The 224,441-nt window shown below is 70.4% G+C and carries 210 protein-coding genes and 1 pseudogene (2 of these 211 cut by a window edge); 115 read left to right on the top strand and 96 right to left on the bottom strand.

Features of this window, described 5'->3' with window-relative positions:
* Positions 1-579: the 3' end of a thiamine pyrophosphate-binding protein gene (locus PKE78_RS09615; protein WP_271200653.1), read on the top strand. Its footprint begins 1,098 nt before the window's first position; 579 of the gene's 1,677 nt are visible here — the last part of the coding sequence; its start codon lies off the left edge, out of view; it ends in the stop codon at positions 577-579.
* Here PKE78_RS09615 and PKE78_RS09620 read toward each other — a convergent pair whose 3' ends face one another.
* The 13 genes from PKE78_RS09620 to PKE78_RS09680 all read right to left on the bottom strand — a co-directional run bounded on the left by PKE78_RS09620 (position 580) and on the right by PKE78_RS09680 (position 12,673).
* Positions 580-1,593, bottom strand: coding sequence for a TraB/GumN family protein (locus PKE78_RS09620; RefSeq protein WP_271200654.1), 1,014 nt, complete (start codon positions 1,591-1,593; stop codon positions 580-582).
* Positions 1,590-2,546, bottom strand: coding sequence for a YncE family protein (locus PKE78_RS09625; RefSeq protein WP_271200655.1), 957 nt, complete (start codon positions 2,544-2,546; stop codon positions 1,590-1,592). Before PKE78_RS09625 ends, PKE78_RS09620 begins: the two co-directional genes overlap by 4 nt.
* Positions 2,543-3,076 (bottom strand): SRPBCC family protein, encoded by a 534-nt coding sequence (locus tag PKE78_RS09630; protein ID WP_271200656.1) that lies wholly within the window; start codon positions 3,074-3,076, stop codon positions 2,543-2,545. The genes PKE78_RS09625 and PKE78_RS09630 overlap by 4 nt, the downstream gene beginning before the upstream one ends.
* A 13-nt stretch (positions 3,077-3,089) precedes the next feature.
* Positions 3,090-4,052, bottom strand: a complete 963-nt coding sequence (locus PKE78_RS09635) for a vWA domain-containing protein (protein ID WP_271200657.1) — start codon at positions 4,050-4,052, stop codon at positions 3,090-3,092.
* Entirely contained in the window at positions 4,049-4,606 is a 558-nt protein-coding gene (locus tag PKE78_RS09640; protein ID WP_271200658.1) for a hypothetical protein, read from the bottom strand. The genes PKE78_RS09635 and PKE78_RS09640 overlap by 4 nt, the downstream gene beginning before the upstream one ends.
* The gene (locus PKE78_RS09645) at positions 4,603-5,646 is read right to left on the bottom strand and encodes a vWA domain-containing protein (RefSeq protein WP_271200659.1); all 1,044 of its coding nucleotides are present in this window, start codon (positions 5,644-5,646) and stop codon (positions 4,603-4,605) included. The genes PKE78_RS09640 and PKE78_RS09645 overlap by 4 nt, the downstream gene beginning before the upstream one ends.
* Positions 5,643-6,551 carry a hypothetical protein gene (locus PKE78_RS09650; RefSeq protein ID WP_271200661.1) on the bottom strand — a complete coding sequence of 303 codons (909 nt, stop codon included), beginning with the start codon at positions 6,549-6,551 and terminating at the stop codon, positions 5,643-5,645. The genes PKE78_RS09645 and PKE78_RS09650 overlap by 4 nt, the downstream gene beginning before the upstream one ends.
* Positions 6,551-7,429, bottom strand: a complete 879-nt coding sequence (locus PKE78_RS09655; RefSeq protein ID WP_271200662.1) for a DUF58 domain-containing protein — start codon at positions 7,427-7,429, stop codon at positions 6,551-6,553. Before PKE78_RS09655 ends, PKE78_RS09650 begins: the two co-directional genes overlap by 1 nt.
* Entirely contained in the window at positions 7,426-8,490 is a 1,065-nt protein-coding gene (locus tag PKE78_RS09660) for an AAA family ATPase (protein WP_271200663.1), read from the bottom strand. The genes PKE78_RS09655 and PKE78_RS09660 overlap by 4 nt, the downstream gene beginning before the upstream one ends.
* 249 nt (positions 8,491-8,739) lie before the next feature.
* On the bottom strand, positions 8,740-9,051 hold the full coding sequence (locus PKE78_RS09665) for a methanol dehydrogenase (RefSeq protein WP_271200664.1): 312 nt from the start codon (positions 9,049-9,051) through the stop codon (positions 8,740-8,742).
* 103 nt (positions 9,052-9,154) lie between these two features.
* Complete coding sequence (moxG, locus tag PKE78_RS09670; RefSeq protein ID WP_271200665.1) at positions 9,155-9,733, bottom strand: cytochrome c(L), periplasmic; 579 nt, start codon at positions 9,731-9,733, stop codon at positions 9,155-9,157.
* A 46-nt stretch (positions 9,734-9,779) separates the two neighbouring features.
* Positions 9,780-10,622, bottom strand: coding sequence for a methanol oxidation system protein MoxJ (gene moxJ, locus PKE78_RS09675; RefSeq protein WP_271200666.1), 843 nt, complete (start codon positions 10,620-10,622; stop codon positions 9,780-9,782).
* Positions 10,623-10,780: 158 nt separating this feature from the next.
* Positions 10,781-12,673, bottom strand: a complete 1,893-nt coding sequence (locus PKE78_RS09680; RefSeq protein ID WP_428981249.1) for a methanol/ethanol family PQQ-dependent dehydrogenase — start codon at positions 12,671-12,673, stop codon at positions 10,781-10,783.
* Between the two features lie 466 nt (positions 12,674-13,139).
* On the opposite strand from PKE78_RS09680, the gene PKE78_RS09685 reads away from it, so the two are divergent.
* The 7 genes from PKE78_RS09685 to PKE78_RS09715 all read left to right on the top strand — a co-directional run bounded on the left by PKE78_RS09685 (position 13,140) and on the right by PKE78_RS09715 (position 21,796).
* Complete coding sequence (locus tag PKE78_RS09685; protein ID WP_271200667.1) at positions 13,140-13,646, top strand: hypothetical protein; 507 nt, start codon at positions 13,140-13,142, stop codon at positions 13,644-13,646.
* A complete protein-coding gene (locus PKE78_RS09690; RefSeq protein WP_271200668.1) occupies positions 13,643-15,076 on the top strand; it encodes a histidine kinase in 1,434 nt (477 codons plus the stop codon). The genes PKE78_RS09685 and PKE78_RS09690 overlap by 4 nt, the downstream gene beginning before the upstream one ends.
* Complete coding sequence (locus tag PKE78_RS09695) at positions 15,073-15,714, top strand: response regulator transcription factor (protein WP_271200669.1); 642 nt, start codon at positions 15,073-15,075, stop codon at positions 15,712-15,714. Before PKE78_RS09690 ends, PKE78_RS09695 begins: the two co-directional genes overlap by 4 nt.
* Before the next feature lie 134 nt (positions 15,715-15,848).
* Positions 15,849-16,895 (top strand): acyltransferase family protein, encoded by a 1,047-nt coding sequence (locus PKE78_RS09700; RefSeq protein WP_271200670.1) that lies wholly within the window; start codon positions 15,849-15,851, stop codon positions 16,893-16,895.
* A gap of 140 nt (positions 16,896-17,035) precedes the next feature.
* Positions 17,036-17,428: a c-type cytochrome gene (locus PKE78_RS09705; protein ID WP_271200671.1), complete on the top strand. Its 393-nt coding sequence runs from the start codon at positions 17,036-17,038 to the stop codon at positions 17,426-17,428.
* A gap of 163 nt (positions 17,429-17,591) precedes the next feature.
* Positions 17,592-20,564 (top strand): DNA polymerase I, encoded by a 2,973-nt coding sequence (gene polA, locus PKE78_RS09710; protein ID WP_271200672.1) that lies wholly within the window; start codon positions 17,592-17,594, stop codon positions 20,562-20,564.
* Positions 20,565-20,686: 122 nt separating this feature from the next.
* On the top strand, positions 20,687-21,796 hold the full coding sequence (locus tag PKE78_RS09715; RefSeq protein WP_271200673.1) for an asparaginase: 1,110 nt from the start codon (positions 20,687-20,689) through the stop codon (positions 21,794-21,796).
* Between the two features lie 22 nt (positions 21,797-21,818).
* Here PKE78_RS09715 and PKE78_RS09720 read toward each other — a convergent pair whose 3' ends face one another.
* Together PKE78_RS09720 and PKE78_RS09725 are read right to left on the bottom strand one after the other, a co-directional pair.
* Positions 21,819-22,025: a hypothetical protein gene (locus tag PKE78_RS09720; protein WP_271200674.1), complete on the bottom strand. Its 207-nt coding sequence runs from the start codon at positions 22,023-22,025 to the stop codon at positions 21,819-21,821.
* Between the two features lie 93 nt (positions 22,026-22,118).
* Positions 22,119-22,247: a hypothetical protein gene (locus PKE78_RS09725; RefSeq protein ID WP_271200675.1), complete on the bottom strand. Its 129-nt coding sequence runs from the start codon at positions 22,245-22,247 to the stop codon at positions 22,119-22,121.
* Positions 22,248-22,518: 271 nt separating this feature from the next.
* On the opposite strand from PKE78_RS09725, the gene PKE78_RS09730 reads away from it, so the two are divergent.
* Positions 22,519-23,760: a hypothetical protein gene (locus tag PKE78_RS09730; RefSeq protein WP_271200676.1), complete on the top strand. Its 1,242-nt coding sequence runs from the start codon at positions 22,519-22,521 to the stop codon at positions 23,758-23,760.
* Between the two features lie 9 nt (positions 23,761-23,769).
* Here the strand turns inward: PKE78_RS09730 and mscL are convergent, their stop codons facing one another.
* Positions 23,770-24,198, bottom strand: coding sequence for a large conductance mechanosensitive channel protein MscL (mscL, locus tag PKE78_RS09735; protein ID WP_271200968.1), 429 nt, complete (start codon positions 24,196-24,198; stop codon positions 23,770-23,772).
* Positions 24,199-24,347: 149 nt separating this feature from the next.
* On the opposite strand from mscL, the gene PKE78_RS09740 reads away from it, so the two are divergent.
* Positions 24,348-27,842: a hybrid sensor histidine kinase/response regulator gene (locus PKE78_RS09740; RefSeq protein WP_271200677.1), complete on the top strand. Its 3,495-nt coding sequence runs from the start codon at positions 24,348-24,350 to the stop codon at positions 27,840-27,842.
* Between the two features lie 194 nt (positions 27,843-28,036).
* Complete coding sequence (locus PKE78_RS09745; RefSeq protein ID WP_271200678.1) at positions 28,037-28,930, top strand: sulfotransferase family protein; 894 nt, start codon at positions 28,037-28,039, stop codon at positions 28,928-28,930.
* Here PKE78_RS09745 and PKE78_RS09750 read toward each other — a convergent pair.
* Entirely contained in the window at positions 28,920-29,585 is a 666-nt protein-coding gene (locus PKE78_RS09750; protein WP_271200679.1) for a response regulator transcription factor, read from the bottom strand. The two genes, PKE78_RS09745 and PKE78_RS09750, sit on opposite strands and share 11 nt — an antisense overlap.
* Before the next feature lie 163 nt (positions 29,586-29,748).
* Positions 29,749-30,231, bottom strand: coding sequence for a secondary thiamine-phosphate synthase enzyme YjbQ (locus tag PKE78_RS09755; RefSeq protein ID WP_428981250.1), 483 nt, complete (start codon positions 30,229-30,231; stop codon positions 29,749-29,751).
* A gap of 88 nt (positions 30,232-30,319) precedes the next feature.
* On the opposite strand from PKE78_RS09755, the gene PKE78_RS09760 reads away from it, so the two are divergent.
* On the top strand, positions 30,320-31,279 hold the full coding sequence (locus PKE78_RS09760) for an alpha/beta hydrolase (RefSeq protein WP_271200680.1): 960 nt from the start codon (positions 30,320-30,322) through the stop codon (positions 31,277-31,279).
* A gap of 7 nt (positions 31,280-31,286) precedes the next feature.
* On the opposite strand, the gene PKE78_RS09765 is transcribed toward PKE78_RS09760, so the two are convergent.
* The 4 genes from PKE78_RS09765 to PKE78_RS09780 form a co-directional block, all read right to left on the bottom strand.
* Entirely contained in the window at positions 31,287-32,339 is a 1,053-nt protein-coding gene (locus PKE78_RS09765) for a sensor histidine kinase (protein ID WP_271200681.1), read from the bottom strand.
* On the bottom strand, positions 32,336-32,767 hold the full coding sequence (locus PKE78_RS09770) for a response regulator (RefSeq protein ID WP_271200682.1): 432 nt from the start codon (positions 32,765-32,767) through the stop codon (positions 32,336-32,338). Before PKE78_RS09770 ends, PKE78_RS09765 begins: the two co-directional genes overlap by 4 nt.
* Positions 32,764-34,263: a sensor histidine kinase gene (locus PKE78_RS09775; RefSeq protein WP_271200683.1), complete on the bottom strand. Its 1,500-nt coding sequence runs from the start codon at positions 34,261-34,263 to the stop codon at positions 32,764-32,766. Before PKE78_RS09775 ends, PKE78_RS09770 begins: the two co-directional genes overlap by 4 nt.
* Before the next feature lie 164 nt (positions 34,264-34,427).
* The gene (locus tag PKE78_RS09780) at positions 34,428-35,174 is read right to left on the bottom strand and encodes a lytic transglycosylase domain-containing protein (RefSeq protein ID WP_271200684.1); all 747 of its coding nucleotides are present in this window, start codon (positions 35,172-35,174) and stop codon (positions 34,428-34,430) included.
* Positions 35,175-35,374: 200 nt separating this feature from the next.
* Between PKE78_RS09780 and PKE78_RS09785 the strand changes: the two genes are divergently transcribed.
* Positions 35,375-36,655, top strand: a complete 1,281-nt coding sequence (locus tag PKE78_RS09785) for a hypothetical protein (RefSeq protein WP_271200685.1) — start codon at positions 35,375-35,377, stop codon at positions 36,653-36,655.
* A 12-nt stretch (positions 36,656-36,667) separates the two neighbouring features.
* On the opposite strand, the gene PKE78_RS09790 is transcribed toward PKE78_RS09785, so the two are convergent.
* The 3 genes from PKE78_RS09790 to PKE78_RS09800 all read right to left on the bottom strand — a co-directional run bounded on the left by PKE78_RS09790 (position 36,668) and on the right by PKE78_RS09800 (position 39,016).
* Positions 36,668-36,997, bottom strand: coding sequence for a DMT family transporter (locus PKE78_RS09790; protein ID WP_271200686.1), 330 nt, complete (start codon positions 36,995-36,997; stop codon positions 36,668-36,670).
* A 74-nt stretch (positions 36,998-37,071) separates the two neighbouring features.
* Positions 37,072-37,521, bottom strand: a complete 450-nt coding sequence (locus PKE78_RS09795) for a GtrA family protein (protein ID WP_271200687.1) — start codon at positions 37,519-37,521, stop codon at positions 37,072-37,074.
* 7 nt (positions 37,522-37,528) lie between these two features.
* Positions 37,529-39,016 (bottom strand): UbiA family prenyltransferase, encoded by a 1,488-nt coding sequence (locus PKE78_RS09800; RefSeq protein ID WP_271200688.1) that lies wholly within the window; start codon positions 39,014-39,016, stop codon positions 37,529-37,531.
* Positions 39,017-39,209: 193 nt separating this feature from the next.
* Here PKE78_RS09800 and mprF point away from each other — a divergent pair, with 193 nt between their 5' ends.
* Positions 39,210-41,963, top strand: a complete 2,754-nt coding sequence (gene mprF, locus PKE78_RS09805) for a bifunctional lysylphosphatidylglycerol flippase/synthetase MprF (RefSeq protein WP_271200689.1) — start codon at positions 39,210-39,212, stop codon at positions 41,961-41,963.
* On the top strand, positions 41,960-43,339 hold the full coding sequence (locus tag PKE78_RS09810) for an AcvB/VirJ family lysyl-phosphatidylglycerol hydrolase (RefSeq protein WP_271200690.1): 1,380 nt from the start codon (positions 41,960-41,962) through the stop codon (positions 43,337-43,339). The genes mprF and PKE78_RS09810 overlap by 4 nt, the downstream gene beginning before the upstream one ends.
* Positions 43,340-43,349: 10 nt before the next feature.
* Here PKE78_RS09810 and PKE78_RS09815 read toward each other — a convergent pair whose 3' ends face one another.
* Positions 43,350-44,549, bottom strand: a complete 1,200-nt coding sequence (locus PKE78_RS09815) for an acyl-CoA dehydrogenase (protein ID WP_271200691.1) — start codon at positions 44,547-44,549, stop codon at positions 43,350-43,352.
* Between the two features lie 145 nt (positions 44,550-44,694).
* Between PKE78_RS09815 and PKE78_RS09820 the strand changes: the two genes are divergently transcribed.
* Both PKE78_RS09820 and PKE78_RS09825 read left to right on the top strand, forming a co-directional pair.
* Positions 44,695-45,957 carry a glycosyltransferase family 4 protein gene (locus tag PKE78_RS09820; RefSeq protein WP_271200692.1) on the top strand — a complete coding sequence of 421 codons (1,263 nt, stop codon included), beginning with the start codon at positions 44,695-44,697 and terminating at the stop codon, positions 45,955-45,957.
* Positions 45,958-46,110: 153 nt separating this feature from the next.
* Entirely contained in the window at positions 46,111-46,581 is a 471-nt protein-coding gene (locus tag PKE78_RS09825; RefSeq protein ID WP_271200693.1) for a PEGA domain-containing protein, read from the top strand.
* A gap of 77 nt (positions 46,582-46,658) precedes the next feature.
* On the opposite strand, the gene PKE78_RS09830 is transcribed toward PKE78_RS09825, so the two are convergent.
* The 6 genes from PKE78_RS09830 to PKE78_RS09855 all read right to left on the bottom strand — a co-directional run bounded on the left by PKE78_RS09830 (position 46,659) and on the right by PKE78_RS09855 (position 51,428).
* Positions 46,659-48,116 carry a KpsE/RkpR family capsule polysaccharide export protein gene (locus PKE78_RS09830; RefSeq protein ID WP_271200694.1) on the bottom strand — a complete coding sequence of 486 codons (1,458 nt, stop codon included), beginning with the start codon at positions 48,114-48,116 and terminating at the stop codon, positions 46,659-46,661.
* On the bottom strand, positions 48,113-48,787 hold the full coding sequence (locus PKE78_RS09835; RefSeq protein WP_271200695.1) for an ATP-binding cassette domain-containing protein: 675 nt from the start codon (positions 48,785-48,787) through the stop codon (positions 48,113-48,115). The genes PKE78_RS09830 and PKE78_RS09835 overlap by 4 nt, the downstream gene beginning before the upstream one ends.
* 10 nt (positions 48,788-48,797) lie before the next feature.
* The gene (locus tag PKE78_RS09840; protein ID WP_271200696.1) at positions 48,798-49,580 is read right to left on the bottom strand and encodes an ABC transporter permease; all 783 of its coding nucleotides are present in this window, start codon (positions 49,578-49,580) and stop codon (positions 48,798-48,800) included.
* 117 nt (positions 49,581-49,697) lie between these two features.
* The gene (locus PKE78_RS09845; protein ID WP_271200697.1) at positions 49,698-50,084 is read right to left on the bottom strand and encodes a response regulator; all 387 of its coding nucleotides are present in this window, start codon (positions 50,082-50,084) and stop codon (positions 49,698-49,700) included.
* Between the two features lie 10 nt (positions 50,085-50,094).
* Positions 50,095-50,637, bottom strand: coding sequence for a hypoxanthine phosphoribosyltransferase (gene hpt / locus PKE78_RS09850; RefSeq protein ID WP_271200698.1), 543 nt, complete (start codon positions 50,635-50,637; stop codon positions 50,095-50,097).
* 17 nt (positions 50,638-50,654) lie between these two features.
* A complete protein-coding gene (locus PKE78_RS09855) occupies positions 50,655-51,428 on the bottom strand; it encodes a zinc-ribbon domain-containing protein (RefSeq protein ID WP_271200699.1) in 774 nt (257 codons plus the stop codon).
* A gap of 178 nt (positions 51,429-51,606) precedes the next feature.
* On the opposite strand from PKE78_RS09855, the gene ftsE reads away from it, so the two are divergent.
* The 5 genes from ftsE (at position 51,607) to PKE78_RS09880 (ending at position 55,415) form a co-directional block, all read left to right on the top strand.
* Entirely contained in the window at positions 51,607-52,266 is a 660-nt protein-coding gene (gene ftsE / locus PKE78_RS09860; RefSeq protein WP_271200970.1) for a cell division ATP-binding protein FtsE, read from the top strand.
* Complete coding sequence (locus PKE78_RS09865; protein WP_271200700.1) at positions 52,263-53,234, top strand: cell division protein FtsX; 972 nt, start codon at positions 52,263-52,265, stop codon at positions 53,232-53,234. Before ftsE ends, PKE78_RS09865 begins: the two co-directional genes overlap by 4 nt.
* Before the next feature lie 76 nt (positions 53,235-53,310).
* The gene (locus PKE78_RS09870) at positions 53,311-54,018 is read left to right on the top strand and encodes a YdcF family protein (protein ID WP_271200701.1); all 708 of its coding nucleotides are present in this window, start codon (positions 53,311-53,313) and stop codon (positions 54,016-54,018) included.
* 17 nt (positions 54,019-54,035) lie between these two features.
* On the top strand, positions 54,036-54,821 hold the full coding sequence (locus PKE78_RS09875) for a lysophospholipid acyltransferase family protein (protein WP_271200702.1): 786 nt from the start codon (positions 54,036-54,038) through the stop codon (positions 54,819-54,821).
* Between the two features lie 99 nt (positions 54,822-54,920).
* Positions 54,921-55,415, top strand: coding sequence for a hypothetical protein (locus PKE78_RS09880; protein WP_271200703.1), 495 nt, complete (start codon positions 54,921-54,923; stop codon positions 55,413-55,415).
* On the opposite strand, the gene PKE78_RS09885 is transcribed toward PKE78_RS09880, so the two are convergent.
* The gene (locus PKE78_RS09885) at positions 55,316-55,858 is read right to left on the bottom strand and encodes a gamma-glutamylcyclotransferase (RefSeq protein WP_271200704.1); all 543 of its coding nucleotides are present in this window, start codon (positions 55,856-55,858) and stop codon (positions 55,316-55,318) included. The genes PKE78_RS09880 and PKE78_RS09885 overlap by 100 nt on opposite strands.
* 172 nt (positions 55,859-56,030) lie before the next feature.
* Here PKE78_RS09885 and PKE78_RS09890 point away from each other — a divergent pair, with 172 nt between their 5' ends.
* Positions 56,031-57,080 (top strand): DUF2125 domain-containing protein, encoded by a 1,050-nt coding sequence (locus PKE78_RS09890; RefSeq protein WP_271200705.1) that lies wholly within the window; start codon positions 56,031-56,033, stop codon positions 57,078-57,080.
* Between the two features lie 4 nt (positions 57,081-57,084).
* Here PKE78_RS09890 and PKE78_RS09895 read toward each other — a convergent pair whose 3' ends face one another.
* The 8 genes from PKE78_RS09895 to PKE78_RS09930 all read right to left on the bottom strand — a co-directional run bounded on the left by PKE78_RS09895 (position 57,085) and on the right by PKE78_RS09930 (position 65,315).
* Positions 57,085-58,029, bottom strand: coding sequence for a prephenate/arogenate dehydrogenase family protein (locus PKE78_RS09895; RefSeq protein WP_271200706.1), 945 nt, complete (start codon positions 58,027-58,029; stop codon positions 57,085-57,087).
* Positions 58,022-59,152 carry a pyridoxal phosphate-dependent aminotransferase gene (locus PKE78_RS09900; RefSeq protein ID WP_271200707.1) on the bottom strand — a complete coding sequence of 377 codons (1,131 nt, stop codon included), beginning with the start codon at positions 59,150-59,152 and terminating at the stop codon, positions 58,022-58,024. Before PKE78_RS09900 ends, PKE78_RS09895 begins: the two co-directional genes overlap by 8 nt.
* Positions 59,153-59,231: 79 nt before the next feature.
* The gene (locus PKE78_RS09905) at positions 59,232-59,993 is read right to left on the bottom strand and encodes a chorismate mutase (protein WP_271200708.1); all 762 of its coding nucleotides are present in this window, start codon (positions 59,991-59,993) and stop codon (positions 59,232-59,234) included.
* A 113-nt stretch (positions 59,994-60,106) separates the two neighbouring features.
* Positions 60,107-61,192: an alpha/beta hydrolase gene (locus tag PKE78_RS09910; protein ID WP_271200709.1), complete on the bottom strand. Its 1,086-nt coding sequence runs from the start codon at positions 61,190-61,192 to the stop codon at positions 60,107-60,109.
* Between the two features lie 222 nt (positions 61,193-61,414).
* Positions 61,415-62,971 carry a L,D-transpeptidase family protein gene (locus PKE78_RS09915; RefSeq protein WP_271200710.1) on the bottom strand — a complete coding sequence of 519 codons (1,557 nt, stop codon included), beginning with the start codon at positions 62,969-62,971 and terminating at the stop codon, positions 61,415-61,417.
* A 113-nt stretch (positions 62,972-63,084) separates the two neighbouring features.
* Positions 63,085-64,038 (bottom strand): acetyl-CoA carboxylase carboxyltransferase subunit alpha, encoded by a 954-nt coding sequence (locus PKE78_RS09920; RefSeq protein ID WP_271200711.1) that lies wholly within the window; start codon positions 64,036-64,038, stop codon positions 63,085-63,087.
* A gap of 135 nt (positions 64,039-64,173) precedes the next feature.
* Positions 64,174-65,058, bottom strand: a complete 885-nt coding sequence (locus tag PKE78_RS09925; RefSeq protein ID WP_428981262.1) for a site-specific tyrosine recombinase XerD — start codon at positions 65,056-65,058, stop codon at positions 64,174-64,176.
* Between the two features lie 38 nt (positions 65,059-65,096).
* Positions 65,097-65,315 (bottom strand): hypothetical protein, encoded by a 219-nt coding sequence (locus tag PKE78_RS09930; RefSeq protein WP_271200713.1) that lies wholly within the window; start codon positions 65,313-65,315, stop codon positions 65,097-65,099.
* A 148-nt stretch (positions 65,316-65,463) separates the two neighbouring features.
* Between PKE78_RS09930 and PKE78_RS09935 the strand changes: the two genes are divergently transcribed.
* Entirely contained in the window at positions 65,464-66,102 is a 639-nt protein-coding gene (locus tag PKE78_RS09935; protein ID WP_428981251.1) for a shikimate kinase, read from the top strand.
* Positions 66,102-67,235, top strand: coding sequence for a 3-dehydroquinate synthase (gene aroB, locus PKE78_RS09940; RefSeq protein WP_271200714.1), 1,134 nt, complete (start codon positions 66,102-66,104; stop codon positions 67,233-67,235). The genes PKE78_RS09935 and aroB overlap by 1 nt, the downstream gene beginning before the upstream one ends.
* Positions 67,236-67,242: 7 nt before the next feature.
* On the opposite strand, the gene PKE78_RS09945 is transcribed toward aroB, so the two are convergent.
* On the bottom strand, positions 67,243-67,482 hold the full coding sequence (locus PKE78_RS09945) for a hypothetical protein (protein ID WP_271200715.1): 240 nt from the start codon (positions 67,480-67,482) through the stop codon (positions 67,243-67,245).
* Positions 67,483-67,597: 115 nt separating this feature from the next.
* Positions 67,598-67,807, bottom strand: a complete 210-nt coding sequence (locus PKE78_RS09950) for a cold-shock protein (RefSeq protein WP_271200716.1) — start codon at positions 67,805-67,807, stop codon at positions 67,598-67,600.
* A gap of 342 nt (positions 67,808-68,149) precedes the next feature.
* On the opposite strand from PKE78_RS09950, the gene cysD reads away from it, so the two are divergent.
* The 7 genes from cysD to PKE78_RS09985 all read left to right on the top strand — a co-directional run bounded on the left by cysD (position 68,150) and on the right by PKE78_RS09985 (position 75,803).
* Positions 68,150-69,055, top strand: coding sequence for a sulfate adenylyltransferase subunit CysD (cysD, locus tag PKE78_RS09955; RefSeq protein ID WP_271200717.1), 906 nt, complete (start codon positions 68,150-68,152; stop codon positions 69,053-69,055).
* Positions 69,055-70,950, top strand: a complete 1,896-nt coding sequence (cysN, locus tag PKE78_RS09960) for a sulfate adenylyltransferase subunit CysN (RefSeq protein ID WP_271200718.1) — start codon at positions 69,055-69,057, stop codon at positions 70,948-70,950. Before cysD ends, cysN begins: the two co-directional genes overlap by 1 nt.
* Before the next feature lie 157 nt (positions 70,951-71,107).
* Complete coding sequence (locus PKE78_RS09965; RefSeq protein WP_271200719.1) at positions 71,108-72,220, top strand: aldo/keto reductase; 1,113 nt, start codon at positions 71,108-71,110, stop codon at positions 72,218-72,220.
* Positions 72,221-72,341: 121 nt separating this feature from the next.
* Entirely contained in the window at positions 72,342-72,851 is a 510-nt protein-coding gene (locus PKE78_RS09970) for a retropepsin-like aspartic protease family protein (protein WP_271200720.1), read from the top strand.
* 72 nt (positions 72,852-72,923) lie between these two features.
* Complete coding sequence (pgm, locus tag PKE78_RS09975; protein ID WP_271200721.1) at positions 72,924-74,576, top strand: phosphoglucomutase (alpha-D-glucose-1,6-bisphosphate-dependent); 1,653 nt, start codon at positions 72,924-72,926, stop codon at positions 74,574-74,576.
* Between the two features lie 130 nt (positions 74,577-74,706).
* Positions 74,707-75,129, top strand: coding sequence for an EVE domain-containing protein (locus PKE78_RS09980; protein WP_271200722.1), 423 nt, complete (start codon positions 74,707-74,709; stop codon positions 75,127-75,129).
* Entirely contained in the window at positions 75,090-75,803 is a 714-nt protein-coding gene (locus PKE78_RS09985; RefSeq protein WP_271200723.1) for a class I SAM-dependent methyltransferase, read from the top strand. The genes PKE78_RS09980 and PKE78_RS09985 overlap by 40 nt, the downstream gene beginning before the upstream one ends.
* A gap of 55 nt (positions 75,804-75,858) precedes the next feature.
* Here the strand turns inward: PKE78_RS09985 and PKE78_RS09990 are convergent.
* Both PKE78_RS09990 and PKE78_RS09995 read right to left on the bottom strand, forming a co-directional pair.
* Positions 75,859-76,173: pseudogene (locus PKE78_RS09990) on the bottom strand (type II toxin-antitoxin system death-on-curing family toxin); the annotation flags it as partial.
* Entirely contained in the window at positions 76,170-76,397 is a 228-nt protein-coding gene (locus PKE78_RS09995) for a hypothetical protein (RefSeq protein WP_271200724.1), read from the bottom strand. The pseudogene PKE78_RS09990 and the gene PKE78_RS09995, both read right to left, overlap by 4 nt.
* Positions 76,398-76,564: 167 nt before the next feature.
* Here PKE78_RS09995 and acs point away from each other — a divergent pair, with 167 nt between their 5' ends.
* Positions 76,565-78,520 (top strand): acetate--CoA ligase, encoded by a 1,956-nt coding sequence (gene acs / locus PKE78_RS10000; protein ID WP_271200725.1) that lies wholly within the window; start codon positions 76,565-76,567, stop codon positions 78,518-78,520.
* A 106-nt stretch (positions 78,521-78,626) separates the two neighbouring features.
* On the opposite strand, the gene PKE78_RS10005 is transcribed toward acs, so the two are convergent.
* On the bottom strand, positions 78,627-79,532 hold the full coding sequence (locus PKE78_RS10005; protein WP_271200726.1) for a glycosyltransferase family A protein: 906 nt from the start codon (positions 79,530-79,532) through the stop codon (positions 78,627-78,629).
* Positions 79,533-79,637: 105 nt separating this feature from the next.
* On the bottom strand, positions 79,638-81,833 hold the full coding sequence (locus PKE78_RS10010; RefSeq protein ID WP_271200727.1) for a TonB-dependent receptor: 2,196 nt from the start codon (positions 81,831-81,833) through the stop codon (positions 79,638-79,640).
* A gap of 230 nt (positions 81,834-82,063) precedes the next feature.
* Here PKE78_RS10010 and PKE78_RS10015 point away from each other — a divergent pair, with 230 nt between their 5' ends.
* A complete protein-coding gene (locus PKE78_RS10015) occupies positions 82,064-83,416 on the top strand; it encodes a PQQ-dependent sugar dehydrogenase (RefSeq protein ID WP_271200728.1) in 1,353 nt (450 codons plus the stop codon).
* Positions 83,417-83,435: 19 nt separating this feature from the next.
* Here PKE78_RS10015 and PKE78_RS10020 read toward each other — a convergent pair whose 3' ends face one another.
* Positions 83,436-84,017 carry a cation efflux transmembrane domain-containing protein gene (locus PKE78_RS10020; RefSeq protein ID WP_271200972.1) on the bottom strand — a complete coding sequence of 194 codons (582 nt, stop codon included), beginning with the start codon at positions 84,015-84,017 and terminating at the stop codon, positions 83,436-83,438.
* Positions 84,018-84,219: 202 nt separating this feature from the next.
* Here PKE78_RS10020 and PKE78_RS10025 point away from each other — a divergent pair, with 202 nt between their 5' ends.
* Entirely contained in the window at positions 84,220-84,660 is a 441-nt protein-coding gene (locus PKE78_RS10025) for a MerR family transcriptional regulator (protein WP_271200729.1), read from the top strand.
* Between the two features lie 32 nt (positions 84,661-84,692).
* On the opposite strand, the gene PKE78_RS10030 is transcribed toward PKE78_RS10025, so the two are convergent.
* Positions 84,693-85,556, bottom strand: coding sequence for a DUF2189 domain-containing protein (locus tag PKE78_RS10030; protein WP_271200730.1), 864 nt, complete (start codon positions 85,554-85,556; stop codon positions 84,693-84,695).
* A 219-nt stretch (positions 85,557-85,775) separates the two neighbouring features.
* Between PKE78_RS10030 and PKE78_RS10035 the strand changes: the two genes are divergently transcribed.
* Complete coding sequence (locus PKE78_RS10035; protein WP_271200973.1) at positions 85,776-86,549, top strand: SDR family NAD(P)-dependent oxidoreductase; 774 nt, start codon at positions 85,776-85,778, stop codon at positions 86,547-86,549.
* A gap of 146 nt (positions 86,550-86,695) precedes the next feature.
* Positions 86,696-88,516, top strand: coding sequence for a diguanylate cyclase domain-containing protein (locus PKE78_RS10040; RefSeq protein ID WP_271200731.1), 1,821 nt, complete (start codon positions 86,696-86,698; stop codon positions 88,514-88,516).
* A gap of 7 nt (positions 88,517-88,523) precedes the next feature.
* On the opposite strand, the gene PKE78_RS10045 is transcribed toward PKE78_RS10040, so the two are convergent.
* Positions 88,524-89,579 carry an ATP-binding cassette domain-containing protein gene (locus PKE78_RS10045; RefSeq protein WP_271200732.1) on the bottom strand — a complete coding sequence of 352 codons (1,056 nt, stop codon included), beginning with the start codon at positions 89,577-89,579 and terminating at the stop codon, positions 88,524-88,526.
* A 425-nt stretch (positions 89,580-90,004) separates the two neighbouring features.
* On the opposite strand from PKE78_RS10045, the gene PKE78_RS10050 reads away from it, so the two are divergent.
* The 3 genes from PKE78_RS10050 to PKE78_RS10060 all read left to right on the top strand — a co-directional run bounded on the left by PKE78_RS10050 (position 90,005) and on the right by PKE78_RS10060 (position 95,160).
* Positions 90,005-91,165, top strand: a complete 1,161-nt coding sequence (locus tag PKE78_RS10050) for an aminotransferase (RefSeq protein ID WP_271200733.1) — start codon at positions 90,005-90,007, stop codon at positions 91,163-91,165.
* A 158-nt stretch (positions 91,166-91,323) separates the two neighbouring features.
* Positions 91,324-92,688, top strand: coding sequence for an NAD(P)-binding domain-containing protein (locus PKE78_RS10055; protein WP_271200734.1), 1,365 nt, complete (start codon positions 91,324-91,326; stop codon positions 92,686-92,688).
* Between the two features lie 135 nt (positions 92,689-92,823).
* Positions 92,824-95,160, top strand: a complete 2,337-nt coding sequence (locus PKE78_RS10060) for a trimethylamine N-oxide demethylase (protein ID WP_271200735.1) — start codon at positions 92,824-92,826, stop codon at positions 95,158-95,160.
* 7 nt (positions 95,161-95,167) lie between these two features.
* Here the strand turns inward: PKE78_RS10060 and PKE78_RS10065 are convergent, their stop codons facing one another.
* From PKE78_RS10065 to PKE78_RS10120, 12 genes are all read right to left on the bottom strand, one after another.
* A complete protein-coding gene (locus PKE78_RS10065) occupies positions 95,168-96,136 on the bottom strand; it encodes an energy transducer TonB (RefSeq protein WP_271200736.1) in 969 nt (322 codons plus the stop codon).
* On the bottom strand, positions 96,123-96,560 hold the full coding sequence (gene exbD, locus PKE78_RS10070) for a TonB system transport protein ExbD (RefSeq protein WP_271200737.1): 438 nt from the start codon (positions 96,558-96,560) through the stop codon (positions 96,123-96,125). The genes PKE78_RS10065 and exbD overlap by 14 nt, the downstream gene beginning before the upstream one ends.
* 6 nt (positions 96,561-96,566) lie before the next feature.
* Entirely contained in the window at positions 96,567-97,535 is a 969-nt protein-coding gene (gene exbB, locus PKE78_RS10075; protein WP_271200738.1) for a tonB-system energizer ExbB, read from the bottom strand.
* Entirely contained in the window at positions 97,532-97,975 is a 444-nt protein-coding gene (locus tag PKE78_RS10080; protein ID WP_271200739.1) for a hypothetical protein, read from the bottom strand. The genes exbB and PKE78_RS10080 overlap by 4 nt, the downstream gene beginning before the upstream one ends.
* A 245-nt stretch (positions 97,976-98,220) precedes the next feature.
* Positions 98,221-99,195, bottom strand: coding sequence for an HpcH/HpaI aldolase/citrate lyase family protein (locus PKE78_RS10085; protein ID WP_271200740.1), 975 nt, complete (start codon positions 99,193-99,195; stop codon positions 98,221-98,223).
* A gap of 121 nt (positions 99,196-99,316) precedes the next feature.
* The gene (locus PKE78_RS10090) at positions 99,317-102,088 is read right to left on the bottom strand and encodes a phosphoenolpyruvate carboxylase (protein ID WP_271200741.1); all 2,772 of its coding nucleotides are present in this window, start codon (positions 102,086-102,088) and stop codon (positions 99,317-99,319) included.
* Positions 102,089-102,188: 100 nt separating this feature from the next.
* On the bottom strand, positions 102,189-103,088 hold the full coding sequence (gene sucD / locus PKE78_RS10095; protein WP_271200742.1) for a succinate--CoA ligase subunit alpha: 900 nt from the start codon (positions 103,086-103,088) through the stop codon (positions 102,189-102,191).
* 22 nt (positions 103,089-103,110) lie between these two features.
* Positions 103,111-104,292, bottom strand: a complete 1,182-nt coding sequence (locus PKE78_RS10100) for a malate--CoA ligase subunit beta (RefSeq protein ID WP_271200743.1) — start codon at positions 104,290-104,292, stop codon at positions 103,111-103,113.
* Positions 104,293-104,340: 48 nt separating this feature from the next.
* Positions 104,341-104,970: a methenyltetrahydrofolate cyclohydrolase gene (gene fchA / locus PKE78_RS10105; RefSeq protein WP_271200744.1), complete on the bottom strand. Its 630-nt coding sequence runs from the start codon at positions 104,968-104,970 to the stop codon at positions 104,341-104,343.
* Positions 104,970-105,836: an NADP-dependent methylenetetrahydromethanopterin/methylenetetrahydrofolate dehydrogenase gene (locus PKE78_RS10110; RefSeq protein WP_271200745.1), complete on the bottom strand. Its 867-nt coding sequence runs from the start codon at positions 105,834-105,836 to the stop codon at positions 104,970-104,972. The genes fchA and PKE78_RS10110 overlap by 1 nt, the downstream gene beginning before the upstream one ends.
* Positions 105,837-105,921: 85 nt before the next feature.
* Complete coding sequence (locus PKE78_RS10115) at positions 105,922-106,863, bottom strand: D-2-hydroxyacid dehydrogenase (RefSeq protein WP_271200746.1); 942 nt, start codon at positions 106,861-106,863, stop codon at positions 105,922-105,924.
* Positions 106,864-106,987: 124 nt separating this feature from the next.
* Positions 106,988-108,196: an aminotransferase class V-fold PLP-dependent enzyme gene (locus PKE78_RS10120; protein WP_271200747.1), complete on the bottom strand. Its 1,209-nt coding sequence runs from the start codon at positions 108,194-108,196 to the stop codon at positions 106,988-106,990.
* A 577-nt stretch (positions 108,197-108,773) separates the two neighbouring features.
* Here PKE78_RS10120 and PKE78_RS10125 point away from each other — a divergent pair.
* Complete coding sequence (locus PKE78_RS10125; protein WP_271200748.1) at positions 108,774-109,787, top strand: magnesium and cobalt transport protein CorA; 1,014 nt, start codon at positions 108,774-108,776, stop codon at positions 109,785-109,787.
* A gap of 132 nt (positions 109,788-109,919) precedes the next feature.
* Complete coding sequence (locus PKE78_RS10130; RefSeq protein WP_271200749.1) at positions 109,920-111,353, top strand: homospermidine synthase; 1,434 nt, start codon at positions 109,920-109,922, stop codon at positions 111,351-111,353.
* Positions 111,354-111,390: 37 nt separating this feature from the next.
* On the opposite strand, the gene PKE78_RS10135 is transcribed toward PKE78_RS10130, so the two are convergent.
* Positions 111,391-111,564 (bottom strand): hypothetical protein, encoded by a 174-nt coding sequence (locus PKE78_RS10135; protein ID WP_271200750.1) that lies wholly within the window; start codon positions 111,562-111,564, stop codon positions 111,391-111,393.
* A 198-nt stretch (positions 111,565-111,762) separates the two neighbouring features.
* Between PKE78_RS10135 and PKE78_RS10140 the strand changes: the two genes are divergently transcribed.
* Positions 111,763-112,275, top strand: a complete 513-nt coding sequence (locus PKE78_RS10140) for a DUF1523 family protein (RefSeq protein WP_271200751.1) — start codon at positions 111,763-111,765, stop codon at positions 112,273-112,275.
* Positions 112,276-112,476: 201 nt separating this feature from the next.
* The gene (locus tag PKE78_RS10145; RefSeq protein ID WP_271200752.1) at positions 112,477-113,772 is read left to right on the top strand and encodes an alpha-hydroxy acid oxidase; all 1,296 of its coding nucleotides are present in this window, start codon (positions 112,477-112,479) and stop codon (positions 113,770-113,772) included.
* Between the two features lie 3 nt (positions 113,773-113,775).
* Here the strand turns inward: PKE78_RS10145 and PKE78_RS10150 are convergent, their stop codons facing one another.
* From PKE78_RS10150 to rpsU, 5 genes are all read right to left on the bottom strand, one after another.
* Positions 113,776-114,960: a mechanosensitive ion channel family protein gene (locus PKE78_RS10150; protein ID WP_271200753.1), complete on the bottom strand. Its 1,185-nt coding sequence runs from the start codon at positions 114,958-114,960 to the stop codon at positions 113,776-113,778.
* Positions 114,961-115,057: 97 nt separating this feature from the next.
* On the bottom strand, positions 115,058-116,011 hold the full coding sequence (locus PKE78_RS10155; RefSeq protein ID WP_271200754.1) for an NAD(P)/FAD-dependent oxidoreductase: 954 nt from the start codon (positions 116,009-116,011) through the stop codon (positions 115,058-115,060).
* 2 nt (positions 116,012-116,013) lie between these two features.
* Positions 116,014-117,024 carry a WD40 repeat domain-containing protein gene (locus PKE78_RS10160; protein ID WP_271200755.1) on the bottom strand — a complete coding sequence of 337 codons (1,011 nt, stop codon included), beginning with the start codon at positions 117,022-117,024 and terminating at the stop codon, positions 116,014-116,016.
* 155 nt (positions 117,025-117,179) lie between these two features.
* Positions 117,180-118,295, bottom strand: a complete 1,116-nt coding sequence (locus PKE78_RS10165; protein ID WP_271200756.1) for a CobW family GTP-binding protein — start codon at positions 118,293-118,295, stop codon at positions 117,180-117,182.
* Between the two features lie 169 nt (positions 118,296-118,464).
* Complete coding sequence (rpsU, locus tag PKE78_RS10170) at positions 118,465-118,767, bottom strand: 30S ribosomal protein S21 (protein WP_271200757.1); 303 nt, start codon at positions 118,765-118,767, stop codon at positions 118,465-118,467.
* Positions 118,768-119,080: 313 nt separating this feature from the next.
* Between rpsU and PKE78_RS10175 the strand changes: the two genes are divergently transcribed.
* Positions 119,081-119,293: a hypothetical protein gene (locus PKE78_RS10175; protein ID WP_271200758.1), complete on the top strand. Its 213-nt coding sequence runs from the start codon at positions 119,081-119,083 to the stop codon at positions 119,291-119,293.
* Positions 119,294-119,400: 107 nt separating this feature from the next.
* Positions 119,401-119,823, top strand: a complete 423-nt coding sequence (locus PKE78_RS10180) for an FKBP-type peptidyl-prolyl cis-trans isomerase (RefSeq protein WP_378797611.1) — start codon at positions 119,401-119,403, stop codon at positions 119,821-119,823.
* A 70-nt stretch (positions 119,824-119,893) separates the two neighbouring features.
* Here the strand turns inward: PKE78_RS10180 and PKE78_RS10185 are convergent, their stop codons facing one another.
* Complete coding sequence (locus PKE78_RS10185) at positions 119,894-120,580, bottom strand: GntR family transcriptional regulator (protein ID WP_271200759.1); 687 nt, start codon at positions 120,578-120,580, stop codon at positions 119,894-119,896.
* Between the two features lie 215 nt (positions 120,581-120,795).
* Between PKE78_RS10185 and PKE78_RS10190 the strand changes: the two genes are divergently transcribed.
* The 3 genes from PKE78_RS10190 (at position 120,796) to PKE78_RS10200 (ending at position 124,001) form a co-directional block, all read left to right on the top strand.
* A complete protein-coding gene (locus PKE78_RS10190; protein WP_271200760.1) occupies positions 120,796-122,310 on the top strand; it encodes a tripartite tricarboxylate transporter permease in 1,515 nt (504 codons plus the stop codon).
* Between the two features lie 70 nt (positions 122,311-122,380).
* The gene (locus PKE78_RS10195; RefSeq protein WP_271200761.1) at positions 122,381-123,391 is read left to right on the top strand and encodes a Bug family tripartite tricarboxylate transporter substrate binding protein; all 1,011 of its coding nucleotides are present in this window, start codon (positions 122,381-122,383) and stop codon (positions 123,389-123,391) included.
* A 76-nt stretch (positions 123,392-123,467) separates the two neighbouring features.
* The gene (locus tag PKE78_RS10200; RefSeq protein WP_271200762.1) at positions 123,468-124,001 is read left to right on the top strand and encodes a tripartite tricarboxylate transporter TctB family protein; all 534 of its coding nucleotides are present in this window, start codon (positions 123,468-123,470) and stop codon (positions 123,999-124,001) included.
* A gap of 76 nt (positions 124,002-124,077) precedes the next feature.
* On the opposite strand, the gene PKE78_RS10205 is transcribed toward PKE78_RS10200, so the two are convergent.
* Positions 124,078-124,836 (bottom strand): SDR family oxidoreductase, encoded by a 759-nt coding sequence (locus PKE78_RS10205; RefSeq protein WP_271200763.1) that lies wholly within the window; start codon positions 124,834-124,836, stop codon positions 124,078-124,080.
* A gap of 104 nt (positions 124,837-124,940) precedes the next feature.
* Between PKE78_RS10205 and PKE78_RS10210 the strand changes: the two genes are divergently transcribed.
* Positions 124,941-125,564, top strand: coding sequence for a TetR/AcrR family transcriptional regulator (locus PKE78_RS10210; RefSeq protein WP_271200764.1), 624 nt, complete (start codon positions 124,941-124,943; stop codon positions 125,562-125,564).
* A 10-nt stretch (positions 125,565-125,574) separates the two neighbouring features.
* Here the strand turns inward: PKE78_RS10210 and argE are convergent, their stop codons facing one another.
* A complete protein-coding gene (gene argE, locus PKE78_RS10215; RefSeq protein ID WP_271200975.1) occupies positions 125,575-126,732 on the bottom strand; it encodes an acetylornithine deacetylase in 1,158 nt (385 codons plus the stop codon).
* Between the two features lie 126 nt (positions 126,733-126,858).
* On the opposite strand from argE, the gene PKE78_RS10220 reads away from it, so the two are divergent.
* The 4 genes from PKE78_RS10220 to PKE78_RS10235 all read left to right on the top strand — a co-directional run bounded on the left by PKE78_RS10220 (position 126,859) and on the right by PKE78_RS10235 (position 131,261).
* Positions 126,859-127,077 (top strand): hypervirulence associated TUDOR domain-containing protein, encoded by a 219-nt coding sequence (locus tag PKE78_RS10220; RefSeq protein WP_271200765.1) that lies wholly within the window; start codon positions 126,859-126,861, stop codon positions 127,075-127,077.
* 141 nt (positions 127,078-127,218) lie between these two features.
* Complete coding sequence (locus PKE78_RS10225; protein WP_271200766.1) at positions 127,219-129,291, top strand: hybrid sensor histidine kinase/response regulator; 2,073 nt, start codon at positions 127,219-127,221, stop codon at positions 129,289-129,291.
* 90 nt (positions 129,292-129,381) lie between these two features.
* Positions 129,382-130,518, top strand: a complete 1,137-nt coding sequence (gene ribB, locus PKE78_RS10230; RefSeq protein WP_271200767.1) for a 3,4-dihydroxy-2-butanone-4-phosphate synthase — start codon at positions 129,382-129,384, stop codon at positions 130,516-130,518.
* Positions 130,515-131,261, top strand: a complete 747-nt coding sequence (locus tag PKE78_RS10235; RefSeq protein WP_271200768.1) for a phosphocholine cytidylyltransferase family protein — start codon at positions 130,515-130,517, stop codon at positions 131,259-131,261. The genes ribB and PKE78_RS10235 overlap by 4 nt, the downstream gene beginning before the upstream one ends.
* A gap of 139 nt (positions 131,262-131,400) precedes the next feature.
* On the opposite strand, the gene PKE78_RS10240 is transcribed toward PKE78_RS10235, so the two are convergent.
* The gene (locus PKE78_RS10240) at positions 131,401-132,429 is read right to left on the bottom strand and encodes a glycosyltransferase (protein ID WP_271200769.1); all 1,029 of its coding nucleotides are present in this window, start codon (positions 132,427-132,429) and stop codon (positions 131,401-131,403) included.
* A gap of 232 nt (positions 132,430-132,661) precedes the next feature.
* On the opposite strand from PKE78_RS10240, the gene PKE78_RS10245 reads away from it, so the two are divergent.
* A complete protein-coding gene (locus PKE78_RS10245) occupies positions 132,662-133,765 on the top strand; it encodes a polysaccharide pyruvyl transferase family protein (protein WP_271200770.1) in 1,104 nt (367 codons plus the stop codon).
* Between the two features lie 7 nt (positions 133,766-133,772).
* Here the strand turns inward: PKE78_RS10245 and PKE78_RS10250 are convergent, their stop codons facing one another.
* Positions 133,773-134,735, bottom strand: a complete 963-nt coding sequence (locus PKE78_RS10250; RefSeq protein WP_271200771.1) for an ELM1/GtrOC1 family putative glycosyltransferase — start codon at positions 134,733-134,735, stop codon at positions 133,773-133,775.
* Between the two features lie 210 nt (positions 134,736-134,945).
* On the opposite strand from PKE78_RS10250, the gene PKE78_RS10255 reads away from it, so the two are divergent.
* From PKE78_RS10255 to spt, 6 genes are all read left to right on the top strand, one after another.
* The gene (locus PKE78_RS10255) at positions 134,946-136,247 is read left to right on the top strand and encodes a hypothetical protein (protein ID WP_271200772.1); all 1,302 of its coding nucleotides are present in this window, start codon (positions 134,946-134,948) and stop codon (positions 136,245-136,247) included.
* Between the two features lie 14 nt (positions 136,248-136,261).
* Positions 136,262-137,317, top strand: a complete 1,056-nt coding sequence (locus tag PKE78_RS10260) for an ELM1/GtrOC1 family putative glycosyltransferase (RefSeq protein WP_271200773.1) — start codon at positions 136,262-136,264, stop codon at positions 137,315-137,317.
* An 84-nt stretch (positions 137,318-137,401) separates the two neighbouring features.
* Positions 137,402-139,165 carry an ABC transporter ATP-binding protein gene (locus PKE78_RS10265; RefSeq protein ID WP_271200774.1) on the top strand — a complete coding sequence of 588 codons (1,764 nt, stop codon included), beginning with the start codon at positions 137,402-137,404 and terminating at the stop codon, positions 139,163-139,165.
* 111 nt (positions 139,166-139,276) lie between these two features.
* Complete coding sequence (locus PKE78_RS10270) at positions 139,277-140,989, top strand: fatty acyl-AMP ligase (RefSeq protein WP_271200775.1); 1,713 nt, start codon at positions 139,277-139,279, stop codon at positions 140,987-140,989.
* A gap of 493 nt (positions 140,990-141,482) precedes the next feature.
* A complete protein-coding gene (locus tag PKE78_RS10275) occupies positions 141,483-141,734 on the top strand; it encodes an acyl carrier protein (protein WP_271200976.1) in 252 nt (83 codons plus the stop codon).
* A 1-nt stretch (position 141,735) separates the two neighbouring features.
* The gene (spt, locus tag PKE78_RS10280) at positions 141,736-143,046 is read left to right on the top strand and encodes a serine palmitoyltransferase (RefSeq protein ID WP_271200776.1); all 1,311 of its coding nucleotides are present in this window, start codon (positions 141,736-141,738) and stop codon (positions 143,044-143,046) included.
* On the opposite strand, the gene PKE78_RS10285 is transcribed toward spt, so the two are convergent.
* Genes PKE78_RS10285 through PKE78_RS10295 form a run of 3 tightly spaced genes read right to left on the bottom strand, consistent with a single transcriptional unit; the run spans position 142,964 to position 146,016 of the window.
* Positions 142,964-143,917: a hypothetical protein gene (locus PKE78_RS10285; protein ID WP_271200777.1), complete on the bottom strand. Its 954-nt coding sequence runs from the start codon at positions 143,915-143,917 to the stop codon at positions 142,964-142,966. The two genes, spt and PKE78_RS10285, sit on opposite strands and share 83 nt — an antisense overlap.
* 12 nt (positions 143,918-143,929) lie before the next feature.
* On the bottom strand, positions 143,930-144,862 hold the full coding sequence (locus PKE78_RS10290; protein ID WP_271200778.1) for a diacylglycerol kinase family protein: 933 nt from the start codon (positions 144,860-144,862) through the stop codon (positions 143,930-143,932).
* 11 nt (positions 144,863-144,873) lie between these two features.
* Positions 144,874-146,016 carry a CDP-alcohol phosphatidyltransferase family protein gene (locus tag PKE78_RS10295; protein WP_271200779.1) on the bottom strand — a complete coding sequence of 381 codons (1,143 nt, stop codon included), beginning with the start codon at positions 146,014-146,016 and terminating at the stop codon, positions 144,874-144,876.
* A gap of 108 nt (positions 146,017-146,124) precedes the next feature.
* Between PKE78_RS10295 and PKE78_RS10300 the strand changes: the two genes are divergently transcribed.
* From PKE78_RS10300 to PKE78_RS10385, 18 genes are all read left to right on the top strand, one after another.
* On the top strand, positions 146,125-146,562 hold the full coding sequence (locus PKE78_RS10300; protein WP_271200780.1) for an HIT family protein: 438 nt from the start codon (positions 146,125-146,127) through the stop codon (positions 146,560-146,562).
* Positions 146,547-147,809, top strand: coding sequence for an LptF/LptG family permease (locus PKE78_RS10305; protein WP_271200781.1), 1,263 nt, complete (start codon positions 146,547-146,549; stop codon positions 147,807-147,809). Before PKE78_RS10300 ends, PKE78_RS10305 begins: the two co-directional genes overlap by 16 nt.
* 11 nt (positions 147,810-147,820) lie before the next feature.
* Positions 147,821-148,942 carry an LptF/LptG family permease gene (locus tag PKE78_RS10310; protein WP_271200782.1) on the top strand — a complete coding sequence of 374 codons (1,122 nt, stop codon included), beginning with the start codon at positions 147,821-147,823 and terminating at the stop codon, positions 148,940-148,942.
* The gene (locus tag PKE78_RS10315) at positions 148,939-150,063 is read left to right on the top strand and encodes a dATP pyrophosphohydrolase (RefSeq protein ID WP_271200783.1); all 1,125 of its coding nucleotides are present in this window, start codon (positions 148,939-148,941) and stop codon (positions 150,061-150,063) included. Before PKE78_RS10310 ends, PKE78_RS10315 begins: the two co-directional genes overlap by 4 nt.
* Positions 150,060-150,815 (top strand): nucleotidyltransferase family protein, encoded by a 756-nt coding sequence (locus PKE78_RS10320; RefSeq protein ID WP_271200784.1) that lies wholly within the window; start codon positions 150,060-150,062, stop codon positions 150,813-150,815. Before PKE78_RS10315 ends, PKE78_RS10320 begins: the two co-directional genes overlap by 4 nt.
* A 175-nt stretch (positions 150,816-150,990) precedes the next feature.
* On the top strand, positions 150,991-152,778 hold the full coding sequence (locus tag PKE78_RS10325) for an IucA/IucC family protein (protein ID WP_271200785.1): 1,788 nt from the start codon (positions 150,991-150,993) through the stop codon (positions 152,776-152,778).
* Entirely contained in the window at positions 152,762-154,474 is a 1,713-nt protein-coding gene (locus PKE78_RS10330; protein WP_271200786.1) for an IucA/IucC family protein, read from the top strand. Before PKE78_RS10325 ends, PKE78_RS10330 begins: the two co-directional genes overlap by 17 nt.
* Positions 154,471-155,739: an AMP-binding protein gene (locus PKE78_RS10335; RefSeq protein WP_271200787.1), complete on the top strand. Its 1,269-nt coding sequence runs from the start codon at positions 154,471-154,473 to the stop codon at positions 155,737-155,739. The genes PKE78_RS10330 and PKE78_RS10335 overlap by 4 nt, the downstream gene beginning before the upstream one ends.
* The gene (locus PKE78_RS10340; RefSeq protein ID WP_271200788.1) at positions 155,736-157,034 is read left to right on the top strand and encodes a DUF6005 family protein; all 1,299 of its coding nucleotides are present in this window, start codon (positions 155,736-155,738) and stop codon (positions 157,032-157,034) included. Before PKE78_RS10335 ends, PKE78_RS10340 begins: the two co-directional genes overlap by 4 nt.
* Positions 157,031-157,867, top strand: a complete 837-nt coding sequence (locus tag PKE78_RS10345; protein WP_271200789.1) for a sugar phosphate isomerase/epimerase family protein — start codon at positions 157,031-157,033, stop codon at positions 157,865-157,867. The genes PKE78_RS10340 and PKE78_RS10345 overlap by 4 nt, the downstream gene beginning before the upstream one ends.
* Before the next feature lie 83 nt (positions 157,868-157,950).
* Complete coding sequence (locus PKE78_RS10350) at positions 157,951-158,856, top strand: siderophore ABC transporter substrate-binding protein (RefSeq protein ID WP_271200790.1); 906 nt, start codon at positions 157,951-157,953, stop codon at positions 158,854-158,856.
* Entirely contained in the window at positions 158,853-159,821 is a 969-nt protein-coding gene (locus PKE78_RS10355) for an ABC transporter permease (protein ID WP_271200791.1), read from the top strand. Before PKE78_RS10350 ends, PKE78_RS10355 begins: the two co-directional genes overlap by 4 nt.
* Positions 159,818-160,771: an iron chelate uptake ABC transporter family permease subunit gene (locus tag PKE78_RS10360; RefSeq protein ID WP_271200792.1), complete on the top strand. Its 954-nt coding sequence runs from the start codon at positions 159,818-159,820 to the stop codon at positions 160,769-160,771. The genes PKE78_RS10355 and PKE78_RS10360 overlap by 4 nt, the downstream gene beginning before the upstream one ends.
* Positions 160,768-161,526, top strand: a complete 759-nt coding sequence (locus PKE78_RS10365) for an iron ABC transporter ATP-binding protein (protein WP_271200793.1) — start codon at positions 160,768-160,770, stop codon at positions 161,524-161,526. The genes PKE78_RS10360 and PKE78_RS10365 overlap by 4 nt, the downstream gene beginning before the upstream one ends.
* 205 nt (positions 161,527-161,731) lie before the next feature.
* On the top strand, positions 161,732-162,286 hold the full coding sequence (locus PKE78_RS10370) for an RNA polymerase sigma factor (protein WP_271200794.1): 555 nt from the start codon (positions 161,732-161,734) through the stop codon (positions 162,284-162,286).
* 73 nt (positions 162,287-162,359) lie between these two features.
* Complete coding sequence (locus tag PKE78_RS10375) at positions 162,360-163,328, top strand: FecR family protein (protein WP_271200795.1); 969 nt, start codon at positions 162,360-162,362, stop codon at positions 163,326-163,328.
* A gap of 101 nt (positions 163,329-163,429) precedes the next feature.
* Positions 163,430-165,772 (top strand): TonB-dependent receptor, encoded by a 2,343-nt coding sequence (locus tag PKE78_RS10380; RefSeq protein ID WP_271200796.1) that lies wholly within the window; start codon positions 163,430-163,432, stop codon positions 165,770-165,772.
* A gap of 100 nt (positions 165,773-165,872) precedes the next feature.
* Positions 165,873-166,172: a DUF2218 domain-containing protein gene (locus tag PKE78_RS10385; RefSeq protein WP_271200797.1), complete on the top strand. Its 300-nt coding sequence runs from the start codon at positions 165,873-165,875 to the stop codon at positions 166,170-166,172.
* Positions 166,173-166,182: 10 nt separating this feature from the next.
* On the opposite strand, the gene PKE78_RS10390 is transcribed toward PKE78_RS10385, so the two are convergent.
* Positions 166,183-166,395: a hypothetical protein gene (locus PKE78_RS10390; protein WP_271200798.1), complete on the bottom strand. Its 213-nt coding sequence runs from the start codon at positions 166,393-166,395 to the stop codon at positions 166,183-166,185.
* A gap of 144 nt (positions 166,396-166,539) precedes the next feature.
* Here PKE78_RS10390 and moaB point away from each other — a divergent pair, with 144 nt between their 5' ends.
* Positions 166,540-167,097 (top strand): molybdenum cofactor biosynthesis protein B, encoded by a 558-nt coding sequence (moaB, locus tag PKE78_RS10395; protein WP_271200799.1) that lies wholly within the window; start codon positions 166,540-166,542, stop codon positions 167,095-167,097.
* A gap of 22 nt (positions 167,098-167,119) precedes the next feature.
* Here moaB and PKE78_RS10400 read toward each other — a convergent pair whose 3' ends face one another.
* Positions 167,120-167,815, bottom strand: coding sequence for a glycosyltransferase (locus tag PKE78_RS10400; protein ID WP_271200800.1), 696 nt, complete (start codon positions 167,813-167,815; stop codon positions 167,120-167,122).
* Positions 167,816-167,915: 100 nt separating this feature from the next.
* On the opposite strand from PKE78_RS10400, the gene PKE78_RS10405 reads away from it, so the two are divergent.
* The 4 genes from PKE78_RS10405 (at position 167,916) to PKE78_RS10420 (ending at position 171,499) form a co-directional block, all read left to right on the top strand.
* Positions 167,916-169,070 carry a PA0069 family radical SAM protein gene (locus tag PKE78_RS10405; protein ID WP_271200801.1) on the top strand — a complete coding sequence of 385 codons (1,155 nt, stop codon included), beginning with the start codon at positions 167,916-167,918 and terminating at the stop codon, positions 169,068-169,070.
* A 52-nt stretch (positions 169,071-169,122) separates the two neighbouring features.
* The gene (locus PKE78_RS10410; RefSeq protein ID WP_271200802.1) at positions 169,123-169,554 is read left to right on the top strand and encodes a VOC family protein; all 432 of its coding nucleotides are present in this window, start codon (positions 169,123-169,125) and stop codon (positions 169,552-169,554) included.
* Between the two features lie 25 nt (positions 169,555-169,579).
* A complete protein-coding gene (gene rnhB, locus PKE78_RS10415; RefSeq protein WP_271200803.1) occupies positions 169,580-170,263 on the top strand; it encodes a ribonuclease HII in 684 nt (227 codons plus the stop codon).
* A gap of 105 nt (positions 170,264-170,368) precedes the next feature.
* A complete protein-coding gene (locus PKE78_RS10420) occupies positions 170,369-171,499 on the top strand; it encodes a site-specific DNA-methyltransferase (protein WP_271200804.1) in 1,131 nt (376 codons plus the stop codon).
* On the opposite strand, the gene PKE78_RS10425 is transcribed toward PKE78_RS10420, so the two are convergent.
* Positions 171,496-172,659 carry an MFS transporter gene (locus PKE78_RS10425; RefSeq protein WP_271200805.1) on the bottom strand — a complete coding sequence of 388 codons (1,164 nt, stop codon included), beginning with the start codon at positions 172,657-172,659 and terminating at the stop codon, positions 171,496-171,498. The genes PKE78_RS10420 and PKE78_RS10425 overlap by 4 nt on opposite strands.
* The gene (mutY, locus tag PKE78_RS10430; protein WP_271200806.1) at positions 172,656-173,774 is read right to left on the bottom strand and encodes an A/G-specific adenine glycosylase; all 1,119 of its coding nucleotides are present in this window, start codon (positions 173,772-173,774) and stop codon (positions 172,656-172,658) included. The genes PKE78_RS10425 and mutY overlap by 4 nt, the downstream gene beginning before the upstream one ends.
* 61 nt (positions 173,775-173,835) lie before the next feature.
* Here mutY and PKE78_RS10435 point away from each other — a divergent pair, with 61 nt between their 5' ends.
* The 9 genes from PKE78_RS10435 to PKE78_RS10475 all read left to right on the top strand — a co-directional run bounded on the left by PKE78_RS10435 (position 173,836) and on the right by PKE78_RS10475 (position 182,765).
* Positions 173,836-174,354 carry a DUF721 domain-containing protein gene (locus tag PKE78_RS10435; protein ID WP_271200807.1) on the top strand — a complete coding sequence of 173 codons (519 nt, stop codon included), beginning with the start codon at positions 173,836-173,838 and terminating at the stop codon, positions 174,352-174,354.
* Between the two features lie 137 nt (positions 174,355-174,491).
* Positions 174,492-175,160, top strand: coding sequence for a DsbA family protein (locus tag PKE78_RS10440; RefSeq protein ID WP_271200808.1), 669 nt, complete (start codon positions 174,492-174,494; stop codon positions 175,158-175,160).
* 42 nt (positions 175,161-175,202) lie between these two features.
* Positions 175,203-178,655: a chromosome segregation protein SMC gene (gene smc / locus PKE78_RS10445; protein WP_271200809.1), complete on the top strand. Its 3,453-nt coding sequence runs from the start codon at positions 175,203-175,205 to the stop codon at positions 178,653-178,655.
* Positions 178,656-178,840: 185 nt separating this feature from the next.
* Complete coding sequence (locus PKE78_RS10450; protein ID WP_271200810.1) at positions 178,841-179,203, top strand: AtpZ/AtpI family protein; 363 nt, start codon at positions 178,841-178,843, stop codon at positions 179,201-179,203.
* A gap of 123 nt (positions 179,204-179,326) precedes the next feature.
* Positions 179,327-180,061 carry a F0F1 ATP synthase subunit A gene (locus tag PKE78_RS10455; RefSeq protein ID WP_271200811.1) on the top strand — a complete coding sequence of 245 codons (735 nt, stop codon included), beginning with the start codon at positions 179,327-179,329 and terminating at the stop codon, positions 180,059-180,061.
* 55 nt (positions 180,062-180,116) lie between these two features.
* A complete protein-coding gene (locus tag PKE78_RS10460) occupies positions 180,117-180,344 on the top strand; it encodes a F0F1 ATP synthase subunit C (RefSeq protein WP_131003327.1) in 228 nt (75 codons plus the stop codon).
* 206 nt (positions 180,345-180,550) lie between these two features.
* The gene (locus PKE78_RS10465) at positions 180,551-181,069 is read left to right on the top strand and encodes a F0F1 ATP synthase subunit B family protein (protein WP_271200812.1); all 519 of its coding nucleotides are present in this window, start codon (positions 180,551-180,553) and stop codon (positions 181,067-181,069) included.
* Positions 181,070-181,081: 12 nt separating this feature from the next.
* Entirely contained in the window at positions 181,082-181,564 is a 483-nt protein-coding gene (locus tag PKE78_RS10470; RefSeq protein WP_271200813.1) for a F0F1 ATP synthase subunit B family protein, read from the top strand.
* A 151-nt stretch (positions 181,565-181,715) separates the two neighbouring features.
* Complete coding sequence (locus PKE78_RS10475; RefSeq protein WP_271200814.1) at positions 181,716-182,765, top strand: hypothetical protein; 1,050 nt, start codon at positions 181,716-181,718, stop codon at positions 182,763-182,765.
* 20 nt (positions 182,766-182,785) lie between these two features.
* Here PKE78_RS10475 and PKE78_RS10480 read toward each other — a convergent pair whose 3' ends face one another.
* Both PKE78_RS10480 and PKE78_RS10485 read right to left on the bottom strand, forming a co-directional pair.
* Positions 182,786-183,364 (bottom strand): hypothetical protein, encoded by a 579-nt coding sequence (locus PKE78_RS10480; protein WP_271200815.1) that lies wholly within the window; start codon positions 183,362-183,364, stop codon positions 182,786-182,788.
* Between the two features lie 137 nt (positions 183,365-183,501).
* Complete coding sequence (locus PKE78_RS10485; protein ID WP_271200816.1) at positions 183,502-185,280, bottom strand: M3 family oligoendopeptidase; 1,779 nt, start codon at positions 185,278-185,280, stop codon at positions 183,502-183,504.
* 204 nt (positions 185,281-185,484) lie between these two features.
* Here PKE78_RS10485 and PKE78_RS10490 point away from each other — a divergent pair, with 204 nt between their 5' ends.
* The 3 genes from PKE78_RS10490 (at position 185,485) to PKE78_RS10500 (ending at position 191,143) form a co-directional block, all read left to right on the top strand.
* On the top strand, positions 185,485-186,975 hold the full coding sequence (locus PKE78_RS10490) for a sigma-54-dependent transcriptional regulator (RefSeq protein WP_271200817.1): 1,491 nt from the start codon (positions 185,485-185,487) through the stop codon (positions 186,973-186,975).
* Positions 186,976-187,053: 78 nt separating this feature from the next.
* On the top strand, positions 187,054-189,012 hold the full coding sequence (locus PKE78_RS10495) for a L,D-transpeptidase family protein (RefSeq protein WP_271200818.1): 1,959 nt from the start codon (positions 187,054-187,056) through the stop codon (positions 189,010-189,012).
* A 232-nt stretch (positions 189,013-189,244) separates the two neighbouring features.
* Positions 189,245-191,143 carry a peptidoglycan L,D-endopeptidase MepK gene (locus PKE78_RS10500; protein ID WP_428981252.1) on the top strand — a complete coding sequence of 633 codons (1,899 nt, stop codon included), beginning with the start codon at positions 189,245-189,247 and terminating at the stop codon, positions 191,141-191,143.
* Between the two features lie 73 nt (positions 191,144-191,216).
* Here PKE78_RS10500 and PKE78_RS10505 read toward each other — a convergent pair whose 3' ends face one another.
* From PKE78_RS10505 to PKE78_RS10515, 3 genes are all read right to left on the bottom strand, one after another.
* On the bottom strand, positions 191,217-191,474 hold the full coding sequence (locus PKE78_RS10505) for a DUF2312 domain-containing protein (RefSeq protein ID WP_271200819.1): 258 nt from the start codon (positions 191,472-191,474) through the stop codon (positions 191,217-191,219).
* Between the two features lie 72 nt (positions 191,475-191,546).
* Positions 191,547-191,897, bottom strand: a complete 351-nt coding sequence (locus PKE78_RS10510; RefSeq protein WP_271200820.1) for a DUF1244 domain-containing protein — start codon at positions 191,895-191,897, stop codon at positions 191,547-191,549.
* Positions 191,894-192,721 (bottom strand): N-formylglutamate amidohydrolase, encoded by an 828-nt coding sequence (locus PKE78_RS10515; RefSeq protein ID WP_271200821.1) that lies wholly within the window; start codon positions 192,719-192,721, stop codon positions 191,894-191,896. The genes PKE78_RS10510 and PKE78_RS10515 overlap by 4 nt, the downstream gene beginning before the upstream one ends.
* A gap of 119 nt (positions 192,722-192,840) precedes the next feature.
* Here PKE78_RS10515 and PKE78_RS10520 point away from each other — a divergent pair, with 119 nt between their 5' ends.
* Genes PKE78_RS10520 through pyk form a run of 3 tightly spaced genes read left to right on the top strand, consistent with a single transcriptional unit; the run spans position 192,841 to position 196,157 of the window.
* Positions 192,841-194,139, top strand: a complete 1,299-nt coding sequence (locus PKE78_RS10520) for a glycerate kinase type-2 family protein (RefSeq protein WP_271200822.1) — start codon at positions 192,841-192,843, stop codon at positions 194,137-194,139.
* Between the two features lie 60 nt (positions 194,140-194,199).
* Positions 194,200-194,721, top strand: a complete 522-nt coding sequence (locus tag PKE78_RS10525; RefSeq protein WP_271200823.1) for a DUF1036 domain-containing protein — start codon at positions 194,200-194,202, stop codon at positions 194,719-194,721.
* On the top strand, positions 194,718-196,157 hold the full coding sequence (pyk, locus tag PKE78_RS10530) for a pyruvate kinase (protein ID WP_271200824.1): 1,440 nt from the start codon (positions 194,718-194,720) through the stop codon (positions 196,155-196,157). The genes PKE78_RS10525 and pyk overlap by 4 nt, the downstream gene beginning before the upstream one ends.
* An 84-nt stretch (positions 196,158-196,241) precedes the next feature.
* On the opposite strand, the gene PKE78_RS10535 is transcribed toward pyk, so the two are convergent.
* Entirely contained in the window at positions 196,242-197,417 is a 1,176-nt protein-coding gene (locus PKE78_RS10535; RefSeq protein WP_271200825.1) for a mandelate racemase/muconate lactonizing enzyme family protein, read from the bottom strand.
* 155 nt (positions 197,418-197,572) lie between these two features.
* Here PKE78_RS10535 and PKE78_RS10540 point away from each other — a divergent pair, with 155 nt between their 5' ends.
* Complete coding sequence (locus PKE78_RS10540; protein WP_271200826.1) at positions 197,573-198,451, top strand: LysR family transcriptional regulator; 879 nt, start codon at positions 197,573-197,575, stop codon at positions 198,449-198,451.
* Between the two features lie 16 nt (positions 198,452-198,467).
* On the opposite strand, the gene PKE78_RS10545 is transcribed toward PKE78_RS10540, so the two are convergent.
* Positions 198,468-198,851: a nuclear transport factor 2 family protein gene (locus tag PKE78_RS10545; protein ID WP_271200827.1), complete on the bottom strand. Its 384-nt coding sequence runs from the start codon at positions 198,849-198,851 to the stop codon at positions 198,468-198,470.
* A gap of 206 nt (positions 198,852-199,057) precedes the next feature.
* Between PKE78_RS10545 and PKE78_RS10550 the strand changes: the two genes are divergently transcribed.
* From PKE78_RS10550 to PKE78_RS10565, 4 genes are all read left to right on the top strand, one after another.
* Positions 199,058-200,131 (top strand): tartrate dehydrogenase, encoded by a 1,074-nt coding sequence (locus PKE78_RS10550; protein ID WP_271200828.1) that lies wholly within the window; start codon positions 199,058-199,060, stop codon positions 200,129-200,131.
* A 201-nt stretch (positions 200,132-200,332) separates the two neighbouring features.
* Entirely contained in the window at positions 200,333-201,301 is a 969-nt protein-coding gene (locus tag PKE78_RS10555) for a tripartite tricarboxylate transporter substrate-binding protein (protein ID WP_271200829.1), read from the top strand.
* Positions 201,302-201,490: 189 nt separating this feature from the next.
* On the top strand, positions 201,491-202,570 hold the full coding sequence (locus tag PKE78_RS10560; protein WP_271200830.1) for a tartrate dehydrogenase: 1,080 nt from the start codon (positions 201,491-201,493) through the stop codon (positions 202,568-202,570).
* Between the two features lie 729 nt (positions 202,571-203,299).
* Positions 203,300-204,373 carry a dipeptidase gene (locus PKE78_RS10565; RefSeq protein ID WP_271200831.1) on the top strand — a complete coding sequence of 358 codons (1,074 nt, stop codon included), beginning with the start codon at positions 203,300-203,302 and terminating at the stop codon, positions 204,371-204,373.
* Positions 204,374-204,377: 4 nt separating this feature from the next.
* Here the strand turns inward: PKE78_RS10565 and PKE78_RS10570 are convergent, their stop codons facing one another.
* From PKE78_RS10570 to cysG, 5 genes are all read right to left on the bottom strand, one after another.
* Complete coding sequence (locus PKE78_RS10570; protein WP_271200832.1) at positions 204,378-204,911, bottom strand: DUF934 domain-containing protein; 534 nt, start codon at positions 204,909-204,911, stop codon at positions 204,378-204,380.
* A gap of 131 nt (positions 204,912-205,042) precedes the next feature.
* Positions 205,043-205,816 carry a phosphoadenylyl-sulfate reductase gene (locus tag PKE78_RS10575; protein WP_271200833.1) on the bottom strand — a complete coding sequence of 258 codons (774 nt, stop codon included), beginning with the start codon at positions 205,814-205,816 and terminating at the stop codon, positions 205,043-205,045.
* Complete coding sequence (locus PKE78_RS10580; protein WP_271200834.1) at positions 205,803-207,464, bottom strand: nitrite/sulfite reductase; 1,662 nt, start codon at positions 207,462-207,464, stop codon at positions 205,803-205,805. The genes PKE78_RS10575 and PKE78_RS10580 overlap by 14 nt, the downstream gene beginning before the upstream one ends.
* A gap of 11 nt (positions 207,465-207,475) precedes the next feature.
* Positions 207,476-207,811, bottom strand: coding sequence for a DUF2849 domain-containing protein (locus PKE78_RS10585; RefSeq protein WP_271200835.1), 336 nt, complete (start codon positions 207,809-207,811; stop codon positions 207,476-207,478).
* 15 nt (positions 207,812-207,826) lie between these two features.
* Positions 207,827-209,245: a siroheme synthase CysG gene (gene cysG / locus PKE78_RS10590; RefSeq protein ID WP_271200836.1), complete on the bottom strand. Its 1,419-nt coding sequence runs from the start codon at positions 209,243-209,245 to the stop codon at positions 207,827-207,829.
* 348 nt (positions 209,246-209,593) lie between these two features.
* Between cysG and PKE78_RS10595 the strand changes: the two genes are divergently transcribed.
* The 3 genes from PKE78_RS10595 (at position 209,594) to PKE78_RS10605 (ending at position 215,191) form a co-directional block, all read left to right on the top strand.
* Entirely contained in the window at positions 209,594-210,592 is a 999-nt protein-coding gene (locus tag PKE78_RS10595; RefSeq protein WP_271200837.1) for a LacI family DNA-binding transcriptional regulator, read from the top strand.
* Between the two features lie 161 nt (positions 210,593-210,753).
* Complete coding sequence (locus tag PKE78_RS10600) at positions 210,754-211,956, top strand: efflux RND transporter periplasmic adaptor subunit (protein WP_271200838.1); 1,203 nt, start codon at positions 210,754-210,756, stop codon at positions 211,954-211,956.
* Between the two features lie 10 nt (positions 211,957-211,966).
* Entirely contained in the window at positions 211,967-215,191 is a 3,225-nt protein-coding gene (locus PKE78_RS10605; RefSeq protein WP_271200839.1) for an efflux RND transporter permease subunit, read from the top strand.
* A gap of 62 nt (positions 215,192-215,253) precedes the next feature.
* Here PKE78_RS10605 and PKE78_RS10610 read toward each other — a convergent pair whose 3' ends face one another.
* On the bottom strand, positions 215,254-216,249 hold the full coding sequence (locus PKE78_RS10610) for a Bug family tripartite tricarboxylate transporter substrate binding protein (protein ID WP_271200840.1): 996 nt from the start codon (positions 216,247-216,249) through the stop codon (positions 215,254-215,256).
* A 203-nt stretch (positions 216,250-216,452) separates the two neighbouring features.
* On the opposite strand from PKE78_RS10610, the gene PKE78_RS10615 reads away from it, so the two are divergent.
* Complete coding sequence (locus PKE78_RS10615) at positions 216,453-217,460, top strand: LLM class flavin-dependent oxidoreductase (protein ID WP_271200841.1); 1,008 nt, start codon at positions 216,453-216,455, stop codon at positions 217,458-217,460.
* A 1-nt stretch (position 217,461) separates the two neighbouring features.
* Here the strand turns inward: PKE78_RS10615 and PKE78_RS10620 are convergent, their stop codons facing one another.
* Complete coding sequence (locus tag PKE78_RS10620; protein ID WP_271200842.1) at positions 217,462-219,012, bottom strand: sensor histidine kinase; 1,551 nt, start codon at positions 219,010-219,012, stop codon at positions 217,462-217,464.
* 74 nt (positions 219,013-219,086) lie between these two features.
* Between PKE78_RS10620 and PKE78_RS10625 the strand changes: the two genes are divergently transcribed.
* From PKE78_RS10625 to PKE78_RS10645, 5 genes are read left to right on the top strand one after another with little or no spacing between them, the layout of a single operon-like run.
* Positions 219,087-219,791, top strand: a complete 705-nt coding sequence (locus PKE78_RS10625) for a uracil-DNA glycosylase family protein (RefSeq protein WP_271200843.1) — start codon at positions 219,087-219,089, stop codon at positions 219,789-219,791.
* Positions 219,792-219,844: 53 nt separating this feature from the next.
* Positions 219,845-220,435: an EF-hand domain-containing protein gene (locus PKE78_RS10630; RefSeq protein ID WP_271200844.1), complete on the top strand. Its 591-nt coding sequence runs from the start codon at positions 219,845-219,847 to the stop codon at positions 220,433-220,435.
* Positions 220,436-220,466: 31 nt separating this feature from the next.
* On the top strand, positions 220,467-221,105 hold the full coding sequence (locus PKE78_RS10635; RefSeq protein ID WP_271200845.1) for a sigma-70 family RNA polymerase sigma factor: 639 nt from the start codon (positions 220,467-220,469) through the stop codon (positions 221,103-221,105).
* On the top strand, positions 221,102-221,527 hold the full coding sequence (locus PKE78_RS10640) for a hypothetical protein (protein ID WP_271200846.1): 426 nt from the start codon (positions 221,102-221,104) through the stop codon (positions 221,525-221,527). The genes PKE78_RS10635 and PKE78_RS10640 overlap by 4 nt, the downstream gene beginning before the upstream one ends.
* A gap of 1 nt (position 221,528) precedes the next feature.
* Positions 221,529-221,954, top strand: coding sequence for a periplasmic heavy metal sensor (locus PKE78_RS10645; RefSeq protein ID WP_271200847.1), 426 nt, complete (start codon positions 221,529-221,531; stop codon positions 221,952-221,954).
* A 34-nt stretch (positions 221,955-221,988) separates the two neighbouring features.
* On the opposite strand, the gene fae is transcribed toward PKE78_RS10645, so the two are convergent.
* Together fae and PKE78_RS10655 are read right to left on the bottom strand one after the other, a co-directional pair.
* Entirely contained in the window at positions 221,989-222,528 is a 540-nt protein-coding gene (gene fae / locus PKE78_RS10650; protein ID WP_271200848.1) for a formaldehyde-activating enzyme, read from the bottom strand.
* Between the two features lie 38 nt (positions 222,529-222,566).
* Positions 222,567-223,223 (bottom strand): carbonic anhydrase, encoded by a 657-nt coding sequence (locus PKE78_RS10655; RefSeq protein WP_271200849.1) that lies wholly within the window; start codon positions 223,221-223,223, stop codon positions 222,567-222,569.
* Positions 223,224-223,407: 184 nt separating this feature from the next.
* On the opposite strand from PKE78_RS10655, the gene PKE78_RS10660 reads away from it, so the two are divergent.
* Together PKE78_RS10660 and PKE78_RS10665 are read left to right on the top strand one after the other, a co-directional pair.
* Positions 223,408-224,268 (top strand): RibD family protein, encoded by an 861-nt coding sequence (locus PKE78_RS10660; RefSeq protein WP_271200850.1) that lies wholly within the window; start codon positions 223,408-223,410, stop codon positions 224,266-224,268.
* Positions 224,222-224,441: the 5' end (the start) of a cytochrome b gene (locus PKE78_RS10665; protein ID WP_271200851.1), read on the top strand. The gene runs 344 nt beyond the window's last position; 220 of the gene's 564 nt are visible here — the first part of the coding sequence; its start codon is at positions 224,222-224,224; its stop codon lies off the right edge, out of view. Before PKE78_RS10660 ends, PKE78_RS10665 begins: the two co-directional genes overlap by 47 nt.

Below are 224,441 nucleotides of genomic sequence, written 5' to 3' on the forward strand. Positions count from 1 at the left end.
GTCCAGATGGGCGAGGTGATGGCGGCGCTCCGCACGCTGCCGCCGGACGCGGTCGTCGCCAACGGCGCCGGCAACTACTGCGGCTGGCTGCACCGTTTCCACCGCTTCACCCGCTACGGGACGCAGGCCGCGCCGACCTCGGGCTCCATGGGCTACGGCCTGCCCGCCGCGATCGCGGCGAAGCGACTGCATCCCGAGCGTGAGGCGGTCGCGCTCGCCGGCGACGGCTGCTTCCTGATGACCGGGCAGGAACTGGCGACGGCGGTCCAGCACGACCTGCCGGTCGTCGTGATCCTCATCGACAACGGCCAGTACGGCACCATCCGCATGCATCAGGAGCGGGAATTTCCCGGCGCGCCGTTCGGGACGGCGCTCAGGAACCCCGATTTCGCGGCGCTCGCCCGCGCCTACGGCGCCGAGGGCTTCACGGTCGCCGAACGCGGCGCGTTCGCGCCGGCCTTCGCCGCCGCCCGCGCCTGCGGCCGGCCGGCTCTGATCCATGTGACGATCGACGCGGACGCCATCTCGCCGGCGACGACGCTCACCGCGATCCGCAAGCAGGCGCTCGCCCGGCGCTGATCACCAGACGCGCGTGACGCGGTAGCCGTCGCGGCGGACCCGCTCGACGAGGCCGTCCTCGCCCGACAGATGCAGGGCCCCGACCGCGACCACCACGCCGCCTTCCGCGAGCGCCGCCTGGGAGCGCTCGTGCATCCGGGCGTTGCGGCCGGGCAGCAGGCTTTCGAGATAGTCGATCTGCGTGACCATGCGCTCGCCGCCGAGCTTGGCGTCGCGCAGCGCGGCGGCGAGGAAGCTCATGCGGCGGTCGCGGTAGAGGTTGAGCGTGGTCTCGACGTAATCGGCGAAGAGAGGGCCGAGGCGCGCGGTGTCGATCAGCACGCGCAGCGCGAGCTCCGGATCGACCGAGGCGAGCGTCGCGAACTGCTCCTCGGCATCCTCCAGCCCCTCCACGCGCACCCCGGCGGCGCGCGCCGCCTCGACGACGAGCTGGTCCACGTTGAGCTCGCCGCGGTCGATGCGCGCGATCTCACAGCTCGGCGCGGTCGCGAGCATGGCGAGGAACCAGGGCTCGAGCTTCTGCGCGGTCAGCTCCGGCACGCCGCGCGCAGCGAGCAGGTTGATGACCGCACGCCGGTCCCGCTCAGGAACCAGGAACAGCGCGCCGCCCTGCGGCCGCAGCGCGCGCCGGCCGGCGGCGCGCTGCGCGGCGACGCCCGCCTGCGGGTCCGAGATCTCGCGCGGCTCCACCAGCACGAGCCGCGCCGCAGCGATCGCGTCCAGCGCCGGCTGCGGCAGCGGCTTCAGCCGGTCGTCCGAGGAATGGATGGTGCCGAACAGGAAGGAGGGCGGAGCGCCGCCCTTCTCGACCCGCCAGAGCAGCCCTTCGGCGTCGGGCGTGCGGCGGCCGGCGGCCTCGAAGGCGGCGAAGGCCTCCGGATCCTCGTCGCGCAGCGCGCCCACGAGGTCGGAGCCCTGGCAGGCCGGCGCGGCGTGAGCCGCTCCGCCCGACAGGGCAAGCGCCAGAAGCGCGGCCGCGATCCGCTTCGCAGGATGCGAAGCGGCGCGGATCACGGAGCGACCACCAGCAGATTGCGCGGACCTTCCGCGGTCTCCCGGGTGTCCGTCACCTCGCCGCTGGCGAGATCGATCAGCGACAGGGTGTCGTCGAACCAGTTCGCGACCACGGCCTGCCTGCCGTCGGGCGTCAGCGCGACCCCTTCGGGATAGTCGCCGACCTTGACCTTCGCGGTCTCCGTGAGCGAGCCCCCGTCCACGATCGAGACCGTGCCGTCGTGCTGGTTGGTGACGACGATCTTCGCGCCGTCGGGCGTAACGGCTACGCCGTAAGGCATCTTGCCCACGGGCACGCGCTTCAGCTCCTGCCCGCTTTCGAGATCGACCACCGACAGGTCGTTGCTCTGGACGTTGGCGACGTAGAGCCGGCGCTCGTCCGGCGACAGCGCGAGCGCGAAGGGCGCGCGGCCGACCTTGATCTGGCCGGTCTCCGTCATGGTCCTGAGATCGACGATCGAAATCGCGTCGGCCTCGCGGGCGGCGACGAAGGCGCGGCGGCCGGCCTTGTCGAGGATCACCGCGGCCGGCGAACGCCCGACCGAGGCCTGGCCGACCGACGCGCCGGTCGCGACCTCCAGCCGGTGCAGCACGTTGCCGGTCCAGTCGGTGACGTAGAGGCTCTCGTCGGTGGCGGCCGCCCCGAACGGCGAGCCCTTGATCGGGAACGAGGCCGCCACCCGCCGCGTCACCGCGTCGAGCACGGTGACGCGGCCGCGGTCGGGATGGGTGACGTAGAGCGTGCGCCCGTCCGGCCCCACGGCGACGCCCGCCGGCGACTCGCCGATCGCGACGCGCTCCGGCTCGCCCTCACTGAGCGGCAGGAAGCCGAGCGTCGCGCCCTTCTGCGACACCACGACGATGGTCGGCTCCGCCGCCAAAGCGCGGCCGGCGACGCCGGCCGCGAGAGCGAGCGCGACGACGCCGGCGATACGGAGCCGGCTTATGCTCATCCGCCCGCCTCGACCTTCTGCTTCAGGCCCTCGAGGCCGGTCTTGAAGAACTCGGTCATGCCGGCGACGGCGGAGGCGTCGTCCTTGCCCTCCGGCGGTTCGTTCGAGGTGTCGGCGCGGTAGAAGCGGCCCTGCCACGTCACTTCGGAGCCGCCGTCCTTCGGCTTCACGGCGATGGCGGCCGAATACGAGCTGACCGGCAGCACCTCTCCGGCCTCGCCGGACAGGCGATAGCCGTACATCATCTTGCCCTCGTCATACTCGTCGAGGCCCTCGACGATCTCGCCGGGCTTGCCCTTCACCGAGAAGGTGCGCTCGGCGCTCTGGCCGCTTTCCGGGCCGGAGCTCTTCTCGACGCCCGGGTGCCAGGCCTGGAGCGCGCCGTAGTTCTTCAGCACGGCCCAGACCTTCGCGGGCTCGGCCTTGATCTCGACCTTCTCCTCGACCTTCTGCGGCGTGGGGCCGTGGGCGAAGGCCGGCGCGCCAAGGACGGCGGCGAGGGCTGCGGCGGCTGCGGCGCGTTTGATCATAAGGGAAGACTCCTCAGGCGTAGGTCTGGCGCGAACGCCGCAGCCGGGCTACGAGCGGCGCTCCGAAAAGGGCGACGAGCGCGAGAAGCGCCGCCGCGGCGGGGGCTGGGGACAGGTCGATCGCGACCGGCAGCGGCCGAGGCCGCGCGTTGGCGGCGATGGCGGCGGCGAGATCGTCCGGGGCGCCGAGCCGGGCGTAGCCGAGCCCGGTCATCTCGCCGAGCTCGCGCAGATAGGGCTCCTTGACCGAGGTCAGGTGCTCCTCGCCAGCCGGCATTTCGCCGAAGGGGGCGTTGCGGGCGTTGTAGCCCGGCAGGCTCTCGGCCGCTTCCGGCGGCGGCCCGAGGCGGGACGCCTGGGGCACGTCGTCCATGGAGAAGAACCCGACCTCGCGGCCGAAGTCGTTGTATTTCGGGATCGGCACGAGGTCGGTTCCGCCCACGCCGACGATCAGGCCGCGCACATCGCCCTTCTCGCCGTCGTAGGACTGGGTCATGTCGGTCCTGAGCGGGGGCGCCTCCTGGCCATCTGTCAGGAACATCACGTCGGCGCCCGCCGGCCGCGCCGCGTCGATGGCGCGGAACAGCCCGGCCGAGACGCGGCTGTCGCCCTCCCACGCCATGCGCCAGTCGAGCCCTGCGATTGCGCCCGAGATGGCGTTGAAGTTGCGGCAGGTCTCCATCGGCTCGAACAGCAGGAACACCCGCCGTTCGGTGAACACGCCGAGGCCGAAGCGCGAGCCGCAGGGCAGCCGGCCGACCGCCGTGGCGAGCCGGCTCTTGACCGCGTCGAGCCGGCTCTGCGGCTTGCCGTCCGCGGCGGCGTAGTCGCGCGCGTTCATGCTGCCGGTGATGTCGACGAAGGCGATCACGTCGTAGGTCGGCTGCTCCGCCTCCGCCTCCGGCTGCAGCGCCGCCGCAACGCTGAGCGCGAGCGCGGCGCCAAGCGCCAGCGTCCTCGAGTCGGGCCGCTTCACGGCAGCCCCCGCGGCAGGCCCGGCAGGTCGGTCCAGAGCTTCTTCGGCTGCGCCTTGGTCTCCTCCTCGCCGCGCTCGACCTCGGGGAAGTCGCGGACCAGACGCATGACCACGTCGAGGTTGAAGCGCGCGTCCCACAGCTCGGGATCGGCCCGCAGCGCCTCGCGATAGGATTCTTTGGCGAGACGCACCTCCGGCACCGCGACGTCGATCTTGGTGGCCTCGATCGCGGCGATCGCGCGGCGCGTGCGGGCATTGCCGACGTCGTAGTGGAACCGCGCCACGACCGCGGGCGAACCGCGCTCGGTGATCCGGCCGACCAGCCCCTGCGCCTCGTCGATGCGGTCGCGCGCCAGCAGGTAATGCGCGCGGGCGAACAGCGCCGCGGCGGTGGCGTCATCCGCCGGCTGCACGTCGCGGTTCGCGGCGAGCGCCTGGATGTAGGCCCGCTCCTGCCGCTGCTCGTAAAGCCGCCAGCCCGCGTAGCCGAGCGCGACGAGGGCCGCAAGCGCCAACGCCGGCGGCAGCAGGCTCCTGAGCGCGCCGAGCCTCATGTCGCCCTCCCCGCAGGCCGCGCGCCGTAGTTCCAGTCCGCCGCGATCGGACCGTCGTCCAGCCGGCGCTCGGCGAACTTGGCGCCGAGCAGCAGCAGCAGCGCGCCGGCGGCGAGCCAGTAGCAGAGCCAGTCGAGGTCCTGACGCGGGATCACCTCGCGGTACGTCGTCGGCCGCTGTTCGAGCTGGTCGATCTCGCGGATCGCGTCCGACACCTCCTTCGGGCCGTTGGCCTCGAACGCCCGGTACGGCAGTCCGAGGCTCTTCAGGAACAGGTTGAGATGGCGCTCGGGATAGACCTGCGGGCTGTCCGGCTCGCCCGGCGCCGGCGCGTCGTAGATGCCCTTGGCGCCCTGCGTCCGCAGGAACAGCCAGTAGAGCCGCACCGGATCGCGCGCGGCGGCGTCGCGCAGCGCGTCCTGGACGCGGCGGTCGATGACGGCGGCGCCGTCCGAGACCAGCACGATCGCGCGCGAGGTTTCGCTGGATTCGTCGTCGAACAGCGAGAAGGCCAGCGACAAGCCTCGGCCGACGTCGGTGTGCGCGAGGCCCGGCCGGTCGATCGCGGCGATCGCGGCGCGGATCGCGTCGTGCTTGTCGGTCATCGGCGTGACCAGCATCGGCGCGGTGGAGAAGGCCGCGACCGCGACCCGGTCCGCCGGCCGGCGCGCCGCGAAATCGGTGAGCAGCCGGCGGGCGGCGGCGGACTTCGACTCCTCTCCGCCGTCGGGCGCACGGTTGGCGAAGGTCGAGTCCATGCTCGACGAGCGATCGATCAGCAGCACGATGTTGGCGCCGGCGCCCCGGCGTTCGACCGTCTGGTCGCGGCGGTGCGCTCCGGACAGCCCGAACACGATCAGCGCGATCGCGAGCGCCCCGAGGCCGGCGATGGTCGCGCCGGCGATCGCCGACAGCGGATCGGGCGGCGCCACCTCGTCCGACGGCACGCTCGACAGCCTGAGCGGCGAGACGAACAACGGCAGCAGCGCGAGCGGCAGCAGCAGGAGCGCCCAGGGGTGGTCGAAGCCGATCCAGCTCACGCGGCGCGCTCCGCCGACGCCAGATCGCGCGCGAGCTTCGTCAGCGCATCCGCCGACAGGCCGCTCGCGGCCGGCGAGGCTCCCCCGAAGAAGGCCCGCCGGGAGGCGTCGAAGAACGCCCGGATCGCCGCCTCGTGGCGCTTGAACGACGGCCGCGCGCCGAGGAACGCCGCGACGTCGTCGCCGAGCAGGCGCTTGCCTGCCGACACGTCGAAGGCGCGGTGCAGAGCGAGCAGGCTGTCGCGCCAGCCGGCCTCGCCGGCGCCCGCCCGCCGCGCGACGGAGCGCGCCGCGGCTGCGAACGGCCGCGACGGGCGGCGATGGAACGGCGGCCAGGCCCGGCTCCACGCCAGCAGCGCGAGCGCCGCGAGGGTCGCGGCCCCGGCCGACGCGAAGCCGATCTCGGCCTCGCGCAGGCTCGGGACGCGCGGCGTGGCGTCCGGCCGGAGCGCGTACTGGGTCTCGCCGGAGGTGGTCGCGATCGGCCTGAGCGGCGAGGTGAGGTAGGCCCAGCCGCCGGCCTTTGCTTCCCGCCGGCCGCCCTCGCCGTCGACGAAGGCGAGGTTGAGCGGCGGCACCGTCTCCTCGCGCGTCTCGAGCGCGGAATAGAACGTCTGGTACTGCGCGGTGATGTCGTAGCGCGTGGCGCCGTTCGGGCCTGCGCTTTCGGCGACGTCGATGCGGCGGAGGTCGAGCGCGTAGGTCAGCGCCCCGGTCTTCGGCAGCGAAGCCGGGTCGAGCTTGAACGGGGCGTCGGCCGTCAGCACGGTGCGCAGGGTGAACACGTCGCCGATCAGCACGCCGAACGGCCGCGGACCGTAGGTCTCGCCGCCCCGAACCTGGGCCTGGGCCGGAAGCCCCGACGCCGCCAGCAGCAGGACGACGGCCGCGATCCGTCTCCGCATCAGACGCCCCCCGAAAGCAGGTGGTCGGCGAAGGCTTCCGGGTCGAACCGGTCCACCAGGTCGAAGGCCGGCCGGCCATGGCGGCGGAACACCGCGTCGAGCGCGGCGCGGCGGGCCTTGGCGGCCGCTATCCAGCGCTCGCGCAGGCTTTTCCGCATCACCATCAGTCGCCGGCGGCCGGTCTCGAGATCGCGCGTCTCGACGAGGCCGAAGCGCGGCAGCCGCGTCTCGACCGCGCTCGAGCGCACCACGACGGGGGCGACGTCGTGCTGCCAGAGCCGGCCCATCAGCTCCTCCAACTGGCCTTCCGGCATCAGGAAGTCGGACACGACGAACACCAGCGCGCGCCGCTGCGGCAGTTCGTCGGCGGCCTCGATCAGGCTCGCGACGCCGCGTCCGGCGCCGCGTTCGCGTTGAAGCAGGTCCCACACCTCGTCGGCGGCACCGCGCCGGCGGGTCGGCCGGATCGCGATGTCGGCGCGCGGATCGGGACCGGCCGCGATCAGCCCGAAGCGGTCCTGGCCGCGCGCGGCGGCGTAGGCGACGGCCGACACGAGCTCCGCGACCGGATCGTCGGCGCGCCCGCCCCGGCCGAACGCCATGGAGCCCGACAGATCGAGCAGCGCGAACACGTCGATGCGGGCGCGGTTCTCGAACCGGCGCACCTTGATGCCGCCGAGCGGATCGAGCAGCGAGGCCCGCATGTCGATGCGCCGCGCGTCGGGAATCTCGAGGATGGAGGCGTGCCGCAGAAACGAGCCGTTGGCGCCCACGCCGACCGCGCGGTGCGAACCCGGCGCGACGCCGCGAGCCCGGCCGAACAGGCGATACGGCAGATCCGCGCGCGGCGGGCCTTCGCGTCCGGCCGGAGCGCTCACGGCGCAGGCACCCGTTCGAACACCTGCCGGCAGAGGTCCGGCACGATGCGGTCGCGCCGCATCTCGTAGATCGGGTCGAGGAAGATGCGGTGCGCCATCACCGGCCCGAACACCGCGCGCACGTCCTCCGGCAGCACCATGTCGCGGCCTTCGAGCCAGGCGCGGACGCGCGCCGAGCGCACCAGCGCGCCGACGCCGCGCGGGCTCGCGCCGCCCTGCAGCAGGCGGTTCATGTCGACGCCCGCGATCTCGATCCCGGCAGAGACCGGCTGGCGGATCGCGTCCCACAGCCCGAGCACGTAGGTTTCGAGCGTCTGGCTGGCCTTCACCGTGTTCTGGATCGCGCGGCCGGCGTCGCCGAGACCGCGATGATCGAGCACGCCCTCCTTCAGCGAGCCGATCAGCCGGTCGACGTCGTGGAAGCGCGGGTCGAAGATCAGCTCGCGCCGCACCTTCGGATCGGTCGGCGTGTCGACCGCGATCTCCATCAGGAAGCGGTCGCGGGCGGCGGCCGGCAGTTCGAAGGTCTCCTCCTTCTCGACCCGGTTCCGGTCCGCGAAGACCTGCAGGTGCGGGAAGGACCATTCCTTTCCGAACGCGGTGACGCTGCGCTCGGCCATCAGCCGCAGCAGCAGCGAATGCACCTGCGGCCGCGCCCGGTTGATCTCGTTGAAGAAGAACACGGCGAGGTTCTCGCCGTGGTGCAGCACCGGCCCCGGCTCGACGCGCGGCTTGCCGTCGTCGTCGACGAAGGCGGTGTAAAGCATGTCGGTCGGCATGAGGTCGACCGTGCCCTCGATGCGTTCGAACGGTCCGCCGAGCGCGCGGGCCACGGCCCGCAGGATGGTGGTCTTGCCGACGCCGACGTCGCCTTCGAGCAGCACATGGCCGCGGGCGAACAGGGCGATGGCGAGCAGGCGCACCACGTGCGGCTGGCCGACCACCGCGCGCGACACCTCGGCTTCGAACGCCAGCGCCTGGTCGCGCCAGGCGTCGAGCCCCTGGCCATTGATCTCCGTCGCGCCGGCGCGGCGCTCGGAGGCGATCGTTGCAGCCGCCATGGATGAACCTCGAACTTCCGCGTCCCCGACGGACCGCCTTCCGAAAAAGGCGGTCGCCGCGACGGGCTCCGGCATGCCGACGCCGGCCGCAGCGACCGCGAGGTGCGTGTCGCCATCCCGTGGAGCGTTCGGAAGACATCCGCCCCGACGACGAGAGGGAGCGATCCGACAGCGATCGAACCGCGCGGGATTGCTGATCGGCGGACCGGGCGCGCGACGAAGGCCGCGACGCCCGGCCGCCGTCGAAGATTACTTGGCGCCGATCTTCGACACGTCGTATTCGAACTTGCCGGTCTTGGCGAAGTTGTCGGCGCGCTTCTTGTTGCGCTCCTCCATCGCCTGGATCGAGGCCGACTGCTTGTTGATTTCCTTCGGGTCGTGCTTCGGGTCGTACTTCGAACCCTTGATCTCGTTCTTCGCGGGGTAGTTCGGCTTCGGCTCCCAGCACACGCCGGGCTCCTTGCAGTTGGTGCCGTCATAGGCGAGCGCCGGAGCGGCGAGCGCGACCACGGCGAAACCGGCGGCGGCGAAGAGGCGACCGTAAGCGGCGATCTTGGACATGGGCATTCCTCCTTGAGGCGTTGTCATTCGGGCTTTCCAACCGCGGACCGCGCGTCTTGGGCGCGCGCGTCCGTCCCGCGCCGGTGGTCGGCGGAGATTCGCGTCATTCCGAAACCTTGCAGGCCTCGGGGGTCTTGGCCGGGTCGGGCTTCGGGGCGTGGCTGTGGCCGTCGTAGGGCTTGAAGCTCGCCTTCTGGGCGTCGTCGAGCCACTTCGCGTCGTCCACGCCGTCCTTGTAGAGGTGCCGGACCCACGCCATGATCTGGAGCATCTGGTCGGGGTTCACGGCGCCGTACATCGGACCCATCTGGCCGCTTGCGCCGCCGAAGATGGTTTCGAACAGGCCCTTGTCCGTGTTGTTGTCCGGATAGGTCCAGTAATTGTCGTTGAGGCCGGGCCCGATCTTGCCCTCGGCGACGTGCCCATGGCAGCCCGAGCACATGCCGAGATAGAGCTGCTCGCCGTTGGCCAGGCAGTTCGGCTCGTTGTTGTAGGGGTTCTTGCCCGTCTCGATGAAGGTCTTGAACGCCTCGGTGTCGCGGCCTTCCGGGCCGGCGTCGTCGAGGTTGAGCGGCTCGCCGGTCACGGTGTTGTGCAGCTCGATGGCGGCCTGGGTGGTCGCCGGGCCGCCGAGAAGGGCGAACGCGGCGACGCCGGCGGCCAGAACGATGCGATTGATCATCAAGAAACTCGCTTGAACGGTTGAGGACGGACCCCGATCGCCACGCTCAGCCGTTGGGCTCGAGCGTCGGGATGCCTTCCGCGGAAAGCGTCTCGTCGATCTGGGGCTTCGCCTTGTCGATCGCGGCGTTCAGCTCGTCGCGGAGCTTCGCATCGTCCTTGCGGACGCCGATCGCCTGGTCGAAGTGGAGGGGAATCTTCATGCCGTCGGACCGTTCGAAGTCGTCGCGGATCATGGTCATCCGCAGCGGCTTCGACGCCGACTTCACGTAGCGCGCGACGTCGGAGGCGAAGGCGATCGCCATGTCCGCCTCGCCGTTGACGACCGCGTTGATGAGCTTGTCGGCCGGAACCTGCGTGTACTTGTTCCGCTTGTCCTCGAAGTTCACCATCGAGAGGTTGTAGGAGAGGTTCTCCTCGTACTTGCCGGCGTACTTCAGGATTTGCTCGGCCGGAGTGCTGAACCTCACCGCAAACCGGTTGTAGTCGGGCTTGCCGGCGTCCTCCCAGCTCGACCCGATCTCGGGGCCGTCAGCGGGGGTGACGAACACGTAGCCGGTGCGGAAATAGGGCTTGGTCGCGAGCACCCGCTCATCGTCAGAATCGACGCCGAAGACGACGTCGCAGGCGTTCTTGTCGAGATAGTCGCGGACGAGATAGATAGCCGGCTTGTCGCTCCAGACGAATTCGGCCTCACGTCCCATCGTCTTGGCGACGGCGATCGCGATTTGGTTCTCGAAACCCTGGGCCTTGGCCTGGGAATAGGGCGCTTCGACGCTCGAGGCGCAGACGCGGAGGGGTTCGGCGGCCTCGGCCGCGGCGTAAGGAGCGAGCGAAAAGGCGGCGGCTCCAAGCAGCGCGGCGCGCGCGCGCGTCGTAAACTCAGTCATCAACGTCGTCTCCCTGCGGCCCGGGTCGCTTCTCCACCGCCGGGGGCGTGCGGGGGACGATCCCTTGGGACCTACGTCGTCATCGTCCGGGAAGAGACCCCGCCGACGGCGTCGCCGCCGGCGGGATCGTCATCGTCTCGGGATCGGGGATCCGGCGATCAGTTCGCCTTGCCGACCCACTCGCCGACGTTCGGATCGTCGTAGGGGTTCTTGCCGTTGAGCGAGAACACCTGAACGCCGCCGCCCATCTGGGTGTAGTGCTGCAGGTTCTTGAACGCGCCCACCGCGCCGAGACCGGCCGTCGGATCGGTCAGGTCGAAGACGAGGCCGACGCCCGCCCAGCCGCCGACGCCGTAGTAGATGGCGACGTACTGGGTGCCGTCATGCGTGTAGGTCATCGGGTGACCGATCACGCCCGAAGGCAGGCGGTACTTCCAGAGCAGGTCGCCGGTCTTCGAGTTGCGGGCCTTCAGGAAGCCGTCCAGCGTTCCGTAGAACACCAGGTCGCCGGCGGTCGCGAGCGTGCCGCCCCAAACCGCGAAGCGCTCCATCTTCTCCCAGGCGTACTTGCCGGAGATCGCGTTGTAAGCCTTGATCTGGCCAAGGCCCTCGTAGTTCTGGCGATCGCCCTTCGGGCCGGGGTACATCCACAGGGTCGCGCCGACGAAGAACTGACCGGCGCGGTACGGGAGCATGAAGGGCTCCCAGTCCATGCAGATGTGGTTGATGCCCATGTAGAACAGCTGCTTCTCGGGGTCGTAGCTGTCGTGGCCCTGGTTGTGGTAGCCCATGGCCGACGGGCAGATCTCGGTCGCCTTGTGATCCATGCGGGTGGCGAACTCGGGATCGCGGACCGGGATGCCGGTCTTCAGATCCACCTGCTTCACCCAGTTGACCGTGTCGTCGAGCTTGTCGGCCGAGATGAGCGTGCCGTCTTCGCGGTCGAGCGTGTAGACGATGCCGTTGCGGTCCGGGTGGGTCAGCAGCTTGCGCAGCTTGCCTTCCTTGTCCTTCTGCTCCGAGAGCATCATCACGTTGACGCCGGCGTAGTCCCACTCGTCGTGCGGGGTCTTCTGGTAGCCGAACTTGGCCTCGCCGGTGTCGATGTCACGACCCCAGATGGTCATCGTCCACTTGTTGTCGCCCGGACGCATGGTCTCGTTCCACGGCGCCGGATTGCCCGAGCCGTAGTAGAACAGGTTGGTGTCCGGATCGTAGGCGTACCAGCCCCAGTTGGTGCCGCCGCCGATCTTCCAGGCGTCGCCTTCCCAGGTCTTGTTCGTGCCGAGGTTGAACTGACCGTAGTGCTTGTTCGCCGAATTGAAGTCCTTCGCGAGCAGCAGCTCCTCGTCCGGGCCGGTGGCGTAGGCGCGCCACTTCTGGGCGCCGGTCTTGACGTCATAGGCGGTCACGTAGCCGCGCACGCCGAGCTCCGCGCCGGACGAGCCGACCAGCACCGAGTCCTTGATCACGTAGGGAGCGATCGTCAGGGTGGAGCCGACCTTGATGTCGGAGTTCTCCATCTTCCAGGCGAGCTCGCCCGTCTCAGCGTTCAGCGCCACGATGTGGCCGTCGAGCTGGGTCTTCAGGATGAGCGCCGGGGTCTTGCCGTCGCCCGGCCAGTAGGCCAGACCGCGGTTCACCACGTCGCAGCACGCCACCGCGCGGGCGGTCGGAGCCTGCTTCGGCTTGTCCATCCACTCGATCTTGCCCGGCTCCTTGAGGTCGAGCGCGAACGTGATGTTCGGGAACGGGGTGTGGACATACATGCGGTCGCCGATCACGAGCGGGGTGCCCTCGTGGCCATGCAGCACGCCGGTCGAGAACGCCCAGGCCGGCTTCAGATCCTTGACGTTGTCGACGTTGATCTGCTTCGACGTCGAATAGTTCTGCGCGCTGTAGTTCTTGCCCGTCATCGGCCAGTTGGCTTCGCTCTTCGACAGCTCGACGAGCTTGTCGTTCGCGAATGCCGGGAGGCCCGTCGCGGCCACGCCCATCGCCGCGGTGGCGGCAAGCGTGAACGCCGAAACGGACGTTCGAAGGTTGATCATCTGGAACCCCTTGCGTTTCCCGTTCTTGTGGTGCGGCGCCGACCTCTTTGAGGGCCGGCGCCCGCGGCGCGCTGCGACGCTGGACGGAATGACCGTGGCGAATGATCCGTCATTTTTAGTTGGCGCCTGACGCGCTTCTTGCGTTCTGCAGCGGCGCAACTCTTTCCGAAGACGTGACGACTGTCTCGGGCCAAAATAGAAAAATGGACCGGGAAGATTTTCCAGGCCGTCTTCCGCGTCGTGGCGCCGCGGCGCACAAGCTGAAAAACCCCAGAAAATTCAATTTGCTCAGTTCTCTAAGGGAACCGAGCTGAAGCGGCGCCGCGACGGCGGCGCCGGCTTTCGTCGGGGATGCGCGCCCTCTCGCTATCCATTAGACCAACGTTTATGAGTGTTTTCGGACCCTTCTCGACAGTCAAAAATCCCAATGTCTCAATATTCGCTTATTAAGAGAATTGCTTCGGCGATGATATCTTCGGCGCTCTTCTGTCTCGCGGCTTGCGACGATCCTGCGCCGCCGGAGCCGCCGCACGACGTCGTCGCGACGCTCACCAAAGAGACGCCGCTGACGGAGCGGCGCTGGCTCGAGCTCAAGGACAAGGTCTCGCCCGCGCTCTGGCTCGCGAGCCGCGAGGCCGGCCGCGACCTGGACGAGCGCGCGCCGGAGGTCGCGCGCATCCGCGCCTCGATCGCGACGGCGGACGCGCGCTTCACCGAAGGCCCGCGCATGATCGCGAACCGCGCCGTGCAGGTGCAGGAGATGCTGGCCGAGAACGGCGTTAGGGAAGCGCCGAGCGTGGTGATCGAGTCGCTCGCCTCGCTCGCGACCGAGGCGGATGGCGAGCGCGCCGGCTTCGGCGAGACCTGCCAGCACTACGTCACCTCGCGCATCTCCGGATTGTCGCGCGAGGACACCCTCGCCGCGCTCCGCCGCACGCCGCTTCCCGCCGCCAAGCCCGGCGGCGAGCGGTGACCGACCTCACCTTGGCCGCGGCGTCGACGCCCGCCGAGGACGCGCCGGCGGCTCCTCCCCGGCCGGCCCGGTCGCTGCGGCTGCGGATTCTCGCCGTCGTCGCGGCGATCGACGTCGCCTGCTGCCTCGCCGCGGTCGCGGTGACGGTGTTCAACGCGCGCGAGGCGACGCGCGTCGAGATCGCCGCCTCGCTGGAGCTCGCCGAGCCGTTCGTGCGCGAGACGCTGCTGCGGCTGCAGCGCGACGTCGGGCGGGTCCGCTCGATCGAGGACGTGCAGCTCAGCCTGCCCGGCATGCGCCATGTCCGGATCTCCGTGCTCGACGCTTCCGGCGCCGTCGTCGCCGCGCCCGAGCCAGAGCCGGGCCGCACGCCGGGCGAGAACGCGGCGCCCGAATGGTTCGCGGGGCTGATCGCCTCCGCGCCGGAACGCCGCGAGATCCCGGTGGTCATCAACGGGCAGGCCGCGGGCCGCGTCGTGATCCATGGCGAGGCGTCGGACGAGGTCGCCGAGGTCTGGGAGGACCTCGTTTCGCTCGCGGTCCTGTTCGCAATCCTCAACGCGCTCGCGCTCGTGATCTTCGCGGCCGCGCTCGGCCGCGTGCTCGCGCCGCTGGGCGCGCTGGCGGAAGGACTGTCCGAGCTGGAGCGCCGCAAGCTCGACCGCCGCCTGCCCGCACCGCCGAGCCTCGAACTCGCGGCGCTGGCGGAGCGCTTCAACGCGCTCGCCGACGCCCTCGCCTCCGAGCGGGCCACCAACGCCCGGCTCTCACGCCGGATGGTTACGCTGCAGGACGACGAGCGCCGCCAGATCGCCAACGAGCTTCACGACGAACTCGGCCCCTGCCTGTTCGGCCTGCGCGCGAACCTCGCCTCGCTCGAACGCGACGTCACGGCGCCGGCGGCGCGCGACCGGGTGCGCTCCATGATCGAAATCTCCGAACGGCTGTCCGACGCCAACCGCCGCCTGCTGCGCCGGCTGCGCCCGATGGCGCTCGGCGAGGCGCCGCTGGCCGACGTTCTCGCCGGGCTCATCGCCGACTTCGAGCGGCATCACCCCGAGCGGACGTTCACTCTCACGGCGGACGGCCTCGCCGACGGCTATGGCGAGGCGATCGACCTGACCGTGTACCGCTGCGTGCAGGAGGGCGTCACCAACGCGCTCCGGCACGGAGACGGATCCCTCATCGACGTCAGCGTCGCGATCGGCGACGACGACCAAGGAGACCCTGCGATCGTGCTGCGCGTGAAGGACGACGGCGACGGCGTGCCGGAGAAGACCCCGCCGGGATTTGGGCTCATGGGACTCGGCGAGCGGCTGCAGGCCCTCGGCGGGAGCTTCCGCCTCGAAGGCGCGCCCGGCGGCGGCGCGACCCTCGCCGTCAGGGCGCCGCTCGACGGCGCGACGCCGCGCGGAGGACGCAGGCCATGAGCTCGGCGCTGATCATCGACGACCATCCGATCGTGCTCGAGGGCTGTCGCCGCGTTCTGTTCGACGCCGGCTTCGACAACGTGCTGGAGGCGGGCACGGTGCTCGCGGGCTTCCAGCTCTACCGCCGCGCCAAGCCCGACCTCATCATCGTCGACCTCGCCATCCGCGGCTCCGGGCTCGCGGGGCTTTCGCTGATCAAGCGGCTCCGGGTGCGCGACGACCAGACGCCGATCCTCGTGTTCTCGATGCACGGCGACCCGGTGATCGCGAGCCGCGCGCTCAAGGCGGGCGCGACCGGCTTCCTCGCCAAGGACACCGGACCGAAGACCTTCCTGGAGGCGATCGAGAAGGTGCGGCGAAGCCAGCCCTACATCGCCCACGACATGGCGGTTCAGGTCGCCCTGCTCGGCTCGCGCGCGAACCGTGACCGGAGCGACCTCACCGCCCGGGAATTGCAGACGCTGGCGCTGCTCGGCGAGGGCAAGTCCTACGCGCAGATCGCCGACGGTCTCGGCGTCAGCTACAAGACGGTCGCCAACACCTGCTCCAGCCTCAAGGAGAAACTGCGCGTCACCACGCTGCAGGATTTGGTGCGCAAGGCGGTGCTGAGCGGCGCGGGGCTGACCGACAGCGCCTGACCGCGCGGGTCATGGTGAACGAATCCTGACTGCGGCGTGTCGGATTCGATCCGTCGCCGTTCACGGTTCCTCACGGCTTTTGCGGCATAGTGGCCCGATCAATCAACGATCGGGCCGATCGCCGGGAGAGCCCCATGCCCGCAGCCGCAGCATCCGCGAAGCCCCGCCTCGACTGGGTCGACGTCGCCAAGGGCATCTGCATCGTCATGGTGGTGATGATGCACTCGACGCTCGGCGTCGAGAAGGCCGTCGGCGAGACCGGCTGGATGCACCACGCCGTCGCCTTCGCAAAGCCGTTCCGCATGCCGGACTTCTTCCTGATCTCCGGCCTGTTCCTCGCGCTGGTGATCGACCGCGACTGGCGCACCTATCTCGACCGCAAGGTCGTGCACTTCGCCTATTTCTACGTGCTGTGGCTGCTGATCCAGGGCGCGTTCAAATGGCCCGGCCTCGCGCTCGAGGAAGGGTTCGGCGCGGTCGTCCACGCCTTCCTCATCGCGCTGATCGACCCGTTCGGCACGCTCTGGTTCATCTACCTGCTGCCGATCTTCTTCGTGTTCGCAAAACTGGTGCGGAAGCTGCCGCCGGCCGCCGTGCTGGGCTTCGCCGCCGTTTTGGAGATCGCGCCGGTCCAGACCGGCTGGATGGTGCCGGACGAGTTCTGCGCGCGGCTGTTCTATGTGATGCTCGGCTGGTACGGCGCGCCCTACATCTTCGCGCTGGCGGAAAAGGCGCGCTCGCGCCGCGGTCTCGCCGTGGCCGGCCTTGTCCTCTGGGCGCTCATGAACGGCGCGGCGGTCTATGGCGGCGTGTCGGAGCTGCCCGGCGTCGGCCTGCTTCTGGGCGTGGCGGGCGCCGTCGCGGTGGTCGCTGTCGCGGCGCTGATCGCGGGAACGACCGTCGCGGAGCCGCTGCGCTACGCCGGCGAACGCTCGATCGTCGTCTATCTCGCCTTCTTCCTGCCGATGGCGGTCACCCGCACGGTGCTGCTGAAGCTCGGGATCATTCCGGACGTCGGCACGGTCTCGCTGCTCGTGACCCTCGCAGGCATCGTGGCCCCCCTTATCCTCGAATGGCTTGTGATGCGCACGGGCTGGGGGGTGTTCCTGTTCCGGCGACCACGCGCATTCCGCATCGACCGGCCGAACAGGAACCAAGGCCGACTCGCGCCAGCGGAGTAGGTTTTCAAACCTCATCCGTCCGCGGCGAGAGGACGCACCGCTCCTTTTTAACTAGAAAAAGTTCACCGCCGGACGGCTTCCGATTGGTAATAACGCCCTACCGTAAGGGTGAACTGCGTATCTAAGAAAAGGAGATACCCATGAGGGCTTTCGGACTTCTCGCAGGCCTGATTGTCGGCGCCGCGGGCTTCGCCACTTCGGCTTCGGCCGCCGAGCCGGCGTTCACCCAGGCGCAGCTCGACAAGGGCACGTCCGAGTACAACACCCACTGCCGCACCTGCCATGCGGCTAAGGGCAAGGGCGCGCTCGGTCCGGCGCTGTTCGGCGATGTCTGGAAGGCCCGTTTCGGCGGCGGCTCCGCGACCGACGCCCGCACCTGGATCTACGAGAACATGCCGCAGACCGCGCCGAAGTCGCTCAAGGACGAGCAGCTCGACCCGATCATGGCCTACATCCTGTCGCTGAACGGCTACACGGCCGGCGACAAGGAGTTCACCGCCGAGAGCGGCAAGGCGATCACCCTCGCGAAGTGACGGTTCCGCGCCTCGCGCGGACCGTCGGAAACAGGCCGGACCGCCCCCGTGGTCCGGCCTGTTTCGTATTGGGCCGACCTTCGGGGAACGTCCGTCGGGTTCCCTTCGGGCCGGCGGCGCTTATAGTCCCGGCCGCACCCTCCTCCGGGATCAGGCCGAACGCATGCCAAGCCGCCCCGTCGCCAAAGGCGACCATGTCGTCCTCGTGGACGGCTCGTCTTACATCTTCCGGGCGTTCCACGCGCTGCCGCCGCTGACCCGTCCGTCCGACGGCCTGCCGGTCGGCGCGGTCTCCGGCTTCTGCAACATGCTGTGGAAGCTGCTGCGCGACGCCGGCTGGGTCGACCCCACCCACCTCGCGGTGATCTTCGACAAGTCGGAGGCGACGTTCCGTAAGGATGTCTACGCCGACTACAAGGCGAACCGCTCCGAGCCGCCTGAGGATCTGATCCCGCAGTTTCCGCTGATCCGGAACGCCACGCGCGCCTTCTCCATTCCCGCGCTGGAGCAGGCCGGCTACGAGGCGGACGATCTGATCGCGACCTATGCGCGGCTCGCCTCTGAGGCCGGCGCGGAGACCACGATCGTCGGTTCGGACAAGGACCTGTTCCAGCTCGTCGGCGGCGGCGTGACCATGCTCGATCCGGTCAAGGACAAGCGCATCGGGCCGGACGAGGTGTTCGAGAAATTCGGCGTCGGCCCGGAGAAGATGATCGACCTGCAGGCGCTCGCCGGCGACTCGGTCGACAACGTGCCCGGCGTGCCGGGCATCGGCGCGAAGACCGCCGCGCAGCTGCTCGAGGAGTACGGCGATCTCGAGACGCTGCTGGAGCGGGCGCATGAGATCAAGCAACCCAAGCGCCGCGAGAACCTGATCGCGAACGCCGAGCTCGCGCGCATTTCGAAGCGCCTCGTGACGCTCGACCGGCACATGACGCTCGACGTGCCGCTGGAGGCGCTCGGCGTCGACGAGCCCAATCCGACCCGGCTGGTCGCCTTCCTGAAGGCGATGGAGTTCAACACGCTGACCCGCCGCGTGGCGGAGGCGACCGGCGTCGACATCGCGGCCGTCACGCCGGACGCGGAGATGATGTCGACCCGGCGGCCGGCGCCCTCCCCCTCCGCGGAGGCCGACGGGGCGGCGCTCGACGCCGAACCGGATTCGCCCGCAAGCCGGGCCGGCGAGATCGACCGTATCGAGCGGGCCGCCGCGACGGCCGACGGCGCGACGCCGCAGGCGCTCGCCGAGAGGCTTCGGGCGGAGGCGGCGGCCATAGCCGTCGACCGCGGCGGCTACGACGTGGTGCGCGACGCGGAGCGTCTCGCCGAATGGATCGCGGCCATCCGCGAGCAGGGGCATGTCGCAATCGGCCTCGAAGCCTCGTCGATCGACCCGATGCGCGCGGAGCTCGTCGGCGTGTCGCTCGCGGTCGCGCCGGGGCTCGCGGCCTATGTTCCGCTCGGCCATGTCGCGGCCGGAGGCGACCTGCTGAGCGAGGGCGGAGCCGGGCCGGTTGAGGGCCAGATCCCGGAGGCGGACGCCCTGACGCTGCTGAGCGACGTGCTCGAGGACGATTCGATCCTCAAGATCGGCCACGGCGTGAAGTTCGGCCTGACGCTGCTTGCGGAACGCGGCCGGGGCGTCGCTCCTTACGACGACGTGCTGCTGATGTCGTATGTTCTGGACAGCGGCCTCGGCGGCCAGGGCCTGGACGAACTCGCCCGCCGCCATCTCGGCCACGCGATGATCACGCCCGACGAGGTGACGGGAACCGGCCGCGCCCGGCTGCCGCTGGAGCAGGCGCCGGTCGACAGGGTCGCGCCTTTCGCCGCCGAGCGCGCGGACGTGGCGCTGCGGCTGTGGCGGCTGTTCAAGCAGCGGCTGATCGCCGAGCGCATGACGACCGTCTACGAGACGCTGGAGCGGCCGATGCCGGCCACGCTCTCGGTGATGGAGCGGCGGGGGATCGCAATCGACCGGGCGATGCTGTCGCGGCTGTCGGGCGAGCTCGCACAGCGCATGGGCGCGCTCGAGGCGGAGATTCACGCCCGCGCCGGCGAGCCGTTCAACCTTGGGAGCCCGAAGCAGCTCGGCGACATTCTGTTCGGCAAGATGGGCCTGCCCGGCGCGAAGAAGACCAAGACCGGCGCCTGGGGCACGGCGGCCAACGTGCTGGAGGAGCTCGCGGCCGCCGGCCACGACCTGCCGCGGCTGATCCTCGACTGGCGCCAGCTCTCGAAGCTGAAGTCCACCTACGCCGACGCGCTGCCGACCTACCTGCACCCGGACACTCGGCGGGTGCACACCAACTTCCAGCTCGCCGCGACCACGACCGGCCGGCTGTCCTCGACCGAGCCCAACATCCAGAACATCCCGATCCGAACCGAAGAGGGGCGCAAGATCCGCCGCGCCTTCGTGGCGGAGGAGGGGCGGAAGCTGATCTCCGCCGACTACAGCCAGATCGAGCTGCGCGTGCTGGCCCACATGGCCGACATCCCGCAGCTGCGGCAGGCCTTCGCCGACGGGCTCGACATCCACGCGATGACGGCCTCCGAGATGTTCGGCGTGCCGGTCGAGGGCATGCCCTCGGACGTGCGGCGGCGGGCGAAGGCGATCAACTTCGGCATCATCTACGGCATCTCCGCCTTCGGTCTCGCCAACCAGCTTTCGATCGGCCGCGAGGAGGCCGGCCTCTACATCAAGACCTATTTCGAGCGCTTCCCCGGCATCCGCGACTATATGGAAGCGACCAAGGCGGCGGCGCGCGAGGACGGCTACGTCACCACCATTTTCGGCCGGAAGTGCCATTACCCCCTGATCAACGCCAAGAACCCGGCCGAGCGCGCGAACTACGAGCGCGCGGCGATCAACGCGCCGATCCAGGGCTCGGCCGCCGACATCATCCGCCGCGCCATGGCGCGCATGGAGGCCGCGCTGTCGGACGCCGGCCTGAGCGCCAAGATGCTGCTGCAGGTGCATGACGAACTGGTGTTCGAGGCCCCGGACGAGGAGATCGAGGCGACGCTGCCGGTGGTCGCCCGCGTGATGGAGCAGGCGCCGCTGCCGGCGCTCCAACTCAGCGTGCCGCTCAAGGTCGACGCCCGCGCCGCGACGAACTGGGACGAGGCGCATTGACGCTTCGCCCGTTTCGCAGCCATGGCGCGGGATCGGGCGCCGCGCCTCTCGCCTTGAGCCGCTCGCGGCCTAAACCCAAGGACTGAAGGCCGCGCCGCGGCCGCAGCAGGGGGCCGAGGTTCATGTCCGCGACAATCGTCCGTTTCGCCGCCCCGCGGCTCGCCGCCGCGCTTCTGGGCGTCGCCCTCGCCGCTCCCGCCGTCGCGCAGGACGCCGGCGCGCCGGCTCCGCAGGCGCAGGCGGCGGCGAAGCCGCGCATCGTGGTGATCGGCACCGGTGGCACGATCGCCGGCGCGGGCGCGTCGAGCGTCAACACCGGCGACTACGACAGCGCCAAGGTCGCGGTCGACAAGATCATCGCCGCCGTGCCGGAAATGAGCCAGGTCGCGGACGTCCGCGGCGAGCAGATTTTCCAGATCGGCTCCGAAAGCTTCAACGACGAACGGCTGCTGAAGCTCGCCAAGCGGGTCTCGGAGCTCGTCAAGCAGCCGGACGTGGACGCCGTGATGATCACGCACGGCACCGACACGATCGAGGAGACGTCCTACTTCCTCAATCTGACGCTGAAGACCGAAAAGCCCGTGGTGATCGTCGGCGCGATGCGGCCGGGAACCGCGCTGTCGGCCGACGGTCCGCTCAACCTCTACAACGCGACCGTGGTGGCCGCGAGCCCCGAGGCGAAGGGCAAGGGCGTGCTGGTGGCGCTGAACGACGAAATCCACTCCGCGCGCGACGTCACCAAGGGCCATGCGCTCAAGGTGGAGGCGTTCCGCTCGCTCTACGGCCCGCTTGGCGTGGTGGTGGAGAGCAAGCCGTACTTCTATCGCCTGCCGGCCCGCCCGCACACCACGGCGACCGAGTTCGACATCGACCGGATCGACAGCCTGCCGAAGGTCGACGTGTTCTACGCCCACGTGACCATGGACCCGAAGGCCCTGACGGCGATCGCCGATCTCGGCGGCAAGGCGCTGATCTACGCCGGCACCGGCAACGGCAGCGTGGCGGATTACATGGAGGCCCCGCTCGCCGAGGTCCGCAAGAAGGCGCTTGTGGTCCGCGCCACCCGCACCGGCGGCGGCATGGTGATCCGCAACGGCGAGGAGAAGGACGACGAGCAGGACTGGGTCGCCGCTGGCGACCAGAGCCCGCAGAAGGCGCGGATCCTGACGGCGCTCGCGCTCACCACGACGGATGACCCGAAGGCCCTGCAGGAGATTTTCTGGAAGTACTGAGGCGCTGGGAGCGCGGTCAGCCTCACGCCTTCCGGGTTCGCGCCCGCCGCTTCGCCGGAGCCGGCTTCGCGCCAAAGGCCGCGCCGGTCCAGAACGCGACGCTCTGGCGCGTCGCCTCCTCGAACATGGCCGACTGCGTGCGCCGCATCTCGGCGGCGGTCAGGCCGCGGGCGGCGCTCGCGAACGCGTTGGCGCCGCTCAGCCACATGCTCATCCAAGGATTTTTCATGCCGCCTGCTCTCCGGGTTCGGATGTCAGGAAGCAAACGTTTCGGGCGCGGCTTCGTTGCAGCGCTCGCGGGCGTCCTGCGCCCTTGCGCCGCTCAACGGCGGCGCTGGCCCTTCGCCTTGACGCGCACGGGCTGGGGACGAGGAGCGATCGCGGCTGACCATGCGAAAGCCATCGCGACCAGCACCACTCCAACGAAGGCGGACACTTCAAAACCCGTCACGGCGATGGCTCCTGAACTCGGTTCTACGCCAGTCCCGATCCAATGTAGGACTGAACCGCGAAAACGCAAACCGGCCCGCGCTCACCCTTGTGCGCGCGGCGCCGGGGGCCGGCATCGCCATCCGTCCCGCAATCGGGCCAACCGCGCGAAAATCGCGTCACCGCGTTCACGGGGCGCTCACCGTGCCGCGAGAATCCCGGCGGCCGGAAGCGCCGCGTTAAGGGGCGGGGCGCTTGGGTGAGGCCTTCGCATCAGCCGAGGCCAGCGACGGATGGCGCCGTCAACCGAGTTCACCCAGAAGCGCGGCGCGTTCCGCACGAGCTTCCGCTTCCGTCCCGACGCCCTCGAGCACACGCTCGAGCAGAAGCGGGAGCACGCCCGTCGCGTGAAGGTCCCGTGGCCGGAGATCGGCGCGCCGTCCAGCCACGAGCGGTTGATCCTCCCCGACGGCGCCCTGCGCTGGGTGATCCTGGTCCCGGCCGCGCTCGCCATCTTCGCCGCCTGGCGGGACGGGCCGCAGCCGATCACGCTCGCCGTCCACGCGGCCGGGGCGCTCGTGCTGCTCGCGGGGGCGCTGCTCACCCGGCGGTGGCGCGGCGGCGAGGTGACCCGCATCTTCGCCGGCGAGCGTGTGATCACGGTGCTCGACGATCCGCAGCGCGCGACGCTGCTGGCGGAGATCGAAAGCCGGCGCGCAGGGTCCCTCCTCGCCGCCGAGGAGGACGACGCGCCCCAGACGGTCCGGGAGCGCCTGCGCAGGCTGGAACGCCTGACGCGGGCCGAAGCCATCCCCGCGGCCGAAGCGGAGGCGGAGCGCGCGCGGCTGATCGGCGCCGAGCCTGCGCCTGCGCCGGACCAGAGCTTCCGCCAGCGTCGCGCCTTCGAGAGCGTGACGGTGACGCTCGGCCCGGACCGGCTCAGGTGGCGGGGAAACCACCTGTTCGAAGGCGGCCGCGAGATCGCGCTCGCCTACGCCGACCTGCCCGAGCCCGCCGCCGAGGACGACTACGACACGGGCCTCGATTTCGTGCTGGCCGCCGGCGTGATGCTGTGGACATTCGCGATCGTCTCCACCCTCGCCACGATCGTCACCGCCGGCGTTCCGGCCGACCATTATGTCGGCGGCCCGGGCCTGCCGCGCGCGATCGCGGATTTCGGGCCGCTCGGCCTGATCCTGCTCGGCGGCGTCGCGCTTGCGAGCGTCGTGGCGCGCACCCGATACGCCGCGCCCTATCCGTGGCTACGGCTGATCGCCGACCGGCAGGCGCCGGCGATCGTGGCGGCGGTCGATGCCCGCCGAGTCGCCGCGCTGCGGGCCTTCGCCCGGCCGAACCCCGCAAGGACCCTCGAGGAACAGACCGACGTGCTCGACTGGCTTCGGCGCGACGGCGTCATCACGCCGTCGGAGCGCGCCAAGCATCTCGAGGAGGCCCGCGGCGTCTGCGAGGACCCCGATCTCGACCGGCTGGCCGAAGAGCCGCCCGCCGCGCCGGCGCGACGGGCGCTGCACTGAAGCCCAGCCTCAGAGGCGGGCCTGGGAGCCGGCCAGAAGGTCGCGGATCTCGCCGAGCAGCTTCACGTCCTGCGGCACTTCCGCCGCTTGGGCCGGCTTCGCTTCTTCCTTCCTCTTCAGCCGGTTCACGGCCTTGATCACGAGGAACAGGATGAAGGCGATGATCAGGAAGTTGATGGCGATGGTCAGGAAGTTGCCGTAGGCCAGCACCGCGCCCTGCTTCTTGGCCTCGGCGAGCGATGGGGCGTTCACGGCCGACGACAGGCCGACGAAATAGTTCGAGAAGTCGAGCCCGCCGACGACCGCGCCGATGATCGGCATGAACACGTCGCCCACCAGGCTTTCCACGATCTTGCCGAACGCCGCTCCGATGATGACGCCGACCGCGAGGTCGACGACGTTGCCCTTCATCGCGAATTCTTTGAATTCCTGAATCATCGACATGTGACGCCCCGTAATGCATGGCCGGCCGAACCAACGGACAAATTGTCAGCCGAGCCGCCCGACGTTAACGAAGGATTGAAGCGCAAGGCAAGCAGCCCCCTCCCCGGTCGGCGGCGCGACGCCCGCGCGTGAGGAGCCGTTACGTGCAGTCCTGGGTCGTCGGCGCCGCCGCGCTTTATTTCGCCGTCCTGTTTGCGGTGGCCTTCTATGGCGACGCGCGCAAGCCCGCCTGGCTCTCCGGCCGGCTCAGGCGCTGCTCCTACGCGCTCGGCCTCGGGGTCTACTGCACGGCCTGGGCGTTCTTCGGCGCGGTCGGCTACGCCGCCTCCACCGGCTACGCCTATCTCGCGCTCGCGATCGGGCCCGCGCTTGCGATCGGCCTGTTCCATCCACTGGTCGCGCGGGTGATCCGCGTCGCGAAGGCGCAGAACATCACTTCGGTCGCCGACTTCATCGGCGCGCGCTACGGCAAGAGCCAGCCGGTGGCCGGGCTGGTCGCGCTGGCGGCCATCCTCGGCGCGCTGCCCTACATCGCGCTGCAGCTCAAGGCGATCACCGCGGCGCTCGGCGTCGCGCTCGGCCCGCAGGCCTTCCAGTCGTTCGATCCCGCGCTCGCGGCGGCCCTCGGGCTCGCCTTGTTCGCCGCCCTGTTCGGCACGCGCCAGGTGGACGCGACCGAACGCCATGACGGGCTGATGCTCGCCGTCGCCACCGAATCCGTCGTCAAGCTCGCGGCCTTCGTCATCGTCGGCGGCTTCGTGCTGTGGGGCGCGTTCGACGGGCCGGCCGACCTGTTCGCCAAGGCGCGGGCCGCCGGCGTCTCGGCGCCGTTCGAGCAGGCGCCCGCCGCGGCCCCCTTCGTCGCCATGCTGGTGGTGTCGTTCTGCGCCGCGCTGCTGCTGCCGCGGCAGTTCCACGTCACGGTCGTGGAGGCGCGCGATCCGTCCGAGGCGCGCAAGGCCGCCTGGCTGTTCCCCGTCTACCTGCTGGCGATGGCGCTGTTCGTCGCGCCGGTGGCGCTTGGCGGCCTCGTCGTCTTCGCGCAGGCGCCCGGATCGCCGCCGCCGGACCTCTACGTCCTGGCGCTGCCGCTTGCCGTCGACGCGCCCGCGATCGCGGCGATCGCCTTCGTCGGCGGGCTTTCGGCCGCCACCGCCATGGTGGTGGTCGAGACGGTCGCGCTCGCGATCATGGCGTCGAACGACCTCGCCGTCCCCGCCCTGCTACGCGGCGGCGGCTCCGCGCGGCGCGGCGACATGGTCCGCCGGCTGCTCATCATTCGTCGGGTCGCGATCGTCGCCATCCTGCTGCTGGCCTATGCGGCCCACCGGCTCGCCGGCGGGGCGGAGCTTGCCAAGCTCGGGCTGATCGCGCTCGCCGCCGCGGCCCAGCTCGCGCCGGCGTTCTTCGGCGGCCTGATGTGGCGGCGCGCGACCGCCCGCGGTGCGGTCGCCGGCCTGCTCGCCGGACTTGCGGTGTGGGCTTGGACCCTGGTGGTCCCGAACCTCGCCTTCGCGGCGCGGCTGACCGCCGAAGGCCCGTTCGGCGTCGCCTGGCTGGCGCCTCAGACCCTGTTCGGCTTCGGGTTCGACGATCCGTTCGCGAACGGCGTGTTCTGGAGCCTCGCTCTCAACGCGACCGCCTTCGTGCTCGCTTCGCTGAGCCGCGGGCCGAGCGCGATCGAGCGCCAGCAGGCCGAGAGCTTCGCCAATGACGGCGCGCCGCAGGAGGCCGGCGTGTCGGCCGCGCCGTTCCGCCCCTGGCGCGCCCGCGTCACCACCGCGGACGTGAAGCACGCCGTCGCGCGCTACATCGGCGCCGAGCGGGCGGAGCGCGCCTTCCTCGGCTACGAGGCCGGCCGTGGCGGCGCCGTGGCCGAGGACGGCGAGGTCGACGTGCAGACGCTGCGCTTCGCCGAGCACCTGCTCGCGTCCGCGATCGGCGCCGCCTCGTCCCGGATGGTGCTGTCGATGCTGCTGAGCCGCCGGAACGTCACTACCCGCGACGCGCTCCAGCTGCTCGACGACGCCTCCGCCGCGCTTCAGTCGAACCGCGACGTGCTGCAGACGGCGCTCGACCACGCGCGCCAGGGCATCACCGCGATCGACAGGGACATGAAGCTCGTCGCCTGGAACCGCGAGTTCCGCGAGCTGTTCGACCTGCCGGAGGAGATGATCTACCTCGGCGTCGGGCTCGACGACATCTTCCGCTTCAACGCCGCGCGCGGGCTGTACGGGCCGGTGCACGCCGAGGAGTTCGTCGCCGACCGCATCCAGCGCTTCGTCGTGCGGCTCGAGACCATGCGCACCCGCCTGCAGCCCTCGGGCCGGGTGATCGAAATCCGCTCCGCCCGCATGCCGGACAGCGGCGTGGTGACGACCTACACCGACATCACCGAGACGGTCGCCGCGCAGCAGGCGCTGGAGGTCGCGAACGAGAACCTCGAGCGGCGCGTGCGCGAGCGGACCCGCGAGCTGACGCGCCTGAACCAGGAGCTCGCCCGCGCCAAGACCGTGGCGGACGAGGCCAACATCTCGAAGACGCGCTTCCTGGCCGCCGCGAGCCACGACATTCTGCAGCCGCTGAACGCCGCGCGGCTGTTCTCGACCAGCCTCATGGAGCGGATCGGACCCGATCGGGAGGAAGGACGGCTCGCGCGCAACGTCGAGGCTTCGCTCGACGCGGTCGAGGAGATCCTGTCGGCGCTGCTCGACATCTCCCGGCTCGACACCGGCGCGATGCGGCCGGAGCTCTCGGCGTTCCGGCTCGACGACATCACCGCGCAGCTCGGCCGCGAGTTCGCGCCGGTCGCCGCCGAGAAGGGGCTGAAACTCAGCGTCATCGGGACCAGCCTCACCGTCCGTTCGGACCGCAAGCTGCTGCGCCGGCTGCTGCAGAACCTGATCTCGAACGCCATCAAGTACACGCCGCGCGGCCGCGTCATCGTCGGCGTCCGCAGGTTGAAGGGGCGCATCCGCGTCGAGGTGTGGGACACCGGCCTCGGCATCGCCTCGGGCCAGCAGCAGCTCGTGTTTCGTGAGTTCAAGCGGCTCGAGCAGGGGGCGAAGGTGGCGCCGGGTCTCGGCCTCGGCCTTTCGATCGTGGAGCGCATCGCGCGCGTGCTCGACCACCCGCTGACGCTGCGGTCCCAGCCGGGCATGGGCTCGGTGTTCTCCGTCGAGATCCCGACGACCGTGGCGGCGCCGCCCGCGCGGGCCGTCGAGGGTCCCGCCGCGGCGAACAGTTCGCCGCTGTCGGGCCTCGTCGTGCTGGCGATCGACAACGAGCCCTCCATTCTGGAGGGGATGTCGACGCTGCTGACGGGCTGGGGCTGCACCGCGCTCACCGCCGCCAGCCAGCGTGAGGGAGAACGCGTAGTCCACAAGCATAAATTGACCCCCGACGTCCTGCTTGCGGACTATCACCTCGACGAGGCCGACGGCCTCGAGGCGATCGTGAACCTGCGATGGAAGCTGGGGACGCCGATACCGGCCGTGCTCATCACGGCGGATCGCTCGCCGGGGTTGCGGAATCTGGCGGCCGAGAAGGACATTCAGGTCTTGCCGAAGCCGCTCCGCCCGGCGGCGCTCCGGGCGCTGCTGGCGCAGCTTCTGGCGCGGCGCGCGGCGGCGGAGTAGCCCGCGGCCGGGCGCCTCCGCCGCGCCGGATCGCGATCCACCCGCTGGCCGCGGCCGACCTGAGGATCGTCCGCTGGACGCTTCAGAACGACGACCGCTTCCGGCTGTCGCATCTCGGCCCCCTGCTCTTCGCCGCCCTCACGGAGCGGCTGCGGCGGCCCTGGATCGAAAAAGCGCAGGCGGCGGCCGCCGCCGTGCCCAACGATTGGAGCCTCGCGCTGCCGCCGGTCCTGATCGTCGGCTTCTGGCGCAGCGGCACCACCCTGTTGCATGAGATGCTCGCGGCCGACCGGCGCTTCGCCGCCCCGACGCTCATCGACGTGCTGTGCCCGACGGACGCGCCGTATCTCCGCAAGGCCAAGCAGCGCCTCACCGGCGCGATCGCCCCGCTGATGCCCGCGACGCGCGTGGTCGACAACGTCGCCGTGACCCCGCGCAGCCCGCAGGAGGAGGAGGCCGCGCTCTGCCATCTCGGTGCGCCTTCGAGCTTCGCCGCGGCCTACTTCCCGAAGAGGCGCGACGCGATCCTTGCGGAGGCGCTGTTCTTCGACGGCGCACCCGACGCCCGCGAGCGCTGGCGCGCGGCGCACGAGCACTTCATGCGCCTGATGGTGGTGAAATATCCGGGCCGCTGCATCCTGCTGAAGAACCCGTCGAACTCGACGCGCATTCCCGACCTGCTCGCGCTCTACCCCAGCGCGCTGTTCGTGCGCATCGATCGGGACCCGGCCGAGGTCGTGCCGTCGTTCCAGCGTATGACGGACGTCGCGAACGAGGCGTTCTCGCTTCAGGGCCGGGCGCCGCCGCTCGACCGCGAGGCCGCCACCCGATTTCATGCGCGCGTCACGGCGAAGCTCGACGCGGACTGGCCGCTGGTCGCGCCCGAACGACGCGTGGAGGTGCTGTACGAGACGTTCGCGCCCGCGCCGTTGCGCAGTGTCGACGCGATCTACCGGGGTCTCGGCCTCGAACGTTCCGTGGAGGCCCGTCGCCGGCAGAAGCGGTTCTGGCTGCGGCGCGGGCGAACCTGGAGCCCGCAGTCGATCGCCGCCGCTCAGATCAGGCCTAGTCTGCCGCTCAGCCCGTGACGCGCTCCGGCCACTGGCCCGCCTCGATCTTCGAGGCCGCGATCACCGCCTGCGTGCGGCTCTCGACCCCGAGCTTGGCGAGAATCGCGGAGACATGCGCCTTGACGGTCGCCTCCGACACGCCGAGCTCGTAGGCGATCTGCTTGTTGAGCAGGCCCTGGCTCAGCATCATCAGCACGCGCACCTGCTGCGGCGTCAGCGAGCCGAGGCGGGACACGAGCTTCGCGGAGGCGTCGTCGCCGGCGCTGGAGAGATCAAGCTCCGGCGGCGTCCAGGTGTCGCCGGCGAGCACAGCGCGCACGGCGTCGCGCATCTTCTCGACGTCGAGCGTCTTGGGGATGAAGCCTGAAGCGCCGAAGTCCATGCAGCGGCGGATCGTGGTCGGGTCCTCGTTGGCCGAGACCACGACCACCGGCGTCGCCGGGTACTGCGCGCGCAGGTACATCAGCCCGGAAAAGCCGCTGACGCCGGGCATGGTGAGATCGAGAAGCACGAGGTCGAACGAATCGCCCTCAAGCGTCTTCGACGCGTCGTCGAACGAACCGGCTTCGACGATCTCCGCCGCCTCGCCCTTCACCGCCTCTTTGAGAGCGGTGCGGAACAGCGGGTGATCGTCTGCGATGAGGAGGCGGAACGAGGATTCGGCTGTCGTCATGTAAACGTCTTAGCGCCCCGTCGATACCAAAGTCGATGCGTTAGAACGCCTCTCCGCGCAATGTTCAACACTTTACGCAGCCAGAACCTAAATTTTTCACCCAATCGCAATTATCCGGGCTCCGCACCTTTGTCGCGTTGCACCGAAAGGCTTAGCCAAAGCCCTATCGGAGGCCATCGTCGCGGGTTCCGATGAAGTGAATCACGATCTCCCGGTCGTGCGGGCGGTCGCGATGCTCGATCAGATAGAGCGCCTGCCACTGACCGAGCGCGGGCCGGCCGCCGAGAACGGGGACCGACAGAGACGCGCCCGTCAGGACCGCCTTCACATGGGCCGGCATGTCGTCCGGCCCTTCGAGATCGTGCCGCCAGCCCCCTTCGCGCGGCGCGAGGCGGTCGAGGGCGTCGACGAGGTCGAGCCGCACCTCCGGGCTCGCGTTCTCCTGGATGGTCAGCGAGGCCGATGTGTGCCGCACGAACAGCGTCAGGAGCCCGTCGCCGGCCGCGCCGTCGCGCAGCGCCTCGGCGACCTCGCGGGTGACGTCCGTGAGGCCCGGCCCGCGCGTGGCGACGACGAGGCGGCGCATGACCTGATGCGGCGCCGGACCGGCCGCTACGGGATCGGACTGGGACGATCGCTTCGACATGCGGCCAACATGGCGCGGTTCGGGCTTGCGGCGAAGCCCCCGCTCCGCGCTTGCTGCGGGGAAGCGACGAATCTCCGCCAAGGCCGCCATGTCACGTCCGTTGATCATCGATCCCGCCCGCTTCGCGCCGAACGCCGCGCCTGCGGAGACCGACGCGCTGAACGCGCGGCTGATCGCGGAGGCGGCGCGCTCGGCGGACGCGTGGTCGATCGGCCCGGCGGCAGTGCGCGACCGGCGCCGGCAGGGGCTGACGCCCTTCATCGGCGAGCCTAAGAGCCAGCGAGCCGAGGTCGTCGAGATCGAGGGTCCCGGCGGCCCGCTCGCCCTGCGCATGATCGCGCCGGAGCGTCCCCGCGGAGCCTATCTCCACATCCATGGCGGCGGCTGGACCTTCGGCTCGGCGGACCAGGACGATCCGAGGCTCGAGCGCCTGGCCTCGAACCTCGGCCTCGCCTGCGTCTCGGTCGAGTACCGCCTCGCCCCGGAACATCCCTATCCCGCCGCGCCCGACGACTGCGAAGCCGCGGCGCTGTGGCTCGCGCGGGAAGCCGCCGGACGGTTCGGGGCCATTCCGTTGCTGATCGGCGGCGAATCGGCCGGCGCCCATCTCGCCGTCGTCACCATGGCGCGGCTGCGGGACCGCCACGGGCTGACGCCCTTCGCGGCGGCGAACCTCACCGCGGGCTGCTTCGACCTCGGCCTGACGCCCAGCGCGCGCCGCGGCGCCGAGCGCCTGGTGCTTGGCGTCCGCGATCTGCGGATGTTCACGGCGATGTATCTTCAGGGCGGCGAGGACCCCGGCGCGCCGGACGTGTCGCCGCTCTACGCCGACCTCGCCGGGCTGCCGCCGGCGGTGTTCACGGTCGGCGGGCGCGACCCCCTGGTCGACGACACGCTGTTCATGGCCGCGCGCTGGACGGCGGCGGGCGCCGGCGCCGAACTGCATGTCTGGCCGGGATCGGCGCATGTGCACGTGGCGCTGCCGGACCCGAACGCCGCGCCCGCGCTCGACGCCATCGAGGCCTTCCTGGCCGCGGCGCTGGCCTGAGCGGCGCTCAGTCCGGGAAGGCGAACACGACCCGCGTGCCCTTGTGCTGCGGATCGCGCTCCATCTGGGACTGGATGCTGGCCGCCATGGTCCGGATGATCTTCTTGCCGAGCCCGGTGCCGCGCGGCGCCACATCGTCGGCGGAGCCGACGCCGTCGTCCTCGACCACCAGCGACAGCAGCGCCCCGTTCCGGCCGAGCCGGACGCGCACCGCGCCCTCGACGCCGATCGGATAGGCGTACTTGAACGCGTTGGTGACGAGCTCCGTCACGATGACGCCGATCGAGACCGCCCGGTCGGTCGCGACTTTCACGCGCTCCACGCTGACCTCGATGCGGTGCGGGCGGTCGGCGGTCTTCAGCGAGCTTTCGAGCTCTTCCGCGAGACCGCGCAGATACTCTTCCATGTCCACGGAGCGGACGTCATCCGAGGTGTAGAGCCGCCGATGGATCTGCGCGATGGCGAGGATCCGCGCCTCGGTCTCGCGCATCATGTCGCGCGCCGGCCCGTCGGGCACCGCGCCGGACTGCAGATGCACGAAGGCGGACACCAGCTGCAGGCTGTTCCCGACGCGGTGGTTCACTTCGCGCAGCAGCGCTTCGGCGCGGTCGCGGGCCTCGATCACGGCGCGCTCCGCGGCCTCCTTGAGCCGGCGCGTCTCCACATGCTGGATCGCCTGGGCGACGGCGGCGCGCAGCAGCGCCATGAACTCGCCGGCCACGTCCTTGACCACGTAGTCGATCGCGCCCGCCTTCAGGGCCGCGATCGCGATGCGCCCCTCGTCCGATCCGGTGACGTAGATCACCGGAGGCGCCTCCGGCAGCGCGCTGATCGCGGGCAGAAGGTCGAGCCCCGTCTCGCCCGCGAGGTAATGATCCAGCGCGACCGTGTCGAAGGAGCGTTCGCCGAGCAGCGCGAGCGCCTGGGCGCATGAAGCGACCGCCGTCACCTCGTAGCCCGCCCGCGTCAAGTCCTTGGCGACGAGGCGGCGCAGGGCCTCGTCGTCGTCGACATAGAGGACGCTGCGCGGGGCTCCCGGGGGCGCGGCCGCCGAGCTCATGCGTCGGGCACCTGCATGACCGACAGGAACAGGCCGAGCTGGCGGATCGCGGTGGCGAAGGTGTCGTAGTCCACCGGCTTGGTGATGTAGACGTTGCAGCCGAGATCGTAGCAGCGCTGGATCTCGACCTTGTCGTCGGTCGTCGTCAGCACGACCACGGGCGCGCGCTTCAGGCGCTCATGCGTCTTGATCACGCCGAGGATGTCGATCCCGGTCATGTCGGGCAGGTTGAGGTCGAGCAGGATCAGGATCGGCCCGTGCGCCGCCGTGTCCTCCGACTGCAGGAAGCGAAGCGCGGAGGTGCCGTCGGCGAAGTGGCGGATCTCGTTGTTCACGCCGGCGCGGCGGACGTTCTTCTCGATAAGGCGGGCATGCCCCTCGTCGTCCTCGATCATGACGATCACGACGGGGCGCTGGTTGGCGGTCATGCGGCGTACGTCTCCGTTTGCGGCGCCTTGTAGACGGCCGGGAAGCTCAGATGGAACGTCGAGCCTTTTCCGGGCTCCGAGGTCAGCGTGATGACGCCGCCGAGCCTGCGCACGGCCGCGCGCACGAAGGCGAGGCCGAGACCCTCACCCGGCTGGTCCTGGGCGCCGGCGCGGCGGAACAGCTCGAACACCCGCTCATGATCGCGCGGATCGATACCGCGCCCGTTGTCCTCGATGTCGAACTCCGCGCGATGGCCGGCGTAACGGCCTCGCACGACAATGCGGCCCGGGCGCGACCTGTCGAGATACTTTACCGCGTTCTCGATCAGATTCTGCATGATCTGCTCGAACGAAAGCCGGTCCGTGACCAGCGTCGGCAGATCCCCCGCCACGACGATCTCGGCGTCGGCGGCTTCCGTCTGCTGGCGCAAGGTCTGCGCGATCGCCTCAACCATCTGGTCGACGCGGATGGTCTCGGGCGTGATGACGCGCCGGCCTTCGCGCGACAGCTTCAGGATGGCGTTGATCAGACGATCCATCTTGGCCGTCGAGGCGCGGATGAAGCCGATCGCCTCGGGCAGGTCCTCGTCGACCGCGAGCCGGGCGTCTTCCGAGATCTGGTCGGGCGCGTGGCGCGCCAGCACGTCCATCTGCTCCTTCAGCGTCTTGCGCGCGGCGTCGAGTTCGGAGGTGAAGCCCATCACGTTGACGAGCGGCGCGCGCAGATCGTGGCTCACGATGTAGGCGAAGCGCTGGATCTCGGCGTTCGCCGCGACGAGGTCGGAAGTGCGTTCCTGGACCGCGGCTTCGAGGCCGGCGTTCGCCTGCGCGAGTTCGCCGTGCGCCGCTTCGATCGCGCGGGCCTGGCGGCGGACGACGAGCTGGGCCGCGAAGGCGAGCCCGGCCGCGAGCAGCAGCCCGAGCGTCACCACGGCGAGCTGGAGATTGGCCGTCCGTTCGGCCTGCGCGAGGCTGTTCTGGAAACGCTCGGTCTCGACCGCTACCATGCGGTCGGCCTGGTCGCGCAGGCGGACCATCCTCTCGCGGCCTTCGCCGGTCCGCACCAGTTCGACCGCCTCGTCCCACCGGCCCGAGCGCGCGTATTCGAGCGTCCGCGCGAGTTCGGTCAGCTTCTCGTCCAGCAGCCGCACGAGCTGGCGGGCCTCGTCCTGCCCGCCTTCCGCCGTCGCGTGGGCCAGCAGATCCGCGACGCGCGCGGCGCGCTGCGCGATCGCCTCATTGTAGGGGGCGAGATAGGCGTCCAAACGCGCGAGCAGGAACCCGCGCTGGCCGGACTCCGCGTCCTGGGCCACGTCGAACACGCGGCGGATGTCGGATCGGTACTCGAGCGTCGTCGCGACCTGGCGGTTGAACGCCGCGTTGCGATTGGCGAGCCAGACCGAGGAGGCCCCGACCACCGCGAGCGCCCCGAAGCCGAGCGCCAGGAGCAGGACCTCTTTTCGAGCCTTACGTTCGCCGGATGGCGCAGCGTCCATGACGTTCCCGCGCGATCGGCGCCTCGCGGCGTCTCGCGACGCCCGCGGCGACGTCGCGTTCTGTTTCTCGCGAGCCCCACGCTCCACATGAGGCCTGACGCTTCCGGCGTCCAGCGCGAAGATGCCTTCGCGGGATTTTTTCCCGGCGGTTTCGCCAGGCCTGCTTAACGCATGATCGTGAGCGAACCGGCCCCGGCACGGTCGAGCGCCTTGCGTCGGGCGTCCACGCCGCGCCAGTTGAACCGCATCCGCACCCGCCCGTTGGCCAGCCGACGGACGCCCGGCGCCGTCGAGACGCCGGCCGGCGCCCCGAAGGTCGCGACCGGCACGGCGCCGGCGACCTTGTAGCCACGCGCCGCGAGGATCGCCCGCACCCGCACGCAGTAGGCGACCGAACGGTGGGAGAAGCGGGTCTCGCCGTGGCCGGCGCGGTACTTCATGACCGTGCCGCAGATGTCCTCGCCGGTCATGCGCCAAGCCTCGCCGAGGTAGCGCACGCCGTAGCGGACGTTGGTCGCGGGATCGAACAGCTCGTCCAGGGGCGCGCGGAAGCCGAGCATGCGCGCGGTCGACGGCAGCACCTGCATCAGCCCGATCTCGCCGACGCCGCCCACGGCCCGCGGGTTGAAGCCGCTCTCGACCTCCGCGACCGCCTCGGCGATCTCAGCCGGCACGCCGTTCTCGGCGGCGGCGACGCGGATCAGGCCGCGGATCGTGGCCTCGTCGCCCTTGGCCTCGTCGCCCTGGGCCTCGGGAGGCTTGGGAGCCGCGACCGTCTCCTGCGGAGCCGGGGACGCGACGGCGGGCGTCGCGGGACCGGCGGCCGGGGCCGGCTCCGGAGCCTGGGGCGTCTCGGCCCGGACCTCCGGGAACGCGAGCCCCGCGAGGAGAACAAGGATGGCGGTCCGCATCATCGGTCGCGTGGAACCTCGTCGCGCGCATGAGCCCCCGGTATCGCATGACCTCCCCAGGCGGCGAAAGCGCGGCGGCGACGTCTCCCGGGCTTGTCATCTTCCGGCCTTCCGGCCTGCGGGCGGCGTTAGCGTTTCGCCAAAGCCTTGCTGTCATCATGCGGGCCGACCGCCGCAAGGCCTGACCGGAGCGCCGACCGATGACCGCGACCCACGCCGCAGGCGACACGCGCCGCTCGTTCCGGTTCGACCGCTGGACCGTCGTGACCGCGATCGCCTTCGCGCTGGCGGGCGCCCTGCTCGCCGCCCTCGCCTACCGCGCGCTTCGAGAGAACGGCGGCGGCAACAGCTACGCGCTGCTGGCCGACGCCTGGCTCCACGGCCGGTTCTGGAGCACGGCCTGCTTCGACAGCGACTGCGCGGTGTTCATGGAGAAGATCTATGTGATCTTCCCGCCGGTCCCGGCCTTCTTCGCGCTGCCGGTCGTGGCGCTGTTCGGCCCGAACGCCTCCGGCTTCCTGATCATCTCCGGCGTCCTGCTCGCGGTCACCGGCTGGACGTGGTGGACGATCGCCGCCCGCCTCGGCGCAGACCGCGAAGCGCGGCTTTGGACCACGCTCGCCTTCGTGTTCGGAACGCCCGCGATCTATGTGGCGCTGCGCGGCGACGCGGTGTGGTTCTTCGCCCAGGCGGTGGCGCTGCCGCTGGTGAGCCTCGCGCTGCTCGCGGCGCTCGACCGCCGGCTCTGGCTCGCAGGCCTGCTGATCGGCCTCGCCTTCCTGTCGCGCCAGATGGCGCTGTTCGTGGCGCCCTTCATCTTCGCGCTGTCGCGTCCCAAGGGCGAGCCGCTGATCGCCTTCGACCGCGAGACCATCGCCGACGCGCTCAAGATCGGCGCGCCCATCCTCGCCGCCATCGCCGCCTACTGCCTCTACAACTGGCTGCGCTTCGGCGCGCCGATGGAGACGGGCTACAAGTACATCGCCGCCTACCCCGCCGAGAGCGACCGCAACTTCATCACTTGGCGGATCATCGACATCGGGCTGTTCGCGAAGGACTACTTCGTCTTCAACGTCGCCCACATGTTCCTGCAGGGCTTCCACATCGAGTTCGGCGGCAAGTACATGACCGAGATCGTGCGGATGGACCAGATGGGGACGTCGATCCTGGCCGCGAGCCCATTCGTGCTCTACGCCTTCTACGCACGCCCCGACGCGAAGCTGCTGGTCGGCCTCGCCGTCGCCGCGGTGATCGGCGGCATCACGCTGTTCTACCACTCGAACGGCTTCTCGCAGCACAACGTGCAGCGCTACGCGCTCGACTGGCTGCCGGTGATCTACCTGCTGCTGATCGCCGGCGCCTTCACCGGCGCGGCCGACAAGGTCGCCGAGCGGCTGAAGCCGTTCAAGCTGCTGACGACCTACGCCATCGGCCTCAACGTCGCCGCCTTCGCGGTGGTGGCGGTCACCAAGGGCGGGTGAGGTCCGGGCGCGTCAATGCGCGCCCGCCTTCGAGAACAGGTTCAGCACCACGACGCCGGCCACGATCAGCCCGACGCCCGCGATCGCCGGCGCGTCGAGCTTCTGGCCGAAGGCGAGCCAGCCGACGAGCGAGATCAGCACGATGCCGGCGCCCGACCATACGGCGTAGGCCACGCCGATCGGGATCGTCCGGAGCGTCAGCGATAGGAAGTAAAAGGCGACAGCGTAGCCGAGGATGGTGATGATCGAAGGGCCGAGCCGGGTGAAGCCCTCGGTCGTCTTCATCGCCGAGGTGGCGAACACCTCGCACAAGATCGCCGCCGCCAGATAAAGCCAGTTCATCGTCCCGCTCCCGTCGTTGTCCGCGACGGGCTTAGCACGGGATCTCGGACGCGCCAGACGGGGCGCGCCCGCCCTCACATCCCCCGGAACGTCAGCAGGCGGTGGCCGACATAGCTCGTCGCCGCGCCGATGCCGATCGCGGCGGCGTGGGCGATGGGCTCGACCCACAGCGTCCAGCCCACGGCTGGCGCGAGCCAATGCACGAAGGCGAGCGCGAGCAGCCAGACCTCGAGGGCGCCGACGAGATTGACGACCACGAACTTCCAGAGCTGCGCGCGGGCGTCGCCTTCGCGCGCCTCGAACACGAACAAGCGGTAGAGGAAGAAGCCCACCACCATGCCGATGCCGTAGGCGACCAGCACCGCGGCCGAGAACGGCATAATCTCGTTGAGCGGGAACCGCGCCGCCCAGTTCACGAAGGCCGCGAAGCCGCCTGCGAGCAGGAACCGGCCGATGCGGCGAAGCTCAGCCGGGCTCATGCGGGCGCGCAGGGAGGGCGGCAGGACGGCGACGAGGTTCTGCATCGTCCCCTCACCACAGCCGGCCGACGGGGGCGATCGCAGCGACGAAAGCGAGCGCCATCACCACGCCAAGCGCGATGCTCGGCCGGTCCCGGACCGCGAAGGCGACAGGGTCGTCGTGGAGTTCGTCGCGGCCCGACAGCACCCAGACGCGGCCGAGCCAGAGGAACAGCACGCAGGGGAACGCCCAGAGCGCGCCCGGCGTCTGGTACATGCCGGCCGGGAACGCCTCGTTGAAGATATAGAGCACCATGACGAGCACCGCCGACATGCCGGTGGCCGTGCCCATGCAGATCAGGAACGGCGCGTCGGCGGCGATGTACCCGCGGCCGGCGGCCTTGTCCTTACCCGCCAGCGCCACCCGCACCATCTCGGTGTGGCGCTTGGCGAAGGACAGCGAGGCGAAGATGAACATGGAGAACACCAGCAGCCACGGCGACGCGACCACGCCCGCGAGCGCCACGCCGACGACGAGCCGCATCGTGAACAAGCCGGCGAGCGTGAACACGTCGAGCACCGCGACCTGCTTCAGGCGGAACGAATAGGCGAGCGTCACGACGAGATAGCCGAGCAGCGCGAAGAACGCGCCCCACCCGATCAGCGCGGCGCCGCCGAGCGCGATCAAGATGCCGATCGGCGCCGCGGCGAGGCCGGCCGCGATCGGCAGCCGCCCGCTCGCGAAGGCGCGGTCGCGCTTCGACCAGTGCCGGCGGTCGTCGTTGATGTCCCAGAGGTCGTTCAGCAGATAGGTCGACGACGCCAGGATCCCGAGCAGGACGAAACCCGCGAGCGTCACCGCCCAGGTTTCGAGGTCGAGCGCCTTTCCGCCGAGGACCATCGGCACGAACACGAGCGCGTTCTTGGCCCATTGGTGCACGCGGGCGGCCTTGGCGACGGTCCTCGCGCCGATCCTCGGGCGTGGGATGACGGCGAGCGGCGGACGGATAGCCTCAGCGGCCTTCAGCGTCGAGGCGCGCGCCCCGACCACCACGGTCTCCCTGGCCGCGCGCCACACCGGCAGGTCGGCGGCGGCGTCGCCGGCATAGGCGAAGCCGCCGGGAAAGCGCTTCGTCAGCGCGGCGGCCTTGGCCTCGCCCTTCAGGTTCGAGACGCCGTCGCTCGCGATCACGCCGTCGACGAATCCGAAGCGGGCGGCGAGCTTGGCCGCGACCAGCGCGTCGGACGCGGTGGCGAGATGGATCTCGCGGCCCTTCGCGCGCTCCGCCTCGATGAAGGCCACGAGCTCCTCGTTGACCGGCAGCGCCTCCACGTCGATCTCGACGCTTTCGGACAGCCGCCGCTTCAGCGCGGCGCGGCCTTTCAGCATCCAGAACAGCAGCGTGAAGATGCGCAGCGGATTGCGCAGGAAGACGAGCGCCTGCTCGGCGAGCAGGTCGCCGCGGATCAGGGTGCCGTCCACGTCGACCGCCAGCGGCGCGAGGCCGGACGGCGCGGGGCGGCGGACCTCCTCGACCAGGGTCATGCTTGCGGGCCTCATGCCGGCCTCCGTTCGCTGGCCTCCGGAACGCGCCTGCGCGACCGGACGCCTGTCGTAAGACGCATGACGTTCTGCTATCGCGTTCGGGTTAAAATCCGCCCTATGTCCGCCGTGATTGTCGAGGCCTTCTCTGCGCGCCTTACGTCGCGCGGCTTGCTTCGCGGCCCGCTTCACGCCATGTGCCACGGCTGACATGTCCCGACCGACCGAGACGGCCCCCGCCCCCGACGCGACGACGCCTGGCGACGCACCGCCCGACGGCGCCTCCGCCGTTCAGGGGCAGGCGGCGGAGGACGGCGCCCCGTCCGGCGAGGCTCCGCCGCCTCTGGCCTTCCCGCGCCTTCGCGCCTGGGCCGCCACCGTGCCGTGGCGCACCGTCGGCGCCCTCGCCTCGTTGCTGCTGTTCGCCGTGGTGCTCTACGTGCTCCACGGCCTCGTCGAGGAGGTCAAGCTCGACGACGTCAAGACGGCGATCGCGGCCACGCCGTGGAGCACGCTCGGCATAGCGCTCGCCGCGACCGCCGCGAGCTACGTCGCGCTCACGGGCTACGACTGGTTCGGCATCCTGCACATCAAGCGCCGCGACGTCGGCTATCCCATCGCCGCGCTCGCCTCGTTCACGGGCTACGCGCTGTCCTACACGATCGGGTTCCAGCTCGTGGTCGCGGGCGCGGTGCGCTACCGGATCTACGCCGGCGCCGGCCTCGGCGCGGCGGAGGTCGCCGCGATCACCGCGATCTCGGCGCTCACGCTGTGGCTCGGCATCTTCTTCACGCTCGCGATCGGCCTCGTCACCGAGGCGCCGGACGTCTCCCGCCTCGACGGCCTGCCGGTCTCGGTCAACATGGCGATCGGGATCGCGATCCTGGCGGCGCTGGCGTTCTATCTGCTCTGGATCTCGCGGCGTGAGCGGGCCGTCACGATCGAAGGCTACCGGCTCGCGCTGCCGGGCGTGAAGTCCACCGGCGCGCAGATCATCATCGGCCTCGTCGACCTGCTCGGCGCCGCCTTCGCGCTGTGGGTGCTGCTGCCCGCGGACGCCGTGATCGCCTTCCCGACCTTCGCCGCGCTGTTCGTGGTCGCGATGACGCTTGGCATGCTGAGCCACGCGCCGGGCGGCGCCGGCGTGATCGAGGCGACCGTGCTGATCGCGCTGCCGAACCTGCCGGCCGACGCGGTGCTGGCGAGCCTGCTGCTGTGGCGGGTGGTCTACTACCTCATTCCCTTCACCCTCGCGCTCGGGCTGCTCGGGGGCTCGGAGTTCGCCCGCCGCAAGGGCTATCTCCACCGCGCCGGCGTGATGCTCGCCGCCGTCATGCGGCCGGTGGCCCCCATCGTGCTGGGCGCCGCCGTTTTCCTCGGCGGCATCGTGCTGCTGATCTCCGGCGCGCTGCCTGCCGAGACCGACCGCCTTCACGTGCTGCGCGGCTTCGTGCCGTTGCCCTTCGTCGAGGCCTCGCATCTGCTCGCGAGCGTCGTCGGCGTGGTGCTGCTGGTGGTCGCGCGCGGCCTGCTCAGGCGACTCGACGGAGCCTACCGCATCGCCCAATTGCTGCTCGCCGCCGGCCTCGTGTTTTCGCTCGTGAAGGGCGTCGACATCGAGGAGGCGATCGTGCTCGGCGTCGTCCTCGCGCTGCTGACCGTCAACCGCCGCGCCTTCTACCGCCGCGCCTCGCTGTGGGACCAGGACCTCGCGCCGGCCTGGCTCGCGGCGGTCGCGATCGTGCTGTGCGGCTCGGTCTGGCTCGGCTTCTTCGCCTACCGCAACGTCGAATATTCGAACGACCTGTGGTGGGACTTCGCCTATCGCGGCGACGCGCCGCGCTTCCTGCGCGCGAGCCTCGCGGCAGGCGTCGCCGCGCTCGCGATCGGCCTGTACGCGCTGCTGCACCGTCACAGCGCGCCGAAGGCCTCCGCCGAGGCCGCGTCGGGCCGCGTCGCCGAAATCGTCGCCCGGTCGCCGCGGGCGGACGCCAACCTCGCCTTTCTCGGCGACAAGCGCTTCCTGTTCTCCGAGGCCGGCGACGCCTTCATCATGTACCAGGTGCAGGGCCGGAGCTGGGTCGCGATGGGCGACCCGGTCGGCCCCGCGGACAAGGTGTCGGAGCTGCTCTGGGCGTTCCGCGAGCTCGCCGACCAGCACAGCGGCTGGCCGGTGTTCTACCAGGCGAGCGTGGCGCGGCTGCCGACCTATCTCGACCTCGGCCTGTCGCTGCTGAAGCTCGGCGAGGAGGCGCGGGTCGAGCTTTCGAAGTTCACGCTCGAGGGCAAGGCCGGCTACGAGTGGCGCTACGTCGATCGCAAGGCGTCGAAGGACGGGCTCGAGGTGGCGATCGTGCCTCGCGAGCAGGCCGCCGCCCTGCTGCCGGAGCTGCGCCGCGTCTCCGACGCCTGGATGGCCTCCAAGAAGGTCGGGGAGAAGGGCTTCTCGCTCGGCTTCTGGTCCGAAGGCTATCTTCGCCACTTCGACATGGCGATCGTCCGGCACGAGGGCCGCATCGTCGCCTTCGCCAACATGTGGTACGGCGCGGACAAGGAGGAGGCGACGGTCGACCTGATGCGCTACCTCCCCGACGCGCCCAAGGGCGTGATGGACGCGCTGTTCGTGCGGCTGATGCTGCGCGCCAAGGCCGACGGCTACCGCTGGTTCAACCTCGGCATGGCGCCGCTGTCGGGGCTCGTCGATCACCCGCTCGGGCCGACCTGGAACCGCGTCGGCGCCTTCCTGTTCCGCTACGGCGACAACTTCTACAATTTCGAGGGTCTCAGGACCTACAAGTCCAAGTTCTCGCCGGTGTGGGAGCCCCGCTACCTCGCCTGCCCCGGCGGGTGGGTGCTGCCTCAGATCCTGCTCGACGTCACCGCGCTGATCGGCGGCGCGCCGAAGCGGGCGGACGAGGCGATGCGCGCCGCGCTGCTGGCCGAGCCGAAGGAAAGCGCGGCGTGAGCCTCCGGAGGCTGCTTCTGGCGCTCGCCTGCGCCGCCGCGCTCGCAGGCCCCGCCTCCGCCGACGACCTCCGCCGCGCGACCGCCGGCAACGAGACGGTCGCGAACGTGCCGATCGTCGCCCCCGCCGGCGAGCCTGACGCGATCGTCGCGCTGATCTCAGGTCTGGACGGCTGGACGCCGGCCCGCGCCGCGGAAGCCGACGCGCTCGCGCGCCAAGGCGCGCTGGTGATCGGGATCGACCTGCCGCGCTGGCTCGAAGGGCTCGGGCGCGAGAAGGAGGACTGCGTCTTCCTGCCCGGCGACGTCGAGGAATGGGGCCGGCTCGCCGGCAAGGAGCTCGGCCTCAAGCGCTACCGCTTCCCCGTGCTGCTCGGCGTCGGCCGCGGCGCGGACGTCGCCTATGCGGCGCTGTCGCAGGCGCCCGCCAACATGTTCACGGGCGCGGTCTCGGTGGGTTTCACAGCCAAGGTCCCGCTGGCGAAGCCGCTTTGCGACGGCCCGAAGACCGAGACGCGCGACGGCGCCGAGCTCGTCCTCGGCTCTGACACGCCGGCGCCGCTGCAGGGCGAATGGCGCGTGCTGACCGACGGGCCGGCGCCGCAGGCGGTCAAGGAGTTCGTTGCGCCGCTGCCGACCGGCGACGTCGTCGAGCAGCCGGCGGGCGCGGACATGGCCGCCGCCGCCCGCGACGCGGCGCTCGACATCGGCGGGAGCGACGCCGACGCGGTGAACGACCTGCCGCTGGTGCTCTATCCGCCGAAGCGGCCCGACCCGAAAGGCCTCGTCGTGATCTACGCCGGCGACGGCGGCTGGCGCGACCTCGACAAGACGCTCGCCGAAGAGTTCCAGACGCGCGGCTACGGCGTCGTGGGCGTCGACACGCTGCGCTACTTCTGGAACGAGAAGACCCCGCGCGAGATGGGCGAGGACCTGGAGGCGATCCTCGGCCGCTACGGGCCGGAGTGGAAGGCGCCGAAGACGCTGCTCGCCGGATACTCCTTCGGGGCCGACGTCATCCCCTTCGCCTGGGGCCGCGTCTCGAAGCAGACACGGGATTCCGTCCGCCTGATCGCCCTGCTCGGCCTGTCCAAGACCGCCGATTTCGAGCTCAGCGTCTCGGGCTGGCTCGGCGTCAAGTCGGGCGAGCACGACGTGCTGAAGCCCGCCGCGGCGCTGCCGATGGACCGGGTGCTGTGCATCTACGGCAAGGACGAGCTCAAGGACGCGGACAACGACGTGGCCTGCGCCACCGACACGTTCCCGCCCTCCGCGCGGCTGGAGGAGCCCGGCGGGCACCATTTCGACGAGAACTACGAGGCGCTGGCCGCCAAGCTCGACGACGCCTTCGCGACCCGCGCCGCGGCGGGACGCTGACGCTCGTTCTCTACGAGAACGCCTGCAGCCCGGTCTGGGCGCGGCCGAGGATCAGCGCATGCACGTCGTGCGCGCCCTCGTAGGTGTTCACCGCCTCGAGGTTCTGGGCGACCCGCATCACGTGGTACTCGTCCGAAATGCCGTTGCCGCCGTGCATGTCGCGCGCGACGCGGGCGATGTCGAGCGCCTTGCCGCAGGCGTTGCGCTTGATCAGCGAGATCGCCTCCGGCGCGAGCCGGCCTTCGTCGAACAGCCGCCCGGCCCGTAGCGCCGCCTGCAGCCCGAGCGCGATCTCGGTCTGCATGTCGGCGAGCTTCTTCTGCACGAGCTGGGTCTGGGCGAGCGGCCGGCCGAACTGAACGCGCGCGAGCGTGTAGTCCCGCGCCGCCTTCCAGCAGAACTCGGCCGCCCCCATGGCGCCCCAGGCGATGCCGTAGCGCGCGCGGTTGAGGCAGCCGAACGGCCCCTTCAGGCCCGAGACGTTCGGCAGCAGCGCGCTCTCCGGCACCTCGACGCCGTCCATCACGATCTCGCCGGTGACCGAGGCCCGCAGCGCGAGCTTGCCCTCGATCTTCGGCGCCGAGAGGCCTTTCGCGCCCTTCTCCAGCAGGAAGCCCCGGATGCGGCCCTCATGGGCGGCGCTCTTTGCCCAGACGACGAAGACGTCCGCGATCGGCGCGTTGGTGATCCACGTCTTGGCGCCGTTCAGGCGGTAGCCGCCGTCGATCCGGTCGGCGCGGGTCCGCATCCCGGCCGGATCGGAGCCCGCGTCCGGCTCGGTCAGGCCGAAGCAGCCGACCGCCTCGCCGCGGGCGAGCTTCGGCAGGAAGCGGCGGCGCTGCGCCTCGTCGCCATAGGCCCAGATCGGATACATCACGAGCGAGGACTGCACGCTCATCGCGGAGCGGTAGCCGGAATCGGCGCGCTCGATCTCGCGGGCCGCGAGGCCATAGGCGACATAGCCAAGCCCCGCGCCGCCATAGGCTTCCGGCAGCGTGGCGCCGAGCAGGCCGAGTTCGCCCATCTCGGCGAGGATCTCGCGGTCGAAGCGTTCGTGCCGGTAGGCGTCGCGCACCCGCGGCATGAGCCTGTCCTGGGCGTAGGATTCCGCCGTGTCCTGCGCCAGCCGCTCGTCCTCGGTGAGCTGAGAGCGCAGATCGAACGGGTCCTCCCAGTCGAAAGCGGGGGCTGTGGTCTCCGGCGGCGTCATGGGCGGGTCCTTGCGCGTCGTCTTCGGGCGGAAGATCGGCCGGAAGCGCGCCGCCGCCAAGGCCCGCCGCGCTTCCGGCCGACGGCGGCGCATGTTACGCCGCGACAGCCCACGCCGTCCGGCCTCAGAGCATCCCCGGCCCGCCATGCCCCGCACCGTCCTCGACGTCACACGCCTTCTGACGCGCGCGCACCATCCGGTCGCGACCGGCGTCGACCGGGTCGAGCTCGCCTACGCCCGCCGCATGCTGGAGCTGCCGCCCCAACGCACGGGCTTCGCCGCGATCACGGGGCGCGTCGCGGGGCGGCTGCCGCGCGGCCGCGTGGCGGCGCTGGTGGAGGCGCTCGACCGGCGCTGGAGCGAAGGCCGCGGCGACGCCGCATCCGCCCGCAGGCTCGCCGGGCGACTTGGGGCGGCGACGCCCGCCGCATGGGACGCCGCCTCCGCGCATGACGAAGGCGAGGACGCGACCAGGCTCGCGATCAGCCTGCGGGCGATCGCGCTCGCCGGCTTCGCCTTCCCGCCCGTCGCGCCCGGCGACACCTACGTCCACGTCTCCCACATCCGCCTCGACCGCACGGCGCCGTTCGAGGCCATCCGCGCGGCCGGCGCGGACCTGACCGTTCTGGTCCACGACCTGATCCCGATCCGCTTTCCCGAATACGGCCGGGCCGGCGAGGACGCGCGGCACCGCCGGCGCATGACGACGGCGCTCGAATTCGCGACCACGCTGATCGCGAATTCGGAGGACACGGCCCGCGATCTCGCCGCCTTCGCGATGGAGACGAAGCGGTTTGCGCCCCCGATCGTGCCGGCGAGACTTGGCGTCGAGAGCGGCTTTCGGCGCGACGTCGAGCCGCTCGCGGCGACGAAGCCCTATTTCGTCGCGCTCGGCACCATCGAGCCGCGCAAGAACCACCTGACGCTGCTCCACGTGTGGCGGCGGCTCGCAGAAGAGCTGGGCGAGGCCGCGCCGACGCTGGTGCTGGTCGGCCGCCGCGGCTGGGAGAACGAGATGGTCGTCGACCTCCTCGAACGGTGCCCGGCTATGCGCGCCCACGTGATCGAGACCAACGACCTGCCGGACACGGCCCTCGTCGCGCTGCTGCGCGGGGCGCGCGCGCTGTTGTTCCCGAGCTTTTCCGAGGGCTTCGGCCTGCCGCTTGCGGAGGCGCTCGGCCTCGGCGCGCCGGCGGTCGCTTCCGACCTCCCCGCGTTCCGCGAGGTCGCCGGCGACGCCGCGGACTATCTCGATCCGCTGGACGGGCCGGGCTGGGAGCGCGCTGTGCTCGCGTTCATGCGCGACCCGTCTCCGCGCCGGGACCAGGCGCTCGCCCGCGCTGCGGCCTACGCTCCGCCGAGCTGGGCCTCGCATTTCGCCAGGGTCGACGCCGCGCTCGGGCTCTGACCCGCGGACGCGGCGGCGGGATGAGACACAGAAGGCACGCCCCGGCACGATCGACGCCCTGTACGCGTTTGCCCCAATGTCGCCGGATTCTCGCTACCCATACGAGCACTTCTCCAGCCGTCGCAAGGAACGGCTACTGGAGATGATTCGCGGATGCGCCTTCTTCTCGCAGCGGTTTTGACGCTGCCTCTCGCCGCTTGCGCCTCGATCACCCGAGGGACGACCGACCAGATCACGATCACGACCACGCCGCCGGGCGCCGCCGTGAAGACCTCCATGAGCCATTCCTGCCAGAGTCCCTGCACGCTGACGGTCGGCCGGAAGGACGAGTTCATCGTCACCGCGTCGATGCCCGGATACAAGGACGCCGCCACGCCGGTGAAGACGCGGCTCGCCGGCTCAGGCGCGGCGGGCTTCGCCGGCAACGTGCTGGTCGGCGGCGTGATCGGCATGGGCGTGGACGCGGCGACCGGCGCAACGCTCGAGCACTATCCGAGCCCCGTCGCGCTGGTCCTTGAGCCGCATTCCGTGGCGCCGGCCGCCGCGCCCGCCAAGCCCACGCGGCGGAAGGCCACGACGCCGAAGCCGCTCGCCTTCAAGCCCGAAGCCGCGCCGGAAGGCTGACCGCGGCGCCAAACGAAAACGCCGCGCCGGGCTTCGGAAGCCGGGCGCGGCGTGGATTGCCGTCCGAGCGGACGCGGTCAGGCGCTGTGGTCGCGGATGCCGTAGAAGACAAGCACGCCGATCGCCCAGGCGATGGCCGCGCACAGGGCCACCAGAAGGATGCTCTGCATCCGCAGAGGATACATCGAGTCTTCCGGCAGGCGCGGCTCCACGAAGGTCGCGAGGTAGCGCGACTGGCGCTCGGCGCGCATGCGGGCGCTTTCGACGGACGCCAGCGCCGCCTCATAGGATTTCTGCGCGAAATCCCGCTCGGTCTGAAGTTCCTCGAACTCCGAGAACGATGTCGACAGCAGGGGGCGAACCGTCTCTTTCTTGGCCTGCGCCTCGAGCGAGCCGATCTTGGCGCGCTCGATCTCGATCCGCCGCTTCAGCGCGTCGATCTTGTTGCGCATGACGCGGACGGTCGGCGCGTCCTTGCTCAGGAAGGCGGTGGCGGAGGCCATATCGGCCTCCTGCTTCGCGAGGTCCGCCTCAAGCGTCGACACGATGGTGAGCTGGGATTCCGCGCTCTTCGCCGGGTCCACCGCGCCTTCGCGGTCGCGGAAGTCCTGGATCGCCTTCCGGGCGAACTTGAGCCGGAGTTCGGCGCGCGACAGTTCCTGCTTGCTGTCGAAGATCGCGTCCTCGCGGGCGCGGGCCGACAGCTTGTTCACGAGCTCTTCGCTCTCGCGCACCGTCTCGCGGGCGATCTTGAGCGCGTCGTCCCGCGTGAAGGCGCGGACATTGAAGGAGATGATGCCCGAGATCGGCTCGTAATACACATGCGAGACCGAGTTCCAGTACCCCGCAAGATGCTCGGACGTGTCGTCCGTTCCATAGGGCCGATAGCGCGCCAGGAAGTCGGCGCCCTCGCGCGTGTAGGCGGAGCGCAGGTCGACGGACTTCTGCAGGCTGTCGACGAGCTGCCGGCTCTCGACGAACTGCGCGACGATGAAGCTGTCCGACGCGGTGGAGGCTGCGGTCGAGAGCCCCGCGAGCTGGCTCAGGCCGCCGGCCATGGCGCCCGCACTGCTCTCTTCGGCGCCGCGCACCGCGAACTTCGCCTCGGCGATGTACTGCGGCGAGGCGATGAAGCCGTAATAGACGGTCGCGAGCGCCGTCGGCAGTCCGATCGCGAGCATCGCCGAGATCTTAAGCAGGCTCTTCTTAGCCTTAGCCGCCACCGGCCGCGCGGCAGGACGCGGAAGCTGCGCCTGGCCCGGCTTCGGCGCGCCGTTGCGCTGGCGGCGCGGGAGCGCGACGATCTTGCCTGGCGCGTGCTCCGCGGGCGCAGGCGCGGTGGCGGCCGGCGTCACGGCGCCCTGGGAGGCTGTGGCCGCCCCGACATCGCCTGCAGGTGCGACGCTTGGCGTCGCCGGCGCGACCGCGGCGGTCTGCGCAGGCGCGTTCTCCGCGAGCGATTTCAGTATGGTGCGGGCGCGAGCCCCGAGCTGTGTGGCCGGCCCACCGGACCGCATAACGTTGGTATCGGTCATTTACGCTTCGAGCCCTCGTTCTGAGCCGCGGCGACGTATGCTTCCGACGCTTCCGCTAACGTATCATAAAAAGTCAATTTTCCGCGATGCAGAACAAGCCCTGCGTCACAATACCCTTCAAGGAACGAAGAGTCACTTGTGGCCCAGATGACGGACGCGCGTTCGAAGCGGTCCGCGATCACGCTGTCGATCATGGGTCCCTGATCCGGCGGAGGGGGCGGAAGGTTGTCGTCGACGAAGTACCAGTCGAATTGGACCGCGAGCGAGAAGCCGAGCATGAGCCCTCGTTTCTCAAGCGTCGTGTACTTGCGAAACGGCTTAGCCGGCCCGACCCTGACGCCGCTCAGTTCGGCGGCGATCGCGGCCACCTCTTTGCCGTCGACCTTGAAAAGGTGCTCGAAGAGAAGGCCGTTCTGCAGAATGGTCGCGTTCTTCTCCATGAAGCTGCCGTAGTTGAACGGCCAGCACCTCAGCCCGGTCGCCCTGACGACGCCCTGATCCGGCTCTTCGAGCCCGGCGAGTATCCGCAGCAGGGTCGATTTGCCCATTCCGGGCGCGCCGAGCAGCGCGATCTTGCGTCCGCGCGGCAGGACGAGGCTGGCGCCTCCGACCACCACATGGCGCTTGCGGCCGGAGCCGAACGCCTTCCAGACGTTGCGCAGCTCGATCATGCGCCCCCGGTCAGGCTGCGGGCGCCAGCGCGCGGCGACGGAAGGCTCGTTCGCCCACGAGGCCGATCAGAAGGCAAATGACCGTGAAGGTGAAGACATATTCGAGGTCGAGGTTTGCGCATTGGTAGCCAGGGTAGAACCCCTCGCGGAACCACTCGATGAAATGCACCAGGGGATTCCACGAGATCACCTCGCGCCAGGCCGGCGGTATCCGGTCGAGCACGGTCGCAAATCCCGAGGTGAAGAACATGACCATGAAGACGATGGCGCGGAAATGCGCCATGAACGGCGCGACGAATACGATCACCGCGAAGAAGGCGGCGAACGAGAACGTGAACACCGTCAGCGCGAAATAGGTGATGATGCAGCTCAGCAGGTCGTTCGGCATGGAATCCATGCCGAAGATGCCGAGCAGCGTCAGGATCACGATCAGCACCACGCCGCCGGTGATCGATTCCATCGCCCAGATGGCGTAAGTCTGGTCCAGACGGCTGAAGACCGGGAAGGTCTTTCGCGGCGGCTTCATCAGCGGGCCCATCACGGTGGCGGAAGCAGAGCGCCACATGCGCGCCAGCGTTACGCCGGTCGCGAAGAACACCTCGTAGCTCGTTCCGATCGGCGGCAGGTTGCTGTGGCTCGCGAAGGCGAACTTCAGCACGAACACCCAGGCGAGCGGCTCGATGATCGCCCAGGCGTAGCCCGCGCGCGACCCGGCGTAGCGCGTCCGGAAGCGCTTCAGCATCAGGGTCTTGATCGAGCGGAACTGAAGCGCCGCCGAATCTGCGATGCTCATGGGATGTGACGGCCTGCTCGACAGGTTGGACGGACGCGCGCGAGACGAGGCGCAACCACAACGCCGTGATCGCGGCGAGATGATGACCCGTCGCTGCGGCGCGTCAACCCCGAACGCTCACGCGATGAGCCGCTCGGCGCGCGAGCCGAGGGCGTCCGCCACCGCGGTCCGGATCTGGGCGAGCGAAAACGGCTTCGTCACCACGTCGTGGATCAGCGCGTCGAGTCCGGCCGCCCGTTCGCGCTGGTCGGCGTAGCCGGTCATGAGCAGGATCACCGTTTCCGGGTGGTCGCGCGCGGCGGCGAGCGCGAGCGCGATGCCGTCCATCATCGGCATGCGGATATCGGTCAGCAGCAGGTCGTAGGGCGCCGGAGCGGCGGCGAGCTTGTCGAGCGCGTCGGCGCCGTCGAACGCCTGCGTCACCTGATGGCCGTCCATCTCGAGCGCGCGCTGCACGAAGCCGCGCACGGCCTCCTCGTCGTCAGTCAGCAGAATGCGGGCCATGAAGCCTCCTTCACGTCTGTCCGTCGTCGACCTCGACCACGCCGACGAACGGCAGCTGACGGTACGCGTGGGCGACGTCCATGCCGTAGCCGACCACGAAGTAGTCCGGGCACTGGAAGCCGACATAGTCGGCGCCGATCGTTACCGCCCGCTTGCCGGGCTTCTCCAGCAGCACGCAGGTCTCGACGCGGCGCGCGCCCCGCGCCGCCAGGAGGTCCTTGGCGTAGGCCAGCGTCCGTCCGGATTCGAGGATGTCGTCGATCAGCAGAACGTCGCGTCCCCCGACCTCGCTCTCGATGTCGTGGACGATGCGCACCGTCCCCGAAGACACCGTGCCGTCGAGATAGCTCGACAACGACAGGAATTCGATTTCAGGCGCGAGCCCCGCCTCGTGCAGCGCGCGGATCAGGTCCGCCGCGAACACGAAGCTGCCCTTGAGCACCACGATCGCGAGGAGACGCTCAGGCTGGGACGCGGCGATCTCTTCCGCCAGCTCGGCGTTTCGCGCGGCGATCGTCTTGGCGTCGTACAGCACGTTCACGCGGCGGCTCATCGTCGGGGTCCCCGGGATCACTTGGTCTGCAGCAGGTCGCGGCGGGCGAGGAAGCGCACCTGGATGCGCCGGCCTTCCGCCGGAGGCGACGCCAGCCGCGAACGGAACGGAGCCGCCTCGCCGCCCTTGAGGGACGGCCGGCCGAGCACCGTCGTCCATGCGTAGATTTCCCGGTCGTCGCCGGCAAGCACCGCGAGCCGCAGCCGCGGCGGCTCGATGGCCTCAGCGGTGACGTTCGACACCAAGCCGGTCACCATCAGCACCGGCACGCCGTCCTCGATCTCCTCGACCGAAGTGAGGGCTGAGATCTCCAATCCGCGGACGTTTACGGGAAAGCCCGCGAACGCGAACAGCGAGCCCGTCGCCGGCGCGTGCCGGACCACGTCGGCCCGCGCTGCAAACCCTGCGACGAGGACGGCCGACCCAAGCGCCGCGACCACGGCCGCCGGCCGCAGCTTTCGTAAGCGCGAGACGCTCCGCGCCCGGAGCTGAGGCGTCGTCGCCTCGCGCCTCCGACCCTCCTGTCCCAAAGCGGCCGCGACCGCCGCCGGCTCGGCCTCCTCGGGCGCAGCGTCCAGCGCGTCGATGACGTCATCGTCATCCAGCGCCTGGATCGGCGATCGGGCGTCGTCGAAAACCGGCTCCTCGGCCGGGGACCACACGGCGTCCTCGACGTCCGACGCTACGAACCACTCGGTCCGGCAGCGCGCGCAACGGACCATGCGCCCGGCGCCGAGAGCTTCGGGGGCGATGCGGTAGGACGAGGCGCAGGCGGGGCAGACGATCAGCATCGCAGTCTGTATGACGGACGAAGGACGGGACGCGCAGCGGCGATCGCGCGGCGGGCGGCTCCGGGCGCGCGCCCTCCACGACCACGCCATCTTATCGTTAATGGATCGTTAAAATAATGGGCGCGACAACGGGGCGATCGCCCAGGCAAGCACGCAACGATCGGAGATGACCGCCGCCATGCTGCGTTTCGAGAATGTCGGCCTGCGCTACGGGCTCGGGCCCGAGGTGCTGCGGGACCTGACGTTCCAGATCGAACCGAACTCGTTCCAGTTTCTGACCGGGCCGTCCGGCGCGGGCAAGACGACCCTTCTGCGCCTGCTGTTCCTCGGGCTCAAGCCGACCCGCGGGCTGATCTCGGTGTTCGGGCGCGACATCGTCACGCTGCCGAAGCGCGAGCTGCCTTCCCTCAGACGGCGGATCGGCGTCGTGTTCCAGGACTTCCGGCTGCTCGATCACCTGACGACCTATGAGAACGTCGCGCTGCCGCTGCGGGTCGCCGGCCGCGACGAGAGCGCGTACCGCGCGGAGGTGGTGGAGCTGCTCGGCTGGGTCGGGCTCGGCGACAAGCTCGACGCGCTGCCGCCGGTCCTGTCCGGCGGCGAGAAGCAGCGCGCCGCGATCGCGCGCGCCCTGGTCGCGCGGCCTGAGATGCTGCTCGCGGACGAACCGACGGGCAACGTCGATCCGCAGCTCGCCCGCCGCATCCTGCGGCTGTTCGTGGAGCTGCACAAATCCGGCACCTCGGTGGTGATCGCCACCCATGACATCGCGCTGATGGACCTTTACGACGCCCGGCGCCTCGTGCTGCATGACGGCCGCCTCCACGTGTACGAATGACCGCCAAGCCTTCTCCCAAGCCGCACGGCGCCGCCAAAGACCGCCGCGACGAGGCGCACAAGCCCCGCGCGCGCCGACAGGGCCCGATCGTCCCGTCCTCCTCGGTCTCCGGCCATACGCTCGTGATCGTCATCGCGATCATGACCTATCTCGCCGCGCTGACCGTCGGCGCCGTCGACCTCGTGCGCGCGACCGCGGCGGGCTGGGAGGCCGACGTGATGCGCGAGACCACCATCCAGATCCGCCCGGCGGAGGGCCGCGACCTCGACGCTTTGGCGGCGCGCGCCATCGTTCTCGCGCGGGCCGCGCGGGGCGTCGTCGACGTGCGCCCCTACAGCGACGATGAGACCGCGCGGCTGCTCGAGCCCTGGCTCGGGTCCGGCCTGTCGTTCGACGACCTTCCGATCCCCCGCCTCGTCGTGCTGCGGCTCTCCGACACCGAGCCTTTCGACCCCTCCGCGCTCCGCTCGGCGCTGGAGAAGGAGGTGCCGGGCGCCACGCTCGACGATCACAGGCGCTTCCTCGATCGGCTGGTGGCGATGGCCAACACGCTGGTCGGCCTCGGGCTCGGGGTTCTCGCGCTGGTGCTGACCGCGACGGTGCTGTCGGTGGTGTTCGCCACCCGCGGCGCCATGGCCGGCAACCGCGACATCGTCCAGGTGCTGCATTTCGTGGGCGCCCGCGACGGCTACATCGCCGGCCAGTTCCAGCGGCGCTTTCTGCGTCTCGGCCTCAAGGGCGGGCTCGCGGGCGGCGTCGCCGCCGTCGCGACCTTCCTGATCGCGGAGTTCTCAGCGGATCAGAGCGTCGGCACCGCCGCCGCCGACCAGATCGACGCGCTGTTCGGCAATTTCCAGATCGGCCCGACCGCCTATGCCGGGGTCGCGGCGATCGTCGCGGTGATCGCAATCCTGACCGCCCTGACCTCCCGCGCGACGGTCTATCGAACCTTGCGCACCTTCGACTGATCGCCGACGGGCGCACGACCCTTGCGGGACGCCGCGTCCGGACGCATTTTCGTACGGAGACGAATGCGTTGTGACCATGAGCACTGAAGCCGACCTCGGCGTGCGGAACGACGGCGGCGACCGCCAAGCGGCGAACGGCGCATGGCGCGCCGTGCGCACGCTTGTGGTCGTGTGCCTGGCCGCCGGGGCGCTTGCGGTCGCCGGCTTCGCCGGCTTCCTGGCGCTAGTGCCCGCCGGCGAGCGGCAGACGCAGGCGGTTCGAGGCGAAGGCATCGTCGTGCTCACCGGCGGAGCGGAGCGGCTGCCGGACGCGTTGCGGCTGCTCGCCTCCGGCAGCGGCAAGCGGCTGCTCATCTCCGGCGTGCACCCGGCCACCACCGAGGGCGAGCTGGCCCGCGCGCTGCCGGATTTCGCGGCCTATGCGCGCTGCTGCGTCGATCTCGGCCGCCGCGCGCTCAACACCGCCGGGAACGCGATCGAGACCCGCCGCTGGGCCGAGCGCCATCATTTCCGTTCGCTCGTGGTGGTGACTTCGGGCTATCACATGCCGCGCACGCTCATGGAGCTCGCGCGCGAAATGCCGAACGTCGATCTCGTCCCCTACGCCGTCGTGACCGAACGCCTGCGTGGCGAGCCGTGGTGGCGCGACTGGTCGACCGCCAAGCTTCTCGCCGGCGAGTATGTGAAATACGTCGCCGCCCTCGTGCGCGTGCGCCTCGCTCCCCGCCTCAGCGCCACCGAGACCGCCGCGACCGACCGCGGCGCTCCGCCGTCGCGCTCCTGACGAGACCCGCTGCACCCGTGACACAGTCCGTTCTCCGCCGTCGCGCCGGCGACGTCGTTTTTTGGCGCTCGCTCGCCTTCAACGTCCTGTTCGGCCTCCAGCTCGTCGTCATCGCGCTCGCGACCGTTCCCGTCGTTCTGTTCTTCCCGCGACGGCACGTGCTCGGCGTCGCCAAGTTCTGGTGCCGCGCCAATCTCTGGCTGCTCAAGACGGTCGTCGGCATCGAGGTGGAGATGCGGGGACTGGAACACGCGCCGCACGGCGCGGCGCTGATCGCCTCGAAGCACCAGTCGGCGCTCGAGACCTTCGCGGTCGTCCCGTTCATCGACGACCCGCTGTTCGTGCTGAAGCGGGAGCTGACGTGGACGCCGTTCTTCGGCTGGTTCCTGATGCGTCTGAAGATGATCGCGATCAACCGTTCCGCCGGCGGCGACGCGCTCGCGCAGATGCTGGCGCAGGCGCGAACGGCGGCGGCGGACGGGCGGCAGATCATCATCTACCCCGAAGGTACGCGCCGTCCGGTCGGCGTCGAGCCGCGCTACAAGCAGGGCATCGTCCACCTCTACGTCGAACTCGGCCTGCCGGTGACGCCGGTGGCGATCGACACCGGCGTGTTCTGGCCGCGCGGCACGCTGAAGCGCCGCAAGGGGCGCGCGGTCATTCAGTTCCTGGAGCCGATCGCGCCCGGGCTCGCGCGGGCGGACTTCGAACGCCTGCTCCGCGATCGCATCGAACAGGCCTCGAACGCGCTCGCCGCGGAGGCGACGGGGGCCGATGCGCCCGGCGTCCTTCAGCGCATTTGACGGAGCTTTGAAGCTGGCCGGCCAGGACGGTTAAGCCGCTGACTTGACAGCGCTCTCCCGATAGGAGGTACGATGGTGACGCTAACGAGGCGCAGACCGATGTCTGATTCGTTTCCATCGGCAACCCTGATCGACGAGATCGCCTCCCGCGCGTCGGAGGAGGCTGCCCCGGCGGACCAGGGCCTAGCCCATGTCGCGCGCGAGGCGGGCTTCGGGGAACGCTACCGCGTGTGGCGCGGCCGGTCCGGGCGACGCTATCTCGTGACGGTCATGCCGCTCGGCGAAGCCCTGCGGACGGAGGACGCCGTGATCCTCGTGGTCGCCGTCGGCGCCGACGGGACGCGCCGCGTGATCTGGGCCGGCGAACCGGGCGACGGCCTCCCCGCCCTCCAACTGTCGGCCGGGCAGCAGATCGAGGCCCATGTCCACCTGATCGCCTCGATCCCCGCGCGGCGGCGCGCCGCGATCGAGGACCTGGTGTCGGCGACCCAGAGCTACTCGTCCGTGCTCACCGCCAACGCGGCGGCGAGCCAGGCGAGCGTCGGGTCGGTCACGCCCAACTTCTCCAACTCGCGCACGGTGTTCAGGACGTAGTCGGGGTTCGGCCCGGCGGCGCCGACGCCCCGCCTCACCCAACGCAGCGTCTCCTCGGGCGGCAGGTCGCCGACATATTGCGGATGACGCGGATCGGCGACGTAGGTCACCGCCCGCACGACACGCCCGTCGGCGAGCCGCGTCGGCAGCTGAACCTCGTGATAGACGCGCGACACCAGTTCGCGCTCGCGCAGATGGGCCAACGCGTCGGCCACGAACGGGACTTGGACGCGGAACGCCACCCCCTCGCAGGACCCGCCTTCGTCGAGCCCGAGCACCAGCCCGGGACGCTCCGGCGTGCCGCGGTGCCTGTGCGACGCGATGCAGAGCGAGCGATGATAGCCGTCGATCGTCGCCGGCTGCTGTTCGGCGTGCTCGAAGCCGGGACGCCACATCAGCGAACCGTAGGCGAACACCCATAGGTCGACGTCGGTCGGAATCATGTAAGCACGGCGATCCTTGCAAGCGGTCGATCTTGGGCGATCCGGGCGAGACGAAGCAAGATCGCGCGCCATATCGAACCGACCGGCGTCCCCAGAAGATCGCCATGATCCGGGACGACGGTCACGGCGCGGCGCGGGCGGATCGCGCGGGCGCGAAGGGCGGAGCAGACGCATGACGAGCCAGGACGAACCCACCAAGCGCGCGTCGCGGTCCCGCTGGATGATCTACCTGCCGACCGCGCTGCTGCTGCTCGCGGCCGCGCTCTGGTCGGTCTTCTGGAACGTCGCCGCCGGCCGGGCGGAGCAGGCGGTCGACGCCTGGATCGCGCGCGAGGCGACGAAGGGCCGCGTCTACGCCTGCGGCTCGCGGCGCGTCGAAGGCTATCCGTTCCGCATCGAGCTGGTTTGCGACGCGCCGACCATGACGGCGCCGGGCGACGGCGGTCCGGTGGTCGCGACCGCTGCGCGCTTCACCGGCGTGGCTCAAATCTACGACCCCCGCCGCATCATCGGCGACCTGCAGGGCCCGGTCGCCTTCACCGACGCCGCCGGCGGCCGCGCCGACCTGTCCTTCGCGACCGCGCAGGCGAGCGCCGCGGCCGGCTCCGACAACCGCTTCGACCGCGCCTCGATCGCGCTCGCGTCGCCGCGCCTGACCGCGGACGGCGTCGAGATCGGCGCCGCGCGCCGGGTCGAGGTCCACATGCGCCGCGCCCCGACTTCGACCGACGGCGTCTACGACCTCGCCGCCAGCGCGGACGACGTGGTCTCGCCCTTCGCCGACGCCCTGCCCGTGGGCTCCGGCCCGGTGTCCGGCGAGTTGCAGCTTCAGGCGCAGGGCGTGCCCGATCTCCGCCCCGGCCCGACGTCGGAGCGGCTGCGCGCCTTCGCGGAGGCCGGCGGCAAGCTGCGCGTGGCGCTCGCGCGGCTGACCCGCGGCGACGTCGCGGCGGAGGCGAAGGGCGACGTCTCGCTGGACACGGAGGGCCGCGTGAACGGCGACCTTCGGCTGACGGCGCGCGGCGTGGACGGCGTCGTCGGCGACCTGCTCGGCGGCGGACGCGACGACCTGCTGTCGTCGCTGCTCGGCGCCGGCGCGCAGATGCTCGGCAAGCCCGCGCGGCTCGACGACCGGCCGGCGACCGCCTACCGCGTCCGGATCGACGCCGGCCGGATCGAGATCGGCCCGGCCCGGCTCGGGCGGCTGCCGCCCGCGTTCTGACGCCTCAGCGTTCGCCGGCCGGGGGCGGCGGCGCGGCGCGGCGGCCGAAATCGGGCGCGGCGGTGTCCTGGCCCTGCTCGACGATCGAGCGGCGGATCGCGCGGGTGCGGCTGAACAGGTTGAACAGCGCGTCGCCCTCGCCCCAGCGGATCGCCCGCTGCAGCGCCTGCAGGTCCTCGGTGAAGCGGCCGAGGATCTCCAACACCGCGTCGCGGTTGTTGAGGAAGATGTCGCGCCACATGGTCGGGTCGGACGCCGCGATGCGGGTGAAATCGCGGAAGCCCGACGCCGAGTACTTGATCACCTCGGACTGGGTGACGTCCTCCAGGTCGGCGGCGGTGCCGACGATGTTGTAGGCGATCAGGTGCGGCACGTGGCTCACGATCGCGAACACCAGATCGTGGTGCTCGACCGTCATGGTGTCGACGTTCGCGCCCATGCCCTCCCAGAACCGTCGCAGGCGCTCGACGTCCGCCTCGTCGGCGGGCGACAGCGGCGTCAGGATCGCCCAGCGGTCCTGGAACAGCTCCGCGAAGCCGGCGTCGGGGCCGGAGTCCTCGGTGCCGGCGATCGGATGGGCGGGGATGAAGGCCGCGTGCGCCGGCACGTGGCGGCCCATGTCGCGCACGACCGCGCCCTTGACCGATCCGACGTCGGAGAGCACCGCGCCCACCTTCAGCTTCGGCCCGATCTCGGCCGCGACCGCCCCGCAGACGCCGACCGGCGTGCAGACGATGACGAGATCGGCGCCCTCGACCGCATCCGCCGCGGACGCCGCCACCACGTCGGCGATGCCGAGCGCCGCGACCCGGACCGCGACGGCCTCGTCGCGGTCGTAGGCCGCGATCGATCCGGCGACGCCGCCCGCCCGCGCCGCGCGCGCGATCGACGAGCCGATCAGGCCGAGCCCGATGATCGCGACCCGTTCGAAGGGCGCCGCCTCAGCCACGGTCGCCCCTCATGAAGGCCCCGAGCGCCGCGATCACGGCGCGGTTGGCCTCATCGTCGCCGATGGTGAGCCTCAGCGCGTCCGGCAGGCCGTAGGACGCCACCGAGCGCAGGATCAGACCGCGCTCGGTCAGGAAGGCGTCGGCCTCCTTCGCGGTCCGGCCGGGCGCGTCGGGAAAACGCACCAGCACGAAGTTCGCGACGCTCGGCGTCACGGTGAGCCCGAGCGCGCCGAGCGCGCCGGTCAGCTCCGGCAGCCAGCGGGCGTTGTGGTCGACAGCGGCCTCGATGTGGGCGCGGTCGGCGATCGCCGCGGCGCCCGCCGCGATCGCAGGACCGGACAGGTTGAACGGGCCGCGGATGCGGTTCAGCACGTCGACCACGCCCTCCGGCCCGTAAAGCCAGCCGATGCGCAGGCTGGCGAGCCCGTAGACCTTGGAGAAGGTGCGCGTCATCACGACGTTCTCCGCGCCCGCCACCAGCTCGATCCCGGCCGCGTAGTCGTTGGCGCGGACATATTCGGCGTAGGCCGCGTCCAGCACGAGCAGCACGGTCTTCGGCAGACCGGCGTGCAGACGCTTCACCTCGTCGAACGGCAGGTAGGTGCCGGTCGGGTTGTTGGGGTTCGCGAGATAGACGATGCGCGTGCGGTCCGTGACGCGGGAGAGGATCGCGTCGACGTCCGCGGTCAGGTCCGTCTCGGGCGCGACCACCGGCACGCCGCCCGCGGCCAGGATCGCTATGCGATAGACGAGGAAGCCGTGCTCGCAGAACACGCCCTCGTCGCCGGGCTCCAGATAGGCGTAGGCGAGCAGCGACAGCAGTTCGTCGGAGCCGGCGCCGCAGACGATGCGGTCGGGGTCGAGCCCGTTCGCGCGGGCGATCGCCTCGCGCAGCGCGCGCGACTGGCCGTCGGGGTAGATCTCGAGGCCGTCCGCCGCGGCCCGGAACGCCGCGATCGCGGCCGGGCTCGGCCCGAGCGGCGTCTCGTTCGAGGACAGCTTGTGCAGCCGCACCCCGGCGGGAGCCTTGCTCTTGCCCGGGACGTAGGCCTCGATCGCGAGGGCGCTGGCGCGCGGGACGGGGCGCGTTGCGGCGGGGGTTGCGGGAGACGCGGACGTCATGGGCGGCAAGCTCCGGATGAGCGGTCGAACCGCGGGCTTGCAGCCCTGCGGCGATGGAAAAGGAAGAGCGGCGCGGCGTTCAGCCGGCCGGCCGGGCGTAGCCGCCGAGCGGCCGCGCATGCGGCGCGGGCGGCTCGCCGCCGGGATGCGCGACGAGGCGATGTCGGCGCCCGTTGCGCGTGACCGCGGCCAGCGTCTCGGCGCCCTCGGGGAGCGCGACGTCGCCGTCGTCCTCCACCGCCCAGACCGAAACCTCGGACGAGGCGGCGTCGCCGAGCGGGCGCGCGAGCACCAGGGCGGGCGTGGGCGTCGGATGTCCGGCGGCGGACAGGAACGGCAGCCGCGCCATCACCTGCGGGCCGTCGCCGCCGAGCGCGTCCCACCAGATCGCGGCCGGCGCCGGATCGATGCGCACGAGGCCGAGATCGCCGGTCGACTGCGCGACGGCCGCGGCGACGCGCGACGGCGTGCCGTGGCCGACGAGCGGCACGTCAAAGCCGACGTGGAAGCGGGCGAGGTCATGCATAGCGAGGGCGTCCGCGCCCTGCTCCACATGCAGCGTGAACGGCGCCTGGACATGGGTGAAGGTGGCGATGATCGTGCGCCAGAGATGCTCGGCGGTCGCGACCGGCAGCCGGCCGCCATGACGGGCGGCGATGCGGCGCATCATGTCGGCCTCGCGACCCGGCCGGAACGCCGATCCCGTCTCCGAGGTGCGCTTGATCGCGACGAGCCGGTCGATGACCGCGCCGCGCTCCATCAGCAGGACGTGCATGGCCTCATCGATCCGGTCGATCTCCCGGCGGATTTCGGTCAGCGGATCGGAGGGGGCGTCGTTCATGGGGCGTCGTCTTGGATGATCGCGCGGCTCGCGGAGGCTCGCAGCCTCCGCGGCGCACTGTCATAGACGAGCCCGCAGGCCAAAACAAACGGAGGACCGGCGTTCCGGCGCCGTCAGAGCGCGCGGCCGATCCGCGTCCAGCGTTCGTCGCGCGCGAAGGCGCAGGCGAGGTCCCGCGCCACCGCGTCCTGCGCCAGCCGAGCGTCGCGCGCCACCTCGCCCATGCCGAAGAAGCCATGCGTGGCGCCTTCGTAGTCGATGGCGTTCACGGCGACGCCGGCGTCGCGCAGCTTTTCGGCGAGCGCCCAGCCCTCGGAGCGGAGCGGGTCGATCTCCGCCGTGACGAGCGTCGCGGGCGGAAGCCCGGAAAGGTCGGCCTTCCCGACAAGATCGACGCGCGGATCGTCCTGCGTCTGCGCGTCCGGCAGGGCGTGGCCGAAGAACCAGCCCACCATAGCCTTGTTCAGGGGCCGCGCGTGCTCGTTGATGGCGTAGGAGGGCGTCTCCAGATCGACGCCCGCCATCGGGCAGATCAGCGCCTGATGGACCGGCAGGGGCAAGCCCTCGTCGCGCGCGGCGACGCAGACGTGGAGCGCCAGCGCCGCGCCGGCGTCCTCGCCCATCACCGCGACGCGCGCTGGGTCGCCGCCGAGCGCGGCCGCCTCCTCCAGCACCCAGCGATAGGCCTCGACCGCGTCGTCATGGGCGGCGGGGAACTTGTGCTCCGGCGCCAGCCGATAGCCGGCCGAGACCACCACGACGCCCGCGCGGGCCGCGATCGCCCGCGGCGCGGCGTCATAGGCGGCGACGCCGCCGAGCACAAAGCCTCCCCCGTGAAAATACAGCACGATCGGAAGCTGGCCCTCCACCCCCGCCGGCCGGTAGACGCGGGCCGGCAGGTCGCCTTCCGCGGCCGGATAGCTCACGTCGTGCGCAAACGCCTCGCGCGGCGCAGGCTCGATCGCGACCTCCGCGCGCACGGCGCGCACCGCGTCGGCGACGGTCGGCTGGCGACGCGCCTCCTCGGGCGTGAGGTCCTCGATGGGCTGCTGGCCGAGCGCCTTGAGCTGATCGACGACCCGCGCGACGTCGAGGTCGGCGCGCGCGTTCGGATCGCGCGTCACGGCCCCGATGAAACGCCGGCCCCGTTCGAGCAGGCTGGGATGAACGTGTACGTCAGCGTGGTCATGCATGGACATAGCGCGTCTCCTCATGGAGGACGACGCTGTCGACGCCGTTGGCCGCGTCTTTGAAGCGCCGTCGGTGTCTACGCAGAATACCGTAGATCAGGCGCCGGAGAAGCGAATCCCGTTGTGCGGCGCCGCGTGGCGACGCCAAACCTGCGCGGTCGGACGCTCATATGTCCCCGCCGCAAAGCGTCAAAAGCGGATGGTGCGCCGCCAGATCGCTCGCCTTAGACTTCAGTCGAACGCGGCGAAGGCCGAGGTGATGCGCGGGTCGAGCCGGTGCTTCGGCTGGAACTGCTCCGGCATGCGGGCCGAACGCTCGCGCGGACGCGGCGCGGGCGAACCGGTCGTCGCCGCCGGCTGGACCGCCGCCGGCGCGACGGAAGGAGCGGCCGCGGGCTCCTCCGAACGGCCGCCGAACAGGCCGCCGACGCTGCGGACCCAGCCGCCGACGCCGCCGGAGGCCGGCTTAGACGCCGCGGCGGGATGCTGGCTGACGGAGGACGCCAGAACCGGCTCCTGAACCACGATCTCGCGACGGGCGGGCGGGACCGGCGCGCCGGTCCTCGCGGCGGAGGCGGTCGCGATCTCGGCGGCGGGCGCGGCCGCCGGAGCCGCGGGCTCCTCGGCCTGGAACAGGCGGGTGAACAGGCCACGCTCGGCCTTGCTGGCCGCGACCTGAACCGAAGCGGTCGGCTCGACCACGGGCGCCGGGGCGGCTGCGGAAGCCGCCGCAGGACGGGCGGGCGCGGCGGCCGGCGCGGGCGGGGTGACGGCGACCGAGGCGGTCGTGCGCAGCGCGACCGTCGAGGCGCCTTCGGTCTCCGCCGCGGCGTAGGCCGGCGCCGACGCCGGCGCGGCGGCCGCGACCTGGATCAGCGGCTCGTCGAGCGAGCGGCGCAGGCGGCCGTTCTGGGCGATGTATTCCGGAGCCGGTTCGTGCGCCTTGGACAGAGCCGCGATCACCATGTCGTCGGCGCGCTTCTTGGCGGCGACCGCCCTGGCGATCTCCGGCTGCGTCGTCAGGCTCGGACACGGAGCCGAGGCGTTCATGCTGGAGAGCGGGCCGGCCGAGGCGTTGAAGACGTACTTCCGGCCGCAGGCGTCGACCTTCGGCTCGGCCTTCGTGACCTCGAAATGGTCCGAGCCTTCCTTGAGGTTCCGCCAGAACGCGATGTTCGGGTTGTTGCGGCGGCGCGCCATGTTCTCCGGCGTCATGCGGAACGGAAGCGCCTGGACCTGGAACGACTTTTGGCCGCCGGCGAAGGCCTCGCGGGCGAGCGCGTAGATCTCGGCCATCTGCGCGTCCGTCATGGCGTAGCAGCCGGCCGACAGGCAGTCGCCGTGCACCATGAGGTGCTGGCCGGTGCGGCCGAGCGCCTGATCGTACTTGTTCGGGAAGCCGATGTTGAACGAAAGGTAGTAGCTCGAGCGCGGGTTCATCTGCGCCGGGCCGACCGAGTAGAACCCTTCCGGCGCCTGCTTGTCGCCTTCCTTGATCTTCGGGCCGAGCTTTCCGGAGAACCGGCAGATGTCGTAGGTCTTGAGCAGGGCGTAGCGGCCGTCCGAGCGGCGCTTCTTCCAGACCTCGGCCTTCGACTCCTCCTTGTAGATGCGCAGCAGGATTGGGTCCTGCCTCGTCATCCCCTTCTCCTGCATCAGCGAGACGGTCTGGATCGAAAGCGGCTGGACGCTGCGCGCCGTGGTGGCCTGCTCATCCTTCTGGCAACCGGCCGTCGCCAGCGCGGCCGCAGCCGCCAGGCCGATCAGGCTTGCGCGCAGTGCGGACATGGCTGTCTCCCCGAAAGGCAAGTGCGGGCGTCTTCCCAAGAGATAAACGCCCGATACCGTTACGCGAAAGTTACCACAGCTTCACGCCGCCCGTCATCCGTCGCGAGCGGTATTCAGAGGCTCCGGCCGATGGCGAGGAATTTCGCGCGGCGCTCCGCGCGAATCTGGTCGGGCGTCATGCCGTCGAAACGCTCAAGTCCCTGGGCGATGGCGTCGCCGGCCTCGGCGATCACGGCGTCCGGCTCGCGGTGCGCGCCGCCGAGCGGCTCCGGCACCACGCCGTCGATCACGCCGAGGCGCATCAGGTCGGCGGAGGTGATCTTCATGTTGGTGGCGGCGTCCTGCGCCTTGGCGGCGTCGCGCCACAGGATCGAGGCCGCGCCCTCCGGCGAGATCACGCTGTAGATGGCGTGCTCCAGCATCAGCACGACGTTCGCGGTCGCGATCGCTATCGCGCCGCCGGAGCCGCCCTCGCCGATGACCAGCGCCACGTTCGGCACCGTGAGGTTGAGGCAAGCCTCGGTCGAGCGGGCGATCGCCTCGGCCTGGCCGCGCTGCTCCGCCTCGATGCCGGGAAAGGCGCCGGCGGTGTCGACCAGCGCGATGATCGGCAGGCCGAAGCGGTCGGCGAGCTCCATCAGCCGCACGGCCTTGCGGTAGCCCTCCGGCCGCGCCATGCCGAAATTGTGCTTGAGCCGGGAGGTCGTATCGGCACCCTTCTCATGGCCCATGATCAGCACCGGCCGGCCGCGGAACCGCGCCAGGCCGCCGACGATCGCCTCGTCCTCCGAGAAGGCGCGGTCGCCCGCGAGCGGGGTGAAGTCCTCGACCAGGCCCGCGACGAAATCGGAGAAATGCGGCCGGTTCGGATGCCGCGCCACCAGCGTCTTCTGCCAGGGCGTCAGGTTGGCGTAGAGTTCTTTGAGCGCCTGGACGGACTTCGCCTCGAGCCGAGACACCTCTTCGCCGATTGCGACGGCGTCGCCGTTCTCGCCGAGCGCGCGCAGTTCGACGATCTTGGCCTGGAGTTCGGCGACCGGCTTTTCGAAATCGAGATAGCTTTTCATGGGCTCCGCTTCGCGCCGCAGGCGCACGGGGTTTGGGGCGCTGGTCCATGCGAAGCGGCGCACACTGGTTCGGAGCCCCGACGAAAGTCAAGGCGACGGGCGGGGAAACGTGGCGGGCGCGGGTCGACGCCGGCGTCAGGCCGGCTCGACGTCCCCGAGCGGGTGCAGGTCGCGCACCATGGCGCGCGCGCGCTCGTCGAGCACGTGGGTGTAGATCTGGGTCGTCGCGATGTCGGCGTGGCCGAGCATCTGCTGCACGGCGCGCAGGTCGGCGCCGTTCTGGACGAGGTGGCTCGCGAAGGCGTGGCGCAGCACGTGCGGGCTGACCTTCGCCGGCGACAGGCCGGCGCGCGCGGCCGCGGCCTTAAGGTCGCGGGCGAACACCTGCCGCGTCAGGTGGCCGCTCGTCCCCGGCGCGGGAAACAGCCACGGCCCATCCGACGGGCCGAGCGCATCGAGATAGGCGGCCATCGCCTGCTTCGCGAGCGGCGTCAGCGGCACGAGGCGCTCGCGCCCGCCCTTGCCCTTGACGGCGATCGCCTGCGCGGCGGGCCGCGCGGCGGAGCGGGGCAGGCCGACGAGTTCGGAGACGCGCAGGCCGGTGGCGTAGGCGACCTCGAGCAGGCAGGAGAGCCGCGCCGCCGCGAGCGCCGCCCGCGGCGACGGTTCGGGGCCCGGATCGCCGGCCGCCGCGATCAGCCGCTCCATCTCCTCGACCGACAGTACTTTTGGCAGCGGCCGTCCGCGCCGCGGGCCTTCGAGCGCGGCGGTCGGATCGTCGGTCCGCACCGCGTCGGTGTAGAGGAACTTGTGGAACTGGCGCACCGCCGAGAGCTTGCGCGCGGCCGACGACGCCTTGAAGCCGCGATCCGCGAGATCGGCGAGATGGGCGCGCACGTCGTCGGCCGTCGCCCGTAGGGCGTCGCTCGCCCGGCCTGCGAGGAAGGCGCAGTAATCCGAGAGGTCGCGCTCGTAGGCGTCGAGCGTGTTCTTCGCCGCGCCGCGCTCGGCGCTCGCCATTTCGAGGAAGGCGTCGAGATGGCGGCGGTCGCGGCCGCTCACGGCTGGCTTGCGCCGCCGACGGCCGCGGTGTGCGGACCGTCGCGGTCGAGCCGGGCCTCGGCCTCGGTCGGCTGCGCGCGCAGCTTGTTGGTCGGAATGGTCACGGTCATCTCGCGGGTGCGCGGCGTGACGAAGGTCGCGAGCGCGTACATCCCGCCGAAGCCGAGCCCCGCGAGCACCCCTATGACGGTCAGAAAGCGCATCAAGCTCGGCATGTCGCGACCTCTCGGCCCCTGTGACACGGGCCGCAGCCGCCCCCGCTCCCACGACACCACGGGACGGCGCGGACGGCAACGCCTTTGGTTGTGCCGTCCGAACCTTAGGAATAGGTTGCGACCGTTTTATCGATCCTGGGGGAGCGGCGTGGGCGCTGCGACGGAGCATCTGGCCGACCATGGCGCGGGGCGTCGCGCCGAGGGCGCGCGCCAGCCGGACGCCGGGGTGCGGTCGGCGCTCGGGAACCGCTCGATCGTGCTGGTCGGCATGATGGGCGCGGGCAAGTCCTCGGTCGGCCGCCGCCTCGCCCAGGCGCTCGATCTGCCGTTCCTCGACGCCGACACCGAGATCGAGGCCGCCGCCGGCGGCATGACCATCCCCGAGATCTTCGCCGTGCACGGCGAGCCGCATTTTCGGGAGAAGGAGGCGCGCGTGGTGGCGCGCCTGCTGGAGAACGGCCCGCAGGTGCTGGCGACCGGCGGCGGCGCATGGCTCAGCGAGGACACCCGCCGGCGCGTGGCCGAAGCGGGCGTCTCGATCTGGCTCAAGGCCGACGTGGAGGTGCTGCTCAAGCGCGTGCGCAAGCGCTCGAACCGGCCGCTGCTCGCCTCCGCCGATCCCGAGGCGACGCTGCGCGCGCTGGTGGCGGCGCGCTATCCGGTCTATGCGCTGGCCGACATCACCGTCGTCTCGCGCGACGCCCCCCACGAGCATGTGATCGCCGACGTGATCGCGGCGCTGAAGCGCGCGCTCGCGCCCGCCGCTCCGGACGAGGAACCGATCTGATGGCCGAAGCCGCCCTGAAGCGCGCGGACGCGGACGAAACCGTGCATGTGGCGCTCGGCGACCGCGCCTACGACATCCGCATCGGCCGCGGCGCGCTCGACGAGACCGGCGCCTCCGCCAGGGCGCTCGGGGCGCGCAAGGTCGGCATCGTCACCGACGCGAACGTCGCCCGCGCCCACCTGCCGCGCGTGATGGAGTCGCTGAAGCGCGCCGGTATCGACGCCTCCGCCGTGACGGTCGCGCCCGGCGAGGCCTCCAAGAATCTCGGAACGCTCGGCGAGGTGGTCGACCATCTGCTCGCCGCCCGCATCGAGCGCGGCGATCTCGTGCTGGCGCTCGGCGGCGGCGTGGTGGGCGATCTCGCGGGCTTCGCGGCGGCGGTGCTGCGCCGGGGCGTGCGCTGCCTCCAGGCGCCGACCAGCCTGCTGGCGCAGGTGGACTCGTCCGTCGGCGGCAAGACCGGCGTCAATTCCCGCCACGGCAAGAATCTGATCGGCGCGTTCCACCAGCCGAGCCTGGTGCTCGCCGACGTCGACGCGCTCGACACCCTGCCCGAGCGGGAATTCCGCGCGGGCTACGCCGAGGTCGCGAAATATGGGCTGCTCGGCGACGAAGCCTTCTTCGCCTGGCTCGAAGGCGCTCACGGGGGCGTCTTCGGCGGCGGGCCGGAGCGGATCGAGGCGATCGCCGCGAGCTGCCGCGCCAAGGCCGCGATCGTCGCGCGCGACGAACTGGAGCGCGGCGACCGCGCCCTGCTCAATCTCGGACACACCTTCGGCCATGCGCTCGAAGCCGACGTCGGCTATGACGGCTCCCGTCTCGTCCACGGCGAGGGCGTCGCGATCGGCATGGCGATGGCGTTCCGCTTCTCGGCCGCGCTCGGCCTGTGCGGAACGGACGACGCGGCGCGCGTCGAGCGGCATCTTGCGGCGGTCGGGCTTCCGACGAGCGCGAAGGCGATCCCGGGCGGCGTGTCGGGCGCGGACGCCCTGCTCGAGCACATGCGCCAGGACAAGAAGGTGGAGGGCGGGGCGCTGACCTTCATCCTCGCCCGCGGCGTAGGCCAGGCTTTCGTCGCCCGCGACGTCGATCCGGCGAAGGTGCTCGGCTTCCTCGAACGCGAGCTCGGCTGACCGGCGGTTAGGCCGCCGGCTTAGCCGCGGCCTTGCGGGTCTTGCGGACGGGCTTCGGCTTCGGCGCCGCCGCCAAGGCCTCGCCTTCCGCCGCCTCCTTGGCGAGACGCGCGGCGCGCAGCCGAGCGGTCTTGGCGTCCTCTTTCGCTTTGTCCTGATCGATGATCGCCCAGGCGGCCCGGGTCGTCGCGTCGCCCTTGGCTTCGCTCTTGCTGGGCTTGAACAGCGTCTCGCGCGTCGCGGTCATGGCGTCTCCACTCCTCCAGAAACGAAAAAAGGTCGGGCTTTACCCGACCTCCTCCCTGCCGCCTCGACGGCCCGCGCCAGTACATCCGTGGTCGCGGACCGGAGACGTCAATCCATTACGCGGCCGCGAGATTCTCGGCTGCGTTCTTGCCCGAACGGCGGTCCTGCACGACCTCGAAGCTCACCTTCTGGCCCTCGACGAGGGTGTGAAGGCCCGAGCGCTCGACGGCCGAGATGTGGACGAACACGTCGGTGGAGCCGTCCTCGGGGGCGATGAAGCCATAGCCCTTCTGGACGTTGAAAAACTTTACGGTGCCGATCGTCATGGCGATTTCCCTTGAACCGATAAATATTTTCGTCGAACGGCCACATGCCGGCCGACGTAGCGAATCGATTTTGAGAGAAAATTCGTCGACGCGACGTGGCGTTTAACAAAATTCAACAAGCAAGATCGACTGCGGCAATTTAGGCGTTCGCCATGAAGAAAACAAGACACCCCGGCAGGATTTCGCTCCGACGCTGTTCAAGCTCCGCCGGAACGCCGGTTTCGCCGCATCGCGGACGTCCGGGACGGCCTGCCTTGCGGCCGGCCCGGAAAAGGTTTATCGCCCCCATTCTGTAACTCACGCGATATTACATAATATCGTCGTATTTATTCGGCGCGCATCATGTCTGGTCTTTCGACCCATCTGAAGCGGCTCGAAGCGGAATCGATCCAGATCATCCGCGAGGTCGCGTCCGAGTTCCGCAATCCGGTCATGCTGTACTCGATCGGCAAGGACTCGTCGGTGATGCTTCATCTCGCGATGAAGGCGTTCTACCCGGCGAAGCCGCCGTTCCCGCTGCTGCATGTGGACACGACGTGGAAGTTCCGGGAGATGATCGAGTTCCGCGACGAGACCGCAAAACGGCTCGGGCTCGATCTGATCGTGCACATCAACGAGGACGGCGTGCGCCGCGGCGTGTCGCCGGTCGCTTCCGGCTCGAACGTGCACACGCAGGTCATGAAGACCGAGGGGCTGCGGCAGGCGCTCGACAAATACGGCTTCGACGCGGCCTTCGGCGGCGCGCGGCGCGACGAGGAGAAGAGCCGCGCCAAGGAGCGCGTGTTCTCCTTCCGCACGGCGAACCACGGCTGGGACCCGCGCAACCAGCGCCCGGAGCTCTGGCGGCTCTACAACACGCGGGTGAAGCCCGGCGAGTCGATCCGCGTCTTTCCGCTGTCGAACTGGACCGAGCTCGACGTGTGGCAGTACGTGCTCGCCGAAGAGATCCCGGTCGTGCCGCTCTATTTCGCCAAGGAGCGCCCGGTGGTGCGCCGCGACGGCGCGCTGATCATGCGCGACGACGAGCGGCTGCCGCTCCATCCCGGCGAGGTTCCCGAACTCCGGCGCGTGCGGTTCCGCACCCTCGGCTGCTACCCGCTGACCGGCGCGATCGACAGCGACGCTGCGAGCCTCGAGGATATCATCGCCGAGATGCTCGCCTCGACCACCTCCGAGCGCCAGGGCCGCCTGATCGACAGCGACGAGGCCGGCTCGATGGAGAAGAAGAAGCGCGAGGGCTATTTCTGATGCACGCCCCCCTGCCCTCCGCTGTCGCGCTCGCCGAATCCGTCGCCGAGAAGTCGCTGCTGCGCTTCCTCACCTGCGGCTCCGTGGACGACGGCAAGTCGACCCTGATCGGCCGCCTGCTCTACGACACCAAGCTGGTGTTCGACGACCAGCTCGCCGCGCTCGAAAAGGACAGCCGCAAGCACGGCACCACCGGCGAGGCGATCGACCTCGCGCTGCTGGTGGACGGGCTGGAGGCCGAGCGCGAGCAGGGCATCACCATCGACGTGGCCTACCGCTACTTCGCCACCGCGAAGCGCACCTTCATCGTGGCCGACACGCCGGGCCACGAACAGTACACCCGCAACATGGCGACCGGCGCCTCCAACGCCGACCTCGCCGTCATCCTGATCGACGCCCGCAAGGGCGTGCTGACCCAGACCAAGCGCCACAGCTTCATCTGCTCGCTGCTCGGCATCCGCCACGTCGTCCTGGCGGTGAACAAGATCGACCTCGTCGACTACCGCGAGGACGCCTTCGACGCGATCGAGCAGGCCTACCGCGCCTTCGCGGCGCCGCTCGGCTTCCGCGAGATCACCGCGATCCCTCTGTCGGCCCGCGACGGCGACAACGTCACGACCCGCTCCGACCGCCTCCCCTGGCACAAGGGCCCGACGCTGCTCGAGCATCTCGAGGCGGTCGACGTCGAGAGCGACGCGACCTCGAAGCCGTTCCGCCTGCCCGTCCAGTGGGTGAACCGCCCCAACCTCGACTTCCGCGGCTTCGCCGGCACGATTTCGAGCGGAACCGTCCGCCCCGGCGACGAGATCGTCGTGGCGGGGTCCGGCAAGACCAGCCGCGTCGCGCGCATCGTCACCATGGACGGCGACCTGGCCTCGGCCTCCGCCGGCGACAGCGTCACCCTCACGCTCGAGGACGAGGTCGACATCGCCCGCGGCGACGTGCTCAGCCATCCGGCGGACCGGCCGGAGGTGTCGAACCAGTTCGCCGCCCGGCTGATCTGGATGCAGGACGAGCGCCTGCTCCCCGGCCGCTCCTACCTGATCAAGCTCGCGACCCGCACCGTGCCGGCGACCGTCACGAGCCTGAAGCACAAGATCGACGTCAATTCGCTCGACCACCTCGCCGCCCGCACGCTCGGGCTGAACGAGATCGCCGAGGTCAACGTCGAGACCGGCGCCGCGCTCGCCTTCGACCCTTACGCCGACAACCGCGAGACCGGCGCCTTCATCGTCATCGACCGCGAGACCAACGCGACCGCCGGCGCCGGCATGATCCTGCACGGGCTCCGGCGGGCCACCAACATCCACCGCCAAGCCTCCTCGGTCGACAAGGCGACCCGCGCGCGGCTCAAGCGCCAGAAGCCGGCGATCGTGTGGTTCACGGGCCTGTCCGCCTCGGGCAAGTCGACGATCGCGAACCTCGTCGAGGTCAAGCTCGCGGCCCGCGGCCAGCACACGATGCTGCTCGACGGCGACAACGTCCGCTTCGGCCTCAACAAGGACCTCGGCTTCACCGACGCCGACCGCGTCGAGAACGTGCGGCGCATCGGCGAGGTGGCGAAGCTGTTCGTCGACGCCGGCGTGATCACGCTGTGCTCGTTCATCTCGCCGTTCGAGTCCGAGCGCCGGATCGTGCGCGACCTCGTCGGCGACGGCGAGTTCCTGGAGATCTTCGTCGACGCGCCGCTCTCCGCCTGTATCGCGCGCGATCCCAAGGGCCTCTACAAGCGCGCGCTCGCCGGCGAGATCCCGAACTTCACCGGCGTGTCCTCGCCCTACGAGCCGCCGAAGGCGCCGGAGCTCACGCTCCTGACCACCGAGGCCTCGGTCGAGGAGCTCGCGGACCGGGTTGTGGAGGCGCTCGAGCAGCGCGGCCTGATCGAGCGCGTCTGACCGCGCGACGGCCGGCGCCGCTCACGCGCCGGCGCGCGGCTTCGTGAACGCGGCTCGGGTTGCCGGGCCGCCGCGGAAGGGAAACTCCCACCTTCGTCGCACGACGGCTCTCCCGACGCGGGCGGACGGTCGTGCGCGACGGACACGGAGACCCGCCATGACCACGCGCCGCACCTTCCTCGCCGGAGCCGCCGCAGGCGTCGGCGTCCTCGCCGCCGGCCAGGCCGCCGCCCAGACCCTGCTGCGCCCGCTGCCGGCGAACCCGGCCCAAGCCGCCGGAGGCCGCTATCGTCCGCCCGCCCGCCTCGGCATGGGCGGCACCCAGATCTCGGGCAACTTCGTCGCCGTGGGCGACGAGCAGGCGCAGGCCACCCTGCAGGCCGCCTGGGACGCCGGCGTGCGCTACTTCGACACCTCGCCCTGGTACGGCCTCGGCCTCAGCGAGCGCCGGCTCGGCGCCTTCCTGCACGACAAGCCGCGCGACAGCTTCGTGCTCTCCACCAAGATTGGCCGGCTGCTGAAGCCGGACCAGTCCGTCGCCGGCACGAAGGTCGGCAACTGGGCCGAGGTGCCGCCGTTCCGGCATGTCTACGACTACAGCGCCGAGGGAGCCCGCCGCTCGATCGAGGACAGCCTGCAGCGCATGGGGCTCGCGAGCATCGACATCGTGTTCATCCACGACCTCTCGCCGGACAACGGCGACATGAAGGAGCGCTGGACCGAGTATCTCGAGCAGGCGAAGACCGGCGCGATGCCGGAGTTGACCCGCATGAAGAACGAGGGCCTGATCAAGGCCTGGGGGCTCGGCGTCAACACGTTGGAGCCGGCGCTCGCGGCCTTCGAGGCCGCCGATCCCGACATCATCCTCTCCGCCACGCAATACTCGCTGATCAAGCACGAGGACGCGCTCAAGCGGCTGATGCCGGTCGCCGAGAAGCGCGGCGCGTCGATCGTGGTCGGGGCGCCCCTCAACGCCGGCTTCCTCGCCGGCAAGCCGCGCTACGACTACGCCGGCAAGATTCCGGAGGGCGCGGTCGAAAAGCGGCGCAGGCTTTCGGCCATCGCCGAGAACCACGGCACGGACCTGCGCACCATGGCGCTGCACTTCGCGGCGGCCCATCCCGCCGTCTCGGCGATCATCCCCGGCGCGCGCGACGCGACGCAGGCGGCGCAGAACGCGGCCTCCATGCGACAGACGCTGCCGCCGGCGCTGTGGGAGGAGCTGCGCGAGGCGAAGCTGATCGCCACGGAGGCGCCGCTGCCCTCCTGAGCCCGCTTGACGCGGCGTTCACCATGCCGGGCGATGAGGCCCGGCATGGCCCGCGGCCTTAACGCCGTCGTCACGCGGTAGCGGTCAGGCTACGCGCCGGTCGGGGCGCGCGCGGGAGGCGGTGAGGCAGGTGTTGAAGGCCGTTCTGGTCGCAGCCGGCGTCGTCGCGGGGGCTGCGGCCGCAGCCCCGCAGCTTCTCGAGCGTCTGGCCCCGCCCGCCCCGGAACGGGCGAAGCCGGCCGCGCTCGCGCCCTCCTCCAGCCGCGAGGTGGTGCTGCGCGCTGACCGCGACGGCCATTTCCGCACGGACGCGATGATCTCCGGCCGCCGCGTGCCCATGCTGGTCGACACCGGCGCGACGGTGGTGGCGCTGTCCTACGACCAGGGCCGCGCCCTTGGGCTCGTGTCCGGCGGGGACCGCTTCGATCTCCGGGTCTCGACCGCGAACGGACAGGTCGGCGCGAAACGGGTGGTGCTGAGCGACGTCCGCGTCGGATCGGTGAGCGTCCCGGACGTCACGGCGGTCGTGCTCTCGCCCGGCGCGATGGACGGCAACCTGCTCGGCATGAGCTTTCTCGGCCGCCTGCGGCGCATGGAGGCGGCCCGCGACCGTCTTACGCTCGAACGCTGAGCGCCTATACTCAACCTCGCGCGCGCGAGGCGCGCCGACATGCCCCGACACACAGAGCTGGAGCGATCAAGCATGGCTGAGGTGAGCGAGTTCGCAGGCAAACTGGCCGACCCTTCGCGCCTGACGAATATCCCCCGGCTGCTGACCGAGTATTTCACCAGCCGGCCGGACATGGCCGCCGCCGCCCAGCGCGTCGCCTTCGGCACCTCCGGCCACCGCGGCACGTCGCTCGATTCGGCGTTCACCGAAACCCACATCCTGGCGATCTCGCAGGCGATCTGCCTCTACCGCGCGAAATCCGGGATCACCGGCCCACTGTTCCTCGGCAAGGACACGCACGCCCTGTCCGAGGCCGCCTTCGCCACCGCGATCGAAGTGTTCGCCGCGAACGGCGTCGACGTGCGGATCGACGAGAAGCTCGGCTACACGCCGACGCCGGTCGTGAGCCACGCCATCCTGACCTACAACCGCGGCCGCACGTCGGGGCTCGCCGACGGCATCGCGATCACGCCGTCGCACAACCCCGCGGAGGATGGCGGCTTCAAGTACAACCCGCCGAACGGCGGCCCGGCCGACACCGACGTCACTGGCTGGATGGAGAAGACCGCGAACGCGCTGATCGAGGACAGCCTGAGGGACGTCAAGCGGATTCCGCTGCAGCGCGCGATGAAGGCGCCGAACGTCGTCCGCTACGACTTTACCACCCCTTACGTGGCCGACCTCGAGAACGTGCTCGACCTGGAGGCGATCCGCTCGGCAGGCCTGCGCATTGGCGTCGACCCGCTCGGGGGCGCCGGCCTGCCCTACTGGGCCCCGATCGCCGAGCGCTACAAGCTCGACCTGACCGTCGTGAACGAGATCGTCGACCCGACCTTCCGCTTCATGACCGCGGATTGGGACGGCAAGCTGCGCATGGACTGCTCGTCGCCCTGGGCGATGGCGCCGCTGATCGCGCTGAAGGACACGTTCGACATCGCCTTCGCCAACGATCCGGACGCAGACCGCCACGGCGTCGTCACGCGCAGCGCCGGCCTGCTCAACCCGAACCACTATCTGACGGCCTCGATCGCCTATCTCTACCGGCATCGCCCCGGCTGGAAGGGGACGCCCGCCATCGGCAAGACGATCGTGTCGAGCTCGAGCGTCGACCGCGTCGCCGGCCTGCTCGGCCTGAAGGTCATGGAGGTGCCCGTCGGCTTCAAATGGTTCGTCGACGGACTGCTCGCAGGCGACCTCGGCTTCGTCGGCGAGGAAAGCGCCGGCGCGAGCTTCCTGCGCCGCGACGGCGAGGTCTGGACGACCGACAAGGACGGTATCATCCCCGCCCTGCTCGCCGCCGAGATGACCGCCGTGACAGGCAAGGACCCGGGCGAGATCTACGCCGACCTGACCAGGGAGATCGGAGCGCCGGTCTACGCCCGCGTCGACGCCGCCGCGACGCCGGAGCAGAAGAGCGTGCTGAAGAAGCTCTCAGCCGACCAGATCCCCGGCGACACGCTCGCCGGCGAGCCGATCGTCGACCGCCTAACCCACGCCCCCGGCAACGGCGCGGCCTTCGGCGGCGTCAAGGTGACGACCGCAAACGGCTGGTTCGCGGCGCGGCCGTCCGGCACCGAGAACGTTTACAAGATCTATGCCGAAAGCTTCGTCGACGAGGACCATCTCAAGCGCATCCAGGCGGAGGCGAAGGAGATCGTGTCCAAGGCGCTTGCCGCCGGCGCGTGACGTGACGCGCCATCGCGTGAGGAAGCCGTTCGCTGAGTCGCAAACAGGCGTGGATTAGCCTTCCCCGCTCGGGCATGACGTATCCGCGGATCGCCATGATCCATTGAGACGTCCGAGGAGACCCGAAGCGATGGCCTACTGGCTGTTCAAGTCCGAACCCGACGCGTGGTCGTGGGAGCAGCAGAAGGCCGCCGGCCGCGACGGGACGGAATGGACGGGCGTGCGCAACTATCTCGCCCGCAACAACATGCGCGCCATGGCGATCGGCGATCTCGGCTTCTTCTACCACTCGAACGAGGGCAAGGAGATCGTCGGGATCGTCGAGGTGGCGAAGCTCGCGCATCCGGACTCGACCGCAGGCGACGACGCCCGCTGGGAATGCGTCGACATCCGCGCGGTGGAGGACATGCCGCAGCCGGTGACGCTCGCCGCGGTCAAAGCCAATCCGAAGCTCGCCAAGATGGCGCTCGTCACCTCCATGCGGCTTTCGGTGCAGCCCGTGACGGACGACGAGTGGGCCGAGGTGCGGCGCATGGGCGGGCTGACCTCCTGAGCGAAGCGCCCGCCCGCGACCCGGCGGCCTTCGTCCGCGCCAACACGCGGGCGCGCCCGGTTCCGCACGCGCCGGAGCTCACCCTGCGCGTGGCCGACGAGGCCGTGCCGCTCTGGTCGAAGACCGAGGAGGAGCTGGAGTCGATCGGCCTGCCGCCGCCGTTCTGGGCCTTCGCCTGGGCCGGCGGACAGGCGCTCGCCCGCCACTTGCTCGACCATCCGGACCTCGTCGCCGGACGGGCGGTGCTGGACGTCGGCGCCGGCTCCGGCCTCGTGGCGATCGCGGCGATGAAGGCGGGCGCCGCCCGCGCGACCGCGGTCGACGTCGACCCGTTCGCGCTCGCGGCCGTACGCCTCAACGCGGAGGCGAACGGCGTCGCGGTGACCGTTCTCGGCGAGGACCTGATCGGCGGGCCGCATCCCGCCGCCGACGTGGTCACCATCGGCGACCTGTTCTATGAGCGCGACCTCAGCCGGCGCCTGCTCGCCTGGCTCGACGGCTTTCTCGACCGCGGCGTCCCCGTGCTGGTGGGCGATCCCGGCCGCAGCTACCTGCCGAAGCAGCGTCTCGAAGCGCTCGCCGACTACGCCGTGCCGGTGACGCGCGATCTCGAGGACGCCGAGGTGAAGCGCACCACGGTGTGGCGGCTCGCGCCGGCCGGGCGCGCGCCCTGAGCCAGTCCGCGAGCGCCTCCTCGGACAGCTCGCCCGCAGCGAGCGCGAGGAAGGCCGCTTCCACGGCGTCGGTGTCTCTCGGAACCCACCAGCCGTTCTGAGCAAGAAACATGAAGGTCGCGATCGCATCGATCCTCTTGTTCCCATCCGAAAAAGCGTGGTTGCGGGCGAGACCGAAACCATAGGCGCTGGCCAGCGTGAAGACATCCGTCTCCCCATACGCCCACTTGTTCTGCGGGCGCATGACGGCGGATTCGATCGCGGCGCGATCCCGGACGCCGTCGAGGCCTCCATACCGTGCGATCGAAACGTCATGCGCTCGAATGAGCACGTCGACGTCCAGCCATTCCGGCTCGCCGGAAACCGTCATCGGGCAAGCGCGGCCAGAGCTTCGTCGTGCTCTTCCATAACCCGCAGCGCGGTCTCGAATTGCCGTCGCTTGCGTTCGTCCAGCGGCGCCACGGTGAGCCTTTGGTCGTCATCCGTCACGACGACTTCTCCGCCCGCCATAAACCTAAGCCGCGCGGCGATGTCGGCGGGGATGCGGAGCACGAGATCGCCGTCGATCTCTTCGAAACGCACGATGCGGGTCATGGGCCTTCTCCTGGCGAACGAGCCTATCACACGCCGCAAACGCCCGCCGTCTCGCACGAAAGTAGGATGCGCGGCGCTTGAGCGCGTTCGCATCCGCACCATACACTCGGGCCACGAAGCCCGCCGACCGAACCACGCGGGCGCGAGGGGCCCTGGAGCGAGGCGTCATGTCCGAGAAACTGCACACCGTGCCGGCCGAGTGGGCGAAACGCGCCCACGTGGACGCCGCCAAATACGACGCGGACTACGCCCGCTCGATCGAGGATCCGGAGGGGTTCTGGGGCGAGGTGGGCAAGCGGGTCGACTGGATCACCCCTTTCACCAAGGTGAAGAACGTGTCCTTCGCGCCCGGGAACGTCTCGATCAAATGGTACGAGGACGGCGCGCTGAACGTCGCCGCCAACTGCGTCGACCGTCATCTCGAAGCCCGCGGCGACCAGGTCGCGATCCTCTGGGAGGGCGACGACCCGAAAGATTCGAAGGCGATCACCTACCGCGAACTGCACGAGCAGGTTGGGCGCCTCGCGAACGCGCTCAAGAGCCGCGGCGTGAAGAAGGGCGACCGGGTCACGATCTACCTGCCGATGATCCCGGAAGCCGCCTACGCCATGCTCGCCTGCGCCCGCATCGGCGCGGTGCATTCGATCGTGTTCGGCGGCTTCTCGCCGGACAGCCTCGCCGGCCGCATCGAGGGTTGCGAGTCGAAGGTCGTGATCACCGCCGACGAGGGCCTGCGCGGCGGCCGCAAGGTGCCGCTGAAGGCCAACACCGACGCCGCGATCGCGAAGGTCGGCGGCGTCGACACCGTCTTCGTGGTCGCCCGCACCGGCGCAGACGTCGCCTGGACCGAGGGCCGCGACGTCCGCTACGAGGACGCGGTCGCGGAGGCCTCGCCCGACTGCGAGCCCGAGGCCATGAACGCGGAGGACCCGCTGTTCATCCTCTACACCTCCGGCTCCACGGGCAAACCGAAGGGCGTGCTTCACACCACCGGCGGCTATCTGGTCTACGCCTCGTTCACCCACCAGCTCATCTTCGACTACCACGACGGCGACATCTACTGGTGCACCGCCGACGTCGGCTGGGTGACGGGCCACTCCTACATCGTCTATGGCCCGCTCGCGAACGGCGCCACCACGCTGATGTTCGAGGGCGTGCCGAACTATCCCTCGTCCTCCCGGTTCTGGGAGGTGGTCGACAAGCACAAGGTCAACATCTTCTACACCGCGCCGACCGCGATCCGCGCCCTGATGGGCGGCGGCGAGGAGGCGGTGAAGAAGACCTCGCGGGAAAGCCTCCGCCTGCTGGGATCGGTCGGCGAGCCGATCAACCCCGAGGCGTGGGACTGGTACTACCGCGTCGTCGGCGACAGCCGCTGCCCGATCGTCGACACCTGGTGGCAGACCGAGACCGGCGGCATCCTGATCACCCCCCTGCCCGGCGCGACCGACCTGAAGCCGGGCTCCGCCACCAAGCCGTTCTTCGGCATCCGACCCGAGCTGGTCGACGCCGAGGGCAAGGTGATCGAGGGCGCGGCCGAGGGCAATCTGGTGATCGCCGACTCGTGGCCGGGACAGATGCGCACCGTCTACGGCGACCACAAGCGGTTCGAGGAGACCTACTTCTCGACCTACCCGAACAAGTACTTCACCGGCGACGGCTGCCGGCGCGACGCCGACGGCTACTACTGGATCACAGGCCGCGTCGACGACGTCATCAACGTCTCCGGCCACCGCATGGGCACGGCGGAAGTGGAAAGCTCGCTGGTGGCGCATGAGAAGGTGTCGGAGGCCGCCGTCGTCGGCTACCCGCACGACATCAAGGGCCAGGGCATCTACGCCTATGTCACGCTGATGTCGGGCGTCGAGGGCGACGACGCGCTGCGCAAGGAGCTGATCGGCTGGGTGCGCAAGGACATCGGCCCGATCGCCGCGCCGGACCTGATTCAGTTCGCTCCGGGACTGCCCAAGACCCGGTCCGGCAAGATCATGCGCCGCATCCTGCGCAAGATCGCCGAGGACGAGTTCGGCGCGCTCGGCGACACCTCCACGCTGGCCGACCCCGGCGTGGTCGACGACCTGATCGACCACCGCCAGAACAAGAAGAAGGACGCTGCGGCCTGATCGGACGGTTCCCGCGTCAGCGAGGCTTCGCGGCCTGAGCCCCATCTTCGGCGCGACTGCGCCGGGGATGGGCGGTCGCCGTTTTGGGCCTGAGGATTTCGGAGCCTCAGCCCCCGCGGGAGCGTTCGCGTCTCCGCCGCACGATCTCGCCGACGCCCTCGGCCGCGAGGCTCGCGAGCCGTCCTGCTCCGAACGCGGAGCCGAAGCGGCGCGCATCGGCGACGGCGGCGCCGATCCGTCCCTTGCCCACGAGCCGCAGGAAATGGCGGGCGAGGTCGCGCGCGAGCCCGACGCGGTGCGCGGGCGCGTCGAGATAGTCCGGATGGCGGCGGCAGAGGTCGATCGTCGCCGCCATGAAGGTGTCGGCCTTGGCCGAGATCGCGTCGGTCGACCATTCCTTGGTCCAGAGCACGGCGTCGGTCGAGGCGCAGCGCGCGGTCTTCACCAGCCGCAGCATCAGGTCGAAATCCTGCCGGCGCTTCAGCGCCTCGTCGAACAGGCCGGCGCGGACGATCGCCTCCTTGCGCAGGCTGATCGAAGGCGTCGCCTTGAACATCCGGCGGGCGAAGATCGCGGTCTCGACCGCGGCGCTGTCGTCGAGCACGGGGTTGGTCCGCAGCGCCGTCGGCTTGCCGGTTTCGGGCGGATAGACCAGCTCGAAGCTGTCGATCAGCACGTCCACGTCCGGCCGCCGTGCGAAATAGTCCGCGACATAGGCGAGTTTTTCGGGCCGGAAGCGGTCGTCGCTGTCGATGAAGGCGATCAGGGAGGCTTGCGCCTCGCGCACGCCGCGGTTGCGCGCCGCGTTGCCGCCGCGGTTCTCGGGCTGCCGCAGCAGGCGCACGCGCGGGTCGGCGCAGGCCTCGACGGCGGCGGCGGTGCCGTCCGACGAGCCGTCGTCGACGACCAGCAGCTCGAAGTCCGCGAAGGTCTGCGCCAGCACGCTGTCCACCGCCCGGCGCACGACGCGTTCGCGGTTGTAGACCGGCATCACGACCGAGATCGATGGCACGCGCGCCTCTCCGCTGGGATCGGCCGCGCCCTGGGGCGGCGCGGCGCGCGAGACTTTTCCCGCCGAAGCTGGAAAGTCAAACGCGCGCCGCGCGCGACGTTCGGCTCAGAAGCCGACCTTCAAGAAGGCCCGGACGGCGGCGCCCGGCAGCAGGATCTCGTCCTTCTTGAACGAAGCCGAGTTGCGGATGCGGTCGTCGAGCAGGTTGTCGCCGATCACGCCGACGGTCAGCGTGTCGATCCGCGCCGTCGCGCGGTCGAACGCGCGAGTGTAGCTGAACTCGGCCTTGAGGTTGTCGTAGCCGGGCGTGCGGGTCTCGATCTCGCCGGTCCTGTTCTGCGCGAAGGCGTGCAGCAGGCCGACGCGGGCGAAGAAGCCGTCCGTGCTGCGCCAGAACACGCCGCCGCCGAGCCGGTGCGGCGGAATGCGCGGGACGTTGGCGCCGTCGGTGAATTTCGCGCGGGTGAAGTCGTACTGCCCCTCGACGCCGAAGGTGTGCCGGCCGACCGTGACCGCGTCGAACTGCGCCGCGAGCTCCACGCCGTAGAACCTCGCGTTCTTCTGCGAATAGACGCTCTGCTCGAACTCGTCCTCCTCGCCGCAGCTTTCGAACTCGTGGCCGCAGCCGACGCCGGTCAGCCGCCGGTAGATGAAGCCGTCGAACCAGGTGTGGTAGGCGCTGGCGTCGATCCTGAGCGCCCCTTCGGACCGCCGCAGGCCGATCTCGAGCGACTTCGCCTTCTCGAGCTTCAGGTTCGGATCGCCGATCTCGAACAGGCCGGCGGCGTGGTGGGCGCCGCGCGAGAACAGCTCGAGCCCGCTCGGGGCGCGCTCGACATACTGGCCGGTCAGGCTCGCCACGAAGCCTTGCGGAAGGTCCTGCAGCAGCCCGACGCTGCCGCTGACCGGCGTGAACTTGCGCTCGCGGCCGCGGTCGACCGGATCGGTCCCGTCGGGGACGAGGCCGGGATAGGTCGTCGCGGTGCCGTCGACGCTCGCATGCTCGATGCGGCCGGCGGCCTGCAGTTTGAGGCCCTGGCCGAAATCGATCTGCTCGAACACGTAGGCCGCGATCGTCCGCGTGTCGGTCGGCGCGATCAGGCTCTCGCCCTCGCCGGAGGTCTTCAGCTTGCCGCGGCCGGCCTGCACGCCGAAGGCGCCGGTGAGGCCGCCGAAGGACAGCGCGACGGGCGCGTGCTGGAGCTCGAGACGGGCCTCGGCTTCGCGGTTCCTAAAGACGCCGTGGACCGTGTCCTGGCCGGCCTCCTCATGCTCATGGTCATGATCGTGCTCATGGTCATGATCGTGGTCGTCGTGCCCGTGCTCCTCGTGCTCCAGCCCGAGTTCGCGGTGCTTGTAGCGCGAGGCGTTTGCCCAAAAGCGGACCGCCTCGAACGGGCCTTCGGCGAAGCGATGCTCGCCCTGCGCCTGGATCTTGTCCTGGCTCGGATCGAGCCGCGAGTTCAGCTCCGCCGACTCGCCGCCGGGGATGTGGTAGCGGCTGTCGTAGCGGCTGTAGGCCAGCCCGACATAACCCTGCTCGTACGCCTTCGAGAAGCCGAACGCGCCGCCGGTCGAACGCGCCTGCGAGTTGGCCTGACGGCCGTCAGGCGTGTCGTAGCTTTCCGACCGGGTGGCGAAGCCGTCGGCGTGGAACAGGAAGCCGTCATGGCCGGCGTCGACCCGCGCGGCGGTCGAGCGGCCGCGATCGACCGAGGACAGGCCGGCGATCGCCTCCGCGGAGTAGCCGCCCGGAGGCTCGAACTGCGGAATCCGGCTGTTGGTCGCGCTGACCACGCCGCCGATCGCGGACGAGCCGTAGCGCAGGGTCGCGGGGCCGCGGATGACCTCGATCCGGTCGGCGACGAGCGGATTGAGCGGCACGGCGTGATCCTCGCCGAGCGCCGAGACGTCGTGGACGCCGAGCCCGTTTTCGATGATCCGGACGCGCGGCCCTTCGAGGCCGCGGATGATCGGCCGGTCGGCCCCGGGCGCGAAGGTGGAGCCGGACAGGCCAGGCCTGTCGCGTAGCGCCTCGCCGAGCGTCGTCGGCTGGCGGCGGACGATCTCGTCGCGCGGAATGACGGTGACCGGCGCGAACACGTCCGTCGCCACCGGCAGCACGCCCACAGGCCAGGTCCGGCCGTCTGCCGGCGCGGCGCGGTCGTCGCGCAGGATCGGGCTCGCCGCCGTCACGTTGAGTTCCGGCAGTTCTATCGTCTGCGCCGCGGCCCCGCCGGCTGAAACCCCCGCCGCCGCCGCGAGCCCGATCGCGGCATGCCGCCCCCTTAGCCAGTTCATTTCGGTGCGCTCCTTAAATTACGTTATAACATTACATATTGTGTCGCCGCAGGTCACCCGGATCCGAAGCGCCGCGGACAGGTCAAGTCCGCGGCGTGTCATCGCCGCCACAGCGCCGTTCGCGGGCCGGGATCGCGCGGCTTCAGGAACCGGGGCAGGCGTGCGACGTTCGATGAACAACGGAGCGCGTCCGGCAGGCGGACGCGTGAAACAGGGCGTTTTTGTCCGTTATGACCTTGTCCAGAAAGCTGCTGCTGCTCTCCGCCGTCAGCCTTCCTCTCGCCGCGTGCGGCGAGCAGGCGACGGTGCCGATCGAGAAGACCTACGGCCCGAACCCGGTTCTCGTGGAGCCGAAGACGAGCTGGGTCCCAACCGTCAACGTCGCCGACGCCAAGGGATGGGCGGCGGGAGAGACGCCCAAGGCCGCCCCCGGCTTCGCGGTCGCGGCCTTCGCGGAGGGGCTCGACCACCCGCGATGGCTCTACCTGCTTCCGAACGGCGACGTGCTGGCGGCGGAGTCCAATGCGCCGCCCAAGGACGAGAGCGCCGGCCAGAAGAGCATCTTCGCCCGCGCCAAGGACTGGGTCGCGGGCCTCGTCAAGGATCAGGCGGGCGCGGGCGTCGAAAGCCCGAACAAGATCGTGCTGCTGCGCGACGCCGACGGCGACGGCAAGGCCGAGACCAAGACCGACTTCATGACCGGGCTGATGTCGCCTTTCGGCATGACGCTCGTCGGGGACCGGCTCTACGTCGCCAACGCCGACGCCGTGGTCGCGGTCCCCTACAAGGAGGGCGACACCAAGATCTCGGCGACGCCCGAGAAGGTGGTCGATCTTCCCGGCGGTCCGCTCAACCACCACTGGACCAAGAACGTCATCGCCTCGAAGGACGGCTCGAAGCTCTACGTCACGGTCGGCTCGAACTCCAACGTCGGCGAGAACGGCATGGAGCACGAGGTCAACCGCGCCGCGATCCTCGAGGTCGATCCGGCCGCGAAGACCTCGCGCCTGTTCGCAAGCGGGCTCCGCAACCCCAACGGGCTGGCGTGGCAGCCGGAAGGCAGCGCGCTCTGGACGGTGGTCAACGAGCGCGACGAGATCGGGTCCGATCTGGTGCCGGACTACATGACCTCGGTGCAGGACGGCGGCTTCTACGGCTGGCCCTATTCCTGGTTCGGCCAGCATGTGGACGAGCGGGTGAAGCCGCCGCGGCCGGACCTCGTCGCCAAGGCGATCAAGCCGGACTACGCGCTCGGGCCGCACACCGCCTCGCTCGGGCTGATGTTCTACGAAGGCGACCTGTTGCCGGCGAAATACAAGAACGGCGCCTTCATCGGCCAGCACGGCTCGTGGAACCGCAAGCCGCCCTCGGGCTACCAGGTGCTGTTTGTGCCGTTCTCGGGCGGCAAGCCGTCCGGCGCGCCGGAGCAGGTTTTGACCGAGTTCATGAAGGACGGCGTCGCCTACGGCCGCCCGGTCGGCGTGATCGCGGACCGAGCCGGCGCGCTGCTGGTCGCCGACGACGTCGGCAATACGGTCTGGCGCGTCACGCCGGGCGCGCAGACGGCCGCCGCACGGCCTTGAAGTGTCAAGGCGCGGGCGCTCATGCCGCCCGCGCCGCCCGCGTCTCGGCGAGCGCCTGCCGACAGATCTGCCAGGCGCTCGTCAGGAACAGCGCCGCCATGCCGGCGGCGACGATCAGGTCCGGCCAGCCCGAGCCGGTCGCGAACACCAGGCCCGCCGCGCCCATGACCGCGACGTTGCCGATGGCGTCGTTCCGCGAGCACAGCCAGACCGAGCGGACGTTGGCGTCGCCGTCCTTGTAGCGGGCGAGCAGCCAGACGCTGGCGAGGTTGGCGGCGAGCGCCATCAGGCCGATCGCGCCCATGATCTCGGCCGCCGGCACGCCGACGACGAGCACCTTCCACGCGGTCGCGCCGAACACCCACAGCCCCATCGCGACGAGGCTGAAGCCCTTGGCGAGCGCCGCATAGGCGCGCGTGCGCACCGAGGCCCCGATCACGGCGAGGCTGATGCCGTAGGTCACGCTGTCGGCGAGAAAGTCGAGCGCGTCGGCCTGCAGCGCCTGCGATCCGGCGAGCGCGCCGGCGAGCATCTCGACCACGAACATGGCGCCGTTGAGCGCGATCACCGTCCAGAGCACGCGCTTGTAGGCGGGGTCCATGCCGTCGAAGACGGCGTTGTGACTATGCCCGCAACCGAACAGGCCGTGGTCGCGCTTAGCCTCGCCTCCGCAGCAGGCACCCCCATGACCATGGCCGTGCGCGTCGGCCGCGTGCTCGTGAGCGTGGGTGTGGGCCACTCGCTCCTCCTTTTGAATCGCCGGAGCCGACCCTAAATGCTCTAGCGACTGGAGGATCAAGCCCATGGCGAAGGCGGACGAGCATGTGACGATCGGGGCGCTCGCGAAGGCGACGGGCGTCAAGGTCCCGACGATCCGGTTCTACGAGGAGATCGGGCTCATTCCGGCGCCGCCGCGCACGAGCTCCAACCGCAGGCTCTACGGCCCGGCGGCGCGCTCGCGCCTCGGCTTCGTGCGCCACGCCCGCGATCTCGGCTTCGACCTGCCGGCGATCCGCGCCCTGCTCGCGCTGCAGGACCGCCCGGACGCGCCCTGCGCGGAAGCCGACGCGATCGCGCGGGAGCGGCTCGGCGAGGTCGAGCGCAAGATCGCGGCGCTGACGGCGCTGAAGGGCGAGCTCGAGGCCATGGTGCGCTCCTGCGCCCATGGCCGCGTCGCCGATTGCCGCGTGATCGAGACGCTCGGCGACCATCACCTCTGCCGCGGCGAGCACCCGCGTGCGTGATCCACCCGCGGGGCGCGCGCGCGGGCAGTCGGTCAGACCACCGTCCGGCGGTAGAGCCGCCACGTCGCGTGGCCGAGCACGGGCATCACGACGATGAGCCCGAGCAGCGCCGGCAGGCTGCCGAGCACGAGGCCGAACGCGACGATCAGGCCCCAGGCCAGCATCGGGCCGGGGCTCGCCTGGAACGCGCGCAGCGAGGTCGCGACCGCCGTCCGCACCCTCACCTTGCGGTCGAGCAGCAGCGGGAACGACACCACGCTCGCGGCCAGCACGCCGAGCGCGAACGCGAAGCCCGCGGAGCAGCCGAGCACGATCAGCCGCGCGCCCTCATAGGTGTGCAGCACCTCATGGATGAACTGCGGGAGCGAGGTCGGCAGGTCGGGCCCGAGCGTGATGGCGTAGATGACCCACGCGACCGCGAGCCAGAGCGCGAACACGGCCACGAGCAGCGCGCCGAGCGCCAGGATCGCGCCCGTCGACGGCGAGGCGAACACGCGGGTCGCGTCGGCGAAGGACGGCTCCTCGCCGGCCTCGCGGCGCCGGCTCATCTCGTAGAGCCCGATCGCAAGGAACGGTCCCAAAAGAGCGAAGCCCGCGGTGATGGGAAACAGCAGCGGCAGCAGCTCCATCCGGGTCGCGGCGTTGTAGAGCACGAGGCCTGACAGGGGATAGATCAGCCCGATGAACAGAACGTCGCTGCGGCAGGCGGCGAAATCGTCGAAGCCTTCCCTCAGCGCCGCGCCGAGGTCGCGGAAGCCGATCCGGCGCACCTGCGGCTCGACGGCGTCGTAGTCGGCCTCCGGCCGCGTCAGGACGCGGCGGGCGGCGGCGATCGCTTGGCCCGAACGGCCGAGACCGTCGGCGGTCCATTGGGCGGGATTGCGAATGTCAGACATGACCGATCCTCCCGAACGGTTGCGTTCGAGGCGTCACGGGGCGCGTGGCCGCGACGATCGGAAAATCGCGACTGCGGCGCGACGCTTCTTCCTGACCAAGAGCCTACGCCGATCCGCGGCGAAGGCCAGCGCCTTCCACACGAGCCGGCCGGCGTGGCGCGCCGCGTGGCGCTGCGCTATGTCGGGCTCTCGCCCAAAGACGAATGGAAGCGATCGCCCATGTCCTACGCCATGCTCGACCCGAAGACCCTGACCGTTCTCGTCACCGGCGCCACCTCCGGCTTCGGCGCCGCGGTGGCGCGCCGCTATGTGGCGGAGGGCGCGAAGGTGATCGCGACCGGCCGCCGCCGGGAGCGTCTGGACGAGCTCAAGGCGGAGCTCGGCGACCGCCTTCATGTCGAGACGCTCGACGTGCGCGACCTCGCCGCGATCGAGGCCATGCTCGCAGGGCTGCCGGAGCCGTTCGCGGCCGTCAACGTGCTGATCGCCAACGCCGGCCTCGCGCTCGGCCTCGGCCCGGCGCAGGAGGTCGACATCGCCGACTGGCACACGATGATCGACACCAATGTCACGGGCCTGGTGAACACGGTGCGCGCGGCGCTGCCGGGCCTGATCGAACGCGGCGGCGGTCATGTGATCACGGTCGGCTCGGTCGCGGGCGACTACCCCTATCCCGGCGGCAACGTCTACGCCGGCACCAAGGCCTTCGTGAAGCAGTTCGCCCTGTCGCTGCGCTCCGACGTGCAGGGCAAGAACGTGCGCGTCACCAACATCGAGCCCGGCATGGTCGAGACCGAGTTCTCGCTCGTGCGCTTCAAGGGCGACGACGGCCGGGCCGCGAGCGTCTATGACGGCATCGAGGGCATGACGGCGGACGACGTCGCGGAGACGATCTTCTGGTCGACGACGCTGCCGCGCCACGTGAACATCAACCGCTTGCAGATGATGCCGGTGCAGCAGGCGTTCTCCGCCTTCGACATCAAACGCGTGTAACCGCGTGCTCATGCGATCGTGACGGGGACGACCGCGTTTTAGACGTCCCGTGAAACGAAATCCTAGCCGTTACGCGCGCGAAATGACGGGATTGGATGGGCCCTCGTGATACAGAGGGCCGAATAAGCAGGGCCGGGACAGCCCGAATGCAGCACCGCCTTCCCCGGATCGTCGTCTTCGCGCTGGTCTACGGCGTCGTGGCGTACCTCACGATGCGCTTCGGCCGCGCGGCCGGCGTCTCCGCCGTCATCTGGCCGGCGGGGGCGCTCGCCATCGGCATGATGGTCGCCTTCGCCCAACGCTCGGCGGTCGAGATGGCGAGCGCGGTCGCGATCGTCGCGATCGTCAATTGCGTCGGCCATCTTGTGGTCGGCGACCCGGTCTGGGTGTCCCTGACGCTCGGCGCCGCCAATGGCGTCGCCCTCGCCGCCGCGCTGTGGATGTTCGAGCTCGCCGGCGTGTCGCGCGACCAGCCGACGCGGATACGCTCCGTCATCGCTCTGTTCGTCATCGCCGCCTTCAGCACCTTGCCGGGCGCGGCGATCGGCGGCGTCACGATTTCCTTGTGGCGCGGCGAGCCCCCAACGCCGTTCGTGCTGTCGTGGTGGCTCACCCACTTCGTCAGCCTCCTGATCCTGGTGCCTCCGTTCCTGTTCTGGCGCGACCGGGAGGGCCGCGCCGCCGCGCGCGAGGCGGCCTCCGCGACGCCCGAGGGGCGGCGCCAGCGCCAGCGCCGCGGCCTCGAGATCGTGCTCGCCGCCGCGGCGCTGACCGTCGCCGGACTGATGGTGCCGCTCACCGGCGAGACCGTGCTGCTGGAGCTCAGCGCGACGATGCTGCTCTGGTTCGGGCTGCGCTTCGGCATGCTCGTGACGGCGGTCTCGATCGCGATCTATTCGGTCTGCGTCGTCGCCGCCGCGCTCATGGGCGTGTGGCCGGGCGCGGAGAGGGGCGTCGCCGAAATCCTGCTGCCGCTGCAGGCGACGCTGGCGCTCACCACGCTGCCGTCGCTGGTCGTGGCCGCGATCATGTCCCAGCGCGAGCGGGCGCGCCGGCAGCTCGCGACAGACGCTCGCCGCCTCGGTTACGCGCTCGAAGGCGCGAACGACGGTCTGTGGGACTGGGACCTGCGGACGGGGAAAACCTTCTTCAGCGCCCGCTATCACCGCATGCTCGGCTTCGAGCCGGACGGCTGTCCGCCCGGCCGCCTGTCCTGGGCCCAACTGATGCACCCCGACGACCTGCCCCATGCGACCCGGGCGTTCGAGGACCATGCCGCCGGACGGACCCCATTCTACGAAAGCGAGATGCGGTTCAAGCGCCGCGATGGCCGCTGGATCTGGGTGCTGGACCGCGGCAAGGTCGTGGAGCGCGACGCCGAGGGCGCCGCGCTGCGCGCGGTCGGCACGCTGACCGACATTTCCGAGCGTAAGGAGCTGGAGCGCGCGCTGGAGCATCTCGCGACGCACGACACGCTGACCGGGCTCGCCAACCGCGGCGCCTTCGAGCGCGGCATGGCCCGCGCCGCGGCGCGGCTCGACCGCCAAGGCGGGCGCGTGGGCGTGCTCCTGATCGACCTGGACCACTTCAAGTCGGTGAACGACACCCACGGCCACCCCGCCGGCGACGCGCTGCTGCTCGCGACCGGCGTGCGGCTGCGCGGCGCCGCGCGGACCGACGACCTGGTGGCGCGCCTCGGCGGCGACGAGTTCGCGGTGGTCGCGACCGGCCAGTCGGCGGCGGAGTTCGACGCGCTCGCCGCGCGCCTGTGCGAGACGCTGGCGGCGCCCGTCATCGGCGACGGCTTCACCGTCACGCCGAGCGTGTCGATCGGGGTGGCGGTCGCGACAGCGAGCTCGCAGGTCGGCGACAAGCTGGTGCAGCGCGCCGACCGCGCGCTCTACGCCGCGAAGAGCGCCGGGCGCGGCACGTGGCGGTTCTTCGGCGGCGCCAGCAACGTCGCCTGACGGCGCGTCAGGCGACGAAGCCGAGCTTCTCGACGCCGAGGCCCGCATCCTCCAGCCGCTCGCAGGCGGCGGTGAAGTACGGCTCGTCGGACGGGGCCGCGACGATCAGCACGCCGAACGGCTGGCCGCCGAGCTGGCCGAGCGAGCCCGCCACGATGCCGAGGTCGAACCCGAGCTCGCGCGCCACTTCCGTCAGCACCGGCCGCGTTGCGGCCGGGCCCTCGAAGGCGAGCCGCAGCAGCGCCTTGCCGCGCGGCGTCGGGTCCTGCGACAGCTTCTCGCTCAGGAAGGCGGGCAACGCGGCGCCGGAGACCGCGGCCGCGAACCGGCGCGTCACGCTGCGCTTCGGCCGCGCCACCACCTGGGTGGTCGGCCCTTCCTCCACGATGCGGCCGCCGTCGAGCATCGCGACGCGGTGGGCGATGGCGGCCACCGCCGTCATGTCGTGGCTCGCGAGCAGCACGGTCGCGCCGCGCTCCTTGCTGGCGCGGGCGACGGCGGACAGCAGCGTGCGCGCGCTTTCGGGGTCGAGGCCCGCGGTCGGCTCGTCGAGCAGCAGGACGTCGGGCGCGCCGCAGAGCGCGCGGGCGAAGACCGCGCGGCGGCGTTCGCCGTCGGACAACTGAGCCGGGTGGCGTCCGCGCGCGGAGGCGAGGTCCGCGAGGTCGAGCGCATGATCGACCTCGCGGGCGATGGTCGCCGCGTCGTGACCGGCCGCCTGCAGCCGGACCGCGAGGTTCTCCCCCAGCGTGCGCTTGGCGTCGAGGCCGCCGTGGCGCGCGACGACGCCAATGGTCGGGCTCTCGCCCGCAAGCTCGATCGCGCCGGAATCCGGCGTTTCGCGGCCTTCGACCAGCCTGAGCAGCGCCGACTTGCCGGCGCCGGAGCGGCCGATTACGGCGAGGATCTCCCCGCGCGCCGCCTCGAGGTTCACGCCGTCGAGCACCGAGACGTCCGAGCCGTCCGCGGCGCGGTAGACGAGGCGCACGTCTTTGATCCGCACGACGGCGGCGGACGGGACGACGGGAGCGGCGAGCCTCGCAGCGAGCATGGGGGCGTTCATGGGGCGTCCTCGGGGCAGGTCACCCTATCGAGCGTGGGCGGCTCCCGCAAAAGTTCTTTGGACCAATGTTTCGCGTCTTGCGTGTATATGCACGGGCCGCAACATGACCCGTCCGGTCAGCGTCGACAGGGCGGACGTTTAAGCGATGTCGTCATGACGCTTCCTCTCGAGCCTTCAGGCCCACGGCGGGAAACGTCCAGGCGTTTCCCGATCCGTGGCGCTTTAGCGATTGGTGACGCGGCGCAAGCTGCCGTTCAAAAGCCGCGGATCGCGCGCATGGCGCCGCACCCTTTCGTACTTTTGTCGGAGGCGCAGTTCGTGTCAATATAAAACATGACCAGTTTGGTAGATTGTATTTATAATCGTTATGGATGCGTGCTTTAAGCTCGCCCGCCTCGACCGGTGAGAAAGTCGACTGCCGCATCATGCCCCCGATCCGCTTCAATCCGGTGTTCGACGCGCTGCCGGTCACGGTGTTCGAGACGATGTCCCGGCTCGCCCGCGAGACCGGCGCGATCAACCTGGGCCAGGGCTTTCCGGACGACCCCGGCCCCGAGGACGTGCGGGCCAAGGCCGCCGAGGCCGCGCTTCACGGCTGGAGCCAGTATCCGCCGATGATGGGGCTCGCCGGGCTGCGCGAGGCGGCCGCGGCCCATTACGCCCGCTGGCAGGGCGTGTCGCTCGATCCCGAGCGCGAGGTAATGGTCACCTCCGGCGCGACCGAGGCGCTCGCCGGCGCCCTGCTGGCGCTGGTCGAGCCCGGCGACGAGGTCGTGCTGATCCAGCCGATGTACGACGCCTATCTGCCGCTCGCGCTGCGCGCCGGCGCGACGCCGCGCTTCGTGCGGCTGGTCCCGCCGGACTGGCGGCTCGACGTCGACGCCATCCGCGCGGCCGTCGGTCCCCGCACCAAGGCGGTGGTGCTGAACAATCCGCTGAACCCCGCGGGCGCCGTCTACGGCCGCGAAGACCTCGAGGCTCTCGGCGCCGCGCTCGAAGGCTCGGACGCCGTCCTGATCGCAGACGAGGTCTGGGAGCACGTCACCTTCGACGGGCGCGCGCATGTCTCCGCGCTCGCCATCCCAGCCTTGCGCGACCGCACCTTCAAGATCGGCTCGGCGGGCAAGATCTTCGCCATGACCGGCTGGAAAGTCGGGCTGGTCTGCGCTGCTCCGCATCTGATGCGGGTCCTGTCGCGCGCGCACCAGTTCCTGACCTTCACCACGCCGCCCAGCCTGCAGGAGGCGGTCGCCTACGGGCTCGGCAAGGACGACGCCTGGTTCCTCGACGCGCGCGCCGCGCTCGGCGCCAAGCGCGACCGCTTCGCGGCGGCCTTGCGCGCCGCCGGCTTCGCCCCGCTGGCCTCGGCCGGAACCTACTTCCTGAACCTCGACATCGCCCCGCTCGGCGTGACCGACGACGCCGCCTTCTGCGAGCGTCTGGCTCGGGAGGCCGGCGTGGCTGCGATCCCGGTGTCCGCCTTCTACGCCTCGGACAAGGTCACGACGGTGGCGCGCTTCTGCTTTGCCAAGCATGACGCCACGCTCGACGCCGCGGCCGCGCGGCTGGCCGCGTTCCGCTTCTGACAGGTCGGAGCGGATCCTCCGGACTTTCGTCCGAAGAAAATTGATTGACACCCACGAAAGGATCGCGGAGCATCCCGACACAACGCACGGGTCGCTCACGCAACCCTTGCGGGCCGACGCAGCATAAACCGATCAATCGGACCGTCGAGGGGAATGTCTTGAGCAAACGGATCGCAGTCATCGGGGCGGGGCCGAGCGGGCTCGCCGTGCTCCGCGCGTTTGAATCCGCCCGCGCCGCGGGCGTCGAAGTGCCCGAGATGGTCTGCTACGAGAAGCAGTCGAACTGGGGCGGCCTCTGGAACTACACCTGGCGCACCGGGCTCGACGAGTTCGGCGAGCCGGTCCACGGCTCCATGTACCGCTACCTCTGGTCGAACGGCCCGAAGGAGTGCCTGGAGTTCGCCGACTACTCCTTCGAGGAGCATTTCGGCCGGCCGATCCCGTCCTACCCGCCGCGCGCCGTGCTGCACGACTACATCGCCGGCCGCGTCGAGCGCTCGGGCGTGCGCAAATACTGCAAGTTCAACCACGCCGTCCGCGACGTGGAGTGGAACGCCGAGACCGAAACGTTCACCGTCACCGTCACGGACCTCGCCGCCAAGAAGCGCGTGACGGAAGAGTTCGACTACGTGTTCGTGGCGAACGGCCACTTCTCCACCCCGAACGTGCCGACCTTCGAGGGCGTCGAAAAGTTCCTCGGCCGCGTGCTGCACGCCCACGATTTCCGCTGCGCCGACGAGTTCGCGGGCAAGCACGTGCTGCTGATCGGGTCGAGCTATTCCGCGGAAGACATCGCCACCCAGTGCCACAAGTACGGCGCCAAGAAGATCACCTTCAGCTACCGCACCCGCCCGATGGGCTTCGACTGGCCGGAAAGCTTCTCGGAGAAGCCGCTGCTGACCAAGGTCGTCGGCAGGACCTGCCACTTCAAGGACGGCTCGACCGCCGAAGACGTCGACGCGATCATCTTCTGCACCGGCTACCTCAACCATTACCCGTTCCTGCCGGATGATCTCCGGCTGGAGACGCGCACGAGCCTTTATCCGCCGAACCTCTACAAGGGCATCTTCTGGGAGAAGAACCCGAAGCTGATGTACATCGGCGCGCAGGACCAGTTCTACACCTTCAACATGTTCGACGCGCAGGCATGGTACGCCCGCGACGTGGTGCTCGGCCGCATCGCGCTGCCGGACTACGACGCGATGCACGCCGACAGCGAGGCCTGGGTGGCGCGCAACGGCGAGCTCGCCGGCGCCGACCAGATGATCGACTTCCAGACCGACTACGTGCGCGAGCTGCTGGAGCCGACCGACTACCCGCCTCTCGACGTCGACACCGTGGCGAAGCTGTTCAAGGAGTGGGAGCACCACAAGGTCGAGGGCATCCTCACCTACCGCGACCGCGCCTACCCTTCCGTGATCACGGGCACGATGTCGCCCTCGCACCACACGACCTGGATGAAGGCCATGGACGACTCGCTGGAGGCCTTCCTGAACCAGCCCGCGAGCCAGGCCGCGGAGTAAGCCGGGCGTCATCCCGGCCGAAGCGAAGCGGAGAGCCGGGATCGCGCGCCGGGCCAGGCGCCTTTTTCTGACGACGATCCCGGATCGGCGCGGCTCCGCCGCTTGTCCGGGATGACGCCGCGATTGGAGACATCCATGGACGCCACGCCCGCCACGCATCCCGTCCGCCTCACCACACTGGTCGCCCGCGGCGGAGAGGCGCTGGTGTTCGACCTCGCGGCCGGCGACCGCTGCCGCGTGGTGGACCCGGAAGGGCGCCAGCCCGGCCTGATCTTCGCGACCGAGGGCGCGCTGTCCGGCGATTTCGTCGAGGCAGCCGACGACGACGCGGAGGCGGCCGCCGCCGCCAAAGCCGCGCTCGCCGCCCGCGGCGTCGACGTTACGCGCTTCGCCGGCTTCCGCCTGCTGTCGACCGACACGGCGCCCGGCGCGGTCGCGGCGTTCCAGGCCTCGACCGACTCCGTCGTGGCGCTGATCCCGGCCGGAGCCGCCATGGCGCCCGACGAGCAGACGCCGCCCACCGACCTCAAGCTCGAAATCGCGACCAACGCCCCGAACCGCGGGATTGCTCCGCCGCCGCTGGCCGAGCCGAAGCTCGACCTGCGCGTGAGGGCCGCCACCGCCGAAGCCTACCGCGTCAAAGCCGGCGACTACATCCAGATCATCGACGTCGACGGCAAGCAGTGCTCCGATTTCCTCGCCTTCGACGCCGCGGCGCTGGAGCGCGGCAAGGAGTTCGGGCTCGACCCGACCGTCACCCGCACGCTGATGGGCACCGCCAACCCCGGCCCCGGCCTACACTCGAAATATTTCGACGCGCGCATGACGCCGCTGGTCGAGATCGTGCGCGACACGGTCGGGCGGCACGACGCCTTCCTGCTGGCGTGCTCCGCCAAGTACTACGAGGACATGGGCTATCCCGGCCACGACAACTGCACCGACAACTTCAACCGTGCGCTCCGGCCCTACGGGATCGAGCCGCGGGCGGGGTGGCCGGCGATCAATTTCTTCTTCAACACGGTCGTCGGCGCTGACGACGGCATCACCATGGACGAGCCATGGTCCCGGCCCGGCGACTACGTGCTGCTGCGCGCGCTGACCGACCTCGTCTGCTCCTCCTCCTCCTGCGCGGACGACATCGACGTCGCCAACGCCTGGGAGCCCACCGACATCCACGTGCGCGTCTACGACGCGTCGGAGAACTTCTCCAAAGGCATCGCCCACCGCATGACGCCCGACGCCGAGCCCCGCCTGACGCGCGAAAGCGGGTTCCACCCGCGCACCTCCGCGCTGACCCGCAAGTTCGTGGAGTACCGCGGCTTCTGGCTGGCGGACTGCTACTCCGACGAGGGACCGATCGCCGAGTATTGGGCCGCCCGCGAGCGCGCCGCGATCATGGACCTGTCGCCGCTGCGCAAGTTCGAGGTGCTGGGCCCCGACGCCGAGGCGCTGATGCAAATCGCCGTCACCCGCAACATGAAGAAGCTCGCCGTCGGCCAGGTCGTCTACACCGCCATGTGCTACGACCACGGCGGCATGATCGACGACGGCACTGTGTTCCGGCTCGGCCAGGACAACTTCCGCTGGATCTGCGGCGAGGACTATTGCGGGGTCCACCTGCGGGAGCTTGCGGCGAAGCACGGCCTAAAGGCCTGGGTGAAGACCTCGACCGACCAGCTTCACAATGTCGGCGTCCAGGGCCCGCGTTCGCGCGAGATCCTCGAGGCCATCGTCGTCACGCCGCCGCACCAGCCGACCGTGACCGAACTGAAGTGGTTCCGCTTCACCGTCGGCAAGATCGCCGGGATCCCGGTCGTGGTCTCCCGCACCGGCTACACCGGCGAACTCGGCTACGAGGTGTTCTGCCACCCGGACAAGGCCCCCGAGGTATGGGACGCGATCATGGCGGCGGGCGAGCCGCGCGGGCTGAAGCCGCTCGGCCTCAAGGCGCTCGACATGCTCCGCATCGAGGCGGGGCTCGCCTTCGCCGGCTATGAGTTCTGCGACCAGACCGACCCGTTCGAGGCCGGCATCGGCTTCGCCGTCCCGAAGGAGAAGACCGATCCTTATGTCGGCGCGGAGGCGCTCAAGCGCCGCCGCGAGACGCCGTCGAAGAAGCTCGTGGGCCTCGACGTCTCCGGCGCGGAGCACATCGGCCACGGCGACTGCGTGCATGTGGGCCGCGCCCAGATCGGCGTCGTCACCAGCGCGACCCGGTCGCCGATTCTTGGCAAGACCATCGCGCTCGCCCGCCTCGACGTGACCTACGCCGAGCTCGGGACGGCGGTGGAGATCGGCAAGCTCGACGGTCAACAGAAGCGGATCCCGGCGACCGTGGTCGCCTTCCCGCACTACGACCCGACCAAGTCGCGCGTCCGCGCCGAAGCGGAGCCGAAAGCGGAGCCGGCCGTCGAAGCCGCGGCCGTGGCGCGCTCGGAGCCGGCGACGGGGACGTCCGCGGCGCGGGGTTGAGGGCAGCTCAGCGCGGCACGGAGAACGACATCGGAACCGTGAAGCGCTTGCTCGCGCCCGGCATGTCCGCGGGGAACGGCGGGAACGAGCCCGCCGCGCGGCGCACGGTCGCCTGCATCTCGGCGTCGATGATCGAATGCCCGGTGCTCGAGGTGATCGTCACGCCGCTGACGCCGCCCGAACGGGAGACGGTGAAGGCGATCGAGCCGCGCCCTTGAAGCCGCTGCGCCTGCGCCGCGGCCGGATAGCGCTTGTTGGCCGCGAGCAGCCCCGAGATGCGGCGGCTGTAGTCGGCCGCCGCGGCCCGCGCCGCGCCCGAATTGCTCGCCACGCCCGAGGCGCCGCCGGCGCGCTGCGCCGCGCTGTTGGCGGCCGGCGGCGGCTGGCGGGTCGGCCTGCGGGCCTGCTCCCGCTCCGGCTCGCGCCGGCGCTCGACCGGGCGCTTCGGCTCCGGCTTTTTCGCGATGGGCTTCGGCTTCTCCGGCTCTTCCTCCTTCGCGACGACCATGTCCTCGGGCGGGAGAGCGACCGCGGGCGTGACGTCGTCGGGAACCTCGACGAGGTCCGGCGGGAGCTCCAGCGCCTCGACCGGCTCCGGTTCGGCTTCGGCGGTGACGGTCTCGTCCGGCGGCGGAGGCGTTTCGTCGGGCGTAAGCTCCGGCAGCGTCTCGGGTTCGTCCTCGACCGTCTCGGTCTCTTCCGGGGTCGCCTCGTTCGCGGACTCGGCCGAGGCCTGCGAGTCCGCGACCGAAGCTCCCGCGTCCGCGGTCTGCGCCTCGCCGGACGGAGGCGGCACCAGATCCATCTCGATCGCGGGCGGCGCCTCGACGCCGGCGGTCGGCGGCGCGTTCTGCAGCACGACCCAGACGCCCGCGTGCGCCGCGAGGATCACCGCGCCGGCGAGCGTCCAGCGCGCGATGTCGCGCGCCGTTCCCCGATCGTCGGAGAGCAGCGTCAGCGCGTCAGCGTGCGCCATCGCCGCCGACGCTTTCGATCGCCACCAGCGCGATCTTGAGGTAGCCCGCGCGGCGCATGTCGTTCATCACGGCCATCAGCTCGCCATAGGGCACGGTCTTGTCGGCGCGCAGGAAGATGCGCTGCTCGCGGTCGCCCTGGGTCGCCTTCTCGAGCGCGGCGCCGACCGCGCCGCGCGGCAGCGTCTCGTTGCCGATGGCGAGCGCGAGGTCCTGCTTCACCGTCAGATAGACCGGCTTGTCCGGCCGCGGCTGCGGCTTGACGGTCGAGGCCGGCAGGTCGACGCCGACGTCCACGGTCGCGAGCGGCGCCGCGACCATGAAGATGATCAGCAGCACCAGGATCACGTCGATGAACGGCGTGACGTTGATCTCGTGGGTCTCGACGAGGTCGTCCCCGCCGCTTTCGTCGATGCGCGCGGCCATCGGGCCTTACTCCGCCGCCTTGGCGCGCCGGGGCATGAGCGCGGCGCGGTCGAGGTCGCGGCTGACGAGCCGCTGCACGGCCTGAGAGGCGTCGGCGAGCTGGGCGCGGTGAGCGGTGATGGCGCGGGCGAACACGTTGTAGATGATCACCGCCGGGATCGCCGCGACAAGGCCGATCGCGGTGGCGAGCAGCGCCTCGGCGATGCCGGGGGCGACGACCGCGAGGTTGGTGGTCTGCGCGTTCGAGATGCCGATGAACGAGTTCATGATGCCCCAGACCGTGCCGAACAGGCCGACGAAGGGCGCGGTCGAGCCGATGGTGGCCAGCAGGCCGGTGCCGACGGTGAGCTTGCGGCCCGCCTGCACCTCCAGCCGGTGGAGATGCGAGGCCAGCCGCTCCTTCACGCCTTCGGCGATCAGCGCGTCGCTAGAGGCGTCCATCTCGGCCTCGGCGGCGGCCACGAACGAGGCGATCGCGCCGCGGCGGTTCTCGAAGGCGCGCTGCGCGTCGTGGAGCGAGCGGGCGCCGGCGAGCGCCCTGAGGCCGGCGCGCACCCGCGCGGTCGCGGCCGCGATCTCGAGCGACTTGGCGAGCCAGATGGTCCAGGTGACGACCGAGGCGAAGGCGAGGCCGATCATGACCCCCTTCACCACCCAGTCCGCCGCCATGAACATGCCCCAGGGCGACAGGTCGTGCGGCACGGTCTTGGGGTCGACGGCCATGGCGGAGGGGACGCCGGCGGGCTGTCCCGCCTGTCCCGCCGCGTCGGGCTGCGCCGCCTCGGGCGCGCCTGCGGCCGGCTGGGCGGCCGAGGGCGCGGGCAGCGGCTGGCCGGGCTCGACGGCCTGGACCTCGTCGGCGGGCGGCAGCGTCTGCGCGGGAGACGGCGCCGGCTGCTGCTGCTGTGCGGCGGCCGGGCCGGCCGCGACGCCGGCCGCGAGCGCGAGGGCGAGGAGCGCGGCGGCGAGCCTCACTTCGAGAACTCCACGTCCTTCACGCGGGAGGTTACGCCGACGAGCGCGAGGCAGTCCTCGCCGGCTCCGGCGCCGCAGCTCGTGACGTCGTTCAGAAGCACGCGGCTGACCTCGTCGCAGGCGATCTCGGTCGCCTCGAACAGCTTGACGGTGGTCTTGGAGGCGCGCAGCGGGCCGGCCTCCACCGCGAGGCGCCGGGAGATGACGCCCTGCTTGTCGAAGAACACGAGATCGAGCTTGAGGCTGTCGAGCGCCTTGTCGGTGGTGTTGTTGGCGACCAGCGAGATCCGGCAGGCCTTGTCGCGCGGCTCGAACCGGTTGAGTTCAAGCGCGACGCCGGAGGCGGCGAAAGCGGACGAGGCGCAGCCGAGAGCGACAGCCGCGCCGGCCGCGAGAAGGGCGGACGTGCGCGCCGCGCGCGCGAAATGGAACAGCGCCAAGTGCTTGCCTCCGTGATCGGCCACAACAACGTGGAATGCTGCGGGAATAAGCGGAGCCCGCGTTCACTTCAAGACTCAGCAGCCCAATTGATAATTGTTCAAAACTGGGCGGAAGTCCTCGCGAGGACTTCGCGTGCGCCGCTGGTCCTGCGACACGATCACGTGCGATCGTCGTGATCATCAAAACGCAGACGGCCGGAAGCTTGCGCCCCCGGCCGCGGGTCATGATCCGGATCGGCCGAAGATCAGGCCGCCTTCATTGCGTTGGCCTTCTCGATCAGCGCCTCGGCCATGCGGATGGAGGCGATGTCGATCAGGCGGCCGTCGAGCGCCACGGCGCCGCGCCCGGCCTTGGCGGCCTCTTCCATGGCCTCCAGAATGCGCCGGGCCTTGGTGACCTCAGCCTCGGACGGGGTGAACACGTCGTTGGCGAGCTCGATCTGGGACGGGTGGATCGCCCACTTGCCCTCGTAGCCCGCGGCGGCGCAGCGGCGCGCGGCCGAGAGGTAGCCGTCCGGGTCGGAGAAGTCGCCGAACGGGCCGTCGATGGGCCGCAGGCCATAGGCGCGGCAGGCGACCAGCATGCGCTGCTGGGCGAACAGCCACGGGTCCTGCCAGTGGGTCTCGCGCTTGCCGGCCTCATCCTTGTCGGTGAGCACGGAATAGTCCGGGTTCACGCCGCCGATGACGGTGGTGCGGGTGCGGCAGGAGGCGGCGTAGTCCGCCACGCCGAAGGACATCGCCTCGAGCCGCTTCGACGAGGTCGCGATCGCCTCCACGTTCGCCATGCCGAGCGCGGTCTCGATCAGCACCTCGAAGCCGATCTTCTTCTCGCGCTTCTTGGCCTGCTCGATCTGGGTGACGAGCACGTCGATCGCGTAGACGTCCTGCGGCACGCCGACCTTCGGGATCAGGATCATGTCGAGGCGCGGGCAGGCCTCAACGATGTCCACCACGTCGCGGTACATGTAGTGGGTGTCGAGACCGTTGATGCGGATCATCATGGTCTTGGCGCCCCAATCGATCTCGTTCAGGGCCTGGATGATGTTCTTGCGCGCCTGCTCCTTGTCGTCGGGAGCGACGGCGTCCTCGAGGTCGAGGAAGATCACGTCCGCCTTGGACGCCGCCGACTTCTCCATGAAGGTCGGGTTCGAACCCGGCACGGCCAGCTCGGAACGGTGCAGACGCGGCGTCGCCTGCTGGATAAGGGTGAAGCTCATTGTTTCCTCCTGGAGCGCTCGTGCAAGCAAATCGGCTCAGCGCGGACCTTATAGGGCCCGACCTTGCGAACAATCTAGCCGTTCGGACTAAGTCATACGGACGTAATACTTCCGATAAGAATTAGCCCGTCGCGCCGAAGCCGACCGCGATGCAGTTGATTGAAAGAAGAAGGGCGGACTTTGTCTCTTCCCGCTTGAACTCGTCCGTCTCGGAGCGGTAGCGGCGCAGAAGCTCCACCTGCTCGCGGCTCACCTGGTTGATGACCGGAAGGCGCTCGGACAGCCGCTCGCGGAACGCGGGGTAGCGGAACGCGATCTCGCCGCCGCCGGAGACCCGCAGGCACATCTCGCAGGTCAGCGCGTACTCCGCCTCGATCAGCGCGAAGATTTCGTCGCGGGTCTGGGCGTTGGGCGCGAGCTTCGAATATTCGCGCGCGACCGAGAGATCGACCATGCGCAGCGTCTTCTCGACCTCGTCGAGGATCAGCCGGAACGGCTTCGACTGCTCGAACATGCTCTTCAGCAGCGTCTCGCCGTCCTCGCCGCGCACCTCGATGAAGTTCTGGAGCGCGGAGCCGATGCCGTACCAGCCGGTGATGATGTGGCGGTTCTGCGCCCAGGCGAACACCCAGGGGATCGCGCGCAGGTCGCTGAGCGAGCGGGCGCCGAACCGGCGCGCCGGGCGCGAGCCGATGTTGAGCAGCGCGAGTTCGTCCAGCGGGCTCGCGTTCTGGAAATACTCGACGAGGCCGGGGTGCTGGATGAGCTGGATGTAGATCGCCCGCGAGGCGCCCGACAGCGCCTCCATGGCGTCGTCGAATTCGGGGCGGGAGCCCTGCTTCTCGGTCTTCGAGCGCAGCACCTGCTCCATGATGGAGGCCGCGGTCAGCTCCATCTGGTAGGCGGCGGTGCCGCGGTTCGAATATTTGAACGACACCACCTCGCCCTGGTCGGTGACGCGGTACTGCCGGCGGATCGAGCCGGGCGGCTGGGCCGCGATCGCGCGCGCGGTCGGCGCCCCGCCGCGCGAGACCGAGCCGCCGCGGCCATGGAAGAAGGCGATCGGCACGCCGGCCTGCTGGCCGACCTCGGTCAGCTTGGCCTGCGCCTTGTAGAGCTCCCAGTTGGATGCGAAGTAGCCGCCGTCCTTGTTGGAGTCCGAATAGCCGATCATCACCTCATGGAAGCCGCCCTGCCAGCGCACCGAGCGCCGGATCAGCGGGATCGACAGCAGCTCCTTCATGATCGACGGCGCGGCGCGCAGGTCCTCGATGGTCTCGAACAGCGGCACGATCGGCAGCTGGCAGATCTCGACGCCGGGGCTGTCGAGATAGATGCGCGCCTCCTTGGCGAGCAGGTAGACGCCGAGGATGTCGTTGACCGAGCGCGTCATCGACAGGATGAAGCAGCCGACCGCCTCGCGGTCGAGTTCGGTGCGCATCTCGCCGACGAGCGCGAAGGTCGCGAGCGTCTCCCGGGCCTCGTCCGACAGACCCTCGAGCACGCGGCGCGTGGTGCGCGGCTTGGACAGCTCGGCGGTGAGCCAGGCGCGCCAGGCGCTCGACTCGACGTCCGGCGCGTCGGCGGGCGTCGCGCCCTCGACCGCCGCCCACATCTCCCGCAGCGTGTTGGTGGTGCGGGTCGAGTTCTCGCGGATGTCGAGCAGAACGGTCGAGAACCGGAAGATCTCCACCATCCGGCGCACCGGGCGCACCTGGTTGGTCGCGAGCGAGCGGCAGCCGGCGTCGGTCAGCCCCTGCTCCAGCGCCCTGAGATCGTTGATGAGCTCGTCCGCGTCCACGTAGAACGGGCCGGGCAGGATGACCGGCTCCTCCTTGTTGCGCTCGATGGTGGCGTCGAGCTTGCGCAGGATGCAGGTCTGGAACTGGCGGAAATGCTCGCCGGGATTGCGCGCCTGGATCGCCTCGCCGTCGCCGCTCGCGGCGAGCCGCGCGGTCAGCTCCTTGCGGAACGAGATCGGCGTCGGCAGCGCCTGCTCGGTGATCGAGAGCAGCTTGCCGAGATCGACGATCCTGGCGCGGAAGCGGCGCATGGAGGCGCGGCCGTTGCGCTTCAGCGTGGTGCGGGTGACGGAGGAGGTGACGAACGGGTTGCCGTCGCGGTCGCCGCCGATCCAGCTGCCGAACTGGAAGAAGGCGGGCACCTCGAAGGTTTCGTCCGGATAGTATTCGGCAAGCGAGGATTCGAGCGACTCCACCAGCTCCGGCAGGGTGTCGAACAGCGACTCGTCGAAGAAGTGCAGGCCCCAGGAGACCTCGCGCACCACGGTCGCCTTCTCGAGCTGCAGCTCGCCGGTCATCCAGATCAGCTCGATCTGGTCGCGCAGCTCCGCCATCAGCGAATTGCGCTCGCGCTCGGTCCAGCGCGGCAGCTCGAGCTCGCGCAGGATCAGGTAGATGCGCCTGAGCTTCTCCAGCACCGTGACGCGCTTCGCCTCGGTCGGATGGGCGGTCAGCGTCGGCCGGATGCGCATGTCGTTCAGCAGGGCGTGGATCTCGTCGGCCTTCACGCCCGCCGCGACCGCCTCCGCCAGCACGTGCGAGAAGGTGCCGTTGACCGCCGCGCGCCCCTGCGTGCGCTCGACGTTGCGGCGCCGGCGCATCGCGGTGTTCTCCTCGACGATCGACAGCAGCCGGAACCACAGCCCCTGCGCGTGCAGCGCCCGGCCCATGAGCTCGGGCGTGAGCTGGGAGATGTCGGCCTCGCCCTTCAGCACGGCCTCGAGCTCCGGCGCGTGGCGGCGGCAGACGTCGACCAGGGCGCGGAACAGGATTTCCGTCGCGGCGTCCGGCTCTGTGCCGGTGATCATCGGCGGGGCGAAGCTGTCCATGGAAACCGGCGCCGAAAGGGAGAACTGGGGATGCAGGGTCATCGCGAGGTCCATGTGTTCGGGCGCGAGGCGCCGAGGCCGCAGGCGGATGACGCAGGGCGACGGCGCAAGGAACAGGCGCCGCCGCCCGGATCGTCGCGGATCAGGCCGCGCTCTTCAGCCTGCCGAGGACTTCTGCAACGGTCGTGCCGAAATCGCCCGGCGAGGGCGCGACCGTCAGGCCGTACGACTTCATGATCTCCGCTTTCTCGGCCGCGCTGTCGCCCTGAGCGGAGATGATCGCGCCGGCGTGCCCCATGCGCCGGCCCTTCGGCGCGGTGAGGCCCGCCACGAAACCGATCACCGGCTTCGACATGTTGTCCTTGATCCAGGCCGAGGCCTCGGCCTCCTGCGGGCCGCCGATCTCGCCGATCATCAGCACGGCGACCGTCTCAGGATCCTGCTCGAACAGCGCAAGGTGGTCGAGGAAGGACGAGCCGTTGATCGGGTCGCCGCCGATGCCGACCGAGGTCGAGATGCCGATGCCGAGCGCCTTCATCTGGCTCGCGGCCTCGTAGCCGAGCGTGCCCGAGCGCGAGATCACGCCGACGTTGCCCTTGAGGTAGATGTGGCCGGGCATGATGCCGAGCATGGACCTGCCCGGCGAGATGATGCCGGCGCAGTTGGGGCCCACCACCATGGTCCGCCGCTCCTTCGGGTAGCGGTAGAGGTAGCGCTTCACCCGCATCATGTCTTGGGCGGGGATGCCGTCGGTGATGGAGCAGACCAGCTTCAACCCGGCGTCCGCGGCCTCCATGATCGCGTCCGCCGCGAAGGGCGGGGCGACGAAGGTGATCGAAGTGGTGGCCCCGGTGGCGGCGACCGCGTCCTTGACGGTGTTGAACACCGGCAGGCCGAGATGGGTCTGGCCGCCCTTGCCCGGCGTCACGCCGCCGACGACGTTCGAGCCGTACTCGATCATCTCCTTGGCGTGAAAGGTGCCTTTGTCGCCCGTGACGCCCTGGACGATGATCGGGGTCTTTTCGTCGATGAGAATGCTCATGGCCGTATCCTCCCCTTAAGCTTCAGGCCGCGGATTTCTTGAAGGCGTCGCAGGCCGCGACCGCCTTCTGGGCGGCTTCCGTCAGCGTGTCGGCGGCGATCAGGTCGAGGCCGCTGTCCTCGAGGATCTTCTTGCCGGCCTCCACGTTGGTGCCGGCGAGGCGCACGACCAGCGGCACGTCGATCTTCACCTCCTTCGCGGCCTGGATCACGCCTTGCGCGACCCAGTCGCAGCGGTTGATGCCGGCGAAGATGTTGACGAGGATCGCCTTGACGTTCTTGTCCGACAGCACCAGCCGGAAGGCTGTCGCGACGCGGTCGGGGCTCGCGCCGCCGCCGACGTCGAGGAAGTTCGCCGGCTCGCCGCCGGCGTGCTTGATCATGTCCATGGTCGCCATGGCGAGGCCGGCGCCGTTGACGATGCAGCCGATCTCGCCCTCGAGGCCGATGTAGCTGAGGTTGTGCTCGGCCGCCTGCGCCTCGCGCGGATCGCTCTGCGAGGGGTCGTGCATGTCGGCGACGTTGTGCCGGCGGAACAGCGCGTTGTCGTCGAACGACATCTTGGCGTCGAGCGCCAGCACGCGGTCGTCGCGGGTGACGACCAGCGGGTTGATCTCGAGCATGGTGCAGTCGGTGTCGCGGAACGCGCGGTAGGCGTTCATGATCACCCGCACCGCGGCCGCGACCTGCTTGATGTTGAGGCCGAGCTTGAAGGCGAGCTCGCGGGCCTCGAACTGCTGCAGGCCGACGGCGGGCTCCACCACGACCTGGATCAGCGCTTCCGGCTCGGTCTTGGCGATCTCCTCGATCTCCATGCCGCCGCGGGTGGAGGCGATGACGCGCACGCGCTCGGCCTTCCGGTCGAGCACGTAGCCGAGATAGAGCTCGCGCTCGAACGGGTCCGCCGCCTCGACGTAGACGCGCTGGACCGGCTTGCCTTCCGGCCCGGTCTGGATCGTGACGAGGCGCTTGCCGAGCATGCCCTTGGCGGCGTCCCGCACCTCGTTGTAGGTGCGGCAGAGCTTGACGCCGCCGGCCTTGCCGCGCGCGCCGGCGTGGATCTGAGCCTTCACGGCCCAGAACGATCCGCCGAGTTCGGTCGCGGCGTAGACCGCCTGGTCCGGGCTGAAGGCGACCGCGCCCTTGGGCACGGCGACGCCGAAGCTCGCGAGAAGCTCCTTAGCTTGGTACTCGTGAACGTCCATCACGATCCTCCTTGCGTTTCGGGTCTGTCGCGAGCTCGGCGCCGGTCTTCACGCCAGCTTGGACTTGACGAGCTCGTAGGTCTTGGCGGTGAGCGCGGTGGCCTCGCCGATCAGGGTCTCAAGCTCGGCGAGCCGTGCTTCCGCGAAGTCGCGGTCCTTGATCGACTTGGCGTTGACGCGGACGTTGAGCGCCGCGCTCATCAGGCCGGCATAGGCCGACTGCACGGCGACGCCCGCGTCCGAGATGACGTTGAGGTTGCCGATCTCGGCGATCTCCGCCGACAGCTCGATCGCCTCGCGGCAGAGCCGCGCGGCCTCCAGCGGCACGTCGGTCGCCTCCTTCAGCGCCGCCTGGATCTTGGCGGTGCGCGCGGCCTTGGCCGCGTCGTCCTCGCCCTTCGGGAGCCCGTAGGCTCCCATCACGGCGTCGAACGCCTTGACGTCGTCGGCGACGGCGTCGGTGAGCTTGGCGCGGAGCGCCTCGGACTTCGCCAGCACCGCCTTCACCTGCTCCTCGACCTCGGCGTATTTCGGCTTGCCGACGGTGAGGTTCGCCACCATCGACACCAGCGCCGCGCCCATGGCCCCGGAGATCGCGGCCGCGCCGCCGCCGCCGGGCGTCGGAGCCTCGCTCGCGAGCTCGTCGAGGAAGACGCCGAGGGTCTGTTCGCGCGCCATCACGCCATCTCTTTCGCGAGCGCGTAGATCTCGTGGGCGTCGAAGGACTGGTCCGCCGCCTCGAACAGCTTGCCGATCAGCGTGCGGTGCAGCTTGAGCTTCAGGCCGCCGAGGCCGAGCGCGCCGAGCGCCAGCTTGCCGTGACGCTCCTTCGCCTTGTCCATCGCGTCGATGCCGCCGATGCCGAGCGGCGGCTGGGCGTTGTAGTCGACCACGATCTCGATCGAGGATTCCGACTTCCAGACGTCCTCGGCCAGCAGCTCGAGGCCGATCGCGCCGGCGGAGAACACGAGGTTCGAGCCCGCGACCGCCTTGGCGCGGTCCTCGGCGGACTTGGCCTCGACCGCGTCGATCTTCACGTTGAAGCGCTTCTCGATGTTGGCCGCGGCCTTCTGGGCCTTGTCGAGCGCGCGCCCGACGATCGTGACCGAGGCTCCCTCGATGGCGAGCATCGCGGCGGAGCGCATGCCGACCGGGCCGGTGCCGGCCAGGATCACGGCCTTCTTGCCCTTGACGTCGCCGCCAAGCGCCTTGACGGCGAGCGCGACGCCGGCTGCGGCCGTGGTGTTCGAGCCGTTCGAGTCCAGCATGGTGGAGACGCGGAACGGTCCGAAGAACCGCTTCTGGACCGCATCGTAGACCGCTTCGCCGGCCGCCATGTCGCCGCCGCCGACGAAGATCGCCGTCGACTGCTTCTCCTTGCCGCCGCGGGTGTAGATCGTGCCGTCGACATAGGCGCCGACGTTCTCGGGCGTGACATTGCCGTAGCCGGTGATGTGGTCGGCGCCGCCGTCATAGCCCACGACCACGTCGAAGACGCTCGGGGTCGGATCGGTGTCGAATTGGAACAGAAGCTTCTTGGTCATGTTCTTCCCTGTCCGCGCTTTCGGCGGATGATGTTGTCGAAGGTTGAGCGCCGGGGGCGCGGCCGCGGCCGCCCGGCGCCGGGCCTCACTCCACGACGTTCGTCGGCTTGCCGGCGACGAAGTTCTCGACGTTGTCGATCAGCTGGTCGGCGAGGATCTGCATCGCCTGCTTGGACGCCCACGCCACGTGCGGCGTGACGATCAGGTTCGGCAGGTCGGCGTCGCACAGGATGTTGCCGTCCTTCGGGGGCTCCTGCGCCACCACGTCGAAGCCCGCGCCGCCGATCTCGCCCGACTTCAGCGCCTCGAGCAGCGCCGGCTCGTCCACCAGCCCGCCGCGGGCGGTGTTGATGAGGATCGCGCTGTTCTTCATCTTCCTGAACTGCTCGGCCCCGAACATGTTCTTGGTGTCGGGCGTCAGCGGAACATGAATGGTGATGACGTCGGACTGGGTCAGCACGGTCTCGAAATCGACCAGGCCGTCCTGCGGGAAGACGTCGTAGGGCAGGATCTTCATGCCGAGCGCTTCGGCCCGCTTGCCGATCGACTTGCCGAGCGCGCCGTAGCCGACGATGCCGAGGGTCGAGCCGGCGACGTCGTAGATCGGATAGTCGAAGTAGCAGAACTGCTGCGACTTGTTCCAATCGCCGCGCTTCACCGAATTGGCGTAGGGCACGATCGCGCGGCGCAGCGCGAAGATCAGGCCGATCACGTGCTCCGGCACGGTGTTGAAGGCGTAGCCGCGGATGTTGGAGATGGTGACGCCCTGGGCCTTGGCCTGGGCCTTGTCGACCACGTCCGTGCCGGTGGCGGCGACGGCGATCAGCTTCAGCTTGGGAAGCTGCTTCAGCACGTCCGCCCGCATCGGCACCTTGTTGATCAGGGCGATGTCGGCGTCCTTCAGGCGCTCGACGATCTCGTCGGGCGTCCAGGTGGACTGGTATTCGACGTAGTCGTGCGGGAAGTTCGGCGCGCGGACGTTGGCGTCGACACTCTCGCGGTCAAGAAAGACGATCTTGTGCGTCATTGCGCTCCCCATGCGCCAGCCGGCGCGGAAGGAGCTCCGCGGCGTGCGTCAGGCGCTTCGTTGGCTCCGGAACAATGCCGACCGGGCGCGCGCATTCAAGCGCGCCCGGTCGATTCATGTCCGGTCAGGCCGCCTTGGGAGCTGCGGCCTGCGCCTCGATCGGGTTGTCGCGCAGATACTCCTGCGCGGCGCCGACGCCGGAGCCGGCCTTGATCTTCACGCCGTTGTCGAGCATCGACAGCTCCGCGCCGGCGATGGCGCCGAGCAGCATCAGCTCGTTCAGGTCGCCGAGATGGCCGATGCGGAACACGCGGCCAGCGACCTTCGAGAGGCCCGCGCCGAGCGCCAGGTTGTAGCGGTCATAGGCGTGGCGAATGATCTTCGCCGCGTCGATGCCTTCCGGCGCCACGATCGCCGACACTGTGTCGGAGTGCCAGCGGGGCGACTTCGCGCAGAGCTTGAGGCCCCAGGCGTCGATGGCCCGGCGGGTGGCCTCGGCCAGCACGTGATGGCGGCGGAAGATGTTCTCCAGACCCTCTTCCTCGATGCAGGCGAGCGACTCGCGCAGGCCGTGCAGCAGGTTGGTCGCCGGCGTGTAGGGGAAGTAGCCGGAGGGGTTGGTGTTGATGTGGTCCTGGAAGTCGAAATAGACCTTGTTCAGGCCCGCGTTCTTGCGCAGCCCGAGCGCCTTCTGGCTGACGCAGACGAAGCCGAGGCCGGCCGGCAGCATCAGGCCCTTCTGCGAGCCGGAGACGGCGCAGTCGACCTTCCACTCGTCGAAGCGGAAGTCGATCGAGCCGAGGCCCGAGACCGAGTCGACGAACAGCAGCGCCGGATGGCCGGCGGCGTCCATCGCCTTGCGGATCGCGCCGATGTTCGAGGTCACGCCGGTCGCCGTCTCGTTGTGGACGACCATGACGGCCTTGATCTCGTGGTTCTTGTCGGCGACGAGAGCCTCTTCGATCTTCTCCTCGTGGGCGCCGGTGCCCCACTCTTCTTCCTGGATCTGTACGTCCAGGCCGAGGCGCTGCGCCATGTCGACCCAGAGGTGGCTGAACTGGCCGAAGCGGGCCGTCAGCACCTTGTCGCCGGGGGCGAGCGTGTTCGTGAGCGCGGCTTCCCAGCCGCCGGTGCCCGAGGACGGGAAGATGAAGACCTGGCCGTCCTTGGACTTGTAGACCTTCTTCAGGCCCTCGTAGAGCGGCTTGGTCAGCTCCGGAAAGATCGGCGAGCGGTGGTCTTCCTGGCTGACCATCATGGCCCGAAGCACGCGCTCCGGAACGTTCGTCGGGCCGGGGACGAACAGGAAGTTCTTACCGGGGCGTCTCGCCATCGTTTCCTCCTCAAGCGCGTGATTGCCGCGCAAAATAAACATCGGTCAGTGATTGACTATGCGACAGCTGGTCACGCTACATCAAAACCAGTCATTCTGTCAGCTCGTCTCGGGTAATTCAGTCGACCTATTCTTGTCATTCAGAAAATCTTCTAACACGATATGGTCGACTTTAGTTTCGCTGGTAGGCGCCGCGCCCGCCGGACGGAGGTCGCGCGCGGTCGCCCGCCGCGCAGGGCATGCGCACGACGCCGCAAGATGCCCTCGAAACGACGGCCTAAGCGAGGTCGACTTTCGGAGGGAGGCTTGCGGCGGCTTCGCGCTGGCGGAATCTGGCATGCCAATGCGCCGGCGTCCCGGTGACCAACGGCCGCGCAGTATAATTTTTCGATGCGATAGTAAAATCGCGCGATAGAGGCGATCGATCGTCCCGCGCGGCAGTCCTGGCGCCGGACCCGGCGCGCCGCTCCCGCGCCGGGTCCGGCGGTCGCCGCAGGACTGGACCCCGTCCATGGTCCCTGACAGCTTCTGGGTCCTTGCGCGCGGCCGCCGCCGCGCCGTTCCGCCGGACGCCCCCATGACCGAGACCAAGCCAGACGCGCCGACGCCCGCAGGGGCGGAGCCCGGCCTGGTCGCGGCGGGGGTGTACGCCGACGGCAGGCGGCTGTCCGAGATCGCGGTGGACGAGGCCGGCGACTGGGCGGCCCGTCCCGGCCACGTGGTCTGGATCGGTCTGAAGGATCCGCCCGAGCCGCTGCTCCGGCGCGTCCAGCGGCAGCTCGGCCTGCACGAGCTCGCGATCCGGCAGGCGCTGCGCGAGCACCCGCGGCCGAAGCTCGAGACCTATGGCGACGGCTGCTTCATCACGGCGCGCACGGCGCAGATCGTCGACGGGCAGCTCGCGCTCGGCGAGACGCACATCATCGTCGGCCGCGGCTACGTCGTGTCGATCCGCCACGGCGCGTCCTCGTCCTACACGCCGGTGCGGGAGCGCTGCGAGGCCTCGCCCGCCGCGCTGACGCACGGCGAGGACTACATCCTCTATGCGCTGCTCGACTTCATCGTCTCGAACTACGACGGGGTGCTGGAGAAGATCCGGGCGCAGGTCGAGCGGATCGAGGACCACGTGCTGCAGGGCGAGCAGCCGCCGGGCCGGATCGAGCGGCTGTACCGGCTGCGGCGCAACCTGCTGCGGCTCCGGACCGCGGCGACGCCGCTGCTCGACGTGTGCCGGCGGCTGGAGCGCTCCGACGTGATCGCGATCGATCCGGAGATGGCGCCGCGCTTCCGCGACGTCACGGGGCGGATCGACCGCACGCGCGACGACATCGACGCGATGCGCGAGGTGCTCGCCTTCGCCTTCGAGGCGAGCATGATGCTGGGGCAGGCGCAGCAGACGGCGATCGCCCGCCAGCTCGCGTCATGGGCCGCGATCCTCGCGGCGCCGACCGCGATCGCCGGCGTCTACGGCATGAACTTCGACCACATGCCGGAGCTGCATTGGCGCTACGGCTACTTCGTGGTCCTCGGCGTCATCGCCGTGGTCTGCGGCGGCCTCTACGCTTTCTTCAGACGCAAGCGGTGGCTGTAGCCCGCCGCGACGCCGCTCCGGCGACGTCGCAGGTCGCCGGAGCGGCGTCGCGCGCGGTTGATTTTGACGGTCCGATCCGCCTTTATCGCCCGGCTTGCCGCCATATCATCCTAAAGACGGAGCCGCCCCAAAATGTCTGACCATCCGGTGTACGCCAAGATCGACGGCCCCATCGTGATGATCGGTTTCGGCTCCATCGGCCGAGGCACGCTGCCGCTGATCGAGCGGCATTTCGAGTTCGACCGCGAGCGCTTCTTCTTCATCGACCCGAGCGACCACAACAAGCACATCCTGGACAAGCACGGCTACGAGCTGATCCAGAAGCATGTGACGAAGGAGAACTACCGCGAGCTGCTGACGCCGCTGCTGACCAAAGGCGAAGGCCGCGGCTTCTGCGTGAACCTCTCGGTGGACACCGGCTCGGCCGACCTGATCGCGCTCTGCCAGGAGCTCGGCGTCCTCTACATCGACACGGTCAACGAGCCGTGGCTCGGCTTCTATTTCGACAAGACCAAGGGCCCGTCGGAGCGCTCGAACTACGCGCTGCGCCAGATGACGCTCGATCTGCGCGCCCGCAGCCCGAAAGGCCTGCCCACCGCCGTCTCCACCTGCGGGGCGAACCCCGGCATGGTGTCGTTCTTCGTGAAGCAGGCGGCGCTCAACATCGCGGCCGACCTCAACCTCAACACGCCGGAGCCGACGAACCGCGAGGAATGGGCGGCGCTGCTGCGCCAGATCGGCGTGAAGGGCGTCCACATCGCCGAGCGCGACACCCAGCGCACCACCGACCCGAAGCCGCGCGGCGTGTTCCTTAACACCTGGTCGGTCGAGGGCTTCATCTCGGAGGGCCTGCAGCCGGCGGAGCTCGGCTGGGGCACGCACGAGACCTGGATGCCCGAGAACGCGAAGACGCATGACGATCCGAAGGCCGCCGCGATCTACCTGATGCAGCCGGGCGCCGCGACCAAGGTCCGCACCTGGTGCCCGACGCCGGGGCCGCAGTACGGCTTCCTCGTCACCCACAACGAGTCGATCTCGATCCCCGACTACTTCACGGTCTGGGAGGACGGCAAGGCCGTCTACCGACCGACCTGCCATTACGCCTATCACCCCGCCGACGACGCGGTGCTGTCGTGGCACGAGCTGTTCGGCGCCGAGGGCAAGGTGCAGGACACCCTTCACGTGCTCGACGAGGACGAGCTGGTCGACGGGATCGACGAGCTCGGCGTGCTGCTCTACGGCCACGCCAAAGGCGCCTACTGGTACGGCTCACAGCTTTCGCTCGAGGAGACGCGGACGCTCGCGCCCTACCAGAACGCGACCGGCCTTCAGGTGACCTCGGCGATCCTCGCCGGCATGGTCTGGGCGATCGAGAACCCGAACGAGGGCATCGTCGAGACCGACGAGATGGACTTCAAGCGCTGCCTCGAAATCCAGAAGCCCTACCTCGGCCCGGTGAACGGCTACTACACCGACTGGACGCCGCTCGAGAACCGGCCCGGCCTGTTCCCGGAGGACCTCGACGAGAGCGACCCCTGGCAGTTCCGGAATTTTCTGGTGCGGTGAGCGAACGGCGGGCGCGGCGCCACGCGGCGTCCGCCCGTCACCGCCGCCAGCGACAGGTCCAGCGCGCCATGTACCAGCCGGGCTCCCGGACGCTTTCGCTGTCGGCGGAGGCGCAGGAGTTCGGCGAGCCCACGAGCGCGGTCCGCGTGATCCGGCACGCCGCGGGCTCCGCCTGCAGGCACATCGCCACCACCAGTTCGATCATTCCCATGCCGCCGCTCCCGCTGTCGCCCACATTGCGACGAAAGGCGAAGCGAGCGCCGTGCCAACGATGACGGTGGTCGCGCATGGCTGGATTGACGGCCCGGACCGCGGGATTGTCGGCCGCTCGCCGTCGCCTGCGATTGTTGCGCGCCGCCCGCGTCCCACATAACGGACGCCCGTCCCCGACCCGAGGAGCCTCCGTCCCATGTTCGACCGCACCCGCGTGATCATCGCCGTCGTGGCCCTGCTCGCGGTGCTGCCGGGCGCGGCGTTCCTGCACTACTACCTGCCGCGGCACGACGTGGTGCGCATCATCGGGGTCGAGAACCGCCGGGTCGACATGAGCGGCAGGCCGCTGCAGGGCGGAGACCGCCCGCAGACGGGGCGGGACGTCTACTACATCTTCGCCGAGGACGCGGAGACCAAGGCTCCGCACGTCTATCGCAACGAGGACACCGGCTGGGGCTTTCCGTTCTACCTGAAGTTCAACAGCGCCGACGTCCAGGCCGTCGCGGCGTCGATCGCCTCGGAGAAGGGGCTCGCCATCGTCACCAAATACGGCTGGCGCGTGAACCTGCTCTCGTGGTTCCCGAACGCCATCAACATCCGCCGCACCGAACCGAACCCCACCATCATTCCCTGGTTCAACATCTTCTTCTTCGCGGCCTTCGGCGCCCTTGCGATCTGGGTCATCCGCCGGGCGCGGCGGGCGCGCTGACCGGGTTCCGGGAAACCGCTCCGCTTGCAAGGCGACCGGCTGCGGTCTCTAATCATTCTGATCTTTGCGATTAGACTTTAGTCGTATACAGCCTGTGTCGTCCGGTCGTCGCCAGCGGCGGCCGGAATCCCGCCGCGCCGATCGCCGCCGATCCGGCCATTCGCGCGGGACTCCCGCAATTCTGCGAATGGAGACGACGCCTTGTCCGACCTCATCCAAACCTCCGAGCCATCCGACGCGCGACTCTCCGACCGGCGCGCCTTTCTGCGCTTCCTCGCCGCGAGCCCGGTGATGACGCCGACCGCGATGAGCGCGCTCGCCGCTGCGCTCACGGCCGGCTCCACCGACGCCTTCGCGCAGAGCTACGACGTGCTGCGCGCGCCCCAGCAGGCGACCGCGGACGGGATCATCTCGGCGCCGGAGCAGGCGCTGAACGTGTTCGACTTCGAGCCCGCCGCAAAGAAGGCGCTGCCGCCGGCCCATTACGGCTACCTCGCGAGCGGCGTCGACGGCGACCTGACGCTCAAGGCCAACCATGAGGCCTTCTCGCGCATCCGCATCCGCGCGCGGCGCCTGATCGACGTCCGCAAGATCGACACCAGCGTCACGATCTTCGGCCAGAAGTTCGGCACGCCGATCATGCTGGCGCCGGTCTCAAGCCAGGGCGCGTTCCACCCGGAGGCGGAGAGCGCGGTCGCGAAGGCGGCCAAGCTCAAGGGCAACGGCGTGATCCTGTCGACGGTGGGCTCCACCTCGATCGAGGACGTCACCGAGGCCCGCGGCGCGCCGGTCTGGTACATGCTCTACCCAACCGACGACTGGGCCGTGACGGAGGCGCTGGTGAAGCGCGCGGAGGCCGCCGGCGCGCCGGCCATCGTGCTCACCGTCGACCGGCAGGGCGGCCGCAACACCGAGACGCTGTTCCGCCTGCGCCGCGAGGACAGCCGCACCTGCACCGACTGCCACGGCGGCGGCTTCGTCAACGAGGTCAGCCGCAAGCCGATGTTCGACGACCTCGACGTCACGAAGGTCACGAACCTCTACGGCACCGGCATGACCTGGGACTATGTCGACCGGCTCCGCAAGATCGTGAAGGGCAAGCTGGTGCTGAAGGGCATCGTCACCCACGAGGACGCCGAGGAGGCGCTGAAGCACGGGGTCGACGCCATCATCGTCTCGAACCACGGCGGCCGCGCGGAGGAGAGCCTCTACCCGACCATCGACGCGCTCCCCGAGGTGCTGAAGGCGGTGAACGGCAAGGTCCCCGTCCTGATCGACGGCGGCTTCCGGCGCGGCACCGACGTCCTAAAAGCGCTGGCGCTCGGCGCGACCGCGGTCTGCATCGGCCGGCCCTATTGCTGGGGCCTCGCGGCCTTCGGCGAGCCCGGCGTCGCCGCGGTGCTGACCATCATGCAGCGCGAGTTCGAGACCATCATGAAGCAGGTCGGCGCGGTGCGGATCGAGGACATCGACGCAGACGCCGTCACCCGCGCCTGACGATCAGGCGCGCGCCGGCTGGCGCGCGCGGCGCGGGGCCGCGGGCGTCGCCGGAGCAAGGCTTTCCCGCGCGCTCTCGCGAGCCGGGCGTTGATGCGGATCGGACGTGGGCTGGCGGCCCATGTCCGCCCGCAAGCGCGGCAGCGCGTGAGGGTGCTCCTCGGCGAGCCAGCCGATCATCTTCTCCCGCATCTCGCAGCGGAGGTCCCAGGCCCGGGGAGAGCTGCCGGCGGAGACCAGCAGGCGCACCTGGATGACGTGCTCCATGGCGTCGGAGACCTGCAGGTTGACCACCCGCCCGTCCCAGAGCGCGCTCGCCCTGGCCAGTTCCTCGAGCTTCTCCCGCATCAGCGCGATCGGCGCGGCGTGGTCCACATAGAGCATCACCGTTCCGATGATGGAGGCGCCCTCGCGGGTCCAGTTCTGGAACGGCTTCTCGATGAAGTACTTCAGCGGCAGCACCAGCCGCCGCCAATCCCACAGTCGCACCACGACGTAGGTCGCGGTGATCTCCTCGACCCAGCCCCACTCGTTCTCCACCACGATGGCGTCGTCGAGCCGGATCGGCTGGGTGATCGCGAGTTGGATGCCGGCCACCAGGTTGGCGAGCACCGGCTGCATGGCGAGGCCGAGGATGAGGCCCGCGGCGCCGGCGGAGGCGAGCAGCGACACGCCGTATTGCCGCACGCCGTCGAAGGTCATCAGGGCGGCGCCGATGGTGACGACGACAAGCAGGGTGACGCCGGCGCGCTCGAAGATCTTCATCTGCGTCAGGTGCTTGCGCGCCAGCAGGTTGTCTTCGGAGTCGAGCTTGAACTTCCTGAGATAGATGACGGTCCAGATGTGCAGCGCCGTCGTCGCCGTCCAGCCGACCAGGATCATGAAGGCCACCAGCAGGCCGTGCCGGATGGCGTCGCTTTGGCCGTCGCTGAGCGGCGCCGCGGACGACACGATCGACAGGGAGAGGATTAGCGCCGCCAAGCGCGTCGGACCGCGTGTGCGAGACACGAGCGAACGCCAGAACAGGCTGCGGTCGGCCACGAACGTCGTCAGCATGCGAAACGCGAGGCGATGGGCGCCGACGGCGACCGCCGCGCCGATGACGAACAGGATCAGGCTCGCGCCCCAATCCGGCAGCCAGGACAGCCGATCGGCCGCGCTTTCCACGAGCGTCACCGCCTCGTTCATGCGAACCCCCACGCTCTCTGGATCAAGCTGGGGAAACGCAAGCCGCCGCAGCCGGTTCCCGCGTGTGCGAAGATTGATCTCGCAGCCGCGGTCGCGTTCAGCCCAGCAGGCGGGCGAGCGCGGAGCCCGCGGCGCGGCCGCTGTCGAATGCGGCCTCCACGCGGGGTCCAAGGCAATAGTCGCCGCAGAAGGCGAGGCCGGCGTCGGCCTCCACGACGCAAGGCGCGCCGATCGCCCGGATCACCTGCGCGAAGCGCCAGCGGTGCGCGTCGACCTGCGCCGGCGCCGGCAGGGCGGGATGTCGCGCCCGCAGCGCCGCGAGCATGTCTGCCGCGACCTCCTCGCGCGAACGTTCGAGGTTCGAGGCGGACCAGTCCGGCCCGGCCTGGACGACCAGCGTCGCCGCGCCGCCGCGGCCCGGCTTCCCGCCGTCATGCGCGACCCACGCGAGCGGGCCGTCGTCGTCGCGCTCGATCTGCGGAAGCTCGACGCCTTGGCCGAAGGCGAACATCGCGGTCCAGCATGGCGCGTAGGCGGCGTCCCGCAGCGGATCGGCGAGCGGATGCCCTTCGAACAGGCCGAGCGCCTGCGGGGCGGGGATCGCAACCACCAGCGCGTCGAAGCGGCCGAGCCCGGCGCCGTGCGCGTCGGCGAGCCGCCACCCGTCGTCGGAGCGGCTGGCGTCGCCGACCTGCGTGGCGCTCGCCACATCAAGGCCCCGGCCGATCGGGCCGACGAGGCCGCTCATGCCGGGCAGGCCCACATAGGCGGGCCGTCCGTCGCCGCGCGCGGCCTCCGCCTCCGGCCAGCGCGCGGCGCAGCCGGCGCGTTCGGCCGCCTCGAGGTAGATCGCGAACGCCTCGTTTTTGGCGCGGACATACTGAGCGCCGTGGTCGAAGCTTGCGGCCTCCCCGCGGCGCCAGGACAACCGGCCGCCGGGGGCGCGGCCCTTGTCGAACAGTTGAACGGCGAAGCCGGCGTCGACAAGCGCGCGGCCCGCGGCGAGACCCGCCATTCCGGCGCCGATGATCGCGACGCGCGGGCGGGCCATTCTCAGCCTTCCGGCAGCGCGACCACGCCCGCCGCGCCGTCCTCGGTCCCGAAGGCGAGGCGGGATCCGATACGGTCCCAGCCGAGCGCCGTGACGGGGCCGCCGGCGAGCGCGGGGCGCGCCAGGATTTCGGCGCCGTCGGCCATCCGCACCAGCAGGATGCAGCCGTCCTCGTAGCCGAGCGCGATCACGGGCGCCTTGGGGTGGGCCGCGACGCGGGCGACCCGCGAGGGCCGGACGCCGAGCTCCTTCGGCGCTTTGCCCATCGGCCCGTCCTTGGCCTGGAACGGCCAGATGATGGCGGCGTCGGCGCCGGCGGAGGCGAGCCACTTGCCGTCCGCGGTCCAGTCGAGCGAGCGCACCTTGCCGGGATAGCCCGACATGCGCATGTGCGCGCCGTCGGCGACGCGCCAGCCGTGCAGCGCGTTCTCCTGCATGGTCGTCACCACGAAGCGGCCGTCGGGGGCGAAGGTGACGTCCACATGGCTCCCCTTCCAGGACAGCTCCTTCGGCGCGCCCTCGGCGCGCGGGAACCAGAGCGAGACGCCGTTGTAGCGCGCGACGGCGAGCTGGTAGCCCTTGGGCGCGAAGGCGAGCCCGCGCGCGGCGGAGGGGGCCTCGTAGGTGCGGAGGCCGCCCTTGCCGTCGCGGGCGAACACCTTCTTAGCCGACGACCACGCCACCGCGCCGTCCGGTCCGATCGCCACCGCGTCGATCCAGCCCTGAGCCTCGCCGACGGTCTCCGGGGCGGCGCCCGCCTTGAAGCGCAACGCCTTGCCGTCGTCGCCGCCGGTGACGAGCACGCCCGGCGCGACGGCCGCGCACAGCACGCCACCGTCATGGGCAGGCGCGCGGGTGTCGCCGTCCTCGCCCGAGAACAGCACCGAACCGTCGCCAAGCGCGAACACGGCCGCGTCCCCGAGGAACGTCGCCGCGACCACATAGGCCCCGGCCTCGACCGTCGTGACGCGGTCGGAGAGGGAGGGGTAACCGGCTTCGATGGGCATGGACATAGGGGGAAAAACTCAGGCCTCGCGTCCCGGCCTTAGCGCCGGGACCCAGAAACGCCGCCGGCGGGAAAGCCGCGCGGGCGCCGCTCGAATGACGTGCGGAACGCTGTCGGGCGCCGGCCCCGGCTCGACGCCGGGACACGGAGCGCCGCGGTTTTTTAGGCCGCGCAGGCCTCGAACTCGCGGCGCAGCTTCGCCTCGTCGAGCTCCTTGCCGATGAAGACCAGCTTGGAGCGGCGGGCCTCGTCGGCCTTCCACTCGCGCTGCAGGTCGCCGTCGAGGATCATGTGCACGCCCTGGAACACGAAGCGGCGGTCCTCGCCCTTGAACGCGAGGATGCCCTTCCAGCGCAGGAAGTTCTGGCCGTCGGACTGCGCCAGCGCGTTGACCCAGGGCATGAACTTGTTGGGATCGACCTCCCCCGGGATCTCAAGCGCGACCGACTGCATGGTCTCGTCGTGGTAGTGCTTCAGGCCGCCATGCGCGTGCGCGCCGTGGTCGTGCTTCTCATGCCCGTGGTCATGATGATGGTCGTGGCCGCAGCCGCAGTCCGGCCCGTGCTCGTGATGGTGGTGGTCATGACCATGATCATGGCCGTGATGGTGATGGTCGTGGTCGTCGGCCTCCAGGAAGGCCGGCTCGATGCTGAGGATGCGGTCGAGGTCGAACGCGCCCTTGTCCAGCACCTCGTCCAGGGCGACGGCGCTCTTCACCGTGCGGATGATGCGGGCGTAGGGGTTGATGCCGCGGATGCGGGCCTCGACCTCCTCCAGCTCCTCGCCCGAGACCAGGTCGGTCTTGTTGAGCAGGATCACGTCGGCGAAGGCGATCTGGCTCTTGGCCTCGGGCGCGTCCTTCAGCCGGTCGGTCAGCCACTTGGCGTCGGCGACGGTGACGACGGCGTCGAGCCGGGCCTTGCGGCCGACCTCCTCGTCGATGAAGAAGGTCTGCGCGACCGGCGCGGGGTCGGCGAGGCCGGTGGTCTCGACGATGATCGCGTCGAACTTGCCCTTCCGCTTCATCAGGCCTTCGAGGATGCGGATCAGGTCGCCGCGCACGGTGCAGCAGATGCAGCCGTTGTTCATCTCGAACACTTCCTCGTCGGCGCCGACGACGAGGTCGTTGTCGATGCCGATCTCGCCGAACTCGTTGACGATGACGGCGTATTTCTTGCCGTGCGGCTCCGAGAGGATGCGGTTGAGCAGCGTGGTCTTGCCGGCGCCGAGATAGCCGGTGAGCACGGTGACGGGCGTCTTGTCGGATGCGGACGACATAAGGCCTCCGGGGGCGTCAGGCGGGCCGCGCGCGACGGGCGGCCGATCGAGGGTTCGCACCTGATATAGCGACGCGCCGCCCCAGCGTCACGTGGGCTCCGGCCGCGCACGAAAAAGCCCCCTCCCGCGGGGCGGAAGGGGGCCTCGACATCTGGAACGTGGCCGGGGTTCAGCCGCCGATGGCGGCCGCCGGACGCACCGCATCCGACGTGGGCGCGCCGCCGGCGCGGGGACGTCCCATCGGCCGCGGCTTCTTCTTCGGACCGGGGATCAGCCCCTCCCGCTGCGCGGCCTTGCGCGCGACCTTGCGAGCCCGGCGCACCGCCTCGGACTTCTGCCGGGCGCGCTTCTCGGACGGCTTCTCATAGGCCTTGCGCTGCTTCATTTCCCGGAAGACGCCTTCGCGCTGCATCTTCTTCTTCAGGGCCTTGAGCGCCTGCTCGATGTTGTTGTCGCGTACGAGAACCTGCACGTGATCTCCTTGGCTTGCGGCGGGCGGCGGTCCGGCGGAAGGGGACGGGCGCGGAGGAAAATGCGCTCGACCCGCGCGCCGGTCAGCCATCGCGCGGTGGACGCCCTCGGAAAAGGCGATGAAAGCCCGACAGCGGAGCGCGTCAGGCGGAAAATTTCACGAAAGCGCGCGAAAAATTCATGCGCAACATAGGCCGTGCGGCGAAATTATCAAGCGCGCGCGGTCCGGAGTTCCCGTGAGCCCCGAGGGCGATTTATTTTCGGCGCCTGTCCGCGGATGCTGTCAAACCCTGCGCGGCATGGTACAAGACTTCATGTCAGAATCCCACAAATACAAAATTGGACAGCGTCTCGAGCTGTCGCCCAGCAGCGTCGGCCGCTCCGGCGGCGTGGTCGAGATCGTCCGCCTGCTCCCCGCGATGCGCGACGACCTGGAGCCGCAGTACCGGGTCAAGAGCCATGCCGAGAGCCACGAGCGCGTGGTTCAGGAAAGCATGCTGAGCCTTGCGGCGGCCCGCGCGGGCTGATTCTCCCCGGCTTCGGCCGTCCCTGTTTGAACGCCAGTCGACCGCGCTATAACCCGCCGGCCGACCGCGCCGGCACGCGCGCGGCGGCGTGAAGGAGGAGCCGTCTGATGATCCGTTCGCTCGCCCTCGCCACAGGAGCCCTGACCCTCGCCATGACCCTTTCCGCATCCGCCGCCGAAACCAAGACGCTGCCTTCCGGGCTCAAAATCCAGGAGGAGGTCGTCGGCTCCGGCGCCGAGGCCGTGGCGGGCAAGACGGTGCAGGTCCACTACACCGGCTGGCTGGACCAGAACGGCGCCAAGGGCGCCAAGTTCGACTCGTCGCGCGACCGCGGCGACCCGTTCGCCTTCCGCCTCGGCGCAGGCCAGGTGATCAAGGGCTGGGACGAGGGCGTCGCCGGCATGAAGGTCGGCGGCAAGCGCACGCTGACCATCCCGGCCGAGCTCGGCTACGGCGCGCGCGGCGCCGGCGGCGTCATCCCGCCGAACGCGACCCTGGTGTTCGACGTGGAGCTGCTCGGCGTCCGCTGACGCCTCGCACTGACCTCCGGCGCGCGCCGCCCGGGCCCGCCCGGGCCTTGCGGCGGCGCGCGCCGCCGCTTCAGTCGATCGTGACGTAGCGCTCGACGTGGTCCCGGAGCCGGAGCGTGTGCTCCCGCACTAGGCGTTCGGCGCGTTCGCCGTTGCGCGCCTCCAGCGCCTCGACGATCTCCTTGTGATCGATGATCGAACGCCGCGCGCGGTCCGCCTCGACGATGGTCCGCTGCCGGATGGCGCGGACATGCATGAACAGCCCGCTCGTGATGTCCGCGATCAGCTTGCACCGCGACAGAGCGATGATGGCGGCGTGGAAGCGGATGTTGGCGTCCGAATACTCGCCCATGTGGGCGTCGACGTCGGCGCTCGAGAACGTGTCGGTCAGGCCGTGCAGGGCGGCGATCTCGGCGTCGCGCGCGACCACGGTCGCGAGACGGGCCGCCATGCTTTCGAGCGCGGCCCAAACGGTGATCATCTCCAGGATCTCGGCCTTGGTCCGGCGCACGATGAAGATGCCGCGCCGTGGCGCCGTGCGCACCAGACCCTCCTGCTCGAGCTGCGCCAGCGCCTCCCGGAGCGGCGTGCGGCTGACGCCGAACTTCAGCGCGAGCGCGCGCTCGTCCAGTTTGAGCTGGGCCTTCTCGTCGTAGAGATTCATCTCGAAAATCGCGGTTTTCAGCGCCTCGTAGGTGCGCGCCTTGAGGCTCTGCAGACCCTCGATCGGCTGCAGTTCGAGTCCGTTCTCCGACATGCGGCGCCCGCTCCACCCCTCGCGATTGCGTGACAAGTGTATACCACAGGTACGTCAGCATTCATTCAGCGTCGGCTTCTAATCATTTAGAATATTGCTGCATCGCACCTAGAAATGGAATATTGCATACCATGACGGCCGCGAATAGCGTCCCTCGGTGACTGGCGAAACGAAGCTTTCGAGGCTCGACCGCCGATCGCTCGGGGAGGATATGCATGGACGAGCTCTACGCTCTCGCCGGCGGCTTCGCCGTCGCGTTTACGTGGTACAATGTGGCGTTGATGATCCTGGGCATCACGCTCGGGGTCGTCATCGGCGTGCTTCCAGGCCTCGGCGGCGCGAACGGCGTCGCGATCCTGCTGCCGCTGACGTTCTCGATGGAGCCGACCTCGGCGATCATCATGCTTACCAGCATCTACTGGGGGGCGCTGTTCGGCGGGGCGATCACCGCCATCCTGTTCAATATCCCGGGCGAGCCCTGGTCGGTCGCGACGACGTTCGACGGCCATCCCATGGCCCAGCGCGGCCGCGCCGACGAGGCGTTGGTCGCGGCTTTCACCTCCTCCTTCGTCGGCGCGATCTTCGCCGTCGCGCTCATCACCTTCCTCGCGCCTGTGGTCGCCAAGTTCGCGCTGCGCTTCGGGCCAGCCGAATTCTTCGCGGTTCAGTTCCTCACCTTCGCAAGCTTCATCGGCATGGGACGCGGCTCTCCGGCCAAGACGCTCGCCTCGATGTGCCTCGGCTTCGCGCTCGCCTGCGTCGGCCTCGACGGCGTCACCGGTTCGCTGCGCATGACCTTCGGGCACGACGAGCTGCTGAACGGCTTCAAGTTCCTCGTCGCGGTCATCGGCCTGTTCGGCATTGGCGAGATCCTGACCTCGATGGAGGACGGGCTGAAGTTCTCCGGCGCCGACGCCAAGCTGAAGATGGACGCGGTCATCCGCACCTGGCGCCAGCTTCCGAAGATGTTCTTCACCTTCCTGCGCAGCTGCATCGTCGGCTGCTGGATGGGCATCACCCCGGGCGGCGCGACGCCGGCCTCCTTCATGGGCTACGGCCTCGCCAAGCGGTTCTCCAAGAACGGCAATAATTTCGGCAAGGGCGAGCTCGAGGGCGTGGTGGCGCCGGAGACCGCGGCCCACGCCGCCGGCACCGCCGCGCTGCTGCCGATGCTGACCCTCGGCATTCCCGGCTCGCCCACCGCGGCCGTGCTGCTGGGCGGCCTGCTGATCTGGGGCCTCCAGCCCGGACCGCTGCTGTTCGTCGAGCAGAAGGATTTCGTCTGGGGCCTGATCGCCTCGATGTATCTCGGCAACGTCGTCGGCCTGATCATGGTGCTGACCTGCGTGCCGCTGTTCGCCGCGATCCTGCGGGTGCCGTTCTCGATCATCGCGCCGGTCATCGTCGTGATCTGCGCGATCGGCGCCTACACCGTGAACAACGCCATGTTCGACGTGTGGATGATGCTCGTCTTCGGCGTCATGGGGTATCTTTTCACCAAGCTCGGCTACCCGCTGCCGCCGCTCGTCCTCGCGCTCGTGCTGGGCGACCAGGCCGAGAGCTCGTTCCGTCAGGCGATGCTTGTGAGCCAGGGCGACGTGACGGTGTTCTGGTCCAACTGGCTGTCGGGCTCGATCATGACGCTCGGCGTCATCCTCGCCTTCTGGCCGCTGGTCTCGGGCCTGATGGCGCGCTTCGGAAAATCCGGCCGGACGGCGTCGGCGGCCTGAGCCGCCGGGGCCTCCTCAATCCAAGAAGCCGCGTCAGAGCGGCTCGTTAAGGGAGATGGACGTCATGCGCATGAAGACGTTGAAGACGGTCGCCGCGCGTCTCGGCCTCGCCGCGGGCCTCGCGGCGCTCGCCGCCCCCGCGCTGGCCTGGGAGCCGACGAAGCCGGTCACGCTCATCATCCCCGCCGGCACCGGCGGCGGCGCGGACCAGATGGCGCGCTTCATTCAGGGCGTGATCCAGAAGCACGAACTGATGTCGAAGCCGCTGATCGTGGTGAACAAGGGCGGCGGCGCGGGCGCCGAAGGCTTCCTCGAAATGAAGGGCAGCGCGGCGGACCCGCACAAGATCATCATCACGCTGTCGAACCTGTTCACCACCCCGCTCGGCACCGGCACGCCCTTCAACTGGAAGGACATGAAGCCGGTGAAGATGATGGCGCTCGACCAGTTCATCCTGTGGGTGAACGCAAACGAGCCCTACAAGACCGCCAAGGACTACATCGACGCCGTGAAGGCCGGCGACGACCGGGCGTTCAAGATGGGCGGCACCGGGTCCAAGCAGGAAGACCAGATCATCACCGTCGCGATCGAGAAGGAGACCGGCGGCAAGAAGTTCACCTACGTGCCCTACGACGGCGGCGGCAAGGTCGCGGTCCAGCTCGTGGGCGGCCACGTCAACTCGTCGGTCAACAATCCGATCGAGGCGGTGGCCCAGTGGCGCGGCGGGCAGCTCCGCCCGCTCTGCATCTTCGACAAGGCGCGCTCGACCTACACCAACAAGGTGACGGAGTCGCAGTCGTGGTCGGACGTTCCGACCTGCACGGAGTCCGGCCTGCCGATCGAGTACCAGATGCTCCGCGGCATCTTCACCACCAAGAACGCCACCCCGGAGCAGGTCGCCTACTACGAGGGCGTGCTGAAGAAGGTGATGGAGACGGCGGAGTGGAAGGAGTTCATGGAGAAGGGCGCCTTCAACCAGACCACCATGACCGGCGCCGAGTACGAGGCGTGGCTGACCAGCGCCGAAGCCCGGCATCGCGAGCTGATGACCGGCGCCGGCTTCGTGGCGGCGGCGCGCTGACGCCAGCGATGGAGAACGGCCCCTCGCCGCGCGGGCGGGGGGCGCAACGGACGAAGACAGGGGGCGGAAGTCACAGATGAGCGCGATCGATCCGGACCAGATCCACGACGTTGAGGCCGAAAAGCCGCTTGTAAGCATGCGGGCCGCCGACATCGGCGTCGCGCTGCTGTTCCTGCTCACGAGCGCCATCGTCATCGTCGACAGCCACCGCCTCGGCTTCGCGTGGCTGCCGAACGAGGGACCGGCGCCCGGCTATTTCCCGTTCTACATCGCCGTCGTGATGGGGATCGCGAGCCTCGTCAACCTCGCCCGCGCGCTGCCGAAGCCCGAGGGCGAGGAGGCTCGCACCATGACCAGCGTGCCCGGCTTCCTGCGCATGTGCGCGATTTTCGTGCCGGCGGTCGTGTTCGTGTTCGCGATCAGCTGGATCGGGATCTACGTGTCGTCGGCGATCTACATCGCCGCTTTCATGATCTTCGTCGGGCGGTTTCCGATCTGGAAGGCGCTGGCCGTCGCCTTCGGCGTCTCGTTCATCAGCTTCCTGATGTTCGAGGTCTGGTTCCTGGTGCCGCTGCCCAAAGGCCCGCTCGAGGCCGCCCTCGGGTACTGACGCCGCCCCGCTTGCGCTCCGATCGGCCCGGACGGCGAGACGCCGCCCGGGCCGATCGCGTTCCGGGGGACCGCGCTCAGGCGTTCACGCCGCCGTCGAGCGTGATGCGCGCTCCGGTCACGTACCGCCCTTCGGCGCTCGCGAGCCAGGCCACCGCGCCGGCTATGTCGTCGGGCTGGCCGTACTCCTTGATCGCCATGCCGGAAAGCATCGCGGGGGCCTGATCGCCATCCTGCGGATTCATGTCCGTGTTGACGGGGCCGGGCTGCACCACGTTGACCGTGATCCGGCGCGGCCCGAGATCGCGGGCGAGGCCCTTGGTCAAGCCGACCAGAGCGGCCTTGCTGGCGGAATAGACCGCGATGCCGGCGGAACCGACCTGCTCGCCAAGGCAGGAGCCGATCGAGATGATCCGGCCGCCGTCCGGCAGATGCTTGGCCGCCGCCTGCGACGCGACGATCGCCGAGAGCAGGTTGACGTCGAGGGTCGCCCGGATGTCCTCGAGCGTCATGTCGCCGATCAGGCCGCCGCGCGCGATGCCGGCGTTGTTGACGAGGATGTCGAGCCCGCCGAGCTCGGCGACCGTCGTTTCGACCGCGGCCTGCGTGGCCGCGGGGTCCGCGGCGTCGGCCTGGATCGCGACGCCCTTGCGGCCGAGCCCCCGGATCTCCGCGGCGATCGCCTCCGCCTTCTCGGCCGAGCGCTCATAGGTGATGACGACGTCCGCGCCTTCGGCGGCGAGGCGCTTCGCGATCGCGGCGCCGATGCCGCGGCTGGCGCCGGTGACAAGGGCCTTCTTGCCGGCGAGCCGGCCGTTCTGAACCTGCGCGGACATCGCCGCCTCCATTTATGGATCGATCGATACGGAAATATGAGCGTTGCCGCAGGGCGTCAAGACAATTATATATCGATCGTAACAAAAGGAGCCGGTCTCGACCCATGGCGGAGCGAGGACGCCCGCGCAGCTTCGACCGCGACACGGCGCTCGCGGCGGCGATGCGGGAATTCTGGACGAAAGGCTATGAGGCGACGTCGATCGCCGACCTGACCGCGGCGATGGGCATCGCCGCGCCGAGCCTCTACGCCGCTTTCGGCTCGAAGGACGCCCTCTTTGGAGAGGCGGTCGGCCTTTTCGAGCGCACGGAGGGCGCGCCCCTCGCGGCCGCGATCAACACGGCGGCGACGGCGCGCGAAGCGATGTCGGCGTTCCTGCGCCAAAGCGCCGCCTCCCTGGCGACCGAGGGCTATCCGGCCGGCTGCATGGTCACCTTCTCGGCGGTCAACGCCGTCGGCGCGAGCGAGGCGACCTGCCGCGACTTGCGGGAGCGGCGCGCCGCCGGGCGCGCGCGGCTGGCCGAGCGCCTGCGCCGCGGACAGCAGGACGGCGAGATCCCGGCCGACGCCGACCCGGAGGCGATCGCGGCCTTCTACGTCGCGGTGCAGCAGGGCATGTCGATTCAGGCGCGGGACGGGGCCTCGCCCGCCGACCTCGAACGCATCGCCGACGTCGCCATGGCGGGATGGGACGCCGCGGTCGCCGGTCGCGGACCGGCCTCGGGCTGACGAGCGCGCCTTACGCCGAGCAGTGCGCGATCAGCCGGCGGACGAAGGCCTCGCAGGCGGCGAGCTGCGCCTCGGTCACGAACTCGTCCGGCTTGTGCGCCTCGCCGATCGAGCCCGGACCGCAGATCACGGTCGGGATTCCCGCCATCTCCACGAACAGGCCGGCTTCGGTGCCGTAGGCGACCTTGGCGTGGTCGTTGCGGCCGGCGAGCCGCTTCGCGAGCGTCACGATGTCGGCGGACGGGTCCGTCGAAAGCCCCGGAAACTCCGACTTGATCCGGACCTCGAGCGAAGTCCGGGGATCGCGCGCCTTCATCTCCGCCTCGATCCCGGCCGCGACGCCGCGCGCCTCCGCGACCAGCGCTTCGGCGTCCTCCTCCGGCAGCACGCGGAACTCGAACTCAAGCGTCGCCTCGTCGGGCACGATGTTGAGCGCGGTGCCGCCGTGGAACACGCCGACATGGGCGGTGCTGAACGGCACGTCGTAGAGCTCGTCGCGGCCGCCGGAGGCGGCGAGCCGCGCGCCGATCTCCGTCACGGCCGTCACCAGCCGCGCGGCGTGCTCCACCGCGTTGACGAACTCCGGCGCCCGCGACGAGTGCCCGCCCGCGCCCCGCGCGACGGCGGCGAGCGAGCGCTTGGCCTTGTGGCCGATGACCACCTGCATGTCGGTCGGCTCGCCCACGATGCAGCCGAGCGGCTTCACCGGCCGCGCCGCCAGCGCCTCCAGCAGCCCGCGCACGCCGAGGCAGCCGACCTCCTCGTCGTAGGAGAACGCGAAGTGGATCGGGATCTTCAGGTCGGCCTTCACCATTTCGGGCGCGAGCGCGAGGCAGACCGCGAGAAAGCCCTTCATGTCGCAGGCGCCGCGGCCGTAAATCCGCCCGTCGCGACGCAGGAGCGCGAACGGATCGCTCGACCAGGTCTGGCCGTCGACCGGCACCACGTCGGTGTGGCCGGACAGCACGATCCCTGGCCGGTCGGCGGGGCCGATCGTGGCGTAGAGGTTCGCCTTCTCCCCGCAGACGTCGGTCACGCGCTCGTGCGGCACGCCGAGCCCGTCGAGATAGGCCTCGACCTCCGCGATCAGCGCGAGGTTCGAGTTGCGGCTCGTGGTGTCGAAGGCGAGCAGCCGCCCGAGCAGGTCGATCGTGGATTGGGAGGCCATGTCGCTCCATAGGGTGATGTCGCCGCCCCCACCATAGAGCCCGCGCGCGATCGCCAGAAGACCTCTCGGGAACGCGGGCGCGGCGGCCGCGTTGAGCGTCGCGAAGGCCTGTGGGAGAAGCAAGCGATGACGAAGGCTTACGCGGTCGGCGCCAAGGTGTCGTGGTCCTGGGGCCAGGGCGAGGCGACGGGCAAGGTGACCGACGTGTTCCGGAAGCGGGTTCAGCGCACCATCAAGGGCGCGAAGATCACCCGCAGGGCGACCGACGACAATCCCGCCTATCTCGTGGTTCAGGACGACGGCGCGAAGGCGCTGAAGTCGCACTCCGAACTCGCGAAAGCGTGACCGCCGGGGCCGGCGCGCCGACGCCGGAGGGGCCCGCTTCGCGCCGACGCGCGCGTCCCCGCCCCCTTTCCCCGCCAGATTTTGTGCTACGGTCGCGGCCAGCGTCTGCGGGGGATCACGCCGCGGAGGGCCGCCGGGTCGATGAGCAGGGTGACGTCGCTGGTGTCATTGGGGCTGTCCGAAACGTCGTCCGATCGCGCCGAGATCGAGCGGCTGCGGCGGGAGCTTGACGAAGCGAACGCGCGGCTTCGCGACGCCGACCTGCAGCTTGCGGCGACGCTCGAGGAGCGGCGCGACGTCGACGCCGCCCGGCGCGGCGTGGACGCCGTCTACGCCGCCTACATCGACAACACGCCGGACGGCGTGTTCGTGGTCTCGATCGGGCCCGACGGCGGCATCACGGTCGAGACGCTCAACCGCGTCGTCATGCGCGCGCTGCCGCTGCGCGGTCGCGACGTGCGCGGCATGGCGCTCGGCGACGTCATGCCCGGCGAGGCCGCCGAACGCCTCACCGCGCAGATCGCCGGATGCCTCTCATCCGGAAAGCCCCTGCGCTACGAGGAGACTTTGACGCTTCCCGACGGCGAGCGCGTGTTCGAGGTGACGCTGACGCCGGTGACGATCGCAGGCCTTCCGACCCGCGTGGTCGGCGCCGCGCGCGACCTGACGGAGAGCCGCCGCGCCGAGCAGCAGTTGCGCCAGGCCCAGAAGATGGAGGTGATCGGCCAGCTCACCGGCGGCGTCGCGCACGACTTCAACAATCTGCTGCAGGTGGTGAAGGGCAATCTGGACCTGCTCGCGCTCGAACTCGCGGCCTCCGGCGCGTCCGGCCTGCCGCCGACCGTCGACGCCAGACTGCGCGGCGCGATGGAGGGCGCCGCCCGCGGCGCCAAGCTGACGCGCCAGCTGCTCGCCTTCTCGCGCCGGCAGCCGCTCGCGCCCAAATCGGTCGCGGTCTACGCGCTCGTCGCCGCCATGTCCGAGCTGCTCCAGCGCACGCTCGGCGAAACCGTCGAGGTGGAGATCGCCGGCGACGAGCCGGCCTGGACCGCGCTGGTCGATCCGACCCAGCTCGAGAACGCGGTGCTGAACCTCGCGATTAACGCCCGGGACGCCATGCCGGAGGGCGGCAAGCTCACCATCGCGGTCCGCAACCGGCTCGACCCCGACGATCCCGCGGCGCGCTGGATCGATCTGTCGGTCACCGACTCCGGCCACGGCATGGCGCCGGCGGTGCTGGGGCGTGTGTTCGAGCCCTTCTTCTCGACTAAGCCGGAAGGCCGCGGGACCGGGCTCGGCCTGCCGCAGGTGCAGGGCTTCATCGAACAATCGCACGGCCGCATGGACATCGAGAGCGCGGTCGGCGCCGGCACGATGGTGAGGCTGTCGCTGCCGGGCAGCGACACGCGGCCGGTCGAGCCTGAGGAGCCGGCGCCGTTCGACGTCCGGGGCCGGGGCGAGCGCATTCTGGTGGTCGAGGACGACGCCGCGGTGCGCCGCGCGGTCGGCGACCTCCTGCTTGCGCTCGGCTACGAGGTCGCGACCGCGGCCACCACCGTCGAGGCGGCGGCCCTGCTCGAACACGCCGCGCCGTTCGACGCCCTGCTATCCGACGTGGTGATGCCCGGCAGCCCGAGCCCGCCCGAACTCGCCCGCGCCGCCCGCGTCGCCCGGCCGCGGCTGAAGGTGCTGTTCATGTCCGGCTACGCCGAGGACGTCATCGTCCATCAGGGCCGGATCGACGCCGACGTGCAGCTGATCGAGAAGCCCTACCGCAAGGAGGAGCTTTCGCTGCGACTGCGCCGGCTGCTCGATGAATCCCCGCCGCCGGCCGGCCCCGCGGAGCCCGCCGCGCCCCGGCGGGTGCTGCTGGTCGAGGACGAGCCGCTGATCGCCATGAGCCTCGTCGACCTGCTCGGCAGCTTCGGCTACGGCGTCAGCGAGGCCCGCACCGCGGCCGACGCCCAGCGCCTGTTCCGCGACGGGCCGCGCGTCGACCTGATCCTCTCCGACCTTGGCCTCCCCGACATGGACGGCGAGGACCTGGCCGACTGGTTCCGCCGGGAGCGCCCCGGCGTGCCGATCGTGTTCTCCACCGGCCTCGGCGATTTCACCCCGCGGCCCGAGCTCGTGGACGGCGGCCCGGTGCGGGTCGTGACCAAGCCGTTCGACAGCGGGACGCTGCGTTCGGCGCTCGAAAGCTGCGTGAGCTGACGCCCCGGGCTTGACCCGCTCGCCGCCCAAGGTGCATTCGACCCCCGCGCGGGCGCGGCCGGCGCATGTGCCGCAGCAGGGCGTGACGGAATGGAACTCGACAGCATCGACGACGCGATCGCGGCCATCGCCGCCGGCGAGCTCGTGGTCGTCGTGGACGACACCGACCGGGAGAACGAGGGCGACCTGATCATGGCCGCCTCCAAGGCGACCCCGGAAAAGCTCGCCTTCATGATCCGGCACACGAGCGGCATCATCTGCGCGCCGATGTCGGCCGACCGGGCGGACGAGCTCAACCTCGCCCCCATGGTCGCGAACAACCGCGACCCGATGCGCACCGCCTTCACGGTGTCGGTCGACTACAAGATCGGGCTGACCACCGGCATCTCGGCCGAGGAGCGCGCCAACACGGTGCGCGGCCTCGCCAGCGACAACGCGGTCGGCGGCGACTTCCTGCGGCCGGGCCACGTGTTCCCGCTGATCGCGCGCGAGGGCGGCGTGCTGACCCGCTCCGGCCACACCGAGGCGGGCGTCGACCTCGCGGTCCTCGCCGGCCTTCCCGGCGTCGGCGTGCTGGCCGAGATCGTGAACGACGACGGCACGGTCAAGCGCCTGCCGGAGCTCGTTCCGTTCGCGCGCGAGCACGGGCTGAAGATCATCTCGATCGAGGACCTGATCGACCACCGCTCGCGGCGCGAGACCTTCGTGCGCCGCGTCGACAGCTTCGAGCGCCGCATCAACGGCCTCGACGCCGTGGTCTCGATCTACGAGACGCCGTTCGAGCAGACCCAGCATCTCGCCATCACCGTCGGCGACGTGAAGGGCGAGGCGCCGGCGCCCTGCCGCATCCACCGCGAACACCTGCTCTCGGACCTGCTGCGCGGCCCGGCCACCTCCAAGGGCTGGCTCGACAACGCGCTGGCGCGCTTCAGCGAGACGCGGCGCGGCGTGTTCGTGCTGATCCGCGACCCGGCCGTGCTGCGCGACGCCGCCGACGTCCAGGCCGGATCGGACGCCGCGGCCGCCGACCCGTCGGGCGAGAAGCACCTGTCCGCCCGCCAGCGCCAGGCGCGGTGGCGGGAGATCGGCGTCGGCGCGCAGATCCTGCGCGACCTCGGCGTCCGCAAGATCTCGCTGCTCGCCGGCCACGAGCGCCAGTTCGTCGGCCTCGCCGGCTTCGGGATCGCGATCGAGAAGACCGAAATCGTCGAAAGGGACGGCGCGTGAAAGCCATCATCCTGAGCGCGGGACAGGGGCGGCGGCTGCTGCCGCTGACCGCCGAGACGCCCAAGTGCCTGATCCCGTTCTCGGGGCGCAGCCTGCTCGAATGGCAGGTGCGCGCGCTGCATGCGGCGGGCGTGATGGACGTCGTCGTCGTGACCGGCTTCGAGGCCGACAAGGTCGCCGCCGCGCTGGACGAGATCGACCTGCCCGGCGCACGGCTGAGAACCACGCACAACCCGTTTTTCGAGCTCGCCGACAACCTCGCGAGCTGCTGGATCGCCCGCCACGAGATGGCCGACGAGTTCATGATCCTGAACGGCGACACGCTGATCGCGCCCGAGATCGCCGCCCGCGTGCTCGAAAGCCCGGCGACGGCGCCGATCACGGTCACGATCGACGTCAAGGACGACTACGACACCGACGACATGAAGGTGCGCGCCGACGGCGACCGTCTGCTCGCGATCGGCAAGACGCTGCCGCTCGACATGGTGACGGGCGAGTCGATCGGCTTCCTGCGCTTCACCCGCGAAGGCGGACGCTCTTTCGTGGCCGAGATCGAGCGCCTGCTGCGCAACGAGGACGGCCTGAAGCGCTGGTACCTGTCGGCGATCGACGGCATCGCGCGCTACCACGGCAATGTGGGCGTGCGCTCGATCCAAGGACTCGACTGGGGCGAACTCGACTTCCCCGCGGACCTCGACCATGGCGTCGCCATGACCGACCGCTGGGTGAAGCGCGGGTTCTGAGGGCGGGCCGCTCAAGCCTCGCGTTTGGAGCCTCGCATCGGTCGTGACGTCCGAAGGCGACGAAAGAAAAAGGCGGCCTAGAGTGGGCCGCCTTCCTCAAAATCCAGCGGCGTCGGCGGCGCTGCGGTCTCCGCCGCCCTCAGCCGTGGCCGTGGGCGATCGCGCGCGGGGGCTCGTTGTTGCCGGTCTTCGGCAGCGGGCCGAAGCTGCGGGTCGCGGCGCTCGAAAGCTCGCCCAGCAGCGCGGTGAAGAAGTAGGCGAAGGACAGCGCCATCGCGATCGGACGCTGCCACACCGGCAGGTCGACCTCGTCGCCCTTGGACAGGATGCGGCTCCACGAGCGCGACAGCTTGCTCGCGAAGAACTTGAAGCTGTAGCCGAGCCGGCCGAGGCGGGACTGGGTGACGGTGTGGAACGCCTGGAAGTCGCGGTCCATGCCGGTGGTCCAGGCGCGCCAGGCCAGGAACTTGTAGCCGGGATGCGGCGCGTGCACCGTCATGGCGTCGGCGGTGCGGACATATTTGTAGCCGCGCGCCTCGATGTCCCTGAGCCAGAAGCCGCACTGCTTCTTGAACGCACCGGGCAGGTCCGGGAACGGATTGCGGCGGAAGAACTCGGTGCGGAAGGCGCAGTTGTTGGCGTGGATCTTCTTGCGCTTCTCGGTCTTCGTCCGCTCGCTCGGCAGGTTGAAGATCCAGCTCAGCGCCATGGTCTTGGACAGCAGGTCCTCGTGGCCGAGCACGGTGAAGCCCCCGACCGCCATGATCTCCGGATCGGCGAACGGCTTCAGCAGGTTCTCGAGCCAGCCCGGCTGCGGGCCGGCGTCGCTGTCGAGCATGACGACGAGCTCGGTGTCGGTGCGCGAGACGCCGAAATTCTTGAGCTTGTAGTAGGTCATGCCCGGCGCCGGCACGATCTCGAGCGTCGCGAGGTCCTTGAGCTTCGGGGCGACCTCGTCGATCACGCCCTGGATGGTCGAGGCCTGAACCGCGCCGTCGTCGTAGAGGTACATGATCCGCGGCTTGGCGGCCATTCGGTGCTGGTTGGTCTCGAGCTCGTTCTGGAACGAGGACATGGCCTTCTTGGCCCACTCGTCCTCCACATCGATGGCGTTCTCCCATTCGATGATGAAGGTGACGGGCGGTATCGTGCTGTCGGTCGTCGTCATGGCGGCATCCTCACCTGGGCGCCCAGGGCGCCGGCGCGGGCGTGATGCACGCGCGGCCTCGGCCGTACGGCGCCCGCTCTGCGGCCCCGGCGGATCGTCGCCCTGCCGGTCCGCCTCTCATCTGCCGCGATATCATGGCGGTTGTGGGGAGCACAAGCGAGCGCCGGCGCGCGATCCACGCGTCACGCGGGGCGTGCTATGAGCGGCCGCCCGCAAACGGAGACCGCCGCGCATGAAGGTCATGCTGTGCAACGACACCGCCACCAAGGCCCATGTGGGCTGCCGCGCGGTGTCGGACGCGCACGCCCGCATGCTGGGCCGCCTCGGCCACGCCGTGACGGCGCGGTTCTTCGTCAACGAGATCCGCATCGACGGCGCCGACCGCTTCGAGGACCTCATCGCGGCCATGGAGCGGAACGAGCGCTTCATGGCGGCGCTGGAGACGGTCGAGGCCGTCGTCGTCAACGGCGAGGGCACGATCCATCACGGCTCCGGCCTCGCGCTGGTGGCGGCGCTCCATGTCGCGAAGCGGCGCGGCAAGGCGACCCTGCTCGTCAACTGCCTGCTGGAGGAGGTGCCGCTCGAACCCGCCCTGCTCGACGCCTTCGACCGCCTCAGCGTGCGCGAGACGCGGTCCGCCGCCTACATGGCCGCGCTCGGCGTGCGCTGCGTGCAGACCTTCGATTCGGTCGTCGCGGCGGGCTTCGCGGGCGAGGGAAGCGACCTCGCCGGCAAGACGGTCGTCACCGACTGGACCGCGAAGAACGATCCCGGCGCGGGCGCGGCCTCGATGCGGCTGATGCGGTCGGACGACCTCGGCCCCTCGGTCGCGCTGTTCCAGGTCCATGGCGAGCGCGGCGGCCTCGACGTCTGGCCGACCGCGGTCGCGACCCTTGGGGCCGCCCGCGCCGTGGCGTCGAGCCGGCACCACGGGCTTTATCTCTCCGGCCTCGCCCGCACGCCCTTCGTCGCGCTGCGCGGCCGGACGTGGAAGGGCGAAGGCCTGCTCGAGACGCTCGGCGGCGACCTGCCGATGGTCGACGGCTACGACGCGCTGCGGGAGGCGCTGGCGCGCGTCGGGGAGCGCCGCGCGGCCTATGAGGCCGCCTTCGACCGCCTCGCGGAGGCGCGCGACCTGCAGCACTTCGACATTCTCGGCCGCGGCGACGACTCCGACGAGGCGGCCGAAGTCGCCCGGCTCCGGCGCGACGTCGAGGCCCGGCCGGACCTCGCCGAGGCGGACGCCCGCAACGTCGCCAAGCGCCGCGCGCAGGAAGCCGCCTGGACCGGCGCGAAGCCGAAGAAGCGCTCGCTCCTGCGCCGCCTGTTCGGGTGACCCCGCGTCAGGCCGCCTGCAGCCGCTGCGCCTCCCACTGCCTGTAGATTTCGACCGCGGCGCCCGAGACCTCGAAACGCCCGGCGGGCGGCGGCGTCGGCTCGCCGTCCGGCGCCAGCGCCACCTCGCCGCCGTCGATCAGATCCTGGACGCAGCGCGCGGTCGTGGACGCAGGGTCGAAGCAGACGAGATCGAACACGCGCACCGGCTTGCCCGTGTCGCAGGCCTCGCACAGCATCGTCAGCGAATCGGGGGTCACGACATATTCCTCCGCCCCGACGAGCGCGGTCTCGAACCCCGAACGGTCGCGACGGTCCACGAACGCGACCCGATCGCCCAGCGCCGCCCGCAGCCGGCTCTCCGTGCGCTCAGGCGTGCGCCGCGAGAACGCGACGGTGAACGGCGGCGGCGCCCCGTTCTCCAACAGGCGCTCGATCTGGCCTACGATCCGGTCCGGATCGATCTCGAACGCCTTGTTGACGCCGCCGATCATGGCGAAGACGCCCCGCGGCGCAGCCGAGGGAGCCGGCGCGCGCCGCGCGGGAACGCCGCGCCGCAGAATCGAGCGCCGCGCCGCGGGAAGGCCGAACCCGGTTTCCTGCTCGCCGGGCTTCAGCGAATGCCGCGGCACCAGCGCCACGTCGAAGATCGGCGCGCGCCACAGCGGCCGGCCGCTGAACGCGGCGAACAGGTCATCGCCGTAGCGCGAGCGGTAGGCCGCGACGACGCGCTCGGCGGCGGCGCCGCTGGCGACGATGCGCAGCAGACCCGCCTCGCGGGCCGCCGGCGTGGCGCGCCAGGTGTCGATACGGCGCATCAGCTTGAGCCCGACGCGCTTGAGCGGCGGCGTCATGCGGCCGGGCGACACGATCTGGACGATCTGGTCCGCGCTCCATCCCGCGCGTTCGCAGAAGGCGAGGCATTGATTTACGTGGCCGGCCTTCGCGGCGCTTACGATCAGGGTCTTCATACGCGAACTGAGTGTTGCTCCGTGCGGACGCGGGCCGCGGCGACGCCGGACCACACCGGCGCCACGACACTTTTAGCCTTTTGGCGTGACGTCGCGGCGAAATGGAGGCGAACGCTCCCGTCTTGCCCTCGCCCGAGGCCGCGGCGTAGGTTCCCGCCAACGACCTAGCCGCTTCAGTTTAGAAGTGCTCCAGCAAAGCGAAAGTCCGCCGTGGCCAAGACGACCGACACGCGCGTCAAGTTCAAGACGCGCTGGTATCATCGCCATCCCAAATACTGGTTCCGGAAGGACAAGCCGCGTCCCGCCGGCCATCGCGACGCGCCGGAGGTGGTGCGGCTCGATCCCGAGCCGGGCGTGACGCCGAGCCCGAAGCCGCCGGTGCGCATCTTCCTCGGCACCGAGCCGATGCAGGCGCGGGCCGAGCGCGTGTTCATCTGGTCCGTCGCGCAGCGCCGCGACCCGGCCCGCGCCTACGAGATCCACCTGATGAAGGACCTCAAGGGCTTCGACCGCAACGGCTGGACAACCGGCTTCACCAACTACCGCTACGCCATTCCCGCGCTCGCCGGCGAGCAGGGCCGCGGGATCTACAACGACGTCGACCAGATCTACCTCGCCGACCCGGCCGAGATGTTCGACCTCGACATGAAGGGCGCAGGCATCCTCTGCGTGCAGAAGGATGAGACCTCGGTCTCGCTGCTCGACTGCGCCCGCATGGCGCCGCACTGGCGCCTCGAGGAGGCGCGCACGCCGCTCAAGCGCAAGCACTTCCTCGACATCATCGCGCGCGAGGACCTGTGGGGCGAGCTGCCCGGCGTCTGGAACGCGCGCGACACCGAGTACGGCCCGGACGTGGCCAAGTGCTTCCACTTCACCACGCTGCGCACCCAGCCGTGGCGGCCGTTCCCGGACCAGCTGTTCTACGAGGACCACCCGGAAGGCGAGTGCTGGTTCGCGCTCGAACGCTCCGCCAACGCCGCGCGCTTCAACGGCTTCACCCGCGAGCGGCCGAGCCGGAGCTTCGCCGCGGCGCTCGCGACGCTTGCACAGGAGCCGGGCCCCGACGCGGCCCGCGCGGCGCAGGACGCAAGCAAGGTCGCGCAGGCGGCCGGCGCGGCGAGCGTCCTCGTCGTCTCGCCCGAGGGCGACGCGCAGCCGGACATCCGCGGCGCGAGCGTCTCGGCGGCGCGGCTCGACGAGACCTTGCGCGCGGGCGCCAACCGGCGCGCCGACGGCGTCCTGTGCGTCGGCGGCCTGTCGGGCCTGCCCGAGGAGGACGTGGCCTGGGCGCTCGACGCGCTGTTCGACGCGGGCGGCGGCTTCCTCGCCGTCAGCCTGAAGCTCGACCCGGCGCGCATCGGAACCGCGGCGGCGCTGCCGCCGGAATGGTGGCGGCTGCAGCTCGAACTCGCCTCGGCCCGCGCGCCGGACCGGCTCTGGAGCCTGGCCGTGACCGGGGCCGGCTCCGCGAGAACGTTCAAGGGCGGCGCGGCCGCGTCCCGCGCGGCCTGAGGCCGGGAGCAGGCATGGCGGCGCCGGCGCTCTGGGCGCTCACCGGCCGGCGCGCCGGCGACAACCGGCAGGTCCTCGCGCTGGCCGAGGCGACCGGCCTGCCCTTCGCGACCAAGCCGCTCGTCTTCTCCGATCTCCGGAAGCGGGCGGCGCGGCCGGAGGGCTCGATCGCGGCCCTCGACGCGGCCTCGCGGGCGAGCCTCGCGCCGCCCTGGCCGGACCTCGTCGTCGCGGCCGGACGCTGGTCGGCGCACGCCGCGCTCTGGATCCGGGCGCAATCCGGCGGCCGCGCCCGCCTCGTCCATATCGGGCGTCCGTGGGCGCCCCTGCCCTGGTTCGACCTCGTGGTGACGACCGCGCAATACGGCCTGCCCCCGCGCCCGAACGTGCTGGAGAACGCGTTTCCTCTCTCCGCCTGGCGCGACGAGGCGGCGGCGGTTCCGCCCGACGTCGCCGCCCTGCCCCGGCCGCGGCTGCTCGCGATCGTCGGCGGCGACAGCCCTCCGCGCGTTCTCGACGTTGACGCGGCGACGGCGCTTGCCCGCGCGGCTCTCGCCCGGGTCGGGCGCGAGGGCGGCTCGCTGCTGCTCGCGACCTCGCCGCGCACGCGCCCCGAAGCCATAGCGGCGATCCGGGACGTGCTCGCGGCCGCCTCCGCGCCGACGCGGCTCTCCGTCTTCGGCGAGGAGCCGAACCTCTACCGGGCGTTCCTCGCCGCGGCGGATGCGATCGTCGTGACCGACGACAGCGCCGCGATGACCGCCGAGGCCGCGATGACCGGCGCGCCGGTGGCGTTGCACCCGCTGCCGCAGCGGCCGAGCGCCGCGCAAAACCGCGTGAGCCTGCTGCGGCGGCTCGCAGGGCTCACGCCCCCGACTCAGGCCGCCTTCGACGCGTTGGTCGCGCGCGGGACGATCACCTCCATCCGCGACCTCGACCGCTACGCCGCGCGGCTCCGGAGCGAGGGCCTGCTCGACGGCGGCCCCGCCGCAAGAGAACGGGCCGCGGCGGAGCTCGACGAGGCCGCGCGCCGGGCCCGCGCGCTGGTCCCGGCGCAAAGGCCCGCTTGAGGCCGGCGCGGATAAGGTCTACCCCGCTGCTCGACCCTCGGCGGCTTTCGCCTCGCGTCACGGTCTCCGTTCGGAATGGATCGCGTGCCGACCACCTCGCCCTCGCCAGCCCCTTCGCGCAAGACGACCCGGCGCCTTTGGCGGTCGATGCTGCGGCTCGCCTCGATCATCCCGGCGCGGCGCACCGTCGTGACGCTCGTCTGCCTCGTGTTCGCGGGCATAGCCGAGGGGCTCGGCATCGCGAGCCTGCTGCCGCTCGTCACCCTGATCAGCGACGGCGGCTCGGGCTCGGGATCGACCGCGCAGGCGCTCGCCTTCGTCCGGAGCCTCGGCGTCGAGCCGACGATCGGCTTCTTCCTTCTGGTGCTGGTGATCGGCATGGCGCTCAAGGCCGGGCTGGTCCTGTTCGCCATGCACCAGGTCGGGCGCGCCGTCGCGGACGTCGCCGTCAAGGTGCGTCTCGACCTGATCGACGCCCTGCTCGCGGCGCGCTGGTCCTACTACGTCCGCCAGCCGGTCGGGCGCTTCGCCAACGCGCTCTCGACGGAGTCGCATCAGGCCGGCGAGGCCTACAACCAGGCCGCCCTGCTCACCGCCGAGCTGATTCAGGTCGCGACCTACGTCACGATCGTCATGGCGGTGTCCTGGAAGCTCGGAATGCTGTCGCTCGGCGTCGGGCTCGTGATGGTGCTGACGCTGAACCGCTTCGTGATCGTCGCGAAGCGCACCGCCCGCAAGCAGAACCGCCACCTCAAGCGGATGATCGGCGGCCTGACCGACCTGCTCGTCGGCATCAAGCCGATGAAGGCGATGGGACGGCACGCCCGCTTCCAGGCGCTGTTCGAACGGGACGCGGAGGTGATCCGCCGGGCGCAGCGCAAGCAGTCCTTCGCGCGCCACGCCACCAAGGCGCTGCAGGAGCCGATCCTCGCCCTGTGCCTCGCCGTCGGCATCTATTTCGCCCTCGTGGTCTGGGAGCTGCCGGCGGGCGAAGTGCTGGTGATGTCGCTGCTGCTCGCGCGCACCGTCGCCACGATCGGCAAGGCCCAGCAGGGGCTTCAGGCCGTGCGCATCGCCGAAGCCGGGTTCGTGTCGGTGGCGGACGCGATCGACGTCGCGCGCGCGGCCCGCGAGACCGCCCATTCCGGCGCGCGCCCGACCTTCGACCTCGGCGCGGCGATGCGGGGGGTGACGTTCGGCTACGATCCCGAGCGGCCGGTGATCGCGAACGCGACCTTCGAGATTCCGCGGGGCCTCGTCACCACGATCACCGGCGGGTCCGGCGCCGGCAAGACCACCACGGTCGACCTGCTGCTCGGCCTGAACGAGCCGCAGTCCGGCGAGGTGCTGATCGACGAGACGCCGCTCGGCGACCTCGACATCATCGCCTGGCGGCGGATGACCGGCTACGTGCCGCAGGACTTGATCCTGTTCCACGACACGCTCGAAGCCAACGTGACGCTCGGCCAGCCCGAGTTCGACGCGGCGGACGTGGCGCGCGCGCTCGAGGCCGCCGGCGCGAGCGACTTCGTCGCCGGCCTGCCGGAGGGTCTCAAGACCGTCGTCGGCGAGCGCGGCGCCCGCCTCTCCGGCGGCCAGCGCCAGCGCATCGCCATCGCGCGCGCCCTCATCCACCGGCCCACGCTGCTGATTCTCGACGAGGCCACCACCGCGCTCGACCCCGAGACCGAGGCCAACATCGTGCGCAACGTGGTGGAGCTCGCGCGCGACACCGGGCTGACCGTGCTCGCGATCTCGCACCAGCCGGCCTGGGCGCGCGCCGCCGATCACGTCGTCCATCTGGCGGAGGGCCGGGTCGTGAGCGTTGACAGGCGGGCCGCGGAATGATCGACGGAAGCCGAAACGGCGGCGGCCGCCCCTGAGGCCGTGCGCGCGATCGGCGGCGCCTCGGCCGCGGAACGCCTCCTCCGCCCCTGAAATCCGGACGATGCGCCTGACATGACCGACCGCCTGAGCCCCGACGCGACGACCTCCGCCCCCGGGGCCGCCGCGGACACGACCATCCTCGACGCGCTCGACGCGGCCGCCGCCGGCGACCGCGGCTTCGACTTCTACTCCGCGCGCGGCGCGCTGCTGGAGAGCCTGCCCTATGCGCGGCTGCGCGAGGACGCGCGGGCGCTGGGCGCCCGCCTGCTCGGGGCGGGCCTCGTCCCTGGCGACCGCGTCGCGCTGATCGCGGAGACCGAGGCCGACTTCGTGCGGCTGTTCTTCGCCTGCGGCTACGCCCGGCTGATCCCCGCCCCGATGCCGCTGCCGATGGCCTTCGGCGGCCGGGAGAACTATCTCGCCCACATCCGCCGCATGATCGAATGCGCCGACGCCGCGGCCGCCTTCGCGCCCGCCGCGCTGAAGGACTGGCTCGCCGAGGCCGCCGCGGGCCTGCCGCTGAAGCTCTCCGGAACCGTCGCCGACATTCCGGAGACCGCGGCGCCAGCCGACCTGCCCGCGCCCTCGCCGGACGATCTCGCCTATCTGCAGTTCTCGTCGGGCAGCACGCGCTTCCCCAAGGGCATCATGGTCACCCACCGCGCGCTGATGGCGAACGCGACCGGGATCAGCCGCGACGGGCTGGAGACCACGCCAGCGGACCGCTGCGTGTCGTGGCTGCCGTTCTACCACGACATGGGGCTGGTCGGTTTCATGCTCACCCCCGTCGTGGCGGGGCTTTCGGTCGACTACCTCTCGACCCGCGACTTCGCCCGGCGGCCGATGATGTGGCTGGAGCTGATCGCGCGGAACAAGGCCACGATCTCCTACAGCCCGAGCTTCGGGTTCGAGCTCTGCGTCCAGCGCGCGGCGACGCTCGACCTCGGCGCGCTCGACATCTCGACTTGGCGGGCGGCCGGCATCGGCGGCGACATGATCCGGCCCAACGTGCTGCGCCGCTTCGCCGACCGTTTCGCCGCCCACGGCTTCCGCATGGAGAGCTTCGTGCCGAGCTACGGCATGGCGGAGGCGACGCTCGCGCTTTCCTTCGCGCCGCTCCGGCGCGGCATGCGCGCCGAGACCGTCGACCTCGACCGGCTGGAAAGCGGGGAGGCTGCGGCCCCCGCGACGGCCGAGGCGCGCACCCGCGAATTCGTGCTGTGCGGGCGCCCGCTCGAAGGCCACGCGATCGAAGTGCGCGACGCCGCCGGCGCCGCGCTGCCCGAACGTCAGGTCGGCCAGGTGTTCGCGAAGGGCCCGAGCCTGATGACGGCCTACTATCGCGAGCCGGAGGCGACCGAGGCCGCGATCCGCGACGGCTGGCTCGACACCGGCGACCTCGGCTACTTCGCCGACGGCGAGATCGTCATCACCGGCCGCGCCAAGGACCTCGTGCTGGTCAACGGCCGCAACGTCTGGCCGCAGGACATGGAGTGGACGGTCGAGAGCGAGCTCGACGGCGTCCGCAGCGGCGACGTCGCCGTGTTCTCCGTCGACGCCGACGAGGGCGAGGACGTGGTGGCGCTGGTGCAGTGCCGCGCCAGCGCGCCGGAGACCCGCGAAAAGCTCGCGACCGACGTCGCGAACCTGCTGCGGCTGCGGTTCGGCGTTCCCGTGACCGTGCGAATCGTCGGCGCCCATGCCTTGCCCGTCACCTCGTCGGGAAAACTGAGCCGGAGCCGGTCCCGCGAGCTGTTTCTGGCGATGAAGGCGGCCGAAGCCTGAACACATTCGGCAACGAATTATTTCATCTTGAAACGCGGCGGGCGCGCTCCATAAGCCGTCTTTGGTGCGCCGCCGCACGATCGCGCAGGCGCCGCCGCACGCGGCGCGCGCCTCGCCGCCGGCCGGCCGCGGAAGGTGGATCGTTTTTTAACCATCGCCGTCGTTTCCTCAATCTTCAGGGTTTTGACCGGGTCCGGCGGCAGCCGGCGCGGACCCCCGAGCCGCCCCGGCAGGAGCCGGGCCGCCCCCTCCGTCGCCGCTCCGGGCGCGGTTCCGCGGGGGTCGAAAGAGGCCGCGCCACTGTGTCCGCCAGAACACGGATCGGCGGACGAGGACGACCGGACCGGCTGCGCAAGCCGCCGATCTCGGTTACAAGCTGCTGACGCATAGGAGTTTTTCGTCGTTCGGGGGCGAACTTTACAGATCGACGACAACTTCATACTTTGCGGCCTTCATAAGTATGGGTCGCGTAAGTGCCCGGCAGGTCGGGAAGATGAATGAAGATAAAGGCCAGTTGATCGCTGACATCGAGGATGTCCTCGAGACAGTCATCAACCGAAGGGTCGAATTGCGGACGGAAATGAACATCGTGAACGATCTTGGACTCGACTCAATAGCTGTGATGAACTTCTGCATGGCGCTCGAGGACAAGTTCGACATCTCGATCCCGTTGCATGACATGGCCAGCGTCGTGACCGTCGACGATCTCGCGAAGACGATCGAAACGCTGCGGAGTAATGCGTGATATGTCGATATTCGGAAAGTTCGCGGCGCTCACCGACCGCTATGATCGTCTCAGGGAAGTCGGAGCTGATCCGTTCGCCGTGAAGTTCGACGACATCGTCTCGTCTGTCGAAGGCGTCGTGAACGGCAAGCGGACTCTTCTGTTCGGCACCAACAACTATCTCGGCCTGACCTTCGACGAGGCGGCCAAGGAGCGGTCGATCGACGCGATCCGCCGCCACGGCACCGGCACGACCGGCTCGCGCATCGCCAACGGCAGCTACAAGGGTCATCAGGAGCTGGAGCGCGAGCTCGCGGACTTCTACGGCCACAAGCACTGCATGGTGTTCTCAACCGGCTATCAGGCCAACCTCGGCATGATCTCGACGCTGGTCGGCAAGGACGACCACCTGTTCCTGGACGCCGACAGCCACGCCTCGATCTATGACGGCTCGCGCCTCGGCCACGCGCCGGTGGTCCGCTTCCGCCACAACAATCCGGACGACCTCGCCAAGCGCCTGAAGCGCCTGTCCGACCAGCCGGGCGACAAGCTGATCGTGGTCGAGGGCATCTATTCGATGCTGGGCGACACGGCTCCGCTGAAGGAGTTCGTGGACGTCAAGCGCGAGTTCGGCGCCTACCTGATGGTCGACGAGGCGCACTCGATGGGCGTGCTCGGCCGTCACGGCCGCGGCCTCGCCGAGCGCGAGGGCGTCGAGGACGACGTCGACTTCGTCGTCGGCACCTTCTCGAAGAGCCTCGCCAGCGTCGGCGGCTTCTGCGTCTCCAGCCTCGACGGCTTCGAGATCCTGCGCCTCGCCTCGCGGCCCTACATGTTCACGGCCTCGCTGCCGCCGGCGATCATCTCGTCGACGCTGTCGGCGCTGCGCACCCTGCGCGCCGAGCCCCAGCGCCGCGACAAGCTCGCCGCCAACAGCCAGCGCTTCTACGCGGGCCTGCGCAACGCCGGCTTCCATGTCGGCCCCGAATGCTCGCCGATCGTCGCGGTCATCATCGACCAGCCGGAGATCGCGGTGGCGTTCTGGAAGCGCCTGCTCGAGGAGGGCATGTACCTCAACCTCGCGCTGCCGCCCGCGACGCCGAACTCGTCCGCCTTCCTGCGGTCGAGCGTGAGCGCCGCCCATTCGGACGAGCACATCGACTTCGCGATCGCGCTGATGACCCGCATCGGCCGCGAGTTCGGCCTGCTGCCCGCCGAGAACAACGTGTGCCCGTTCCCGGCCGTGGCCGTCAGCGCAGAACGCCTCGGCGCCACAGCCGCCATAGCACGGGCCCTGCCGCCAGCAGTGGGTGCCGGCGCTGGAATGGCGTGACCTCGATCCGGTGGCCCGAGTGCCGCTCGATCTTCCAGGCGACGTAGTCGGCGCCGCCTGAGAACGTGAACACCGCCTTCGCGAGCCGCGCCAGATTGAGCGGCTTCGCGAGGCGGCGGCGAAGCCCCCAGGCGCGCTCCGCCGTCCGACGCTCCCGCTCCGGAATCGCCGTCGTCAGCCGCGCCCCGTCGCGCGTGAAGCGGAGGCCCGCGGCCTCCCAGCCGAGCTCCAGCATGCGCGCGAAGCGCTCCGGCGCGCGCTCGACGATCGCCGACGGCTGCGCCGCGCTCTCCACCCGGAGCTCCGAGGCGTAGGTCCGGCGGAACAGCCCGGACCAGAACTCCGCCGCCGTCCCGCTCGCCGGGCCGAGCAGCGCCGCCCACCACGCCGCCGAGCGCACCGCGACCGCGACCGCTTCGGCGACCTCCCACGCAGCGCCGGGATCGCGCGCGAAGGCGAGCGCGGCCGGCTGCGTGAAGCGGGTCCAGATGGTGGTGTCGCGGCTGAGCGCCCGGGCGTGGGCGCGGAACTGCGCCACCGTCATGATCGCGATCTTGGCGCGCAAGCCGCCGTCGGGGCCTGCGCTCTCCGCGTACTCCACGTTCGGCGGCAGCGCGGCGTTGGCGCGCCGGGCCATGGGACCCGCGTCCCAATGCGCGAGATCGTCCAGCAGCACGTAGAAGTCCAGCAGTCCGTCGGTGGCGCCTGTGCGCAGCGCCGAGCCGTAGAACAGCACGCCCGCGGCGCGGCCGCCGGAGCGCGCGGCGAGCTCGGCCGCGAAGCGGCGCACGCCGGGGACCACCGGCGCGGCGAGCTCTTCGGCGACCGCGGCGGCGAGGCGTTCAAGGCCGGGTTCGGCGGGCGTCGTCATGGCGCGGAACCGTCAGTAGGAGAGGAAGGTCACGGGCGGCGCGGCCCGCAGCTCCACGCGGCCGTCGGCGCCGGGGCGGAACGTGTCGCCGTCCATGATGAACGGCGCGCGCAGGCCGATCGAGAGCGCGTCGGAGCGCCCGCTGCGGTAGCTCTCGCGCATCCAGGGCCGCGGGCGGCCGCGTCCGATCGGGAGCAGCGCGGAGGCGAGCCGCGGCGGCGGCGCGTCGGCGACCAGATGGTCGATCGCGCCGTCGCCCTCGCCCCAGAACGGCCAGAGCCCCAGCATCAGCTTGTCGAGCGTGGTGGCGAGGAAGAAGAAGGCGGCGCGCTCGTCCGCCTCCGCGCCGTCGGGGCCGATCGCGGCGGGCACGCCCGCGCGCCATTCCGCGCGCTCGGCGCCCGAAAGCGCGGCGCGGACGGCGGCGGCGATCCCGACCGCGACGCCGAGCCGCTGGGCCAACCCGCGGCTGTGCACCCGCTCGTTGACGAGCCGCGTCGCGCGCTCGAACGCGCCGAAGCCGAACACGAAGCCCTGCAGCGTCCGCCCGTCCGCCGTGACCTCGAGCGGTCTCCGGACCGCGCGCTTGAATGGCGCGCCGGAAGCGAGCGCAGCCGACAGCCGCGCCAGCGCGTCCGGGCCGTGGCCCACGCTCCCGACGTCGCCGGCGGCGGCGTTGGTTTTGCCCAGTGGCGCCAGCGCGATCTCAGGGAGCGTGTCGCCGTACGCCGGCCCCAGGGCGCTCAGCACATCCCGCAGCGTGCCGTCGCCGCCTGCGACCGCGAGCACGTCGACGCCCGCCTCCCGCATCCGCACCATCGCCGGCCCGTAGCCGGCGATCGTCTCCGGCGCCTCGAAGGCGACGCCCGGCGGCGCGGCGGGCGCGCGCTTCGCGCGCGCGTTGCGCCAGCTCCGGCCGTTCGCGACGACGCCGAGCTTCGGCATGGCCCGCGCCTTTACGCGTCGAGCCAGGAGGTGATCGGCCCGCGCCGGCTGGCGATCAGCGCCTGGACGATCTGGGCGGTGTGGACCAGGAAGCTCAGCACGATCCAGACCACCACCAGCCACATGCCGACGTCCGGCCGGCCGAACAGCGTCGCGACGGTGAGGATGACGAGGTTCGGGTTCCGCCGCGCGGTGATCAGCCGGAAGAAGCTGTCGAACGGCCGCCAGACATGCATGTGCATGCCAAACAGCCGCAGGAAAATCCCCTCCTCCACCCGCTGCAGGATGTAGCCGCCGAAGATGATCGCGATCATCAGCCCGGCGTAGTCGCCGGAGAAGCCCGCGGCCGGCAGCCCGATAACCCACGCGAGCCACCAGAACGGCGGATGGATAAGATCGATGCCGTGGTCGAGCACGTTGCCGAACTCGCTCGACGTCATGGTGACGCGGGCGAGCTTGCCGTCGACCGTGTCGAGGAAGGTCATGATCCAGGCCGCGACGAGGCCGGACAGGTAGAAGCCGTTCCAGAACGCCCACAGCGCCACGAACACCAGCGCGAGGCCGACATAGGTGACCGTGTTCGGCGTGATGCGGCGCTCGGCGCACCACTTGGTCACGATCCGGGCCGGCTTCGGCCAGACGTATTTGGTGACGAAGTCGGTCACGCCCTTGTAGGAGCCGGCGAAGCTGCGGGCCTCGACCTCGTCCACCGTGCGCTCGTTCAGCGGGATGAGATAGGCGATCTCGCGCTTGCGGAGCTTGCGGTTGTAGGAGCCCGCGAGGCCTTCAGAATCGAGCCGCTCCACGCCCGCCGGCAGCGCCGCGGCGTCGCCCGCGAGGATCGCGGCCGCGACCGCCGGCGCGTCGGCGCCCGTCACGTTGGCGGCGACCGGCTCGCTCCCTGCGAGCAGCGCGGCGCCGGGCCGGACCGCAAGCGCGTCGACCAGCCGCTGCTCGAAGGCGTAGTCCACGCGCAGCAGCAGCACGTCGGCGTCGGCGGGCAGGCCGTCGAGCGTGTCGCGCACCTCGGCGACGCCCGCCCGGTTCAACTGGCGGGTCAGCCGCTCGGCGGAGCTCATGCCCCAGATGCGCACGTCGGACCGGCCGAGAAGAACCGCTATGCGCGCCGGGGCCGTGCGGCTGTCGTTGGTCATGATAAAGTCGCTTGCCTCGCGTTCGCTTGTCCGGACGTGTCCTTAGCGACGAAACGCCTATCCTGCCACCCGCCTCGTTCGATCCGAGCCTTTCCGCAGACGGAGCCCATGGCCAACGCGACGATGACGAAATTCGGCTATCCCGGCGCCGCGATCCGGGAAGCGGAGCTATGGTCCGTGCAGGTGCGGCCGAAGCAGCCGGGCTTCGGATCGCTGGTGCTGGTCTCGAAGGAGCCGGCGCAGGCGTTCGGCGCGCTGAGCGCCGCGGCCTTCGCGGAGCTCGGGACGCTCGTGCCGCAGATCGAGGCGGCGCTGAAGGCCGTGACGGGTTATGACCGGATCAACTATCTGATGCTGATGATGGTCGACCCCGACGTGCATTTCCACGTGATCCCGCGCCACGAGGCCCCGCGCGACTTCGCCGGCCTCACCTTCCGCGACGCCGGCTGGCCCGGCCCGCCCGCGCTCGGCGAGGGGCCCGAGCTCGACGCCGCCGCCATCGAGTCCCTGAAGAACGAGATCCTTCGGCGTTGGCCCTCAGCGTAAACCTGTTCCGTTCCGATCAGCGGGCGTCGTTCTTTCCGACCGGCCTGCTGGAGCGCTACGTCATCGGCCTCACGCTGAAGCCGATGCTGATCGCGCTCACGGTGGTGCTGCTCGGCCTGCTGATGGAGCGCGTGCTGCGAATCGTCGACGTGCTCGCGGTCGCCGGCGCGCCGGTGATCCTCGTCTTCGCGCTCTCGGCGAACCTGATCCCGCATTATCTCGGCTTCGCCGCGCCGGCCGCCTTCGCGCTCGGCGTGTTCTCGGCCTTCTCGCGCATGTCGAACGGCGCCGAGCTCGAATCGATGATGGCGACCGGCGTTTCGGTGTGGCGGCTGGTGAAGCCGCTCGTCGGCCTGGGCGTGCTGCTGGCGCTCGCGAACCTCGTGGTGATGGGCTTCCTCGACCCCTACAGCCGCTATGCCTACCGCGAGATCCTGAACCAGTCCGTCACCTACGCCTGGCGCGCGCACGCGCCGGCCGCGACCTTCATCTCGGTCCGCGACGGGCTGACCGTCACCGCCGACGAGGTCGACAACACCGGACGCCGGCTCAAGGGCGTGTTTATCGAGGACCGCGCCAACGGCCGCGAGACGCTGACGACCGCCGCCGGCGGCACGCTGGAGGTCACGCCGGACGGCAAGCAGCTCCAGCTTCGGCTGCACAAGGGCTTCGTGCTGCGCAACGCCGAGGTCGGCGGCCGCCCGAGCTCCGCGCGGTTCAACGATCTCGTCTTCGACAAGAAGTTCGCGCTCGAGGCTCCGCCGTTCCGTCCCCGCGGCGGCGACGAGCGCGAGCTGTCCATGACCGAGCTGTGGTCCGAGATGGGGGCCGCCGCGCCGGTGCAGCCCTATCGCGAGCTTTCGGCCGAATTCCACGCCCGCATCGTGCGGTCGCTCGCGATGATTTTCTTGCCGATCCTGATCGCGCCGCTCAGCATGACGATGCGGCGGCAGAGCCGCTTCGCCAACATCGCGCTCGCGGCGGCCCTGCTGCTGGCGTTCCAGAACCTCGCCCAGGTCGGCGAGACGCTGGCGCACAAGGGCGTGCTGCCGGCGATCATCGCGTGCTGGGCGCCGCTCGCAGCGCTGGCCGCGATCTCGTTCTGGCTGTTCGCGACCAGCACGGACCGGCCCGGCGACACCGCGCTGTCGCGCATGCTCGATCGCGTCAACGCGGTCGCCGCCGCGATCGGAAACGCGATCCTCGCGCCGTTCCGACGGCTGCGCCGCGCCGCCGCGAAGGGCTGAAGGTCCGCTCCATGCGCCTGCTCCGCTATCTCAGCTTCCGCTTCTTCGCGCTCGCCGTCACGGCGACGCTGATGCTGGCGGCGATCGCCGAGGTGCTCGACCTCGTCGACAACGCCGGCGACATCCTGGACCGCGGCGAAGGCGCGGCCGGCTTCGTCGAATATCTCTCGCTGCGCACCCCGACGCTGATCGCCCACTCCCTGCCGCTCGGCGCGCTCGTGGGCGCGCTCGCGGCGCTCGCCTTCCTCGCCCGCAACAGCGAGATCGTCGCGATGCGGGCGGCGGGGCGCAGTTCGTGGGAGCTGTTCGCGCTGATGGTCCCCGGCGCCTTCGTGCTCGCGGTCGCCCAGTGCGCGCTGCTCGACGTGGTGCTGCCGAAGACGCAGCGCTCGCTCGCGGTGTGGTGGGCGGCCGGGCCCGACTCCAAGATCGACTCCGACAAGCCGGCCTGGCTGAGGCTCGGCGACCAGATCATCTCGTTCGAAGGCCTGCGCGACCGCGGGCGGACGCTCGTGAACCTCAAGGTCTACGACCGCGACGCCGAGAAGGTGGCGATCGGCCGGACCACGGCCGCCGAGGCGCGCTACGAGAAGCGGCGCTGGACGCTGATCGGCGCGACCCACACCTCCTGGCTCCGGGAGAGCTTCAACGTCCAAACCCCGGCCGACGGCCCGTGGAAGACGACGCTGACGCCGGCCGACGCGGTGGCCTCGCTGACGCCGGGCGGGCTGATGTCGTCGGATTCGGCGCAGCAGGTGCTTGCGGGCGAGCGGGTGGCGAACGCGCCGCCGAGCTTCTACGCGACGCTGATCCAGCGCGTCTACGCCGGCCCGATGGGCGTCGCGGTGCTGCTGCTGCTCGCCATGCCGGCCGCCTTCCTGAACTGGCGCGACGCGCGCTCGGCCCGCTACGTCTTCGTCGGCCTGGCGCTCGGGCTCGCCTTCCTGCTCACGGACGGCCTGCTCACCTCGCTCGGCGGCGCCGGGGTGCTGAGCCCGGTCGTGGGCGCGTGGTCGGGCGTGATCCTGTTCGCCATCATCGGCGCCTTCAACCTGTTCCGGATGGAGCGCGGCCTCGCCCGCCCGCGACCGTTTCGCGCCGCCGGAGACCTGCTGCCGGAACCCAGCCGATGAGCGCGATCGACGTCCGTCCGGTCGAGGGCAAGCGCGACCTCGACCGCTTCATCACGCTGCCGCAGCGGCTGCAGGCGGGCGACCCGAACTATGTGGCGCCGCTGACGATCGAGCGGCGGGAGTCGCTGTCGCCGGCCAAGAATCCGCTGTTCAAGCATGTCGAGGCGCAGTTCTTCCTGGCCTGGCGCGGCGGCGAGCCGGTTGGGCGCATCAGCGCCCAGAGCGACGACCGGGTGTCCGACTGCGGCCATTTCGGCATGCTCGCGGCCGAGGACGACCCGGCGGTCTTCGCCGCGCTGTTCGGGGCCGCCGAAGCCTGGCTGAAGGCCAAGGGCCGGACCGAGGCGCGCGGCCCGTTCAACCTGTCGATCAACGAGGAATGCGGCCTGCTGGTCGACGGCTTCGACACGCCCCCGATGCTGTTCATGCCGCACGACGCCCCTTACGTCGCGGCTCGGGTGGGGGAGCAGGGCTACGCCAAGGCGATGGACCTGTTCGCCTATCTCCACCGCACCAGCGAGCCGTTCCCCAAGGCGATCGAGCGCATCATCGAGCGCCCGCGCCCGCCGGAGGTGGTCGTCCGCCATCTCGACTGGAAGCGCTACGACGCCGAGATCGCGACCGTCATCGACATCTTCAACGACGCCTGGTCGGAGAACTGGGGCTTCGTGCCGTTCAGCCCCGAGGAGCTCGACCATCTGGCGAAGTCGCTGAAGCTGCTGATCGACGAGCGGCTGCTGTGGATCGTCGAGGTGTCGGGCCGCCCGGCCGCCTTCGGCGTCGGCCTGCCGAACCTCAACGAGATGATCGCCGAGTTCGACGGCAAGCTGCTGCCGTTCAACTGGGCGAAGCTGATCTGGCGGCTGAAGCGCATGACCTATACGAGCGGCCGCGTCGCGCTGATGGGCGTCCGCAAGGAATACTCGCGCTCCTTCCTCGGCCGCGCCATGCCGATCTACATCTTCGACGAGTTCCGCAAGGAGGGCCGCCGCCGCGGCATCGAGCGGGTCGAGATGTCGTGGGTGCTCGAAAGCAACCTGCCGATGCGGCACATGGGCGAGGCGCTGTCCGACGGCCGCGCCTACAAGACCTATCGGCTCTACGCCAAGGCGCTCAAATGACCCGCACGGCCCTCGTGCTGGCGGGCGTGCGCCCCGGACGCGATCCGCTGGCGGAGTTCGCGGGCGTCAGCCACAAGGCGCTGATCCCGATCGGCGGGACGCCGATGCTGGAGCGCGTCATCGCCGCGCTGCGGGCGAGCGGCCGGATCGACCGCATCGCGGTCTCGATCGACCGGCCCGAGCTCGTGACGCTGGAAGGCGTCGAGGTGCTGCGGTCGTCGACCTCGGTCAGCCGCAGCGTCGGCGAGGCGCTGGAGGCGCTCGGCGGCCCGCTGCTGGTGACGACCGCCGACCACGCGCTGCTCGAACCGGACTGGGTGCGCCACTTCCTCGACCACCTGCCCGACGTCGACGTCGTCGCGGGCCTCGCGCGCGACCGCGACGTGATGGCGGCCGCGCCCGACACCAAGCGCACCTTCCTGCGCTTCCGCGACGGCCGCTTCTCCGGCTGCAACCTGTTCCACCTGCGCGACCGGCGGGCGCTCCGGGCCATCCAGCTCTGGCAGATCGTCGAGAACGAGCGCAAGAAGCCCTTCACGCTGCTCCGCCGGCTCGGCCTGCGCGCCGTGTTCGCCCATCTCGCGGGGCGGCTGACGCTGGCTTACGCCGTGCGGCGGATCGAGGAGATGGCGGGCTGCACCGCCGGGATCGTCGAGCTGCCCTTCGGCCGCGCCGCGATCGACGTCGACAAGCCCGACGACCTGATCCTCGTGCGCCGCATCGTCGAGCAGGACGCCGCCGCCCGCGCCTGAACGCCCGACGCCTCGAAAGCCCGTCCGCCCCAGTCCGGCTTCCGTAAAATTACGGGGCTCCCCCTCCTGCCTCGTTCTTCACTCAGGGACCGCAGCGCGGTCGCGGAGCGACGAGGCTCATGACCGATATCGACTTCGACGTGACGGAAGCGCGCGCCGGGACGGAGGCGATCTCATGATCCCCTCGGCGCGCGAGATCGCCGAACAGGCGACGCTGGAAAGCTTCGTCAACTGCTACCTCCGGGAGATCGACCCCGGAACCTTCGGCCGCCGCCCGGTCGAGCCGGGCGTCCCCGTGGACTGCATCGAACTCGCGCTGTCCTCGCAGCAGGCGGCGCTGCGGCTGGAGCTGGTCTCGGCCTCGCGCTGCGGGCCGCACCGCTTCGGGCGCGCCGTCCTGCGCCGCGGCGCGGAGGCCGTCTGGCGCCCGGTCGCCCCGCTCGACGCGCTGACCGCGCTGCTGCGCGAGGCCTATGGCCGCTTCGGCGAGGACAAGGCGAAGCGTCTGCGCGGCGCGGAGCTGGAGCTGCTCGGCCGCGCGCTCGACAGCTACCAGTCGATCGCGGCCAACATCGAAGCGCGCGCCTCGGCGCCCGCCCCGGACGACGACTTCCTCGCCGCCGAGCGCTCGCTGACCTTCGGCCACTGGCTGCACCCGACGCCGAAGAGCCTGCAGGGCATGGCGAGCTGGCAGCGCCCGGCCTACGCCCCCGAACATCAAGGCAGCTTCCGCCTCGCCTTCTTCGCGGCCAAGTCCTCGATCGTGCGCCATGACGGCGCCGGAGCGGTCGCGCCCGACATCGCCCGCGCGCTGCTCGCCGCCGGCCCCGACGCGCCGGCGCTCGCCGACGACGAGATCGCGGCGCCGATGCACCCGCTGCAGGCCGAGGCGCTGCTGCTCGACCCGCAGGTGCTCGCGCTCGAAGAGGCCGGACTGCTGCGCCGCCTCGGCCCCGCCGGCCCGGCCTTCGCCGCGACCTCGTCGGTCCGCACCGTCTATTCGCCCGGCGAACCGTGGATGCTCAAGTTCTCGCTGCCGGTCCGCATCACCAATTCGGTGCGCGTCAACCGCCGCCACGAGCTCGCCGCCGGCGTCGCCATGGCGCGGCTGTTCCAGCGTTCCGGCTGGCTGCGGACGCGCCCGCGCTTCCGCATCATCCAGGACCCGGCCTGGATGACGCTCGACCTTCCCGGCCGCAGCGAGAGCGGCTTCGAGGTCATCTTCCGGCAGAACCCGTTCATGGCCGGCCGCGACCGCGGCGTGGCGACGATCGCGGCGCTGACCGCCGCCCCGCTGCCGGGCGAGCGCTCCCGCCTGGAGACGCTGGTGCGCCGGGTCGCGGCCGACCGCAGGCTCCGGCCCGCGCAGGCGGCCTCGGTCTGGTTCGAGGCCTATCTCGACTGCGCGCTGGAGCCGCCGATCGAGCTCTACGACGCGCTCGGCGTGGCGCTGGAGGCCCACCAGCAGAACGTCGTCCTCGACGTGTCGCAGGGCCTTCCGACCGTCTGCCACTACCGCGACAGCCAGGGCTTCTACCTCTCGGAGGCCTACCGGGCGAGCCTCGACCGCGTCGCGCCGGAAGCCGCCCACATTTCCGGTCTCTATTACGACGACGCCGAGATTCAGCGCCGCTTCGGCTACTACCTCATCGTCAATCAGGTGTTCTCCGTCATCAGCCGCATGGGCCATGACGGGCTCGCCCGCGAGGACGACCTGCTGGAGGCGCTCGGCCGCCGGCTGGACGAGCTGTCGCGGCGGCTCACAGGCGCCGGTCGCGCCTTCGCGCTCGACGCGCTCGAGCGGCCGACGATCACCTCGAAGGCCAATCTCGTCACCCGCCTGCTCGACATCGACGAACTGGAGACCCGCGACGAGCAGGCCGTCTACGCGCATATGCCGAACCCGCTGTTCGAACGCGCCGCCGAGGCCCGCCGCGGAGAAGGCCATGCCGTCGCGGTGTGACGCGCCCGAAGACGCCGAGGCGCGCGTGGTGCGCCAGCTTGCGGCGGCGCTGATCTACGAGGAGCTGGTCGAGGCGGTCCCGACGCAGGTCGAGGGCACGGCCGGCTTCGTCTGGACGCTCGACGGCCTGCGCTGGCGCGCGCAGGGCGCGACGGGCCCGTTCGGACGCCCGCGTCTGCGGCCGGGCTCGGTCGAGGTCCGGTCCCGCGCCGGCGTGTGGGCCGCGGCCCGGCTCGACGCCTTCGCGTCCGCCCTGCCGGGCGACGCGGGCGAACTCGGCCGGGAGCTCGCGCGCACCGTCGCGCTCTGCCGCTGGAACGCCGCGCATGTCCACCGCGGCGACCGCCGGCACCTCGCCTTCCCCGAACTCGACGCGGCCCTCGACGAGGGCCACCCCTATCACCCGTCGTTCAAGGCCCGCACGGGCTTCAGCGACGACGACCACCGCCGCTTCGGGCCGGAGGCGGGCGCGACCTTCCAGCTTCACTGGCTCGCGGTCGCGCCGGAACGGATCGACGCCGCGCTGCCCGCGGACGAGGCGACCTTCCTCGGGCGCGAGTGCGGGCCGGAGACCTTCGCCGAGCTCGACCGCCGGCGGATGGCCGCGGACGCCGGCGGCTTCGGCCTCTGCCCGATCCACCCGTGGCAATGGGCGGCGCTGAAGGATGGCGCGCTCGCGCCGCGGCTCGCGGACGGCTCGATCCGCGCGCTGGGGCCGGCCGGCCCCCGCTATCGCGCCACCCAGTCCGTGCGCACGCTCGCCAATGTGGACGATCCGGCGCGGGCGAACGTCAAGCTCGCCATGAACATGGGCAACACCTCCGCGCTCAGGACCATCGAGCCGCATTCGGTCACGGTCGCGCCGGCGCTGTCGGACTGGCTGGCCGGGATCGTCGCCGGCGACCCCGGCTTGAACAGACGGCTTGCGATCCAGCGCGAATACGCCGGGATCGTCGTCGACCGCGACGGGCCGCTCGGCGGCCAGATCGCCGCGCTGTGGCGCGAGAGCGTCCCGGCGCTGCTCGAACCCGGCGAGGAGGCGGTCCCGTTCAACGCGCTGATGGCGACGGAGCGGGACGGCGCGCCCTTCATCGACCGCTGGCTGCGCCGCCACGGCGCCTCCGCCTGGGTCGACCGGCTGATCGAGGTCGCGGCGCTGCCGGTCTGGCGGCTGCTCGCGGCCCATGGCGTCGCGACCGAGTCCCACGGCCAGAACATGGTCCTCGTCCACCGCGACGGCTGGCCGGAGCGCCTCGTCCTGCGCGATTTTCACGACAGCGTGGAGGTGACGCCGGACTTCCTGGCCGCGCCGGACGCCTTCCCCAACTTCGGCACCATCGACCCCATCTACCGCGACGCCGCGCCGGACGCCTATTTCGTCATGAGCTCGGTCGAGGAACTGCGCGCGCTGGTGATGGACGCGCTGTTCGTCTTCAACCTGACCGAGGTCTCGGACCTGCTGGCGCGCCGCTACGGCTTCCCCGAGGCCGAGTTCTGGCGGCGCGTCGAGCGGGCGCTCTATGCCCACGCCGCCGCGCACGGGCTTGGCGCACGGCAGGCGCGCCTCGGCTTCACGGCGCCCGAGATCGCGGTCGAGCGCCTGCTCGCGCGCAAGCTCGATCCGGGCTCGGCCCGCAGCCGCGCGGTCCCCAACATCTTCGCGCCTTCGGGCGCCCGCGTCCGGGAGGCGTCATGATCGCGATCGACGACCGACTGCTCGACCCGCAGGAGCTCGCCCGCTCCGGGCCGGCGCACGCCGCGATCGCCCAGTTCGGACATCCGGACGGCCGCCGCTTCGCGGTGTGCCTGGCGGACCCGGCGGACTGGCTCGGCCTGTTCTTCGCGATCCGCGCGGTCGGCGCGAGCGTGCTGCCGATCCATCCCGCGACGCCCTACGCCGCCGCACGCCGGCTCGCGGTCTCGGCCGGCTGCCACGCGCTGCTGCACCACGCCGCCGAGCCCGAGGCGCTGCCGGACGCCGCCCCCTCGCCCGGCATGCTGCTGCAGATGAGCTCCGGCACCACCGGCGCGCCCAAATGCGTCGAGCGGCCGTGGGAGCACATCGAGCGCGAGCTCAATTCCTACGTCGCGACCTTCCGTGAGCCCGACAACATGACGCCGATCGTGGCCTGCCCGACGACCCACTCCTACGGGCTGATCTGCGGCGTGCTGGCGGCGCTGAAGCGCGGCCGCACGCCCGTTCTCGTCGATCCCGGCAACCCGAAGCATCTGCTGAAGCGCCTGCGCGAGACGGACCGGCCGCTGCTCTACGCCTCGCCCGCGGTGCTGCACACCGTGGCCCAGCTCGCGCCGAGGGACGAGACGCTGCACGCGGCGATGACCTCGGGCACGCTGCTGCCGGCGGCGTGGTTCGACCGCATCCGCGCCCGGACCCGCCACATGTTCCAGCAGTACGGCTGCTCGGAGGCCGGCGTCGTCGCCGTCAATCCCGACATGGCCGCGCCCGAGGACATGGGCCGTCCCCTGCCCCATCTCGCGGTGACCGCCGGAACCGCGGACGCGCCGGCCGAGATCCTGGTGCGCGGCCCGGCCGGCAAGGTCCGCACCAGCGACCTCGGCGCGCTGCGGCCCGACGGCATGCTGCTGTTCGTCGCCCGGCTCGACGACACCATCAACGTGTCCGGCCTCAACGTCTATCCGCAGGAAGTGGAGGACGTGGCGATGACCATGCCCGGCGTCGCCGACGCGGTGGCGTTCCGGCTCGCGGACCGTTTCGCCGGCGAGCGCGTCGGTCTGGTCTTCAGCGCCGGCGGGACCGTGCCCGTCGCAGCGGTGATGGACTGGCTGCGCGGCCGCCTCGCGAGCCACCAGCTGCCGGCGCAGGTGATCCAGCTTCCCGCCGTGCCCCGCCAGGCCAACGGCAAGGTCAGCCGGCGCGAGATCGCCGCCCGCCACGCCGAGGGCCGGCTCGTCCCCGCATTGGAAGGAGCGGCGTCATGACCCGCGACGAGATCGTCGAGGCCGTCCTGGTCGTGCTGCGCGACCACATGGAGCGGCCGCATCTGGAGGCCTTCGGACCCGAGGCGCGGCTGAACGAGGACCTCTACCTCGACAGCATCCTGATGCTTCACCTGTTTCTTAACCTGGAATTGCACTTCGGGCTCGCCGCCCCGGAGGAGGCGATCACACGGCAGGAACTCTCCACCGTCGCCAATCTCGCCGCCCTGTTCGCGGGCGAACGCGCCCCGGCGGCTGCGGCGGAAGCGCCGGAAGGCCAAGGGGTTCACGGCGAGGACTACGTCGACATCAAGGTGCACTGCTTCGTGAGCTGCGTCTGCGCCGCGCTGAAGGAGCGCGGGATCGACCACCGCGCGTTCTATTTCGGGGTGTTCGATGCCGACTTCGCCTTAACCCCGGAATTCACCCTGCGTTACCACGCCCCGACGGTGAGCCACGCCTTCTTCCGGCGCTGGTTCGAGCGCCTCTACGGCGCGACCCTGAGGGAGTGGCACGACCCGAAAAAGTCGAAGGAAACCAACGTCTCGACCCTGCTGGACCTCGTCGACCGCCGCCGGCCGGACGAGCGCGTGATGGTGATGCTGGACCTGTTCCACCTGCCGGAGCGGGAGAACAAGTTCAACCAGAACCCCTTCCCGCATTACCTCATGCTGGAGAACGCCGAGGACGATCCCGACGTCTTCGAGGTGCTCGACCCCGACTTCCGCTGGGAGGGCCGGATCGAAAAGGCGAAGGTTCTCAACGCCGTGCGTCAGCCGACGGTCGGCGGCGGCTACGTCTTCGACGCCTCCGCCCTGCGCCCCGCCCGGCCCGCCGACCTCGCCGCCTACATCGCGACCTGTCGCCAGACCACCGGCAACCCGCTGGTCGAAGCGGTCCGCACGATCGTCGCCGCCCATCTCGACGGCCGCGGCGGCCTGACGCTTCAGACGCTCCCCGAGGCGCTGAAGGAGCTGCCGGTGCTGTCGATCCGGAAGTACGCCTACGAGCACGCCTTCGCCTTCCTCTGGCGCGCGCTCAAGCTGCCGGACGCCGAATTCCAGGCCTGGTGCGACGACATCGAGACGCTGGCGCTCGGCCTGAAGGGCCTCAATTTCCAGGTGCTGAAGCTGGTCGAGACCGGAGACCGGAGCCTCGCCGCGCCGTTGTTCGCGGAGCTCGACCGCTACGACCGGCTGGAGAGCGCGATCAAGCGCCGCCTCGACGAAGCTTTCGCGCAATGGCGCGACGACGCCGGCCTGCCGGCGCTTCCCCAAACCGAAAGGGCGATCGCATGAAGGTCTCGCTCTGCACCATCACCTTCCGGCACTGCCTGCTGTCGCTGAAGGACATCGCGGTCTGGGCGCGGGCGAACGGCTTCGACGGCGTGGAGCTGTGGGGCGCGCACGCCCGCAACCTCGCAAGGACGCCGCTCTACAATGCCGAATGGCTCGCGAGCTTCGGGCTCGCGACGCCGATGCTGAGCGACTACCTGCCGACCGAGGGCGAGCGCTCCGCGATACAGACCCGCGCCGAGGGGCTGTGCCGCCTCGCCGGACACTGGCGGGCGGGCAAGATCCGCACCTTCGCCGGCGCCCGCGGCAGCCGCGCGACGTCGGCGGAGGAACGCCGCGCGATCGTCGCCGCGCTCCGCCTCATGTGCGAGGTCGCCGACGATCACGGCGTCCGGCTTCTGGTCGAGACCCATCCCAACACGCTGGCCGACACCCTCGCCTCGACCCTCCGGCTGGTGGAGGAGATCGACCACGCCGCGCTCGGCCTGAATTTCGACGTCCTGCACGTCTGGGAAGGCGGCGACGACGCGGCCGAGGCGCATCGGGCGCTCCGGCCGTGGATCCGGCACTACCACCTCAAGAACGTCCGGGCCCGCGAGGATCTCGGCGTGTTCGAGCCGGCCAACGTCTACGCCGCGGCCGGCCGGCGCGAGGGCATGACGCCGCTGTTCGGCGGCGCGTTCGACTATGACGGGTTTCTGCCGGAGCTTGACGCGGATGCGGAGGCGTCGCTCGAATGGTTCGGCGACGACGGCTTCGACGTGCTCGCCCGCGACCGCCGTCTGCTCGAAGCCCGAAGCGTCCCGAACGCGGCCGTCGCGGTCGGCGGGGGCTGACGCCGCACACGGCGATGGGACTGGCGTCGACGCCCGTTTCCGTCTTAGGACCCGCGCAACGCAATCCGGACGCCACGCGACCCATGACCCCGACGATGCGATCGCTGCTTTCCGCCCTCGCTTTGGCGCTCGTCGCCCTCCCCGCGGCCGCCGTCGAGATCAGGACCGCGACCGGGCCGGCGTCGTTCGACGCGCCGCCGAAGCGCGTGGCGGTGTTCGACCTTGCGGCCCTAGACACGCTCGAACGCCTCGGCGTCGCGCCGGTCGGCGTGCCGAACCAGCTCTACCTTCCCGAGTTCAAACGGATCGCCGCGAAGGCCGCCCCGGTGGGAACGCTGTTCGAGCCGGACCTTGAGGCGCTGAACGCCGCAGAGCCCGACCTCGTCATCGTCGGCAGCCGCTCCTCGCCGCGGGCGGCTGCTACCCGCCGGGTGGCGCCGACGATCGACATGACCATCACCGGGGCCGACCTGATCGCTCAGGCCGAGGAACGGCTCGCGGCCTACGGCGCGCTGTTCGGCAAGGAGGCGGAGGCTGCGGCCGCGAAGGCCGAGCTCGACGCCGCGGTCGCAAAGGCGCGGGAAGCCGCGGCCGGCAAGGGCTCGGCGCTGATCCTGATGACCAACGGACCGAAGATCACCGCCTATGGCGCGAACTCGCGCTTCGGCTGGATGCTGAACTCGCTCGGCCTGACCTCGGCGATCGGCGGCTCCCAGTCGACGCCGCACGGCGAATCCGTCTCGTTCGAATTCGTCGCCAAGGCGAATCCGGACTGGCTGATCGTCATCGACCGGGCGGCGGCGATCGGCGCGAACGACCAGAACGCGAAGGCCACGCTCGACAACGAGCTCGTGGCCGGAACCACGGCGTGGAAAAAGAAGCAGGTCGTGTACCTGCCCGCGGCCGACGTCTACATCGCCGCCGGCGGCGTGCAGGCGACCGGCAGAGTGCTGGCGCGGCTGACGAAAGCCTTCTCCGGGGCGGAGTGACCGCGATCGCCGCCCGACTGACGCGTCCTGGCTTCGCCGCCGGCGGGGCGCTCGCGCTCCTGTTCGTGGTGAGCCTCGTCGTCGGAGTGGGCGATGTCTCCCTATCCCGGCTGACGCACGACCCGGAAGCGTGGCGGCTCGTGTTCGCCAGCCGCCTGCCGCGGACGCTCGCCGCCGTGCTCGCCGGCGCGGGGCTCGCCGTCGCAGGGCTTGTGATGCAGGCGCTGGCGCGGAACCGCTTCGTCGAACCCACAACCGCCGGCACCGACCAGAGCGCCGCCGCCGGCGTGCTGCTGATGACCCTGCTGTGGCCGTCGTCCTCGCTGCCGGTGAAGACCGCGGGCGCAGCCGCCGCGGCGCTCGCCGGCACTTCGGTGTTTCTCGCGGTCGCGCACCGCCTGCCGCCGAACCAGCCGTTCCTAGTCCCGCTGTTCGGGCTCATCTACGGTGCCGTGCTCGGCTCCGCCGCCATGTTCGTCGCCTGGCAGGCGGACCTGATCCAGTTCTTCGAGATATGGACCCGCGGCGAATTCTCCGGCGTCCTGCGCGGGCGCTACGAGCTGTTGTGGCTGAGCGCCGCGATGGTGGCGCTCGCCTGGTGGGCCGCAGACCGGCTGACGATCCTGTCGCTCGGACGCGACGTCAGCATCGGGCTCGGCCTCGACTATCAGGCGATGATGCGGCTCGGCCTCGTCATCGTCTCAGTGGTGTCCGCCCTGACGGTCGTCGTGGTGGGCATGATCCCCTTCGTCGGGCTGGTGGCGCCGAACCTGGTCACGCGCGCGCTGGGCGACGACCTGCGCCGCGCCGCGCCCTGGACGGCCTTTGTGGGCGCGGCGCTGACGCTCGGCTGCGACATCCTCGGCCGTATCGTGCGCTACCCCTATGAAATTCCAGTCGGGACCATTCTCGGCGCCGTCGGCGCCGCGCTGTTCCTGTGGCTGCTGTTCGGGCGTCGGGCATGATCGGGCGCGCGCCCCTCGCGCTCGCGGCGCTGGCCGCTCTCGCGCTGCTTGCGACCGCGGCGTTCCTGGCGCTGAACCTGCGCGGGGATATCGGCTTCGCGCTGGAGCTGCGCGGGGCGCGTCTGCTGGCGCTGGTCTGCGTCGGCGTCTCGATCGCGACCTCGACCATCGTGTTTCAGACCGTCACCGGCAACCGCATCCTGACGCCGTCCGTGATGGGCCTCGACGCCCTCTACGGCTTCGTCCAGATCGGGCTGGTGTTCGCGCTCGGAGGGCTCGGCTTCGCGACGCTCGACCCGCGCATGAAGTTCGCCGGCGAGACCGCCCTGATGACCGCGATGGCGCTCGCGCTGTTTCTGCCCATGCTGCGAGCCCGGCTCGACATGACGCTGATGCTGCTTTCGGGCGTCGTGCTCGGCGTGCTGCTGCGCAGCCTGTCGTCGCTGCTGGCCCGCGTGATCGACCCGAACGACTTCGCCATCGCCAGCGGCGCGAGCTTCGCGAGCTTCAACGCCGTGCGCGGCGATCTGCTGGCCGTGGCGTCCCTTATGACCATTGCGGCCTGCGTGGTCGTCTGGCGCGCGCGTCACGTGCTCGACGTGCTGGCGCTCGGTCAGGACGCCTCGACCGCGCTGGGCGTCGACTGGCGCCGGACCGTCGCAGGACTGCTCGCGCTGGTGGCCGCGCTGGTCGCGGTCTCGACGGCCTTAGTGGGACCGATGGTGTTCGTCGGTCTTCTGGTGGTCGCCCTGGCGGAGCGCGTCGTGAACACCCGCCGGCACGCGGTCTTGCTGCCCGCCGCGGCGCTGACCGCGATCGTGGTGCTGGTCGGCGGACAGGCGACGTTGCAGCACGGACTGGGCGGCGCCTCGGCGCTCGCCATCGTGGTCGAATTCGCGGGCGGGCTGCTGTTCCTCGCCCTGCTGTTCGCGGAAAGCCGTCGACGATGATCCGTATCGAGAACGTCTCCTTCGCCCGCGGCGGAACTGAAATCCTGCGCGACGTCTCTCTGGAGCTGCCATCGGGCGGCGTGACCGCGATCGTCGGGCCGAACGGCGCCGGCAAGTCCACGCTGCTGTCGCTGATCGGACGCCTGCAGCCGCTGCAGGCGGGCCGCATAACCGTCGGCGGCCACGCGGTCGACTCCACCCCGGGCGCCGAACTCGCGAAGGTTCTAGCCATCCTGCGGCAAGACAACGGCGTGGCGAGCCGGCTTCGCGTCAGGGAATTGGTCGCCTTCGGCCGCTTCCCGCACAGCCGGGGACGCCTCAGTAACGAGGATCGCGCTCACGTAGCGGCCTCGCTGGCCGCGTTCGGTCTCGACGCATTCGCCGAGCGGTTCGTGGAGACGCTGTCCGGCGGGCAGCGCCAGCGGGCGCTCATCGCCATGGCCTTCTGTCAGGACACGCCCTGCCTGCTGCTCGACGAGCCGTTGAACAATCTCGACATGTTCCACGCTCGCGACCTGATGCGCCGCCTGCGCGCAGCGGCGGACGAACGCGGGCGCACCGTGGTGGCGGTGCTGCACGACATCAACCACGCCGCCGCCTACGCTGACCGCATCGTCGCCATGAAGGACGGCCGCGTGGTCGCTGACGGTCCGCCCGCCGAGCTGATGACGCCGGAAACGCTCGAACGCGTCTTCGGACACCGCATTCGCGTCACGACGATCGACGGGCGGCCGGTCGCTCTGCACCACCTCTGAACGCGGCGGAAGAGCCTGAGGCGGCATTCGGTCGCGGCCGACAATGATGCGACGCGAACGCGCTCTCCGCGCAGGCGCCAAACCGCCGACTCTGATTTATTACAATTCTAGTTTGCATAAAGCAATTGACAGGGCTTTGGAAATCCCGTTCCTCGCGGATATCCGATCCTTATATTTTCGAATTGTTCCAGTCTACTTGAAGATCATGAAGCAGCATGCGCCAGACATCGCGGCTTTCGACCATGGCTCCTGCGCGCATGAACGCGCCAGGCCGGCCAGCGAGCTTCGTAATCTCTATGTGACGGAGCGTGCGCGCCTTCGTCGTCTGGTGCGCCGGATCGTCGGCAGCGCCGATGTCGCCGAGGACGTCGTGCAGGACGCTTTCGTGAAGCTCAGCAGCCGCGGCATCGGCTCCGCCGACGTCGGGCTTCTCGTGCGCACCGCCCAGAACCTTGCGCGCGACGTCATGCGCTCCGAGCGCGTGCGCGCGGCCTTCGCCGACCAGACGCGCCCGGAGCAGATCACGGCGGGTCCCGTCGCGCCCGACGACGACGCCGCACGCCGCGAAGAGCTCGGCGACCTTCTCGAGGCGCTCGAGGCGTTGCCCGAGCGGACCCGGCGCATCTTCCTTCTCAGCCGCGTGGACGAGGTGAGTTACCCGCAGATCGCGCGGATGCTCGGCGTCTCGGTCTCGACGGTCGAGAAGGACATGATCTCCGCGCTGGAATTCTGTCGCAGCTGGCGGCGCCGTCGCGGATAATTTGAGGACGTCCAAGTCCAGAAACGTTCCGGTATATAGATTGAGCCGAGCGTTCCGGGGACGACCTCACAGCATGAAGCCCACCGAGTCAGACGGCGATCCCGCCGAACGCGCTGCGCGCGAAGCGACCGGCTGGTTCGTGCGCCTGAACAACCCGCTCGCCACGGACGACGACCGGCGGGCGTTTCGCGCCTGGCTCGACGCCGATCCGGCGCATGCGGAAGCTATTGGTCAGACCCGCGATCTCTGGGACCGGCTCGAGGCCCCCGCCAACCGCCTCGGCGCGAGCGGGTGGCACCGTGAGATCGCTCCGCCGCGCCGCCGAAAACGCAGAGCCTCCGCGATCGCGGCCGCGCTTCTGGCCGCCGGTTTCGCCTGCCTCGCGATCTGGCGCGACGTCGGATTGATCGACCGCGCCTTCGCCGATCACGCCACCCGGCCGGGCGAGCGGCTTGACGTCGTGCTTTCCGACGGCACGCGGCTTTTTCTCGATGGCGACAGCGCTCTCGACGCCTCGTTCGCCCCTGCCGCGCGTGACGTGACGCTGCTGCGTGGGCGTGCGTGGTTCGACGTGACGCCCGACGCAGCGAGACCGTTCATCGTCCATGCCGGCGCAATCGAGGCGCGCGCGGTTGGCGCCGGGTTCGCCGTCGATCGCGCGGGCGGCAGCGTGATCGTGGACCAAGGCTCGGCGCTGGTGACGGCAAAGGTTGGACGGCCCGTGAGCCTCGCCGCGAACCAGCGCGCGGCGCTCGCCGCGGACGGCGCGCTCGAACCGCCGTCGGCGGTGAATCCGGACGTCGCGCTCGCGTGGCGCCGCGGGCTCATCGTTCTGGACGCCGCGCCGCTGGCGGACGTGGCGACGGAACTCGCCCGGTTGGAGCCCGGCCGCCTGCTCATTCCCGATCCGAAGCTCGCCGCCTTGCGGCTGTCCGGCGTCTTCCGGGCCGACGACCCCGATGCGATCGTCGAGGCCATGCGCGCCGGCCTCGGCCTCAAGACCGTCTCGCTCCCGGGCGTCGCGACGGTGATCTACCGCTAAAAATTCTGACTGAAATTTTTTACGGGGTCGACCGGCCTCGCCCGTTTTCGCTTTGGGGGGCTGCGCGCTTGCGGCCCATGCGTGACGGGGCTTTGGCGACCATGGATTTTCTGAAGAGGGCAGCGCGGCTGTGCGCCGGCGCTTCTCTGCTGGCGACCGCAGCGTCGTTATCGGCGACCGGAGCGGCGAACGCTGAGGCCCAAGGCGGCGCGACCTACGCCTTCGATATTCCGGCGAAGCCGCTGCTCTCGGCGCTCGCCGATTACACCCGGCTGACCGGCGTGCAGGTTCTGCGCCCTGGCGCGCAGCGGCTCAACGGCCAGTCGCGCCCGGTCTCGGGCCGGCTCGACGCCGAAGCCGCGCTGCGTCAGATGCTTAGGGGCAGCGGCCTCGTCTACGCCTTCAGCAATCCGCGCACCGCGACGCTGCACCCGCTCAACGCGCCGGTCACGCCGGTCCAGCTCGCGGGCGAGGCCACGACGCTCGAAGAGATCACCGTCACGGGCGAAGGCGGCGACGGCGCGCCCGGCGGCTCGGCCGGCTCCTTCACCGTCACCGCTGCCGACATCGAGCGCAAGAACCCGCAGGACGTGCGCGACCTGTTCGGCGGCGAGCCGGGCGTGCAGGTCGGGTCGCCCCTGCCGCTGTCGCAGAAGGTCTATGTCCGTGGCGTGGAGGAGACCAACATCGCCGTCACGATTGACGGCTCGGCGCAGAACAACAAGGTGTTCCACCACAACGCGACCACCTACATCGATCCCGGCCTGCTGAAGCAGGCGCGCGTCGACCCGACCGTCGCGCCGGCCGACGCCGGCTTCGGCGCGCTCGCCGGCTCGATCGCCTACGAGACCAAGGACGTCGCCGACCTGCTCGGTCATGACCGCGACGGCTACGGCGGCATCGTCAAAGGCACGTTCAATTCGAACGGCGCCGTGTTCGGCAACTCCTATACCGCCTACGGCAAGCAGAGCGGCTTCGAGGCGCTGGGGTACTTCAACTGGGCCGACGGCGGGCGGTACAAGAACGGGTCCGGCGACAAGGTCGCCGGGACGGCGACCGACCTGCTGAGCGGTCTTGGCAAGCTGGCCTACGAGAGCGGCGAGGGCCATCGCTTCGAGGTTAGCCACGAGCGCATCCACGACGACACGATCCGGCCGTTTCGCCCGAATCTTGGCTCGGTCGGCCGCTTCGGCGAACCGCCGGTGCGCGACTTCAAGCTCGATCGCCAGAACACGGTCTTCAACTACACCGACACGTCGCCGGAAGGCTGGTGGAATCCCAAGGTCGTGCTCGCGTATGGCGGCACCAAGATCAAAGTCCCTACCTATGTGCGCGGCCCGGGCGGCGTATCCGTCTATGGCTATGATTCGTCCGGCGAGACGACGAGCCTCAACGGCAAGGTCGAAAACAAATTCGCCTTCTCGCTGGGCGACGTGACAGCCGGCGTCGACTTCCGCCACGATCGCGCCCGATACTCGGACCCGAACTACCGCGCGATCGAGAAGATGACCAACATCGGCTTCTACTCGCAGGCGCGGCTGGAGCCGATCGACCGCGGCCGCATTAGCTTCGGCGGCCGCATCGATCATCAGCGTTTCGACGGCACGAACGACGGAGCAGGCGCTGAGAAGAACCACACCGGCGTCAGCGCCAACCTGTCGACCGAATACGACCTGATCGAGGATCTCCTGACGGCGAAGGCTGGTTACAGCCATGTCTGGGCCGGCATTCCGCTGGCTGAGAACTTCATCATGAACCCTGACTGGGTCTACCGGAACGAGTTCGGGAAGCTACGCGCCACGACTGCCGACAACTACTCGGCCGGGCTCGTGCTGAAGCACAACGGCTTCACGGTGGAAGGTTCGATCTTCAAGACCCAGATCGAGAACGCCCGCAACGCCCGCAACGCGCTAAACTACACTGGGCCCTTCCAGCCGGGCCCCGTCCCCGGCGCGACCTGGGCGCCCGATCTCGACAGCAAGGGCTTCGAGATCGGCGTGGGCTACGAGTGGGATGCTGGTTTTGTCCGCGCGAAGTACGCGCACATCACCATCGACATAAATGGCCGTCCGGGCGACTCCGACACCGGCAACTACATTGCGACCCCGGTCGGTGACATCTTCACGATCTCGGCCGCGCACACGTTTATGGACTGGAACGTCACGATCGGCGGCGACGTCGAGTTTGCCCCCAAATACGATCGCGTCGGCCGGGACTCTCTAACTGGAAGCCGCCTCGAAGCTTTCAAAGCTTATGAAATCGTGAACATCTTCGCGGAGTACAAGCCAAAGCTCAAATATGAGACCACCTTCCGCCTCGATGTGAAGAACTTGTTCGATGAAATCTATTCGAGCCGTGCCACGTACGGCCAAGACTATCTCAACGTCACGCCTTTGTATGAGCCCGGCCGAGCTTTCCTGATGACGGCGCAGGTCAAGTTCTGACCGGCGCCGTCTGACCTCGCCTCGACGCCGCACGCCCGCGCTTGCGCGGGCGTGTTCGTTTGATGCGGAATGACGCCGGAGACAGGCGAAAGGACCTTCGATGGCTATCCTCGACGCCGCCAGCGTGCCGACCGCGAACGGCGCGCGCTACGTGGCGCAGCTCTGCAAGCACTGGAGCCACAAGCTGGAGGTCGAGCAAAACGGAGACGCCGCACGCATCGTGCTGCTGAACGACGCCGTGGTGACGCTGGCCGCACGGCCGGAGGCGCTCGATCTTGCGATCGAAGCGGCGTCGCCGGAGGATCTTGAGTTGGCGAAGGACGTGCTCGTCCGGCATCTCGACCGCTTCGCCTTCCGGGAAGCGCCGCTGGCCTATGGCTGGCGCGGCGTCGACGCCTGACGAGACCGGCTCAGAGCGGCCCGAAGCCGCGGAACGGAATCGCGTTCGCGGCGCGCCGGGTCCGTTCGGCGCGGTCCTGAGCGAGGCGCTCCACGCAGGCCTTTTCGGCCGGCGAGCCCGGCCGGGCTCCGGCCGCGACGCAGCGCTCGGCGTCGCGCGAAGGATCGGACCCCGCGCATCCCGCAAGCAGCATCAGAACAGGCGCAAGCATCGCGGCCTTCATCGGCGCATCCTTCCCGTAAGGTCCGCCCGGCCCACGCCGGACGGCGGCGACCGTACCAGCATGCCGGCGGCAACGCCCGCCTCGCGACAAATCGCGGGCTCCGGCCTAGGGTGTCGAGGCCCAGCGCATTCGAGACCGCAACCCATGTCCCGCATCGACGACTCCCGCCCGTTCGTGCCGCTCGGCGTCGCGATCGTCACCGTCTCCGACACCCGGACGGAGGCTGACGACACGTCCGGAGCCACGCTCGCGGCGCGCGTGGCGGAGGCCGGCCACCGGGTCTCCGGGCGTCGGATCGTGCGCGACGACCGCGAGGCGCTGCGCGCGGCGGTGTGCGCCTTCGTGGCGGACCCCGCGACCGACGTGGTGCTGACGACCGGCGGCACCGGCTTCACCGGCCGCGACGTCAGCCCCGACGCGCTGGAGCCGCTGTTCGAAAAGCGGATGGACGGGTTCTCCAACCTGTTTCACGCCTATTCCAGCGGCGTGATCGGAACCTCCACGCTGCAGTCCCGCGCCACCGCCGGCGTCGCCGGCAAAACCTTCGTGTTCGTTCTGCCCGGATCGTCCGGCGCCTGCCGGGACGCGTGGGACGGCGTGCTGAAAGCGCAGCTCGACTACCGGCATCGCCCGTGCAATTTCGTTGAAATTCTCCCGCGGCTCGACGAGCACCTGAAGCGCGGCAAGCTGCGCACCGCCTGACGCGGCGCCCAAGGGGGATAGCTTAGCTGTAAAGCCGGGCCACCAGCCGCGGCGGCACCCGCAGCATCAGCAGGCCGGCGCCGAGCGCGGCCTTCGGTCCGGCGAACGGACGGCGCAGGCGCGGCGCGAGCGCCAGGGACCTGAGCCGCACGATGCGGCCGCGGCCGATGCGGCGGATCAGGTCGGCCTCCGCCATGGCGGGGATGGAGCGGAAGCCGCCGATGCGCGCGTAAAGCGAGGCGTGGATGATAAGGCCCTGCTCCGGCTTCGGCAGGCCCGTCAACGCGGCGCTCAGGCCGGCCAGCCGCTCGACGGCCCGCGCCCGCGCGCCGAAACCGTCGAGGCCGAAGGCGAACACCGCCGCCCGCCGGTCCGTCTCGCCCCGGCGCTCCACCATCTCGACGAAGCTCCGCACCTCGTGGCGCCAGCCCTCGCCGAGCACGACTCCCGGCTCCAGAAACAGGATCCATTGCGATTTCGCGCGCCGGACCGCGGCGTTCAGCCGCCCGGCGCGGTCGGCGAATCCGCCGACGACGTTGCAGCCCGCGAGATCGGCGATTTCGAGCGTGCCGTCGGTCGAGCCGCCGTCGGCGAGCGTCACGTCGCGGACGACCCCGTCCGCCGCGCCTGCCACCAGGGAGGACAGCGTCGGCACCAGGGTGCGCTCGTCATTGCGGGTCGGAATGATCACGCTCAGCATGAGCAGGAGGTGTACCACGGCAGGAGCCAAGAGTCTGTGGCGCCGTTGCGCGGGCGAGGCGTCGCGTTCATGCGACAATGTTCTTGATTTGTTCGATTTGCTCTCCTAGCTTTCGGGCATGGCCCAGACCGCTCGCTCCATCACTGCCCCACATGCGGCCCCCCCGGTCGTCGACCCAGCGCGGCGGCGCGGGCGGGGCGTGGTTTCCAACGCCAGCGGCCGCTTCGAGCCTTACGCCCGCGTCGAAGAGGACGACGGCTGGGAAAGCCTCGCCGAGGCGCCGGCGTTCCGGACGGACGTGGCGCTTGAGACCGCGCGCACCGCGATCACCCGCAACCAGTCGCCGGACATCGCCTTCGACCGGTCGATCAATCCCTATCGCGGTTGCGAACACGGCTGCGTCTACTGCTTCGCGCGGCCGACGCACGCCTATCTCGGGCTGTCGCCAGGGCTCGATTTCGAGACCAAGCTGACGGCGAAGCCGAACGTCGCCGAACTGCTCCGCCGCGAGCTCTCGGCGCCGTCCTACAAGCCGCGCACGATCGCGCTCGGGACCAACACGGACCCCTACCAGCCGATCGAGCGGACGCACCGGCTGACGCGGCAGATTCTCGAGGTTCTGGAGGAGACCCGGCATCCCGTCGGCATCGTCACCAAATCGGCGCTCGTGCTCAGAGACCTCGACATCCTCGCGCGCATGGCGGCGCAGGGGCTCGCGAAGGTCGCCGTCTCGATCACGACGCTCGACCCGACGCTGGCGCGCGACATGGAGCCGCGCGCGCCGACGCCGGCCCGGCGGCTTGAGACGGTCGCGCGCCTCGCCCAGGCGGGCGTGCCGGTGACCGTTCTCACCGCGCCGATCATTCCGTCGCTCAACGAGCACGAGATCGACCGCCTGCTCGAAGCAGCCAAGGCGGCCGGCGCGACCGAGGCCGGCTATGTGCTGCTCCGCCTGCCGGACGAGATCAAGGACCTGTTCCGCGAATGGCTGATGGAGCGCCATCCCGCGAAGATGCGCCGGATCCTGTCGATCGTGCGCGAGACCCGTGGCGGCAAGCTCTATGATTCGGGGTGGGGCGTGCGGCAAACCGGGGAAGGCGTCACCGCCTGGACCATCGGCCGCCGGTTCGAGCTGGCGTCGCGACGGCTCGGGCTCGACCGGCGGCATTTGCGGCTGCGCACCGATCTGTTCACGCCCCCGCCCCGTAAGGGGCAGGCCGGCGAGCAGTTGTCGCTTTTCGATGACAAACCGGCGGCAGGCGTTAACGTATGACTCACTACGAGCAGGGGTCATCGTCGACACACCCCTCAAGCCCAGGCGCCGGATGCCGCTCCCCCTCAATCTTTCGCTCGTCACGCTCGGCGTCGCCGACATCGCGCGCTCGACCGCCTTCTACGAAGCGCTCGGGCTGAAAGCTGCGCGTGACAGCAACGCAAACGTGACGTTCTTCAACACCAGCGGTCCGGTGCTTTCGGTCTACAGCCGCGCGGCGCTCGCCGCCGACGCGCAGCTTCCCTCCGAAGGCGACGGTTTTCGCGGACTGTCGTTGGCGTGGAACCTCGCCTCCGAAGCGGACGTGGACAAGGCGATCGTCCGGATCGTCGCGGCCGGCGGCAAGCTGATCAAGGCTGCCGAAAAGACCTTCTGGGGCGGCTACTCCGGCTACGCCGCCGATCCCGACGATCACCTCTGGGAGATCGTGCACAATCCGGGTTTTCCATTCGACGACGCCGGCCGCTTGCGCGCTCCCGAATGACGCGGGCCGGCCTTCGGAACAGCCGATGTCTCCTGTGACGCACGTCCGAACCGACTCGCCGCTGGTGAAAGCGCCCCGCCCGGCGCCGTATGTCGCGACCTTTGAACGCGAGCGCGCGCTGATCGCCGCCGGCTGCGGCCCGGTCGCCGGCGTCGACGAAGCCGGGCGCGGACCGCTCGCAGGCCCGGTGGTCGCCGCGGCCGTCATTCTCGATCCCGCGCGCATCCCGGCCGGCCTCGCCGACTCGAAGGCCCTGTCGGCTCAGCGGCGGGAAGCTCTGTTCGAGATCATCCTCGCGACCTCCACGGTGTCGTTCGTCTCGGCGTCCACCGCGCGGATCGAACAGTTGAACATCCGCGGCGCGACGCTCTGGGCGATGCGCCAGGCGCTTGCCGGCCTCGAGATGCCGCCGGACGTCGCGCTGATCGACGGACGCGACGTCCCGCCGGGTCTCGCCTGCCACGCGGAGGCGGTGATCGCGGGCGACGCGCAGGTGCTCTCCATCGCCGCGGCGTCGATCGTCGCCAAGGTCGTGCGCGACCGGATGATGCGGCGCGTCGCCGTGAACGCCCCCGGCTATGGCTTCGAGCGCCACATGGGCTACGGCACGCCTGAGCATCTCGCGGCGCTCGCCGCGCTCGGCCCCTGCCAGCACCACCGCAGAGGCTTCGCGCCGGTCGCGGCGCTGCTCGCGGCCGCCGCCGAGTGAGCGCCCGCCGCCGCAACGTTCCGTTTACCGTCTTCCTTGACCCCGCCTTTACGTTACCGAACCGAGAATCCGGCCGTTAGCAGCGTAACGGACGGAGCGTATCTCATGGCTTTTCGGCGCAACGGCGCGGCCCTCGCCGCCGAGCGACCCTCGGCTCCGGCCCTTCCCCTCGACACGATCCTGATCGGCGACTGCATCGCCGAGCTCGAGAAGCTGCCGCCGGCCTCGGTCGATCTCGTCTTCGCCGATCCGCCCTACAATCTGCAGCTCCAGGGCGACCTGCGCCGGCCGGACCAGAGCCTGGTCGACGCCGTCGACGACGCCTGGGACCAGTTCGAGAGCTTCGCCGCCTACGACGCCTTCACCCGCGCCTGGCTTCTGCAGGTCCGTCGTGTGCTGAAGCCCACCGGCACGCTCTGGGTCATCGGCAGCTATCACAACATCTTCCGCGTCGGCTCGGCGCTGCAGGACCTCGGCTACTGGATCCTGAACGACGTGGTCTGGCGCAAGACCAACCCGATGCCGAACTTCCGCGGGCGGCGCTTCACCAATGCGCACGAGACCCTGATCTGGGCGGCGCGGGGCGCGGACGCCAAGGGCTACACCTTCAATTACGAGGCGCTGAAGGCCGGCAACGAGGATCTCCAGCCGCGCTCCGACTGGCTGATCCCGATCTGCTCCGGCGGAGAACGGCTCAAGGGCGACGACGGCCGCAAGGCGCACCCGACCCAGAAGCCGGAGGCGCTGCTCGCGCGCGTGCTGCTCGCGGCCTCGAAGCCCGGCGACGTGGTGCTGGACCCGTTCTTCGGCTCCGGCACCACGGGGGCGGTGGCGAAGCGGCTGGGGCGCCGTTTCGTCGGGGTCGAGCGGGACCGCGACTACGCCGCGGCGGCGCAGGCCCGGATCGACGCGGTCGCGCCGGACAGCGCGGCGGCGATCGCCCAGGCGCCGGCGAAGCGGGAGGCCCCCCGCGTCGCTTTCGCCACCGTGGTGGAGCGCGGCCTGATCCAGGCGGGCTCCCGCCTCACCGACGCCAGGCGGCGCCATGAGGCGGTCGTGCGCGCGGACGGGACGCTGGCGCTCGGCTCCGTCGTCGGTTCGATCCACCGAATCGGCGCCGTCGCCCAGGGCGCAGAGGCCTGCAACGGCTGGACCTTCTGGCACATGGAGACCGCCGCAGGGCTCGCCCCGATCGACGCGCTGCGCGAGATCGTCCGCGCCGGGGACGCAGCCTAAGCCCGTGGAGCGGCGCGGCGGACGCCGACCGCGATGACGAGCCCTGCCGCGACCAGCAGCAGGAAGGCGACGCGGAGGCCGTAGGCGTTCGAGAGAAAGCCGATCAGCGGCGGCCCCATCAGGCCGCCGCCATAGGCCATGGTGGCGACCATGGCGAGCGCGGCGCCGGGCGCGATCCCCGGCAGGCGGGTCGAGGCCGAGAACAGCACCGGCACCACATTTGCGAAGCCGAGACCCGCGATCGCGAAGCCTGCGAGCGCGACCCACGGCGCGGGGGCCGCCACCACGAGGCAGAGGCCCGCGGCGGCGACGACGCCCGACGCCTGCACCGTGCGCAAAGGTCCGAGCCGCCCCACCACGCGGTCGCCCGTCAGCCGCGCCGCCGTCATGGCGGCTGAGAACGCCGCGTACCCATAGGCCGCGAGCGCCGGCCCCGCGCCGACCGCCTGGCTCATATAGACCGCGCTCCAGTCGATCATCGCGCCCTCTGCGAGGAAGGCGAGCAGCGCGAGCGCGCCGAGGCCAAGAACCGCTCCCTTCGGCAGGCGGAGGCCGTGCGCCTCCTCCGCGCCCCCGCCGGGGATGGCGAGCCTCAGCGCCGCGAGAGCCGTGATCGCGAGCAGCGCGGCCGCTCCCGCGCCCATGCCCGCCGCCGGCGACAGGCCGAGCGCGATCAGGCCGCCGGCGCCCGCGGACCCTGCGAGACCGCCGATCGAGAAGAAGGCGTGGATGGACGACATGATCGGCCGTCCGAGCGCCTTCTCGATCGCCGCCGCATGGGCGTTCATGGCGACGTCGAGGCCGCCGATGAGGGCGCCGAGCATGAAGGCCGAGGCCATCAGCGCGGCGGCGTCCGGCGCGTGCGGCGGCAGGGCGACGGCGGCGGAGAACAGCGCGCCCGCCACGATCGTGGTCGGAGCGGCCCCGAAGCGGTGGAGCACGAGCCCCGTGACCGGCATCGCAAGCACCGCGCCGACGCCCATCGCGAGCAGCACGAACCCGAGGCCGGCGTCGTCGAGCCCGAGGCCCGCTTTCAGCAGAGGGATATGCGCGGCCCAGACGCCAAGGCCCGCGCCCGAAACCAGGAAAATCGCCGCGACCGATATCCGGGCGAGCGTGAGCATGCGGCGATCGAGAGCGCCGGTCTGCGGAAAGGTCATCGGCTGGCGGCGGTCCGGGACGGGGACGGGGATGGGGCGTTTTCGCGCGCGAGCGCGACGACCTTGCGGAACACCGAAGGCAAGGCCTCGCCGTCGAGTTCGTTCCGCGCGGCCCAGCGGGCGCCCGGAGGCGCGGCGAGGGTCATCGGCGCCTCGGCGGCCAGCACCACGAGTTCGAGCGCGAAGTGGCTGAACACATGCGTCACCGCGCCGGGCAACCGCCGCCATCGTGCCGCGACCGGGGCCTCGGCCGCGAGCGCGGCGACGGGAGCCGCGAGGTCGACGTCCTCCGCCCAGCGTCCGGTCGGGGTCTCGGTCATGCCGCCGAGCAGTCCCTTCGGCGGCCGGCTGCGCACCAGCACGGCGCCGTCAGCGCGCTCAAGCCAGAACGCCACGCCGCGGCGCGAGGGCCGCTCGGCCTTCGCGGCCTTGCGCGGAAAGCTGTCCTGATCGGCGCGCCTGCGGGCGAGGCAGGGCTCGTCCCACGGGCAGAGCGCGCAGGCCGGCCGCTTCGGCGTGCAGATGGTGGCGCCGAGGTCCATGGTCGCCTGGGCGAAATCGCCGGGCCGCGCCGCCGGGGCGATCGTCGCGGCGAGCGCGCGCAGCTTCGGCTTCGCCGCCGGCATGGCCTCCTCGACTGCGAACAGCCGCGCGACCACGCGCTCCACATTGCCGTCGACCACGACCGCGGGCTGGTCGAAGGCGATCGCGGCGATCGCGGCGGCCGTGTAGGGCCCGACGCCCGGCAGCGCGAGCAGCTCGGCCTCGCGCGCCGGAAAACGGCCGCCGTGCCGCTCGACCACCGCCTGCGCGCAGGCGTGCAGGTTGCGGGCGCGGGAGTAGTAGCCGAGCCCCGCCCACAGCTTCAGCACGTCGTCGAGCGGCGCCGCGGCGAGCGCGCGGACGTCCGGGAACCGCGCGAGAAAGCGCAGGAAGTACGGCCCCGCAGCCTTCACGGTGGTCTGCTGCAGCATGATCTCGGACAGCCAGACCCGGTACGGATCGACGCGCTCGCCCGCCTCCGCCCGCCACGGCAGGCGGCGACGGTTGCGGTCGTACCAGGCGAGCAGCGCCGCCGGCTCCGGCGCGCGCAGGGTTTCGGCGGAACGCGCCAAGGCCTAGACTCGGGACTGTCGGAGGGTCATGTGGCCGGCAGCCTAACGGGAGCACGTCCGGATGAAAACGCCCCGCCGCGCCGCCGCGCTGTCGGAACTTGCGCCGAAGGCGCTCGGGCCGGCGGTGGCGCGTCAGGGCTTCGCGGGCGCGGAGATCGTGGCGCGCTGGGCGACGATCGTGGGGCCGGAGATCGCGGCCTGCTCCGTGCCTGTCAAGCTCAGCGCGCCTCCGCGCGGCCAGGCGCCGGACCCGGACGCGCCCCCGCCGCTCTCCACGCTGCTGATTCGGGTCGAGGGCGCCTTCGCGCTCGAGGTGCAGCACCGGACGCCGGACATCCTCGCACGGGTGAACGCCCATCTCGGCTGGGCCTGCGTCGGCGCGCTGCGGCTGCGGCAGGGCCCGATCTCGGGCTTCAAGCGGACGCGGCGCGCCGAGCCCGAGCCGCCTCCCCCCGCCACGCCCGAGGAGGAGGCGCGCGTCCGCGCGGCGTCGTCGCGAGTCGAGGAGCCGGCGCTCGCCGAAGCGCTCGACCGGCTCGGGAAGGCCGTACTCGCCCGCCGGCGCGTCACGCGAGCGTGAGGCCTGGCGTGAGCGGCGGGCATGCTCCCGCCACATTCCGCTTGCGAATAACGGTCTTCGGGCCGACCTTGCGCGCCCGCTGACCGCTCCGATGCGAGACCGCTGCCCGACGTGGCGCATGACCGAGGACGCCGCCTGTGATCCTGAACCGCCGCCGCTTTCTTGAGACCGCAGCCGTGACCACCCTGGGCGTGGCCGCCGCCGCCTTGCTGCTGGACCCGCGCTTCGGCTTCGTGGCCGCCGCCGCCGCTCAGGCGCCGAGCGCCGACGAGCTCGCGGTCGCAGGCCCGCTGGGCGAGAACGTCGAAGGCAAGGACGACGCTCCGGTCACCATCATCGAATACGCCTCGATGACCTGCGGCCATTGCGCCGTCTTCGCCGCCGAGACCTTCCCCAAGCTCAAGGAGAAGTACATCGACGCCGGCAAGGTGCGCTTCGTGCTACGCGAGTTCCCGCTCGACCCGCTGGCGGCGGCGGGCTTCATGCTCGCCCGCTGCGCCGGCCAGGACAAATTTTTCCCCGTCGTGGACGCGCTGTTCGCCAAGCAGAAGGAGTGGGCCTACTCCAACGATCCGGTCGCCGGCCTGCAGAACATCAGCAAGCAGTTCGGCTTCTCACAGGAAAGCTTCGAGTCCTGCTTGACGAATCAGGAGATGCTCGACGGTGTGAACTGGGTGCGCCAGCGCGGCGCGGAGAAGTTCGGGGTCAATTCCACCCCGACCTTCTTCATCAACGGCAAGATCCATCGCGGAGCGATCAAGTTTGAGGACCTGGAGAAGATCCTGGAGCCTCTGCTCAAGGCCTGATCGTCCAGGCTTGACCTTCCCTCGCGCCCGTGAGGCGCGAAGATGAACTTCACCAAACTCCGCGTCGTCGGCTTCAAGACCTTCGTCGAGCCGACCGACGCGCCGATCGAGCCGGGGCTGACGGGCATCGTCGGCCCCAACGGCTGCGGCAAGTCCAATCTCGTCGAGGCCATGCGCTGGGTGATGGGCGAAAGCTCGTTCAAATCCCTGCGCGCCTCCGGGATGGAGGACGTGATCTTCGCCGGCAGCGGCGGCCGGCCGGCGCGCAACCACGCGGAAGTCACGCTCACCCTCGACAATTCGGCCCGCACCGCGCCGGAACCGTTCAACGGCTCCGACGAGATCGAGGTCAGCCGCCGGATCGCGCGCGGGCTCGGCTCCACCTACCGGATCAACGGCCGCGAGGTGCGCGCCCGCGACGTGCAGCTGCTGTTCGCCGACGCCTCTTCCGGCGCGCGCTCGCCCGCGCTCGTCGGCCAGGGCCGCGTCGGCGAGATCATCAACGCCCGTCCGGAGCAGCGCCGGCGCATCCTCGAGGAGGCCGCTGGCATCGCCGGCCTGCACCAGCGCCGCCGCGAGGCCGAGCAGCGGCTTGACGGCGCCGAGCAGAATCTCGCCCGCGTCGAGGACGTGCTCGGTCAGCTCGACCAGCGCGGCGAGGCGCTGCGCCGGCAGGCCAAGACCGCCGAGCGCTACCGCGCCCTGACCGACGAGATCCGGTCGATGGAGAGCGTCGCGCTGGTGGTCGACCATCAGGCGGCGACCGCCGCCGAAGCCGAGGCCGCGTCCGCCGAGGCGGCCGCGGTGGCGGCGGTGGGCGCGGCGATGCGCGAACAGGGCGAGGCGGCCCGCGCCGAAGCGGTTGCGGCCCATGCGCTTGGGCCGGCGCGCTCCGCGGCCGCGGACGCGGAGGCTGAGCGGCTGCGGCTCGCGCAGGAGGCCGCGGCGCTCGAAGGCGAGGAGGCGCGGGCGCGCGCCCGCCTCGACGAACTTGCGCGCCAGATCGCCCAGATCGACGGCGACCTCGCCCGCGAGGCGGCGCTCGCCGAAGACGCCGCCGCGAGCCTGTCGCGGCTCGCCGAAGCCCAATGCGCGCTTGGATGCGACGCCCCTTCGACCGCCGACGCCGCGCGCGCAGACGTCGCGGCGCGGCTGGAGTCCGCCGAAACCCGCCTCGCCGAGGCCGAGGCCGGGGCCGCCAAGGCAGCGGCCGACGCCGCGGCCCGGCTCGCCGAGCGCCGGGATCTCGCCCGGCGCCGCGACGACGCGTCCGCGCGCCGCGACGCCCTTGCGCGCGAGGCCGATACGCTAGCGCGCGAGGCCGCTGCGCTTGCGCGCGAGGCCGGCGCGCTCGGCGACGCCGACGCGCTCGCGCTCCGAGCCGAGGACGCCCGCGCCCGCGCCGGGGAAGCGGAGCGCGCCGCGGAAGCCGCCGAGACCACCCATGCCCGCGCGCGCTCCGACGAATCCACCGCGCGCGGACCGGCGGCGCAGGCCAACGCCCGCGCCGAGCGAGCCTCGTCCGAAGCCCGCACCCTCGCCAAGCTGCTGGCGACCGACGCCGGCCGGACATACCCGGCGGCGCTCGAACTGCTCGTGGTCGACCGCGGCTTCGAGACCGCGCTCGGGGCCGCGCTCGGGGACGATCTCGACGCCGCGATCGACCCGCGGGCGCCGATCCGCTGGGCGGGCGCCGAGGCCGACGCGGCCGACCCAGCGCTTCCCGCCGGCGTCACCGCGCTTGGCGTCCATGTGGTTGCGCCGCCGGAGCTCGCCCGGCGGCTGGCGCAGATCGGCGTCGTCGACCGCGCCGACGGCGAGCGGCTCCGCAGGAGCCTTGCGGTCGGCCAGCGGCTCGTCAGCCGCGAGGGCGACCTCTGGCGCTGGGACGGTCTGACGCTCGGCGCCGACGCGCCGACCCCCGCCGCGCGGCGGCTGCAGGAGAGAAACCGCCTCGGCGCGGTCGAGCGCGAGGCGGCCGCCGCCCGCGCCGAGGCCGACCGGCTGCGGCTTGTCGTCGACGAGGCGCGCCGCCGCACGGGCGAGGCCGCGGCCGCCGAACGCTCCGCCCGCGACGCCGCGAAGGCCGCACGGACCGCCGCGGAGGCCGCGCGCGACGCGCAGACCGCCGCCGAACGCGCCGCGGCGAAGGGCGCCGCCCGACGCGCCGCGGTTGGCGAGGCGCAAGGGCGCGTCGCCCGCCAGCTCGAGGAGGCCGCTGCGACCCTCGACGACGCGCAGCGGCGGCTCGCCTCGCTCCGGCCGGACGCAGCCGAAGACGGCGCCGTCGCCGCGCTGAACGCGGCGGTCGCGGAGGCGCGGCGTGACGCGGCGACGCTTCGGGCCGAGCTGCAGGCGATCGAGGCCGAGACGCGCCGCCGGACGCAGCGCCGCGCGGAGCTCGCCGCGGAGGCCGCGTCCTGGACGCGCCGCCGGGAAGGCGCCGCCGGCCGGCTATCCGACCTCGGCGCACGCCGTCAGGCCGCCGAGGCCGAGCGTTCAGCGCTCGCGGACCGGCCCGAGACGCTCGCCGTCGAACGGCGCGCGCGTCGCTCCGCGCTTGAAGCGGCCGGCGCCCGGGCCCGCTCCGCCGCCGACGCGCTCGCCGAAGCCGAGACCGCGCACCGCGTCGCCGACGCCGCGGCGCGCGCCGCGCTCGACCGTCTGTCCGCCGCCCGCGAGGAGGCGGCCCGTCGCGGCGCCCGACTCGAAGCCGCGCGCGAGAAGCGCGCGGCCGCCGTCGGCCGCATCCGCGAGGCGCGCCACATGGAGCCGGCCGCGCTCGCCGTGGCGGTGGCTGGCCTCGCCGGGACCTCCCGCGACGAGATCGACGCCCGGCTCGCCCGCGCCGTCGCCGCGCGCGACCGACTGGGCGCGGTCAATCTGCGTGCGGAGGAGGAGCTCGCCGAGATCGAGGCGAGCCATGGCGCGCTGTCGGCCGAGCGCGCCGACCTCACCGAGGCGATCGCGCGCCTCCGGGCCGGCGTCCGCTCGCTCAACCAGGAGGGCCGCGGCCGCCTGCTCGCCGCCTTCGAGGTGGTCGACGGCCATTTCCGGAAATTGTTCGAGACGCTGTTCGGCGGCGGCGAGGCCCGGCTGGAGCTGGTCGAGTCCGACGATCCGCTGGAGGCGGGGCTCGAGGTGATCGCCCGCCCGCCCGGCAAGAAGCCGCAGACGCTGTCGCTTCTGTCCGGCGGCGAGCAGGCGCTGACAGCGCTCGCGCTGGTGTTCGGCGTGTTCCTGACCAACCCGGCGCCGGTCTGCGTGCTTGACGAGGTCGACGCTCCGCTGGACGACGCCAATGTGGAGCGCTTCTGCGCGCTGCTCGCCGAAATGCGCCGCACCACGTCGACGCGCTTCCTGACCGTGACGCACAATCCGATCACAATGGCGCGCATGGACCGGCTGATCGGGGTGACCATGGCCGAGCGCGGCGTCAGCCAGGTCGTCACGGTGGACCTTCAGGCGGCGGAGCGCCTGCTGGAAGCGGTCTGACCCTCGGCGGCGCAGGGGCGCGACGTTTCCGCCGCACCCCGTCGAAAGTCTTGAATTACACGACGCATCAATGGTTTAGCACTTTGCGGCGGAACCTTGACAGCCCATACGCCAAAAACTAGGGTGCGCCCGGCTTTCAGGGGGCGGTCTTGCGATCGTCGACATCCGACGGGGCTCGAAGCGACATGGCGCGAGAGAGCTCAGACGGAGGTCCGGAACGCTCGGACGACGACCTCTCGGGACGTCTCGACCGGCTCGACAAGGCGCTTTCGCGCCACGGGACGGAAAAAGGCGGCCAAGGCGGAACTCCTCCGATTTCCACCCGCGACGCTCAGGGCTTCGCACGCGCGTTCCGGCTCAGTTCGGAACTCATCGCGGGCGTGGTGGTGGGCGGAGGGCTCGGCTGGGCGCTCGACCGGTGGTTGGGAACCACGCCGCTGGCGATGATCGTGTTCCTGCTTCTCGGCTTCGCGGCCGGCGTCCTGAACGTCATGCGCGTGGCGGGGCTGGCGAGACATCCGGGACAGGACGACCGTCCGCCGCTTTGAGATTTGGTCCTTCGGGACCGGAACGACTGGCACAGCCGGGCCGATCACGAGCCCGGCGCAACGATTGGAAACGCCGAACGCCCCGCTCTCGGGCTGGCGTCGGGAAGGGGCCGAAGGCGACAGATGGCAGGCGCGATCGATCCGATCCACCAGTTCGCGATCACCCCCGTTCTGGGGCCGGTCACCAATTCCGCCGTCTTCATGATTCTCGCCGTCGCGGGCGTCTCGGCCCTGCTGCTGATCGGCAGCCGCGAGCGCGCCCTGGTGCCGGGCCGGCTTCAGTCGCTGGCGGAGCTGTCCTACGAATTCGTGCGCGGGATGATCCACCAGACCGCGGGCAAGCACGGGATGGTGTTCTTCCCGCTCGTGTTCTCGCTGTTCATGTTCGTGCTGTTCTGCAACCTGCTCGGGCTGATCCCGGGCTCGTTCACGGTCACGAGCCACATAATCGTCACCTTCGCGCTGGCGCTGCTCGTCATCCTCACGGTGATCGGCTACGGCTTCGCCAAGCACGGCCTCGGCTTCCTGAAGCTGTTCGTGCCGCATGGCGTGCCCGGCTACATCCTGCCGCTCGTGGTCGCGATCGAGGTCATCTCGTTCCTCTCGCGCCCGATCAGCCTCTCTGTCCGTCTCTTCGCCAACATGCTCGCGGGCCACATCACCCTGAAGGTGTTCGCCGGCTTCGTGACCATGCTGTCGGCGGCGCTCGGCGGCGTCGGCCTCGTCCTCGGGATCCTGCCGCTGCTGCTGACCATCGGCATCACGGCGCTCGAATTCCTCGTCGCCTTCCTGCAGGCCTACGTGTTCGCGCTGCTGACCTGCATGTACCTGAACGACGCGCTGCATCCCGGCCACTGAGCCGCGGCGCTCTCGTCCCACCCCACCCAACGACCCTCATTTCGGAGTTCTCGTCATGGAAGCTGAAGCCGCGAAGTTCCTCGGCGCCGGTCTCGCCACCCTCGGCATGGGCGGCGCCGCCATCGGCGTCGCGAACATCTTCTCGAGCTACCTCGCGGGCGCGCTGCGCAACCCGTCGGCCGCCGACGGCCAGTTCGCCCGTCTGATCTTCGGCTTCGCCGTGACCGAAGCGCTCGGCATCTTCTCGCTGCTCGTCGCGCTTCTGCTGCTGTTCGCCGTCTGATCGGACCGTTCCGGTCCAGGTCGGTTGGGATGTGACGCGGGGGGCGGCGCCAATTTCGGAGCCGCTCCCCGTCGATTTCCCGGACCGACGCCTTTCCACCGTCGCCTGGTGAGACGATGATACCGACCTCGATCTCCGTCGACCCCGCGATCGGGACGACCATCGTCCTCGCGCAGGCCCCCGCGGAGCCTCACGGAGCCGAACACATGGCCTCGACGCCTGGCGAACATGGCGCCGCGTTCCCGCCCTTCGACGCGTCCACCTATGCGTCGCAGCTCATCTGGCTCGCGCTGACCTTCGGCGCGCTCTATTTCATCGTCAGCAAGTTCGCGCTGCCGCGCCTCGCCAACATCGTCGAGGGCCGCGCCGAACGCATCGAAGGCGACCTCGCCGAGGCCCGCCGCCTTCGCGCCGAGAGCAAGGCCGCCGGCGAGGCTTACGAGAAGGCCCAGGCCGACGCCCGCGCTCGCGCCAACGCCATCGCGGCCGAAGCCCGCGACGCCGTCGCGAAGCAGGCCGAAGAGAATCGCAAGACGCTCGACGCGGAGCTCGCGGCGAAGCTCGAGGCCGCCGAGGCGCAGATCGCCGCCACCAAGCAGGCCGCCCTCGGCAACGTACGCGGCATCGCGACCGAGGCCGCCGCCGCCATCGTCGAGCGCCTCACCGGCGCCGCGCCCGCGCCCGCCGAGATCGAGCAGGCGGTCGACGCCTCGCTCGCCCGCTGAGGAGCCGTTTCTATGGGCACTCCTGAATTCTGGGTCCTCGTCGCCTTCGTCATTTTCCTAGGCCTCCTCGTCTATCTCGGGGTGCCGGGCAAGATCCTCGGCGCGCTGGACAACCGGGCGGTCAAGATCCGCGCCGAGCTGGACGAGGCCCGCGCCCTGCGCGAAGAGGCGAGCCGCGTTCTCGCCGACTACGCCCGCAAGCGCGAGCAGGCCGAGCGCGAGGCCGAGCAGCTCATCGCCGACGCGAAGGCCGAGGCCGAGCGGGTCGCGGCCGACGCCAAGGTCAAAGCCGAGCAGTTCGTCGCCCGCCGCACCGCGCAGGCCGAGCAGAAGATCGCCTTCGCGGAGGCCCAGGCGGTCAGCGAAGTGCGCTCCGCCGCGGCCGACGCCGCCGTTGAGGCCGCAAGCCGCGTGCTCGGCGCGCAGGCGCAAGGGCCGCTCGGCGACAAGCTCTTCGACAAGGGCCTCTCGGACGTCCGCGCCAAGCTCAACTGAGCCGCGCCGCCGTCAGGCCCAATCGACAAAAAGGCCGCCTCCGGGCGGCTTTTTTTGCGGCTTCTGGTGCAACCTTAGGTGTTGCATAATTCCAATACACAAATAACGTGCATTCCGTAGATCGCACCTCGCGCCTCGGAGCGAAGTCCGGATGTTTGAACCGCCGTCGTCGCTTGCCGCCTTCTCCCAAGTAGTCGCGCTCGTATCCACTACGAAGACCGCGGCCCTGTTCTCGGCGGTGGGCCTGATCCTCACATTCTTCGCGCTCGGCGCGCTCGTAAAGCTGATGGGGACCGGCGATCCAGCGACAACGCCGCGCTGGCAGAAAGTCGTCGCCGGACTAAGCCTGACCGCCGGTCTCGTCTTCATGGTCGCCGGCCCGTCTATAGCGCTGCTCGAAAACAGCCAGACCAAAATCAAACTCGTGCCGAAGTCGATCGCGCTCGACCGTCTAGAAAACAATGAGCGCGTCGACTGGCTGATCCGTATGGTTCCATATTATCCGAATCGCCAACCGGAGCTCGCAGCCAGCAAACTGCTCCGACTCGGCCCGGAAAAAGTGAAATACGTCTTCGTCGGCTCATATCAGGAGCTCAAGGGCCGCACCGTCGAATCGGCGATCGCCATGATAGGCGGCGCGTACCAGCGCGGTCAGCACGTCGCGGCCGTGATCTTCACCCGCTCCGGGGAATATCCAATCGTTCCTGCCAACGCGCGGGGACTACTCCAGGTCATACAGCGCATCGAGGCGGGCGTCGGCGCAGACATCGAAAAACCGTTCCTGAAAGCCGGCCGCCTGAACGAGGTAGAACTCGCTAACCTGGAAAGCGACCAGATCCATTCTTATCGCTTCGCCAGCTACCGGGGCCATTACCAGCGCTTCTGCCAACTCGCACACGCGTTCCGGTGCCAGAAGCGCGCATTCGACGTCAGCGGCCTTATAAGTGAGATAAACGCGGACTGGCACCCCGCAGGAGCCGCCGTCACGCCCGCCGTCGACCCGTGCGACAACAGCCCAACCTACTGCACGCACGAGGCTTGGCCGGCGCTCCGTTCCGCTCTGGAGCCCACCTTCGGAGCCCGTGTTTTTCTAATGGAAAACAAGCCGATTCCGGACCTCCGCAATCGATATCTGATCGATTTTGAGAACCCGGCGCAGCAGTTGATCCCCGAAATCGGGGATGCCGAGGTATCGCCTTGACCGTCCATACGCGCGCCTAATCAACGGGCGGCGGTGAACGTCTTCGCGGCGCGCTGGGCCTCGGTCGCGCCGACCTCGAAGCCGACGACCACCGTCCAGCCGGCGTAATCCCTGGCCGCGGGCAGCGACAGGTCCTCGATCACGTGGGTGAAGGCGCCCTCGGTCTTGCCCCGCGGAAGCTGAACCCTCAGCTTGGCGCGGTTCGACGCCACCGGCTGGCCGCGATCGTCGATCACCGTGACCGACAGCGGCGCGTTGAACCAGCTCGGCCCGCCGCTCGACCGGGCACCCTGCCCGACCACGCTGACCTTCAGGATCGTCTCGGCGCCGAGATTGGCGCAGTCGCGCGAGAGGCCCTCGACCGTGGCGCGGTGGCTGTCGCCTCCGGAACGCGGGAACCGCTCCGCGCCGCGAAGCGCGATCACGCGCGGGCAGGACGCGTCGCCGGCGGGCTTTGCGGGAACGCCCTGGGCGACGAGCGCCGCGGCCTCGTTGGCCCGAGCGCCGTCCGGCGCGCCCTGTGCGAAGGCCGGAGCGGCGATGACGGCGGCCGCCGCGGCGAGCCCTCCGACGGCGGAAGAGGCGCGGAAGACGGGCATGGGACTGACCTCGCAGGCGTTGGCTTCCCCTCGAGGTTTTAAGTCTTCATCAACGAATCAGGCCGAATTGCGGGCGGGCCACGGTCAAGCGGCGAATGCGCCGCTCGACCATGGCTCGCGCCCGTGACGCCGAAACGTCAGAGCGTCTCCAGCTCGGCGATCATGCGCTCGATCAGCCCGAGGCCGTTCTGCCAAAACGCCGGGTCACGCGCGTCGAGGCCGAAGGGCGCAAGCAGCTCGCCATAGGGCTTGGCCCCGCCGGCCGACAGCAGCGCGAAATAGCGCTCCGCGAAGCCGTCCGCGGCGTTCTCGTAGACCGCGTAGAGCGAGTTCACGAGGCAGTCGCCGAAGGCGTAGGCGTAGACGTAGAACGGCGAATGGATGAAATGCGGGATGTAGGTCCAGAACACCTCGTACCCGTCCCCGAAGCGGATCGACGGCCCGAGGCTCTCGGTCTGCACCTCGAGCCAGATCGCGTTCAGACGGTCGGAGGTCAGTTCGCCGCCGCGGCGCTCCTCGTGGACCCGGCGCTCGAAGGTGTAGAACGCGATCTGCCGGACCACCGTGTTCAACATATCCTCGACCTTGCCGGCGAGCATGGCCTTGCGCTGCGCCGGATCGACGGTCTTCGCGAGCATCGCGCGGAAGGTCAGCATCTCGCCGAACACCGAGGCGGTCTCGGCGAGCGTGAGCGGCGTCGGCGCCATCAGCGCGCCGTTCGGGGCGGCGAGCACCTGGTGCACGCCGTGGCCGAGCTCGTGGGCGAGCGTCATCACGTCCCGCGGCCGGCCGAGATAGTTCAGCAGCACGTAAGGATGAGCGGACGGCACCGTCGGGTGCGCGAAGGCCCCCGGCGCCTTGCCGGGCCGGGTCGGCGCGTCGATCCAGCGCTCGTCGAAGAAGCGGCGGGCGATGTCGGCCATCTTCGGCGCGAAGCCGCCATAGGCGCCGAGCACGGTCTCGCGCGCCTCGTCCCAGGGAATCGTCCGCGTCGGCGCGGACGGCAGCGGCGCGTTGCGATCCCAGTGGTTCAGCGCGTCCATGCCGAACCAGCGCGCCTTCAGCGCGTAATAGCGGTGCGAGAGCCGCGGATAGGCCGCGCGGACGGCGGAGACCAGCGCGTCCACCACCTCGCCCTCGACCCGGTTCGCGAGGTGGCGGCTGTCGGCCACGTCCGCGAAGCCGCGCCAGCGGTCGGAGATCTCCTTGTCCTTCGCGAGCACGTTGGTGATCAGCGTGAAGGTCCGAACGTTCGCGCGGAAGGTTGCGGCGAGCGCGTCCGCGCCGGTCTTGCGCACGGCGCCGTCGCCGTCCTGCAGCAGGTTGAGCGTCGGCTCGAGCGTCAGCTTCTCGCCGTTCACGTCGAACCGCAGCCCCGCCATCGTCTCGTCGAACAGACGGTTCCAAGCGCCGCGTCCGGTCACGGACTTCTCATGGAAAAGCTGCTCGACGCGGTCTTCGAGCTGGTGCGGCTTCTCCTTGCGGGTGTCCTCGATGAACGGCCGGTAGCGCGCGAGACGGGGGTCGGCGAGCGCGGCGTCGACGACGCCGTCGTCCAGCCGGTTGAGCTCCAGATTGAAGAACAGGAGATGCGACCAGACGTCGGTCAGCTTCTCCTGTACGTCGCCGTAGAACTTCGCGCCCTTGGGGTCGGTCGTGTCGGTCGCGTAGACGAGGCTGGCGTAGGAGCCGATGCGGCCGGTGAGGTCGTCGATCGCCTCATAGGCCTCGACCGCCTCGGCGAGCCGGTTTTGGCGCGCGAGCGTCTCGAGCTTGCCCTTGTAGGCCTCCGCGAAGGCGCGGGCGTCGCGGTCCGCGCGGGCGAGATCGGAGGCCACTTCGGGCGCGTCGACGCCGGCGTAGAGGTCGGCGAGGTTCCATTCGGGCAGCGGCCCGAGTTCGGCGGCTTTGGACAAGGGCGGCTCGTTCGTCGGCCGACGCGCATTTCGTCGCCGGCGGGGTGGGGCGTCTCGAGCCAGATATCGCAAGCGCCTCGCCCGCGATCAACAGGGCGTGCGCGGAAGCGGTCGGCCGATCGCGGCTTAAGCGGGCATTTACCGTGGCCCGCGATGCTGCGTCGGAACCTGTGAAGCTGCGTAGCGTATGCCTGAAAGGCCCGAATGAGCGCCGTGATCCTCATCGTCGACGACGATCCGGTGCAGCGCCGCCTGCTGGAGGCGCAAGCCCGCCGCTTCGGCTACGAGGCGCGCACCGCCGAGGACGGCGCGGAGGCGCTGGAGGCGCTGACCGCGCCGGGCGCCGCCTACGACCTCATGTTCCTCGACCTCGCGATGCCGAAGATGGACGGCCTCGCCGTGCTCGCCCGCATGCGCGAGCTCGGCCTTCAGACGCCCGTCATCGTTCAGACCGCGAACGGCTCGATCGAGGCCGTCGTCGCCGCCATGCGCGCCGGCGCGGCCGATTTCGTGGTGAAGCCGGTCGGCCCCGAGCGGCTCCAGGTCTCGATCCGCAACGCGCTGCGCGCCGAGGCGCTCGAAGGCGAAATCCGGCGCATGGCCCGTCGCGCCTCGGGGGCGCTGACGTTCCGGGACCTGCCGACGCGCGCTCCGGCGATGGCGGAGGCGATGCGCCTCGGCGAACGGGCGGCCGCCTCGACCATTCCTGTCCTGATCGAAGGTGAATCGGGCGTCGGCAAGGAGCTTTTCGCACGCGCGATCGCCGGTTCCGGAGAGCGCCGCGGCAAGCCCTTCGTGGCTGTGAACTGCGGCGCGATCCCGCCCCACCTCGTCGAATCGATCCTGTTCGGCCACGAGAAGGGCGCCTTCACCGGCGCGACCGACCGTCATATCGGCAAGTTCGTCGAGGCCGACGGCGGCACGCTGTTTCTCGACGAGATCGGCGAGTTGCCGCCCGACGCGCAGGTGAAGCTGCTGCGCGCGCTGCAAGAGGGTGAGGTCGACCCCGTGGGCGCGCGAAAGCCCGTGCGCGTCGACATCCGGGTGCTGTCGGCCACAAACCGCGACCTCGTCCAGCGGGTGAAGGCGTCGGCCTTTCGCGAGGACCTCTATTACCGCCTCAGCGTGTTCCCGATCCGGCTGCCGCCGCTCCGGAGCCGCCGGGCGGACGTCCCCGATCTCGCGCGCCGGTTCCTGACCCGCTTCGCGGCGGAGGAGAACCGCCCGATCCGCGACATCACTCCGCAGGCGATCGCGCTGCTGGAGCGCTTCGACTGGCCGGGCAACGTTCGGCAGCTTGAGAACGCGGTGTTCCGCGCCGTGGTGCTCGCCGACGGCGACATGCTGACGTCCGCCGACTTCCCGCAGATCGCGACGCTCCTTGGCGAAGGCGTCTCCGCCGAGGAGGAGGCCGCGACGGCCGCGCTGATGTGGGACCTCGAGGAGCCGGAGCTCGAGACCCGTGTCGCGGCGCCCGCTCTGCCGCTGTTTGACGCCGAAGGCGCGCTGCGCCCGATCGACCAGCTTGAGGCCGACGCCATCCGCTACGCCATCCGCCACCTCGGCGGACAGATGAGCGAGGTCGCGCGCCGCCTCGGGATCGGACGCTCCACGCTCTACCGTCGCCTGAAGGACCTCGGCCTCGACGAGGCATGTGGCGAACGGGACACGCGTCCCGACGAAGCCGTCGCGTGAGGCGGAAACGCCCCGCCGGACATTGAACCATAATGCGCCGGGTCTCATTCTCGGTGCACGCCGCTAAGGACTGATCATATGACAATCCGCGTGTCCTCCGCCCCGCGTCGCGCCGCCAAGTCTGCAGCGCCGGCGCGCATCTGGCGCGCGGCCGCGCTCGGCGCCAGCCTGACGGCCCTGATGACGTCCGCGGCCCTTGCGCAATCCGCCCCCGTGGCCGCGACGGCCGAGACGCAGCAGGCCGCCGCGGATCCGGCGACGCCTGCCTCGACGGAACTCGCCACCGGCTCCGTCGACGCCGCGGCCCCGACCGAGAACGACAACGCGTCCGAGACCGAAGGCGCCGCGGCGGCTCCCGCGACGCCGGCTCCGGTCGACAGCGTGCACGCGACCGATCCGCTGCAGGCGGCCGTCGGCGCCCTGCTCGCGACCGACGGCGCCGGCGTCAGCCTCAAGCTCCCGCGCGCCGACCGGCAGGCGCTGGTCGCCTTCTATGCCGCCCGCAACGGCTCGCCGGCCTGGATCGCGGACGGCCGCTTCACCCCGGCCGCGGAAGCGGCGATCGCGCGCATCGCGCAGGCAGACGCGGACGGTCTGGAGGCGAAGCGCTTCAACCTCCCGGCGCAGCCATCCTCAACTGAGCCCGCCGTGCTCGCCCGCGCCGAGGTGGCGCTGACGGCGGCGGCGCTGTCCTACGCCCGCCAGGCCTGGGGCGGCCGCGTGAACCCGGCCGTCATCAGCCGCTCGATCGAAGTCGGCACCTCGCCGTTCGACGCCGGCGCCGCGCTGGTGTCGATCACGGCGTCGCAGGACGTCGCCGCGACGCTCGACGGCTTCAACCCGCCCCACCCCGAGTTCCAGGGCCTGCGCAAGCTGCTGGCGGGGGAGCGCGCGCGCCTCGACGAGCAGCGCCGCCATCCGCTCGTCGGCATGGGCAAGACGCTGCGCCCCGGCGCCGAGGACGATCGCGTGCCGAGCCTGCGGGCGCGGCTCGACCTGCCGGAAAAGGCGGGCGACCTCGTCTATGACGACGCGCTCGTCGCCGCCGTGCAGGCGTTCCAGAAGACCAACAAGCTCGGCGCGGACGGCGTCGTCGGCGCGCAGACCGTGCGCGCCCTCAATGCGGAAGCGCGGGTCGACCGCACGGCGCTGATCCTCGTCAACATGGAGCGCTGGCGCTGGATGCCGCGCGATCTCGGCGCGAAGCACGTCTTCGTCGACCTCGCCGACTTCCACCTGCACATCGTCGAGGACGGCCGCGAGACCTACGAGACCCGCGTGATCATCGGCAAGGCGTCCAACCAGACGCCGATGCTGTCGAGCGCGATCAACCTCGTGGTGGTGAACCCGTACTGGAACGTGCCGGTCTCGATCGCCATGAACGAGATGGCCGGCGGCTCGCTGCGCGGCTACGAGGTGGTCGACTCGCGCGGACGCGTGGTGCCGACCGGCGCCGTCGACTGGCAGGCGGTGCGCGCGGGCAAGATGCGCATCCGCCAAGAGCCGGGCGAGCGCAACGCGCTCGGCCACATCAAGTTCATGTTCCCCAACAACCACTCGGTCTATCTGCACGACACGCCGAGCCGGAAGCTGTTCGGCAACGACTTCCGCGCTCTGAGCCACGGCTGCGTCCGCGTGGACCGCCCGCTCGAATTCGCCGACGCCCTGACGGGCGCGCAGGGGCTCGACGGCGCGCGGCTGCAGAAGATGATCGGCGGCAAGGAGCGCGGCCTTCCGCTCTCCCAGACCATCCCGGTTCATCTGGCCTACTTCACCGCCGTCCCGGGTCCGGACGGCGCGCTGGAGACCCGGCGCGACCTCTACGAACAGGACGACCGTATCCGCGCGGCGCTGGCGGGCGAGCAGATTCCGGCCCTGCCGCCGGCGCAGACGATCGCTCGGGCGCCCCGCCCCGCCAAGCCGGCGAGCCGTCCGGCCCCCGAGCAGGCGCAGGTGGTCGAGCAGCGCGCGCCGCAGCAACAGGGCTTCGGCTCCTGGCTGTCGCGCGTGTTCGGCGATTCGCGCGCCAGGCCCTGAACAAGCTGGGCATATCAAGGGCGGCGACGCATTTTCGATCCGACGCAGGGCATTCCCGACTAGCTTTTCCGTGATTCTGCGGCTACGAGGTCACAGGGGAACGGTCGGGGGTCTACTTTCTACGGCGCTGGTCATAACGCATTAACCAGTCGCGTAGAGACTTCGGTCATCAATCACGGAGCCATCGCCCCCGCGATGGCTCCGTCGGTGATCTCAAGGTCAGGTCGGATCATTGCTCGAAGCGCACACGTCACGACGCACCTCCCTCAAGCGCATCGCGCGCGGGACGGGCGTCGCTCTTCTAGGGGTCTTTGCGCTGGTCGCGGGCTCCGAGAGCACGCAGAACGCCCAGGCGAACGGTGATACGCGTACGTTGACGCTGCACCACACGCATCGCGGCGACACGATCACCGTCACCTTCAAGCGCAACGGCCGCTACGACGCCGACGGCTTGAAGAAGCTCAGTCACTTCCTGCGGGACTGGCGCAACGACAAGTCCACCCGCATGGAGCCGAAGCTCTTCGACATCGTGTGGGAGGTCCACCGCGAAGTCGGCCGCGGGCAGATGATCAACATCGTCTCGTCCTACCGAAGCCCCGAGACCAACGCCATGCTGCGCGCCCGTTCGCGCGGCGTCGCCAAGTTCAGCCAGCACATGCTGGGCCGGGCGATGGATTTCTACATCACGGGCGTTCCCGTTTCGGCCGTGCGCGAGGCCGGCATGCGGCTGCAGCGCGGCGGCGTCGGCTTCTACCCGACGTCCGGCCGCCCCTTCGTCCATCTCGACGCCGGTTCGATCCGCGCCTGGCCGCGCATGTCGCGCACCCAGCTCGCGCGCCTGTTCCCCGGCGGCAAGACCGTGCACCAGCCCGCCGAGGGCGGCCAGATGCCCGGTTACCAGGTCGCTCTCGCCGAGCTGAAGTCACGCGGCGGCGTCTCGGTCGACGACGCCTATTCCGGTTCCTCCTCGTCCGGGTCGAGCGGGAAGAGCTTCTTCGCCCGCTTGTTCGGTTCGGACGAAGGGGACGAGACCGAGGTCGCCCCGACCGTGGTCGCTTCCGCAACATCCCGAGCCGCCGCGTCCCGCAGCCGCCCGGCGGCGCCCGCAGCGTCCGAGCCCGGCGAGACCGCCGCCCCGGCGGCGCCCGCCGCGCCGACCGTCGTCGCCGCGGCCCGTGTGCCGCTGCCGACGCCGCGTCCGAACGACATGCCGCGCGTCGTCGCGCCGGAGGCCCCGGTCGTGGTCGCGTCGATCCCGACGCCGCCGGCCGCGCCCGCCCGCGCCATGACGGTGGCGAGCGCTCAGCCGGCCGTCGCGCCGACCCCGCCGCAACCCGACATGGTCTGGCGCTCCGGCGCCCAGCCGGTCGGCCTTCGCGGCTCGCAGCCCGACGCCGCCGAGCCCGCCATGGCGCTCGCGGCCACGATCCCCGCGCCGCGGCCGCGGCCGGCCCAGACGGACAGCGCCGTCGCCGTGCTCGCCGCGATCCCGACCCCGGTCGCCGCCGACCGCTCCGCTCCGGCGGGCGCGCCGCGGCCGCGCGAGATCAACCCCGCCGCCGCGACCGCCTATCAGGCCGAGGCCGCCACTTTCCCGCGTCTGCCGGACGCGTTCCTGGCTCGCAAGCAGCCGGCCCAGCCCGAGATGACGTTGGCCTACGCCGCGCCCCAGACCAGCCAGATCCCGGTCGAAAACCGCAGCCGGCCGTCGGCGCCGCAGGCCCAGCATCGGATCGCCCCGAGCGTCGCCATGGACGGCGTGCGCGTGATCTCGCCGGACGCGACCCCGTCCGCGGTGTACGCCGCGGCCATCGCGCAGAAGAAGGCCTCGCTGCCGGCGGCGCCGATGGTCACCGCGCGCTTCGACGGCCCGGCGCTGCGCGCCATGACCGCGCCGGCCCGCGCCGTGCGCGCCGCCGACGACGGGACCCTCAAGCATCCGGACTCCTCCGGCCACGTGGAATTGCTGGCCTCGCCCAGCGCCGTGCTGGCGGGCGGCTTCGGGCATGATCCGAGCCACGGCGCGCAGATCGAGCGCTTCGCCGGGTCTTCGGTGACGTTCCTGCGGACCCTGTCCTTCGCGCCGGCGCCGACCAGCACCGCGGCCGCGGGCGCCGCTCAGCGCGGCTGAGCGATCCCCGCTATCCACAAAAAAGCCCCGGACCATGGTCCGGGGCTTTTTTGTCTGGCGCGCGCGCTCAAGGTCAGGCCGTCGGCATGCCCAGCGCCTGCAGATACAGGTCGAGGATCGCCTCCTGCTCGGCGCGCTCGTCGGCGTCCTGCTTGCGCAAGCTGATCACCTTGCGCAGCACCTTGACGTCGAAGCCGTTGCCCTTGGCCTCGGCGTAAACCTCCTTGATGTCGTCGGAGATGCCCTTCTTCTCCTCCTCGAGCCGCTCGATGCGCTCGACGAAAGCGGTCAGCTGATCCTTGGCGATATCGTCCGGATTGACCGTGCTCACATGCCTCTCCTCGAAATTTGGAGCGTCCGGTTCGCAGAAGCGGGAGCGGTCGTCAAGCCGGGGCGGGCGTCGTCAGTGCTTCGCCCGCGCCGCGAAGGCGGCCTGCTGGTCCGGCGTCGCCTCGCTCTGATGCTTCGCCTTCCAGTCCTCGTAGGGCATGCCGTAGACCGCCTCTCGCGACTGGTCCTTGGTCAGCGGCAGGCCGCGGGCGTCGGCGGCGTCCTTGAGCCAGTTCGAGAGGCAGTTGCGGCAGAAGTTCGCGAGATTCATCAGGTCGATGTTTTGGACGTCCGGCCGGTCGCGCAGGTGCTTCACCAGCCGGCGGAAGGCGGCCGCCTCCAGCTCGGTGGTCGTCGCGGGGTCCAGGCCTGCGAGATCGAGCGGCGGCAGGCGGCTCAGGTCGGTCGGGGCGGCGTCGCTCATGGCGTCCTCCGTTGAGTCTCGGTGCGCGTTCCGTAGTGGATAATGTCGTCGAGCTCTGGCCGCGCAAGGATCGGCGGCAGAATGCGGGCGAACCGCGCCGCCCACGCCTGCTGCTGGTCCGGCGTCGCAACGAGGTCCTGCCGAAGCTCGACCAACACATGCGGGAAGCCGCGGCGCGTGCCGTGGCTGTTCATGGTGTCGCCTGCGAGCGCCCCGTCATAGGGCTCGTTGTCTCCGACGACGAGATCGCCCTCGGCCTCAAGCGCCGCGAGCAGCGGCTTCGCCAGGCGGTCGTCCCTGTCCCAAAGCAGGCCCACGTGCCACGGCCGCGGATAGCCTTTCCAGGCCGGGGTGAAGCTGTGCATCGCGATCACGACCGGGGTTTGGCCCGCGTCGACCAGCGCGTCGAGCCGGCGTGCGATCGCCTCGTGATAAGGGCGGTGGTAGCGCTCCACGCGCCGGCGGATCTCGACCGCGTCGGCGCGGGCGTTGCCGGGCACCACGGCGCCGTCGGAAAGCCGCATCACGAGCGTCGGATCGTCTTCGCCGCGGTTCGGGTCGACGACCAGCCGCGAGGTGGTCGAGAGCACGGCCGGGACCTCGAGCATCTCCGCCAGCGCCAGCGTGACCCCGCGCATGCCGATGTCGTAGGCGATGTGCCGCTCGAACTCGGACGCCGGCAGGCCGAGATCGCCGAGCTCCGGCGGCACGCGGTTCGAAGCGTGGTCGCAGAGCAGCAGAAGACGCGCGTCAGGGCGGCCCTCGAAAATCTCGACGGGGGCGTATTCGCCTTTGGTCGCGGGCGGAAATGGGTCGCATGCCATGATCCGGAGGACTCTAGTGACGCTCGCCCGCCGATGCCATAGGAAGGTCGCCCCGACCGTCGCTGACGCGACGCGCCCGAACGCATCCGCCTGAACGCCTGGCCACGGACCCGACGCCCATGAACCCTGACGAGCGCCGTTCGCTTCTCCGCCGCACCTTCGACGCGGGCGTGGCCGCGGCGCATCCGGCGGTCTGCCTTCCGGCGCATCTGCCGTCGCCGCCGAAGGGGCGCGTCATCGTTCTGGCCGCCGGCAAGGGCGGCGGCGCCTGCGCCGAGATCGCCGAAAAGTTCTATCGCGAGACCTATGGGCTTGGGCCGGACCGCCTGCTCGGCCTCGCGGTGACGCGCCACGGCCACGCCCGGCCGACCGAATGGATCAAGGTGGTCGAGGCCGGCCACCCGGTGCCCGACGCCGCCGGCCTCCAGGGCGCCGCCGACACCATCGCGCTGGCGGAATCCGCCGGGCCCGACGATCTGGTGCTGGCGCTGATCACCGGCGGCGGCTCGGCCAACTGGGTCGCCCCGGCCGACGGGCTCGACCTCGCGGTCAAGCAGGCGACGACCAAGGCGCTGCTGCGCTCGGGCGCGCCGATCGACGCCATCAACACGGTCCGGAAGCACCTGTCGAAGATCAAGGGCGGCCGGCTCGCCCGCGCCGCGCACCCGGCGAAGGTGGTGACGCTCGCGATCTCGGACGTGCCGCGCGACGATCCGTCCGTGATCGCGTCCGGTCCGACCGTGCCGGACCCCTCGACGCTTGCCGACGCCGTCGCCGCGCTGGAGCGCTTCAAGGTGACGCCCCATCCGGACGTCGCCAAGGCGCTGGCGGATCCCGCCAACGAAAGCCCGAAGCCGGACGACGCGGCGTTCGAGGACGCCGCCTTCGTAGTGGTGTCGCGTCCCGCGGATGCGCTGGCGGCCGTGGTGAAGACGCTCGAGGACGCCGGCGTCGAGGTGCGCGTCGTCGGCGCCGACCTCGAGGGCGAGGCGCGCGAGGTCGCGGCAGAGCACGCCGCCATCGTGCGCGGGCTGACCGGGCTGACGAAGCCGGTGGCGCTGGTCTCCGGCGGCGAACTCACCGTCACCATCCGGGGCCAGAACGGCCGCGGCGGCCCGAACCAGGAATACGCGCTCGCGCTCGTGGAGCACCTCCGGAACGTTCCGGACTGGGCCGCGCTCGCCGGCGACACCGACGGCGCGGACGGCGGCGGCGGCTCACCGGAGGACCCGGCCGGCGCCGTCGTCGACGCCGGAACGATCGAGCGCGCCCGCGCCAAAGGCCTCGATCCCGCCTACTTCCTCGCAGAGAACGACAGCACGGGGTTCTTCGAAGCGACGGGCGATGGGCTGCACACCGGACCGACCTGCACCAACGTCAACGATCTGCGCATCGTGCTCGTTGACATGCCAGGCTGACCGCCGCAAAAAGCGGTCCGACGCGTCCGCCGCGAGCGCATCCGCAGCATGACGATTCGTATGTCCGCACCCGGGCGTCTCGCACGCCTCCTCAGCATCTGCGCTCTCGTCGTGGCCGGCTTCACGGTGTGCGCCGGCGCGAAGGCAGACTTCCGGCTCTGCAACAAGACCAACAGCCGCATCGGCGTATCGATCGGCTACAAGGAAAAGGACACGTGGTCGACCGAGGGCTGGTGGAACGTCGCCGCCAACTCCTGTGAGACCATCCTCCGCGGAGCCCTGTCCTCGCGGTTCTATTACGTCTACGCGATCGACTACGACCGCGGCGGCGAGTGGAACGGCAAGGCCTACATGTGCACCCGCGACAAGGAATTTACGATCCGGGGCATCGAAGACTGCCTGGCGCGCGGCTACGACCGCTCGGGCTTCTTCGAGATCGACACCGGCGAGCAAGGGAGCTGGACGGTGCAGTTGACCGAACCCACCGCGAAGGCGGCGCAGCAATCGCATGCGCCGTCCGTACCGGGCGAAGGCCCCGCGGCGGCGAACGCGGGCGTCGCGCCGGGCGCGAGCGTCCAATGAGGCGGCTGCGTCGCGTCAAGATTCTCGCCACGCTCGGCCCGTCCTCGTCGACGCCCGAGATGGTCGAGAAGCTGTATCGTGCGGGCGCGGACGTGTTCCGCATCAACATGAGCCACACCAGCCATGACCGCATGCGCGAGCTCGTGCAGACGATCCGCGACGTCGAGGACGAGGTCGCGCGCCCGATCGGCATCCTGATCGACCTGCAGGGCCCCAAGCTGCGCGTCGGCCGCTTCGCCGACGGCGCGGCCATGCTGAAGACCGGCCAGACCTTCACGCTCGACAGCGACGAGACGCCGGGCGACGAGACGCGTGTGCATCTACCCCACCCGGAGATCCTCGAGGCTCTGGAGCCCGGCCACTCGCTGCTGCTCGACGACGGCAAGATCCGTCTCGTGGCGCGCAGCTGCACGCCCCGGGCGACCGTCGCCGAGGTGGTGGTCGGCGGCAGGCTGTCGGACCGCAAGGGCGTCAGCCTGCCCGACACGCTGATCAAGACCTCGGCCATGACGCCGAAGGACCACGCCGACCTCGAGGCGGCGCTCGCGACCAACAGCGTCGACTGGATCGCGCTCTCCTTCGTGCAGCGGCCGGAGGACATCACCGAGGCCAAGGACATCATCAAGGGCCAGGCCGGGGTGATGACTAAGATCGAGAAGCCGCAGGCGATGACGCGGCTCACCGAGATCGTCGATCTGTCGGATTCCGTGATGGTCGCCCGCGGCGACCTGGGCGTCGAGATGCCGCTTGAGAAGGTGCCAGGCCTTCAGAAGCAGATGACCCGCGCCTGCCGCAGGGCCGGCAAGCCGGTGATCATCGCGACGCAGATGCTGGAGTCGATGATCGCGCAGCCGACCCCGACCCGCGCCGAGGTGTCGGACGTCGCGACCGCGGTGTTCGAAGGCGCCGACGCGATCATGCTTTCGGCGGAGAGCGCCGCCGGCGCCTATCCGGTCGAGGCGGTGGCGATGATGAACTCCATCGCCATGAACGTCGAAAGCGATCCCTACTACCGCTCGATCATCGACGCGCAGCACGCCGAGCCGGAAGCGACCGGCGCCGACGCGATCTCCGCCGCCGCGCGCCAGATCGCCGAGACGCTCGACCTTGCGGCGATCATCTGCTGGACCGCCTACGGCACCACGGCGCGCCGCGCCGCGCGCGAGCGGCCGAAGCAGCCCATCATCGCGCTGACGCCGAGCCTCGAGACCAGCCGGCGGCTGGCGCTGGCGTGGGGCGTGCATTCCGTGCTCACCCACGATGCCCACGACCTCGACGACATCGTCGACCGCGCCTGTGACATCGCGAAGGACCAGGGCATCGCCGACCACGGCGACCGGGTCATCATCTCGGCCGGCGTGCCGCTCCGGGTGCCCGGCGCGACCAACATGCTGCGCATCGCCTATGTGGACGGCGACCACGTCAAGCGCGACTGACGATCAGGCCTCGCCGCCCCGTTCCGGGAGCGGCGAGGCCTGACGCCTGCGAAGACCCGACGCTTCGCTCTCCGCCGGCCGCCTTCAGGACGCCAGGTCGCGCATCACCGAGATCAGGTCCGCCTTGCCTTCGAAGCCGATGCCCGGAAGCTCCGGCATCGTGACATGGCCGTTCTCGACCCGCACGCTGTCGGGAAAGCCGCCATAGGGCTGGAACAGGTCGGGATAGCTCTCGTTGCCGCCGAGGCCGAGGCCGGCTGCGATGTTGAGCGACATCTGGTGGCCGCCGTGCGGGATGCAGCGGTCCCAGCCCCAACCCGCAACCCTTAGCGCCTCCAGCGTTCGCGTGTACTCACACAGTCCGTAGCTGAGCGCGCAGTCGAACTGCAGCCAGTCCCGGTCCGGCCGCATGCCGCCGTAGCGCAGCAGGTTGCGCGCGTCCTGATGGCTGAACAGGTTTTCGCCCGTCGCCATCGGGCCGGGATAGAACTCCGCAAGCGCCGACTGCAGCGCGAAGTCAAGCGGATCGCCGGCCTCCTCGTACCAGAACAGCGGATAATCGCGGAGCGCCTTGGCGTAGGCGATGGCGGTCTCAAGGTCGAACCGGCCGTTGGCGTCGACCGCAAGCTGCGCTTGGCTGCCGATCTCGGCCAGCACCGCCTCGATGCGGCGGCGATCATCAGTCAGCGGCGCGCCGCCGATCTTCATCTTCACGACGTTGTAGCCGCGGTCGAGGTAGGAGCGCATCTCCGCGCGCAGCGCGTCGTCGTCCTTGCCGGGATAGTAGTAGCCGCCCGCGGCGTAGACGAAGACGCGTGGATTCGCCTCGCGGCCGTGTCGCTCCGCCAGCAGGCGGAACAGCGGCTTCTCCGCGATCTTCGCGACCGCGTCCCAGATGGCCATGTCGAGCGTGCCGACCGCGACTGAGCGCTCGCCATGCCCGCCCGGCTTCTCGTTCGCCATCATCGCGGCCCAAGCCTTGTCCGGGTCGATGTTGTCGCCGGCCTCGTTGAGCAGCGACTTCGGATCGGCCTCGAGCAGCCGCGGCGCGAAGCGCTCGCGGATGAGCCCGCCCTGCCCGTAGCGGCCATTCGAGTTGAAGCCGTAGCCGACGACCGGCCTGCCGTCCCGCACCACGTCGGTGACCACCGCGACCAGGCTCGTGGTCATCTTCGTGAAGTCGATATAGGCGTTGCGGATGGGCGAGGAAATCGGCTGGGTGATCTCGCGGACGTCGACGATGCGCATGGCGTTCTCCATTTCGTTGAGACGCGTTTCGCATAGCCCGCCGCTCGAACTCCAATGCCGATGCACGTCGGACCGATGCCGGATGCGCATGATCCCGCCGGCTGCTAAGCCAAGCTGAGGGTCATGCGCTCGCCGCCGCGGGGCATGACGGCGTGGAGAGGCGACCCATGGAGCTCGTCTGGCTCGAAGACTTCCTGGCGCTGGCGGAGGCGCGCAACTTCTCGCGGGCGGCGGACGCGCGGAACGTGACGCAGCCCGCGTTCAGCCGGCGGATCAAGGCCTTCGAGAACTGGATCGGCGCCGAGCTGTTCGAACGCGGCCCGCGCGGCGTCGAGCTCACCCGCGCCGGCGCCCATGTGCTCGCCCACGCCGGCGAGATCGTGCGGCGCATCCACGACGTGCGCCGCGAGGCGCGGGCGATCTCGGGGCGCGAGGCGCACGCCGTGCGCTTCTGCTGCACCCATGCGCTCAGCTTCACCTTCTTTCCCGGCTGGGTGCGCCGCTGCGCGCCGGGCCTCGGCGCGATCCGGCTGATCTCCGACAACATGGCCGCCTGCGAGCAGGTGATGCGGCGCGGCGACGCCGAATTCCTGCTCTGCCATCACGATCCTGAATTGCCGGAGCTGTTCGAGGCGAACCGGTTTCCGAGCGTCGTGGTCGGGTACGATCGCGTCATGCCGGTGAGCGCGGCCGGTCCGGACGGCGCGCCGCGCTGGCGCTTTCCCGCGCCGGACGGCGCGCGGGTGCGGCTGCTGTCCTACGCCGAACAGTCCGGCATCGGCCGCATCGTCGCGGCGCGCTGGATCGCCCGCGACGCCGACGTCGCCTTCACAAGCCATCTCGGCGCGACGCTGATGTCCCTCGCCTGCGCCGGAGAGGGCGTGGCCTGGCTGCCGCTCGCGCTGTCGGAAGAGGCGCTGAAGGACGGCCGGCTCGCCTTCGCGGGCGACGACAGCCTCGGGATCGACGTCGAGATCCGCCTGTTCCGCGGCGCAGGCCGCCTCGGGCCAGCGGCCGAAGCCTTCTGGGACGCGCTGCGGGAGTAATGCGGGCGACGCCAGCTCAGAACATGCCGTTCGGGTTGGCCGAGGTCTCGGGCAGAACCTGAAGCACGTCCCAGTGCTCTACGATCCTCCCCGCGCCGTCGAGCCGGAAGATGTCGATCGCCGCATAGTCGTGGTCGCCGGGCCAGTGCTGGAGGCAATGCAGCACGACCAGATCGCCCTCGGCGATCGCGCGCTTCACCTCGACGCGCTTGCCCGGCCATTCGCGCGCCATACGCTCGAAATAGGCGATGAACCCGTCCTTTCCGGTCGCGACATGAGGGTTGTGCTGGATGTAGTCGTCGCCGGCGTGGCGCTCGATCGCCTCGCGCGGCCGGCAGTCGTTGAACATCAGCTCGTAGAAGGCGATCACGGTCGCCTTGTTGCGCTCAAGCTCGGCCATGCGGCTCTCCGGACATGCGAGGCGGAACGACCTCTCGTAGGCGGAGCCGCGGCAGGCGTCGACAGCGCCCGGCGGCGATGCCGATCCGGCATGACGCGACGCCGTGACGGCATTGGACCCCCTCGCCCCGCCGGGCGGATCATCCCGGCCAAGCAACAAGGACGCGGGCCCGAGACGGCCACGCGCGCCTCCGGGAGACCCGATCCATGCGTCAATACTCGATCGCCAGCATTCCCGCCGACGGCATCGGCCCGGAAGTGATCGCGGCCGGCGAGACGGTGCTGAAGAGCCTCGAAAAGCGCCTCGGCGACGTGACGTTCACCTTCAAGACCTTCGACTGGGGCTCGGACTACTACAAGAAGCACGGCGTGATGATGCCCGCCGACGGGCTTGCGACGCTGAAGAAGTTCGACGCGATCTATTTCGGCGCCGTCGGCGCGCCTGACGTCCCGGACCACATCACGCTCTGGGGCCTGCGCCTGCCGATCTGCCAGGGTTTCGACCAGTACGCCAACGTCCGCCCGACCAAGATCCTGCCGGGCGTCACGCCGCCGTTGCGCAACTGCGGCCCCGGCGACCTCGATTGGGTGATCGTGCGCGAGAATTCGGAAGGCGAGTACGCCGGCGCCGGCGGGCGGGTGCATCGCGGCCTGCCGGAGGAAGTCGGCACCGAGGTCTCCATCTTCACGCGCGTCGGCGTCACCCGCGTCATGCGCTACGCCTTTCGCCTCGCCCAGTCGCGGCCGCGCAAGCTGCTCACCGTGGTCACCAAGTCCAACGCCCAGCGCCACGGCATGGTGATGTGGGACGAGATTGCCGCCGAGGTCGCTGAGGAATTTCCGGACGTGACCTGGGACAAGGTGCTGGTCGACGCGATGACGGTGCGCATGACGCTGAAGCCGCAGTCGCTCGACACCATCGTCGCCACCAACCTGCACGCCGACGTGCTCTCCGACCTCGCCGGCGCGCTGGCGGGCTCGCTCGGCGTCGCGCCGACCGCGAACATCGACCCCGAGCGCCGCTTCCCCTCGATGTTCGAGCCGATCCACGGGTCGGCCTTCGACATCACCGGCAAGGGAATCGCGAACCCGGTCGCGAGCTTCTGGACCGCGGCCCAGATGCTCGACCACCTCGGCGAGCACGAAGCCTCGGCGCGCCTGATGCGGGCGGTCGAAACGGTGACCGGCGCCGGCGTCCTGACGCCGGACCTCGGCGGGACCGCCAACACCAGGGAGGTCACCGACGCCGTCGTCGACGCGATCCACTCGTCGAACGTCTGACGCGCGACCGGCGGTCGTCATGCCCGCGTCTTCGCGGGTATCCACGACTTCGGCGTCGAGCTTCATGATCTCAGAAAGTCGTGGATACCCGGCTCCGCCGGGCATGACGGGCGGTTCGGCACGAACCGCCGACTGACGGACAAACAAGAAGCACGGCGGCGCCCTCCCGGGTCGACCGACCGTCGAACAGGAGGAAATGACATGCGCCTGATCGCCGCCTTCGCTGCGCTTTGCCTGACCGCTGGCTCCGCGCCGGCCCAGGACGACTACCCGGCCCGCGCCGTCACCGTGATCGTGCCCTATGCGGCCGGCGGCCCGACGGACGCCATCGCCCGCATGACCGCCGAGGGCATGGGCCGGGCGCTCGGCAAGCAGTTCGTGGTCGAGAACGTCACGGGCGCGGGCGGCACGCTCGCCTCGACGCGCGTCGCGCGCTCCGACCCCGACGGCTACACGCTGATCGTCCACCACATCGGCATCTCGACCGCGCCCGCGCTCTACCGGAAGCTCCCGTTCGACACCAAGACCGCGTTCGCGCCGATTGGCCTGATCTCGGACGCGCCCTCGACCGTGATCACGCGGACCGACTTTCCCGCGAACACGCTCGAGGAGCTGGTCGCCAAGATCAAATCCGAGGGCGACAAGCTGACCTACGCCCATGCCGGGCTCGGGGCGTCGTCGCATCTCTGCGGCGTGCTGTTCCAGTCCGCCATCGGCGCGCGGATGACGGCGGTCGCCTACAAGGGCAATGCGCCGATCCTCACCGACCTGATGGGCAAGCAGATCGACATGACCTGCGACCAGGCGACCAACACCACCGGTCCGATCACCGAGGGCAAGGTCAAGGCCTTCGCGGTGACGGCCCCGAAGCGCGTGACGCAGTTGCCGAACGTGCCGACCGCCGCGGAGGGCGGGCTGAAGGGGTTTGAAATGTCGACCTGGCACGGCGTCTACGCGCCGGCCGGAACGCCGGACGCGATCGTAGCCAAGCTCGCCGGCGCGCTCCAGACGACGCTCGCGGACCCCGCGCTCCAGGAGAAATTCGCCAAGATCGCGACGACGGCGGCGACCAAGGAGCAGGCGACGCCGGAGGCGCTGAAGGCGCGGCTGATCTCCGAGATCGACCGTTGGGATCCGGTCATCAAGGCGGCGGGCCAGTTCGCCGATTGACGGCGCCGCGCGCGCCATGGTCCGGCTTGACCGGACCATCCGCCTTCCGCCTAAAGCTTCACGCCGACGATGGGTCCTCCGGTCGCGCCGGAGGACGACGGCGTTGGTTCCGGCGCTCCGCGCGCTGATCGTTCGCGCTTGCGCATGGAGCGCGGACCGCCTCGCGCTCATCACTGAAAGAGAGACATCATGCCCGACACCAACCGCGTCTACACCATCGCCAACATTCCCGGCGACGGCATCGGCAAGGAGACCGTTCCGGAAGGCGTCCGGGTGCTCGAGGCGGCGGCGAAGAAGTTCGGCTTCGAGATCCGGGGAACCGATTACGACTACGCCTCCGCCGACTACTGGCAACGCCACGGCCGGATGATGCCGGAGAACTGGAAGGAGGACATCGCGCCGAAGGACGCGATCTTCTTCGGCGCCGTCGGCTGGCCCGCCGTCGTTCCGGACCACGAATCCCTCTGGGGCTCGCTGATCCAGTTCCGGCGCGAGTTCGACCAGTACGCCTCCGTCCGCCCCGCGCGGCTGATGCCGGGCGTGAAGTGCCCGCTCGCCGGCCGCGAGGTCGGCGACATCGACTTCTACGTCGTGCGCGAGAACACCGAAGGCGAGTATTCGGCGATCGGCGGCCGCATGTTCCCCGGCACCGAGCGCGAGGCGGTGATCCAGGAGACGGTCTTCACGCGCCACGGCACGGACCGGATCATGAAATACGCCTTCGAGCTCGCCCGCACGAGGCCGCGGAAGAAGGTGACCTCGGCGACCAAGTCCAACGGCATCGCGATCACGATGCCCTACTGGGACGAGCGCTTCGAGGAGATGCGGAAGCAGTATCCCGACATCGAGACCGACAAGTACCACATCGACATTCTGACCGCGTTCTTCGTGCTCAGGCCGGAGAAGTTCGACGTGGTGGTGGCCTCGAACCTGTTCGGCGACATCCTGTCCGACCTCGGGCCCGCCTGCACCGGCACGATCGGCATCGCGCCGTCCGGCAACATCAATCCGGAGCGGAAGCACCCCTCGCTGTTCGAGCCGGTGCACGGCTCGGCCCCCGACATCGCCGGTCAGGGGATCGCGAACCCGATCGGGCAGATCTGGTCGGCGGCGATGATGCTCGACCATCTCGGCGAGAAGGACGCCGGCGCGGCGATCGTCAAGGCGATCGAGACCGTGCTCGCTGACGAGCGGCTGCGCACCCGCGACCTCGGTGGCACGGCCGACACCGTCACTTGCGGCAAGGCGGTCGCCGACGCGCTCGGCTGACGCCGCGACGGCCGCGCGCGTCCCGCCGCCATGATGGGCGGGGCGCGTCGGCACGGCGATGTCAGACGGCGGAATGGAAGCGGGGAAGGCGCGGAACGCCGGGCCACCGAATGCTCTGTAGTTTCAGAATGCCGGTCGCCCGGCGTTCCACGCGCGACGGTTTCGCATCGGACGAAAAGCGGCTCTCCGGCGTCGAAGGCGGTCTGAGCCCAAGGGCTTTGTGACCGTCTCCGGCCTTAAGGCGCCTCTGCATAGGCGCGGCCCCGTCATAGTGCAGGGCGGGTCGCTCACGTTCGGCGCGAACCTCCGTCCGAGGGTTTTGAACCTCCCCCAGACCGGCGTCGCGCGCCGCGCGTTCCGTCCGACGTCCCGAGAACCCGGCCTCCGGTAAAGCCGAACCCGCAGGCGCCGCCCCTGTCCCCGCATGGCCGGCCGGTCCGGACACGCCTCCCGTGACGGGGAAGGGTCTTGGAACCCTGCGCGCGGATAGCGGGAATGTCAAGGAATATATTCCATGACAGGGACGCACCTCCGACCCGCTTCGCTCAGCCCCATGGCCACCCGCAGCCGTCATGCCCGCCTTCGCGGGCATCCACGACTTTCTTTCCACGTCCCGCCCAGCCCGAAGTCGTGGATACCCGACTTCGCCGGGCATGACGTCGAGGGTGGAGCGGTGACGAAACGACGGGCGCCGTTGCCTGCGGGCGGCGCGCCTGATCTTGTCGCGCCATGACGAACGCGCCGCAGATTCCCGTCTTCGACGGCCACAACGACACCCTGCTCCGGCTGAATCAGCGCGGCGACGCCGATCGGGGCGTGCGCGCCTTTCTCGAGGGCGGGTTCGGCGGGCATGTCGATCTGGCCAAGGCGCGCTCGGGCGGGCTGGTCGGCGGGCTGTTCGCGATCTTCACGCCCTCGCGCGACCTCGGCGTCGACTACATCGAGCTGATGCGCTCGGCGCGCTACGACGTGCCGTTGCCGGAGAAGCTGCCGCTCGGCGAGGCGCAGGCGGCCGTCCTCGCCATGACCTCGATCCTGCTCAGGATCGAGCGCGCCTCGAACGGCGCCGTCGCGATCTGCCGCAGCGCCGCCGAGATCCACGCCGCGATGGAGCGGAACGCGCTCGCCGCCGTGCTGCACATCGAGGGCGCCGAGGCGATCGGCCCCGATCTCGACGCGCTGCACGTGCTGCACGCCGCCGGCCTCCGGTCGCTCGGGCCGGTGTGGAGCCGTCCCACCATCTTCGGACATGGCGCGCCGTTCCGCTTCCCGTCCTCGCCCGACACCGGACCGGGCCTGACCGAGGCCGGGCGAAGGCTGGTCCGGGAATGCGACGCGCTCCGGATCGTCGTCGACCTCAGCCATCTCAACGAAGCCGGCTTCTGGGACGTGGCGGAGCTGTCGACGCGGCCGCTGGTCGCGACGCACTCCAACGCCCACGCCCTGACCCCGCACGCGCGCAACCTGACCGACCGACAGCTCGACGCCATCCGCGACTCAGGCGGCCTCGTCGGGCTCAACTTCGCCACCTGCTTCCTGCGCGAGGACGGCCGCATGACCGCCGACACCCCGATTGATGCGATGACGCGCCACCTCGACCACCTGATCGGCCGGCTCGGGGTCGACCATGTGGGCTTCGGTTCGGATTTCGACGGCGCGATCGTGCCGGGTCGGCTCGGCGACGCCGCCGGCCTGCCGCGCCTGATCGCGCATCTCCGCGCGCACGGCTACGACGACGCCACGCTCGAGAAGATCGCGTGGCGCAACTGGCTCGCGGTGCTGGAGCGGATCTGGGGAGCGTGAGGGCTCAGCCCGGCCGGCGCGCCCAGGGCCTCGTGCCGGCGGGGATCTCGACCTGCTGCGAGGCGCCGGTCGGCTGGTAGTAGAACGGCACGTCCGGCCACTTGCCGGCGGCGAGCTGGGCGCGGGTCGGGCCGTTGACCACCTCGAAAGAGTCGAAGCCGCAGCGGCGCATCAGCGGCATCTGGTCGATCAGCACGTCGCCCGCGGCCCTGAGCTCGCCCTTGTAGCCGTAGCGCTGGCGCAGCAGCCGCGCCGACGACATGCTGCGGCCGTCGGCGTATTTCGGGAAGGTCAGCACCACCAGCGACACCCGGTCGAGATGGGGCGCGAGCTCCTCGATCGCCTCGCCCGGCTCCACCACCACGCCGATCGGCGCGTTGCGGGCGGCGAGCGCGTCGCGCTCCGCGAGGAAGCGGACCAGCGGCAGCAGGGCGGGACCTTCGGACACGGCCTCGCCCTCGCCCGCGCGCGTCCATTCGTCGGCCTCGAAGCGGCCGTTGCGCCAGAGCGGCAGGTTGGCGTCAGCCGTTTCGGTCATCGAATCCTCGTCGTCCCGGACGGCGCGCACGGCCGCGGCGGGATGATCGTGAGCATAGGGCGCGCGGGTCTCCATACGACCCTCCCGCCCTGTTTCGCCACGGTCGCTATGCCGCAGCGCCTGTCCGGCGGTCAAATCCCGCTCCCGTCGCTCTCGGTCACGATCATGCCGGGCAGGTGGATGCCGCACTCGGTCTTCGCCTGGCCGCGCCAGCGGCCCGCGCGCGGGTCCTCGCCCGGCTTGACCCGCGTGGTGCAGGGCGCGCAGCCGACCGACGGATAGCCGAACTTGACCAGCGGATGCGCCGGCAGGTCGTGGGCGATCCGGTAGGCCTCGACGTCCTTCGACGTCCAGCTCGCGAGCGGGTTGACCTTGATGCGCGGCCCGTCCGCCTCGAACACCGGCAGCTCGGCGCGGAACGCGTTCTGGAACCGCTTGCGGCCGGAGATCCAGGCCGGCACGTCGCCGAGCGCCGCTGCGAGCGGCTCGACCTTGCGGATGCGGCAGCACAGGTCCGGGTTCGACTGCCAGAGGAAAGCCTCCGGGTCGTGCCGGGCGAGGCGCTCCGGCTTCGGGCCGAAGCTGCGCACGTCGGTCAGCCCGAGCCGCTCCACCAGTTCGTCGCGGTACCGCAGCGTCTCCTCGAACAGCTGGCCGGTGTCGACGAAGATCACCGGAGTCGAGCGCTCGACCTGGGCCACGAGATGCAGCAGCACGGACGAGTCCGCGCCGAAGCTCGACACCAGCGCGATGCGGTTGCGGAACAGCTCCTCGACCGCGACGCCGATCAGCCCGGCCGCGTCCCGGTCGCGGTAGCGCGCGTCGAGATGGGCCGCGAGCGAGGTCGCGCGCTCCGCCGCGCGCGCGGCGGAGACCGCGGCGAGCGGAAAGTTAGGCTGCTCCATAGAGCGCTTCCTTGAAGGGCTGCTGGCCGAGCCGGCGGACCGCGGAGAGGAAGGTCTCGTCCGGGCCCTGGCGCAGCTTCAGGTAGGTGTCGACCACCGTCTCGACCGCGTCGACGACCTGGTCGCCGGTGAAGCCGGGCCCGACGAGCGCGCCGACCGAGGCGGTCTCGTCGCCGGAGCCGCCGAGGGTGATCTGGTAGACCTCCTCGCCGCGGCGATCGACGCCGAGCAGGCCGATATGGCCGACATGGTGGTGGCCGCAGGCGTTGATGCAGCCGGAGATCTTGATTTTGAGCTCGCCGATGTCCTTCTGCCGCTCAGGCGCGCCGAAGCGGTTGGAGAGGTCCTGAGCGATGTTGATCGAGCGGGCGTTGGCGAGCGCGCAGTAGTCGAGGCCCGGGCAGGCGATGATGTCGGTGACGAGGCCGGCGTTGCCGGTCGCGAGCCCGTGCTCCGCGAGCTTGGCGTAGAGCGCGGGAACGTCGTCGAGCGCCACGTGGGGCAGCACGAGGTTCTGCTCGTGGCTGACGCGGATCTCGGACTGGGAATAGGCGTCGGCGAGGTCGGCCACGACCTCCATCTGCACGTCGGTGGCGTCGCCGGGAATGCCGCCGATCGGCTTCAGCGACACCGTCACGACGCCGTAGCCCGGCGCCTTGTGCGGCGTGACGTTGTTCTCGGCGAAGGCCGCGAAGGCGGCGCTGTCGGCCTTGGCGGCCTCGAAGGCGCCCGAGCGGGCGGGCTTCGGCGCGAGATCGGGCGCGGCGAAGTAAGCCGTGATGCGCTGGATCTCCTCGTCGGGCAGACGCAGCAGCTCGGTTTTCTTCACCTCGACGAACTCGGCCTCGATCTGGCGGGTGATCTCCTCCGCGCCGGTCTCGTGGACGAGGATCTTGATGCGCGCCTTGTACTTGTTGTCGCGCCGCCCGTGCAGGTTGTAGACCCGCATGATCGCCTCGACGTAGGCGAGCAGGTCCTCCTCCGGCAGATAGTCGCGCACCTTATGGGCGATCATGGGCGTGCGGCCCTGCCCGCCGCCGACGTAGACCGCGAAACCGATCCCGCCGTCCGGCCCGCGCTTCAGCTCGAGCCCGATGTCGTGCACCTGGATCGCGGCGCGATCCTTCGGCGCGCCGGTCACCGCGATCTTGAACTTGCGCGGCAGGTAGCTGAACTCGGGATGGATCGACGACCACTGCCGGAGAATCTCGGCGTAGGGCCGCGGATCGGCGATCTCGTCGGCCGCGGCGCCGGCGAAATGGTCGGTCGTCACGTTGCGGATGCAGTTGCCGCTGGTCTGCAGCGCGTGCATCTCGACCGAGGCGAGGTCGTCGAGGATCGCCGGGATGTCCTTCAGCGCCGGCCAGTTGAACTGCAGGTTCTGGCGGGTGGTGAAGTGGCCGTAACCGCGGTCGTATGTGCGGCCGATGTGGCCGAGCATCCTGAGCTGGCGCGACGACAGCGTGCCGTAGGGCACGGCGATCCGCAGCATGTAGGCGTGCAGCTGCAGGTAGACGCCGTTCATCAGCCGGAGCGGCTTGAACTGGTCCTCCGTAAGCTCGCCCGACAGCCGGCGTTCGACCTGGTCGCGGAACTGCGCGACGCGGGACGTGACGAAGCCGTGGTCGAATTCGTCATAGCGGTACATGGGAAAACTCCTCAGGCGCCGGTGGGGCGCAGCAGATCGGCGCGCACGGTCGGGCCGGCGGCGCGGATGACCTCGCGCAGGCGGAGCGGCGCAAGGCCCTCCGGCCCGCGGGCGACGTCGATCGGATAGGATTCGACCACCACGCGCGCGGCCTCAGCGGCCTTGCCGGCGGCGACGGCTGCGGCGAGCGCCTCCGGCGTCTCGATGATGGCGGCCTCGCCCAGCCGCTCGGTCCAGCCGTCGCGGGCGTCGAGATAGACCACGACGCCGTCGTCGAGACGATTGGCGGTAACGACTTGCGTGGCGGCCTTGGTCTTGGCCGCCGACTTCTGGATCGGCGCGGACATGTGGGGTCTGGACCTTCAGGCGGCGGCGCTTGGCGCGGCCGCCGCCTCAGCGAAAGGGATTGCGGATGACAGATCGGCGGAAGAGAGCGCGCGTCCGATCAGGATGAGCACCGGACCGCTCAGATCCGGCCGGTCGGCGAGCGCCGACAGATCGTCGAGCCGCCCCGCGAGCACCCGCTCGTCGGACCGGGCGGCGTTCTCGACGGCGACCACCGGCGTGTCGGCGGCGAGCCCGGCCTCCGACAGGCGCGCGGCGACCTCCCCCGCCACCGAGCGCCCCATATAGACGGCGACCGTGGCGCCGTTCAGCGCGTGGGCCGCCCAGTCCGGCAGGGTGCGGCCGTCGAGGTCGTGGCCGGTCGCGAACACCAGGCTCGACGCCACGCCGCGGAGCGTCAGCGGAACCTGCGCCGAGGCGGCCGCCGCGAAGGCCGCGGTCACGCCCGGAACGATCTCGAACGGCACGCCTGCGGCGCGCAGCGCGTCCATCTCTTCGCCTGCGCGGCCGAACACCAGCGGATCGCCGCTCTTGAGCCGCACCACCCGCCGGCCGGCCTTGGCCTCATGCACGAGCAGCGCGTCGATCTCGCCCTGCGTCGCCTCGTGATGGCCCTTGCGCTTGCCGACGGAGACGCGCTCGGCGTCGCGACGGCCCATGGCGACCACCTCGGACGGCACCAGCGCGTCATGGACGATGACGTCGGCCTCCTGAAGCACGCGTTGGGCGCGCAGCGTCAGCAGGTCGACGGAGCCCGGACCGGCGCCGACGATCCAGACGAATCCGCCGAGATCCGGCTCGGCCGCGAGCTCGCGCAGCGCAAGCGCTCGAGCCCCCGGCAGATCACCGGCGAGCGCGCGCTCCGCCACCGGCCCTTCGAACAGCCGGGCCCAGAACCGACGCCGTGCTTCGCCTGCGGGAAGCATGCCGGCCACCGCGCCGCGCAGGCCTTCCGCCAGACGAGCGAGACCGCCGATCTCGGGCGCCAGCATCGCCTCGACCCGGGCGCGAACATGGCGCGCGAGCACGGGGGCCGCGCCCTCGGTGCCGATCGCCACCGCAAGCGGCGCACGATTGACGATCGCGGGCGTGGTGAAGTCGCAGAGCTCCGGGCGGTCGACCACGTTCACGGGCACGCGCGCCGCGCGCGCGGCGTCGGCGATGGCGCGGTCTGCGTCCTCATCCTCGGTCGCGGCGAAAGCGAGCGCCGCGCCCTCGAGATGGCCGGGCGCGAACGGCTCTTCCCGAAGCTCCGCGCCGACGCGCAGCGCGTCGTCTCGTAGCTCGTGCGTGGCGTCCTCGGACACCACCACGATCCGCGCGTCGGTCTCGGCCAGCAGACGCACCTTCGCCGCCGCCGCCGGGCCGGAGCCGACGACGAGAATCACGCGTCCGGAGACGCGGTGAAAGGCCGGAAACGATGTGAGACGGGCCATGGGCGCAGCTTTCGTTGTCGCGACAATGATATTGCACAGACAGAATTGCAAGAGCGGGAATTTATACGTTATTAAATCGTTGAATATAGCCCTCGCGGCTGAGGCGAAGCACGCCGAGCGTGCCAAACCGGGACCCGGAGGTCTGTAAAAGGCTGGAAATCCCAATGTTATCGATATCCCAGTCTAGCTGAGCTCTTGTTTTTGTCCCGGAAGTTTTGACTCTGGGATAGCTGTAAATCCAAGTTGGGGTGTTGATCCCCAGCTGAGGGCCTACACTCTACCTCGGTGATATTCTAACGAGGCTTCATGCCCTCATTTGGCAAGGCTGGAAGCAAAACCGCTCCGACGATGTCGGACGTCGCACGTCTCGCCGGCGTGTCCGCAATGACCGTTTCGCGCGCTTTGCGGCATGACGGAGCCGTTTCGCAAAAGACCCGCGACAAGGTTCTCGCGGTGGTCGACGAGCTCGGCTACGTGCCGGATCAGGCGGCGGGCGCTCTGTCGTCGGGCCGTTCCGGGCTCGTGGGCATGATCGCGCCCGCGCTGGTCAATCCGATCTTCGGCATGGTCGCCCGCGGCCTGAACGACACGCTCACGCCTCTCGGGCTGCAGCTCTTCATCGGCTTTTCGGATTACGGCGCGGAGCGGGAGGAGCACATGCTTGAGTCCATGCTGCGCCGGCGCCCCGAGGCCATCGCGATCGCGAGCGACTCGCGCAGCGAGCGGGCAGCCCGCATGTTATTGAACGCTGGGGTCCCGGTGGTGGAGTTCCTTCACCGACCGGCGACGCCGATCCGGCACGTGGTGGCGGTCGACCATGTCGCGGTCGGCCGCGCCGTGGCGCGCCACTTCGCCGAGACCGGCCGGAAGCGTCTCGCCGCCATCGTCGGACGCGAGCGCCAGACCAGCAACACCACCGACCGAGCCGAGGGCCTGCGCGAAGGCGCCCGGCAGGCCGGTCTTGCGCCCGTGCGCCTGATAAGCGCCGGCGGCCCGCTTGCGCTCGCCGAACAAGGAGTCCGCGCCGCAGCCGAGATCCTCGACAACCTGGCCGACATCGACGCCGTCCTGTGTCCGCACGACATCACGGCGATCGCCGTCATCGGCGAGCTCCGCCGGCGCGGAGCGCGGGTGCCGGACGATGTCGCGGTGTTCGGCTTCGGCGACCACGAGGTCGCGCGGCACACGCTGCCGGCGCTGACCACCATCGGCTTCAACGCCGGCCTCATGGGGGTCGAGATCGGAAAGCTGATGATCAACGCGTTCGAGGCGGCCCGCCTCGGCCGGGACGCCGCGCCGTTCAACCTGACGCTCGATTTCGAAGTCATCGTGCGCGACAGCGCCTGACGCGTCGTCGGTTGAGGCTTCGCGGCGACACAGCGACGGCGCGCGCGCCGCCGCTGTTGCCGTATGCCGCGCCGCACACTAAGACCGTGTCGGGGACGTCCGGTTTGCAAGCGCGCGCGCCATGGCGATGGCGCGCATGCTTTTTCGCGCAGGTGACTCCCATGTTCCGCATCGTCGCGCCCGTCCGTCCGGCGACCGCCAGGACGTCTCTCGCCGCCGTGCTCGGTCTCGCCCTGCTGGCGCCGGCCGGCGAAGGGCCGGCCTTCGCGCAGGGCGCTCCGGGGCCGCTGCCCGTCTCGGTCGCGAATCCGATCAAGCGCGAGGTCACCGACGTCGCGGAGTTCACCGGCCGATTCGAAGCGTCGGAGCTGGTCGAGGTGCGGGCGCAGGTCAGCGGCCAGCTGATCAACGTGGCGTTCATCGACGGTTCGGCGGTCAAGAAGGGCGACCTGCTCTTCAAGATCGATCCCCGCCCCTATGAGGCGGCCCTGACGCAGGCGGAATCCGCCGTCATCACGGCCAAGACGCGCATCGAACTGACGAAATCCGACGTCGACCGCGCCAAGGACCTGCTGCGGACAGGCAACATCAGCGATCAGGTCGCTCAGCAGCGCAACCAGGCCTATGGCGAGGCGCTGGCCAGCCTGAAGTCGGCCGAGGCGCAGGTCCAGACCGCGAAGCTGAACCTCGAATGGACCGACGTCCGCGCCCCCATCGACGGCCGGATCGGCCGAAAGCTGATCACCGAGGGCAACCTGATCGCCGCGGGCGCCGGCTCGGCCGCGCTGACGACCATCGTCAAAACCCAGCCGATCTACTTTTACTTCGACGTCGATGAGCAGAGCTATCTCCGCTACATGACCTATGTCCGCGACGGCAAGATCAAGGCGGAGGACGGCGGCGCGCCGGTGGAGATCGCGCTGCCGAACTCGACCGAGTTCTCGATCAAGGGCCGGATCGACTTCGCTGACAACCAGCTCGACCAGCAGACCGGCACGCTGCGGCTGCGCGCGTCCGTACCGAACAAGACCGGCTTCCTTACCTCCGGCGTGTTCGGGCGCGTCCGCGTGCAGTCGAGCCCGACCTACGAAGCCCTGCTGGTGCCGGACGAGGCGATCCTGTCCGACCAGACCCGCAAGATCGTCATGACGGTCGGCCCCGAGGACAAGGTCGTCCCCAAGGTTGTCGAGCCCGGCCAGCTCAACGGCGGGCTGCGCGTGATCCGCAGCGGCCTGACCGCCGAGGACCGAGTGATCGTGAACGGGTTGATGCGCGCGCGTCCCGGCGCGCAGGTGAAACCGCAGACGGTGGACCCCACAAAGCCCGCCGGCCAGCAGGGCGCGGCCGCGCAGCCCGCGAAGTAAGGGGGCGGCCATGGGAATCGGACATTTCTTTGTCGACCGGCCGATCTTCGCGTCGGTCATCTCGATCGTTCTGATGATCGTCGGCGGCGTCGCTCTGGTGAGCCTGCCGATCGCGCAGTACCCGGAGATCGCGCCTCCCACCATCTCGGTCACCGCGCAGTATCCGGGCGCGAACGCCGAGACCATCGCCGAGACGGTCGCCGCGCCGCTGGAGCAGCAGATCAACGGCGTCGAGGGCATGATCTACATGAACTCGCTGGCGACCGGCGACGGCCGCCTGCAGCTCACCGTCACCTTCCAGCCGGGCACCAACCAGGACATCGCGCAGGTTCAGGTCCAGAACCGCGTCAGCCAGGCCGATCCCCGCCTGCCGGAAGCGGTGCGCCGCAACGGCGTTCAGGTGAACAAGCGGTCGTCGGACTTCCTGATGGTCGTGAACCTGATCTCGCCCAACAAGTCGCTCGACACCGTCTACATGTCGAACTACGCGTCGGTGAACGTGATCGACGCGCTGAAGCGCATCGAGGGCGTCGGCGACATCACCATCTTCGGCGAGCGCGAGCTCTCCCTGCGCGTCTGGCTCGACCCGAACCGGCTCGCGGCCTACGGCCTCGCCGCAGGCGACGTGGTGTCCGCGATCTCCGCGCAGAACGTGCAGGTGTCCGGCGGCTCGCTCGGCGCGCCGCCCTCGCCGCCTGGCACCGCCTCCCAGATCACGGTGACGACGCAGGGGCGGTTCCAGACCCCCGAGCAGTTCAAGCAGATCATCGTCCGCGCCACCTCGGACGGACGGCTGCTGCGCGTCGGCGACGTGGCGCGCGTGGAGCTCGCCGCCCGCACCTACTCGTCGAACTCCTATCTCGGCGCCGATCCGACCGTCGGCATGGGCATCTTCCAGCGCCCCGGCACCAACGCGACCGAGGCCGCCGAGCAGATCAAGGCCACGATGGAGACGCTGAAGGCGTCCTTCCCGGCGGGCCTCGAATACCGCACCGAGTACAATCCGACCGAGTTCATCAACGAGTCGATCACCGCGGTCGAGCACACGATCTACGAGGCGGTCGCCCTCGTCGTGCTGGTGGTGTTCATCTTCCTGCAGTCGTGGCGCGCGGCGATCATCCCGGTCGCGGCGATCCCGGTGTCGTTGATCGCGACCTTCGCCGTCATGTCGGCCTTCGGCTTCTCGCTGAACATGCTGACGCTGTTCGGCCTGATCCTCGCCATCGGCATCGTGGTCGACGACGCCATCGTCGTGGTGGAGAACGTCGAGCGCAACATGGCGCTCGGGAAGACGCCCCGCGAGGCCGCGCATGTCACGATGGACGAGGTCGGCACCGCCGTCATCGCCATCGCGCTGGTGCTGTGCGCGGTGTTCGTTCCGACCGCCTTCATCCCCGGCATCTCCGGCATCTTCTATCAGCAGTTCGCGCTGACGATCGCGGCGTCGACCGTGCTGTCGGCGCTGGTGTCGCTCACGCTGTCCCCGGCGCTGTGCGCCATCCTGCTGAAGCCGCACCAGCACGGCGGCAAGCGCAGCCTCGGCCAGCGGGCGGCCGACCTGTTCAACCGCAACTTCGACCGCGGCGCGAACGGCTACAGCCGCTCGGTCGGCTGGATGGTCGGCCACAAGTCGATCTTCCTCATCGCCTACGTCGCGCTGATCGGCGGCGCGGTCTACATGTTCTCGTCGGTGCCGCGGGGCTTCATCCCGCAGGCCGACCAGGGCTACGCCATCCTGATCGCGCAGTTGCCGGAGGGCGCGAACCTCCAGCGCACGGACGAGGTGGCGCGGCGCGCGGCGGAGATCGTCCGGCAGGTGCCGGGCGTGAAGAATGCGGTCACGATCGCCGGCTTCTCGGGAGCGACCTTCTCGGCGGCCTCGAATGCGGCGACGAGCTTCATCATCTTCGATCCGTTCAACGAGCGGACGGAGCACGGCGCGAGCCACACGGCGCCCGCGATCCTGGCCGAAGCGCAGAAGCGGCTGTTCGCGATCGAGGAAGCCTTCGTGCTCGCCATCCTGCCGCCGACGGTGCGCGGCATCGGCCAGGGCGGCGGCTGGAAGATGTACGTGCAGGACCGCACGAACATGGGCTTCGTGCCGCTTGAGGCCTCGGTCAACGAGCTGATCGCCAAGGCGAACGCCTCGGGCCAGGTCACGCGCGTGTTCACGAGCTTCAACACCCGCGCGCCGCAGGTCTACCTCGACATCGACCGCGTCAAGGCCCAGCAGCTCAACGTGCCGGTGCAGAACATCTTCGAGGCGCTTCAGACGCTGCTCGGCACGGCCTATGTCAACGACTTCACGGCGCTCGGCCGCACCTTCCAGGTGAACGCGCAGGCGGACGCCCAATTCCGCGTCAAGCTGTCGGACGTCTACCAGTTCAAGGTGCGGTCGACGAACGGCGCCCTGGTGCCGCTCGGCACTCTCATCACCGAGCGCAACCAGACCGGCCCCTACACGGTGGAGCGGCAGAACATCTACAACGCCATCGCTCTCCAGGGCGACGCCGCCCCCGGCGTCTCCACGGGGCAGGCGATCGCGCTGATGGAGCGGCTCGCCGCTGAGACCCTGCCGCCCGGCGTCCAGTTCGAGTGGGTGGACCTCGCCTATCAGGAGAAACTGGCGGGCAACACCGCGGTGTTCGTGTTCGCGCTCGCGATCCTGTTCGTGTTCCTGTTCCTCTCGGCGCAGTACGAAAGCTGGGCGCTGCCGCTCGCGATCATCCTGATCACGCCGCTGTCGCTGCTGGCGGCGCTGATCGGCGTGTGGCTGAAGGGGTCGGACAACAACATCCTGACCCAGATCGGCTTCATCGTGCTGATCGGCCTCGCGGCCAAGAACGCGATCCTGATCGTCGAGTTTGCGCGACAGCGCGAGGAGGAAGGCGAAAGCATCGTCCAGGCCGCCGTCGACGCCTGTAAGGACCGGCTGCGGCCGATCATCATGACGTCGCTCGCCTTCTCGCTCGGCGTGGTGCCGCTGGCCTTCGCCACCGGCGCGGCGTCCGAGCTGCGGCAGGCGATCGGCGTGGCGGTGCTCGCCGGCATGGTCGGCGTCACCATCCTCGGCCTGTTCCTGACGCCGGTGTTCTACGTGACGATCCGGAGCCTCGTGAGCCGCTTCCGCAAGGAGAAGCCCAAATCCACCGGCGACAAGCCCGGCGGCGACTCCCACAAGCCGGGCGGCGGCGCGCCCGGGGCGGGCCAGCCGCCCGCGCCGCACCCGGCCTGACGGGACGGCTCCAAAGCCAGACGCCCAAAGGGGGCACCGGCCACACGCCGGCGCCCCCTTTTTCATTCGAGCTTCGCGCCGGAGAGGCGGACGAGCTCCCGCCACATCGGATCCTCGTCGGCGACCCGGCGGCGCAGGTCGTCCGGGGACGCGTCCAAAGCCACCGAGAACCCGCTCGGCTCGAGCTTCTCAGTGAGCGCGGGGTCGGTCATCGCGGCGGCGACAGCGTCGCGCAGCTTCGCCTGCACGTCGGCGGGTAAGCCTTTCGGCCCGACGACCGCGTACCAGGTCTGCAGGTCGACGTCGCCGAGGCCGAGATCGGCGAACTCCTTCATGCCCGGCACGTCCGGCAGCGCCGCGATCCGCTCCCGACCGCCGACCGCGAGCGCGGCGAACGATCCATCGCGGACATGGGGCACGAGCGCCGGCGTGACGTCGAACATCATGTCGATGACGCCGCCGAGCAGGTCGACGATCGCGGGACCGCCGCCCTTGTAGGGCACGTGCAGGATCGCGGCGCCGGTCCGCGCCTTCACCAGCTCGATCATCAGGTGGGACACCTGCCCCTGCCCCGAGGAGCCCATGCGGACCTCGTCCGGATGCGCCTTCGCCCAGGCGATCAGGTCGCGGAACGTCGCCCAGCCGCGCTCCCGCGCCGTGCGGGCGTTGACGACGCAGACGACCGTGCCGGTGACGATGCGCGTCATGGGCGTCAGATCCACGTCCGGATCGTAGGGCTGGCTCGCGTAAAGGTACTTGTTGGCGATTAGCTGCGACGTCGACACCAGACCGAGCGTCTCGCCGTCCGGGGCCGCCTTCACGACCGCCGACGTCCCCAGCATGCCCCCGGCGCCGGCGCGGTTCTCGACCACGACCGTGCGGCCGAGCTTCGGACCGAGCCGCTCTGCGAGCATGCGCGCCAGCAGATCGACGGCGCCGCCGGGCGGAAACGGCGCGATCAGCGTGGTCACGGCCGCGCGCGCCGGACGGGAGAGGCCCAGAGCGAGGGCGCCGGCGAGACCTGCGGTCGCCTCGCGGCGGGACGGCCCATGGGGCATCGCGCATCTCCTGCCTTGGTCGGGAGACGCTTGAGAATAAGGCGCGCCGCCGCGCGCGCCAGCCCTGCGCCGGCCGCAGAGGCGGCGCCCCCTTCCATTCGGGGGCGCGAATGACGATCTCGCAAGGTGAACAGGGCGCATAGGCCCGACAGACCCGGAATCGCCTTCCGCTTCCGCGGGCGGCGACCGATCAGGAACAGACGATGATCCCGTTCTCCGTGCTCGACCTCGCGCCGATCGCGCAAGGCGCCACCGCAGCCGACGCGTTCCGCAACTCGCGCGCCTTGGCGCAGGAAGCCGAGCGGCTCGGCTACCATCGGTTCTGGCTCGCCGAACACCACAACATGACGGGGATCGCCAGCGCCGCGACGGCCGTCGTCATCGGCCATGTCGCCGAGGGCACCTTGACCATCCGTGTCGGCTCCGGCGGCGTGATGCTGCCGAACCATTCGCCGCTGGTGATCGCAGAGCAGTTCGGCACGCTGGCCGCGCTCTATCCCGGCCGCATCGATCTCGGCCTCGGCCGCGCGCCGGGAACGGACATGGCGACCGCCCGGGCGCTGAGGCGCGATCTCCACGCCGCCGCCGAAAGCTTTCCGCAGGACGTGATCGAGCTGCAGAGCTATTTCGAGCCGGCGCTCGAGGACCAGGCGATCCGGGCCGTGCCGGGAGCCGGGCTTCAGGTGCCGATCTGGCTGCTGGGCTCCAGCCTCTATTCGGCGCAGCTCGCCGCCATGCTCGGCCTGCCGTTCGCGTTCGCCTCGCATTTCGCGCCGCACGATCTGGAGGAGGCCTTCGCGGTCTATCGCGCCACGTTCCGGCCGTCGCCGAAACTGGCGAAGCCCTACGCCATGGCCGCCGTCAACGTGCTCGCCGCCGAGAGCGACGACGCCGCGCGCCGCGCCTTCACCTCCCAGCAGCAGGCCTTCATCAACCTCCGGCGCGGCCGTCCGGGACCGCTGCCGCCCCCGATCGACGACATCGACGCCTATTGCAGCCCCGCCGAACGCGCCGGACTCGAGCAGATGCTGCGCTACGCCTTCGTGGGTTCGCCGGCGACGGTCGAGCGCGGCCTCGCGGATTTCCTCGCGCGTCTCGCGCCCGACGAGCTCATGGTCACGGGCCACGCCTTCGCGTCGGACACCCGCCTGACGTCGCTGCGCCTGACGGCGGAGATCCGGGACGGGCTGGCGGCGCGCGCCGCGGCCTGACCTAGACCGCCCGGCGCAGGCCGGGCGCGGCGGCGGCGCGCTCAGCGGGCTGACTCTCGGTTTGCCGGATCGGCGGCAGCGCGCTCATCACGCGGCTCGCCGGCAGGGTGACGACGACCTCGGTGCCCTCCCGCAGCTTGCTCTTCAGCGAGAAGCCGCCGCCGTGCAGGTCGATCAGCCCCTTCACGATCGGGAGGCCGAGGCCGGCGCCCTGCTCCGCGGTCTTGATCGCGAGCGTGCCCTGGCCAAACGAGGCGAGCACGGTCGGAATCTCGTTCTCCGGAATGCCCGGCCCGGTGTCGGAAACGCTGAAATACTGGCCGCCGGAGGCGGTCCATCCGACCTTGAGCGTGATCACGCCGCCCTGGGGGGTGAACTTGATCGCGTTCGACAGCAGGTTCAGCGTGATCTGGCGCAGCGCCCGCTCGTCGGCCCAGACCGGCGGCATGCCGGGCTCGTAAAGCTCGCGGATCGCGATGCCGCGGTTCTTGGCGCGGAGCTTGAGCAGGTGGTGGCAGTCCTCGACCACGTAGGCGAGGTTGATGCTCTCCTCGTTCAGCTCGTAGCGTCCGGCCTCGATGCGCGACAGGTCGAGGATCTCGTTGATGAGCTCGAGCAGATGCTGGCCGCTCTGGTGGATGTCGCCGGCGTATTCCTTGTAGGTCGGAACCGAATGCGCCCCGAACACCTCCGCCTTCATCACCTCCGAAAAGCCGAGGATGGCGTTGAGCGGCGTCCGGAGCTCGTGGCTCATGGTCGCGAGGAAGCGGGACTTGGCGAGGTTGGCCGCCTCCGCGCGCCGCCGCGCCTCGTCCGAATTGGCCTTGGCCTGCTCCAGCTCGCCGATCAGCGCGTCCTTCTCGGCGCGGAACTCCAGCGCGTCGAGCGTGCTGCGGAACAGCCGGCGGCCGAGCAGCAGGAAATAGACCTCGGCGCCGACCGCCATGACGGCGACCGCCGCCGCGCCCGGGCCGCCGACCGGCACATAGACGGCGAGCGCCACGGCCGTGATCGGCAGCGTCCCGGCGTAGACCGCGAGCGGCACGCTCGCCGCCAGCGTGGTCGAGACGGCCAAGCCGGTCAGCATCACGAACAGCGTCATGATGGCCGCGGCGTCGGTCGCGACGTCGAGCAGGGCCACGACCGACGCCCAGGCGCAGGCGTTGACGAACTCGGCGGCTACGAAGCGCCGGGTCCAGACGCGGAGATCCGCTTCGTCGGCCGGCCGGAGCAGGAAGCGCCGCGCGACCGCGACCGCGACGCCGTGGCCCGCGCACGCGACGGCCAGCCAGACGACGCCGGCCGCGCTCGATACCCATATGCCGAGGCCGATCGCGGCGACGGCCGCCAGGGCGAACACGACCAGCGCGGCCGAGACCCGGTTCTGGGCGTAGATGCGCGCGAGCTCGAGATCGAAGGCGGGGCGGGTGCCGGTGGTGGAGGTCAGGCGTTCACGGGCCGTGCGGACATTGGCCGCGACCGTGCGGCGGCGGTCCGCCGTCCGCTCCGACGGGCGGATGTCGGGATCGGATCCCTCCGGAAGCCCAAACATGTCCACGTCGCGCGCTCGCTTCACCGCCCTGTTTCACGTCGAAGCGCGACCTTGCAAGCGAAAGGCTTAAGACGGTGCTGACGCAACCGTTCAATTCCCCGACGTCGGAGGCCGACGACGCCGAACTCGCGGCGCTGCTGTCGGAGATCCGCGCCTGCCGCATCTGCCGCGACGCGCCGCGCGGCGCGCCTTTGCCGCACCCTCCCCGCCCCGTGGTGCGGGCGCGGGCGACCGCGCGGATCGCGGTCTGCGGACAGGCGCCGGGCACGCGCGTCCACGCCTCGGGCGTGCCGTTCACCGACCCGTCCGGCGTGCGGCTGCGGCGCTGGATGGGCGTCAGCGACGACGAGTTTTACGACGAGGCGCGCATCGCGGTGGTCCCGATGGGCTTCTGCTTCCCCGGCCTCGACGCCAAGGGCGGCGACCGGCCGCCGCGGCGGGAATGCGCTCCCGCCTGGCGCGCGGAACTGTTCAACCTGCTGCCGTCGATCGAGCTGGTGCTCGCGGTCGGACGTCCGGCGCAGCTCTGGCATCTCGGGGCTGACGCCGGGCCGTCGCTGACGGCGGCGGTCGCCGACTGGCGCCGGATCGTGGACCGGCCGGGGCTTCCACGCGTCGTGCCGCTGCCGCATCCGTCCTGGCGCAACAACGCGTGGCTCAAACGCAATCCGTGGTTCGACGAGGAGCTCGCGCCGACGCTGCGCCGGATGGTGCGCGACGCGCTGACGCCGGAGCCAAAAAGCGAAACCGGCGCAGGGAAACGCCGCGGCCCGCGTTAAAACCTGCGAGAGGGGCGCGCAGTTTCCGCGCAACGACCAAGGAGCCTTGAGCCATGGACCGTATCGCAGCCGCCGGCCTCGCCGCCGCACTGGCGCTCACCCCGCTTGCAGCTGTCGCCCAGCCGGCCGATTCGATGACCCGGTCGGAGCGGATCGAGAAGCGGACGAAGGGCATGGAGAAGCGCTTCGAGCGTCTCGACGTCGACAAGGACGGCGTGCTGACGCGGGAGGAGGCGCAAGCGCCCCTGACCAAGGTGTTCGCGCGCATGGACAAGGACGGCGACGGCGTGCTGTCCGCCGAGGAGATCAAGACGCTGCGGGCGGCCGCCGAGAAGCGCCTCGCCAAGCGCGGCGACGACAAGCGCGGCGACGACGAACGGCCGCGCGCCCGCAAGGACCGCTTCGAACGCGCCGACAAGGACCGCGACGGCAAGATCACCCGCGACGAGTTCCTGGCGCAGGGCCTGCCGTGGTTCCGCCGCGCCGACAGGGACGGCGACGGCAAGGTGACGAAGGCCGAGTTCGACGCGCTGCTGGAGAAGATGAAGAGCCGCGCCGCCGGACGCGACGACGCCGGACCGAAGAAGGCTTCGGATCGCGCGGACGGCGGCGACGCGGCGGACGCGGACGAGGACGCCGAGTGAGATGACCCGCGGGGATGCGGAGTGACGGCCGATGACGGCGCTGGCCCGGATGACGGACATGCGCGACGGGCGGGCCGGCGCGATGCGCGCGGCTGAACGCCCCGCGACCGCGGACGAGCCGGACGACGACGCGCTGCTCGCGCTCGTCGGCGACGGCGACCAGCGCGCCTTCGCGCGGCTCGTGGCCCGCCACGGCCCGAAGGCGCAGGCGGTCGCGCACCGCTTCACCGGCTCCGCCAGCGAGGCGGAGGATCTCGTCCAGGAGGCGTTCTGGCGCGTGTGGAAATCGGCGGACCGCTGGCGCCCCGGCGGCGCCCGGTTCTCGACCTGGCTGCACCGCGTCGTGGTGAACCTGTGCGTCGATCACGACCGTCGGCGGCGGCTTCGCCGGTTCCTGCCGTTCGCCGACGCGTTCGATCCGCCGTCGGACGAGGTCGGGCCGGAGCGCAGCCTCTCCGACCGCGACGAGGTCGACCAGGTGCGGGCGGACATCCTGACGCTGCCCGCCCGCCAGCGCGCCGCGCTGCTGCTCGCCGCCGACGGCGAACGCTCCAACGCGGAGATCGCCGAAGCGCTGGACGCGACCGAGAAGGCTGTTGAATCCATGCTTGTCCGCGCCCGGCGGACCCTGCGCGCCCTTCAGGCGGCGCGCGAGGAGACGAGACCATGACCGACCATCTCTCCCTGCCGCTGTTCGATCAGCGGCTCGACGCGCTCGGCGCCGACCTAGAGCGCTGGCCTCAGGCGGAGGCCGCCGCCGCGCGCGCGCTGCTCGCCCGTTCCGCGGAAGCGCGGAATCGGCATGCGGAGGCGGTCCGGCTCGACGCGCTGGTGGCGAAGGCGGCCGCCGCGCCCACGCCGAACGGCTTCGCGTTCCGCGTGGTCGGCGAGGTGTCGGCGCGCCGCAGCGACCGGTGGCTCTGGCTCACGGCGTCGCCCGGCCGGTTCGGCTTCGCGAGCGCAACCTTCTGCGCCGCAGCGCTCACCGTCGGTCTCGCGCTCGGCGCGATCGTCGACACGCGCGCCACCGGCGCGACGACCCTCGACCTCGGCGCGGCGATCGAAGTCTCGCTGAACGACGGGGATCTTTGAGATGGCGCGCAGGCCCGTCTGGCTTTTCGGCGCGCTCGCCCTGTCTGTCGCGCTCAACATCGCGGCGGCCGGCTTCGTCATGACCTCCGGGCCGGACAAGCCGCCGCAGCGCCGGAACGTGGACGACGTGATCGGCTTCGTGTCGCAGCGCTATCCGGACTCCGTCGGCGACGCGGTTCGGGCGCGGCTCGAGGCCAGGCGGGCGGAGCTGTCGCAGGCGCTTTCGCAGATGCAGGCGGCGCGAAGGGCAACGCGGGAGACGATCAGCGCTGATCCGGTCGATGCGGACGCCGTGCGCGCCGCCTTCGAGGACGCCCGCGCGAAGGGCGCGAGCTTCCAGCAGGTGATCCACGAGGCGATCGCCGAAGCGCTGCCGGCGGCGCTGCCGGCCGACCGCGCGAAAGTCGCGCGCGGCGAAAAGGACTGAGCGGGCGCCCGCCCAGTCCTGGAGGCTAGGCGCGTCAGTACTCGACGACGTCCTCGAGCGCGTAGTGCTTCACGGTCTTCCGGTTTGCGATCAGCTCGTCGATCGTCGGCTGGCCGTTGATCGCGCGCTTGATGGCGAGCTTCGTCGCCTCGTAGTTGGTCCGGTACAGGTCCTTCTTGTCGAGGTTCGGGTCCTCGGCGCAGCGCGGGTCGAGCCAGATCGTCACGATCATGCAGATGTCGTCGACGATGTCCTTCGGGATCACGCCCTCGATGACGCTGTCGAGGATCGCGTCGCCGGTCGCCGCCTGAACCACGCCGCCAAGCAGATCGACATATTCCGCGGTGTGAATGGTGGCCTTGGTGGTCATCATCGTCGCCGGCTTCACCTGCTGGTTCAGGTCGCGCACGACGAACATGCGGGTGTGGCCGACCGTCTGGCCCAGCATGCCGGCGAAGGCGTGGCCCACCGGGCCGTCGACCCGGCCGATCACGATCTCAGGCATCGCGTCGGTGGCCTGGCCCTCGGCCGCGAGCACCGTGGCCTCGCCGGTGCGGAAAACGATGTTCGTCATTATCAATGCTCCTGAGGAAACCGAAACGGCGCCGGCCGTCAGGCCGGGACCGCAGCCCATACGCCCGAGCCGTCGCAGCAGCGCAGGCGTCCGGTGGCGACGCCGAAATGCATGCCCGTCAGCGCGAGGTCGCCCGCCTCGACACGCTCGCGCAGCCAGGGGAAGGTCATCAGGTTGCTGAGCGTGACCGCCACGCAGGCCTCTTCTCCGGCCTGCTGGCGCGCGTCGCCTTCGAGCGCCGGGTCGACGGCCCCCCTGGCGCGGGCCGCGATTCCCATCCAGCTCACCACGAAGTCGGAGGCCTCCGGCGGCGCGCCGTTGAGCAGCGCGTTCACGCCGCCGCAGCCCGCATGCGCCAGCACGACGATGCGCTCGACTTTCAGCACTCGCACCGCGTATTCGACCGCGGCGCTCGCGCCGTGATGCGCCTGGTCCGGCGCGTAAGGCGGCACGAGGCCGGCGACGTTGCGCAGCACGAACAGCTCGCCGGGCGCCGCGCCGAGAATCTGCTGCGGGTCGACCCGGCTGTCGGAGCAGCCGATCACCAGGATCTTCGGCGCCTGCCCGTCGGCGAGGCTCTCATACCGTTTGCGCAGCTCGGGCCAAGCCTCGGCGCGGAAGCGGCGATAGCCGTCGAACAGAGCGTCGAGCGAGGTCGATGCCTCCTTCGTGAAGGCGGGCTGCGCGTCGGTCATGAAACCACCCCTTCTCAAGCAACGTAACGGTCAATACGGCGATCTGCGCACGGATCACGGCGGCCGCGTCAGCGTCAACCGCGCAGTCCGTCGCAATGCCCGCCAGCGCCTTCTGGCCGCAGGCGGTGCGGAGACTATCTGGAGCCGTTAAGAAGACGGACGGCGTCCCTCGGAGCGACAAGCGATGTGCATGACGGCCGCGGACGACACCGACGACGACGCGATTGAGGCCGCCTGGACGGCCATCAAGGCGGCGCGGCACGGCGCGGCGCTGCCCGAGCGGCTTAAGCGCCATCCGCTCTGCCTGATGCTGAAGCCGGTCGCCTCCCCTGGCCCGATCGTGATCGGGCAAATCGGGCAGTCCCTCGACGGCCGGGTCGCCACCGTCACGGGCGCCTCGCGCTACATCAACGGCGACGTCGCGCTCGACCACCTGCACCGGCTGCGCGCCCTCGTCGACGCGGTCGTGGTCGGCGTCGGCACGGTCTGCGCCGACGACTGCCAGCTCACCGTGCGGCGCGTCGCGGGCTCGGCTCCGGCGCGCGTCGTGATCGACCCCAACGGCCGGATCCCGGACAGAGCCCGCGTGCTCGACGACGACGGCCAGCGCCGCATCGTTATTCGCGCCGAAGGCGCCGCGCATTGCGGCGTGGCGGGCGTCGAGACCGTCCATCTGCCGCGGCGCGACGGCCGCATCGCTCCGGCCGACGTGGTGGCGGCGCTGGCGCGGCGCGGCCTGCGCCGCGTGCTGGTCGAGGGCGGGGCCGACACGGTCTCGGCCTTCGTGGCCGCGGGCCGGATCGACCGGCTGCATGTGATGGTCGCGCCGCTGCTCGTCGGCTCCGGCCGTTCGGGCCTCGCGCTGCCTCCGATCGACGACCTCGACCGCGCGCGCCGGCCGGCCGCGACCGCGCACACGCTCGGGACCGACGTTCTGTTCGACTGCGACATGCGCGCCTCGACGCCGCATGGCTCCAAAACCGCACAGGGAGATCGCCATGAGCACGACGACGCCGGCCGCAGGCGGCTACACGTCGACGGCTAAGGTTCTGCACTGGATCGTCGCGGCGGTCGTCGTCGCGCAGATCGTCGGCGGCGTTTCGCTGGACTTTATGGCGGACGGCCCGTCGAAGGACTGGTTCTACGACGTCCACAAGTCGACCGGCGTCCTCATCCTCGCCCTCATGGTCGCGCGGCTGGGCTGGCGGCTCGCCGTCC

This window comes from Methylopila turkensis (assembly GCF_027922325.1).
Lineage (GTDB): Bacteria > Pseudomonadota > Alphaproteobacteria > Rhizobiales > Methylopilaceae > Methylopila > Methylopila turkensis.

Coding starts and splice junctions, on each gene's coding strand:
- PKE78_RS09625 (WP_271200655.1), bottom strand. CDS start 2,546: ATGAGCATAAGCCGGCTCCGTATCGCCGGCGTCGTCGCGCTCGCTCTC.
- PKE78_RS09630 (WP_271200656.1), bottom strand. CDS start 3,076: ATGATCAAACGCGCCGCAGCCGCCGCAGCCCTCGCCGCCGTCCTTGGC.
- PKE78_RS09640 (WP_271200658.1), bottom strand. CDS start 4,606: ATGAGGCTCGGCGCGCTCAGGAGCCTGCTGCCGCCGGCGTTGGCGCTT.
- PKE78_RS09650 (WP_271200661.1), bottom strand. CDS start 6,551: ATGCGGAGACGGATCGCGGCCGTCGTCCTGCTGCTGGCGGCGTCGGGG.
- PKE78_RS09660 (WP_271200663.1), bottom strand. CDS start 8,490: ATGGCGGCTGCAACGATCGCCTCCGAGCGCCGCGCCGGCGCGACGGAG.
- PKE78_RS09665 (WP_271200664.1), bottom strand. CDS start 9,051: ATGTCCAAGATCGCCGCTTACGGTCGCCTCTTCGCCGCCGCCGGTTTC.
- moxG (WP_271200665.1), bottom strand. CDS start 9,733: ATGATCAATCGCATCGTTCTGGCCGCCGGCGTCGCCGCGTTCGCCCTT.
- moxJ (WP_271200666.1), bottom strand. CDS start 10,622: ATGACTGAGTTTACGACGCGCGCGCGCGCCGCGCTGCTTGGAGCCGCC.
- PKE78_RS09680 (WP_428981249.1), bottom strand. CDS start 12,673: ATGATCAACCTTCGAACGTCCGTTTCGGCGTTCACGCTTGCCGCCACC.
- PKE78_RS09685 (WP_271200667.1), top strand. CDS start 13,140: ATGATATCTTCGGCGCTCTTCTGTCTCGCGGCTTGCGACGATCCTGCG.
- PKE78_RS09695 (WP_271200669.1), top strand. CDS start 15,073: ATGAGCTCGGCGCTGATCATCGACGACCATCCGATCGTGCTCGAGGGC.
- PKE78_RS09700 (WP_271200670.1), top strand. CDS start 15,849: ATGCCCGCAGCCGCAGCATCCGCGAAGCCCCGCCTCGACTGGGTCGAC.
- PKE78_RS09705 (WP_271200671.1), top strand. CDS start 17,036: ATGAGGGCTTTCGGACTTCTCGCAGGCCTGATTGTCGGCGCCGCGGGC.
- polA (WP_271200672.1), top strand. CDS start 17,592: ATGCCAAGCCGCCCCGTCGCCAAAGGCGACCATGTCGTCCTCGTGGAC.
- PKE78_RS09715 (WP_271200673.1), top strand. CDS start 20,687: ATGTCCGCGACAATCGTCCGTTTCGCCGCCCCGCGGCTCGCCGCCGCG.
- PKE78_RS09720 (WP_271200674.1), bottom strand. CDS start 22,025: ATGAAAAATCCTTGGATGAGCATGTGGCTGAGCGGCGCCAACGCGTTC.
- PKE78_RS09730 (WP_271200676.1), top strand. CDS start 22,519: ATGGCGCCGTCAACCGAGTTCACCCAGAAGCGCGGCGCGTTCCGCACG.
- mscL (WP_271200968.1), bottom strand. CDS start 24,198: ATGATTCAGGAATTCAAAGAATTCGCGATGAAGGGCAACGTCGTCGAC.
- PKE78_RS09750 (WP_271200679.1), bottom strand. CDS start 29,585: ATGACGACAGCCGAATCCTCGTTCCGCCTCCTCATCGCAGACGATCAC.
- PKE78_RS09755 (WP_428981250.1), bottom strand. CDS start 30,231: ATGTCGAAGCGATCGTCCCAGTCCGATCCCGTAGCGGCCGGTCCGGCG.
- PKE78_RS09760 (WP_271200680.1), top strand. CDS start 30,320: ATGTCACGTCCGTTGATCATCGATCCCGCCCGCTTCGCGCCGAACGCC.
- PKE78_RS09765 (WP_271200681.1), bottom strand. CDS start 32,339: ATGAGCTCGGCGGCCGCGCCCCCGGGAGCCCCGCGCAGCGTCCTCTAT.
- PKE78_RS09770 (WP_271200682.1), bottom strand. CDS start 32,767: ATGACCGCCAACCAGCGCCCCGTCGTGATCGTCATGATCGAGGACGAC.
- PKE78_RS09775 (WP_271200683.1), bottom strand. CDS start 34,263: ATGGACGCTGCGCCATCCGGCGAACGTAAGGCTCGAAAAGAGGTCCTG.
- PKE78_RS09780 (WP_271200684.1), bottom strand. CDS start 35,174: ATGCGGACCGCCATCCTTGTTCTCCTCGCGGGGCTCGCGTTCCCGGAG.
- PKE78_RS09785 (WP_271200685.1), top strand. CDS start 35,375: ATGACCGCGACCCACGCCGCAGGCGACACGCGCCGCTCGTTCCGGTTC.
- PKE78_RS09790 (WP_271200686.1), bottom strand. CDS start 36,997: ATGAACTGGCTTTATCTGGCGGCGGCGATCTTGTGCGAGGTGTTCGCC.
- PKE78_RS09795 (WP_271200687.1), bottom strand. CDS start 37,521: ATGCAGAACCTCGTCGCCGTCCTGCCGCCCTCCCTGCGCGCCCGCATG.
- PKE78_RS09800 (WP_271200688.1), bottom strand. CDS start 39,016: ATGAGGCCCGCAAGCATGACCCTGGTCGAGGAGGTCCGCCGCCCCGCG.
- mprF (WP_271200689.1), top strand. CDS start 39,210: ATGTCCCGACCGACCGAGACGGCCCCCGCCCCCGACGCGACGACGCCT.
- PKE78_RS09815 (WP_271200691.1), bottom strand. CDS start 44,549: ATGACGCCGCCGGAGACCACAGCCCCCGCTTTCGACTGGGAGGACCCG.
- PKE78_RS09820 (WP_271200692.1), top strand. CDS start 44,695: ATGCCCCGCACCGTCCTCGACGTCACACGCCTTCTGACGCGCGCGCAC.
- PKE78_RS09825 (WP_271200693.1), top strand. CDS start 46,111: ATGCGCCTTCTTCTCGCAGCGGTTTTGACGCTGCCTCTCGCCGCTTGC.
- PKE78_RS09830 (WP_271200694.1), bottom strand. CDS start 48,116: ATGACCGATACCAACGTTATGCGGTCCGGTGGGCCGGCCACACAGCTC.
- PKE78_RS09835 (WP_271200695.1), bottom strand. CDS start 48,787: ATGATCGAGCTGCGCAACGTCTGGAAGGCGTTCGGCTCCGGCCGCAAG.
- PKE78_RS09840 (WP_271200696.1), bottom strand. CDS start 49,580: ATGAGCATCGCAGATTCGGCGGCGCTTCAGTTCCGCTCGATCAAGACC.
- PKE78_RS09845 (WP_271200697.1), bottom strand. CDS start 50,084: ATGGCCCGCATTCTGCTGACTGACGACGAGGAGGCCGTGCGCGGCTTC.
- hpt (WP_271200698.1), bottom strand. CDS start 50,637: ATGAGCCGCCGCGTGAACGTGCTGTACGACGCCAAGACGATCGCCGCG.
- PKE78_RS09855 (WP_271200699.1), bottom strand. CDS start 51,428: ATGCTGATCGTCTGCCCCGCCTGCGCCTCGTCCTACCGCATCGCCCCC.
- ftsE (WP_271200970.1), top strand. CDS start 51,607: ATGCTGCGTTTCGAGAATGTCGGCCTGCGCTACGGGCTCGGGCCCGAG.
- PKE78_RS09865 (WP_271200700.1), top strand. CDS start 52,263: ATGACCGCCAAGCCTTCTCCCAAGCCGCACGGCGCCGCCAAAGACCGC.
- PKE78_RS09870 (WP_271200701.1), top strand. CDS start 53,311: ATGAGCACTGAAGCCGACCTCGGCGTGCGGAACGACGGCGGCGACCGC.
- PKE78_RS09880 (WP_271200703.1), top strand. CDS start 54,921: ATGTCTGATTCGTTTCCATCGGCAACCCTGATCGACGAGATCGCCTCC.
- PKE78_RS09885 (WP_271200704.1), bottom strand. CDS start 55,858: ATGATTCCGACCGACGTCGACCTATGGGTGTTCGCCTACGGTTCGCTG.
- PKE78_RS09890 (WP_271200705.1), top strand. CDS start 56,031: ATGACGAGCCAGGACGAACCCACCAAGCGCGCGTCGCGGTCCCGCTGG.
- PKE78_RS09900 (WP_271200707.1), bottom strand. CDS start 59,152: ATGACGTCCGCGTCTCCCGCAACCCCCGCCGCAACGCGCCCCGTCCCG.
- PKE78_RS09905 (WP_271200708.1), bottom strand. CDS start 59,993: ATGAACGACGCCCCCTCCGATCCGCTGACCGAAATCCGCCGGGAGATC.
- PKE78_RS09910 (WP_271200709.1), bottom strand. CDS start 61,192: ATGTCCATGCATGACCACGCTGACGTACACGTTCATCCCAGCCTGCTC.
- PKE78_RS09915 (WP_271200710.1), bottom strand. CDS start 62,971: ATGTCCGCACTGCGCGCAAGCCTGATCGGCCTGGCGGCTGCGGCCGCG.
- PKE78_RS09920 (WP_271200711.1), bottom strand. CDS start 64,038: ATGAAAAGCTATCTCGATTTCGAAAAGCCGGTCGCCGAACTCCAGGCC.
- PKE78_RS09925 (WP_428981262.1), bottom strand. CDS start 65,058: ATGGCGAGCGCCGAGCGCGGCGCGGCGAAGAACACGCTCGACGCCTAC.
- PKE78_RS09930 (WP_271200713.1), bottom strand. CDS start 65,315: ATGCCGAGCTTGATGCGCTTTCTGACCGTCATAGGGGTGCTCGCGGGG.
- aroB (WP_271200714.1), top strand. CDS start 66,102: ATGGCCGAAGCCGCCCTGAAGCGCGCGGACGCGGACGAAACCGTGCAT.
- PKE78_RS09945 (WP_271200715.1), bottom strand. CDS start 67,482: ATGACCGCGACGCGCGAGACGCTGTTCAAGCCCAGCAAGAGCGAAGCC.
- PKE78_RS09950 (WP_271200716.1), bottom strand. CDS start 67,807: ATGACGATCGGCACCGTAAAGTTTTTCAACGTCCAGAAGGGCTATGGC.
- cysD (WP_271200717.1), top strand. CDS start 68,150: ATGTCTGGTCTTTCGACCCATCTGAAGCGGCTCGAAGCGGAATCGATC.
- cysN (WP_271200718.1), top strand. CDS start 69,055: ATGCACGCCCCCCTGCCCTCCGCTGTCGCGCTCGCCGAATCCGTCGCC.
- PKE78_RS09965 (WP_271200719.1), top strand. CDS start 71,108: ATGACCACGCGCCGCACCTTCCTCGCCGGAGCCGCCGCAGGCGTCGGC.
- pgm (WP_271200721.1), top strand. CDS start 72,924: ATGGCTGAGGTGAGCGAGTTCGCAGGCAAACTGGCCGACCCTTCGCGC.
- PKE78_RS09980 (WP_271200722.1), top strand. CDS start 74,707: ATGGCCTACTGGCTGTTCAAGTCCGAACCCGACGCGTGGTCGTGGGAG.
- PKE78_RS09995 (WP_271200724.1), bottom strand. CDS start 76,397: ATGACCCGCATCGTGCGTTTCGAAGAGATCGACGGCGATCTCGTGCTC.
- acs (WP_271200725.1), top strand. CDS start 76,565: ATGTCCGAGAAACTGCACACCGTGCCGGCCGAGTGGGCGAAACGCGCC.
- PKE78_RS10010 (WP_271200727.1), bottom strand. CDS start 81,833: ATGAACTGGCTAAGGGGGCGGCATGCCGCGATCGGGCTCGCGGCGGCG.
- PKE78_RS10015 (WP_271200728.1), top strand. CDS start 82,064: ATGACCTTGTCCAGAAAGCTGCTGCTGCTCTCCGCCGTCAGCCTTCCT.
- PKE78_RS10020 (WP_271200972.1), bottom strand. CDS start 84,017: ATGGACCCCGCCTACAAGCGCGTGCTCTGGACGGTGATCGCGCTCAAC.
- PKE78_RS10025 (WP_271200729.1), top strand. CDS start 84,220: ATGGCGAAGGCGGACGAGCATGTGACGATCGGGGCGCTCGCGAAGGCG.
- PKE78_RS10030 (WP_271200730.1), bottom strand. CDS start 85,556: ATGTCTGACATTCGCAATCCCGCCCAATGGACCGCCGACGGTCTCGGC.
- PKE78_RS10035 (WP_271200973.1), top strand. CDS start 85,776: ATGTCCTACGCCATGCTCGACCCGAAGACCCTGACCGTTCTCGTCACC.
- PKE78_RS10040 (WP_271200731.1), top strand. CDS start 86,696: ATGCAGCACCGCCTTCCCCGGATCGTCGTCTTCGCGCTGGTCTACGGC.
- PKE78_RS10045 (WP_271200732.1), bottom strand. CDS start 89,579: ATGAACGCCCCCATGCTCGCTGCGAGGCTCGCCGCTCCCGTCGTCCCG.
- PKE78_RS10050 (WP_271200733.1), top strand. CDS start 90,005: ATGCCCCCGATCCGCTTCAATCCGGTGTTCGACGCGCTGCCGGTCACG.
- PKE78_RS10060 (WP_271200735.1), top strand. CDS start 92,824: ATGGACGCCACGCCCGCCACGCATCCCGTCCGCCTCACCACACTGGTC.
- PKE78_RS10065 (WP_271200736.1), bottom strand. CDS start 96,136: ATGGCGCACGCTGACGCGCTGACGCTGCTCTCCGACGATCGGGGAACG.
- exbD (WP_271200737.1), bottom strand. CDS start 96,560: ATGGCCGCGCGCATCGACGAAAGCGGCGGGGACGACCTCGTCGAGACC.
- PKE78_RS10085 (WP_271200740.1), bottom strand. CDS start 99,195: ATGAGCTTCACCCTTATCCAGCAGGCGACGCCGCGTCTGCACCGTTCC.
- PKE78_RS10090 (WP_271200741.1), bottom strand. CDS start 102,088: ATGACCCTGCATCCCCAGTTCTCCCTTTCGGCGCCGGTTTCCATGGAC.
- sucD (WP_271200742.1), bottom strand. CDS start 103,088: ATGAGCATTCTCATCGACGAAAAGACCCCGATCATCGTCCAGGGCGTC.
- PKE78_RS10100 (WP_271200743.1), bottom strand. CDS start 104,292: ATGGACGTTCACGAGTACCAAGCTAAGGAGCTTCTCGCGAGCTTCGGC.
- fchA (WP_271200744.1), bottom strand. CDS start 104,970: ATGGCGCGCGAACAGACCCTCGGCGTCTTCCTCGACGAGCTCGCGAGC.
- PKE78_RS10110 (WP_271200745.1), bottom strand. CDS start 105,836: ATGACCAAGAAGCTTCTGTTCCAATTCGACACCGATCCGACCCCGAGC.
- PKE78_RS10115 (WP_271200746.1), bottom strand. CDS start 106,863: ATGACGCACAAGATCGTCTTTCTTGACCGCGAGAGTGTCGACGCCAAC.
- PKE78_RS10120 (WP_271200747.1), bottom strand. CDS start 108,196: ATGGCGAGACGCCCCGGTAAGAACTTCCTGTTCGTCCCCGGCCCGACG.
- PKE78_RS10125 (WP_271200748.1), top strand. CDS start 108,774: ATGACCGAGACCAAGCCAGACGCGCCGACGCCCGCAGGGGCGGAGCCC.
- PKE78_RS10130 (WP_271200749.1), top strand. CDS start 109,920: ATGTCTGACCATCCGGTGTACGCCAAGATCGACGGCCCCATCGTGATG.
- PKE78_RS10135 (WP_271200750.1), bottom strand. CDS start 111,564: ATGGGAATGATCGAACTGGTGGTGGCGATGTGCCTGCAGGCGGAGCCC.
- PKE78_RS10140 (WP_271200751.1), top strand. CDS start 111,763: ATGTTCGACCGCACCCGCGTGATCATCGCCGTCGTGGCCCTGCTCGCG.
- PKE78_RS10150 (WP_271200753.1), bottom strand. CDS start 114,960: ATGAACGAGGCGGTGACGCTCGTGGAAAGCGCGGCCGATCGGCTGTCC.
- PKE78_RS10155 (WP_271200754.1), bottom strand. CDS start 116,011: ATGGCCCGCCCGCGCGTCGCGATCATCGGCGCCGGAATGGCGGGTCTC.
- PKE78_RS10160 (WP_271200755.1), bottom strand. CDS start 117,024: ATGTCCATGCCCATCGAAGCCGGTTACCCCTCCCTCTCCGACCGCGTC.
- PKE78_RS10165 (WP_271200756.1), bottom strand. CDS start 118,295: ATGTCGTCCGCATCCGACAAGACGCCCGTCACCGTGCTCACCGGCTAT.
- PKE78_RS10175 (WP_271200758.1), top strand. CDS start 119,081: ATGTCAGAATCCCACAAATACAAAATTGGACAGCGTCTCGAGCTGTCG.
- PKE78_RS10180 (WP_378797611.1), top strand. CDS start 119,401: ATGATCCGTTCGCTCGCCCTCGCCACAGGAGCCCTGACCCTCGCCATG.
- PKE78_RS10185 (WP_271200759.1), bottom strand. CDS start 120,580: ATGTCGGAGAACGGACTCGAACTGCAGCCGATCGAGGGTCTGCAGAGC.
- PKE78_RS10190 (WP_271200760.1), top strand. CDS start 120,796: ATGGACGAGCTCTACGCTCTCGCCGGCGGCTTCGCCGTCGCGTTTACG.
- PKE78_RS10195 (WP_271200761.1), top strand. CDS start 122,381: ATGAAGACGTTGAAGACGGTCGCCGCGCGTCTCGGCCTCGCCGCGGGC.
- PKE78_RS10200 (WP_271200762.1), top strand. CDS start 123,468: ATGAGCGCGATCGATCCGGACCAGATCCACGACGTTGAGGCCGAAAAG.
- PKE78_RS10205 (WP_271200763.1), bottom strand. CDS start 124,836: ATGTCCGCGCAGGTTCAGAACGGCCGGCTCGCCGGCAAGAAGGCCCTT.
- PKE78_RS10210 (WP_271200764.1), top strand. CDS start 124,941: ATGGCGGAGCGAGGACGCCCGCGCAGCTTCGACCGCGACACGGCGCTC.
- argE (WP_271200975.1), bottom strand. CDS start 126,732: ATGGCCTCCCAATCCACGATCGACCTGCTCGGGCGGCTGCTCGCCTTC.
- PKE78_RS10220 (WP_271200765.1), top strand. CDS start 126,859: ATGACGAAGGCTTACGCGGTCGGCGCCAAGGTGTCGTGGTCCTGGGGC.
- PKE78_RS10225 (WP_271200766.1), top strand. CDS start 127,219: ATGAGCAGGGTGACGTCGCTGGTGTCATTGGGGCTGTCCGAAACGTCG.
- ribB (WP_271200767.1), top strand. CDS start 129,382: ATGGAACTCGACAGCATCGACGACGCGATCGCGGCCATCGCCGCCGGC.
- PKE78_RS10240 (WP_271200769.1), bottom strand. CDS start 132,429: ATGACGACGACCGACAGCACGATACCGCCCGTCACCTTCATCATCGAA.
- PKE78_RS10245 (WP_271200770.1), top strand. CDS start 132,662: ATGAAGGTCATGCTGTGCAACGACACCGCCACCAAGGCCCATGTGGGC.
- PKE78_RS10250 (WP_271200771.1), bottom strand. CDS start 134,735: ATGAAGACCCTGATCGTAAGCGCCGCGAAGGCCGGCCACGTAAATCAA.
- PKE78_RS10260 (WP_271200773.1), top strand. CDS start 136,262: ATGGCGGCGCCGGCGCTCTGGGCGCTCACCGGCCGGCGCGCCGGCGAC.
- PKE78_RS10270 (WP_271200775.1), top strand. CDS start 139,277: ATGACCGACCGCCTGAGCCCCGACGCGACGACCTCCGCCCCCGGGGCC.
- PKE78_RS10275 (WP_271200976.1), top strand. CDS start 141,483: ATGAATGAAGATAAAGGCCAGTTGATCGCTGACATCGAGGATGTCCTC.
- spt (WP_271200776.1), top strand. CDS start 141,736: ATGTCGATATTCGGAAAGTTCGCGGCGCTCACCGACCGCTATGATCGT.
- PKE78_RS10285 (WP_271200777.1), bottom strand. CDS start 143,917: ATGACGACGCCCGCCGAACCCGGCCTTGAACGCCTCGCCGCCGCGGTC.
- PKE78_RS10290 (WP_271200778.1), bottom strand. CDS start 144,862: ATGCCGAAGCTCGGCGTCGTCGCGAACGGCCGGAGCTGGCGCAACGCG.
- PKE78_RS10295 (WP_271200779.1), bottom strand. CDS start 146,016: ATGACCAACGACAGCCGCACGGCCCCGGCGCGCATAGCGGTTCTTCTC.
- PKE78_RS10300 (WP_271200780.1), top strand. CDS start 146,125: ATGGCCAACGCGACGATGACGAAATTCGGCTATCCCGGCGCCGCGATC.
- PKE78_RS10310 (WP_271200782.1), top strand. CDS start 147,821: ATGCGCCTGCTCCGCTATCTCAGCTTCCGCTTCTTCGCGCTCGCCGTC.
- PKE78_RS10315 (WP_271200783.1), top strand. CDS start 148,939: ATGAGCGCGATCGACGTCCGTCCGGTCGAGGGCAAGCGCGACCTCGAC.
- PKE78_RS10320 (WP_271200784.1), top strand. CDS start 150,060: ATGACCCGCACGGCCCTCGTGCTGGCGGGCGTGCGCCCCGGACGCGAT.
- PKE78_RS10325 (WP_271200785.1), top strand. CDS start 150,991: ATGATCCCCTCGGCGCGCGAGATCGCCGAACAGGCGACGCTGGAAAGC.
- PKE78_RS10330 (WP_271200786.1), top strand. CDS start 152,762: ATGCCGTCGCGGTGTGACGCGCCCGAAGACGCCGAGGCGCGCGTGGTG.
- PKE78_RS10335 (WP_271200787.1), top strand. CDS start 154,471: ATGATCGCGATCGACGACCGACTGCTCGACCCGCAGGAGCTCGCCCGC.
- PKE78_RS10340 (WP_271200788.1), top strand. CDS start 155,736: ATGACCCGCGACGAGATCGTCGAGGCCGTCCTGGTCGTGCTGCGCGAC.
- PKE78_RS10345 (WP_271200789.1), top strand. CDS start 157,031: ATGAAGGTCTCGCTCTGCACCATCACCTTCCGGCACTGCCTGCTGTCG.
- PKE78_RS10350 (WP_271200790.1), top strand. CDS start 157,951: ATGACCCCGACGATGCGATCGCTGCTTTCCGCCCTCGCTTTGGCGCTC.
- PKE78_RS10360 (WP_271200792.1), top strand. CDS start 159,818: ATGATCGGGCGCGCGCCCCTCGCGCTCGCGGCGCTGGCCGCTCTCGCG.
- PKE78_RS10365 (WP_271200793.1), top strand. CDS start 160,768: ATGATCCGTATCGAGAACGTCTCCTTCGCCCGCGGCGGAACTGAAATC.
- PKE78_RS10370 (WP_271200794.1), top strand. CDS start 161,732: ATGAAGCAGCATGCGCCAGACATCGCGGCTTTCGACCATGGCTCCTGC.
- PKE78_RS10375 (WP_271200795.1), top strand. CDS start 162,360: ATGAAGCCCACCGAGTCAGACGGCGATCCCGCCGAACGCGCTGCGCGC.
- PKE78_RS10380 (WP_271200796.1), top strand. CDS start 163,430: ATGGATTTTCTGAAGAGGGCAGCGCGGCTGTGCGCCGGCGCTTCTCTG.
- PKE78_RS10385 (WP_271200797.1), top strand. CDS start 165,873: ATGGCTATCCTCGACGCCGCCAGCGTGCCGACCGCGAACGGCGCGCGC.
- PKE78_RS10390 (WP_271200798.1), bottom strand. CDS start 166,395: ATGAAGGCCGCGATGCTTGCGCCTGTTCTGATGCTGCTTGCGGGATGC.
- moaB (WP_271200799.1), top strand. CDS start 166,540: ATGTCCCGCATCGACGACTCCCGCCCGTTCGTGCCGCTCGGCGTCGCG.
- PKE78_RS10405 (WP_271200801.1), top strand. CDS start 167,916: ATGGCCCAGACCGCTCGCTCCATCACTGCCCCACATGCGGCCCCCCCG.
- PKE78_RS10410 (WP_271200802.1), top strand. CDS start 169,123: ATGCCGCTCCCCCTCAATCTTTCGCTCGTCACGCTCGGCGTCGCCGAC.
- rnhB (WP_271200803.1), top strand. CDS start 169,580: ATGTCTCCTGTGACGCACGTCCGAACCGACTCGCCGCTGGTGAAAGCG.
- PKE78_RS10420 (WP_271200804.1), top strand. CDS start 170,369: ATGGCTTTTCGGCGCAACGGCGCGGCCCTCGCCGCCGAGCGACCCTCG.
- PKE78_RS10425 (WP_271200805.1), bottom strand. CDS start 172,659: ATGACCTTTCCGCAGACCGGCGCTCTCGATCGCCGCATGCTCACGCTC.
- PKE78_RS10435 (WP_271200807.1), top strand. CDS start 173,836: ATGAAAACGCCCCGCCGCGCCGCCGCGCTGTCGGAACTTGCGCCGAAG.
- smc (WP_271200809.1), top strand. CDS start 175,203: ATGAACTTCACCAAACTCCGCGTCGTCGGCTTCAAGACCTTCGTCGAG.
- PKE78_RS10450 (WP_271200810.1), top strand. CDS start 178,841: ATGGCGCGAGAGAGCTCAGACGGAGGTCCGGAACGCTCGGACGACGAC.
- PKE78_RS10455 (WP_271200811.1), top strand. CDS start 179,327: ATGGCAGGCGCGATCGATCCGATCCACCAGTTCGCGATCACCCCCGTT.
- PKE78_RS10460 (WP_131003327.1), top strand. CDS start 180,117: ATGGAAGCTGAAGCCGCGAAGTTCCTCGGCGCCGGTCTCGCCACCCTC.
- PKE78_RS10465 (WP_271200812.1), top strand. CDS start 180,551: ATGGCCTCGACGCCTGGCGAACATGGCGCCGCGTTCCCGCCCTTCGAC.
- PKE78_RS10470 (WP_271200813.1), top strand. CDS start 181,082: ATGGGCACTCCTGAATTCTGGGTCCTCGTCGCCTTCGTCATTTTCCTA.
- PKE78_RS10475 (WP_271200814.1), top strand. CDS start 181,716: ATGTTTGAACCGCCGTCGTCGCTTGCCGCCTTCTCCCAAGTAGTCGCG.
- PKE78_RS10480 (WP_271200815.1), bottom strand. CDS start 183,364: ATGCCCGTCTTCCGCGCCTCTTCCGCCGTCGGAGGGCTCGCCGCGGCG.
- PKE78_RS10490 (WP_271200817.1), top strand. CDS start 185,485: ATGAGCGCCGTGATCCTCATCGTCGACGACGATCCGGTGCAGCGCCGC.
- PKE78_RS10495 (WP_271200818.1), top strand. CDS start 187,054: ATGACAATCCGCGTGTCCTCCGCCCCGCGTCGCGCCGCCAAGTCTGCA.
- PKE78_RS10510 (WP_271200820.1), bottom strand. CDS start 191,897: ATGAGCGACGCCGCCCCGACCGACCTGAGCCGCCTGCCGCCGCTCGAT.
- PKE78_RS10515 (WP_271200821.1), bottom strand. CDS start 192,721: ATGGCATGCGACCCATTTCCGCCCGCGACCAAAGGCGAATACGCCCCC.
- PKE78_RS10520 (WP_271200822.1), top strand. CDS start 192,841: ATGAACCCTGACGAGCGCCGTTCGCTTCTCCGCCGCACCTTCGACGCG.
- PKE78_RS10525 (WP_271200823.1), top strand. CDS start 194,200: ATGTCCGCACCCGGGCGTCTCGCACGCCTCCTCAGCATCTGCGCTCTC.
- pyk (WP_271200824.1), top strand. CDS start 194,718: ATGAGGCGGCTGCGTCGCGTCAAGATTCTCGCCACGCTCGGCCCGTCC.
- PKE78_RS10535 (WP_271200825.1), bottom strand. CDS start 197,417: ATGGAGAACGCCATGCGCATCGTCGACGTCCGCGAGATCACCCAGCCG.
- PKE78_RS10540 (WP_271200826.1), top strand. CDS start 197,573: ATGGAGCTCGTCTGGCTCGAAGACTTCCTGGCGCTGGCGGAGGCGCGC.
- PKE78_RS10545 (WP_271200827.1), bottom strand. CDS start 198,851: ATGGCCGAGCTTGAGCGCAACAAGGCGACCGTGATCGCCTTCTACGAG.
- PKE78_RS10550 (WP_271200828.1), top strand. CDS start 199,058: ATGCGTCAATACTCGATCGCCAGCATTCCCGCCGACGGCATCGGCCCG.
- PKE78_RS10555 (WP_271200829.1), top strand. CDS start 200,333: ATGCGCCTGATCGCCGCCTTCGCTGCGCTTTGCCTGACCGCTGGCTCC.
- PKE78_RS10560 (WP_271200830.1), top strand. CDS start 201,491: ATGCCCGACACCAACCGCGTCTACACCATCGCCAACATTCCCGGCGAC.
- PKE78_RS10565 (WP_271200831.1), top strand. CDS start 203,300: ATGACGAACGCGCCGCAGATTCCCGTCTTCGACGGCCACAACGACACC.
- PKE78_RS10570 (WP_271200832.1), bottom strand. CDS start 204,911: ATGACCGAAACGGCTGACGCCAACCTGCCGCTCTGGCGCAACGGCCGC.
- PKE78_RS10575 (WP_271200833.1), bottom strand. CDS start 205,816: ATGGAGCAGCCTAACTTTCCGCTCGCCGCGGTCTCCGCCGCGCGCGCG.
- PKE78_RS10580 (WP_271200834.1), bottom strand. CDS start 207,464: ATGTACCGCTATGACGAATTCGACCACGGCTTCGTCACGTCCCGCGTC.
- PKE78_RS10585 (WP_271200835.1), bottom strand. CDS start 207,811: ATGTCCGCGCCGATCCAGAAGTCGGCGGCCAAGACCAAGGCCGCCACG.
- cysG (WP_271200836.1), bottom strand. CDS start 209,245: ATGGCCCGTCTCACATCGTTTCCGGCCTTTCACCGCGTCTCCGGACGC.
- PKE78_RS10595 (WP_271200837.1), top strand. CDS start 209,594: ATGTCGGACGTCGCACGTCTCGCCGGCGTGTCCGCAATGACCGTTTCG.
- PKE78_RS10600 (WP_271200838.1), top strand. CDS start 210,754: ATGTTCCGCATCGTCGCGCCCGTCCGTCCGGCGACCGCCAGGACGTCT.
- PKE78_RS10605 (WP_271200839.1), top strand. CDS start 211,967: ATGGGAATCGGACATTTCTTTGTCGACCGGCCGATCTTCGCGTCGGTC.
- PKE78_RS10610 (WP_271200840.1), bottom strand. CDS start 216,249: ATGCCCCATGGGCCGTCCCGCCGCGAGGCGACCGCAGGTCTCGCCGGC.
- PKE78_RS10615 (WP_271200841.1), top strand. CDS start 216,453: ATGATCCCGTTCTCCGTGCTCGACCTCGCGCCGATCGCGCAAGGCGCC.
- PKE78_RS10620 (WP_271200842.1), bottom strand. CDS start 219,012: ATGTTTGGGCTTCCGGAGGGATCCGATCCCGACATCCGCCCGTCGGAG.
- PKE78_RS10630 (WP_271200844.1), top strand. CDS start 219,845: ATGGACCGTATCGCAGCCGCCGGCCTCGCCGCCGCACTGGCGCTCACC.
- PKE78_RS10635 (WP_271200845.1), top strand. CDS start 220,467: ATGACGGCGCTGGCCCGGATGACGGACATGCGCGACGGGCGGGCCGGC.
- PKE78_RS10640 (WP_271200846.1), top strand. CDS start 221,102: ATGACCGACCATCTCTCCCTGCCGCTGTTCGATCAGCGGCTCGACGCG.
- PKE78_RS10645 (WP_271200847.1), top strand. CDS start 221,529: ATGGCGCGCAGGCCCGTCTGGCTTTTCGGCGCGCTCGCCCTGTCTGTC.
- fae (WP_271200848.1), bottom strand. CDS start 222,528: ATGACGAACATCGTTTTCCGCACCGGCGAGGCCACGGTGCTCGCGGCC.
- PKE78_RS10655 (WP_271200849.1), bottom strand. CDS start 223,223: ATGACCGACGCGCAGCCCGCCTTCACGAAGGAGGCATCGACCTCGCTC.
- PKE78_RS10660 (WP_271200850.1), top strand. CDS start 223,408: ATGTGCATGACGGCCGCGGACGACACCGACGACGACGCGATTGAGGCC.